The sequence below is a fragment of the Anaerotaenia torta genome (assembly GCF_050433395.1).
Lineage (GTDB): Bacteria > Bacillota > Clostridia > Lachnospirales > Lachnospiraceae > Mobilitalea > Mobilitalea torta.
The window spans coordinates 57,672-288,357 of the sequence record NZ_JBNPXH010000007.1 but is presented as its reverse complement, the minus strand read 5'-3'; the positions used below and the strand labels follow the sequence as shown (position 1 = coordinate 288,357).

At 44.9% G+C, this 230,686-nt stretch carries 177 protein-coding genes, 1 pseudogene and 1 other annotated feature (2 of these 179 only partly in view); of the genes and pseudogenes, 34 read left to right on the top strand and 144 right to left on the bottom strand.

Features of this window, described 5'->3' with window-relative positions; genetic code table 11:
• The 10 genes from HNQ56_RS13535 to HNQ56_RS13490 form a co-directional block, all read left to right on the top strand.
• Positions 1-1,206, top strand: partial view of a phenylacetate--CoA ligase family protein gene (locus tag HNQ56_RS13535; RefSeq protein WP_429147036.1) — the 3' portion only. It extends 177 nt beyond the left edge of the window; the window shows 1,206 of its 1,383 coding nt (coding positions 178-1,383); its start codon lies off the left edge, out of view; the stop codon is at positions 1,204-1,206.
• On the top strand, positions 1,203-2,210 hold the full coding sequence (locus HNQ56_RS13530; RefSeq protein ID WP_429147033.1) for a glycosyltransferase family 2 protein: 1,008 nt from the start codon (positions 1,203-1,205) through the stop codon (positions 2,208-2,210). The genes HNQ56_RS13535 and HNQ56_RS13530 overlap by 4 nt, the downstream gene beginning before the upstream one ends.
• Positions 2,207-3,514 carry a glycosyltransferase family protein gene (locus tag HNQ56_RS13525; RefSeq protein WP_429147031.1) on the top strand — a complete coding sequence of 436 codons (1,308 nt, stop codon included), beginning with the start codon at positions 2,207-2,209 and terminating at the stop codon, positions 3,512-3,514. The genes HNQ56_RS13530 and HNQ56_RS13525 overlap by 4 nt, the downstream gene beginning before the upstream one ends.
• 94 nt (positions 3,515-3,608) lie before the next feature.
• Entirely contained in the window at positions 3,609-4,742 is a 1,134-nt protein-coding gene (locus HNQ56_RS13520; RefSeq protein ID WP_429147029.1) for a polysaccharide biosynthesis C-terminal domain-containing protein, read from the top strand.
• A gap of 59 nt (positions 4,743-4,801) precedes the next feature.
• Complete coding sequence (locus tag HNQ56_RS13515) at positions 4,802-6,076, top strand: glycosyltransferase (RefSeq protein WP_429147026.1); 1,275 nt, start codon at positions 4,802-4,804, stop codon at positions 6,074-6,076.
• A complete protein-coding gene (locus HNQ56_RS13510; RefSeq protein WP_429147023.1) occupies positions 6,057-7,199 on the top strand; it encodes an EpsG family protein in 1,143 nt (380 codons plus the stop codon). The genes HNQ56_RS13515 and HNQ56_RS13510 overlap by 20 nt, the downstream gene beginning before the upstream one ends.
• 41 nt (positions 7,200-7,240) lie before the next feature.
• Entirely contained in the window at positions 7,241-8,245 is a 1,005-nt protein-coding gene (locus HNQ56_RS13505) for a hypothetical protein (RefSeq protein ID WP_429147021.1), read from the top strand.
• A gap of 32 nt (positions 8,246-8,277) precedes the next feature.
• Positions 8,278-9,804 carry an oligosaccharide flippase family protein gene (locus HNQ56_RS13500; protein WP_429147018.1) on the top strand — a complete coding sequence of 509 codons (1,527 nt, stop codon included), beginning with the start codon at positions 8,278-8,280 and terminating at the stop codon, positions 9,802-9,804.
• 11 nt (positions 9,805-9,815) lie between these two features.
• The gene (locus HNQ56_RS13495) at positions 9,816-10,769 is read left to right on the top strand and encodes a glycosyltransferase (RefSeq protein WP_429147016.1); all 954 of its coding nucleotides are present in this window, start codon (positions 9,816-9,818) and stop codon (positions 10,767-10,769) included.
• A gap of 332 nt (positions 10,770-11,101) precedes the next feature.
• Positions 11,102-12,964 carry a polysaccharide biosynthesis protein gene (locus HNQ56_RS13490; RefSeq protein ID WP_429147014.1) on the top strand — a complete coding sequence of 621 codons (1,863 nt, stop codon included), beginning with the start codon at positions 11,102-11,104 and terminating at the stop codon, positions 12,962-12,964.
• 1,014 nt (positions 12,965-13,978) lie between these two features.
• Here HNQ56_RS13490 and HNQ56_RS13485 read toward each other — a convergent pair.
• From HNQ56_RS13485 to HNQ56_RS13475, 3 genes are all read right to left on the bottom strand, one after another.
• Positions 13,979-15,010: a sugar kinase gene (locus HNQ56_RS13485; protein WP_429147011.1), complete on the bottom strand. Its 1,032-nt coding sequence runs from the start codon at positions 15,008-15,010 to the stop codon at positions 13,979-13,981.
• Positions 15,011-15,086: 76 nt separating this feature from the next.
• Positions 15,087-15,767: a TIGR00266 family protein gene (locus HNQ56_RS13480; protein ID WP_429147008.1), complete on the bottom strand. Its 681-nt coding sequence runs from the start codon at positions 15,765-15,767 to the stop codon at positions 15,087-15,089.
• Between the two features lie 159 nt (positions 15,768-15,926).
• Entirely contained in the window at positions 15,927-16,649 is a 723-nt protein-coding gene (locus tag HNQ56_RS13475) for an N-acetylmuramoyl-L-alanine amidase (protein ID WP_429147005.1), read from the bottom strand.
• 53 nt (positions 16,650-16,702) lie between these two features.
• Between HNQ56_RS13475 and HNQ56_RS13470 the strand changes: the two genes are divergently transcribed.
• Positions 16,703-16,951, top strand: coding sequence for a hypothetical protein (locus HNQ56_RS13470; protein WP_429147003.1), 249 nt, complete (start codon positions 16,703-16,705; stop codon positions 16,949-16,951).
• Between the two features lie 197 nt (positions 16,952-17,148).
• Here the strand turns inward: HNQ56_RS13470 and HNQ56_RS13465 are convergent, their stop codons facing one another.
• The 4 genes from HNQ56_RS13465 to HNQ56_RS13450 form a co-directional block, all read right to left on the bottom strand.
• Positions 17,149-18,468: a nucleotide sugar dehydrogenase gene (locus HNQ56_RS13465; RefSeq protein WP_429147000.1), complete on the bottom strand. Its 1,320-nt coding sequence runs from the start codon at positions 18,466-18,468 to the stop codon at positions 17,149-17,151.
• A gap of 75 nt (positions 18,469-18,543) precedes the next feature.
• The gene (locus tag HNQ56_RS13460) at positions 18,544-19,254 is read right to left on the bottom strand and encodes a tyrosine-protein phosphatase (protein WP_429146997.1); all 711 of its coding nucleotides are present in this window, start codon (positions 19,252-19,254) and stop codon (positions 18,544-18,546) included.
• Between the two features lie 25 nt (positions 19,255-19,279).
• Positions 19,280-20,680: a tyrosine-protein kinase domain-containing protein gene (locus HNQ56_RS13455; RefSeq protein ID WP_429146994.1), complete on the bottom strand. Its 1,401-nt coding sequence runs from the start codon at positions 20,678-20,680 to the stop codon at positions 19,280-19,282.
• A gap of 238 nt (positions 20,681-20,918) precedes the next feature.
• Positions 20,919-22,100: a DUF2974 domain-containing protein gene (locus HNQ56_RS13450; RefSeq protein WP_429146991.1), complete on the bottom strand. Its 1,182-nt coding sequence runs from the start codon at positions 22,098-22,100 to the stop codon at positions 20,919-20,921.
• 205 nt (positions 22,101-22,305) lie between these two features.
• Here HNQ56_RS13450 and HNQ56_RS13445 point away from each other — a divergent pair, with 205 nt between their 5' ends.
• Positions 22,306-23,271: an Ig-like domain-containing protein gene (locus HNQ56_RS13445; RefSeq protein WP_429146989.1), complete on the top strand. Its 966-nt coding sequence runs from the start codon at positions 22,306-22,308 to the stop codon at positions 23,269-23,271.
• Between the two features lie 109 nt (positions 23,272-23,380).
• Here the strand turns inward: HNQ56_RS13445 and HNQ56_RS13440 are convergent, their stop codons facing one another.
• Entirely contained in the window at positions 23,381-26,011 is a 2,631-nt protein-coding gene (locus HNQ56_RS13440; protein WP_429146986.1) for an N-acetylmuramoyl-L-alanine amidase, read from the bottom strand.
• 665 nt (positions 26,012-26,676) lie between these two features.
• Between HNQ56_RS13440 and HNQ56_RS13435 the strand changes: the two genes are divergently transcribed.
• Entirely contained in the window at positions 26,677-27,402 is a 726-nt protein-coding gene (locus HNQ56_RS13435; protein WP_429147066.1) for a tRNA 2-thiocytidine biosynthesis TtcA family protein, read from the top strand.
• A 54-nt stretch (positions 27,403-27,456) separates the two neighbouring features.
• A complete protein-coding gene (locus tag HNQ56_RS13430) occupies positions 27,457-28,506 on the top strand; it encodes a tyrosine-type recombinase/integrase (protein WP_429147064.1) in 1,050 nt (349 codons plus the stop codon).
• Between the two features lie 279 nt (positions 28,507-28,785).
• Here the strand turns inward: HNQ56_RS13430 and HNQ56_RS13425 are convergent, their stop codons facing one another.
• The 31 genes from HNQ56_RS13425 to yneA form a co-directional block, all read right to left on the bottom strand.
• Entirely contained in the window at positions 28,786-29,160 is a 375-nt protein-coding gene (locus tag HNQ56_RS13425; protein ID WP_429146983.1) for a hypothetical protein, read from the bottom strand.
• Positions 29,161-29,208: 48 nt separating this feature from the next.
• Positions 29,209-30,681 (bottom strand): hypothetical protein, encoded by a 1,473-nt coding sequence (locus HNQ56_RS13420; RefSeq protein WP_429146980.1) that lies wholly within the window; start codon positions 30,679-30,681, stop codon positions 29,209-29,211.
• A gap of 546 nt (positions 30,682-31,227) precedes the next feature.
• On the bottom strand, positions 31,228-31,992 hold the full coding sequence (locus HNQ56_RS13415) for an ABC transporter permease (RefSeq protein ID WP_429146977.1): 765 nt from the start codon (positions 31,990-31,992) through the stop codon (positions 31,228-31,230).
• Entirely contained in the window at positions 31,993-32,754 is a 762-nt protein-coding gene (locus HNQ56_RS13410; protein ID WP_429146974.1) for an ABC transporter ATP-binding protein, read from the bottom strand.
• Between the two features lie 116 nt (positions 32,755-32,870).
• A complete protein-coding gene (locus HNQ56_RS13405) occupies positions 32,871-33,059 on the bottom strand; it encodes a cysteine-rich KTR domain-containing protein (protein ID WP_429146971.1) in 189 nt (62 codons plus the stop codon).
• Between the two features lie 53 nt (positions 33,060-33,112).
• Positions 33,113-33,463 (bottom strand): DUF1048 domain-containing protein, encoded by a 351-nt coding sequence (locus HNQ56_RS13400; protein ID WP_429146968.1) that lies wholly within the window; start codon positions 33,461-33,463, stop codon positions 33,113-33,115.
• Positions 33,464-33,472: 9 nt separating this feature from the next.
• Complete coding sequence (locus HNQ56_RS13395) at positions 33,473-33,787, bottom strand: DUF1048 domain-containing protein (protein WP_429146964.1); 315 nt, start codon at positions 33,785-33,787, stop codon at positions 33,473-33,475.
• 1 nt (position 33,788) lies between these two features.
• Complete coding sequence (locus HNQ56_RS13390; protein WP_429146962.1) at positions 33,789-34,142, bottom strand: PadR family transcriptional regulator; 354 nt, start codon at positions 34,140-34,142, stop codon at positions 33,789-33,791.
• A gap of 529 nt (positions 34,143-34,671) precedes the next feature.
• A complete protein-coding gene (locus HNQ56_RS13385) occupies positions 34,672-35,430 on the bottom strand; it encodes a hypothetical protein (RefSeq protein WP_429146959.1) in 759 nt (252 codons plus the stop codon).
• 66 nt (positions 35,431-35,496) lie between these two features.
• Entirely contained in the window at positions 35,497-36,282 is a 786-nt protein-coding gene (locus tag HNQ56_RS13380; RefSeq protein WP_429146956.1) for a class I SAM-dependent methyltransferase, read from the bottom strand.
• 277 nt (positions 36,283-36,559) lie between these two features.
• Complete coding sequence (locus tag HNQ56_RS13375; protein ID WP_429146954.1) at positions 36,560-36,823, bottom strand: CD3324 family protein; 264 nt, start codon at positions 36,821-36,823, stop codon at positions 36,560-36,562.
• 364 nt (positions 36,824-37,187) lie between these two features.
• The gene (locus HNQ56_RS13370) at positions 37,188-39,917 is read right to left on the bottom strand and encodes a glycoside hydrolase family 2 TIM barrel-domain containing protein (protein WP_429146951.1); all 2,730 of its coding nucleotides are present in this window, start codon (positions 39,915-39,917) and stop codon (positions 37,188-37,190) included.
• A gap of 22 nt (positions 39,918-39,939) precedes the next feature.
• Positions 39,940-41,085, bottom strand: a complete 1,146-nt coding sequence (locus HNQ56_RS13365; protein WP_429146949.1) for a LacI family DNA-binding transcriptional regulator — start codon at positions 41,083-41,085, stop codon at positions 39,940-39,942.
• Positions 41,039-42,694 carry an ABC transporter substrate-binding protein gene (locus HNQ56_RS13360; RefSeq protein ID WP_429146946.1) on the bottom strand — a complete coding sequence of 552 codons (1,656 nt, stop codon included), beginning with the start codon at positions 42,692-42,694 and terminating at the stop codon, positions 41,039-41,041. Before HNQ56_RS13360 ends, HNQ56_RS13365 begins: the two co-directional genes overlap by 47 nt.
• 80 nt (positions 42,695-42,774) lie before the next feature.
• Positions 42,775-43,683: a carbohydrate ABC transporter permease gene (locus HNQ56_RS13355; RefSeq protein WP_429146943.1), complete on the bottom strand. Its 909-nt coding sequence runs from the start codon at positions 43,681-43,683 to the stop codon at positions 42,775-42,777.
• A 17-nt stretch (positions 43,684-43,700) separates the two neighbouring features.
• Complete coding sequence (locus HNQ56_RS13350) at positions 43,701-44,645, bottom strand: ABC transporter permease (protein ID WP_429146940.1); 945 nt, start codon at positions 44,643-44,645, stop codon at positions 43,701-43,703.
• 401 nt (positions 44,646-45,046) lie between these two features.
• Entirely contained in the window at positions 45,047-45,946 is a 900-nt protein-coding gene (locus HNQ56_RS13345) for a glycoside hydrolase family 43 protein (RefSeq protein WP_429146937.1), read from the bottom strand.
• A 17-nt stretch (positions 45,947-45,963) separates the two neighbouring features.
• Positions 45,964-46,998, bottom strand: coding sequence for a hypothetical protein (locus tag HNQ56_RS13340; RefSeq protein WP_429146934.1), 1,035 nt, complete (start codon positions 46,996-46,998; stop codon positions 45,964-45,966).
• A 98-nt stretch (positions 46,999-47,096) separates the two neighbouring features.
• On the bottom strand, positions 47,097-49,295 hold the full coding sequence (locus tag HNQ56_RS13335) for a beta-galactosidase (RefSeq protein WP_429146932.1): 2,199 nt from the start codon (positions 49,293-49,295) through the stop codon (positions 47,097-47,099).
• A 134-nt stretch (positions 49,296-49,429) separates the two neighbouring features.
• Positions 49,430-50,509: a glycoside hydrolase family 53 protein gene (locus HNQ56_RS13330; protein WP_429146929.1), complete on the bottom strand. Its 1,080-nt coding sequence runs from the start codon at positions 50,507-50,509 to the stop codon at positions 49,430-49,432.
• Between the two features lie 56 nt (positions 50,510-50,565).
• Positions 50,566-52,194, bottom strand: a complete 1,629-nt coding sequence (locus HNQ56_RS13325; protein ID WP_429146926.1) for a DUF3502 domain-containing protein — start codon at positions 52,192-52,194, stop codon at positions 50,566-50,568.
• Between the two features lie 35 nt (positions 52,195-52,229).
• The gene (locus HNQ56_RS13320) at positions 52,230-53,153 is read right to left on the bottom strand and encodes a carbohydrate ABC transporter permease (protein ID WP_429146923.1); all 924 of its coding nucleotides are present in this window, start codon (positions 53,151-53,153) and stop codon (positions 52,230-52,232) included.
• An 18-nt stretch (positions 53,154-53,171) separates the two neighbouring features.
• A complete protein-coding gene (locus HNQ56_RS13315) occupies positions 53,172-54,098 on the bottom strand; it encodes an ABC transporter permease (protein ID WP_429146921.1) in 927 nt (308 codons plus the stop codon).
• A gap of 228 nt (positions 54,099-54,326) precedes the next feature.
• Positions 54,327-55,304, bottom strand: a complete 978-nt coding sequence (locus HNQ56_RS13310) for a LacI family DNA-binding transcriptional regulator (protein ID WP_429146918.1) — start codon at positions 55,302-55,304, stop codon at positions 54,327-54,329.
• 147 nt (positions 55,305-55,451) lie between these two features.
• Positions 55,452-57,203 carry a carbohydrate-binding domain-containing protein gene (locus HNQ56_RS13305; protein WP_429146916.1) on the bottom strand — a complete coding sequence of 584 codons (1,752 nt, stop codon included), beginning with the start codon at positions 57,201-57,203 and terminating at the stop codon, positions 55,452-55,454.
• 130 nt (positions 57,204-57,333) lie between these two features.
• On the bottom strand, positions 57,334-57,999 hold the full coding sequence (locus HNQ56_RS13300; RefSeq protein ID WP_429146914.1) for a DUF4956 domain-containing protein: 666 nt from the start codon (positions 57,997-57,999) through the stop codon (positions 57,334-57,336).
• Positions 57,992-58,726: a polyphosphate polymerase domain-containing protein gene (locus tag HNQ56_RS13295; protein WP_429146912.1), complete on the bottom strand. Its 735-nt coding sequence runs from the start codon at positions 58,724-58,726 to the stop codon at positions 57,992-57,994. Before HNQ56_RS13295 ends, HNQ56_RS13300 begins: the two co-directional genes overlap by 8 nt.
• 247 nt (positions 58,727-58,973) lie before the next feature.
• Complete coding sequence (locus HNQ56_RS13290) at positions 58,974-60,203, bottom strand: sensor histidine kinase (RefSeq protein ID WP_429146909.1); 1,230 nt, start codon at positions 60,201-60,203, stop codon at positions 58,974-58,976.
• Positions 60,200-60,892 (bottom strand): response regulator transcription factor, encoded by a 693-nt coding sequence (locus HNQ56_RS13285; RefSeq protein ID WP_429146907.1) that lies wholly within the window; start codon positions 60,890-60,892, stop codon positions 60,200-60,202. Before HNQ56_RS13285 ends, HNQ56_RS13290 begins: the two co-directional genes overlap by 4 nt.
• A gap of 65 nt (positions 60,893-60,957) precedes the next feature.
• Positions 60,958-63,018, bottom strand: a complete 2,061-nt coding sequence (locus HNQ56_RS13280; RefSeq protein ID WP_429146904.1) for a class I tRNA ligase family protein — start codon at positions 63,016-63,018, stop codon at positions 60,958-60,960.
• A gap of 61 nt (positions 63,019-63,079) precedes the next feature.
• Positions 63,080-63,406: a binding site (T-box leader), on the bottom strand.
• A gap of 85 nt (positions 63,407-63,491) precedes the next feature.
• A complete protein-coding gene (gene yneA, locus HNQ56_RS13275) occupies positions 63,492-63,899 on the bottom strand; it encodes a cell division suppressor protein YneA (protein ID WP_429146902.1) in 408 nt (135 codons plus the stop codon).
• Positions 63,900-64,266: 367 nt separating this feature from the next.
• Here yneA and lexA point away from each other — a divergent pair, with 367 nt between their 5' ends.
• Positions 64,267-64,884: a transcriptional repressor LexA gene (gene lexA / locus HNQ56_RS13270; RefSeq protein WP_429146899.1), complete on the top strand. Its 618-nt coding sequence runs from the start codon at positions 64,267-64,269 to the stop codon at positions 64,882-64,884.
• Between the two features lie 184 nt (positions 64,885-65,068).
• On the opposite strand, the gene rsfS is transcribed toward lexA, so the two are convergent.
• The 18 genes from rsfS to HNQ56_RS13180 all read right to left on the bottom strand — a co-directional run bounded on the left by rsfS (position 65,069) and on the right by HNQ56_RS13180 (position 83,605).
• Positions 65,069-65,425, bottom strand: coding sequence for a ribosome silencing factor (rsfS, locus tag HNQ56_RS13265; RefSeq protein ID WP_429146896.1), 357 nt, complete (start codon positions 65,423-65,425; stop codon positions 65,069-65,071).
• Between the two features lie 53 nt (positions 65,426-65,478).
• Positions 65,479-66,063 carry a bis(5'-nucleosyl)-tetraphosphatase (symmetrical) YqeK gene (gene yqeK / locus HNQ56_RS13260; RefSeq protein ID WP_429146894.1) on the bottom strand — a complete coding sequence of 195 codons (585 nt, stop codon included), beginning with the start codon at positions 66,061-66,063 and terminating at the stop codon, positions 65,479-65,481.
• A 17-nt stretch (positions 66,064-66,080) separates the two neighbouring features.
• Positions 66,081-66,692, bottom strand: coding sequence for a nicotinate-nucleotide adenylyltransferase (gene nadD / locus HNQ56_RS13255; RefSeq protein ID WP_429146891.1), 612 nt, complete (start codon positions 66,690-66,692; stop codon positions 66,081-66,083).
• Positions 66,693-66,702: 10 nt separating this feature from the next.
• Positions 66,703-67,011, bottom strand: coding sequence for a ribosome assembly RNA-binding protein YhbY (yhbY, locus tag HNQ56_RS13250; RefSeq protein WP_429146888.1), 309 nt, complete (start codon positions 67,009-67,011; stop codon positions 66,703-66,705).
• A 33-nt stretch (positions 67,012-67,044) separates the two neighbouring features.
• Positions 67,045-68,328, bottom strand: coding sequence for a GTPase ObgE (obgE, locus tag HNQ56_RS13245; RefSeq protein WP_429146885.1), 1,284 nt, complete (start codon positions 68,326-68,328; stop codon positions 67,045-67,047).
• A 173-nt stretch (positions 68,329-68,501) separates the two neighbouring features.
• A complete protein-coding gene (gene rpmA / locus HNQ56_RS13240; protein WP_429146882.1) occupies positions 68,502-68,789 on the bottom strand; it encodes a 50S ribosomal protein L27 in 288 nt (95 codons plus the stop codon).
• 59 nt (positions 68,790-68,848) lie between these two features.
• Positions 68,849-69,181: a ribosomal-processing cysteine protease Prp gene (locus HNQ56_RS13235; RefSeq protein WP_429146879.1), complete on the bottom strand. Its 333-nt coding sequence runs from the start codon at positions 69,179-69,181 to the stop codon at positions 68,849-68,851.
• Between the two features lie 6 nt (positions 69,182-69,187).
• On the bottom strand, positions 69,188-69,496 hold the full coding sequence (gene rplU / locus HNQ56_RS13230; protein WP_429146876.1) for a 50S ribosomal protein L21: 309 nt from the start codon (positions 69,494-69,496) through the stop codon (positions 69,188-69,190).
• Positions 69,497-69,661: 165 nt separating this feature from the next.
• A complete protein-coding gene (locus HNQ56_RS13225; RefSeq protein ID WP_429146874.1) occupies positions 69,662-70,405 on the bottom strand; it encodes an ABC transporter ATP-binding protein in 744 nt (247 codons plus the stop codon).
• Between the two features lie 3 nt (positions 70,406-70,408).
• Positions 70,409-73,459, bottom strand: coding sequence for an ABC transporter permease (locus HNQ56_RS13220; RefSeq protein WP_429146871.1), 3,051 nt, complete (start codon positions 73,457-73,459; stop codon positions 70,409-70,411).
• A 3-nt stretch (positions 73,460-73,462) separates the two neighbouring features.
• Positions 73,463-74,185 (bottom strand): ABC transporter ATP-binding protein, encoded by a 723-nt coding sequence (locus HNQ56_RS13215; RefSeq protein WP_429146868.1) that lies wholly within the window; start codon positions 74,183-74,185, stop codon positions 73,463-73,465.
• A gap of 3 nt (positions 74,186-74,188) precedes the next feature.
• Positions 74,189-77,248, bottom strand: coding sequence for an ABC transporter permease (locus HNQ56_RS13210; RefSeq protein WP_429146865.1), 3,060 nt, complete (start codon positions 77,246-77,248; stop codon positions 74,189-74,191).
• 9 nt (positions 77,249-77,257) lie between these two features.
• Complete coding sequence (locus tag HNQ56_RS13205) at positions 77,258-77,734, bottom strand: pyridoxamine 5'-phosphate oxidase family protein (RefSeq protein ID WP_429146862.1); 477 nt, start codon at positions 77,732-77,734, stop codon at positions 77,258-77,260.
• Positions 77,735-78,310: 576 nt separating this feature from the next.
• Complete coding sequence (ybaK, locus tag HNQ56_RS13200; protein WP_429146859.1) at positions 78,311-78,781, bottom strand: Cys-tRNA(Pro) deacylase; 471 nt, start codon at positions 78,779-78,781, stop codon at positions 78,311-78,313.
• Positions 78,778-80,022, bottom strand: coding sequence for a ribonuclease E/G (locus HNQ56_RS13195; protein ID WP_429146856.1), 1,245 nt, complete (start codon positions 80,020-80,022; stop codon positions 78,778-78,780). Before HNQ56_RS13195 ends, ybaK begins: the two co-directional genes overlap by 4 nt.
• 3 nt (positions 80,023-80,025) lie before the next feature.
• Positions 80,026-80,952, bottom strand: a complete 927-nt coding sequence (locus tag HNQ56_RS13190) for a TIGR03936 family radical SAM-associated protein (protein WP_429146853.1) — start codon at positions 80,950-80,952, stop codon at positions 80,026-80,028.
• A complete protein-coding gene (locus HNQ56_RS13185) occupies positions 80,936-82,843 on the bottom strand; it encodes a TIGR03960 family B12-binding radical SAM protein (protein ID WP_429146852.1) in 1,908 nt (635 codons plus the stop codon). The genes HNQ56_RS13190 and HNQ56_RS13185 overlap by 17 nt, the downstream gene beginning before the upstream one ends.
• Before the next feature lie 111 nt (positions 82,844-82,954).
• Positions 82,955-83,605, bottom strand: coding sequence for a hypothetical protein (locus tag HNQ56_RS13180; protein WP_429146849.1), 651 nt, complete (start codon positions 83,603-83,605; stop codon positions 82,955-82,957).
• Between the two features lie 171 nt (positions 83,606-83,776).
• Here HNQ56_RS13180 and tyrS point away from each other — a divergent pair, with 171 nt between their 5' ends.
• From tyrS to HNQ56_RS13160, 4 genes are all read left to right on the top strand, one after another.
• Positions 83,777-85,009 (top strand): tyrosine--tRNA ligase, encoded by a 1,233-nt coding sequence (gene tyrS, locus HNQ56_RS13175; protein WP_429146846.1) that lies wholly within the window; start codon positions 83,777-83,779, stop codon positions 85,007-85,009.
• 106 nt (positions 85,010-85,115) lie between these two features.
• Positions 85,116-86,123, top strand: a complete 1,008-nt coding sequence (locus tag HNQ56_RS13170) for a hypothetical protein (RefSeq protein ID WP_429146843.1) — start codon at positions 85,116-85,118, stop codon at positions 86,121-86,123.
• A 260-nt stretch (positions 86,124-86,383) separates the two neighbouring features.
• A complete protein-coding gene (locus tag HNQ56_RS13165; protein WP_429146840.1) occupies positions 86,384-87,361 on the top strand; it encodes a biotin--[acetyl-CoA-carboxylase] ligase in 978 nt (325 codons plus the stop codon).
• An 88-nt stretch (positions 87,362-87,449) separates the two neighbouring features.
• The gene (locus HNQ56_RS13160) at positions 87,450-88,055 is read left to right on the top strand and encodes a biotin transporter BioY (protein ID WP_429146838.1); all 606 of its coding nucleotides are present in this window, start codon (positions 87,450-87,452) and stop codon (positions 88,053-88,055) included.
• Between the two features lie 154 nt (positions 88,056-88,209).
• Here the strand turns inward: HNQ56_RS13160 and HNQ56_RS13155 are convergent, their stop codons facing one another.
• Positions 88,210-91,422 carry an SNF2 helicase associated domain-containing protein gene (locus HNQ56_RS13155; protein ID WP_429146835.1) on the bottom strand — a complete coding sequence of 1,071 codons (3,213 nt, stop codon included), beginning with the start codon at positions 91,420-91,422 and terminating at the stop codon, positions 88,210-88,212.
• Positions 91,423-92,278: 856 nt separating this feature from the next.
• Between HNQ56_RS13155 and pyrB the strand changes: the two genes are divergently transcribed.
• From pyrB to HNQ56_RS13135, 4 genes are all read left to right on the top strand, one after another.
• Positions 92,279-93,199 (top strand): aspartate carbamoyltransferase, encoded by a 921-nt coding sequence (gene pyrB, locus HNQ56_RS13150; protein WP_429146834.1) that lies wholly within the window; start codon positions 92,279-92,281, stop codon positions 93,197-93,199.
• On the top strand, positions 93,193-93,621 hold the full coding sequence (locus HNQ56_RS13145) for an aspartate carbamoyltransferase regulatory subunit (protein WP_429146831.1): 429 nt from the start codon (positions 93,193-93,195) through the stop codon (positions 93,619-93,621). The genes pyrB and HNQ56_RS13145 overlap by 7 nt, the downstream gene beginning before the upstream one ends.
• A 188-nt stretch (positions 93,622-93,809) precedes the next feature.
• Positions 93,810-94,364 (top strand): RNA polymerase sigma factor, encoded by a 555-nt coding sequence (locus HNQ56_RS13140; protein WP_429146830.1) that lies wholly within the window; start codon positions 93,810-93,812, stop codon positions 94,362-94,364.
• Positions 94,365-94,464: 100 nt separating this feature from the next.
• Complete coding sequence (locus HNQ56_RS13135) at positions 94,465-95,799, top strand: hypothetical protein (protein ID WP_429146827.1); 1,335 nt, start codon at positions 94,465-94,467, stop codon at positions 95,797-95,799.
• A 98-nt stretch (positions 95,800-95,897) separates the two neighbouring features.
• On the opposite strand, the gene HNQ56_RS13130 is transcribed toward HNQ56_RS13135, so the two are convergent.
• The 5 genes from HNQ56_RS13130 to HNQ56_RS13110 form a co-directional block, all read right to left on the bottom strand.
• Complete coding sequence (locus HNQ56_RS13130; protein ID WP_429146824.1) at positions 95,898-97,175, bottom strand: transglutaminase domain-containing protein; 1,278 nt, start codon at positions 97,173-97,175, stop codon at positions 95,898-95,900.
• 136 nt (positions 97,176-97,311) lie between these two features.
• Positions 97,312-97,893, bottom strand: a complete 582-nt coding sequence (locus tag HNQ56_RS13125) for a superoxide dismutase (RefSeq protein WP_429146821.1) — start codon at positions 97,891-97,893, stop codon at positions 97,312-97,314.
• A gap of 142 nt (positions 97,894-98,035) precedes the next feature.
• Positions 98,036-99,010: a hypothetical protein gene (locus HNQ56_RS13120; RefSeq protein ID WP_429146818.1), complete on the bottom strand. Its 975-nt coding sequence runs from the start codon at positions 99,008-99,010 to the stop codon at positions 98,036-98,038.
• Positions 99,011-99,188: 178 nt separating this feature from the next.
• Positions 99,189-99,809, bottom strand: coding sequence for a hypothetical protein (locus HNQ56_RS13115; protein ID WP_429146815.1), 621 nt, complete (start codon positions 99,807-99,809; stop codon positions 99,189-99,191).
• Between the two features lie 575 nt (positions 99,810-100,384).
• On the bottom strand, positions 100,385-102,055 hold the full coding sequence (locus HNQ56_RS13110) for a formate--tetrahydrofolate ligase (RefSeq protein WP_429146812.1): 1,671 nt from the start codon (positions 102,053-102,055) through the stop codon (positions 100,385-100,387).
• Positions 102,056-102,395: 340 nt separating this feature from the next.
• Here HNQ56_RS13110 and HNQ56_RS13105 point away from each other — a divergent pair, with 340 nt between their 5' ends.
• Positions 102,396-103,040: an HAD family hydrolase gene (locus tag HNQ56_RS13105; RefSeq protein ID WP_429146810.1), complete on the top strand. Its 645-nt coding sequence runs from the start codon at positions 102,396-102,398 to the stop codon at positions 103,038-103,040.
• 12 nt (positions 103,041-103,052) lie between these two features.
• On the opposite strand, the gene HNQ56_RS13100 is transcribed toward HNQ56_RS13105, so the two are convergent.
• The 18 genes from HNQ56_RS13100 to HNQ56_RS13015 form a co-directional block, all read right to left on the bottom strand.
• Positions 103,053-103,961, bottom strand: a complete 909-nt coding sequence (locus tag HNQ56_RS13100; protein WP_429146807.1) for an ATP-grasp domain-containing protein — start codon at positions 103,959-103,961, stop codon at positions 103,053-103,055.
• A gap of 36 nt (positions 103,962-103,997) precedes the next feature.
• Positions 103,998-104,864, bottom strand: coding sequence for an ATP-grasp domain-containing protein (locus HNQ56_RS13095; protein WP_429146805.1), 867 nt, complete (start codon positions 104,862-104,864; stop codon positions 103,998-104,000).
• Positions 104,865-104,969: 105 nt separating this feature from the next.
• Entirely contained in the window at positions 104,970-107,771 is a 2,802-nt protein-coding gene (locus tag HNQ56_RS13090) for an FtsK/SpoIIIE family DNA translocase (RefSeq protein ID WP_429146802.1), read from the bottom strand.
• Positions 107,772-107,890: 119 nt separating this feature from the next.
• Positions 107,891-108,883, bottom strand: coding sequence for a glycoside hydrolase family 130 protein (locus HNQ56_RS13085; protein ID WP_429146800.1), 993 nt, complete (start codon positions 108,881-108,883; stop codon positions 107,891-107,893).
• A gap of 64 nt (positions 108,884-108,947) precedes the next feature.
• Positions 108,948-109,952 carry a carbohydrate ABC transporter permease gene (locus tag HNQ56_RS13080; RefSeq protein WP_429146797.1) on the bottom strand — a complete coding sequence of 335 codons (1,005 nt, stop codon included), beginning with the start codon at positions 109,950-109,952 and terminating at the stop codon, positions 108,948-108,950.
• 13 nt (positions 109,953-109,965) lie between these two features.
• Positions 109,966-110,895: a carbohydrate ABC transporter permease gene (locus HNQ56_RS13075; protein WP_429146795.1), complete on the bottom strand. Its 930-nt coding sequence runs from the start codon at positions 110,893-110,895 to the stop codon at positions 109,966-109,968.
• A 14-nt stretch (positions 110,896-110,909) separates the two neighbouring features.
• A complete protein-coding gene (locus HNQ56_RS13070; protein ID WP_429146793.1) occupies positions 110,910-113,213 on the bottom strand; it encodes a DUF5696 domain-containing protein in 2,304 nt (767 codons plus the stop codon).
• Positions 113,214-113,425: 212 nt separating this feature from the next.
• The gene (locus tag HNQ56_RS13065; RefSeq protein WP_429146791.1) at positions 113,426-115,513 is read right to left on the bottom strand and encodes a hypothetical protein; all 2,088 of its coding nucleotides are present in this window, start codon (positions 115,511-115,513) and stop codon (positions 113,426-113,428) included.
• An 11-nt stretch (positions 115,514-115,524) separates the two neighbouring features.
• Positions 115,525-116,418 carry a carbohydrate ABC transporter permease gene (locus HNQ56_RS13060; RefSeq protein ID WP_429146788.1) on the bottom strand — a complete coding sequence of 298 codons (894 nt, stop codon included), beginning with the start codon at positions 116,416-116,418 and terminating at the stop codon, positions 115,525-115,527.
• Between the two features lie 48 nt (positions 116,419-116,466).
• Positions 116,467-117,222 carry a carbohydrate ABC transporter permease gene (locus tag HNQ56_RS13055; RefSeq protein WP_429146787.1) on the bottom strand — a complete coding sequence of 252 codons (756 nt, stop codon included), beginning with the start codon at positions 117,220-117,222 and terminating at the stop codon, positions 116,467-116,469.
• A 187-nt stretch (positions 117,223-117,409) separates the two neighbouring features.
• Positions 117,410-120,409: an extracellular solute-binding protein gene (locus HNQ56_RS13050; RefSeq protein ID WP_429146786.1), complete on the bottom strand. Its 3,000-nt coding sequence runs from the start codon at positions 120,407-120,409 to the stop codon at positions 117,410-117,412.
• A gap of 125 nt (positions 120,410-120,534) precedes the next feature.
• On the bottom strand, positions 120,535-122,046 hold the full coding sequence (locus HNQ56_RS13045; protein WP_429146783.1) for a hypothetical protein: 1,512 nt from the start codon (positions 122,044-122,046) through the stop codon (positions 120,535-120,537).
• 80 nt (positions 122,047-122,126) lie between these two features.
• Positions 122,127-122,999, bottom strand: coding sequence for an ABC transporter ATP-binding protein (locus HNQ56_RS13040; protein WP_429146780.1), 873 nt, complete (start codon positions 122,997-122,999; stop codon positions 122,127-122,129).
• Positions 123,000-123,003: 4 nt separating this feature from the next.
• Positions 123,004-123,684 carry an ABC transporter ATP-binding protein gene (locus HNQ56_RS13035; RefSeq protein ID WP_429146777.1) on the bottom strand — a complete coding sequence of 227 codons (681 nt, stop codon included), beginning with the start codon at positions 123,682-123,684 and terminating at the stop codon, positions 123,004-123,006.
• A 12-nt stretch (positions 123,685-123,696) separates the two neighbouring features.
• Entirely contained in the window at positions 123,697-126,324 is a 2,628-nt protein-coding gene (locus HNQ56_RS13030; RefSeq protein WP_429146774.1) for an ABC transporter permease, read from the bottom strand.
• A 215-nt stretch (positions 126,325-126,539) separates the two neighbouring features.
• Positions 126,540-127,634: an efflux RND transporter periplasmic adaptor subunit gene (locus HNQ56_RS13025; RefSeq protein WP_429146772.1), complete on the bottom strand. Its 1,095-nt coding sequence runs from the start codon at positions 127,632-127,634 to the stop codon at positions 126,540-126,542.
• Positions 127,624-128,724 carry an efflux RND transporter periplasmic adaptor subunit gene (locus HNQ56_RS13020; RefSeq protein WP_429146770.1) on the bottom strand — a complete coding sequence of 367 codons (1,101 nt, stop codon included), beginning with the start codon at positions 128,722-128,724 and terminating at the stop codon, positions 127,624-127,626. Before HNQ56_RS13020 ends, HNQ56_RS13025 begins: the two co-directional genes overlap by 11 nt.
• Positions 128,725-128,740: 16 nt before the next feature.
• A complete protein-coding gene (locus HNQ56_RS13015) occupies positions 128,741-129,814 on the bottom strand; it encodes an efflux RND transporter periplasmic adaptor subunit (protein WP_429146768.1) in 1,074 nt (357 codons plus the stop codon).
• A 599-nt stretch (positions 129,815-130,413) separates the two neighbouring features.
• Between HNQ56_RS13015 and HNQ56_RS13010 the strand changes: the two genes are divergently transcribed.
• Positions 130,414-131,481, top strand: coding sequence for a carbohydrate-binding family 9-like protein (locus tag HNQ56_RS13010; RefSeq protein ID WP_429146765.1), 1,068 nt, complete (start codon positions 130,414-130,416; stop codon positions 131,479-131,481).
• A 33-nt stretch (positions 131,482-131,514) separates the two neighbouring features.
• Positions 131,515-132,540 carry a LacI family DNA-binding transcriptional regulator gene (locus HNQ56_RS13005; RefSeq protein WP_429146762.1) on the top strand — a complete coding sequence of 342 codons (1,026 nt, stop codon included), beginning with the start codon at positions 131,515-131,517 and terminating at the stop codon, positions 132,538-132,540.
• Positions 132,541-132,620: 80 nt separating this feature from the next.
• Here the strand turns inward: HNQ56_RS13005 and HNQ56_RS13000 are convergent, their stop codons facing one another.
• The 25 genes from HNQ56_RS13000 to HNQ56_RS12880 form a co-directional block, all read right to left on the bottom strand.
• The gene (locus tag HNQ56_RS13000) at positions 132,621-133,811 is read right to left on the bottom strand and encodes a hypothetical protein (RefSeq protein WP_429146759.1); all 1,191 of its coding nucleotides are present in this window, start codon (positions 133,809-133,811) and stop codon (positions 132,621-132,623) included.
• Positions 133,812-133,850: 39 nt separating this feature from the next.
• Entirely contained in the window at positions 133,851-136,382 is a 2,532-nt protein-coding gene (locus HNQ56_RS12995) for a transglutaminase domain-containing protein (protein WP_429146756.1), read from the bottom strand.
• A 35-nt stretch (positions 136,383-136,417) separates the two neighbouring features.
• A complete protein-coding gene (locus HNQ56_RS12990) occupies positions 136,418-137,818 on the bottom strand; it encodes an alpha-L-fucosidase (protein ID WP_429146754.1) in 1,401 nt (466 codons plus the stop codon).
• Between the two features lie 2 nt (positions 137,819-137,820).
• A complete protein-coding gene (locus tag HNQ56_RS12985; protein ID WP_429146752.1) occupies positions 137,821-138,837 on the bottom strand; it encodes a glycoside hydrolase family 18 protein in 1,017 nt (338 codons plus the stop codon).
• A 300-nt stretch (positions 138,838-139,137) separates the two neighbouring features.
• Positions 139,138-141,474, bottom strand: coding sequence for a glycoside hydrolase family 3 N-terminal domain-containing protein (locus tag HNQ56_RS12980; RefSeq protein WP_429146749.1), 2,337 nt, complete (start codon positions 141,472-141,474; stop codon positions 139,138-139,140).
• Positions 141,475-141,483: 9 nt separating this feature from the next.
• Complete coding sequence (locus HNQ56_RS12975) at positions 141,484-144,582, bottom strand: alpha-mannosidase (protein ID WP_429146746.1); 3,099 nt, start codon at positions 144,580-144,582, stop codon at positions 141,484-141,486.
• A gap of 96 nt (positions 144,583-144,678) precedes the next feature.
• Positions 144,679-145,662 (bottom strand): glycoside hydrolase family 130 protein, encoded by a 984-nt coding sequence (locus HNQ56_RS12970; protein WP_429146743.1) that lies wholly within the window; start codon positions 145,660-145,662, stop codon positions 144,679-144,681.
• A 381-nt stretch (positions 145,663-146,043) separates the two neighbouring features.
• Positions 146,044-147,540, bottom strand: coding sequence for an ABC transporter substrate-binding protein (locus tag HNQ56_RS12965; protein WP_429146741.1), 1,497 nt, complete (start codon positions 147,538-147,540; stop codon positions 146,044-146,046).
• 85 nt (positions 147,541-147,625) lie between these two features.
• Positions 147,626-148,552: a carbohydrate ABC transporter permease gene (locus HNQ56_RS12960; RefSeq protein ID WP_429146739.1), complete on the bottom strand. Its 927-nt coding sequence runs from the start codon at positions 148,550-148,552 to the stop codon at positions 147,626-147,628.
• 26 nt (positions 148,553-148,578) lie between these two features.
• The gene (locus HNQ56_RS12955; protein ID WP_429146737.1) at positions 148,579-149,538 is read right to left on the bottom strand and encodes an ABC transporter permease; all 960 of its coding nucleotides are present in this window, start codon (positions 149,536-149,538) and stop codon (positions 148,579-148,581) included.
• Positions 149,539-149,958: 420 nt separating this feature from the next.
• Complete coding sequence (locus tag HNQ56_RS12950; protein ID WP_429146734.1) at positions 149,959-151,365, bottom strand: alpha-L-fucosidase; 1,407 nt, start codon at positions 151,363-151,365, stop codon at positions 149,959-149,961.
• 89 nt (positions 151,366-151,454) lie between these two features.
• A complete protein-coding gene (locus HNQ56_RS12945; RefSeq protein WP_429146731.1) occupies positions 151,455-154,439 on the bottom strand; it encodes a glycoside hydrolase family 2 TIM barrel-domain containing protein in 2,985 nt (994 codons plus the stop codon).
• 32 nt (positions 154,440-154,471) lie between these two features.
• Positions 154,472-155,494: a LacI family DNA-binding transcriptional regulator gene (locus HNQ56_RS12940; RefSeq protein WP_429146729.1), complete on the bottom strand. Its 1,023-nt coding sequence runs from the start codon at positions 155,492-155,494 to the stop codon at positions 154,472-154,474.
• Positions 155,495-155,680: 186 nt separating this feature from the next.
• Positions 155,681-155,836 carry a hypothetical protein gene (locus HNQ56_RS12935; protein WP_429146727.1) on the bottom strand — a complete coding sequence of 52 codons (156 nt, stop codon included), beginning with the start codon at positions 155,834-155,836 and terminating at the stop codon, positions 155,681-155,683.
• Positions 155,837-156,116: 280 nt separating this feature from the next.
• On the bottom strand, positions 156,117-156,359 hold the full coding sequence (locus tag HNQ56_RS12930) for a YlzJ-like family protein (RefSeq protein WP_429146725.1): 243 nt from the start codon (positions 156,357-156,359) through the stop codon (positions 156,117-156,119).
• A 4-nt stretch (positions 156,360-156,363) separates the two neighbouring features.
• Complete coding sequence (locus HNQ56_RS12925; protein WP_429146722.1) at positions 156,364-157,113, bottom strand: ClpP family protease; 750 nt, start codon at positions 157,111-157,113, stop codon at positions 156,364-156,366.
• A gap of 120 nt (positions 157,114-157,233) precedes the next feature.
• A complete protein-coding gene (locus HNQ56_RS12920) occupies positions 157,234-158,226 on the bottom strand; it encodes an aromatic acid exporter family protein (protein WP_429146720.1) in 993 nt (330 codons plus the stop codon).
• A 38-nt stretch (positions 158,227-158,264) separates the two neighbouring features.
• On the bottom strand, positions 158,265-158,768 hold the full coding sequence (locus HNQ56_RS12915) for a kinase (protein ID WP_429146717.1): 504 nt from the start codon (positions 158,766-158,768) through the stop codon (positions 158,265-158,267).
• A gap of 14 nt (positions 158,769-158,782) precedes the next feature.
• Positions 158,783-159,646: an SPL family radical SAM protein gene (locus HNQ56_RS12910; protein ID WP_429146714.1), complete on the bottom strand. Its 864-nt coding sequence runs from the start codon at positions 159,644-159,646 to the stop codon at positions 158,783-158,785.
• A 97-nt stretch (positions 159,647-159,743) separates the two neighbouring features.
• On the bottom strand, positions 159,744-160,535 hold the full coding sequence (locus HNQ56_RS12905) for an ABC transporter permease (RefSeq protein WP_429146711.1): 792 nt from the start codon (positions 160,533-160,535) through the stop codon (positions 159,744-159,746).
• Positions 160,532-161,329, bottom strand: a complete 798-nt coding sequence (locus tag HNQ56_RS12900) for an ABC transporter permease (protein ID WP_429146708.1) — start codon at positions 161,327-161,329, stop codon at positions 160,532-160,534. The genes HNQ56_RS12905 and HNQ56_RS12900 overlap by 4 nt, the downstream gene beginning before the upstream one ends.
• Positions 161,326-162,312, bottom strand: coding sequence for an ABC transporter ATP-binding protein (locus HNQ56_RS12895; protein WP_429146705.1), 987 nt, complete (start codon positions 162,310-162,312; stop codon positions 161,326-161,328). Before HNQ56_RS12895 ends, HNQ56_RS12900 begins: the two co-directional genes overlap by 4 nt.
• Before the next feature lie 357 nt (positions 162,313-162,669).
• On the bottom strand, positions 162,670-165,009 hold the full coding sequence (locus tag HNQ56_RS12890; RefSeq protein WP_429146702.1) for a bifunctional diguanylate cyclase/phosphodiesterase: 2,340 nt from the start codon (positions 165,007-165,009) through the stop codon (positions 162,670-162,672).
• Between the two features lie 142 nt (positions 165,010-165,151).
• Positions 165,152-166,426, bottom strand: coding sequence for an O-acetylhomoserine aminocarboxypropyltransferase/cysteine synthase family protein (locus HNQ56_RS12885; protein ID WP_429146700.1), 1,275 nt, complete (start codon positions 166,424-166,426; stop codon positions 165,152-165,154).
• A gap of 94 nt (positions 166,427-166,520) precedes the next feature.
• Positions 166,521-167,408 (bottom strand): AraC family transcriptional regulator, encoded by an 888-nt coding sequence (locus tag HNQ56_RS12880; RefSeq protein WP_429146697.1) that lies wholly within the window; start codon positions 167,406-167,408, stop codon positions 166,521-166,523.
• A gap of 126 nt (positions 167,409-167,534) precedes the next feature.
• Here HNQ56_RS12880 and HNQ56_RS12875 point away from each other — a divergent pair, with 126 nt between their 5' ends.
• Positions 167,535-169,328: an L-fucose isomerase gene (locus HNQ56_RS12875; protein ID WP_429146694.1), complete on the top strand. Its 1,794-nt coding sequence runs from the start codon at positions 167,535-167,537 to the stop codon at positions 169,326-169,328.
• Positions 169,329-169,458: 130 nt separating this feature from the next.
• Positions 169,459-169,896 carry an RbsD/FucU family protein gene (locus HNQ56_RS12870; RefSeq protein ID WP_429147062.1) on the top strand — a complete coding sequence of 146 codons (438 nt, stop codon included), beginning with the start codon at positions 169,459-169,461 and terminating at the stop codon, positions 169,894-169,896.
• Here HNQ56_RS12870 and HNQ56_RS12865 read toward each other — a convergent pair.
• The 32 genes from HNQ56_RS12865 to HNQ56_RS12710 all read right to left on the bottom strand — a co-directional run bounded on the left by HNQ56_RS12865 (position 169,868) and on the right by HNQ56_RS12710 (position 211,723).
• Positions 169,868-170,197: a type II toxin-antitoxin system RelE/ParE family toxin gene (locus HNQ56_RS12865; RefSeq protein ID WP_429146692.1), complete on the bottom strand. Its 330-nt coding sequence runs from the start codon at positions 170,195-170,197 to the stop codon at positions 169,868-169,870. The genes HNQ56_RS12870 and HNQ56_RS12865 overlap by 29 nt on opposite strands.
• A gap of 266 nt (positions 170,198-170,463) precedes the next feature.
• A complete protein-coding gene (locus HNQ56_RS12860) occupies positions 170,464-170,919 on the bottom strand; it encodes a pyridoxamine 5'-phosphate oxidase family protein (protein ID WP_429146689.1) in 456 nt (151 codons plus the stop codon).
• A 38-nt stretch (positions 170,920-170,957) separates the two neighbouring features.
• On the bottom strand, positions 170,958-172,916 hold the full coding sequence (gene thrS, locus HNQ56_RS12855) for a threonine--tRNA ligase (protein ID WP_429146687.1): 1,959 nt from the start codon (positions 172,914-172,916) through the stop codon (positions 170,958-170,960).
• 485 nt (positions 172,917-173,401) lie between these two features.
• Positions 173,402-174,658 (bottom strand): M16 family metallopeptidase, encoded by a 1,257-nt coding sequence (locus tag HNQ56_RS12850; protein ID WP_429146684.1) that lies wholly within the window; start codon positions 174,656-174,658, stop codon positions 173,402-173,404.
• A gap of 125 nt (positions 174,659-174,783) precedes the next feature.
• The gene (locus HNQ56_RS12845; RefSeq protein ID WP_429146682.1) at positions 174,784-176,223 is read right to left on the bottom strand and encodes a TraB/GumN family protein; all 1,440 of its coding nucleotides are present in this window, start codon (positions 176,221-176,223) and stop codon (positions 174,784-174,786) included.
• Positions 176,224-176,417: 194 nt separating this feature from the next.
• Positions 176,418-178,505, bottom strand: a complete 2,088-nt coding sequence (locus HNQ56_RS12840; RefSeq protein WP_429146679.1) for a polyribonucleotide nucleotidyltransferase — start codon at positions 178,503-178,505, stop codon at positions 176,418-176,420.
• Between the two features lie 291 nt (positions 178,506-178,796).
• Complete coding sequence (locus HNQ56_RS12835; RefSeq protein ID WP_429146677.1) at positions 178,797-180,209, bottom strand: MATE family efflux transporter; 1,413 nt, start codon at positions 180,207-180,209, stop codon at positions 178,797-178,799.
• A 111-nt stretch (positions 180,210-180,320) separates the two neighbouring features.
• On the bottom strand, positions 180,321-180,587 hold the full coding sequence (rpsO, locus tag HNQ56_RS12830; RefSeq protein WP_429146674.1) for a 30S ribosomal protein S15: 267 nt from the start codon (positions 180,585-180,587) through the stop codon (positions 180,321-180,323).
• 364 nt (positions 180,588-180,951) lie between these two features.
• A complete protein-coding gene (locus HNQ56_RS12825) occupies positions 180,952-182,553 on the bottom strand; it encodes a putative ABC exporter domain-containing protein (protein ID WP_429146672.1) in 1,602 nt (533 codons plus the stop codon).
• Positions 182,550-183,257, bottom strand: a complete 708-nt coding sequence (locus tag HNQ56_RS12820) for an ABC transporter ATP-binding protein (RefSeq protein ID WP_429146670.1) — start codon at positions 183,255-183,257, stop codon at positions 182,550-182,552. The genes HNQ56_RS12825 and HNQ56_RS12820 overlap by 4 nt, the downstream gene beginning before the upstream one ends.
• 6 nt (positions 183,258-183,263) lie before the next feature.
• Positions 183,264-184,184, bottom strand: coding sequence for a bifunctional riboflavin kinase/FAD synthetase (locus HNQ56_RS12815; protein ID WP_429146667.1), 921 nt, complete (start codon positions 184,182-184,184; stop codon positions 183,264-183,266).
• 59 nt (positions 184,185-184,243) lie between these two features.
• Positions 184,244-185,152, bottom strand: coding sequence for a tRNA pseudouridine(55) synthase TruB (truB, locus tag HNQ56_RS12810; RefSeq protein WP_429146665.1), 909 nt, complete (start codon positions 185,150-185,152; stop codon positions 184,244-184,246).
• 51 nt (positions 185,153-185,203) lie between these two features.
• Positions 185,204-186,214, bottom strand: a complete 1,011-nt coding sequence (locus HNQ56_RS12805; RefSeq protein ID WP_429146663.1) for a DHH family phosphoesterase — start codon at positions 186,212-186,214, stop codon at positions 185,204-185,206.
• 23 nt (positions 186,215-186,237) lie between these two features.
• The gene (gene rbfA, locus HNQ56_RS12800; protein WP_429146660.1) at positions 186,238-186,630 is read right to left on the bottom strand and encodes a 30S ribosome-binding factor RbfA; all 393 of its coding nucleotides are present in this window, start codon (positions 186,628-186,630) and stop codon (positions 186,238-186,240) included.
• A gap of 22 nt (positions 186,631-186,652) precedes the next feature.
• Positions 186,653-190,138, bottom strand: coding sequence for a translation initiation factor IF-2 (infB, locus tag HNQ56_RS12795; protein ID WP_429146657.1), 3,486 nt, complete (start codon positions 190,136-190,138; stop codon positions 186,653-186,655).
• On the bottom strand, positions 190,116-190,475 hold the full coding sequence (locus HNQ56_RS12790) for a L7Ae/L30e/S12e/Gadd45 family ribosomal protein (protein WP_429146654.1): 360 nt from the start codon (positions 190,473-190,475) through the stop codon (positions 190,116-190,118). The genes infB and HNQ56_RS12790 overlap by 23 nt, the downstream gene beginning before the upstream one ends.
• Positions 190,447-190,734 (bottom strand): RNase P modulator RnpM, encoded by a 288-nt coding sequence (gene rnpM / locus HNQ56_RS12785; RefSeq protein ID WP_429146652.1) that lies wholly within the window; start codon positions 190,732-190,734, stop codon positions 190,447-190,449. Before rnpM ends, HNQ56_RS12790 begins: the two co-directional genes overlap by 29 nt.
• A 35-nt stretch (positions 190,735-190,769) precedes the next feature.
• Positions 190,770-191,816, bottom strand: coding sequence for a transcription termination factor NusA (nusA, locus tag HNQ56_RS12780; RefSeq protein WP_429146649.1), 1,047 nt, complete (start codon positions 191,814-191,816; stop codon positions 190,770-190,772).
• Between the two features lie 39 nt (positions 191,817-191,855).
• On the bottom strand, positions 191,856-192,323 hold the full coding sequence (locus HNQ56_RS12775) for a ribosome maturation factor RimP (protein ID WP_429146646.1): 468 nt from the start codon (positions 192,321-192,323) through the stop codon (positions 191,856-191,858).
• 137 nt (positions 192,324-192,460) lie between these two features.
• Positions 192,461-193,216 carry an amino acid ABC transporter ATP-binding protein gene (locus tag HNQ56_RS12770; protein ID WP_429146644.1) on the bottom strand — a complete coding sequence of 252 codons (756 nt, stop codon included), beginning with the start codon at positions 193,214-193,216 and terminating at the stop codon, positions 192,461-192,463.
• Positions 193,217-193,230: 14 nt separating this feature from the next.
• Positions 193,231-193,893 (bottom strand): amino acid ABC transporter permease, encoded by a 663-nt coding sequence (locus HNQ56_RS12765; protein WP_429146642.1) that lies wholly within the window; start codon positions 193,891-193,893, stop codon positions 193,231-193,233.
• A 45-nt stretch (positions 193,894-193,938) separates the two neighbouring features.
• Positions 193,939-194,751 (bottom strand): amino acid ABC transporter substrate-binding protein, encoded by an 813-nt coding sequence (locus HNQ56_RS12760; RefSeq protein ID WP_429146640.1) that lies wholly within the window; start codon positions 194,749-194,751, stop codon positions 193,939-193,941.
• 286 nt (positions 194,752-195,037) lie between these two features.
• Positions 195,038-195,937: a diacylglycerol/lipid kinase family protein gene (locus HNQ56_RS12755; RefSeq protein WP_429146637.1), complete on the bottom strand. Its 900-nt coding sequence runs from the start codon at positions 195,935-195,937 to the stop codon at positions 195,038-195,040.
• A gap of 177 nt (positions 195,938-196,114) precedes the next feature.
• The gene (gene rfbC / locus HNQ56_RS12750) at positions 196,115-196,675 is read right to left on the bottom strand and encodes a dTDP-4-dehydrorhamnose 3,5-epimerase (RefSeq protein ID WP_429146635.1); all 561 of its coding nucleotides are present in this window, start codon (positions 196,673-196,675) and stop codon (positions 196,115-196,117) included.
• A 23-nt stretch (positions 196,676-196,698) separates the two neighbouring features.
• Positions 196,699-197,577: a glucose-1-phosphate thymidylyltransferase RfbA gene (gene rfbA / locus HNQ56_RS12745; RefSeq protein ID WP_429146632.1), complete on the bottom strand. Its 879-nt coding sequence runs from the start codon at positions 197,575-197,577 to the stop codon at positions 196,699-196,701.
• Between the two features lie 424 nt (positions 197,578-198,001).
• Complete coding sequence (locus tag HNQ56_RS12740) at positions 198,002-203,842, bottom strand: SpaA isopeptide-forming pilin-related protein (protein WP_429146629.1); 5,841 nt, start codon at positions 203,840-203,842, stop codon at positions 198,002-198,004.
• Positions 203,843-204,243: 401 nt separating this feature from the next.
• The gene (locus tag HNQ56_RS12735) at positions 204,244-205,371 is read right to left on the bottom strand and encodes a response regulator (protein WP_429146627.1); all 1,128 of its coding nucleotides are present in this window, start codon (positions 205,369-205,371) and stop codon (positions 204,244-204,246) included.
• A 69-nt stretch (positions 205,372-205,440) separates the two neighbouring features.
• Complete coding sequence (locus HNQ56_RS12730) at positions 205,441-208,584, bottom strand: ATP-binding protein (protein ID WP_429146624.1); 3,144 nt, start codon at positions 208,582-208,584, stop codon at positions 205,441-205,443.
• A gap of 94 nt (positions 208,585-208,678) precedes the next feature.
• Positions 208,679-209,437: a sulfite exporter TauE/SafE family protein gene (locus HNQ56_RS12725; protein WP_429146621.1), complete on the bottom strand. Its 759-nt coding sequence runs from the start codon at positions 209,435-209,437 to the stop codon at positions 208,679-208,681.
• A gap of 23 nt (positions 209,438-209,460) precedes the next feature.
• Positions 209,461-210,456: an N-acetylglucosamine kinase gene (locus HNQ56_RS12720; protein ID WP_429146618.1), complete on the bottom strand. Its 996-nt coding sequence runs from the start codon at positions 210,454-210,456 to the stop codon at positions 209,461-209,463.
• A 59-nt stretch (positions 210,457-210,515) separates the two neighbouring features.
• On the bottom strand, positions 210,516-210,926 hold the full coding sequence (locus HNQ56_RS12715) for a MarR family winged helix-turn-helix transcriptional regulator (protein WP_429146616.1): 411 nt from the start codon (positions 210,924-210,926) through the stop codon (positions 210,516-210,518).
• Positions 210,927-210,997: 71 nt separating this feature from the next.
• The gene (locus HNQ56_RS12710; protein WP_429146614.1) at positions 210,998-211,723 is read right to left on the bottom strand and encodes an MBL fold metallo-hydrolase; all 726 of its coding nucleotides are present in this window, start codon (positions 211,721-211,723) and stop codon (positions 210,998-211,000) included.
• A gap of 395 nt (positions 211,724-212,118) precedes the next feature.
• Between HNQ56_RS12710 and HNQ56_RS12705 the strand changes: the two genes are divergently transcribed.
• Positions 212,119-212,706 carry a hypothetical protein gene (locus HNQ56_RS12705; RefSeq protein ID WP_429146611.1) on the top strand — a complete coding sequence of 196 codons (588 nt, stop codon included), beginning with the start codon at positions 212,119-212,121 and terminating at the stop codon, positions 212,704-212,706.
• Between the two features lie 80 nt (positions 212,707-212,786).
• On the opposite strand, the gene HNQ56_RS12700 is transcribed toward HNQ56_RS12705, so the two are convergent.
• A complete protein-coding gene (locus tag HNQ56_RS12700; RefSeq protein ID WP_429146608.1) occupies positions 212,787-216,554 on the bottom strand; it encodes an FtsX-like permease family protein in 3,768 nt (1,255 codons plus the stop codon).
• A 4-nt stretch (positions 216,555-216,558) separates the two neighbouring features.
• Positions 216,559-217,260, bottom strand: a complete 702-nt coding sequence (locus HNQ56_RS12695; RefSeq protein ID WP_429146606.1) for an ABC transporter ATP-binding protein — start codon at positions 217,258-217,260, stop codon at positions 216,559-216,561.
• A 394-nt stretch (positions 217,261-217,654) separates the two neighbouring features.
• On the opposite strand from HNQ56_RS12695, the gene HNQ56_RS12690 reads away from it, so the two are divergent.
• Positions 217,655-218,233: a TetR/AcrR family transcriptional regulator gene (locus HNQ56_RS12690; protein ID WP_429146603.1), complete on the top strand. Its 579-nt coding sequence runs from the start codon at positions 217,655-217,657 to the stop codon at positions 218,231-218,233.
• Between the two features lie 35 nt (positions 218,234-218,268).
• Here the strand turns inward: HNQ56_RS12690 and HNQ56_RS12685 are convergent, their stop codons facing one another.
• Positions 218,269-220,437 (bottom strand): leucine-rich repeat domain-containing protein, encoded by a 2,169-nt coding sequence (locus HNQ56_RS12685; RefSeq protein WP_429146600.1) that lies wholly within the window; start codon positions 220,435-220,437, stop codon positions 218,269-218,271.
• 347 nt (positions 220,438-220,784) lie between these two features.
• Between HNQ56_RS12685 and HNQ56_RS12680 the strand changes: the two genes are divergently transcribed.
• The gene (locus tag HNQ56_RS12680; protein WP_429146598.1) at positions 220,785-222,122 is read left to right on the top strand and encodes a uracil-xanthine permease family protein; all 1,338 of its coding nucleotides are present in this window, start codon (positions 220,785-220,787) and stop codon (positions 222,120-222,122) included.
• 121 nt (positions 222,123-222,243) lie between these two features.
• On the opposite strand, the gene HNQ56_RS12675 is transcribed toward HNQ56_RS12680, so the two are convergent.
• The 3 genes from HNQ56_RS12675 to HNQ56_RS12665 are packed head-to-tail and all read right to left on the bottom strand — an operon-like array spanning position 222,244 to position 228,544.
• Positions 222,244-222,951 carry a DNA alkylation repair protein gene (locus HNQ56_RS12675; protein ID WP_429146595.1) on the bottom strand — a complete coding sequence of 236 codons (708 nt, stop codon included), beginning with the start codon at positions 222,949-222,951 and terminating at the stop codon, positions 222,244-222,246.
• 38 nt (positions 222,952-222,989) lie between these two features.
• On the bottom strand, positions 222,990-225,770 hold the full coding sequence (locus HNQ56_RS12670) for an NYN domain-containing protein (RefSeq protein WP_429146592.1): 2,781 nt from the start codon (positions 225,768-225,770) through the stop codon (positions 222,990-222,992).
• On the bottom strand, positions 225,767-228,544 hold the full coding sequence (locus HNQ56_RS12665) for an EAL domain-containing protein (protein ID WP_429146589.1): 2,778 nt from the start codon (positions 228,542-228,544) through the stop codon (positions 225,767-225,769). The genes HNQ56_RS12670 and HNQ56_RS12665 overlap by 4 nt, the downstream gene beginning before the upstream one ends.
• Before the next feature lie 255 nt (positions 228,545-228,799).
• Between HNQ56_RS12665 and HNQ56_RS12660 the strand changes: the two genes are divergently transcribed.
• The 3 genes and pseudogenes from HNQ56_RS12660 to HNQ56_RS12650 all read left to right on the top strand — a co-directional run.
• Positions 228,800-229,165: an ArsR/SmtB family transcription factor gene (locus tag HNQ56_RS12660; RefSeq protein ID WP_429146586.1), complete on the top strand. Its 366-nt coding sequence runs from the start codon at positions 228,800-228,802 to the stop codon at positions 229,163-229,165.
• A gap of 44 nt (positions 229,166-229,209) precedes the next feature.
• A pseudogene (locus tag HNQ56_RS12655) lies at positions 229,210-229,341 on the top strand (heavy-metal-associated domain-containing protein); the annotation flags it as partial.
• 87 nt (positions 229,342-229,428) lie between these two features.
• On the top strand, positions 229,429-230,686 hold the 5' portion of the coding sequence (locus HNQ56_RS12650) for a heavy metal translocating P-type ATPase (protein WP_429147060.1). 866 nt of this gene lie beyond the right edge of the window; the window shows 1,258 of its 2,124 coding nt (coding positions 1-1,258); the start codon lies at positions 229,429-229,431; the stop codon falls past the right edge of the window.

Sequence of the window (230,686 nt, the reverse complement as noted above, 5' to 3'; positions counted from 1 at the left end):
AATAAAAGATTCATAAGGCTGCTTCGATATGCGGCAGCCAACAGCCCTTTTTACCGTGAATTCTATCGTGATATTCCCATTGAGGAGATCAAATCCGTGGAAGATATTACCTGTCTTCCGGTGCTTAGCAAGGATATGCTGAAGGAAAACTTAAACAGCATCTATACTGTTTCCAAAAGAAAGAGCCTTCGTTTTTCTACCGGAGGAACGGGAGGCATTCCTCTTGCGGTAAGAAAAAGGCCTAGGGATGTGCAGCAAAGAATGGCATATCTGGACGCTTATAAATTAACCTTTGGGTTTCGTAATAATAAAATGAAATCCGCCAGATTCTTCGGTAAGAAGATTATGGAGGACTTTCCAAAAAGGCCTGTATTCTGGCGAAACAACTATCCTGCAAGACAGCGGCTTTATTCCACCTACCATCTGACGGAAAAGAACCTGGTCTACTATGTCAGAAATTTAAACCGCTTTCAGCCTGAGGCCATTGACGGATTCGTCTCGGCAATCTATACCATTGCCAAATACATGGAAGAAAACCATATTCCCCCTTCTTTTACACCAAAGGCAGTATTTACCACCTCCGAGACAGTGCTTCCCTATCACCGGGAAGTCATTGAGAGAGTCTTTGGCTGTCCTTTGTCGGATCAGTATGCTTCCAATGAAGGAGCTCCCTTTATCATCCAATGCAGCCACGGCTCCTATCATGAGGCAATTGATACGGGAGTTTTTGAGCATATACCGACAGCAGAAGGGATCAAGCTGCTTGTCACAGGCTTTGACACCTTTGGTACGCCCCTGATTCGATACGATATCGGAGATATGATCCTGCCGGAGGAGGGGATTACCTGCAGTTGTGGAAGCATCCATCCTGTAATTAAGGGAATTGCGGGAAGAGAAGCCGAGTTTCTTGAGACGGGGAAGGGCAGGTTCAGCCAGGTTCAATTGTCTGTGCTGATCAGCCAGTTATCGGATATGGTAAAGCAGATACAGTTCCGGCAAAAGAAAGACGGTGCCCTGGATATCCTGTGTATTCTGTCGGAGCCCTCCAGGGAAGAAGCATACGCAAAATTGATAAGCGATGCAATAAAGAAGTTTCTGGGTGCAGAAACCGTATTTACGCTGAGTTTCCCTGATGTAATAGACCGTGCACCCAGCGGAAAATATCAGCTGATTGTAAAAGATAAGAAGGGGGAAATTGCAGAGTGAGAGAAAACAGCTTTGTTAGTATAATCATACCTGTTTATCAGGCGGAAAAGTATCTGTGGCACTGCGCGGCAAGTGTCATGGAACAGTCATATGAAAATATTGAAATCATTTTGATCGATGATGGCTCTACGGATAAAAGTCCGGATATCTGTGACAATCTTGCCAGGATGGATGAAAGGATTAAGGTAATACATCAGTGTAACGGCGGAATTTCCAGTGCGAGAAATGCAGGCCTTCAAAATGCCAGGGGAGAGTATATTGCATTTTTGGACAGTGATGATTTTCTCCACAGGCATTTTATCAAATATCTTCTCTATCTGTGCAGGAAGCACCGGGCACAGATGGCAGCCTGCGGCCTGTATAGCGGAAGCGGTTCGGATTTCGAGGGAATATCCATGAAGGGCAGCGTATTGGTTTATACGGGAAAGGAAGCCATTTTAAGCCGGAGGATAAAATCAGGAGTGGTTGGTAAGCTGTATAAAAGGGAGCTCTTTGAAGGGCTTTTCTTCCCGGTCAGCGATCATTTCAATTATGAGGATGAAGCGCTGATCTATAAGCTTTTGTACCGCTGCGGCAAAGTGATTGCAACACAGAGGCCCCTTTATTATTATTATCAGAATCCCGTCAGTACCACCAGAAAAGAAAATCATTATAAACCTACGGATTTTTACCAGGTCCTGCAGGACAGAATTCTTTTCTTTGCAGATAAGGAGAAAGAGCTTCTCGAATACTCCTATGAATATCTGTGCCTTAATCTGATGCTGTTTTATTTTAGCTGTAAAAGGGATGCGAAGAACACGAATGATATGCAGGAGCTGATGATGCTGTACGAGAAGGCATATTATAAAATGCTGTACAATAAAGTGACTCCTCTTAGGTTTAAGCTTATGTTCACTGCCTTTTATCAGCATCCTAATCTCTGCGCCATTGCAGCCAATAAAGCAGGCTTTCCGATAAAGAAGCTGTATGAGACTTATATCAGGATGGAAAAGAGGATATTATGAAGCTTTTGGTTCTTTCCGAAGAAGTATGGAATGACAAATTATATCCCAACAATGTGATGACCAACTGGTTCGAGGGATTTGAAGGCGAGCTGGCCAATCTCTATCTGGCCTCCGGTACGCCGGATAATCCCTGCTGCAGCGAATACTTTCAGATCACTGACCGGATGGCCTGGAAGAATCTATTCCGAAAGGGGAGCGGAGGAAGATGGTTTGTTCTCCAAAACACCGATACCCTTAAGACGAAACTATCACCGATAAAATATCCGCGGGTCAGGAAGGGAATCAAGCTGGCGTTGGGAGGAATGCTCCGGCTGCTTCGTGATGCTGTCTGGCTTAGGACCAGATGGGAGGAGAGCCCGCTTATGGATTTTCTGAAGGCTTTTAAACCGGATATCATTTTCAGCCTGCGGTTTTCTTCCAGGAGGATGCTTCATATGGAACGCTTTCTGTATTCCGTTACCGGGGCACCGGTTATTGCATTCACCGGTGATGATGAATACTCCCTAAAGCAGATAAACCCCTCCCCCTTCTATTGGATCAGAAGATTGCTGCTTCGGAGGGATATCAGGAGAACCGCGGGTATCTACGGAAAATATTACACCCTGTCGGAAAGACAGGCAGCGGAGCTTGGAAAAGCGCTTGGTGTAAAGAGCGGAGTTATCTATAAAGGCGGGAATTTCCCAAATGCGTTGGAAGAAAAGAGAATATCAAACCCCATCCGGATGGTTTATGCAGGAAGGCTTTACTGCAACAGGGACAGGACGCTTCTGTCCGTTGCGAAAGCCGTAGCCCGGATCAACCGGAAGGAGGTTAAGATCATCCTGGAAATTTATACGAGGGATAAGCCCGGGCGCAGGGGACGGGATGCCTTTCATGACGGGAAATCGGTATTTTTAAAGGGGTTTGTTTCTGCCGAAAATCTGAGGAACATCTATAGAGAGGCCGATATCGCCCTGCTTGCGGAGAGCTTTGATCTCAGAAACAGGCTGCTGACCAGATATTCTTTCTCTACGAAAATTGTAGACTGTCTGGCCTCCACCTGCGCTGTAATTGCAGTAGGACCTTTTGAGAATGAAGGCATCCGCTATCTGAAAAAGAACAGGGGAGCTGTCTGTATCGGAAAAAAGGAAGAAATCTATTCCGTACTGTCACATATTGTGAGCCATCCCGATAAAATAGAAGTATACCGAAGCAACGCCTGGAGACTGGGGATGAGGGCGCACCGAAAGGAAGACATTCGACAGAGCTTATATAGGGATATTGCGTCCATTGTAAAGAATGTCAGTGAAGCAAGCCAGGTTTAGTGTCATAGAATTTTAGTGGCATGGAATTATCCGCAGGCGGACTCTTTATTTTGATAATTTGTGACGGCGCAATGCGCCGGTAATGGAGGTAGGAATGAAAATACTGGTAACAGGCGCCGGAGGATTTTTGGGTAAGAATCTGATAGCCGGTCTTAAGGCCCAATACGGGGAAGAGCATACCATTGATACCTTTGACCGGTCAAATACATTAGAGGATTTAAAAAAATATACCCGGGACTGTGATTTTATATACCATTTTGCGGCTGTGCACCGGCCGGTTGAGGATACCAGCTTTATGGAGGTTAATTACCAATTGTTCCGGACGATGCTGGAGTTCTTGCGGGAAAACGGCAACCGGTGTCCGGTTTTATATACCTCCACCGTACAGGCGGTACAGGATACGCCTTATGCTACAAGCAAACGGATGGCTGAGGAAGCCTTGCGGGAGCACGAAGGGTTAAATAACAGTAAGGGGATTATATATTGCCTTACCAATACCTTCGGCAAATGGGCAAAACCTTTTGCCTACTCCGTAGTCGCCACCTTCTGCCACAATATTTCAAGGAACCGGGAAATAGTAATCCATAATCCGGATACCGTTATGAAGCTATATTATATCGATGATGTAACAGAGGCTTTTCTAAGACATCTGAAGGAAGAAGTCCCTCCCGGAGAAGACGGCTATTACCGGTTGAAGGAGGAATATTGCTACCAGGTAACCTTGCAGGAGCTTGCGGATACCATCCGAGGTTTTCAAAAGGCCAGGGAGGAATTATATATTCCGGATATAAAGAATTCCTTTGCAAAGAAGCTATACAGCACCTATGTAAGCTATTTACCCTTAGAGGAGCTTAAGACTGCTGTAACCAGCCATAGGGATGCCAGAGGAAGCTTTACGGAAGTCTTTCGGACGAAGGGTTTGGGGCAATTTTCCCTTAATGTCACAAAGCCCGGCATTAAAAAAGGGGAGCATTATCATAACAGTAAATGTGAACGTTTCTTTGTGATATCAGGCAGCGCCATGATACAGCTTAGAAGAATCGGCACCGATGAAATCAGGGAGTACCTGCTTTCTGCCGACAATCCTCAGATTATTGAGATACCGCCGGGATATGCCCATAACCTGATTAATATTGGTGACACGGATCTATATACCCTAATTTGGGCCAATGAGGTCTTTGACAAGCTGCATGGGGATACCTATCCGTGTACGGTCCTTCTTAAATAATAAAAGGGGATATTTAAAACAGGAGAAGAATAGAAGGTATAAAATTCAGGGAGGTAAGGATGAAGGTACTTATTATAAATGAAGTTTACGGAGTATTAAGTACCGGAAGAACGGTGAAGGAGATTCGAAAGCACCTAATACAACAGGGACATACCTGTCTGATTGCCTGTGTTCACGGGAAGCCGGATGATGAAGAAGAGAAGGGGGAATTAAGAGAGAGGGAAGGGTTTTATATCATCGGGTCCCCGGCCGGAAGAAAGCTTCACGCCCTTGGCTCCAGAATCTGCGGCCTTCAGGGGTATTTTTCCCGGAGAGCAACAAGAAAGCTGATGCGATACATCGGCAGGCAAAAGCCGGATATTGTTCATATGGGAAATGTCCATGGTAATTTTCTGCATTTCAATATGCTTATGAATTATCTGGCCGGTCAGGGGATTCCCGTGGCTATCGTACTCCATGACTGCTGGTATTATACCGGAAGATGCACTCATTATACGGTTAACTCCTGCTACCAATGGTGTGACGGCTGCAGAAGATGCCCCAATAACAGAAATACTCCTCCTTCCTGGTTTTTTGACCGGTGCAATAAAATGTGGAAGGATAAAAAGAAATATTTTGGAAGGATTAACCGACTTGCCGTCATTGGGGTGTCGGAATGGATCACCGGTCAGGCAAGATGCTCCTTCTTAAAGAACGCCTTCCTCATACAGCGTATTTATAATGGAATCGAGCTGGATATATTCTTCCCGCAGGAGGCTGGGGATCTGCGTAAGGAGCTGGAACTGGAGGAGAAGTTCGTAATTCTTTCCGTTGCCTCATTATGGGGCAGCGCCAAGGGACTGAACGGATTTCTGAAATTGGCAGGCTGGTTGAAAAAAGAGCAGGAAAGAAATCAAAAAGAGGGGAAAACAGATGAGGAGTGCGTGATCCTTTTGGTTGGGAACATAAACGCCGGGATCGAACTCCCGGATAATGTGAGAAATATACCGGCTACCAGCAGCACCGCAGCTTTGGCAAGGCTTTATAATGCGGCTGATGTATATGTATCTCTTTCCAGGGAGGAATCCTTTGGAAAGACAGTAGCGGAAGCCTTGGCCTGCGGAACGCCTGCCATTGTCTTTTCTTCTACCGCATTGCCGGAATTACTGGGAGAGGGATGCGGCCACATAGTTACGGAGGGTACCTTGAAAGGAGTTTACAGGAAGCTTCAGGAGGTTAGAAGCAAGGGAAAAGAATGCTATTCCCGGCACTGCGCCGGCTATGCCAGAGAACATTTTTCCAGAGAGGGCTGCGTGAGGGAGTACGTCAAGGTTTATGAGAAACTTCTCTCTTGAAATCATAAGACAGACACAAAAAAAGAGCCGCTTAAGCGGCAGATGGGAGATAGGATTGATAGTATATGGTTCCTTATTGTTAATTCTTGCTGCATTAGCACTGTTTCAAATAAAAAAAACGGAGTATACAAAATATTCTGCCCAAAACGGAAATAATGCGGTTCTTCTTTTTTCCTGTTTTTTGGTTTATTTTCTTATGATTTTTAAAGCGCCCTTTTCCGGAGACTATAGCAGATATGCAAATAACTTTCTTGATTCCGTTAATAAGAGCATCTCGTTTTACTGGGAAAGAAATATGGAAGCCGGCTTTTATATCCTGACCAAATTAATTGGGAAGCTTCATTACAGCATCTTTTTTTACTTTGCCGTCACCTCTGCATTCCTCTGCATAAGCCTGTTTTTCTTTCTGAAGCGTTATGCCTGGAGCAAAAAGTATGCCATCTATTTTTATTATACCATAGGTCTGTTTGCATTCTCCATGGCGGGACTGCGGCAGGTGCTGGCCATGTCGGTGTGCCTCTTTGCCTATGAAGCCGCAAGAAGGAGGAAGCTCCTTCCCTTTCTGCTTCTGGTGGGATCTGCCTATTTCCTGCATAAGTCGGCCTTATTTTTCCTTCCGGCTTTTCTCATCGCAAGAGTACCCTGGAAAACGAAGTACCATCTGGTTATTCTAGGCGTTTACGGAGTCATTGGATTGCTTTTTCAGAGGCTGTATACCTGGATCGCGGATTGGATGAATTATGATTATGTGATTGAAAGCACCAAAAACGGAGGCATTTTCCTGGCAATTCTCCTGGTTATCGCATTTCTGGGCATTGTATACCGGGAAAAGCTGATGGCTGCAGATCCGGATAATCTTTTCTTTTTAAATATGCATTTTGCGGTAATCCTGCTGTGGATATTCAGAATGTTCACAAGGACGGCCGAGAGACCGGCATTCTATTACCTGTATGCCAGCATCATATTGCTGGACCGCATCCTTTCCTTGAAATCCAACGGGGAAGAGGAGGAGAGAATCAGAAAATGCCTGGTATTGCTTTCGGTAATATTTTTCGGAATTTTCTTCCTTTACCGTACCTTAAGAGACGGAAACCTTGTTCCTTATATATGGATATTAAGTTGATTTTACCGAAAGTGCCGTTGGCATGGGAATGAGAGGTAGTTATGAAAGAGGCCAAGATTGACATCGCAGTGTTATTAATTTTTTTCGCCAGACCGAATCAGTTTAAAAGGGTATTTGAGGTCATAAAGGAAGTGAGGCCGACAAAGCTTTATTTGTACCAGGACGGTCCCAGAAAGGAAAGGCCGGAGGATATGGACGGCATCATAAAGTGCCGGGCCATCGCTTATGATATCGATTGGAACTGTGAGGTACATACCTATTTTCAGAGGGAAAATGTCGGTTGTGACCCATCGGAATATATTGCACAGAAATGGATGTTCCAGACAGAAGCCGCAGGAATTGTACTGGAGGATGACGATGTCCCCTCCCTCAGCTTCTTTCCCTTCTGTAAAGAGCTTTTGGAAAGATATAAGGAGGATGAAAGAATTAACATGATATGCGGTATGAACAATACCGGCATATGTGAGTATACACCCTATGATTATCTGTTTACTACCTCGGGCTCCATCTGCGGCTGGGCATCCTGGAAGAGAGTAGTGGATACCTGGGACGGTGATTATAAAATACTGAAGGATTCCTTTCATTTGAATCAGTTAAAATGCTATATCGACACTTTTTCTGACGGAGGACAGCACATCAGTAACTTGAAGCGGCATCAGCGTTCGGGGAAGGCCCATTATGAATCGGTTCTTAGCACCAGCATGCACTTAAACCACCGGTTGAACATTGTACCCGCCAAAAACATGATATCCAACATCGGAATTACAGCGAACAGCACGCATTCTGTTTCCGATATCCGATTGCTTCCAAAGGGAATACGGCGAATTTTCCATATGGAGACCTATGAACTTGACTTTCCCTTAAAGCATCCGCCTTATGTCATAGACGACACGGAATTCAGGGACAGAATAGATCGGATTATGGCAAAAGGCCATCCTCTGGTACGATATTTCAGGAAATTCGCCAGCCTGTTCCTCCGAATTAAATACAAGGACTACAAGGGCCTCAGAAAAAGCCTAATTCGCATATTTACGGGAAGCAAATAAAGATTTGACAAAGAAAGCAGTGGGGATGGATGATGAGTGACAGCAAGGAAACGGAAAGCTCCAGACAGATAAAAAGAGGCGCTGTATTAGGCTATATCACCATAGGCATCAATCTTATGGCAGGGCTGGTCTATACACCTTGGATGATTCGAAATCTGGGACAGGATAGCTACGGACTATATACTCTTTCCGTTTCCCTGATTGGAATTCTTGTCATGGATTTTGGTCTGGGAGCGGCGGTTACCCGTTTTCTGTCCCTTTATAATGCTGAGAATGACGAAGAGGCCGTGAATAATCTTCTCGGTGTCATTTACAAGCTGTTTATTGTATTGGACATTGTAATCGCTGTTGCTCTGACGATTGTGTACTTTCATATAGGCAGTATTTACAGGGAGCTTTCTCTGGAGGAAATCAGCAAGCTTAAGGTTATATTTCTCATCGCTTCCGCTTACAGCATCATAACCTTTCCCTTCGGCACCTTAAACGGCATCCTTACCTCCTTCGAGAAATTCGTGCAGCTAAAAGCCTGTGAGCTGTTCTACAAAATCCTGAACATGGGCCTTATTATCCTGGCATTAAGCCTGAGCTACGGTTTGTATACCCTGGTTCTTCTTAATGCGGTGACCGGGGGCATCAATATCCTGATCAAGTTCTTCCTTGTTAAAAAAACAACCCGTATCAAGGTAAACTTCCGTTACAGGGGAGGCAAAGCCAAAGCGGAAATATTCCGGTTCTCCCTATGGTCCACGGTAATTAACGTTGCCCAGCGTTTTATATACAATATCATACCCAGTATCCTGGGAATCTATAGCGGCGCCATAAGCATATCGGTATTTGGTACGGCTGCCACCATCGAAGGTATTATATATACCTTTGCCACTGCAATAAACGGGCTCTTTCTTCCGAGGGTATCCCGAATCCTTGGTAAGGAACGCAGGGAAGAGAACCTTCTGGAGCTGATGATCAAGGTAGGGCGGATACAGCTCTTTCTTATCGGGCTGATTTATGTGGGTTTTCTGGCTGTGGGAAGGGATTTTATCGGCTTCTGGCTGGGAGACGGTTTTCAGAGGGCCTATCTTTGTATCCTGCTTTTAGTACTGCCTAGCATCTTTGAGCTGCCTCAGCACATAGCCGCCCTTACCGTAACGGCGGCAGGGATGGTAAAGCTCCAGTCCGCTGTCTACACTCTCATGGCAGTAATTAATATCGCTTTATCCATCCTATTAACCAGGGAGTTTCAGGAAGTGGGAGCGGCAGTATCGGTATGCACGGCCTATTTGTTCCGGACGGCGGCCATGAATGTGATTTATCACCGCAAGCTGCATATTAATGTATTCCGGTTCTTTCGGGAATGCTTTGTGAAAATGGGCGGCTGCCTGCTTATATCGATGATGGCAGCAGCTCTGATTGCATGTTTACCAAGAGGAAGCATCCTTCTGTTCGTATTAAAAGGTATTGTTATGGTATTAATCTATCTTGTACTGTTCTGGAAATTCAGCTTAAATCAATATGAAAAAGAGTTGTTTTTATCTATGTTTAAGAAGAAATCAATCTTTTAGGGGAAGGGCTTATGCATACCAGATTAGGAATTATCATACTCCATTATAAGAATTATCAAGAAACCATCGACTGTGTTATGAGCGCCTTAAAGCAGCAGGGGAGCGGATATGAAATTGTAGTTGTGGACAATGGTTCGGGTGACGGGTCCTATGAGATTTTAAGGAGGAGGTTCCGGAAGGTCCCCCATATTACCGTGAAGAGACTTAAGAAGAACCTGGGGTTTGCCAGGGGAAATAATTGCGGCATCCGATATGCGCGGACACATTTTGGAGCGGAAGACTGCTTTATCTGCAACAGTGATGTCATATTTAAGGAAACACTTTTTGAAGAACTGCTGGCGGCGAGAGGGGAGGAGATTGGAGTGATTTCTCCCGCGGTCTATGATACGGATCATAACCCCCAGCCTTTTTCTGTGAATACAACAGACCCTTACAAAACGATTGCCTTTACCTGGCTGTATGTTCTTTATATGAGCTTGCCGGACCACTTACGCAGGATTTTACGGTTTCTTCATAAATTACTGTTCAAAGGCTTAGGAAAACTGATCCGGCGGCTCTGCGAGCTTTATATCATTTTCTCAAAGTATATTCTAACAGACAAAAAGGGGGAAAAAGTTGATATAAGCCCGAAGTCTAGGACATCCGGTAATAAAGCAGAGGATTTCTGCCGGATACAGGGCTGTGCTTTTCTGCTGACAAAGGAATACTTTAAATTTTATAATCAACTGTACCCCAAAACCTTTCTATACGGTGAAGAACTCAATCTGTCGGTATATCTAAAAAAAGCGGGGCTCAAAGCGGTTGCGGCCGATACCTCCCCGGTAATCCATAAGGGAAAGCAGTCCTCCTATGGGCTTTGTCATAGAGAAGGAGAGAAGAAGAGGCTTCGCTTTGTCCGGCATAGTCTGTTTTGCTCCCTTCCTCTGATCTTTCTAAGCAGCTCCACCATACGAAAGCTTTTTTAGAAGGAGCACAAAATAATCGATCTACGAATAACAGCCCACCGAACATCTTATCAGAGTTTCCGGCGGGCTGTTATTCGTAGATCAAGGGATCAGGATTCACTTAATCTGTTGTTTTGACATATTATAACATTAGATAAGAAATAAAGAGCTTATGCTGGAAGAAGGTATCGTCACAGCAATCTGTACTCCGCATTTTGACCCGTCCAACGATTGGTCCTTATGATTTTATATGATGAATAATTGAGATAAAAGTTCAGCCTTGTCCGGCATCCCATGGGCCAGGCAAGGCTGAGCTTTTATAGTTGGGCGGGCTTGTTTTGGAGGTAAATAAAATGTTGATTTGTAAATATCGGAAATGGATCGTTTTTATATTAGATTTATTCATTATTATTTTCGTAAGCAGCGGCCTGTTTTATCTATTTCCGGAAGATATCGGAATAGAGAATAAGAGCTTTTCTTCACTGCTGGTGAATTTGCTTTTATTCACTTTATGCTGGGCCGCGGCACAGGTCTTTTTTCATACCTATGATAGTCTTTGGAGATATGCACAGAGTACGGAATATCTGATGCTGCTGTTCGGGGGTATCAATGCTTTTCTGATATTTATCATATTGGACAGAGTGGTTACCGGCAGCCGGCTTCCTGTAATCTTTTCCTTAACAGGATATTCCGTCTCCTTTCTTGGCATTCTCTCTATGAGAATGTGTTATCGGCAGCTTCGGCACTACCGGAGCAAATTTCGCAGAAATAAAATTCCTTTTGCGATTTATGGAGCCGGAGAGGCCGGGGCTAAGCTGTTGGAGGAAATTGAAGCCAATCCCAAATACAATTATAATACGGTATTCTTTATCGATGACAGTGAGGAGAAAATCGGGAAACGGATTCATCATGTTCCGGTGAAAGGACCGGTAACCAACCTGGAACAAATCCTGGAAACAACACCGGTTCGGGAAATTGTAATTACAATCCCTTCCTTATCGGCGGACAAGAAAAAACATATTCTGGATACTTGCGCCAACCATAATTGCCTGGTAAGAACTCTTCCGGATTCCTTTGCCGTACTGGAGCAGGGGGAGGCCGATCTTTGGAATAATATCAGGAAGATGAAGATTGAGGAGCTGCTGGGGAGAGAGCAGATAACGCTGAATAACGAGGAGCTGGAGCAGTTCCTTCTGGATAAAACCATCATGGTGACAGGGGGAGGAGGCTCCATCGGCTCGGAATTATGCAGGCAGATCGCCAAGAGAAATATTAATAAATTAATTATTGTAGATATTTATGAGAACAATGCCTACGAGATACAGCAGGAGCTGCTCCGGTGCTATGGAGACCGGAAGAAGCTGATTATTGAGATTGCTTCTATTCGGGATAAGAAGAAAATGTTCCAGCTGATGGAGAAGCACCGGCCGAATATTATCTTCCATGCGGCGGCGCATAAGCATGTTCCTCTGATGGAGAATTGTCCCGATGAGGCAATCAGGAACAATATCTATGGAACCTATCATCTGGTACAGGCCGCCGACCGTTATGGCGTGGAGAAATTTGTGTTGATATCCACGGATAAAGCAGTAAATCCAACCAGTATCATGGGAGCCAGCAAGCGTATCTGTGAGATGCTTCTGCAAAGTATGAAGGAAAGGAGCAAAACGGAATTTGTTGCTGTACGCTTTGGCAATGTACTCGGATCAAACGGGTCGGTTATCCCCCTGTTTCAAAAGCAGATTGCAGAGGGAGGACCGGTAACCATTACTGACAAGCGGATTGTCCGCTATTTTATGACAATTACGGAAGCAGCTGAACTGGTGCTGGAAGCCGGAGCAATGGCTAACAGCAGTGAGGTGTATGTATTGGATATGGGGAAGCCGGTAAAGATTATCGAACTGGCGGAAAATCTGATTCGATTGTCAGGTCATATCCCATATACGGAGATTCCGATTATTGAGACAGGGCTGCGGCCCGGTGAGAAGCTGTATGAGGAACTTCTGATTAGCAGTGAAGAACTCATAGCAACAAAAAATCATAAAATATTTATTGACCGCCAGGATAATATATCAATTCACGATGTGAAAGAAATGCTAAGAATTCTTTCGCAAGCATTGGAAACCCAGTCTTGTACGGAGATCCGAAAGGCAATTAAGCAGGTTGTTCCAAGCTACAGGGAGCCGGAGGAAGTTAATAAGAGACAGAAGAATTAATGCGTTCCGAAAGGGAGGCACATGCTTTTGGATATCAAGGGAATTCTGGACCGGAGGGAATACGAAGCCCTGGGATATGAGTATTGGAGTTTATAAAGAACAAAATACCAAAAATGAGGCGAACCGGATGGATTCGCCTCATTTTGCGGAAGCAGATAAATTCTTATCTGCGGATCCAGAAGAATAAGCGCCGCAGCAACCCTAATAACAATCCCCATAATATGGATACGAGTATGCTCAGCAGGATATATCTTCTGGTAAAGCTCAGACATTCAAATTCTGCTATCAGAGCTGTAATTGTAAGAATACCCTTAAACAAGAATAACCCCGTAATCATTGTAGTAAAAGTTAACAAGTCTATCATTAATGCAACGTACGGGTCAATGCGAGTTCTGCAACGGGCAATGATACTGAAGGCCACCGCACCAAATAGTCCGGGAACCAACCAAATTAAGAAAAAACGGATAAAGTCCATAAAATCACTCCTTTAATACATTATTCCTTATTCATTTTATGACGTTAGAACTCCTTTTGTTACTGCTTTTGTCGAATAAACACGCGGGTGGGGGATATGGAATAAATATCAGTGGAATAAATATCGTCTTATCCGGTTTTTGGTTATGTATTAATTACTATTCGCAAAACACATGTTTAACGAATAGTATACAATATATAAATATCTTTTTTTATTATGGTACCTAATACTGTGTGATGAACTACTCATTATTTAATCACCCTTTCGTAAATATATTCTCTGGTTTCCTAATCTATCTTTCATCAATAATAAAGGCAAAAAACGGGATGAATGAAGTATGAGAAATAAATATTGTAAATCAACGGAAACAACATATACTTACCGTTGTATGAATGTTATTGAATTTACAAATAAAGGGCCGGTAACAAATTGTGTCACAGCCCTTTATTATTTCATGCCATAATCCATTATGCAGTTTATCAATACCATCTATGAATTACAGTGTTTCTATGTTTTATTGAACCTGCTCTGCAGAATTTCTACCGATTCATTTCACTCTGTTTTCCGGTCATCTTATGGGATTGAATCAATTGATCAATTTCTTTTAAATTACAGGAAGGCAAATCGCCAGGAATTGTGCTCTTCATGGCGCTGGAAGCATTCCCGTACTCCAGAGCCCTTCTGCAGTCAAAATTGTGGTTCAGCAGACCGTACAAAACGCCGGAAACATATGCATCTCCGCTGCCGATACGGTCAATCACCTCGATATTCTGGTAAGGCTCTTCTTCATAGTACTGGTCTTCTGCCTTGCTATAGATGACCGATCCAAAGGTATGTGATTTCGGGCTGTGAACGATGCGCTGGGTTGATGCAACAATGGAGATCGGATATTTATCGGTAAAATCCTTCATGATAGCGTATGCGCTTCCCTCAGCCAGGAAGGTCAGTCTGGCAGTATCCTCCGAGCAGAAAAAGATATCTACATAGGGAAGGATCTGCTCAATACAAATCCTGGCCTCCTCTCCGGTCCAGAGATTTCTGCGGAAATTCACATCAAAGGAAATGATGGTGCCGTTTGCCTTAAAGCGTTTAATCAGCTCAACAGCCGTATTCCTGATGTTTTCATTCAAAGCAAGGGTAATTCCGCTGGTATGGAAGCATCTGGCTGAGCTGAAGATCTCTTCCGGTATTTCATCCACCTTCAGCGTTCTCATCGAAGAATTCAGCCGGTCATATACGATTGCCGGTTTTCTGGGATGGGCGCCGTTTTCGTAAAAATATACTCCCAGGCGGGCATCTTCCCGGTCATCATAAATTAAATAATCGTCACTTACGCCGCAAAAACGGATATAGTTCTTAACAAAAAACCCGATATCATTGGAGGGAATCTTGGATATAATACCTGTATGCAGCCCTAACATTGAGACGCCCGATACTACATTCAATTCAGCACCTCCGGTTTGCTTCTGAAGCAAATCTCCGCGAACAAGCCGCTCACCGTTGGGCGGGGAAAGGCGTAGTAAAATTTCCCCTAAAGCCAGTAAATCGAATACTCTTTTATCCTCAGGCATCTTCATTTCTCTCCTTTTCTTCCGGCACTTCCTTTTTCGCTTGCTGGGATACCCTGTTGTTTGCTGTATTTGTTTATTATTTTGAAGACGGGAAATATGCCCTTAACGACGCGGCGACATTGCTGATGGGCATCGTCTGCATGACGACCTTGCCGGGGCCGGTAACAACGGTGTTAAATACCCCTTCGCCGCCGAACAGCATGTTTTTAACTCCGGGAACGGTCTGCACCTCCATGGTACAGCTCGCCGTCATAGCCGCAAGGTAGCCGGTGTCAATCACCAGCTGCTGCCCAGGCTGAAGAATATATTCCATAGCGTAACCGTCTATTTCGATAAAAGCAATGCCGTGCCCCGACAATCTCTGCATAATGAAGCCCTCGCCGCCGAACAGTCCGGCTCCCAGCTTTTTCTGAAAATGAACGGACAGCTCAACTCCTGCCTCTGATGCCAGAAAAGCCGATTTCTGCACGATCATGGGGCTGTCTGGTGTGATTTCCAACGCCCGGATGGAACCGGGGAAGCTTGATGCAAAGGCGATCATTCCCTCTCCGCCCATTGCAGTATAACGGTTTTGGAAAATCGAATCACCGGAAAACATTCTTCCCAGCGCCTTGCCTATTCCGCCGTTGGTAGTGGTCTCCATCTTCATGTTGGGAGACATCCAGCTCATGGAGCCTCTTTCTGTTATCATTGTTTCTCCGGCATTCAAATGACAGATAACCACCGGCAACGGTTCCCCTTTTACCTCATACCTCATAAAGCACCTCCTGTGCTATTGCATTAATACTGCCCTATGATTAAAGCGTCAAAAGGTGTTTTTGGCGCTTTAATCATCCTATTACCTGATTGCTTCCGCAATCATACGCCCGGTTACTTTTTTGTTTCAAGCTGATTTTACCATATTAACGGAAAAACTTCAATCTACTTCTAAATTGCTGCTGTTGATATATTCCAAAATGCCCAGATGAATCGCCCAGGCTAATTTATCCTGGTAGGCGTCATCGCATAGCAGAGCGGCTTCCTTCCAATTAGATAAAAAGCCGCATTCCACAATCACCAGCGGGCAGCGGGAGTTCTTCAGCAAATAATAGGAGCTGTTTGGCTTTGCCAGCCTGTGGTTGCCGTCATTTAAGAAGGCTTTCATCCTTTCCTGCAGAAGCTCCGCCAGGATTTTTCCTTTCTCGGAGCTATGATAATAAAATACCTGGGCTCCCCAGGAGCTTTCTTCCACAAAGCTGTTCTGATGGATGCTAACTGCAATCAAGGCATCACTGGAATTGATGATGGAGACCCGTTTTCTCATATCTGAGCGCTTCTTGTCCCTATCCGATTTTTCATCCAATCCATAATCCTCTTCCCGGGTCATAACAACATGAATATCCTTTTCCTCCAGCAGATTTCTCAGCTTAAGCGCTATGCTGAGGTTGATATCCTTTTCCTGAGCCCGGTTAACGCCTATTTTCCCGGGATCAAAGCCGCCATGCCCCGGATCAATGACGATGGTATAGGATTTCTGGTTAATAAGGTGGACGATGGAATTCCATCTTATGATTAAGAATACCGTGAATAGAATCAAAAAATACAGACAGGCAATGATGAAGAAATAGGTTTTGTTTTTTAAAGGCTTCCATCCACGCATATTCATAGCCTCCATCCTGTTATATAGTATTATTTTATAGAGAGCCCCCTGCTTTGATGCATAAAACCGGAGCTTCCATGACGGACCGGATGAATTATGCCCCGCTAGCTTACAGTATCATTACCTGCTGCAAAACAGAGATTAATCCGTATGTTGCATTAATCATTGATCTGCTTACTTGGGTTCTTACGCAAATTACTTTGCTGGTTATGCAGATAAAAGGAAGAAGGAAATCACTGGCTTTGCAGATTGGAAGAGCAAGACCGGTGATTTTGTGTTTTGAAATTATGGGGAGGTTATGAGATGAATAGGAGTATATAAATCATCTGGGCTTGCCTTTAACATCCCATGATTGCCAAGGGCAGGCAATCACAGGAAGCCCGGTCTGCGCCCAGATGATTTATATACTCCTATTCACCGCACTAGTCTTATGATGGATTTTAAAGTATATTTGGTGTATTAATGGATTACAGATTGTTTATTGTATATTGGGACTGTTTTACAGGCTCCAATATTGATAACCCAGGGCCTCGTATTTCTTACGGTCCAGAATGCCCTTGATATCCAGAAGCACCCTGGTATGGGAAGTGACTGGATCGAAGAGGCTGTTGATATCCTCTTCCTTTAATTCCGCGAATTCCCTGTGGGCCACGGCAATCACCACGGCATCCATTCCATGTACCTCCTCCAGAGGAAGAAGATTAAGACCGTGTTCCTGACGCACCTGATCGGCATCCGCCTGGGGGTCTGCGATAACCGGGGTGATGCCGTATTCCTGCAGCTCTTTTACCATATCCATCACACGGGTGTTGCGGGTATCCGGGCAGTTTTCCTTGAAGGTTAGGCCCAGAAGGGCCACCCGGGCCTCGGCCGGGGATATCCCTGCCAACGCCATTTTCTTCACCAGCTGCTCTACGATATAGCTGCCCATGGTATCGTTAATCCTTCTTCCCGATAAAATGACCTGGGGATGGTAGCCGATCTGCTCCGCCCGGTAGGTGAGATAATAGGGGTCGACTCCGATGCAGTGCCCTCCCACCAGTCCGGGGGTAAAGGGAAGAAAGTTCCACTTTGTCCCTGCGGCCTTCAGTACCTCTCCGGTATTCAGCCCCAGCTTATGAAAGATGATGGACAGTTCGTTCATAAAGGCTATATTGATGTCCCGCTGTGAATTCTCGATGACCTTGGCGGCCTCTGCCGTCCTGATATCCGGTGCCCGGTGGATTCCGGCTTCAATTACCAGCCCGTATACCTTGGCAATGATGTCCAGGGATTCTTCGTCCATTCCCGCTACCACTTTTACGATATTCTCCAGCCGGTGCTGCCGGTCACTGGGATTGATCCGCTCGGGGGAATAACCCACCTTGAAATCCTTGCCGCAGGTCAGCCCGGAGGCCTGCTCCAGAATCGGAACGCAGATATCCTGGGTAACGCCCGGATATACGGTGGATTCATAGACCACGATGGAGCCGGGTGTCAGATTCCTTCCCAGGATACGGCTGGCCTCTTCCACGGGTCTAAGATTGGGGGTGTGGTCGGTGTTCACCGGCGTCGGCACCGCCACAATATGAAAGCGCGCCTCTCGGAGCCGTTCCTCCTCACTAGTGAATTGGATGGTACTCTCCTTTAATGCCGCCTCTCCCACTTCCCTGGTGGGGTCCAATCCTTTCTGATAGTCTCTGATCTTTTCCTTATTTATGTCAAAGCCGATTACCTCTGCTTTCCTGGCGAAGGCGACCGCAATGGGCAGGCCGACGTAACCCAGGCCAATGAGGGAGATTTTGGCTTTCCTTTCTACTATTTTATTATATAAATCCATATCCTTCTCCTACCTCTATTTTAATTGCAGAGCACACGGGTTCCTGTGCGGGGGTGTTATGAAAGATCCGACGGCTCATTTTCCTTTTCGAAGTTCAACTCCATTAACAAGGGCTTGGCTATTGTTATAAAAGATTGCACAGACTTCCTCCCCCAGCTTCGCTCTGATGCGTTCATACGCCTCACTAAGACAGGGAGGACGCAGCAGCAGATTATGACAGTCGCTGCCGATTACATCAATATAGCCCTTTTTTAGATAGTGCATTGCTCTCCTCCTTCTGCCGGGAGAAAGAATACTGGAGGCATTCAGCTGTATACAGCAGTCCAGAGCTCTTAACCTTGCGGCTGTTCCGGAGCTCACCCTCGGATAGCGCTCAATATGGGCTATGACGGGTATGATATTATAATAATTTCTTAACCGTTCCATAAAACGGAAGGTCTCCTCCTCCCATCCCATGTAGAAGGGCAATTCCAGCAGCAGATATCTGGTGTTCTTTATACATAATGCCTCCAAATCGGAGTAATGGAATAAATACTTGTGAAGCAGTGTTTCACTGGCGGGAATTAGTTCAATGGGGGCCTCCTTCATTTCTGCCAGGGCCGAGGTTCTCCTCTGAAGGAATTCCTCCAGGGAGGAAGTCCCGGGATCAAAATGGGGCGTGCAGACCGCAGTCCGCACCCCATCCCTTTGCAAAGCCACGGCCATGCTCAATGCTTCCTGCAGCTGATCCGGTCCGTCATCCACTCCAGGAAGAACATGGGTATGGATATCGACCATACCCTCCATGGGATTGCTAAGGTTTTCTGTAATATTACTCATGCTCTTTATAATACGAGTAATAGTGGGATTTTGACCGGTTGCCCATGATGGGTGCTGCGGTGCCGTTCAGGACAAAGCCCAATATATTCGATCCAAGCAATTCGTATTTCGCCATAGCCTTAGTGATATTGGGATGGGAGGTGGCATTTTCCCTTACCACCACAATCATCCCGTCCGCCAGCTTAATGAGACTCAGCACATCGGATACGACATTGACCGGCGGGGAATCGATCAGGATATAGTCATAATAATTTTCCTGGCTTCGGATCAGCTCCTCCATGCTGTACCCCATCAGCAGCTCTGTGGGATTGGGCGGAATGGTTCCCATAGTGATGACATCCAGATTCTCATGGACCGTAGACTGAATCAGCTCACCGGCCCCTGCGATTCCCGATAAGATTTCACTGATTCCCGGGTTGCTTTTTTTACTGAACAGCTGATGCAGCCTGCCTCTTCTCAGATCACAGTCCAGGAGCAGCACTCTGGCCCCCGTCTGGGCGATGACAATTCCCAGATTGGCACATACGGTGGTCTTGCCGTCCATGGGGACGGGACTGTTGATGAGAATTATCTTGCAGCCGTCCTTGTTCAGGGTATAGCGCAGATTGGTCCGCAGCGCCCGGTAAGCCTCAATCACCGCGAATTTCTGCGTGGCTTCTGAGGTGAAGCCCTGTTCGGGCAATGTGCTTTTGCGGAGAATCAGACGGCTGATCACCGGCCTTTTTCGCTTCTGCTTTTCGTAGCCGGGTATTTCCCCTAACAGGGGTCTGTGGTACCGTTGTTTCAAATCCTCTGCATTTTTTACATTGATATCAATAATCTCCCATAGAAAAATGGCTGCCAGGGAAAGAATAAGCCCTGCAAAGCCCCCGATAACCGTGTTGAGGATAACCTTCGGACCGGAGGGAGCCATGGGCATGGTAACCGGGTCAACCACGCTGATCTGCGCCGAAGCCCTGATATTTTGAATTACCTCCGGGGCAAGCCTCTGCATGGCGGCCGCCAGCTCATAGGCGTCCTCTGCCAGGCCGGCTGTGACACTGATCCGAAAGATCTCCGTGTTATTTACCGTGCTGATCCGGGTCATTTGGGATAGCTGATCCAAAGTATAATTCAACCCGCTTTCCTCCAGCACCCGCTGAAAAAACACCTTTGTCTGTAAAAGATTAATATAGGTATTGACTACCTTCTGTGCATAATTCAAATCGTTCAAATCAATCGAAGCGGCTGTATCGCCGGAATTGACATACATCTGTACGGATGCGGTATAGGTTGGCTTCATCATAAATTTTGATACAGCAAACAATAAAGCAAAACCGGCAAGGGTACAGATAACCAGAAATACAAAATGCTTATAGACGATTGAGATGATTTCCTTGATAGAAAAATCCATCCCGGGTCCTCCTTACTGATCGGCAGTACTAATTCCGGCGTCTTTGACGCCGATATTATCTAATGTTATAATATGGCGAAACCTTGGATTTCGTGAATTATAGAATGGGAATGGAATAGAAAACAAAAAAGTATAAAAAAACCGTGATCTTTTATAAACTCAGATCGCGGTTTTTAATAGGGAACATGAGGTTAAAAGTAGTTAAAACAGCAAGATAATAAAAAGTAAGGAAATAACCTCAGGAATTCAGCTTAATATAGCCCTTTGTCCTCCTTTTCGTACCTGTCTTCTCCATGGGAAGGACTCCGGGAAGCAGCTCCTCTTCAATGGACTGCATTATAACCTTCTGCCCTTCCGCAATAAACTTATGAATTATCTTTTTCATAAAAGCCTTGGTCTCCGGGCTCATATTGTGATACGCCTTAATCATGCCGTTGACCGCAATCCGCCTCTCCGAGGTGATGCCGCTGACCGTATTCAAACCGGATGCCTGCAGGATTTCAAACAGCCTTTCCACAAAATCCGCCCGCTCTTCCAAGGTAACATTGTTCAGCCATTGACGAATCGCCTGATTGAGGAAGATGCTGGACTTCTTCACGCCGGATTGATAGACAAACTGCCGGCCAAGTACCTCCCAGGAAAATGCATTGTGCTGCATAATTCCCCTTTCGTTGCTGTTTACCACCACATACTCCTCCAGATGTTCCATCAGCATTCCCACAACGGAAGACTTGGGAAGAAAGCTATGAATTCTGGGAAGAATATTGCGATATCCCTGGCTTGCCAGAAACTTCTCCTGAAAACCGGGCCCGTCATTACTGTAAACCGCCAGAATCCGATGCTGCAGCTCCTCGATGGAAGCGGCCACATATACCGCCAGATTCCCGCCCTTAGAATGTCCTCCAAGATAAACCTTCCCTTCCAAGTCCCCCAGAAGATATCTTACATACTCTACCGCATCCCTCTGTGATTGGGTCTCATCCAAGAAGCTCATCTGAAAGTCTTCCTTCCACCCGATAAGATTGTCATCGGTTCCCCGGAATGCAATATAATGAAGGCCCTCATGCAAAGTGAAGACAATTGCCGAAAATTGTTCCGATGTATCATAATTCAGACGGTTAATATAGCAGGATAACCGAAGTCCTCCAAAGCGCCTGGTGGCGGCAGCCTTCAGCAACAGATCGGGAATATGTTCAAAAAACGGATTCCTGGTGCGCGGATCCTCAAAATCAATGACATCATAGGCCGCCTGTGCAATCTCCGACAATACGGCACTCCCCTCCTGCCTCTCAAAGGGAACTATTCCATCAAATTCAATGTAGGATAAGGTGGACAAAATCAGATTATCCACCTCGTTCAGAGAATCCTGGGCAAAGCTTAAATCACCGCGCCAATCCAGGTAATTCATTATATTATTCATATCCTTCCCTCCTGTGACAATCAACCGGGCCATTCTGCCTCTTCTGCCTGTTAATCCAAATATAGTAATATAATAACATTTAAATACCAATAATTCTATAATGACCTCTCCCAATAATTCCTTTATAATAGGGATGTCGATGGACAGAGATTATTTCGTCACTCGTACATACCTGTTTTACAAAACACATAAGGAGGCATTGCAATTGAAAAAGACACATAAGACTATTGCTTTTCTGCTGATTTTTAGCATACTTAGTCTTTCACTCATCCCCATTACAAAAGATACTGTGACAGCCAAAGCGGCTGGAAAAATATACTTAAGCAATACGAGCCTGACATTGGAGCTGGATCATTACAAAACGCTCCGGGTCCGCGGAACTTCAGGCAAGGTTACCTGGTCCAGCAGCGACAGAAAGGTGGCCAGCGTATCCAGCAGCGGCAAGGTCTTTGCCAATGCGCCGGGTTATGCAACCATAACCGCTTCGGTCGGAGGTAAGAAATTAAAGTGTAAGGTAAATATCGTCTACATGGTGAAGAATGCTACCGTGACGAAGGATCAGAGCTCTTCCTTAACCATCTTCGGAGCCAGGGGCAATGCGGTTTATACCTCCAGCGATCCTTCCGTTGTAACGGTTTCAGCCAAGGGAAAGCTGACAGGAAAGAAAGTGGGAAAAGCAACCATTACCGCTTCCGTTGACGGTAAGGAATTGACCAGCACGGTATCTGTTATCGGCATGAATCATTCTTCTATCCTGCTGGAGCTGGGCGCTGAGACCGGCTTTGTCAAGACACTGAAGGTTGAGAATGCATCGTCCAAGATTAAATGGTCTACCAGTGATAAAAACATTGCCACAGTAACCTCGGAGGGTGTGGTTTATGCCCAGGGAGTTGGCAGCGCTGTAATTACCGCAGAGGTAAATGGCAGGAAGGTAACCAGCACGGTTAAGGTAATCCAGGCAAATGCGAAGAATTTCACACTTCGTGCCGGAAAGACCAAGGATCTCCAGGTACATGGAACAGACAACACGGTAATCTGGTCCTCCAACAATACCTCGGTTGCCACCATATCCGCAGACGGCAAGGTGACTGCCGTGGCTCCGGGAAGTGCCATCATATTCGGTTATGTGGATGACAGGGACGTATTCTTTCACATAACGGTTACTGAATAAGAGAACAATTTGAATATAATAATATTATGTAAACCTATAAAGACTTTCTGACTTTATAAAACAGTACTCCGCTAAATAATTTCGATTTAGCGGAGTACTGTGATTCTGTCTATCTTCCCGTAGGGTATTGCTCAAATATCTGAAGAATGGTGTTATAAATGGTTTGTATGGCATTTTCCTGGAAAACAGGATCCGTTAATTTGGCATGATCCTTCTTATTGGATAAAAAGCCAAGTTCAATCAGCACTGCGGGAACGGTATTATTATGTACAACGGTGTAGCGTTTTGCCTGTGCGCCCCGGTCAGTCATGTTCAGATTGCGAACCAGGTTGCCGCAGAATAATTCCGCCATACGTTTGCTGGTGAGCCCCGCACTGTTGGGTGAATTATTGGATGCGGAATAATATACTTCGGTTCCGTAGGGAGTTGCCGTAGTAAAAGCATTCATATGCAGGCTGACGAAAATATCAGCACCATATTTGCCGGCAAAGGCTGCGCGGTCCTTCAGCTCCACAAACACATCAGTGGTTCTTGTATAATATACTTTGAGCCTGGAAGGATCCTGATTGAAATATTTTTCTCCTATGGTATAAAGCATCTTATAGTTGAGATCTTTTTCCTTGGTACTAAAATGCACTGCTCCGCTGTCATGGCCGCCGTGTCCGGGATCCAGAATAACGATATTGGGATAGATATCCCTGGGATTGCCCACCTTGACATAGATATAATCCTCGTCCACCGTGTAGGTATATCCCTGAAGCTTCGTGGTCTTGAAAATGATCTCCGTCTCATACATGCTGTTCAGTGACACCAGGATATCCTTAACCGTATCCGTCCCGTTGATAATGTCGAGGCTGCTGATATCGGCCATATAGTTCCCGCCTAAACGAAGAACAAAGTTGTTGCTATAATAATTATCCTGGTCGGTTATCATCCCCCTGGTCAAGCCCTCCGGCTTAGGGATTCTGATATTATACTCGTCCGTATCCCAGTCAGGCAGCTCCGGCTCCGAAGCCGTCGGCTCCTCTTCTGCTCCGGGAACGTGAAGAAGCAGGGAATAACGGTTTTCCGTCTCCGACAGATACAGTTCAAAGCCTTCATTTACTCCGAGAATCAGCTGTATCATATCACCGACTGCAACCGTGCTGATGGTATTAATGTATTTGGAACCGGTAATGCCGGTGTTGATCTCGCCCAATGTGTTGGCCGTGCAGGGAAGATCCACATAGATCAGACCGAATTCCTGTCTTGCCGATACCTTGAGGGGATCCATTCCGGTCAGGGTAAGGTAATCCCCTGCATCATTGGTTCCTGCAACAGCGGAGACAAGTGCATTATAAGATATGGTGACATACAGCTGCTGCTTATCTTCCGACAGGCTCAGCTCATAGCTGTAATCCGGGGAAACCAGATCCAGCTCAATGACAGAGGACAGGCCCGTTTCATCGGGGTGAATTCCGATGGTTTGAACCAATTTGCTGTAGGTTCCAAGCATGGGATAGGTCATCTCAGAACAGGTCATTTGCTCTGCCTGAAGCACAAGCCGGTTACCGTCGCTGGCGGAGGTGATTCTGCCGAAGCTTCCGGAGGAAAGAAATTGGAAGGTCTCCGAATTCAGCTTGATATTATTGTAATCTCTGGCTGCGGAATAAATCGTACCGTAATTCGTACCTGTATTCTCAGGATTTAACTCATGGACATTGCTGCTTTTTCCATATAGGAGACCGTCTCCGGTCCATTGATTTAAAATGGTTCCTGTCTCAATGATAACACTTTCGTCCCCTAATTCGGGAGCATCAGAATCGTCCGTACCGGAAGGATCTCCAGCCTTTGGTGTTGTGATGATTGAGGTTCCGGTTGAACTGTTCCATTCATAGTGATAGCCGAGGCTGGTAGCGGTAAATCTCCCCGGAACCATGACATAGGAGGTATTGACATCATGATTTTTAACAATCATCGGTGCCGTATCCATCCGGACTGCGGTACCGTTCAGATACGCTGTCTTGCTCCCTATGGTCATTACCAGAACAACATCCCCTTTGGTCAGTGTGACGGTCTTGTCCGAACTGTTGTAAGAGTAGGCTGCACCGATAGCCGCGTTGGTAAATATGGACTTGGCCCGAAGCATTGCCGTGTTATTGGTGATGATGCTGGGCATGTTTCCAAGATTAATCTTCTTGCCGTCCACCGTAACCATTCCCAGGCTTCCGGTATATTCAAACATCTTGCCGCTGTCATAAGACAGGGATAGGGTATTCTTAACCATAACGACTGTACTGATACTGCTGTTCCAGGTGTAATTCAATCCCAGAGTCTCGGATACAAATCTGGAGGGAACCAGCACTTTAGTCAAAGCAGCATCGGAATACTTCACCTTTACCGGAGCAACGGGCAGAGTGGCGGCCACGCCGTTCACCTTGGCTTTCGTACTGCCAATGGTCATGAGGATGGTCTTACCGTACTTTGAGATCGTTATAGTACCTTTATTCTTGTCGTATACGCACTCGGCGGCAATATTGGACCGCTTGAAGATATCGTCATAGGGCACCAGCGCAACACCCTTCACCAGAATTCCCGGTGCCTTCTTGTTTCCGATGGCTTGTCCGTTCAAGGTAACTGCGATCTGCTTGTCTGTGTAGATGGTTTCTTTTTTGGTAGAATAGTTGTATATTTTCAATCCGCCGGCCGCCGATACCCGGCTGTGTACTGCTCCCAGCGCAACCAGCACGGTTATCAGCATAAATCCAAGCTTTAAGCATAAGAGGCGACCACGGCTTCCGTTATCTTTTGTCCTTGTAATTATCGTTTGTAATTCCTTCTTCATTTGCTCTTTTTATTACCTCCTCTGTCACAGTCTGGCCGGCGATCAGGAATGTGTCCCCTCTCATCCTGTATTCCGGCTTATCTTGTCGGTTTCAACGTTATTGTGTTTTCATGCTTCTAAAACACTTAAGTCAACGCTGTATAGATTACAGATATTACGATAATATTAAAAGTTGTTAAAACTGTGTCAGTATTCTATTTTTTTTCATAAAAATTGTTATTTATCTCTATATATACATAAACAGGCAGTATATTCTGGTGAAACTATATAATAAAAATCACTGTTTTACAGCATTCTACAGTGCTAGATAATAAAACAAACAAGGATGTACAGGTTTACTGTGTGGTTCTACAGCATTAGACTAATATTCTTCAAAAAGAAACTAATTGTTACATACATCTGTTTTTGTTTACTATTTCAATAGAATACAAAAGAGGAGTTTTCTTTCTAATTATAATATGGTACAATGAAACATAATGAAAAATGCCAGATACAGGCATACTTGCGGTTTCCGGGCGGAGCAGCAAAATAATATCCGCAGATAGCAAATTATATTGAGGAAGAAGAAGGTAAGAGTATTTATGAAGCTTCAACAGCTACTAAGCTATACCAGAAAAGCGGTGGATGATTACCGGATGATAGAGGATGGAGACCGGATTGCCATCGGTGTCTCCGGAGGAAAGGACAGCCTTACCATGCTGTATGCCCTCTCCGGTTTGCGCCGTTTTTACCCCAGGAAATTTGAACTAGAGGCTATAACAGTAAATATGGGTTTTAAAGAATTGGATTTTACTGCTGTCGCCAATCTCTGTGAGAAGCTGGAGATAAATTATACAATTGTAGAATCAGAAATCGCTGAGATTGTATTTGAACATCGCAAGGAAAGCAATCCCTGTTCCCTATGTGCTAAGATGCGCAAAGGGGCTTTCAACACCAAAGCAAAGGAATTAGGCTGTAACAAAGAGGCTTATGCCCATCACCACGATGATGTGATTGAAACCTTATTGATGTCCCTGGTTTATGAAGGCAGAATCCACTGCTTCTCTCCTGTCACTTATCTGGACCGCTCGGAGATTACATTGATTCGCCCTCTTATCTACGTGGAGGAAGCGGATATCAAGAGCTTTCGCAATGCATATCAGCTGCCCGTGGTGAAGAACCCCTGTCCAGTGGACGGTTATACCAAACGGGAATATATCAAGCAGCTGATCAAGACTCTGGGTGCAGAGAGTCCGGGGCTTAGGGAGCGTTTATTCCACGCCGTACAGAACAGCGGAATCCGGGGCTGGAACAAGGCTGTATTATAAACCCTGCAGTGACTCTATAATTTACATAGATTGAAGAAAGGTGTGATTACGATTATGACAGAGAGGAATTATCATGACCAGGTAAATATCGATAATACCCTGCGGCTGCGCGTTCTTGAGGAAAAGCTGCCTCGCTTCTGCAAGTATTTCTTCCGCGGGATTGAACCCACCACCTCCTCCCGTACCAGAATTGCCTATGCTTATGACCTGGGAGTCTTTTTTGAGTGGCTGAAGAATTCCAATCCCTCCTTGAAGAATACACCAATTACCGAATTCCGGCTTGAGCTGCTGGATCAGGTCAAGCCCATTGATCTGGAGGAATACCTGGATTATCTTACCTATTATAAATCATCGGATGAGAAAGAGCATCTGAATGCGGAGAAGGGCAAGAAGCGAAAGCTGGTCTCCCTTCGCAGTTTCTATAAGTATTATTTCCAGAAGGAAATGATCTCCACCAACCCGGCGTCGCTGATCCGTGTGCCGAAGCTGCACGATAAAGAAATTGTCCGCCTGGAGATCGACGAGGTGGCAAAGCTGTTGGATGAGGTAGAAACAGCGGAAAACATGACTAAGACACAGCGGAAATATCACGATAAGACGAAGCTCCGGGATCTGGCGCTCATGACCCTGCTCCTGGGAACCGGTATTCGTGTCTCCGAGTGTGTAGGGCTGGATTTAGATGATGTTGATTTTGATAATAATGGAATCAAAATCCGGAGAAAGGGCGGTTATGAGGTAGTTGTCTATTTCGGTGAAGAGGTTCGCAGCGCCTTGCTGGATTATATCAAGGAACGCAAGCAGATTGTTCCCTGTGAGGGACATTCCAATGCACTGTTCCTCTCCCTCCAGCATAAACGGATCAATGTACGTTCCGTGGAGAACCTGGTGAAGAAGTACGCTTCCACTGTTACGAAACTAAAGAAAATTACTCCTCATAAGCTCCGCAGCACCTATGGCACCAGCCTGTACCGGGAAACCGGTGATATCTATCTGGTAGCCGATGTTCTCGGCCATAAGGATGTTAATACAACAAAGAAGCATTATGCCGCCCTGGAGGACAACCGCCGGCGCAGTGCTGCCAACGCGGTCAGATTAAGAGAATAATGATCCGAATTTACTGAACTTTATTTCTAAGTAAATGCACCCACAAAAAAGTGAGTGCATTTTTATTAAAAGAAGTATTTCTTTTTTCTACGTAGACCCTTGCAATATGGACACAACTTCATATGCCTATATTGATAATATATCTTTTTCTTAGGACTCATAATATAGTTATTTGCTTAAAACAATGTAGTACCCTAATGAAAATTCATTTTTCAACAGCCCGATTTTTTTCATTGCATATTATGTATAGTATACTACCTATAGAAGTATAGATGATTTTTAATACCAATATGCTACTGTTCTTTTACCAAAGTTTTCACATTCTATAGCACCTTTTAAATAAAAATCGAGCCAATAATATGACAAACCTTTGCCAAAACCATTACCTGTATCTTCAACTGTGAAAATGGATAGATTACCATCAAGGGTAGGTACATAAGTCAAACTATTTCCGTCCTTGTCTGTAACTTTATCAATAATAATGACAGTGCCAAAAGGCAATACAGGATTTAACGCTGAATCGAGATAATTAACGGCTACATATCCGATTTTTACTGACTTTCCTGATGCTGTAGTTGTTCCCTTGTAATAACTTGTACAATCTTGGTTGGTTACATGGGTAGCTGCTTTTGTAAATGATGGGGGCTGCTCCATAAATGTTATGCAGACGATTATTAATAAAGCTTAAATTTTTTTCATGTTTCATTCTCCTTTTTTCAATTTTTCCCACTCTGGTTTTGATACTGCACTATAATACCATTTATTTTTATCTATTTGTAAAACATCACTAATTAATCCGTTACTAGCCTTAATATTACAATCAGCGACTATCCAATCATTTTTATCACCCTCTTCCTTTTTTATTTTAAATAATTTTCCCTCATCAGTTATTGCATAAACAAATGCTTGGTCATATCTAATCAACTTTTTTATAGTAAAAATTTTATCAATAAATCTAAAATCTTTTGATTCCAAACTATAAATAATTATCGATTTATTAGTAGTATAAATGATTGAATTATTGATGTATTTAAAATCATTTATGATATCATCATTATCTACTACCTCTATCCACTCCCTATTAAAGCCATAAATCTTGTTATCAATGCTTATATATAAAACATGATCACTTTTGTTAAAATCCAAAGAAATATTTGTGATATCATTAGCCTTCGGCAATAAAATTATATTCCAGGATTCACCTTTATCAGATGATATATGTAGCTGGGATTTTGTTAAAATATACAGCTTGTCCATAAAATATATCGAAGCTAATATATTCTCGCTCAATTCTATTTCATTTACAATGTTCTTTGAATCGTAATTGTAAATATTTTTATCGCAAATAGCAAAAAAATTATTTTCATTAATTGGGATGATATTTCTTATATCATTATTAGCCTTCAGTTCATTCCAATTATCTTCATTCTCTTTTTTGTATAGTATCATTGGTTCATATTGGATGATATTAATCATCTTTTTACCCCAAGCAAATAATTTATTGTCTTTATTCGTAATACCATCTACATCATAATTATCAATTATTGCTTTATTATCATTTCCATTAAAGATACCACCCCCATTAAATACTTTATGAATAGCCTCCGAAATTTGTTTTTCTCTAACATCAATTGATATTTTTGTAAATCTATCTTTGTGATCTCTACATATAACATCTAACAAAATCTTTCCATTTTCTTTACTAATTGAAAAATGATATCCTATAGCCCATACTGCACCTGGTTCTAATATGTATTCGCTTTTTGCTATATCCAGTGCTTCATTTGAATCCATTTTTAATTCGTCTTTATCTATTAAAACAGTTTTATCATAGGGAATTCCAGTTACTTTCACTACATCCTCTACTCGATTTTCTCTTATTGAAACGAACCAATGCTCAGAAGAATTCGGGACAGCAAATTCAAAGTTCCAATATTTTCTTATGCCATCATTTCCCGCATTATTATTTTCTTTTTCTAAGGAATCATCAGTACTTATAATAGAAGCTAATAATATATTTGGACTTTTTTCACATGCCGCTTTAATTGCAATTTTATAAGCTTCTATCATTGAAATATTTTTTTTATTAACAATGGTTTTATTACTAACAATAATACAAATACTAAAAAGCAGTAAAATTAAAATAAGCAATTTGATATTAATATTTTTTTTCATGATTTATTTTTCCCTCTATTCTATTAATACATGCTTACCTTTTATCAATTAATTTATTATTCAAGTGAATCTAAATCTTTCTATTATCATTGTATATCACTTGTCCATAATTTATACAATGAAATTTGAAAATATTTACATTTTTATTTTTATTGTCCGTAAACTGTAACTTGCTAACGTAACTCGTATTTTACCTGGTTGCTGAAGCGACTTCCCCATACTCTTCCATTGAATTGGAAATAAATTTACTACGTCTTTATAAATGAACTTTATTATTGCTAAAAATAAAGTTCAAAACAAAATAAAGGGGCTGTCGGGAAATAGATAGTCCTTAAAAAGAAAAAATCCTATTCTTTTTCCGACGTAGACCCTTGCAATAACAAGAGTACATTGTTTTTTAGTTATCGAATTTGAAAGAGGTGCACTGAAAATCTAAATAATTTTATCGGATTTATGAACTTTGTTCATTTCTCTTAACGAGGAACACGGACACGGTGCTAACGATAATGCACCATGTCCGTGTCTTTTTATTCGTATAAGGTCAGGCTATAACTTTTTATAAATTCTCATTGCAAAGAAATAAGCAATAACGATGATTGCTATACACCAAGCAAGGGCAATCCAGATATCATTTCCTACCGATTGGTTTGCTAATATATTACGAATAGCTTCTACGATAGGTGTTACAGGCTGATTATCTGCAAAAACACGTACAGCTGAAGGCATAGTTTCTGTTGGTACAAAGGCTGAACTAATAAACGGTAAAAAGATGATTGGATATGAGAATGCGCCTGCACCGTCTGGTGTTTTCGCAGCAAGTCCCGCAATTACAGCAATCCAAGTCAAAGCAAGTGTAAAAATCCCAAGAATTCCAAATACCATCAACCATTCTATAATTCCCGCTGAAGAACGAAATCCCATTAATAATGCAACAAATATAATCACTATAACTGAAATTCCATTTGAAATAATTGATGTTAATACATGTCCCCACAATACGGTAGAACGAGCAATAGGCATAGAATGAAAACGTTCAAAGATACCACGCTGTTTATCTATAAACAAACGGTACGCTACATATGCAATTCCACTACCAATAGCCATTAACATGATACCTGGCAATAGGTAGTTAACATAATTTTCTGTACCTGTTTGAATTGCGCCGCCAAATACATAAACGAATAACAGCATCATTGCGATTGGTATGATACAAACTGTAATAATTGTATCCAAACTTCTTAAAATATGCCGCATAGAACGTCCGAACATAACACTCATATCTTTAAAAAAATATCTATTTGCAGATTCCATTTATTTCTCCTCTCCTTTACCAATGATTGTTAGAAATATTTCTTCTAATGTAGGTTGTTTTTCAATATATTCAAGTTTTGCAGGTGGAAATAATTTTTTTAACCCCTCTAGTGTATCCAGAGCAATAATTTTACCTTCATGAAGAATAGCAATTTTATCAGCAAGCTGCTCCGCCTCTTCTAAATATTGAGTTGTCAGGAATACAGTAGTTCCTGAAGCGGATAGCTCTTTTACGCTCTTCCATACTTCTAAACGTGCTTCTGGATCAAGACCTGTTGTTGGCTCATCCAGGAAAATAATCTTCGGATTTCCCACAAGACTCATTGCTATATCAATTCTTCTTTTCATACCTCCAGAGTAAGTACCCGCTCTACGATCTGCAGCCTCAGACAATCCAAAACGCTTAATTAATTCATCTGCTACCGTTTTTGGGTTTTTAAGATGTCTAAGTTTTGCTATCATTAGGAGATTTTCATATCCAGTCAAAATCTCATCAATAGCGGCAAACTGGCCTGTAAGACTGATAGAACCTCTAATATTCTCTGGATTTTGTTCAATATCAAAACCATTGATCACAACACTTCCAACATCAGCTTTAAGTAAGGTAGCCATGATTCTAATCAATGTTGTTTTTCCTGCTCCGTTTGAACCTAATAATGCAAAGATATCTCCCTGCTCGACCTCCAGATTTACTCCTTTCAGTACTTCTACATCTTTGTAAGCTTTCTTTACTCCTTTAATTTGTATGATGTTTTTATTCATCTTCTTCCCTTCCTTTACTATGTTGATAAACTTACTTAAATCTGCTTCAAATTCAACAATATGACTTGAACAGCGTTCATAAAGAAAGAGCCGACAACAGTGATTTTACTCACATATTATCGGCTCTGCGTCTTTGCGTCTGGCTCTTTGATTACTGATATATTCCGTCTTTTAACATTGATTATCGTTTCCTGTCTGCACTTGGGGCAAAACAATGGGAAGTTTTCAAGCACCGTATCATCACGTATCTTAACCCTCGTTTTATTGCCGCAGACCGGACATAATATCCACTCATCAGTACACACATTACCACCCCCTACCACCCAGAATAATAAGTCATTACACCCATGTTGCTCCCTTACTTTGTTTTATTGGTGACCTTTTTCATTGCCTTATCAACCTCACGGTTAGCCGCTTCTTGATAAATGTCAGTGTAAGTTTTTAAATCCTTAATAAGGTCATCACAGAAAGCTGCTACATCACTGCCCGTCACATCAAGGACTCCTTTCCCCATAGCCGCACCTTCTTCAAAAAGATCGACAATTCCCGAGAGTAAACCTGTTCCTTCTGTCAGCTCAACCGGACCGACCTTAAAGAGATATTTTTGAATCTCTTCATAAACAATTTGATAATCTTGTGGGAGTGCTTTAACACGCGCCACATGTATTCTCCATTCTCTCTTACCTTCGATGATATCTTGTATTCTCATTTTATCCTCCTATTTGCCTAATTTTCTAGCAATATTATTGTTAAGTTGCTCACGCCACTTGTCACGATAAGATTTTGCTCCTTCTTCACCGACCAGAGCTGAACAGAAGCCATTAATATCATCACCCAAAACCTCTTGCACACTCTGTCCGTCCGCCGCAGTTTCTTCGAGCAGGCCAAGCACACCGTCAAGAATTGGCATTAAGTTGCGACCGGTGAAATCTGAATGCGGCCAAAGATTGGTCTTAATTTTTTCCCATGTTGCTTGATAATCATCCGGCAGCTTTTTGGCTCGCGCTTCAAACACTTTTAACTCTTTCGTCATGTCACTTCCTGTAACCCTTTCCCAAAAATTCATTTTTTTTCTCCTTTAACTCATTAATTCTTGATGATACGAATTCCCATCTTTGCCAGAACCTATGCAATTCCTCACGCCCTGTATCATTTAGTGTAAAAAACTTTCGTGGCGGTCCCATATCGGATGGTTTTTTTTCGATGTTCACAAGTTTATTCTTCTCAAGCCGCACCAAAATAGTATAAACCGTCCCATCTACAACATCAGAAAATCCGAGGGAATTCAGCCTTTTTGTGATTTCGTAACCATAGATTTCCTCGTGGCTGATGATTTCAAGGACGCAGCCCTCCAGTACACCCTTTAACATTTCTGTGATATTTTCCAATTTAATCACCTCTCCGCTATCTAGTAATACTTGTATTCTGTATTACTCACTACTGATATATAGTATCACGTAGTAGTGATGCTGTCAATATATTATTTACATTTAATTTTTCAACCTAACATTAGCCTTTATGACATCTATTCTGTCAACACAACGCTACTCATTTTTTAACGTGGATATGTTTTTCCCACTTAAATAAGGGCTTCCAGGCATCGAAACCTTCCTCGCAGCAAGAACATTCCAATCTCTGAAAGCCATTTAACTCTTCTTACTTCTTCAGCTAGCATTTGATATTTATGATTGCGGTCTTTGCATCTCCACCACACCTTATCAGAATAGTTATCTAAAATGTTATCTGCATTGCACAGAAGATTAATCATTCAAACCCAAATAAATAATTTATTTCCATTTTACAGGAACAATGCTTTCCTGTTCATTCTTATAGATATATAATTATGTACATCTGACAAAGGTTTTTCTATTTATGAACCTTATTAAAGGGAACTTCTATAGAGAGGTTCCCTTTTGTTTAATCAAAAATTTCTTCATGCAATTTCTGATACCATGCTTCTGCATCCCTCATTGCAATTTCCATCTCGTCAAAACTGGCTATCTGGATCAGTTTCTCCAGCCTGCCAACAACCTCCTTCGGCATATGATATGAGATGTGCAACAAATAGTGATACGGATATAAGGGGGTATATTTCAGTCTCAGAAGCATAACCAGCGGTTCAACCACATACCGGTTATAATAGGCATAGCTTTCAGGAAAGGTGCCTCTTTTGATGTATTTGCTCACACGCATATGCTGGCTGTACCGATAATCGCATTCCTGCTTGCATTTTGATTTATTTGCAGCAATCTCCTGCTCATCCGCTTCGGTAAAACTCACCACATTATCTTTATCAAAGATAACCAGTGCCCCTTCTACGATATCATTTTTGATATAGAGGTATTCCTTTCGGTCCCTGGAATGCAGCTGCCAGTTAAAATCCAGCACCAGATAGGGATTGGAGCCCTCTATGTGATATACGATCTGCCCCAGCTTCGGATGGTCGTTTCCAGTTTCGTGACGCTGGTCCAATTCCCCCAACCGGGTAAGGGCTGCCTCAACATGCTCCAACGCCTCTCCCACACAATTATCATCAATATCTATCCAATAATCGATATCGGAGTATTTATCCGCATATCCCATGGCAAAGGAACCCTCCAGCCAAAAGGCATAGACATAGGGCAGATGCTCTAATTCATTTTTTAATACTTCCGTTATTTCCTTCTCTGTAATCATAATATTCCTGGCCTCTTTCTGACTAAAATTAATTTTATACTATAACTTCACCCTTTAGTAATACTTTTAATAATACGAAATCCTTTCATTAAGCTTTACCGCTCTGGTCGCCATATACTGGGGTGTATATTCCCTGATTGTAGCGCCGCCCTCTCTGTCCCTGTCCTCGTACAAATCCGTCAGAATAAAGCCGGCCTTAAGCTGTCCGCCAAGCTGCTCTTCCATGCTGTGGCTGAATTGTATGCCTTCAAAATTATTCACCATTCTGTCGTAGTCCTCTTTCCTCATCTTCAAAGGATTGAACGGCAATTTATTTACCACGGTTAAAGGAGAACTGTCTTCAAACAGAAAATCGATTCCGTTTGAAAATCCGGCTAATAAAATACCTCCCTTTTTTAATACTCTGTGGCATTCCCTCCATACAGGAAGGATATCTTCCACATAACAATTCGATACCGGATGAAAGATGATATCAAAGGTCTCATTTTCAAAGGGCAGGACCTTCGTCATATCTCCCTTGATTATTTCAATCGGATAGCCTTCCCTCTCGGACACCATTTTCTCGGATGCCAGCTGGCGGTCAGAATAGTCAAAAATGGTACAATTCGCTCCCAATGCGGAAAAGACAGGCATCTGCTGACCTCCGCCGCTTGCCAGTCCCAGCAGCCGTTTCCCTTTTAAATCCCCGAACCACTGGTGAGGTACGGTTACACATGGGGTAAGATACACGCCCCACTCTCCCATTTTTGCTTTTTGATACTCCTCCGGTGAAATGGGCCGTGACCATTCACATCCGTTTTCCGCCCATTGATCCCAGGTTTTTGAATTGATCTCCGTGTATGTTCTACTCATTTTAAGTCCCCCTCTTTTTTGATAACGGCATAAATGACAATTATAAAATAACATAAATCAGGCAGGACTTCCATGTTGTAAATTTATTAAAATGAATACTACACAAATATAACATAACTGTAATCTCCCATGACCATGTGATGCCTTGCACAGAATACACAAATATTCCTCCCACGGATATTCCTCCTCTTTGATCATGTGAATATGCCCGCAGACAAGACATACCCTGCTGCCAAGGTATATAAAAAGCTGTTACCATTAGTAACAGCTCTTCATTTTAATGTTTATAAATGATTCTTTTTATCGTATCATAGGAAAGATGATATTCCTCCATAAGCTCCTGTACGGATAATCCCAGCTCTTTCTTATGACGTATTTCCTGATTCCTTTTATGTAGTTCTCTTTTGGTGGCTGTCCTGCTTCCCCATTGACACCTTTTATTTTCCGGCAATGGGATATAGATCAAGCCTCCGCCATAATATTTTTGAATCTCGGCTAATATATGATTCGGTAATACTTCTTTTCCATTTACATATGACATGTATACCACTCCTTCTAAACAATGACCTTGATCATAACCGTCAAATTAAGTTCAGAGTGCAACACATTTCATATTTCCATTGCGATTCTTCGGATCGCTCTATGCACTGAATCGCCAGACAAACATGTCCTGTGTTGCATAGAGCGTATAGGGTGACTGATTAGACATTTTTATATATCGTATAAATTCCAGCATCGGATATTCCTCCTTATTTTTAGTCCCTTCAGAACAGACGAGCTACAAAGATGGGCCATGTTTGAACACGTTGTCATTATTATACATGATCCGGATAATAAGCGCCAGATTTTTTTAATAATCTTTTCTTCAAAAAAGCCATCTTCCTGTCTGATCCCTGGGGCTGTTATCAGGATAATACCTTGATAGAAATACTGTCTCCTGCCAGTCCTTTTGCCTGAACCTTCACGATACACTGTTTTGCACCGGGCTGCGCGGAGCCCTCCTGTGCTGTATCGGAGATTACCTTACTATCACCCGGTTCTCCCGTCGACTGTATGATTGCCAAAGCCCGTCCATGGAACGCATGGATATGGTTGGCCTTCATGCTTCCCATTTCCTTCGGATTTCCATTGTCCACGGCAATTACGCAGGCCGGACCATCCACTGTGAAGGTGAGCTCCGTATCTGCCTGCACGCACAGATTCCCCCGGGCATCCAGAAGCTCTGCCTCGATCTGGGCAATGTCCAGGCCATCCCCCTTCATGGTCTGCCGGTAACAGGACAGCCGAACGGCGACAGGGGCTCCGGCTGTTCTCACCACATGACGGGCGGCTTCCTTATTGTCCACATAGCCCACCAGCTCAATGCATCCGGGTTCATAAGGCACATCCCAGCTTAAGAACAGATCATCCGTATTCACCGGCACCGGATCTTTGTCAAAATGTCCGTACCGCTGCGTCATGCCGTAAGCAGGATAGGAATACGCCTTCCTGCCATAGGATTTTCCGTTCAGGAACAACTCCGCGCTGTCACAGCTGGTGTAGCCCAGCACCGGAAGAATGGTGCCTTCCTTTACATCAAGATTCCAATGGGGAAGCAGATGCGCCATGGGAACAGACCTTTTCCAGATGCTCTGGTAGAAATAGAAGCTATCCTTCTCAAATCCGCAGGTATCCAGCACCCCTGCATAGGAGGAACGCGCAGGCCAGTGGGCTTCTCCCAGATAATCGATTCCCGTCCACATGAAATCTCCCGCCACATAATCATGGGTCATGGTAAAATGCAGCACCTTACCGATTGCTACCGGAGCGCTGTAATAGGGCTGCTTTCTCCAGCCCGCATGATCCTCTATGGTGAGCCGGTATTCCCCCCGTACTCCGCCGAGGCCGCCGTTCTCCGTTCCAAGGATACACCAGTCCGGGTGGGCACGCTTGTCATCATCATATAGGGTCTCCATCCTGGTCCGCCATCTGTCCACATAATTATAGCCCACCACATCCAGTTCATTTAAGAACTCTTCCGTAGCTGCACGGGGCTCCGCGCAGATCTGGTCGTTGGCCTGGGTGACAACCCGTTCCGGGTCCAATTCTTTGCAGATGCTTTTTAAATGCCTTGCGGTCAGATATCCCTCCGGGACGGTCTGGTCCGGAACCTCATTGCCGATGCTCCAGATAATGATGCTTGGATGATTCCGATCCCGTAGGAGCATGGCTCGGATATCCTCCTCATGGCAGCTGTCAAACCACTCGGAATACCCCCTGCTTTCATGGGTATTGCTCCCCAACTCCTTCCCCTTCAGGATACGCCATTCATCAAAGGCCTCATCCATCACCATCAGCCCCATCCGGTCACACAGATCCAGCAGCTCAGGGTCCGGCGGGTTATGGGACATACGCACGGCATTCACGCCCATTTCCTTCAGCTTTTCCAGCCTTCTCTCCCATATCTGCGGATGTACCGCTGCACCCACACAGCCGCCGTCATGGTGAATACATACCCCGTTCAGTTTGACTCTTACCCCATTCAGTAAAAAGCCCTGTTGGCTGTCGAACCGTGCGCTGCGGAATCCGGTTACGGTGTGCACCTCATCCTGCAATGCTCCGTCAGCATAGATTCTGGTAACAACCTCATACAATGCCGGGTTCTCCACATCCCATAACACAGGGGAAGGAAGTACGAATTCCTGATGAAATACATACTGAAAATCTCTGCTTTCTTCTCCTGCCTGACATTCTGACTGACTTTCTGCCCGACCTCCCTCTTGGCTATCAATCTGACTTCTCTCTTGAGTTTCCGTCTGACCTCCCTCTTGGCCTCCAGTCTGATTTCTTACCTGACTTTCTGCTCGACAACATCCTTCTTCCCTCTTTCCTGCTGTCTCTCCCTCTATCCTGCTTTCCGTTATCCGTTCCTGTATGCAGAGAGTTCCATCCGGCCCATAGAGACTGGTTTCCACCAAAAGGGTTGTCCGGGCTTCCTGTTCAGCACATTCTTCCCCACAGCCTGAATGATTGATGCCAGTACCAGAAGCTTTCGCACCAACCTTCGGCATACATACCCGTGTTTCTACGCAAATATGCGCCCTTTCCTTATCCACCTCAGGGCTGCGCACGAATACCCCATAGGGAGCTGCATGGATATCCTTCATCCCGCATATCCATGCGCTTCGGGTGATTCCGGAACCGGAATACCACCGGGAACCGGGCTGGGCGGAATTATCCACTTTAACATCCACCACATTCTCACCGCCATCGCGGCTTAGCAAGTCTGTAATATCCCACTCAAAGGGGGTATATCCGTACACATGGCGTCCCAGATACTGCCCGTTGATCCATACCTGGGCCAGCATATAGGCTCCGTCAAAATGCAGCACCACTCTGCCCCCGGTCATCGCATTAGGATCTACCCGAAAGAATTTCCTATACCAGCCGATGCCTGTCCTCACATAACCGCCCGAACCGCAGGAAACGGCGTGCTCATCAAAGGGATACTCCAGACTCCAGTCATGGGGCAGCTTTACCGGCCTGTATTCAGCTGTGTCCTGTTCTCCGGGTATCCTGTCTTCTTCACCATGATAAAAGAACCAATTCAGATTGAAATTTTCTCTCTGTCTTACATCCTTACCTGTTAAATACATCTTCCTTACCTCTCTTATCTTTCTATAAATAATACATTTTTCCGGTTGATTTGCGCAGCAGAATCTCATACCCCAGATTGGTCCTGGCATTGTAAGCATCTCCCCTCAGCCGGTTAATCAGCTGCTTGCCGATCATATTGCCAACCTGTCTCTCAGAGACATTGAGCGCCGTCACCGTTGGAGAGAAGCATTCCAAATTCGTGCTGTTATACAGGGATGCAATGGAGATATCCTTAGGGATTCGATATCCCTCCGCCTGAAGTCTCGACATGATTCTTGTGCAGATCACATCATCTCCGCATATAATGCATTCCACCTTTCCGGCGAACATATCACTGATAATACTATCAACCAGCTCCAATTTCACAAAGTTCGTATAGACCATCTGATACTCCCGGGGCAGTCCATGCTTATCAAAAGCGTCATAACACCCCTGGCACCGGCACCGGTTTACATGATAGGCCGCATCTCCCACCACGATGGCGAACCGGCGGTAGCCTTGCCCGATCAACAGAGAAACCAGGCTTTCCGAAGCTTCCCTGTTATCGATATCCACCTGTATCACCTCTTCATAATCACAGGTGCCCGTCAGCCCGGTGAGAAAATGCTTCTCCGCAAGATACTTAAGAAGCCTGTCCTCCTCCATATTGCGCAGCAGGATGACACCGTCCACCGCGCCCTTCTCCACCAGCGCTTGAATACCGGAGATATCATTTGGTGTGCCAATTGTAATCAGTACATTATATCTGAATATGGTTGCCACTTCGCTGATTCCAAGTAAACATTCCTGGAAAAAGGGGACACTCGTGGTATAAGCATCCGTGGGGATCACCACCGCGATATTCTGTGTTCTGGAAGGCTCCGCCGTCTGCTTCTCCTTTTGCCATACTCCATGCTCCTGGGCGTAATCCCGGATTCTTTGCCGGGTATCCTCCCCCATTCTTCCTTTACCGGATAAGGCGCGGGAAACGGTGCTTTTGGATACCCCCAGTTCTTTTGCAATTTCATCGAATGTTATGTCCCTTCCTCCTCTCGTAACCAAAAAAACAGCCAGCCGGTCAGCGTCTCCTTCTGCATTCTGAAAGAGGGGCAGGCGGTCCTGCCCCTCTTTTCTCCGGCTGTTAGCGGGTTGCCCGCCAAGCCTCATACTGGGTATAGAATTCGTCATATATATTCTGCAGACCGGATGCATAGCATTTTTCCAGCATCTGGTCCAATGTGGCGTCAACATCCTCTACCAGTCCAAGCTGCAGCATCGGAACATAATCGGTAAGAACCGCGGTTACAGCTGACATATAGGATTTCACATTGGTATCATCAAATACAAAGGTGACGGTGGGATTCATAACCACACGCTTCATCCAAGCATCGGTGATGAGCTTTTCACGCTCGGGCACGCCTGCCTCACCCACATCCCCATTCTTGATTGCCCAGGAGGCGGAGATGGAATAAGCTGCAAAATCAGCCGCTTTTTCAAGCTCTGTATACTGCCCCTGATCATCAATGGTGTAATGCTCGCCTTCAATACCAAGGATCAGCAGTCTGTTGAGATAGGTATCAAATTTAATCATATCCAGAACCATAGCGGTGCGCTCAGGATTTTTAGAGCCTGCGGTAATCGCCATATCGTTATTGGAATATGCTTCTGCGCTTACCAGATGATCCGTGGTGAGGTCATAAGCCATACCCTTCACGCCTTCCGTCTTCTCTGCCTGCTCCATGTAGGTGAATACGGAAGCGTTCCATGCGATGGATGCGCCCTGGAGATTGCCGAAAGCATCGTCATCGGTTACGGTATTGGTCAGAGCACTGCGGCTCCAGCATCCCGCATCGGCCATTTCCTTCATATCCTTAGCGTAACTGCGGAAGGCATCAAACTCATAGGCCAGCTTGATATCGTCCTTCGCCGGAATATCGCCGCCATATTCATACATCATATCCAGATAGCTGCTGTCCAGAGCCAGGAAGGTGTCGGTCTGCTGACGGTATACATCCCACAGCTCATTGTTATCGGTGGCAGCGGCCATGGCATAAATACCGCTTTCCGGAGTTTCCTTTTCTGCAACAGCCAGGGCAAACTTCTTATAATCATCCCAGTTCTTTAACTCATTGATCCCCAGCTTCTCCGCAATATCCTGCCGTATAGCCACGATCTTGCCCATGGGGGAAGCGACATTGGAGGGAACAGCGATGGTTTTGCCGGCAATAGTGGTCTCATCCCAGCTCTCAGGCGCCTGATATTTTCTGGTCAGAGGCATGTGGCTGGTGATAAAATCCTCTGTCAACTCATAGAAGGAGCCCTTTGCAGCCTCATTATACATGTAGCACCAGGGAGCGGTAAAGATCAGATCCACACTTTCGCCTCCTGCCAGTACCAGGGAATACATGGTCTGGTAATCGCTCCAGCTCATGAAGGTTACAGCCAGCTGTGTGTTGTAAGGCTCCAGATATTTATTGACCTTCTCCAGCACCTTGTCCCAGTCGTTGGGGGTGTCGCCGATCAGATACATGTTCACGGTATAGCTTTTGCTCAAATCGGTGGCTGCATAAAAATCCGGTGATGCAGCGATAGCGCCTTTGCCTACGGCTTCCGGCAGGCTGTCCAGGGAAACAGACGGCGTTTTATCCCCTGCCTTACCCCCTTCGGCAGGCTTCGTGGCTTGCGGTGTGCCGGAGCTGCTGTCACCCGAAGGCTTGGACGAGTTGTTGCAGCCTGCTAACATGGTAACGAACAGACACAGGATTAAAACGATTGATACTAATTTGTTTTTTTTCATGATCCTCTCTCCTTTTTTATATGTTCTGAAGCAGGAATTGCTTCGGATACACGATCTCTGATCTGATACCGGGCCTGTAGTCATCCTTTGACTGCTCCAATGGTAAGACCCTTGACGAAATAGCGCTGCACAAAGGGATACAAAAGCACAATAGGTCCGGTGGCGATGACCGTCATGGCCATCTTCATGCTCTCCAGAGGCACGGACGGAAGTGCGATACCCGATTTCTCCGCCACAAGCCGCATGGCTTCCGCGCTTCCCAGCATCCTCTGCAGATAGTACTGCAGGGTAAACATATTGGTATCTGTAATATACAGCATGCAATTATACCAGTCGTTCCAGTAGGCCAGCGCCGCGAACAGGCTTAAGGTTGCCAGCAGGGGCTTACTCAGGGGCAGGATCAGGCGGAGGAAAATTATGAAATCATTTGCTCCGTCCATCTTGGCTGATTCGCTGATGGCGCTGGGAATGCCGTTCATAAAGGATTTTGCAATAATCATATTCCATACGGAGAACATCAGCGGCAGCAGAACCCCCAGGTAGGAATTCTTAAAATGCAGGTAACGCACGCACAGCATATACCAAGGCACCAGTCCCCCATTAAATAATGTGGTGAAGAAAAAGAAGAAAGAAAGCTTGTTGCGCCAGGGGAAATCCTTGCGCGACAGCACATATCCCGTCATAGACGCCACAAATACGGATATTGCCGTGCCGGCAGCGGTGACACCAATGGTAGTTCCGTAAGCCTTCAGTATGGAAATGGGATTCTTCAGACACAGAAGGTAACTCTGCACACTGAAGTCCGTGGGGATCAGAGGATATCCGTTGCGGATCAGCGAGCCCTCCGACGTAAAGGACGCCACAATAATGAGGTAAAAGGGAATTACGCAAATCAGTGCGAATAAACCGATCAGCACATAGCCCAGCACATTGACCGTAAGAGTATCCCTGCTCATGCGCCTGCCATGAGGTATCATTCTATTTGACATAGCCTTGCTCTCCTTCCTTAATACAGGGCATAATCCGGGTTCATTTTCTTGACCAGCCTGTTACAGACCATAATTGTCACAAAGCAAAGCACCGATTGATATAATCCGGCAGCGGCTGATACGCCGATATCGCTGTTGGTAACCAATAGCCGGAACACATAGGTATCGATAACATCCGTCACCGGCTGCAGCAGCGCGCTGCTCTTCACCGTCTGATAGAACAGGCCGAAATCGCCTCTGAAAATATTGCCGATCCCCAGGAGCACCAGTATCATCATGGTGGGGATCAGGGAAGGGATGGTAATGTATCGGATTTTCTGCCATGCACTGGCTCCGTCTATGGCGGAGGCTTCAAACATCTCCTGGTCCAGCCCGGTAATCGCCGCCAGATATACGACGGACCCATATCCTGTCTGTTTCCATATCTTTAAGAAAATCAGAACAACAATCCAGGCTCCCGGCGTGTTATACAGATCGAAGGAATTCATCCCCAGCATATTCAAAAGGTGGTTGAATACGCCCCGCTCATAATTGAAGATGTTGTACATGATGGCACCGGCCACAACCCAGCTGATGAAATAAGGTAAAAACATAAAGGACTGGGCAATCTTCTTGAACCATTTGCCGAAGAGCTCGTTCAGCAATATCGCACCGCCCATCTCAAAAAGCACGCCCAATATAAGAAAGGCAATATTGTACAGCAAGGTGTTGCGTGTTACCTGCCCCAGCTTTCCCGCAATCATCAGTGCCCTGAAGTTGTCCAGCCCGATCCAGGGGGACCCATAGATACCTCCCTTATACTGGTAATTCTTAAATGCCAATACGATACCTGTCATGGGTATATACGAGAAAATAATCACATACAGAAGTGCCGGAACCAGCATGGCCAGCAGCATCCAATGCTTTCTTACGGTCTTAAGGAATGGTACCTTATACCGTTTTTCACTCAATCCATTTCTCATCTTATCTCCCTTTCCTAGTGGTTTCTTTACGATTTCCTTATGCAGCCTCCTGTGTTTTTCTCCTTCCACTCCCTTTTACAGCCGTAGTGGTTCTTCGAAATGAAAATGTGCAATTTTTAAAGTTGCGCTTATTAATTCAACAATATTTAGTGCAATTTATCTTATTCATCCCTCTACTTAATGATACTATTATACTGTTTTTTAGTCAATTCGCATAAAATCCAAATATATTTTGTTCACATAGTACAATTCCCCCAAAATATGGTCTGTTTTTTGGACAACAGAGAGCAACCTTGTCAATCTCCTGTTTCTCAAAAATATAGGTTTCTCAAAAGATATCAAAGAAGATATCAAAGAAGGCTTCCTATGATAAACATTACAAATCATAGGAAGCCTCTTTATTAATACCATTCCTTCAGCCTGTTATATTCCTCGTCGGTTATTTTTATAACACCGCCATGCCGTTTCTTTAATTTACCCAGATCATAAGCTTCACCGCTTGTTATGGTGAAATCACCGGCAGCAAGGTTTTCTTTGATCAGAGGCAGATACCCCTTCCCCAGACCGAACTGATCCACAATCAGACACCAGCTTCCATCGGGCAGCGGATATGCCTCCGGTCCCTCTACGGCAAAGAGGTTATCCAGCACCTCCGATGCGATCTCTTCTGCTTCTGCATTCTGTAGGGCCCTCACCCGGTCGATTCGAATCTTTTTTGTCGTCTCATCCTTTACAAAGCGGTAGTACCAGCCGTTATCCTGGACAATATTCATATCAATCATATGGTTCTTTGCTTCCGCATAAAGAAAGGCGTCTGAAAAACTGATAAAATCCTTCGTATAAGAGCCGTATATCCGCTGCTTCGGCTCTGCATCCCCTTCTAATTTCACCATGGAAGCCCAGAAGACGAAAAACTCATCTCTTTCCGCATCATAAATACTTTCCGGTGCCCATGCGCAGCCGGCATTTTGCGGCGCAACCGTGCAAGCTCTGGCTTCGCTCCAATGTACCAGATCCTTTGATTCCCATATAATTAAATCCCTGCTCCCCCGGTACTGGGCGGTATCCCATCCCTTTCCGGTGCCTATCCTCAGGTCGGTTGCTATGAGATAGAAGATATCTTTCTTCTCATCTTTTATAATAAAAGGGTCTCGTACTCCCTCCTCGCCTATCTTAGATAACAATACAGGCTGCTCCTTGTTTAAGTCTTCCCAATGCAGTCCATCCTTGCTGATGGAAAAATAGATTTGCTCTCCGCTTTCCTGTTCGCCTGTAAAAAATACAAATAAATAGCCGGCCATTCCAGTTCCTCTTTCCATCATTGATAATATTCCTTGATTGCCGTTTTTACTGCTTCATAAGCCTTTTTAGGTTTGCCGTTTACATCGGTGATTCCCCAATAGCATTCGGAAGGGCAATCCTCTTCTCCGCAGTGATAGCAATGTTTAGCATCCTTAAAGCAAAACAGAAAGCTTCCCAGTACGTGAGGATGCTCCGCAAAAATCTGAAGACCACGTCTTAAATATTCCGCCTGCACCTCCTGGGTATGTCCCCCCTCCGCTTCATGAAACCAGCTCTTCTCATAGCATACATCCGGGATACCTTCCGGTAACAGGGATGCGTCCGGTCTCACCTGCTTCACCGCTCCGCCGGAGGAATACCCCCATTCATTGGCAACCACCGGCAGGTGATATCTCTCGTATAATGCATCAATCACCTCATTCCAGCTTTCCACCGTTTTGCCCTGCCAGGAACCAAAGTACTGATCATCTCCGATATAACCGAATTTATGACCCGGTGCGTATACCATATCCGCTATCTTTAATCCCTCCTCATGGTACCTGGACAGATTAATCCCGCATTTGGCGGCCGGATTAGCCCTTACAATGCCTTCCGCGGAAGCGCGGGCCGTTCCCGTTGTAATCTCCATACTGTAATTACCTGAGAAGGTGGGAATATCAATTTCATTCATACACTGCCACAGATCGCCTGCGATCTCTCCGAGATCCCGGCAAATGAATTCACATGCCGCGGCCACATTCTCATAATACCCTTTGCTCCCTTTTTCTCCGACAAAATCAGGCCAGTCATCCTGATAATAGGTCTTCTGAAGCTTTGAATCATAACGGTATCCGCCCATACCGGGAGTGGAGGGCATAATCTGAATTCCGGCCTTATGAGCTATTTCCATATCTTCTCGACAACGGTAATATTCTTCACTTAAGGTACCGAACATCTTATCCTTCCAAGGGAAGCAGATGCCCATCCTGACCCAGGAGAATCCGATATCCAGAAGCTCCTGGTAGGCGTCCTTAACATCATAAGCATAAACGATTCCTAAAATTTTGTCCATATCCCATTCCCTCCATGAAAATTTAATTTGTCACGATGGTTAGTCATGATAATTAGTCACGATAATTAGTCATGATAATTGATCATGATAATTTGCAATCAGAGTGCGATCTTATATTCCGGTAATGCCTTTACTTCATGAAGTGCACAGCCTTCCTTTACAGCCAGATCATAGTAAACCTGATTATTGTAAGGATTGGGAATGGGCTTATCACTGGGATAGATACGCAGCACCAGCTCCCCTGGATAACCGAAGCGCTTTAAAGCCATATGCCATTTCTCGCCGGTTGTAAACCAGTCATCTGCCAGCTTATCTTCGATATACACCTCTGCACGGTCTCCTGCATAATCAATGTCCAGATAGACTTGATTCAGCTTATCTGCCGGGATATGGCCTATCTGTATCAGGTATTCAATATAGTCTACCGTGCCATCTTCCGCTTTCGCTTCCTTAATCAGGCTCCATTCCACCGGTACTTTTACAGCTTCCGCGTTAACCTGTACGCTCTCCGCCTCGCCCCTCTCCCCATATACGAGAAGCGTTTCCCGCTCAGATTTGGTGAGCAGATAAGCTTTGCCCTCCTGTTCAATCAGGCAGCTATCCGGTTCTTCCATGATGTATAAGCGATCCCCTGTTAAAAATGCCTGGTCTGCCTGCCGTCTGGTAAGCACTGACGCATTGGCCGGATTTCCCGTCCATTGGAAGTACGGCGTTTCCAGATCAGAGTAGAAGAAAACACGGCTTCCTAATCTGCACATCAGGGATGCATTGGTCTTCTCCGGAATCATGGATATCATATTTGCCGCTATTTCATTGCCGCCCTCCTTCAACCCGGGAAGCCGGAAGGGAATTACTGCGCATTCTCCGCCTTTTACCGTGATGTGGGACAGGACAAGTTCCTTATCTTCAAAAATCAGACGGACACTGCAGTCCTTATGATCTTCCATCTTCCGCTTTCTCTGATGGTTATTAATAAAAAGAAATCCTACCCCGGCCTCATGATTCACTCTTGCGGTTGTCCTGAGAGTCTGACAATCCTCGGCAGACTCAGGCTGTATTTCTGCAAAATAAGTCTCCGCTCCTGCCATCAGCTCCCCAAAATCAGAAAGCAAAAGATGCAGCTTCTTCAGCCTGCCAAAGCTGGCGTTTATTTCTCCCGATTCCTTGATACAGGTCTGAAAATCGTAGCTTTTTACCGGAAGGTCGTTGTTATAACCGGTAGCCCTGGTTTCCTGCAAAGTCGTATATTTCCCATCCGGATTGATCCCGCCATGGTACATATAATACCCAAGCAGATTGGCGCCGCTTCCCAGCATACACAGGGACTGGGCCTCTATATCCTCCGGCCAGGGGTAGGTTCTTCTGTGGCTGGTCACCTGAAGACCGCCTCCTAATTCCGCAGTCAGATAAGGGCTTATATGAATATCAAAGGTGAAATTATGGCTCGTTTCCCTTTTTAAATCAGATCCAATGTTGTCATCCTGTTTATAAGAAGAAAAGATAAAGTTTTCATTGGCAGGCATATCCTGAACATGCTCCGCCCAGGGGGCATCCACATAACCGCCAAGAACCGGAAGGGTTTCCCCATCCACCACATAGGCACCCCCCCATCCGGTAGCCGTATAATAGGGTACGGCAAACCCGGCTTCCAGGGCCAGCTTTTTCAGCATCCGCAGGTGATCCATCCCTTCGTTTACATCCGAAGGTCCGCCGCAATGACCGTATTCATTTTCCAGCTGAATGCCGATAACAGGGCCTCCGTCCTTGCACATCATCCCTTCTGCCTGCTCGCCAAGCTTGTTATAGAATTTCTTTACTCTCTCCAGGTAGACAGGATGATTTGTGCGTACCGGAGCGCCATCTGAAACCAGCCAATCCGGGAAGCCTCCGTTTCGGCATTCCCCATGAGCCCAGGGTCCGATACGGAGCCATACGGGCATTCCTACCTTTTTACAGGTCTGCAGAAAGCCTTTTAAGTTCCGGCAGCCGGTAAAATCCCATTCCCCTTCCTTCTCCTCATGATGAATCCAGAATACATAGGTAGCGGCAATGCCCACGCCTCCGGCCCGGATCTTTTGCAGCTCTTCCTCCCAGTCCTCCGGCTCATACCGGGAAAAATGAAATTCTCCCATCACCGGATAGAAACGTTTGCCATTCTTCAGAAAGCTGATGTTATCGACCTCATACAGATTCCCGCTGGCATCCTTTCCCCTCATGGGATGCGGGACGGGAGTCCTCTTATGTCCTGTAATTATAATCGTATTGTCCATTCTCTGTCTGTCCTCTCTTTTTCTCAAATTTCCTCAAACTCAGTAATATAAATCCCGTTATCACTACTATAACACAAAAGCCCCCTTCTAAGAAAACAAGTTTCTCTTATTTCCCTTGTATACTTAGAAGGAAGCATGAATGATCTGGATCAATGGTAATTCTATTTTGATACAGTGAACCGGAAGCTCTCAATGGAAGGCAATGCCACACCCTTTTCATCAAAAATGCCCATATTGGCCGCATATCCGGAATCAGCAGCAATAATGGCCGGTTCCCAGTAGTATACCCCCCGGCCCAATCCCTTCGGAATATTCGCTGCGATATCAAACACCCTATCCAGCATGTCTTTTTGTCCTTCCGGCGTAGCAGGATAACCGTTTTTCTCCAGCTCTTCCTTCGGCACAAAGCCCTCTTCCAGGAAGCGCCAGGGATGTGCCGTCTCCACTATATAAATTGGCTTTTCATAGCGCAGCGCAAGCTTATTCACCGTTTCCTCCAGATTTTCAATTTTACCATGAAAATGCGGGTAATACGACAAACCTATGACGTCAAAATCCTCCATCTGATTCGCATTCATTTGATCAAACCATTCTGATAATAAGGAATAATTAGCGCCTTCGTCAAGGTGGATCATGATCTTAACACGGTCCTTGCAGGCATCTTTGACAGCAAGCATTCCGGCATTTACCAGCTTTGCCAGATTGCTGTAATTCGTGGGCTTTCCGTGAACGCTGCTCACCTTGCCGTGGGATTCGTCTCCCAGCCGGATCATATCGGCAATCATGCCGTCTTCCCAAAGCATACCGTTGCGTATTTCATTTCCGATTTGCACCATGTCCGGCATTGCATTCTCCGCTGTGAACCTCAGCAGGGTCTCTTTCGTAAAATCATACACCGCCTGAACCAGCTGGTCAAAAGTGAGGTTTTCCCATGCCTTCGGTTTATTTTGCTGCTGCGGGTCCGCCCAAAAATCCGAATAATGAAAATCAAGCAGGATGTTCATGCCGTTTTCCTTTGCGATTTTGGCGGCGGCAAGGGTCTTTTCAACAGAACAATGCCCTCCGGACTGTAAAACATGTTGGGGCTCATTCCATATACGGAAACGGACACCGTTTACCCCGTATTTTTTAAGCAATGTATAGATTGGAGCCGGTGTTTTGTCACAATCTTTAAATACTGCGCCTTGCTTCAGCTGTTCCTCCAGAAATGAAATATCCACGCCTTTAATAAATTCACTCATAAGCTGCCTTCTCCTGACTATATCCCCCGCCTTTTCAGACGGGGGATACTTATTTTTTATTTATTCGCTACATAATCCTTAATCTGACGCTCCGCTTCCGCGATAACGTCCTGAATTCCTGCCTTCTCCAGCTGTGTACGCAGATTTTCAATTGCTGTATCCACATCTCCTGCCATACCGCTGATCAAAGGAGTGAAATACTGGTCTTTCAATGTGGTGATCATCGCGATCTGTGTGGTAATGTTGGTCGTATCCAGTGTAAACTGGTTGATGGGGTGTGCGGGCACCTGATGCTGCTCCCAAACCTTACGGACTTCCCGCTCCTTCAACTCGTATACGGTAGGATTTTCAATATACTGCTCCAAAGCAAAATTGGGGTTTTTCAGTGCCCAGGAGGGACAGTTTCCGCCGATGGGATAATTGCCGTTCTGCTCTGTCATGGAATAATGGGTATCATCAACCAGGTTATAATGCACGCCTTCGACACCATAGCGGATCAGGCGGTTTGCTTCCTTATTGCAATACAATTCGTTCAGGGCCATCATCGCTCTCTCCTTTTTGGAGCTGAATGCGTTAATTGCCATATCATTGTTATTATAGGACTCAACCCATTTATATCCGTTCAGTTCCGGATCAACGAAGGTCACCTTCCAGTCCGGATGTTCTGCGTCGGCCTGACGGAGGAAATTGATGACTGAGCCAATGTTCCAGCTAAAGGTAGCTGCTTCGCCCCGCAGGAAGTTCTCCTGGAAGGTGCTTCCCGAAGCAAGGCTGTCCTGTGACCACCATCCGGCTTCGAAGTACTTCTTCATATCCTCGCAATAGCTCTTAAACCAATCCTGATCCAGCAGATATTCCACTTCCGTGTTAGTAGGATCAAGATAGTTGTAATACAGTATTTCATAGGGCATACCGGACAGGAGTGTCAAGTCATTATGTCCGAAATAGCTGTAAAGGAAACCACCGGTAGCTGCGCCTAAGGGTGATACGCCTGTTTCGCTCTGATGGGTTGCCACCCAGTCAAAGAATTTAAGCAATTCGTCAAAGGTGGTGATGTCTTCTATCCCGGCCTTTTCCATAAGGTCGCCGCGCACTGCATTTACATCGGAACGCAGAACCGCTTCGGAGGAAGGAACACAGTAGGAGGTGCCGTCAACCTTGGTCTGATTCCATGCCTCTTCCGGTACCACCTCCCAGAGCTCGGGAGCATATTTCTGCACGAACTCCGGAGTCAGAGGCTCAAAGCCGCCCATTCCTACTGTCTCCTCATAATGGGCCCATAAGGGAGCCGTGAAGATGAGGTCAAAATCCTCCTGGCTTGTAAAGAGCAGAGGATACTTTGTGCCGTGCTCCGACCAGGAAAGGTATTTCCACTCGATGGTTGCGTTAATGGTCTCCTTTAATATTTCATTCACTTTGTCATAAACCATTTGCCCGTCCGTCGGCAGATCCCCCAAAACATATGCCGTCAGCGTGAGCGGCTCGGAAATATCATGCCCCTTGTAGGTAAGGGTTGATTCCGCAGTGCCAGGTTTATCGTCTTCCTTTGGGTTATCCTTGGCAGCTTCTTTTGTCGGTGTGCCGCCTTCTTTGCTGTCCTTACCGGACTCCTTGCCTGAGCAGGCGGTAAAGCCGGTCATAGCGAGAGCCATAACCAATAATAATGCCAGCATTTTTTTAAACATTTGATCTCCTCCTTGTTTCTTTGATATTTATTTGGTTAACCTTTAACCGCGCCTATTGTGATACCTTGAACATAGTATTTCTGGACGATGGGGTAAAGCAATATGATGGGGCCTGTGACCACTACTGTCAGTGCCATCTTCAGAGTCTGGGTCGGCAGACTGAGGGCGCTCACAGCATCCGAGCTCTTGCTGAGCCCCGAGGCAATCAGCCGCTTATAAGCTTCAATATTATTGATTTTTTCATAAAGCATATACTGCAGCGGTTTCATCTTATCATTGGTAATAAAGAGCATTGCGCTGTACCAATCATTCCAGTAGGCCAATGCTATAAACAGCCCTACGGTAGCCAGCGCAGGCTTTATTACAGGCAGCACGACGGAAAGATAAGTCCGGAACACGCTGCAGCCGTCAATTTTGGATGCATCGATGAGATCATTGGGTATTCCCAGGATATAGCTCTTAAGAACAAGCAGGTTATATACACTGAAGGCAAGGGGTAAAAACAGCGCAAGGTAATTGTTCTTCATGTGCAGATACTGTGTCATCAATATAAAATACGATACCAGTCCGCCGTTAAATAAGGTTGTTATATAAAAGAACAGGGAAAAACCGTTCCGCCATTTGAAATCCCGCCTGGAAAGCACATACGCCGTCATGGACTGGAACAGCAGCCCTATGGCTGTTCCCAACAGCGTAAGGAGTATGGTGATGAGGTACGCCCTTCCTATGACCATGGGCTCGGCGAATACCTGCTTATATGCCTCCAGGGTAAATTTCTGCGGCAAAAGGGAAAAACCGTTCAGCTGTACCGCCATTTCATCCGAAAAGGAAGCGGAAATAATCATAATAAAGGGCAGCAGGCATAAAATTGCGATGGAACCATTAAAGATATAAGATATCGTGTGCAGGATCATTGTGTCGGTTCCCCGCTTTATGGTATTGGATTTCTTGATACTCATGCTCTTCTCCTTTCCCGCTTAAAATAAGCTGTAATCTTTTTCGTACATCTTAACCAGCTTATTAACAATCAAGATTGTAATGAAACAGCTGACCGACTGGTAGAGCCCGGAAGCAGCCGACATACCAAAATCAGAATTTGTCATCAATGCGCGGAAGGTGAAGGTATCAATTACATCCGTTGCGTTATATAAAACGCCGTTTGATCCGATGAGGTTGTAGAACATATCAAAGTTGCCTCTGAAAATACCGCCGACGGCAAGAAGCAAAAGAATGATTACAGTCGGCATAATCTGGGGAATTGTTATCTTAAAGATCCGCTGAAAGACATTTGCTCCATCAATTTGCGCCGCCTCATAAATCTGCACATCGATGCCCATAATTGCCGCAAGATAGAGGATGGAGCCGTAGCCTACGCCCTTCCAGGCTCCGAAGAGGGTCAAAATCGCCGGCCAGATCCCTGCCTTGGAGTAGAAGGATATCTTCTCACCGCCGAGCTTGGTTATGATGGAATTAATGACCCCGACATCATAGCTTAAAATGTTAAATGCGATTACGGATACGACGACCCAGGATATGAAGTACGGCAGGAACATCATGGACTGGGTTATCTTCCTGAAATGCTTGCCCTTCACCTCCGTGAGAAGAATTGCGACGGATATCTGCAGGAAGGTATTGAATGCGATAAACAGCAGGTTGTACAAAACGGTATTCCGTGTCACAAGAGCTGCTTTGCCGGATTTGAAAAAGAATTCGAAATTCTTAAGTCCATTCCATGGGCTTCCAAAAATCCCTCCTGCATAGGTGTACTTTTTGAAGGCCAGAATAATTCCGGACATGGGCAGATACGCGAAAATTATTATGTATACAATCGCAGGCAGCAGCATAAATAAAAATGCCTTATTTTTGTTCAGATCTGATAAAAAATTATTTGTTTTCCCTTTCAATTGCTAATTCCTCCCTTGATCCAAAGACTGCGCAACCGCTTGCACACATTAAGTATATCGCCTGGACACTCTGCTGTCAATGTACAATAACTATATAGTTCCTGCCTCGTGTTCGTAAAATTTGCACAATAAAAAGAGCATCCATGAGATGGAAATTCTCCTGCGAATGCTCTTTTTTTATTGTTTGATTTACCGGTTGTTCAAATCAACTCTGCGAAACAAAGTTGCTCAAATTTTAAGATTATAATCCAATAATGTTTCTGCGGGAACATCGTTTCCCTCGATCTTATGGATCAGTATCTTACAGCCAAGACTGCCCAATCGTTCCGGTGCCAGTTCAACCAGCGGTATTTCAGGATGAAACGTTGTCAGATGATGGCTTCCGTGAAAGGAGGCCACATTAATTCCGTCATGCCCTGATTTTCCGGGGCTGTAACTCGCGTCAAAGCTATCGTAAGCCTTGATTATGCTCAGCAACGTCACACAAACCGCGTCATCGCCACATATTATATTTCGTATTCCCCTTTGGTACAGTTTGTTAAACGCCTCCAGAATCTCTTCCTCGGTATCGGCATTTCCCATAATCATTGTTTGCTTGTCCTTGATGATATGTGCGTCTGTAAACCCGTCGGCACGTGTTATATTGGCCGGATAGTCCGTCTGGGTAAGGATTAAGCCAAAATCACCGCTCCAACGGCCCATCAATCGTAAGGTCAGATCCCGGAAAGCCGCCCGCGCATCATAGCTTATCTGAATAACTCCGGGAACCTTTGTCGAGCCCGTCAGCACAATGGGAATCCCGGTGGAAGCCAGCTTTTCCATGTTGGCTTCTCCGATCTTATTGCGCGATAAAATGATACCATCCGCTTTTCGGCTGCTGGCGATCTGGCTGACCGCCTCAAAGTCATCGCCGACCACAAAAACATTGTATAAGGTTGCCGAAGCTGTTTTACATACTCCAAACAGGCACTCCAAAAAGTACGAGGATCTCGTTGAATCCCTGTTGAGAGGCATTGCATAGGCGATATTATGGGTCTTCGTAGTCGCAAGATTCTTTGCGGCAGCATTGGGAGTAAAACCGATCTCCTTAATGTAATTAAGAACTCTTTGGCGTGTTGCTTCCGAAAGACGTCCGGTCCCGTTTATCGCACGTGAAACGGTTGTTTTAGAAACGCCAAGCTGTTGGGCTATATCATCAATAATCATAATTCACCTGTCTACTCTGTAGTGATATTGGTTCGCTTTCGATGAACCTATTCTAGCATGTATGAAATGCAATTGCAATGTTCATTCTCCGTCTGTTGTTATTTTATTCTAATTGGGGATGTTGCAGCCATTCACACATGCATAAGGCTAACGGCGCCCTCCCCTCTGCCCCATTCCCCAGCCCCTCCCCTGCCCGTTGCTGGTGACAATGGAAGACAGGGTAATTTCTGCTGTCTGGGTACCACAGGTCAGGGTGTAGGTCTCTCCCTGCACCATTTCCGGGGAACTGAGCACTACCGACTGGTATTGCTTCTCTGGTATAAACTTAAGGATACTCTTACCGGAAGAATCCGTCAGAATAATCTGGGTGCCGGCCGCATTGGCAGAGGACAGATCATAGAGCAGAGAACACTGGGACGAGGATTCCGTGAAGCCCTGGGACATACCTGCGCTTCCGGCCGCAATCAAGATTCCTCCTGTGATCTCTCCTACACCGCCGTAATCAAGACTCCCGTTCATACTCTGGGTGGGGCCGTTCACATAGATGGTGCCTCCTGAGATATATAAATTACCGTTGGAGTCTATTCCATCCCCTTCCGCGTTAATGGTCAGCGTACCTCCTGAGATGGAGATATAGCAATTGTCATCTGATTCAAAGGGATTCTCTCCTCCAAATCCTCCCCGGCCCATATTCTCGGGAGGAGTCCAGTCAGAGGGTACAGAATCGCCGCTTTGTCCCATGCCACTGGGCCATTGATTCATATCCCCCTCCCCAGTAGCAGGAATTTCACCGGAGGGCTCGGTGCCGTTCCAGGGGATTTTTGAACCATCGGGAGGGTTTCCACTGGGATTGTTAAAAGCATTGCCAGAATCAGTTCCAGGAACATTTCCCGAAGTGCTGTCAGAGGCGTCACCAGATTTCGTTCCGGGAAGATTACCAGAGATTTTGTCTGAAGTACTTTCTGCAGTGCTAGCCGGAAATTGCTCTCGAGTATCGGCAGACAGGGAGGTTGTGGTATCACCCTCTGTGGTATCTGCACTCGCGCTGGCCGCATTCAAACCGTCATCTGCCGCGTTGATTACAATTGCTCCATCTTCTATGATAATTACAGTTCCTTCAATTCCTTCCTGACTCTTGGTAATATCTATGGTTCCGCCGCAGATATACACATATCCCCTGGTGGGGTCATCACTGTTCTTGGACTGGAGTCCGTTCCCTGTATCGGCGCTTAAGGTGAAGCTTCCGTCCTTGATTTTAATACAGTCCTTTCCATTGATGGTATCCTTTACCGCCGTAATATTATAGCTGCCTCCGGTAAATACCAGATCATCCTTAGAGACAATCCCCTGCTTATAATTCGCCTGAATTGTCAGGGAACCGGAGCCGTTCAGGGTCAGATCCGCCTTGCTGAAGATTACGCCGTCCACATTATTGTCATCGGTCTGCACATATTCCGTGCCGTCGCTTAAGCTGTTGTCCGTTCCCTCCTGCAGGGTAATGAAGACCTTATCTGCATTTTTAATATAAATCGGTGCATTGGAAGCACTATGGATGGCAGCTCCGTTCAGAATCAGCTGAATTTTATCCAAATCTCCCGCATCTACAATAATCTGCCCATTATCTAAGCTGCCTGTAATTACATAACTGCCATCCCGGCTGATGGTCACGGTCTGATCCTTCACGGAAGCTCCCGTACCCGTTACTGTTATGCTGCTTCCATTTAGTTCAATCTGTGCGGCGCTGCTTTCCTCATAACCCACCTCCAGATCCCTTGCCGTAAATTCTTTATTTACCTCTACTGCGGTGACAGAATCGGCAGCAGTAACCGGTGCTTCCGTTGTTCCCTTCTGATCCTGCGTTCCACCGGTTTGTGTATTCTGCTGAGTATTCTGATTCATGGACGAACATCCGGTTAATATCAGGGCTATCATTAGAATTCCACTTATTATACTTATTCTTTTATGCTTCATATAATATCCTCGCTTTCCATATTGCATCAACTTTTGTTTTACCATTGATTTCTCACGTCTATAATTCATCGCTTCCGAATGCAATTCTTCCGCAGCTGATTTCCAGATTACCATTTCTGCAGCGCAGTTCGTCAATAAATTGCTTCTCTTCCTCCGGCTTCCTGAGCTTAATCCGGTATTCCAGCTTATAAAGGCTTCCCATGTTGGAGGTCTTTGCCTTGATCAGCTCACACTTTGTTGTATACTGCTGAAACACATCATTGAAGATTCCGGTATAATCCAAGCCTTCGGGAATCGTTATTTTAAGTTCCTTCTCCTTTGACTTCACTTCACCGAAGCCTGTCAGATTATATATGATGCTGGCTCCGCCGATAATCAGCACAAAGAGACAGGCCGCGGTTATATATCCTGTTCCGGTTGCCAGCCCTACTGCCATTGCCAGAAAGATGCTGTTAATTTCCCTTGCATTACCAGGAACCGAGCGGAATCGCACAAGGCTAAAGGCTCCCATGACTGCCACCCCGGTACCGAGATTGCCGTTTACCAGCATAATAACCATTTGAACGATGGAGGGAAGCAACGCGATGGTAATCACAAAACCCTTGCTGCTGCTGTTAAAATAACCGTGCACTCCGGCAATTGCCGCGCCAAGAACCAGGGAGGCCAGGGTACAGATAAGAAAATTTTCCATGGTGAGACTGTCTGTAAGTATTGAATTAAGCATATAATATTTCTCCTTTTTCTATCTTATGATTTAGCATTTCAAGCGACCGCCGGTATCCATTTCCATACTTTGAAAAGGAAACCGGATAAAGCTCCAATTGGTCCAGGATGCGGGAGAGCCACAGCGGCATGGCATACGGGAGTTTGATCTCCATCAGCCGTTCCCCCTGCTGCAGCAGCGGATTTCCCCATATCCCGTATTCCAGCCAGAGCTCCTGCTCCCGCCACAGGATATCCCGGTCAAAGGTGATTCTAAGCCGGGAATCCTCCATGCCGTACATGGCAGTTCGCTGATAAGAGATGTACATGGAGGGTTCTATCTCCTTATAAAACCGCATAAACCAATCAATTTCCTTCATGATTTGAGAGGGTTGTTCCATGGGCTTTTGATAATACAGATACTGCTCCGCCTGGCTCAATTCCAGCTTCACCCGCCTCTTATATACGATGCCCTTGTATTTCTTCTTCAGCTCTACGAAGACCTTGTCACCCTCTCCGGGAATACCGTAGCTGCGAAGCCGGAGCTTTTCTTTATAAGCCGGTTTCTCCAGGGAGTTCCTGATTAATAAATGAGTTGGCGTATCAAAGTAAATATTGCATATGGCGGTCTCCCCATATTCATCCACTGCCATCCTATCCTTAAGGCACTGCCGGAGCAGCCGGTATTTTATCTCGCTGACCAGATATTTTTCTTCATAACGTTGGAAGGTTCCTTGATATTGCCCCATCCTGTCCTCCTTTCACGCATGTTCTGCGCCTGTTCCTGTGTCGTTGGTTTCTATATGCATATTGTAAAGGGGCAACCTTAAAGGAACTTTAAAGCGAACCATAAAATAACTTTAAATTTATAAGGGGATGAAAGTATGAGCGGGAAAACAAGATATCTCCAGGAAATCACATAAAAGGTGTACTTCAGCCGGATATCCGGCTGAAGTACACCTTTTTAAATTTATTTTCTAGCATTAATCCTTTGTATTATAAAATCACTGTAAACACTACTGACCTGCCGTCATTGCTGTGGATACTGATCCTTCCGTGGTGAGCTTCGACAATGGATTTCACCATGGATAAGCCAATCCCATAACCTCCTGTTTCCCTGGACCGGGATTCATCTGCCCGGTAAAAACGGTCAAAGAACCGGTCTAAATCCTTGGTTTCTACATGCTCCGCCGTATTATATACCTCCAGCTTACTCCCCCTCTTATATGGAGAAAGACTGATTCGGATCACTCCCCGGTCATTGGAATATTTCATGGCATTGTCTAGCAGAGCGGACACCAGCTGCTCTATACAGCCTTCATCTCCGTGAAGAAGGATATGGGGAACAACATCAATATCCAGTTTTTTATGCTGGCTCTCAGCCACAGCAAGAAAGGATGCGGCAATGCTTTGAACACATTGGCTCATGTCAAAATCCTGATAGGTAATCTCAATATTCTCCTCCTCCATTCTGGAGAGGAGCAGCAGGTTTTTCACCAGCTTGTCCAGGCGGGCGGTCTGATTGCGGATGCTGATGATCCATTCGTTCTCACCGGAAGTCAGTTCCAGGACATCGGCATTAGCTGAAATAATTGCAATAGGGGTCTTGATCTCATGTCCGGCATCCGTGATAAAACGCTTCTGCTTCTCCATATTCTGGACGATGGGATGAATTGCCCTTTTGGAAAACACGGACACCAGAATAAACACCAGCAGCAAGGTTCCCAATGCCACCCCGCAGGAGGTGAGAAAGAAATACATCACCATCTGCATCTGGTTTCTGACGTCAAGGAAAATAATCATGGAACCATCCGGAGTATCAATGATCCGGTATTTATAATTTCCCTTATACCCGGAGGTCTTCTTCAAATCCAATACCTCCTCGGCATAGTCCAGGGCATCTCCTGATCCTACCGCGGAGATATGGCTGGTATTGATCTCCTCCACTTCTTTTCCTTCATCCAGCTTGACATAAAAATATCTGGTCTGAAATTTGGCCTCCTCATTCATCTCAAAGCCCGGCCGTTTGTCCCTGGGAGGCTCCATACCCCGGTCAAATTCAGGGAATTTTCCCTTGTTCTCAGATAACATCTGAAGGATTCTGTCGGCATCCAGATCCGTCCGGTAGAAATTGATGATATTAATTGCTCCTACCAGCAGTACCATGACCAGACACAAGGAAGCCATGGTAATCATAATGAACTTTCGCTGTAATTGATTAATCATTCATTTTCCTCCAAAGCATCCTCTGCCTGCAAGGTATAGCCAATTCCCCGGACTGCCTTCAGCTTCCTATTGGCGCCCAGGGACTCCAGCTTCTTTCTGAGGTAGGATACATATACCCATACCACATTAATCTCTGCTTCTGTGTCATAGCCCCAGATCTTTTCCATGAACTGCTCCGTAGAAATCAGGCGCTTGGGGTTGTTCATCAGCATTTCCAGCATCTGAAATTCCTTGCTGCTCAGACGAAGGCTGGTATCGCCGTTGGATAATTCATAGTTCTCCCTGTTGAGACTGAGATTCCCCATCCGAATTAAATTCGGGGTAAATTCAGCCTTGCGCCTTGTCATGGCCCGGACCCGCGCCAGCAGCTCTCCCATGGCAAAGGGCTTGCTGAGATAATCATCGGCTCCGGTATCCAGCCCCTTAATCCGGTCCTCAATCTGGGATTTTGCGGTCAGCATTAATATCGGTGTATGAATCCCCTTTGCCCGAAGCTCCTCCAGCACCTCTAATCCGTTCTTCTTCGGCATCATGATATCCAATATAATACCGTCGTAATTCTGGGATAAGCCGTAATCCAGGGCATCCGCTCCGTCATAAACCGCATCAACGGAATAATTATTATGCTTCAGAATCGCCACTAATGCATTGGACATCTCCCGTTCATCCTCCGCTAACAGAATTCTCACACTTCCACCTCCTGACCAGTTTCTTTCATCATATCACAAAAACTTTAAATATACTTTAAAGAAAATCAAAGAAACTGTCTTTCATGCTTTTGGAAAAAGTCCACCCGGGCTTCCAGATATTTAAGCTCATGGGAAGCAGGATCGGGAATTAACTCCTCCAGAGTGTGAAAGATATATTCCCAGCTCCACAGCTCCTCCCCGATGCCCAGATATTCCTGTATCATCTCACATCCGGCAGGCGCCATGGGATGCAGCAAAGCGGTAATCGTGCGAACCGCATGGAAGGTATCGATCAGCACCTGTTTTCTGAGCTCATCCTCCCCTTCCGTTTCGGCGATCCGAATTTTGTTCACCCAATATTTATTCATGCTGCGGATATATTGATCCAGAAGATCCGTAACCCGGTGAAACTCATGGTTGTACATATGCCTCTCATAGGCCAGAACAGCTTCCTTTGCTTCCTCCTGTCTCTCCCGGCTCACTTCGCCCCGGGGGATTTTGGAGAAATAATATTTCTGGGAGGTATAGAAGCAGGACCGCACCAAACGGTTAAATACATTAGTCAGCAGGTTGCCCTCCTTTAATACCGTATCCTGTCCGGCCTCCTCTGTCTCCATATACATCCTGGGCCGGAAGCTGGCGCTGTCCGAAGCCAGGCTAAGGCTGAGGAAATGCATCCGAAGCTGCTCCGGAGTATAATGATCCAGTAATTCTAAAGCCATAGGAGGCTTGACTGCCGAACTGCTGCCGGCCCTTTTATCCATGAACAGAACATGGTTGTTGGCGATCAGATGAGGAAGGGTAATATCCCCTTCCCGGGGCAGGATGCCCGGCTCCCCGGACTGCAGCGCCATGAACATAGCCATTTCCGCTATTCCATAGAAATAGATATTATCCTCTCCGATAAATTGATATACCTCTGCTTCCTCGGAGCACCACCATTTCTTCCATTCCTCCTCATCCCTGTCTCTGCTTTCCAGATAAGCTTTGGTAAATGAGACAGGGGCCCAGAGGGATTCCGGCCATACCCAGAAGGTAAGCTGATCCAGCCCTTCCTTTTCCGGAACCGGGACACCCCACTCAATATTCCCGGTGAGGCGGAAGGGAACCAGGGTCTTGCCGGTTCTATAGTTGATTCCCATTTCACTGAGCTGCTTTCGGGCAAGCTCCCGGTCCTCCAGCCGGTCAAATACCAGGGTGGCGGAGCTCTTATTCCCTTCCTCCAGACACTCATGCTTCGGAAAATCAGTTACCCCCTCCTTTTCCATTGTTCCCTCCTTTTTAGAGGGATCCATTTTAGAGGCATCTATTTTAGTGGTATTCATCAGACCACAGGCTCTGCCCCATTGATTTTTCTTCACATAGATTACCGGCTTCTTCAGAAATTCTTCCATGGCGCTCAGCTGATATCCTCTTTCGTTGGAATGCGCCCTGAGATATGCCAGCCTTTCCGACAGCAGCCCCTGGAAGTCCTCCAGACGGAAATACCAGTTGGACACCTGTCTGACCTCCGGGATTTCGCCGGATAGGGTGCTCCGGGGATTTATTAATTCAACCGGCATGTATTGGTGCCCCAGGGAGCATTCATCCGCATAGCCCTTTTCCGAAGCACAGCCCTGGATCGGGCATTGGCCTACCACCTGCCGCCCATTGAGCAGCATCTTATAAACCGGGTCAAAAAATTGAGGAGTTGACAGCCGGACCAGATAGCCTTTTTCATATAAAGCCTCGAACACCTCACAGGATACCTGCGCATGAAGCTCCCCGCTCCTGCCCAGCGCTGATGTCCCGTAGAGATTCAAGCTGATCTGATAGCGTTCCAGAGCCTCCTTCTGTTTCTTATGATTCTCCAGCACATATTCCTCAATTGTCAGTTCCGTATTCGTCTCTTCCTTCCGCTTGCGGTAGCTCTCTAAGATCGGCGATCCATAGCAGTCCGTTCCCGATACGAAGATCACATTCTCCTTCCCAATTCTGTCTCTTAGAAATCTGGCGAACACATCTGCGTGAATGAACACTCCGCCAATATGGCCAAAGTGAAGCTCCTTGTTGCCATAGGGCATTCCTGCCGTTATCACCGCTCTTTTGGGAAAGGATGGCCTTTCTCCCTTTTTTATTTTCCTCATAATCTTCCCTCCTGGTTATTTGCTTAATTTTTTTGTACAAAAAAAGTCCCTACAGTATTCCTGTAGGGACGATAGATTCATCGTGGTGCCACCCTGTTTCATTAATATGTCGCCATATTAACCTCATCGGGTACCTTAGATACCCTGGTCCTGTAACGTGAACCCACGTCATAGCATCATCCGATCCTATGGTAAAATCAATCCTGCCATAATAGAACCAATTCTGTAAAACGCAGAACGCATATCAAATGCAGAACAGATACCACAAAGATCCGAATCCGTATGAAGCTCCAAGGCTTGTTTCATTACCCTTCCTGTCATTCCGTCTCAGCACCCGGAATTCTCTGTAGACCGCCCCGGTAATTACTCTCCTCTTCTCAGCCATTCCTGCTATTAAATTAACTGACAATTCTATAGTATCCCTTATTATATTCATATCATCCGCTTCTGTCAAGGAGGAATTTTCAGATCTGTTAATCCCGTTGATCCCGCGGGGCGGCAGCCATTGCCGCCCCCGGTTCCAAAGCCTGGCTGACGGCTTCTGTATAATAGGGAACAACAATATAGTTCCCCGGATGAATTACATCTGAAACCATTCGGTTGCTCTCCTTGATCTCCCGGATGTATTCGTTCATGTCGGAATATTCATCGGTATAATACCGGGAAGCAATGCTCCATAGCGTATCGCCCTTCTGTATCTCAACGCAGGTTACCAGCTTCCTTCGGTCGCTGTTTCTCTGGGCCGTTACCGTCTTCGTAATAAATAATATGGAGAAGGCCAGCACGATCAGCAATATCGCTGCACCTGCCATCCATATTCTCTTCTTGTTCATCTGATAATAGGCGCTGCTTTCCGTAAAATAATTTCCCCTTCTCGCCATTGCTCTATCCTCCCAATCATTATATATTCCAATGACCCTTCCGCTCATAGCTTCCCTTTGCCAGGGAAGGGATACAATTCATCTGTTCTTCCCCAAAAACAGAACATATGATACGAACACTTGTTTCATATTCTTATTATAATTATCAAACATATGTTTGTCAATAGGTTTCGAACATATATTTTGTTTTACAAACATTTTTTCGTTTTTCAGAACATAAGTTTTGCGTTTTTATAATTGGTATGCTATAATGGGAATAACGTAAGGAAATTCAAGCCAGCTTGCAATTTCCGGATATAGCAGAGCAGATTTTGGTTCATGCGTTAATAATAGAAACAGTTAATCGGGAAATGGAGGCTGATATTTTATGGGTTATGGCAGAATAAGCAATAAGCAAAAAGAAATACTGGAATATTTAAAATCTCAGATTATTAATAAGGGATACCCGCCGGCGGTGCGTGAGATCTGTGAGGCCGTCAGGCTGAAGTCCACTTCTTCCGTCCACTCTCACCTGGAGACTCTGGAGAAGAACGGTTACATACGCCGTGATCCTTCCAAGCCGCGTGCGATTGAGATCATAGACGACGAGTTTAACCTGACAAGGCGTGATCTGGTGAATGTGCCCATTATAGGCACCATCACTGCGGGCCAGCCGATCCTGGCGGTTGAGAATATTGAGGGTTACTTCCCGATTCCCGCCGAGGTTATGCCCAATGAAGAGACCTTCATGCTGAAGGTCAAGGGTGAAAGCATGATTAATGCGGGAATCTTTAACGGGGATAAGGTATTGGTGCAGAAGCAGTCCCATGCCAAGAACGGGGATTATGTAGTGGCATTGATTGAGGATGAGGTTACGGTTAAGACTTTTTACAAGGAGAATGGCTATTACCGCCTGCAGCCGGAGAATGATACCATGGAACCCATCATTGTGCCGGATCTGAACATCCAAGGCAAGGTAATCGGCCTCTTCCGCATGTTTGGCTGAAATAAACGAGACGCTTTTTAACGGCTGTGTCCCAGGGAAAGATTTTTAATTCAATAGAATTCAAAAAAACCACGGTATGAAAACATCATCAATTGATTTCATACCGTGGTTTTCGTATCCAGTTTACTTCTTCACTTAATTCACCGCATCTTTTTGACTTTGATCTTATGACTTTGAACTTTTATTAAACCTCAAGCTGTTCCCTGGTGACAGTTTTTCCGTCTCTCCAGATACGCTCCAGATTGTAGAACAGACGGTCTTCCTTGGAAAATACGTGCACAATGACATCACCGTAATCCATCAGAATCCAGCTGGCGCTTCTTACCCCTTCGATTCTCTTGGGTTCAAAGCCCTCCTTGCCCAAAGTCTCCTTTACTGAATCCACAAGGGCATCCACCTGGGAGGAGTTCGAGCCGTTTGCAATGATAAAATAATCTGCAATGATGGAGATATCCTTGATCTCAATCACGGTGATATCTTCACCCTTTTTCTCTTCCAGTGCATGGTAAGCCAGCTTAACCATTTTCTTTGAATTGTCCATAACATTTTCCTTTCTTTATTTCATCCGTCCATAGGTTTTTTCGATATAAATTATTAAAAATCTCTGTTCAGCCTTGATTTATAATATGCATAGGTATCCGCCGTAGTCTGGTCAATTAACTGATTTGCTTTCGTTTCCTCCAAATAGTTTAAGGTGCTTTCCAGTATCATAAGAACCGCCTGGTCCAAATCCGAATAGGCCAGTCTTCTGACCTCATCCATTCCAGGCAGGGGCTTTCGGAAGGGCTCAATGTAATCGGCGGTGAATATTATCTTCTCCAGAAGGCCCATAGCCGGTCTGCCTGTGGTATGATAGGTAATGGCATCCAGAATCTCCTGGTCTTCCACCTCGTAATTTTCCCTGGCCAATACCGCTCCCACCTTGCCATGGAGCAGATAAGGGCTTAAGGCTTCGGCCCGGGATACCGGCAAATGATAGAGTTCGCAATAATACAGCAGCTTCCCGTCGGACAAATTCTTAGCACAGTCATGCAAAATCCCGGCAATTCCGGCCTTCTCCATATCATAGCCGTAGATTACCGCCAGATCACAGGCCACTTCCTCAACACCCAGACTGTGAAGATAACGTGTCTGCTTTAAGGTATTTTTCATGCAGTCCCTCAGATCATCCAATTTCATTCCCGTTCATCCTCCGGTCAGCGCTGTGTCTGGTATAACTGATTTTCTTCAATGTAAGCGATCACCCGGTCCGGCAGATAATAGCGCAGGGACTGCCCCCTGGCCGCCCGTCCGCGTATGCTCTCGGAGGAGAGCTGCATCATGGGCATCTCCACCAGAAGAATCTCTCCGTGAAACTTCTCCTTCAGATACTGTGCCTGATCCGCCAGGGCTTTCAGGTCAAGCCCGTCCCGGCAGGCCGCTGCCACCTTGCACCGGTCAAAGATCTTCTGGGGCTCCTTCCACTGATCCATCATGAACAGGGAATCCGCCCCGACAATAAAATAATACTCTTCCTCCGGATGCTCCTTCGTCAACAGCTCCAGGGTATCCGCCGTATAGGTCAGTCCGTCCCGCTTCAACTCCAGGGTGGAAAGGACAAAATGAGGATTGTCCTCAATGGCGAGGGCAATCATATCCACTCTCTGCTGATCCGTAATTCCCTCCAGCTTTGCCTTGTGGGGAGGATTTTTAGAAGGCATGAATACAACCTGCTCCAGGCCGACCTGCTCATAGGCGTTTTCCGCAAGAAACAAATGTCCGTTATGAATTGGGTTAAAGGTTCCTCCCATAATTCCAATCATCTTCATATGAGTCTTCCTAATTCTTCGCTTTCTTCTCAACGGGAAGAAGGATTTTCTTCTTGTCCTTGGATTCCCTGTACAGGACAATCTTCTTCCCAATCACCTGAACAACATGGGAATGGGTGCGTTCCGACAGAATCTGCGCCATTTCCTTCGGATCGTCGGCACAGTTCTTCAGAACGCTGATCTTGATCAGCTCCCTTGCTTCCAGCGCTTCTCCTATCCCCTGGGTAAGCTCAGGAGTCAGGGAGGCTTTCCCGATCTGGTAGATCGGTTCCAGGGACATGGCCAGTCCCTTTAAATAAGCTCTCTGCTTTGTGGTCATCTTTTACTCCTCTCCATCCAAACATCATTGGGATTATTTATAATAGTCAAAGCTCAGACCGTACATTCGTACCGTATCACCCTCTGCAATGCCAAGGGCCTCCAGCTCCTCCAGAATCCCGTTGTCCTTTAAGAACCTCTGGAAGAATTCAAAGCCCTTCTCGGAATCCAGATTCGTATAGCCCAGCATCCGTTCAATGCGGGGGCCTTCCACCACATACAGATTCTCCTCTTCCTTCCAGACCTCGAAAGGCAGGTTCGAGCCGGCCAGATCCTCCAGAAAGAATTCCTTCTCAAATACAACCGGTGTATTATCAAGCTGTGCCAGCATTCCTTTCACATGGTACAGCAATTCCTTCATTCCCTTGCCGCTCACCGCGGAGATGGGAAACACCTCAATTCCCTGGGGTTCGTACTTATCCCGGATTCTTTGGAGTACCTCCTGGGCTTCTTCCTCGTATAATGCATCGATTTTATTGGCGGCAATCACCTGGGGACGTTTGGCCAGATCTTCATTATAAGCAGCCAGCTCCCCGTTGATGGTGTCAATATCCTCAATAGGGTCCCTTCCCTCGGTTGATGCGGCATCCACCAAATGAATGATCACCTTGGTTCTCTCGATATGTCTTAAGAACTCATGTCCCAGCCCCAGCCCCTGGGATGCGCCTTCGATCAGGCCCGGAATATCCGCAATCACAAAACCGCCGCCCTCCAGATCCACAACCCCCAGATTGGGACTCAGGGTGGTGAAATGATAATTGCCGATCTTCGGCCTTGCATTGGTGACATGGGACAGCAGCGTGGACTTGCCCACATTGGGGAATCCCACCAGACCCACATCCGCAATTACCTTAAGCTCCAGAATAACATCCATCTCCTGGGCCTTCTGACCAGGCTGCGCGTATTTGGGAACCTGCATGGTGGCGGTGGCATAATGCTGGTTTCCCTTGCCTCCCCTGCCGCCCCGCAGAATCACTTCCCTGCGGTTGCCGTGGGACATATCGGCAACTACCTTGCCGGTTTCCTTCTCCCGGATCACTGTGCCCTCCGGCACCTTGATCACCAGATCCTTGCCATCCTTACCATGGCAGCGCTTCTTTCCGCCGGGTTCCCCGTCCTGTGCGCTGTATTTCCGAACGAATCGGAAATCCGTCAGGGTATTGAGCCCTTCATCTACTTCAAATATCAGGTCACCGCCTCTGCCTCCGTCCCCCCCGTCGGGACCGCCGGCAGGAACAAAGATTTCCTTGCGGAAGCTGACGTGACCGTCTCCGCCCTTTCCGGACCGGATATGAATCTCCGCTCTGTCTGCAAACATTTTATCACCCGATCAAGATATTCTTCCTGCTTCCGGGATTTCTTTCAAATCCGTCCGGTGAAGCAAGGCTCCTATCTTGTCCTCTCTATATTAAAACCATAGCCTTCTTGTTTCTGTATTAAAGAACCCCAAATCCTTATGTGAGAATTTGGGGTTAATCAACGAATGTCTTATTACTTTGTCTCTACCGGATGCACGCTGGCCTGTTTCCTGTCCCTGCCCTTACGTTCAAACCGAACAACGCCGTCAACTAAAGCAAATAATGTATCATCGCCGCCGCGTCCAACATTTAAACCGGGATGGATCTTCGTTCCGCGCTGTCTGTAAAGAATATTGCCTGCCAGAACAAACTGACCGTCCGCTCTTTTAGCACCCAATCTCTTGGATTCGGAATCTCTACCGTTCTTGGTAGAACCAACACCCTTTTTATGAGCAAAAAATTGAAGGTTCATTCTTAACATGTTCTACACCTCCTATAATTCTTAATTACATATCAACATACAAGTTATATTAGTCAAAGTTACTGTGATTCCACCTGGGTAATGCTGATATACTTTGAAGTATATTCCGCTTCTATCCCGTACAGCCCCAGGGCCAGGGAATTCAGGAGCAGGCTTGCATAATTGCTGGGTTCGGAAATCACATGAAATTCTAAATAACCTTTTTTCTCGTCCTCATCCACGGTAAACCGGTCTGAGGTGAACTGCTCAATAGAATTAACGGTATTCGCCGCCAGCACGGATGCTGCCGCGCACACGACATCTCTGCCGGATCTGGCATACTTCGCATGGCCGGAAAGCTTAAAACCAGTAATCATATTGTCTGAATTTTTATAAATAGATACGTCAATCATATCTGCTTATGCGTTGATCTTTTCAATCTTAACCTTGGTGAACGGCTGTCTGTGACCATTCTTCTTATGGTATCCGCTCTTTCTCTTGTATCTGTAAACAATAACTTTCTTGTTCTTGCCTTCTTCAACAACAGTTGCAGAAACCTTGGCATTGGCTACTGTAGGCTCACCTACTACTAACTTACCGTCATTCACGGCAAGTACCTGATCAAAAGTAACAGCTGCTCCAGCCTCAAGACCAAGCTTCTCTACCTTAATGATATCGCCTTCCGCTACCTTGTACTGTTTTCCACCAGTTGCAATAATTGCGTACATATTGGCACCTCCTATTATCATTACTCGCCAATTGCGGTGTCTGCTGACGGCAAGCATTCCTGTTACGGACTGCCTGACCAACGAGCAAAGCTTATACCTCATTGTGCGGCACACTAAAATATGATAGCATAAGGGGAAATGTTTGTCAATAAAAGAATTTAGAACTTACTGCATTTCGGCAGATGGAATAGCTTGTGCCACGGCATCTCCCACAAGGCGTCCATCCTCCATCTCAAGAATCCGGTCCGCATACCCCGCTATTTCATGATCATGGGTTACCATGATGACGCAATAACCCCTTTCCTGCGCCAGCTGCCGTAATAAGGTTACTATCTTCTTACTGTTCTCCCGGTCCAGGCTTCCGGTAGGTTCATCTGCCAGAATAACTTTTGCGGGGGTTCCTAGTGCTCTGGCGATGGCAACCCTCTGCTGCTGTCCTCCTGACAGGGTGGAAGGAAAGCGCATCGCTTCCTCCTCTGTCAGTCCCACCAGAGCCAGATACTCCTTGGCCCGTCTTCTGGCCTCCCTGGCTTTTATCTTATTCAGTTCCATGGGATACATGACATTCTCTGTTACCGTAAGCTTCTCCAGTAAGTTAAAACCCTGATAAATAACAGCCACATGCTCCCTGCGGTGCTTATCCAGATTCAGCTGAAGCACCGACTTTCCTGTATATAAGAGATCGCCGCCCGTGGGGAGAGCCAGACCTGCCATCAAGGACAGAAGGGTCGTCTTGCCGCTTCCCGATGCTCCCTTTATGGCATAGAATTTAGAGGCTTCAAAACGGTAGTTCACTTTTTTAACTGCATCTACCGTAATATAGGGGGTTTCATAACAATAGGATGCCTCCTTCAATTCTAAAATAACACCATTTTCATTTTCTTGTACCGGTTTTTTTAAATCTTCCATACCTTATTCCTCCCTCCAGGCTAACATTCGCAGAATTTCTTTATGAAAGGTCCGTATAATGGCAATGGATGCGCCCACATAATAGCAGCCAGCCAGCAGCAGAGCGTTCTGTACCATTTCTCTGCTCCAGCCCTTGAATAAAACTGCCGTTAACAACAGACCCATACCACCGCCCAAAACTGACAAAACAAAGGAATCCCAGAAAAATGAGAGAAAAATTCCGGTTCTGCTCTGGCCCATGGTGCGCAGGGCGATCATTTCCCCTGCCCTGTTTTTTAACAGCAGATTTGAAACAAGAAATCCGATTCCGGAGATTAACACAAACAGTACCGGATAAAGCAATTCCATATATTGAATGTATCGATTCAGACTTTCCAAAGTATCGTATAAAGCCTTGTCATCAATTACGACCCATTTACGGTATTTTCCTGTTACACCGGCCTGATCGTAATGCGTTTCCAACCAGCCCTTAAAATCACTCAGCTTCTCCGTATGCTGCAGCTGGAAGCCTGCGGCCTGCCATTTGTCCTCCTCAACTTTATACAGAAGGGTAACTCCGTCATACAGGACTGATATTATTGAATTATAGAAAGCCGCCTGTGTTGCAAACATGGCACTGCCAATGCCATTGTCCATATAGCTCCCGATTACTGTAAACAAATTTTGAGCATATAGGGCATCTCCTGTATATGGAACTGTAAAGGAAATAATATCTCCCAAAGACAGTTGATTCTTTTCCATAAAGCTGACAGGAAGAATACAGCCCCACTTTCCGTTTTGCGGATCAATGCCATTGGAATAAATATCCCAATCCATTCCTTCCATCCAGTTGATTTCCACTCCGTCCGTATTATAGAACTGGGGTGAGTGCCGAATATCTTCTGTCACTACAAAGGGAATGGAACTAGAACGCCACAGATACTTCATTGTTTCCAGCTTATATGGATTTTCCGGTATTTCAAACATGGTAAAACTTTCTTCCGGCAAACTGCCATCCGCTTTCTCAGAGATCCCCATATATTTTGCATAATAACGGCGAGAGGACCAGCCAGAGCTGGTAAAACCGGTCTGTCCGATCTCCGCCAGGCTATCGATACCGATGGATAGACGATCTGTCCTCCGTCCTGACGAATCCGTAAATTGCATCGTAACCGGTATATCCTCATGCACTGAATCCATCCTGTCCTGAATATTCATTCGTATTTTTGAGAAAATGCAAAGAAACAGGAGCATTGCCGCAAACAACAGAGGAACAATCAAACTCTGCCTTCCATTCCTTATAATACTCTTCATGGCATAGCGCAGGGAAATGAAAGGAATTAAGTCCATTTTCATCTTCTCTCCGATGGAACCGGAGATTGCCTTCCTTGCGCTCTCCTTCCTGGTCTTCCCTTTCTTTTGTCTTCTCTCCGGCCTCTGCCGCATAATGGAAATCAGAGTAAATATACCGCAAAGCATCAATGCTATCAGCAATATACCAATTCCCAGAAGACAAAAAACGGAAGGGTCAAGAATTGGCTTCGTACTAAATTCCGCACTCTTGATTCCATAGCCATTAATACTGAATCGATAATCCCGATCCAGGTTTTCACTGATACTGGAATATACAGCAGATATCAGCCTTTGTGACATCAGATAGCCGCATAAGCTCCCAATGGTAACAGCAATCAATGCAATGGCACCGCCGCCAATTATAAAATGTCTTACCACTCTCTTGCTCCCCGTTCCAAGAGTGAGCAGAATCCGGATACTTCTTTTATTGGTATGGATATGTAAATACGAGAACAGACATAAAACAATAATCGAGGCAATCAGGCAAGTCAAAGTGATGATATATGCCGTTCTCCTCATATTTTGGATCGGTGCACTGGAGGCTTTATAACCCTGGTCATATACATATAATCGAATGCCCTTCGGTAAAATCTTTGTCACCTCATCCACATATTTCTCTGCCTTTCGATTATCCAATATTACCCTGGCCAGTACCGGATCATTGGCGCTATGTCCAAGCCAGTCCTGTCCCGCATATGGAATATAGACCGTTTCACTGTTATCCTCCGAGGAATAGATTCCGGTAATTGTAAACTTTCCTTGATACGCAAATCGATCCCCGCTTTGATAGCTGTCATATTTCCCCCGCCCCTTTGTGGGTTGATGAAAGGACAGAGAGATTGTATCTCCAATGGTCTTATCCATATTTTCTGCCATCTTCTGCGGAATAATACAGCTATTGCCGCTCCTGTAGTCCTCCTCATCAAAAAAGCTTCCCTTTATCAAAACAGAGGCTCCTCTGTGAAAAGCGGAAACAGACTCAACCCTGCTTGATGCAGTGACATCAATGGATTGATTGTTTACCCTCAAGGTGTCCGCCACCTTTTTGAAATATCTGCCTGTCCGGCTCTGCCAGAAACTTTCTTTATCCGTAAACCCTGCAACCGAACACTCGGATACATCCATTCCTTCTTCCGGCGCCACAATATTTTCCGCCGAAAGGATCGTAAAGCCCGGATACATTTTTTCAGGGATCCTTCGGAGGGCACCAAAAACAACATATCTTCCTTCCGTTAACGGATGTTCTTCGTCGACTACAATAAAAATCAAATCGGATACCGCTTCCTGCCTTGAATAATTTACTTCTGATACCACCGCACGCCAAGCGTTAAAAGGCTCATAGAAATAAAGCAATGACACGGTTAAGACAGTATAGTCCGCATAGGGAGAACTATCCTCAGACTTGTATTCGTCCATATAAGCTCTCTGGGTTATGTCTTCCTCCAGCAAAAGGACTTCCTTCCGCTCATAATCCTTAAGGGAAAAAGAGGAAGACAAATTCTCGAGATCCTCATTATATCCTATACCATCCCAAAAGTCCATATTCTCATAGGTAAACTCCCCGGCTGTTGAAAACACCCGATCCGCATCCTTGAGCATCCCCTCCGATGCAGCCAGCATTCCGATTCCAATTGAGAGCAGCACAGTAGATACCATGATCAAAGCCGCCATCAGGATGCTTTTTACAGGAGTACGCAGAATGGATTTCAGTGCATACAGCATATCCTACTCTCCCCTTTCCTGTCTCACAAGGCACCCATCCTCCATTTCAAGAATCCGGTCTGCATACCCCGCCACTTCATGATCATGGGTTACCATGATGACGCAATAACCCCTTTCCTGCGCCAGCTGCCGTAATAAGGTTACTATCTTCTTACTGTTCTCCCGGTCCAGGCTTCCGGTAGGTTCATCTGCCAGAATAACTTTTGCGGGGGTTCCTAGTGCTCTGGCGATGGCAACCCTCTGCTGCTGTCCTCCTGACAGGGTGGAAGGAAAGCGCATCGCTTCCTCCTCTGTCAGTCCCACCAGAGCCAGATACTCCTTGGCCCGTCTTCTGGCCTCCCTGGCTTTTATCTTATTCAGTTCCATGGGATACATGACATTCTCTGTTACCGTAAGCTTCTCCAGTAAGTTAAAACCCTGATAAATAACAGCCACATGCTCCCTGCGGTGCTTATCCAGATTCAGCTGAAGCACCGACTTTCCTGTATATAAGAGATCGCCGCCCGTGGGGAGAGCCAGACCTGCCATCAAGGACAGAAGGGTCGTCTTGCCGCTTCCCGATGCTCCCTTTATGGCATAGAATTTAGAAGCTTCAAAACGGTAGCTTACTTTTTTGACTGCCTCTACCGTAATATAAGGAGTTTCATAGCAATAGGATGCCTCCTTCAATTCTAAAACAGCATCATTTTCTTGTAACGGTACTTCCGTAGTTTTTAAATTTTCCATGCTCTATTCCTCCCTCCAGGCTAACATTCGCAGAATTTCTTTATGAAAGGTCCGTATAATGGCAATGGATGTACCTGTATAATAGCAGCCAGCCAGCAGCAAAGCATTCTGTACCAGTTCCCGGCGGCTCCAGTCCTGAAAGAAAAGTACCGATAACAGCAGGCCTATACATCCGCCCAAAACAGACAGAAGGAACGAATCCCAGAAGAAAGAGAGAAATATCCCGATTCTGCCCTGCCCCATGGTGCGCAGGGCAATCATTTCCCCTGCCCTGTTTTTTAACAGCAGATTTGAAACAAGAAATCCAATTCCTGCAATTAATACGAACAAGATCGGATAAATCAAGTCCATATATTGAATATAACGATTCAAGTTTTCCAAAGTATCATACAAGGCTCTGTCATCGATTACAACCCATTTGCGGTGCTTTCCCGACACACCAGTCTGATCGTAACGTGTTTCCAGCCAGCCCTTAAAATCACTCAGTCTCTCCGTATGCTGCAGCTGGAAGCCCGCGGCGTTCCATCGATCCCCCACAATGTTTCTGTTTCCGTCATACCGTATTGCTACAAGCGCATTCATGCAGGCTTTCTCGGAGACAAATACTGCGTTGCTGATTCCGTCGTCCATATAGTTTCCTATGATAGTAAGCACGTTTTGAACATAGAAAAAATCCGTCGTATATGGTACAGCAAAGGAAATCACATCACCCATAGCCAAATGGTTTTCTTTCATAAAGCTTACGGGAAGAATACAGCCCCACAGACCATTCTCGGCGTCAATACCATTGGAATAGGTATCCCAATCCATTCCCTCAAGCCAATTAATCTCCACTCCATCCGTATTATAGAACTGGGGTGAATGCCGGACATCTTCCGTTACTACATAAGGAATGGAATTAGAACGCCATAGATATTGAAGTGCCTCCAGAGCATACTCATTCTCAGGCAGGGAAAATGGAGAAAAGCCTTTCTCCGGTACGGAACCGTCCGCTGTCTCATAAGTTCCCGTATATCTTGCGTAATACCGGACAGAGGCCCAGCCGTTCCCGGTAAATTCGGTCTTGCCCAGTTCCTCCAAACTGCCGGGATTGATAGCCAGATAATCTGTTTTCCTCCCTACTGCGTCCGTAAACTGAAGGGTGACCGGTATCTCCTCATACACCGAGCCCAGCCTCTCCTGGAAATTTCTTCGAACCTGGGCAAAAATACAGAGAAACAGAAGCATTGCCGCAAATAGCATGGGAACAAGGATGCTTTGTCTTCCGCTTCTGGTAATGTTTTTCATGGCATAGCGCAGAGAAATAAAAGGAAGCACATCCAGCTGCTTTGTTCCGCCGCCAGAACTGGTCCCGTCTTTTGGAACCCGTTTCTCCATTCTTTCTTTTCCCGCTTTTCCGCTCCGCTGCCTTCTTTCCGGCCTTTGCCGCCGAATGGCAGACAGTGTAAATATACCGCAAAGAACAAGCGCTAATATAAGAATTGTAATACCCAATAATCCGAAAACATGCGGAGAAATCTGGGGGGCCGTAGTAAATTCCGTACTTCTGATCCCATAGCCGTTAATACTGAAGCGGTAATCCCGACTCAGGTTTCCCCTCATATTGGAATATACAGTGGATACCACTCTTTTGGAAATCAGATAGCCGAAAAAACTCCCTAATGTGACGGCAGCAAATGCGATTATTCCGCCGCCGACCACAAAATGTCTGACCACCCGCCTGCTTCCTGTTCCCAGAGTTAGCAGAATTCGGACACTTCTTCTATTTGTATGGATATGTAAGTACGAAAACAGGCATAATACGATGATCGAAGCAATGAGACAGGTTAAAGTTATGATGTATGCCGTTCTCTCCATGTTCTTAATGGGTGCGCTGGAGGCCTGATAGCCCTGGTCATATACATATAATCTGACACCATCGGGCAAAAGCTGAGTGACCTGTTCCACATACTTTTCTGCCTTCCGGTTGTCCAGCACCACCCTTGCCAGTACCGGATCATTGCTGCTGTGTCCGAGCCAGGGCTGCCCTGCATATGGAATATAAACCGGATTGTTATTATATTCCGAGGAATAGATTCCCTTGATTGCAAGCTGCTCCTGATGGGCAAAACCGTCACCGCTTCGATAACTGTCATATTTTTTTCGTCCCTTCGTGGGATAATGAAAGGAGAGAGAGATGGAATCTCCAACGGTCTTCTCCAAGCTTTCTGCCATTTGCCTGGAAATAATACAGGCTTTTCCGCTTTTATAATCTTCTTCATCAAAGAAGCTTCCTTCTGTCAGAACCGAGGTACCTCTGTGGAATTCTGAAACAGCCTCTATCCGGCCGGATGCCGTGACATCGACGGACTGGTTGGCGATTCGTAAGGTATCCGCCACCTTGTTATAGTAGCTTCCTACCTGCCCCTGCCAAAAGCTCTCTTCCCCCGTAAACTCTGCAATGGAGCAGTCTGCTATATCCATGGTTTCCTCGGGTGGAATGATATCTGCTGCTGACAAAATTGTGAAGGCAGGATAAATCTTTCCCGGAATTCTTCGAAGGGAGCCGAAAATAACATATTTCCCTTCCTGTAACGGATGTTCTTCATCGGCTATAATAAAAATCATCTGCTCTACAGAATCCTTCTCCGTATAATTGGTATCCAGTACCAGAGCACGCCATGCTTGGAAGGGTTCATGGTAATAAAGCACAGATACCGTTAAGACCGAATAAGTCGCATAGGGGGAGTTCGTGCTGGATGACCGGTATCCCTCCAGATACGCTCTCTGGGTTATGTTTTCTTCCAACAGAAGCGCTTCTTCCCGTTCATACCTCTCCGGGGAAAAAGAGGAGGCTATATTCTCCAGCTCTTCATTGTATTCTATACCATCCCAGAAATCTATATTCTCATATACAAACTCACCGGCTGTTAAAAATACACGATCCGCATCCTTAAGCATCCCCTCCGATGCCGCCAGCATCCCAACTCCGATGGAGAGCAAAACAGTGGACACCATAATCAAAGCAGCCAGCAAAAGGCTTTTTACAGGGGTGCGCAGGATGGATTTCAACGCATACAGCATATCCTATTCTCACCTTTCCTTTCTGAGCCTCTTTCCCGTAATCTCATCGACCGTAAGCTCCAATACAGCTATTCTATTGATCATTTTTTCAGAGAAATGGAATTCCTTCTCCCTTTGATACTGCTCCATCGGGGCAGTCAGTCCGAGAACCTTTTCCTCTTCTTCTACAGCACGCAATTCACCGTTCCCGCAGACGCTTTCATATTCCATCGTATAAGAACAGGCATCCTCACCCGTAATCAGATTATGACTGCAGTCCATCTCAAAGGCAACCTTTGGATTTCGACCCAGCAGTTCCAGCTTTGTGCTCTCCAAAGTCGCATGAAAATACAGCTTAAATCCTTCCTCATTAAAGATGACACCAAAATTCATTGGAACGATATACGGGTATTTGTCATTATGGAATGCCAGCCTGCATACGTCACATTTCCTGATAATACCATAAATTTCATCCAGGTCTGTAATCTCTCTGTCCTTTCTTCTCATAGGTTTCCTCCAATTGTATCTATTTTTGCCGGTATGGATATTGCATCCCTGCGATTTCCATTATGAACTTCATCTTATCACCTGAGGTAGATTTTGTCAATCAACTGCAAAAGCTATCAGAGATGAAAGGTAATATTATATAATGCGGAATCAATATAATAATTGCTGTTTAACCATAGGTCACATTGCCAACCATTCAAAAAAAATAGATGCCGCAGAATTGCTGGGGATTACAGTGGAACCGGTTAGTCCGAGTGAATTTCCCACGAAGGAATTGCAGACGAATTACATAAAGAAAGGCTGTTCTATTTATCGCTATAAAACTGCTTCAGAAGAAGTCTACATCTTTATAGACTGTGACAGGACAACTTATTGTTTCTATAATACTCCATGGGAATAGATGCAGAAAGATAAGCTTCCCTTGGATATAATCGCTCTATTAAGGTAAAGTCGTATGAAATTAAGGGAAGAGAGTCCTAGCGGTATATAGAAACCCAGACTTTCTTCCCTAAGTTGATCAAAAGGCAATCCGCTTTATGCGCCTGCCGTTGCTTCTGATGCACGCCCTTGTCTTTCTCATTCAGCAATTTCACAAAGTATGGCATCAATATAGGTTACCAGGGCTTCTCTTGAAATACAAAGCTGGCAGCCCCTTACTCCGGCATTGACAGTAATCTCATCAAACAGAATTGCCGTCTCATCCATATAAGTCGGGAATTTCTTCTTCATTCCCACAGGCGAGCAGCCGCCGCGGATATAGCCGGTGACAGGAAGAAGCTCCTTTACATGAAGCATTTCAATCTTCTTGTCTCCTATGACAGAGGCCGCCTTCTTAAGATTCAATTCCAGATTCGAAGGAATGCAGAAAACAACAATCCCCTTCTTCTCTCCCTTTGCTACTAAGGTCTTGAATACCTGTTCCGGGGGCATACCGATCAGCTCAGCCACATGCTCTCCGCCAAGGTGATTCTCATCCACCTCATATTCCATGGCCCGATATCCAATTCCTTCCTGATCTAACAGGCGCATTACATTTGTCTTAATCATCGGTGCTTTTTCACCTCTTCCACCTGCTCATGCAAGGGCTTGCGAACCTTTTTGCGCGTCACCTCTACAAGGCCCAGGGCTGTCATATCCACCAGGGTGGTTTTTACCGGATCCTTCTTGAGATAATCCTGCAGTTCATCCATCAGCAGGTCCTTGTCCTTCTTCAGTTCCATATCAATAAAATCAATAATGATGATTCCTGACAGATTGCGCAGCCTGATCTGGTGGGCGATCTCTCTTGCCGCCTCCCGGTTCACCTTCAGGAAGGTCTCCTGCACCGGCTTCTTGCCGGCCACCGCTTTGCCGGTATTCACATCAATCACTGTCAGAGCCTCCGTTGGCTGAATCACAAGGCTTCCCCCGCATTTCAGCCAGACCATGGGCCGCACTGCGTCCTCCAGCTTCTCCTCCAGACCATACAATCTGGCAAGGCTGATGGAGGGGTCCTGATAAAACCTCAGCTTTCCCAGATCCTCCGGTTGATAGGTTCTGAGAAATTCCTCCATATTCCTGTATAGTTCCTCATCATCCGTAAGAAATTCCGATAAATTCTCGGTATAGCTGTCCCGAAGATCGCAGATATATTTGGGAGGGGTCCGGTAAAGCAGGGAAAAGCAGCTCTGATGTACTCCATATCTGCGGATATTCTCATAAGCTTCTACTAATTTCTCCATCTCACCGATTATAATGTCCTCCGGTATATAGGCCGCATTGGTGCGGATAATAAAACCATAATCCTTCCTCTGCATCCGTTTTCCGATTTCCTTCAGCCGTTTTCTTTCCTTTTCATTCTGGATCTTGGAGGATACACCCACGGCGGGCTTTCCATAGGTCAGGGCGGCAAATTTGCCGGTAAAATTAAGATTAGCGCTGACTACCGGAGCTTTTGTCTTAACATCCTCTTTTGCTACCTGAACGATCAGCTCATCCCCTACTTTTACCTTTCTATCGGCGGGCGACAGGCCTTTGTCCGGATTCTCCTGTCCTCCGGGAGAACTTTCCTTCACCATGATGGGACAACGGTTTTCGCCCATGGAATAGTAACACATTCTACCGCCAGCAATCTCAACAAAGGCAGCGTTAATATTTTTTATAATATTCTTCACCTTTCCCAGATAAATATTTCCCAGGATGGCATCCTCCTCTGCGGCATTCAGAGATATCTGGAGCAGATCCCTGCCCTCAAAGATGGCGGAGATAATTGTATTTTCTTGCTTTGTGATGATTAGTTTATTCTCCATGCTTTATCGCTCCAATTGATCCAGCGCAGCCAGTTTGCCGGTTACAGCATCTCTGGTATAGACCTCCAGGCGGTGAACCTGCCAGGCGAAGGGCCGGTAGGGAACGCCCAGGTAATTTGAAAAAGCTTCCATCACCAGCTCCGGCTTCAGATTGGCGGCACTTCCGGTATCCATCTGAAGATATACCTTGATGCCGTTCTCATATACCTCGGCCACACTTTCCGGCCTGCCGAATTTGTTCTCTCTCTCATCGTACTCGCTGGCTTTCAGCTTACCATATTCGCTACTGCCTGCTTCAGTATACCCATTAGCTTCCGAATTACCACAGTCGCTGCTGTCCGCCTCGCTCTTCGCGTTCCCGCATAAAGTGGCAGCCCGTTTGGTCTCGTAGTCCTCATCGGAAAAGGCGGACATCGTAATCATTGGCTTGATATCCACTTCCTTTTCGCTTTTCTTCGTCTTCTTATCCATTATAATTTGCGGCAGCTCCAGGAATTCCTGAAATGCTTTTTGAAAGCTTTCCTGGGAGGTGATATCCTCCCGGATGGAATATCCATCCTTTAAAGACACCTGATAATCAGCCGATGCCACCAGGGACATAGCCGTTACTGTCTTTGTATTTGCTTCCGCCTCCAGCAGCGGATGATATCCGATAATCCGGAAGCCCACGGTAATCGCTTCGTTCATCCGCTCTATCATCACTTCCGGCTCCTGGGCCGACAATAGCTGTATATCCAAATACTCCGCATCACTGGTCAGTCCCACTCCCAGCGGAGCCGCAAAGGACATAATCTGATGCGGGCTGAAGCCCTTGCTGTATTCACTGTCAATATCCGCCCGGCGGAACAGCTTCTGAAAATATCTCATCACATCCAGGTGCCCGACAAACTTCATTGCACCATATTTTTGAAATTTAATTCTTACCTTCATCGGAAACCTCCTCCACTGCTTCATAGGTCAGTCCCTCTGCAAAGCATACTCCGCCGCCAAACTCCTTGGCACCGCAATTTGCACAGGCCTGTTTGCAATTCGGGGTCACCTTTCCTGCTTTTGCCCTTTTATATTCTCTAAGCAGAAAAGCCTTCGTAACCCCCACATCAATAAAATCCCAGGGGAAAAGTTCGTCCTCTTCTCGTTCTCTACCATTGTAGAACTCCATATCAATGCCATTCTTTTCAAAGGCATTCATCCATTTTTCATAATTAAAATGCTCCGACCAGGAGTCATAAAGACACCCGTCCTGGTAAGCATCATAAATCGCCTTGCTCACTCTGCGGTCTCCACGGGCAAATACTCCCTCCAGCTCGGTCAGCCCCGCCTCATGCCAGTTATAGGTCAGACTCTTGCGGTTCAGCTGCTCATTGAATTTTCCTTTCAGGAAGCGCTGCCGTTCTGTGTATTCCTTGCCGTTAATCATCCTCGCCCATTGAAATGGCGTGAAGGGCTTCGGAACAAAGAAGGAGGTGCTGGCGGTAACGCTCACCTTGCCGTTTCTCTGATCCTTCGGTATGGTATAATACTCCCTGGCAATGCGGTCAGATAATATCGCTATCCCCTCCACATCCTCCAGCGTCTCCGTCGGAAGCCCCAGCATAAAATACAGCTTAACCCTATTCCATCCACTTTGGAAGGCTTTCATGGCACCGCCCAGAATTGAATCCTCCGCCAGTCCTTTATTGACCACATCCCGCAGCCTCTGGGAACCTGCCTCCGGCGCAAAGGTAAGGCTGCTCTTGCGGATATCCTGAACCTTGCTCATAACATCCAGGGCAAAAGCATCAATACGCAGGGAGGGCAGTGAGATGTTCACCCCCTTGGAACCGAATTCCTCGATCAGAAAGTATACCAGTTCCTGGAGGCCGGAATAGTCACTGGAGCTTAAGGAGCTTAGGGATATCTCCTCATGCCCTGTGGAGGACAGCATCTCATAAGCGCATTTCTTCAAGTATTCTACGCTGCGCTCCCTGGTGGGACGGTAAATCATCCCCGCCTGGCAGAAGCGGCAGCCCCTGATACAGCCTCTTTGAATCTCCAGCACCACCCTGTCCTGGGTCGCCTTAATAAACGGCACTAGGGGAGCCGTAGGATAGAAGGTTTCGCTCAAATTCATTTCCACCTGCTTCTTTACCGAACGGGGAGCGTGTACATTATTCGGCTCCATCCGCCCCAGGGTACCGTCCGGTTTATAGCTTACATCATAAAAAGCAGGCACATACATTCCTTCAATCTGTGCCACTCTCTCCAAATATTCTTTTCTAGACCTGCCAGCCTTCTTGTATTCCTTATAGGAATCCAAAATCTCATGATACGCTGTCTCACCCTCTCCGATATAGAAGAAATCAAAAAAATCTGCAATGGGCTCCGGATTATAGCTGCAGGGCCCTCCTCCTATGACGATGGGATGTTCCTCGGTACGGTCTTTGGAATAGATAGGAATCTGGGATAGTTCAAGGATCTGCAGGATATTGGTATAACACATCTCATATTGCAAGGTTATCCCAAGAAAATCAAAATCCTTCACCGGCTCCTGACTCTCCAGGGCAAAGAGAGGAATCCCCTGCTCTCTCATGATTTTATCCAAATCTACCCATGGGGAATAAACCCGTTCACAATAGGTATCCTCACGGCGGTTGAACATATCATATAGGATCTGAATGCCCAGATGTGACATGCCGATATCGTAGACATCGGGGAAGCACATGCAAAAACGCACATCCACCTTGTCCGTGTCTTTTATCTTCATGTTGACCTCCCCGCCGATGTATCTGGCAGGCTTTTCAACGGTTAATAATATTTCATCGGAAAGTGCTAATTTTCTCATTTTTTAATCCTTTCATCCATACAATCGCAATCGGTTAACGCAGACTTTTATCCAGCATTTTACGATATTATAACTGATATGAGATGAAATTACAACGAACAAAAACCAGATTCAATCCTTCAGCAAAGTAACAACGATGTTCTCAAGCTCCTTTAAAGTATCCTTTCCTGTGACATATTCCTGGATCACGGAGGGCGTGAGGCTCCCGATATTAATATTCAGCTTGTCGATCAGAAATATGGAAAGAAACAGCACCAGGGCACAGACTGTGCGGATTACCAGGAACCGAAAAGCTGCCGCCTCCCTCAGGCTGTCTTCTTCCTCGGCAGTATAATTTTCCTCATGAAACAGTCTGAGGGGCTTTCCCTTTCGTCCATGCTCCAGCTCGGCATTCTCCAGCGCGCTGTCCAGATAGTAACTGTCATAGGCTCTTGCCGTGCTCTGCATCACACTCAGCTGACGAAGGCAGGATTCCCTGGCCTGTCTGATGTATTCCGCCCTGGATACCGGTATGGCGGGATTATAATAATCCAAAGAAACCAGAGGACTCTCTGCCTCCGCATCCGAAGAAGCAGACAATATGTTTTCCCTTCCTCCATCCCCTCTTTTGTCCTTTGTCCTGTCATTTCTCCCGGCATCCCCCCGTCCCGTCATAAACAGATTCTCATTCATATTACTATGTAAGTTTTTCTCAATCTGTCGGACCATCCGGTCTTCCACCCTTTTATCCTCTGTTATCCTATCTCCAACCATCCTATCCACCAGGCACCTCCTCGAGAAGCTAAGATACAAAAAATGCTTGTATTACCTGATTCATTATATTGTAGCCGGAAGGCGGATATGACAAAGTTATATAAATCATGTTTTTCGTTGAAATATAAATAGTAATCATTTATAATGTCCTTAGTTAAGGACAAACAAGGAGGAAAACCAATGTCAACCAATGTTTATGACATATTACTGGAACGCGGGTTCATTGAACAATGCACCCATGAAGAAGAGGTTCGGGATTTATTAGGAAAGGAATCGGTAACCTTTTATATAGGCTTTGATGCCACTGCCGACAGTCTGACTGCTGGTCATTTTCTTACGGTCATGGCTATGATGCATATGCAGCGTGCGGGACATAAGCCCATTGCCCTGCTGGGCGGCGGCACCACCATGATCGGCGACCCTACGGGGAAATCCGATATGCGCACCCTGATGACCGTTGAAACCATCCAGCACAACGCCGACTGCTTCCAGAAGCAGCTCTCCCGTTTTATTGATTTCAACGACGGTAAGGCCATTATCGCTAATAATGCCGACTGGCTGCTGGATCTGAACTATGTGGAGTTTTTAAGAGAAATCGGAATTCATTTCTCTGTCAATAAGATGCTGACTGCTGACTGCTATAAGCAGCGCATGGAGAAGGGCCTGACCTTTTTTGAATTCAATTATATGCTGATGCAATCCTATGACTTCTGGAAGCTGAATAAATTATACGGCTGTTCCCTTCAGCTGGGCGGCAATGACCAATGGTCCAATATCCTCGGCGGCGTTGATCTGATCCGGCGCAAGGAACAGAAGCCCGCCTTTGGATTAACCTTCAAGCTTCTCACTACCAGCGAGGGAATCAAGATGGGCAAGACCATGAAGGGTGCCGTGTGGCTGGATCCCAATAAGACAACCCCCTATGAATTCTACCAGTACTGGAGAAATATCGAGGATGTCAAGGTTGAGGAATGCCTGGGACTGCTGACCTTCCTGCCCATGGATGAAGTAAAGCGCCTGGGAGCCTTAAAGGATGCCGAGATCAATCACGCCAAGGAGGTTCTGGCCTTTGAAATCACCAAGATCGTCCATGGTGAGGAGGAAGCTGCCAAGGCTCAGGAGGCCGCAAGGGCTCTGTTCGGCGGCGGTATGAAATCAGAGGATATCCCCACCACTACCTACCCTGCCGCAAGATTTGAGGAAGGAATCGACTTGATCACCATGATGTGCGACGCAAAGCTTGCCACCTCCCGTTCCGATGCGAGACGTACCATTGAACAGGGCGGAGTAACGGTTAACGATGTCAAGGTAACGGAGTTCTCCAAGGTAATGACGGCCGAAGATTTTGACCAGGACGGCGCGTTGCTGGTTCGTAAAGGGAAGAAGGCCTTCCACCGCTTTATGGCGGAATAAAATATATTTTGCGGCGTCCTCTTTCATTAAATTTATGATCAAAGTGTCGAAGGTGCTTTTGACGCTTTAATCATTTATATTACTATATAAGAATGGAGTTGAAATTATGCCCTGGTGTCCAAATTGCAATACCGAATATCAAGAAGGATTTACGGAATGCGCCGATTGCGGAGCCGCTTTGGTTGAGAGCCTGGAAGAGGCTGCGGAGCTCCTCCCCTTCTTTCAATCGGAAAGCAAAAAGCTGGCAGAAAAGCTGGTCAGTTATTTCCAGTACTCTTCTCTGCCCTCCCAGCTTTCTTATGATAGCTCCAGAGAGGTCTATGTGGTAAGTCTCCCTCCCCGGCAGGAAAAGCAGGCGAAAAAGCTGTATCAGGCTTTCTATTTTGTAGAACGTGAGAATATTGAAAAAGGGCTCTACAGGGATGAGGCTTCCAAAGATGTAGAAAGCCCCCTGGAAGAAGACCCCTCTGAAGAGGAAGGAAAGCCGGAAACCGACGGCAATGTCTTACCCGATGAACAGAACCCGGAAATTGAACTGCTGGAGGAAGAGGATGCTGAGTTTTTCGCAGAGGATGATGTGCAAAAGGGCACCCGGTCAGAGGATGAGGGCATGGACGTAATCCCTGAGAACGAAGATGACTCGGAGGCTTCTGAGGATCGGGGCGCATATGTCTTCAAAGCAGACCGGTATAAGGATCTTGCAGGCACTGTGTGGATCTTCTTACTCTTTGGAATTGCCGGGCTGATTTTTGTTATCCTCAACATGGCGGGCATTTTAACCGTTCTGAACGGATGGATTCCCAATACGGTCATGGGAGCATTATTTGCCTATTTTGTGTATGTTGGAGTATCTACCAATGCAAAGGCTAAATCGATAAAGACAGAGATAGCCCAGGAAAATAAGCTGACAGAGGATATCAACAGCTGGCTGGCTGAGCATATGACAGAGGATTATCTGGCTTCCATCTATAACGACGATATATCGGAGGAATTGAACTATATCAAGATGACGGATGCCGTAAGAGAACTTTTGCTGGATCAGTTCGGAGCTCAAAACCTCTCCTATCTTGACCGCTTAATTGAAGAATACTATAATGCTAATTTTGAACAATAGAAACACATTATACGGTGTATGACAACATAATATTATTATGTCAACTTACAGCTCTATGACTTCAGAAAGAAGTCATAGAGCTGTAAGTTGTTCCTTATGCTCATCCATCCTTGCTTCAGCTATAATAATTATCCTCCTGCTTTACAGGATCAGCAAAGATTGTCGACTCTTTTGCTGTGCTGGGTTGACAATGGACCATAACCTGTTATAATGAAAACCGGACACACAAAACATGTATATACAGAATAAGGATGTTTTCCATGGAACTAAAATATCAGGTGTTAAAAATATTAGAAGAAAACCGCGGCCAGTCCATCAATGGCGCTAAACTAGCCAATGATTTATATGTCACACGGAGCGCTGTCTGGAAAGCTGTCAAAGCCCTGCAAAAGGAGGGCTACCACATTACTGCGGTGACCAACAGAGGCTATTGTCTGCAGGCGGAAAATGATATTGTGTCAGCCGCAAGCATTGTTCCTTATCTTCGGGGGGATGCCGCCTTCTTTGATCTGGAGGTGCGTCAGACAGTGACCTCCACCAATACCCTTGCCAAGGAAATGGCCGCAAAGGGGGCCAGGGAGGGAACTGTACTAGTTGCCAGGGAACAGACCGAAGGAAGGGGAAGAATGGGGCGTTCCTTCTACTCTCCCCAAGCCTCCGGGATCTATTTTTCTGTGATATTGAGGCCGAAGCTGACCCTTGAGGATTCCCTGCTGATCACTACTGCCGCCGCGGTAGCGGTGGCTCAGGCCATGGAAGCTGTTGCCGGGGTTAAGGCTGAGATCAAGTGGGTGAACGATATCTATATCGCAGATAAGAAGGTATGCGGTATTTTAACGGAGGCCTCTCTGAATTTTGAAAACGGCGGACTGGAATATGCGGTTGTGGGAATCGGAATTAACATAGAAGCCAACCAGTTTCCCGAAGAGATTAAAAATATTGCCGGCTCTCTTTTTGCAGAAAAGCCTTCCGATGCACCGGTCACTTCCATTCTGGTGGCAGAGGTGCTGAATCATCTGGCAATCTATAAGAAGGAGCTTTCAGAAAAGCGTTACATGGAGGAATACCGTAAGCGTTCCTTCCTGCTTGGCAAGAATATTCTTGTGTTAAAAGGCAAGGATACTTATCCTGCAAAGGCCCTGGACATCGATGAGAAGGCACGCCTTGTGGTAGCATATGAGGACGGAACAACGGAAGCCCTGAACTCCGGCGAGGTTAGTGTACGGGCCGCCAGATAGCAGCTAACAGCGATCAATCTATATCAAAGAAAGGAAAGGAATCAGGTAGAATATCTGCCTTAGGCATATGCCCTGATGTCCGGAATGAATGACAAATATGAATACTACTGCTAAAAAGACACAAAGAATTAACACCAGGGATCTGGTTATAACGGGAATGTTTACTGCTGTGATCTGCGTTCTCTCTCAGATATCCATTCCCACCCAGCCTATCCCTTTTACTTTAGGGCTCTTATCTATTTTTCTTACCGGAGCGTTATTAGCTCCCAGATATGCTCTTCTGTCCGTCCTATCCTATCTTCTGCTGGGAGCCTTTGGCCTTCCGGTTTTTGCAGGCTTTAAAAGCGGAGTAGGAGGCCTCTTAGGAATGACCGGCGGATATCTGATGGCATATCCTTTGGTTGCGCTCGTCACAGCGCTCTCCTACAAATTAGCTAAGAAGTATAAGCCTCAGGGCACGAAGCGGTTTCTTCTTATTGAAAGGTTGGTTTTTCCGTTGGTTCTATTTCTCGGCATGACCTTCTCCTTAGTGCTCTGCTATCTGATAGGCACAGTATGGTTTACCTTTATTACCGGAAAGACCTTCTATGTTGCACTGACCATATGTGTATTTCCTTATGTACTGTTTGACTTGCTTAAAATTATATTTGCCATCTCCTTCAGTGTCCTGATCAGAAAGGCCGTTATAAAATAACAGCTTATCATTGCAATATTACTTAAAAAATCGGGAGTAGATGCGTTATTTTCCTTAACTGCATCCACTCCCGATTAAAGTATATCCAAGTGTATTCAATCTATTGCCAAACCTCATCCGGGCGTCTTTCCATCCATTTTCTTTCGCCCATCTTCTACATCGGTGCAAAGAGCTCCTCCAATTCCGCCTTCGATAAAGAATTAATAAATACTTCCTTCGAGCTGATGATGGAATCGGATAATTCCTTCTTTTTCCGCTGAAGCTTGAAAATCTTCTCTTCTATGGTTCCCTTTGTTATCAGCTTCATTACATGAACCTTATTCTGCTGTCCGATCCGGTAGGCCCTGTCCGTCGCCTGATCTTCCACCGCCGGATTCCACCAGGGATCATAATGAATCACTGTGTCGGCTCCCGTCAGATTTAGCCCGGTTCCTCCTGCTTTCAATGAGATCAGGAACACCTTGCCCTCACCGGAATTGAAGCGTTTTACATAATCATTTCGATCCTTGGTTGCAGTGGCACCCTCCAGATAGAAATAGGGAATATCCAGCTCCTTCAGCTCCTCTTCAATAATGCGCAGCATGGAGGTAAACTGGGAAAATACCAGAATGCGATGGTCATTGGCAATTGCCTCCGGTATCAGCTCCATCAAAAGCTCCAGCTTCCCGCTGCCGCCCTGGTAATTCTCCAGAAAGGTGGAGGGATGGCAGCAAATCTGACGTAAGCGGGTAAGAGCGGCCAGTATTTTCATCCTGCTCTTCTCCACACCGTTTTCCTCAATTTCAGAGTGCAGTTCACTCCGGATATTCTCAAGGAAGGAAAGGTATACCAGCTTCTGCCCGTCGGACATATCCGTCAGCATCTTGGTCTCGTATTTATCCGGAAGCTCTGTGAGAACATCCTTCTTCATCCTGCGCAGGATAAACGGCTCAATGTGCTGGTGCAGATCGCTGAGGGCCTGGCTGTCCTCCTTCATAATAGGCTTCTCATACAGCTCCACAAACCGGGAATGGGAATAAAGGTACTCCGGCATGATGAAATCAAAGATGGACCAAAGCTCGGAGAGACTGTTCTCAATAGGCGTACCGGTCAACGCGTAGCGGTGCTTCGCCTTGAGCCGCTTTACCGACTTGGCATTCAGGGAGGAATCATTCTTGATATATTGGGCTTCATCAATGAACACCGTATGAAAATCCAGCTTCTCATACATCACAATGTCCCTGCGGATCAGAGGATAAGAAGTGATCAAAACATCATACTCCCCATATCTCTCAATCGCCTCCTGCCGCTCCGCGGGATTGCCGGTGATAACCAACGCCTTCAGAAACGGGGCAAAATTCTCAATCTCATCCTGCCAGTTGTAAATCAGGGAGGTGGGGCATACAATCAGATGATGCGCTCCCGCCCCCTCCTTCATGCAGGATGCGATATACACAATGGACTGCAGCGTCTTACCCAAACCCATATCATCGGCAAGAATTCCGCCCAGCTCATTCTCGGCCAGAGTTTTGAGCCATTTGTAGCCGGTCAGCTGATAAGGGCGAAGCTCCGCCAGAATTCCCTGAGGAAGCACATGCTCTGTCTTAGCCGGGTTGAGTATCCTCTCCGTCAGGGCCATAAAATCCCTGTCCCGCTCGAAGACAAATTTCTGGTTGGAGAAAGCCTTATCCAGGTAAAGAGCGTGCTGCTTCTCCAGAAGCATGGCATCCTCTTTTAAATTCTTGTCCTTAATATTCAAGGAGGACAATATATGGGATACCTCATTGATGGTTTTATCCTCTAGATTGATAAAGCTGCCGTTCTTGAGCCGGTAGTACTTCTTCTTCACCTGATAGGAATGGAGTAATTCCTTCAGTTCCTCCTTCGGTACTTCGGCAAAGGACAGATCCAGCTCCAGCATATTGAATTCAGAATTCATCCGAACCCCCGCTTTAAAGCTGCCCGGAGCCCGAATCCCAAGCCGCCGGAAATCCTCTGAATAATAGAGGTGCCCGCATTCCTCCAGCTCCATCACCCTCCCGGACAGGAAATCATAGATTCCATCCTCATCCTTCAGCAGATAGAAATTTTTATAGGGGACAAATCCCATCTTCAGAAGCTTAGATATGATGGCATCCTCTTTCTCTCTCTGGCGGACCACAATGTAGGAACCTGCTGCCGCATTTCCGAAGGAATTAAATTCATAATCACCGTATTTATATTTTAATTCCGCCTTAATCCCTGTTTTATATTTGTCGAAATAGAGCTTTGCCTCCATATCACAGGTGATATACCGGCTGCGAAGCTCTTCCGGGACATCCAGTATCATGGTTTCACTGATTCTGGGCAGAACATGCTCTAAGAAGCTGGTCTTATTATCCCCCCGGAAGGTCAGCGGCTCCTTATCCTTACCCAGGCTGTTATAAAAGGGCTTATAATTGCGGATAAACTTCTTATCCGGCATATAAACCACTCCGTCATAAAACAGGAGTTCCCCGGTCTCCGTCAGCGGCAGAACCGATTCCTTGCCCTGATAATCAATGCTGATGGAATCCTCATCCAGAGACAGCTGATATGCGATTTTGGGATTTCCCTTAACAAACACCACATCCGAATACACCTTCCCATACAGCTCCAGGATAAAAGGCGTCCCGCACAGAAGCTCCAGGATCTTGACCAGCATATTTTTCGTGATAATCATCTGGGATTTGGAGAATATCTTTGAAAAATGCGTGCTGTCCACCACCTCCTGCAGCTCATAAATTCCCAGGAGATAATCCAGCAGTCCAAGGGAAACCGCATTAAAGGTGCTCTCTCCGCTGACATATTTGAACTCCTTGCCGATGGCAAAGCTTTCTTTATGATAAATATCCGCCAGAAATTTCTTGATAGTCTGGATTTTATATTTGCGGCTGCTTCCTCCCCGCAGGGAAACCATGGCCCTGCCGTTCTCACCCTTGAGAATGGAAGGAATGCTGACAACTGCCTCCAGGGCAAAGGTCTCCCCCACCAAGGCCGCATCCTCCTGTGACATAAAGTAATCCAGAAGCTGCACTACCTTCCGTTCACTGGGATTAACCGACTCCGTCAGCAGGGCGCGCTCCTGGTATTTCAGCACAAAGAGCAAGGCTGCCACAACATGCTTACAGGCACCCTGATCCTTCAGACGGGACGGACAATTGCAGGCATAATCAAAAGAACCGTCCTCCTGTTCATCTATGGTAACAGAATAATTATAGTTTCCCCGGACGGTAAGACGATATTGCTTGATTGTATTGGAATAGGTCGCATTTACAATGCGGTTGTCCTTATAATATTGCAATCCACGTGCATAGGTCGTATCGTTGGACGCCAGGTTCCGTATCCCTGTACGCGAAATCTGAATCATATATGCACACCTTTCATGACTTGACTTTAAATACCTCCAAATATTATACCATAGGAAAAATGAAATGTGTAAATAATTTCGTGTTTTCTTCGAATTTATAATAAAAAGAGAGAGAGTATCTGCTTTACGATAAGATACTCTCCCTCTAAACTATTAAATTATTCATACCTACCTGGTACTTGCCATCTCATCTTCAGAATTGCTTTGTAATATTGCTCAAAGCCTTTGGTGGTCTTTGTACCTACCTAAAATCTGTTTGAGGTGTTCCAACTGACGTGTTTGGTGGTCTGTACCGTCCTTTCTTTCATACTCTTGTTTCCTTAACACTCTTTCTTGAACTACTTGCTTGCTTGAAATGTTTACTTTCCTGAACTACCTCTTTCCTATTTGCTTTGGGGTGTTACAATAATGTTTTCGGTGGTCTGTACCTTCCTTTCTGAAATATTCTTATAACATCATCTATAGTAATCCCTCCAAGCTTCGAGGGTTATTACCATTATATGAGTTATTTATCTCTTCAATGGAATCAGTCCCTTCTGTATGAATTTGCTTTCTCAGCAACTTCTTTTATCCTCTCTGTTTATGAGTTTATTTTACTATATGCTTTTTGATTTGTCAATACTATTATTCGACTTTTTATAAATTATTATATAACTAATTATTATGAATGTATTATTCAGATAATAATCTGGTTATATACTCACTTCGCACGTAATTTCGTTGGCTATTTCTTAAAAGTTCCCTAATTAAATTTGAATTTGCATATTGATTTTTTAACATCATTATATTAATATAAATAGTTAAGGGATAAAATGCAATCTCGTCCTATTTCATTTATTAACCTATGGAGGTGTCTATGAAACATATTATCAGTCCGACTGACCTTACTGTTTCTGAGCTCGGTGATCTTCTGGATTTGTCCGAAAAGATAATTGAAAATCCCAAGAAATTCGCCGATGTATGCCGTGGCAGGAAACTGGCCACACTATTCTATGAACCAAGTACCCGGACCCGACTTAGCTTTGAAGCTGCAATGCTTAATCTTGGAGGTAATATCCTGGGTTTCTCATCCGCTGATTCCAGTTCGGCAGCAAAAGGCGAAAGTGTTGCTGATACTATTCGAGTTATTTCATCCTATGCAGATATCTGTGCTATCCGCCATCCCAAAGAAGGCGCCCCATTCGTTGCTTCTACTCATTCTTCTATTCCTGTTATCAATGCCGGTGACGGCGGTCATAATCATCCCACTCAGACCTTTACCGATTTATTAACCATTAAGAATCTCAAAGGACGGTTAGATAATTTAACGGTTGGTTTTTGCGGTGATTTAAAGTTCGGACGTACCGTCCACTCTCTGATCCATGCCCTGGCAAGATATGATAACATTAAATTTGTGCTGGTTTCACCGGAGGAGCTTCGCATTCCCGCCTATATCCGTGAGGGGGTACTGAAGGCAAACAATATTCAGTTTGAGGAAATCCGCAGTCTTGAGGATGCCATGCCCTCTCTTGATATCCTCTATATGACCAGAGTTCAGAGAGAACGCTTCTTTAATGAAGAGGATTACATCCGGTTAAAGGATGTCTATATTCTGGACTCCAAGAAAATGGCTCTCGGTAAGCCGGACATGCTTGTACTCCATCCGCTGCCCAGAGTCAATGAAATTGCAATCGAGGTGGACGAGGATCCCCGTGCCGTATACTTTAAGCAGGCCGAATTCGGCGTCTATGTCCGTATGGCTTTAATTATGAAATTATTGGAGGTGGAAGAATGCTGAATATCGGCGGGCTGAATCAGGGAATCGTTATTGATCATATTAAGGCGGGCGGCGCAATGAAGATTTACTCCTATCTCGATCTGGAGAATAAGGACGTATCCGTCGCCATTATTAAGAACGCCAAGAGCAATAAGATGGGCAAGAAGGATATCATTAAGATTGAGGGAACCATGGAGAATCTGGATCTGGATATCCTTGGCGCTCTGGATCATCAGATTACCATCAATATCATTGAAGACGGAAAGATTATTGAAAAGAAAACCACCGCGATACCGGAGCGCGTATCCAATATCTTAAAATGCAAGAACCCAAGATGCATTACCTCCATAGAACCTGGTCTTGTCCATACCTTCAAGCTGACAGACCGTGCAACCGGGCAGTACCGTTGTATTTACTGCGAACAGGCCTTTGACCGCAGATAATTTTCCGGGACAGGCTCCATGTTGTACTTAATACCATATAAATCCGGTTATTCTAACCGCTGTCAGAACAATGCAGTGACTGCTGTTCTGGCAGCGGTTTTTACATAAAGATTATAGAAATGAACCGATTCCATTTTCATTACAATAAACAGTAAGAGGCAGTTATGTTAACAGGGAGGACGGCAAATATGACAAAAGAAGAATTAAATCAGCTGATCGTTGATTACGGAAAGCAGCTTTACAGCTTTTGCTGCAACCTCACCGGAAACAGGCTGGAGGCAGATGATCTATATCAGGACACCCTCTTAAAAGCGGTCGAGCTATGCCACAGACTCGACCGCAGTGGCAACCCCAAGAGCTTCTTGATGGGGATATCAGTTAAGGTATGGCAAAATCACAGGAAAAAGCATGCCGTCAGGCAAAAGATTGTCAAATGGGAAGTGCTTGATGAGAATCTCACGCAGGATAAGGTTGAAAGAAATGTGTTTTCAGCCTTCTATGGAGTTACCATGCAGCCGGAAGAAGAAATTCTTCGCAACGAAATGATCCAAACCGTCCGAAGAGAGGTAAAACGGCTGCCCGAAAAGCTGCAGCTGGTAATCTATCTGTATTATACGGCTGAAATGTCGGTGGACGACATTTCAAAGGCGCTGCGTATCCCCAATGGAACTGTAAAAAGCAGACTTCACAAAGGCAGGAAATTAGTAAAAGAATTATTGGAGGTGTATGATTATGGAATATAAAGAGATGGATGAACTCTTAAAATCTGCCCTTTCTCCGACAGAAACACCCTCAGAGGCACTAAATCATAGAATCATAACCGAAATGAAGGAGGATCAACCAATGAAATGGAGAAATAAACGCTACCTTGCAGCAGCATGTATTATAGCAGCTACTCTTCTTCTGCCCGTCTCAATCTATGCTGCTCAAAGATTGTTATCACCCAAGGAAATCAGTGATAAAATGGATGATAATAAGCTAGGCGAGGCGTTCCGGAAGGATGGCGAGGAAGTATATCAGAGTGTAACGGACGGTGCATATAAGGCCACTTATCTGGGACATGTAACCGGGGAGTCCATGAGTGAAAGGACCAGCAGTATCGCCGGGGATGCTGCCAGCGAAAAAGCCGCTGCCTCATGGGATCTTACTCCGGAAAGAACCTATGTTGCTGTTGCCATAGAAAGAAGTGATGGGACTGAAATAACATATGAGGATCGATTGTTTGTATCCCCGTTAATTCAAGGGTTGAAGCCATGGAAATATAATATTGCCTCAATGAACGGAAGCTATATTTCACAAATTATTGATGGAATTCTTTACCGTATCATAGAATGTGACAGTATTGAAGCCTTCGCGGATAGAGAATTGTATCTGATTGTATTAGATACTTCCTTTTACAGTACGGACGCCTATCATTGTGATGAAACAACCGGACTAATTACGGTAAATGATGATTACCCTGGGACTAATATTTTGTTTCCCATGAAATTAGATCCTTCTAAGGCTGACAGCGAAAAGGCAAATGCATATATAGAGCTGTTTGAGAAGGAATGGAATTCCGGTGCAGAAGAAAATCCACAGGAGTTGGAACCGGCAGACGAAGCTGCAGAGGACGGGGAGGCAGCTCATCAGGGAGATCTTTACACAGATGATGAAAATGGAATCACAATGCATATCGAGGCATCTGGACCCACCAGTTCGTCCAATAATTATAGTTCAAAAGGAGCATTTCATTGTTATTTTAACGTAGAAGGAGAAGGCATCGAATCTCTTACCTATACCCTGAACAAAGGAGAGTTCTGTTATTGGCCGCGTGTCATAGACCCAGACCATCCCCATAAAAACGAGAAGGAGTTTTACGGAAATCAGTATACGATAGCTTATGATGAGCAGGATGCTACCGCTTATCCGTATACCGTTTCCATTTATCAGGAAGCCGTTCTCAGTAACTACGGGTATAACGAAGAATATATGGAAAATCTCAAGGATACAGAAAATTATATCGAGACAAGAAGTAAAATATACCGAGATTCATTAAATAAGGAGCTTGAATCGGCCATTATTACTTTAGAAATCAAAATGAAAGATGGCCGCGTTATTGAGAAGGAATTATCCTTTCAGGTCCATCCTCCGAAGGAAGAAGGATTTTATCAGAATATTGAAGTTAATGTAAAGTAAGCCGCATTAAGGTCCTTAGTAGAGTAAGGTGCCTGACGCCCCAGGTTTTGGGATATCAGGCACCTCTTATTTCATCTAATAGTAGGCACCCTCGATCTCTAATAATTGTTAAATATAATCGTTATTGTTTTTCCGTCTTTGCTTCTTGTACGTGAAAAAGAATACCAACCGCCATAATGATATAAAAACGCTATCCCGCTGTCTACTGAATAAGGTTTAGATGCAGTAATTTTAAAAATATATTTTTTCTCTTCCCCGTCTGCTTTGTAGGCGGCATAAGCTGCTGCCTTACGAAACTCCTCTGTGGTCTTTATATTATTTCGATCTATTTTACTCCATGATTTGCTAAACTCAGGGTAATCGGAACCTTCTCCCTGCCAATAATGTGAGCTCTTCAGCGCCTTGGCGTCAATCAGGAAATACTTCTGTCTTATATCATTTACTTTCTTATATTTATTACCGATCGGATCGTCCCAGGTAACATCTACATAAGACCATTTTCCATCCACATAGACCTGATTCCATTCGTGGCTGTCACCGCCTGCCTGCCCAGTTACCAAATTACATGGGATCATCAGCCTGTCACATGCTTCTTTATATAATTCGGCATACATAAAGCAAATACCTTTTTTCCCTTTTAATACATTTAAAGCCGATGATTGATTTTTTAACATTCTTAAACTGGTATTCACGGTGGAATAATCATAATTATAGCTCATAAAAAGAATTTGATAATTATGTACATTCTGCAGTATATCCCTTTCTGTTTTGGCTTTCCCCTTTGCCTTTACCAGAAACTCATATATGGTATCCCTTTTTAGTTCACCCGTGGGTAATTTCCCAATATAAAAAGCTTCTGCCTCTTCATCATAGTTAAGTGGATGATTCTCAAAATCAAAATCCCTAATTTTAATATAAGGTATTTGCTTAATATTATATACCTCCATGTTGACTTCTGTTTTTTCCCAGTAGTCTTCATATATGGTAATTTCTTTATTCCTTTTAATTTCCCCAATCCTATCTCCCGGCTTGTAAACTGACTTCCAGTCTAAATTATACCATTTCTCCTGCTTTGCATCCTGCATGGACAAATAAAAAACATTTTCTTTATCATAAAAATCATCCATATGCCCTAAATCTAACAAGTACTCTAATTTTACATAATAGTCCTCTCCATTCTCAAGCAAATAGGGAATTCTACAACCATAAATATAGAATTGCTTTTTCGATAGCCTTGCATAATTATCTTCTGCTGCACTACTGTTTATATTGGGGATAAATATAGATAACATTAGAATTATAGATATGAACAAAATTTTAATACTGCTCCATTTGGATTCACTCATTATATATTTCGGTGATTTAAATTTCTGCACTCCTCAGTTCCTCCTGCTCTTCTGTACATTTTTAAATAGCCTTTCGATATTATACTATACCGCAGCCTATGATAGCAAGTGGTAAGGTGCCTGACACCCCAAAACGGTGTCAGGGCACCTTACTCCCTTTTCTGTCCTAAAAATTAGACCGCCCCGCTACTACGGGCCAATTAATATTTTTCATAAAGGCATTAATATATGCGTCCTTATTGTCCGCATATTGCAGGAAATAGGCATGTTCGTACATGTCCAGAACAAGAATCGGCGCCGAATATGCAATGTTACCCAGATCGTGGGCATCCAGGCTGATGTTGCGCAATCTCATACTTCTCTGGTCGAAGCAAAGGACTGCCCAGCCCCTGCTGGCTTTTGCCGTGGCAATAAAATCATCCTGCCAGGCTTTAAAGCTGCCGAAATCCTGTACCAGCATATCCTCTGTGACCTCATCCGGCGACGGAGTGTTTCCTCCAATATTCTCAAAATACAGTTCATGAAGGATGACACCGTCCAGAGCGTAGGTCTCTCCCCTCTTCAATTCCCGGTACCAGCTGAAGGTGGTATTGGACTGATCTCGCTGAGCATCGCCGTGCATTAATATCTCATCGATTTTATTAATGTTTGTGACGTAGCCGTCGTACAGACGCATATGTGCTTCAAATTGTTCCGGATTTACCACCGTAATATCATTCGTATAAGGGAATTCTATCTTCTCTATCATAGTTATACCCTCTCCTCCCGTAATATGCCGCAGCATTTCTTCTATAATCATACGACAGCTTATCCGGATTTATTCTTACTATTATATAATACTGTATAAATAGATTGGAAGGAGGATATATGCTCCAGAAAATAACGAAAAATCATACTATCATTGGCACATATGGTCCGATTTTTTGATAGTCTCCAATGATATTTAAATTTATTACTGGTTGAAGATACATGGGGGAATGAAATGATTTTTTATAAAAAACAACATTTATTGTAAATACTTTTAAATCTTTTTTTTGCTGTAATGTCATGTCATATTTGAGAATTTCATTTACATCCTCCTTCATTTTATTATCTTCATAATATTCAACTGATTTTATTTCTAAGTAATCTTCTAATCCTTTTGGTAGTTCAATGTTAATATCATAGCTGTCATTAAAACGGGGATTGGCTGTTAAAAAGGTATAGGCAACTGCAAACGATGAATTTTCCTGTATTGGTTGCATAAATGATATGGGACAGTCAATTATCTTTACATTGTTTTCCAATTCATTATATTGAGTAATATAATAGAAAGCTGTATTTAACACGAAAGAAGAATTTTCTGATTGTTCAAACTTAACCGAATTAATCCGGATATTCTCTTCATCACATAATAGCTTCTCAACATCAAGAACTAATTCGAAGGTACATAAACCATTAATATCCAATGTCTTTACATGATAATCTGTTGCCTCACATATTATTCTCTCATCTGAAAATAAGCTTATTTTTAAAAATCTAGATGTTAATGCATCCTTTATTTTATCAGACTTATCTGAGGTCAGTACTTTACCAAAGATACTCAATGTACGATTAATTTTAGAGTTCCCATTCGTGTTATACAAAATTGAAACAATTGTATCATCAAGCTTTAAATATTGAGGAATTTCATCCTCTTTAAGATTATAGATACTGTCTTCGTTGAAAATCTCCCCCTTCTTTTCCTCATCGAACGGAGTGTTATCATCTGAATCGATTTTAGCGATATGATCAATATCCTGGTGATTAACCTCTTTCTTCTCACAGGCTGAAAAAACACAAAATATCAAAAAAAATAAACATAACAATGCTAATCTTTTTTTCATAACTACCTCCATACTGCTTATCAAACTAGCAATGTATCTATTCATAATCCACTATAAAAATAATAGTTGGTTACGAAGCCCATATTGCATACAAATAGAAAACTTATTAATCGATTAACCTTCAAGAATATACCAATAGCTTTAAATTAAAGCTATTGGTATATTCGAATAACTCATCTTATAAAGAAATTAATTGTAATGTATAGTAAGGATCATAGGGCGCCCCCCAAACATAGCCTGGCGTAGTCGAAACCATCATATTTAGGTACATGGTTACTTGATTAAATGATACATACTGTTGATAATATCTCATCACAATTCTACCTTTATACCCCGTTGGTATATTAGCGGAATATCCTTCAGTCGCAGAGACTGTATATGATGCGCTGGCATTAAATCCAACAGTAGCCGTTACTATCTCACTAAATCCTACGGCAACACTTAGACCACCAGATACTGTAAAATTTGATCCACCGGTAAATGTAATAGTAGCAGGCCCTGCCCCATAGTTTGTTAATGGATAAAAATCATTATATGTAATTCTATTAATGTTGGTGAGTGCGTAACTGTAACCATCGGCTGTCGGAGTTATTTCCATCGGTGTTGCCTTTACACATAATGTTTTCTCATCGGGTATTATAATTACCTTGGCCGGAGACAAATAAATTTCATCTATAATTTGAACATCCCCTGCTGCCTCTGAGTCGATTGGAGTATTATTCGCAAGTGCTATAAAAGTTGAGGTGTTGCATGTCGTCACTGCAAGTAAAATAAAAAAAACACAAAGCTTCTTTTTCATACACATACCTCCAACTATTTTTTAGAATAACAAAATGGACTTTAATGTTGATTGAATTTGTTCAATGGACTCATTCCCTTCTTCATATATTTGCTTTCTAAGCCGTTTTCCTTTTCTATGTTCGCATTATCAGTATACCATACTGTTTTATTTTGTTAAATATTCCTTTTTGTCTGATTAAACCATCCATAAATAATATGTTTTTTGTCATAAATTTATTTTAATTCGGTTTATACACCTGTATTTTATTAATAAAATCAAAATATTATATACAACTCGTGGTAATTTATCAAAAATCACAACTTTAATCAATAGCAGTCTAATGTCTTTATTTGCATTCAGCTATAACTTAATGATATTACTGGTCAGAAATCTTAATTTGGCACATATATGCTATTAGATCTTTCTCTTATAAAGCTATTATTACAAAAAAAGAGAGTAGCACATTGAAATATATGTGCTACTCTGGTATCAATTAGAACCACTGCTTAACCTATTAACATTGGTTATAAAATCAAATCGTAAATTTTGTTTTTGCAACATGCTCTTCTTATCGAATAAAAAATGTAATCTGGTTAAAACAATCCGGTAATCATGCCCTTCTCATCCACATCGATTCCCTCCGCCGCAGGAACCTTCGGCAATCCCGGCATTGTCATCACCGTACCGGTAATGGCTACCACGAAGCCCGCTCCGGCAGATACATAGACCTCCCTGATATTAATATGGAAGCCTTCCGGTCTCCCAAGCCTGGTAGCATCATCGGATAAGGAATACTGGTTCTTCGCCATGCAGACCGGCAATTCCTTATAGCCCAGGGACTCAATCATTTTGATCGCACTCTCCGCGGCAGGATCATAGGTAACTCCATTCGCGCCATAGATTTCTTTTGCAATAGTATCAATCTTCTCTTTAATGGGTAAGCTCACATCATACAGGGGTTTGTAATTACTGGGTTTTGCTTCCATGGTGGCAAGAACCCTCTTCGCCAGATCCACTCCGCCTTCTCCGCCCTTCTCCCATACCTCGCATAAGGAGAATTCACAATTCCTTTGTTCACAGAATTCCCGTATATATTGAAGCTCAGCCTCTGTATCCGATACAAAACGGTTCAGGCTCACCACCACCGGAACACCGAATTTCTGCAGGTTCTCAATATGCTTCTCCAGGTTCACGCTTCCATTTCTCAGGGCCTCCAAATTCTCCGTTCCCAGCTCGGCCTTCGGCACACCGCCGTTATATTTCAAGGCTCTGACCGTCGCCACCAGCACAACCGCATCCGGTTTCAATCCTGCCATCCGGCATTTGATATCCAGGAATTTCTCCGCTCCCAGATCCGCGCCGAAGCCGGCTTCCGTTACCACCACATCGGCCAGCTTCAATGCCGTCTTGGTCGCCCTCACACTGTTGCAGCCGTGAGCGATATTGGCAAAGGGCCCGCCGTGAATGATTGCCGGCGTATTCTCCAATGTCTGAATTAAATTAGGCTTCAGGGCGTCCTTAAGCAGCGCGGCCATAGCTCCGACGGCATTCAGCTGCTTTGCTGTTACAGGCTGCCCATCATAATTGTAAGCGACAACGATTCTTCCCAATCTCTCCTTCAAATCCTGCATATTCTCCGCAAGACACAGCACTGCCATGATTTCCGAAGCAACGGTGATAATGAAATGATCCTCCCGGACAACGCCGTCCGTCTTTCTGCCAAGGCCCACCACAATATTGCGGAGAACCCGGTCATTCATATCAACACAGCGCTTCCACACAATCTGGTTAGTATCAATTCTCAGAAGATTCCCCTGCTGAATGTGATTATCCAGCATTGCCGCCAGAAGATTATTGGCAGAAGTAATGGCATGAAAATCACCGGTAAAATGCAAATTCAAATCCTCCATCGGAACCACCTGGGCATTGCCGCCGCCTGCGGCTCCGCCTTTAATACCAAAGCAGGGTCCAAGGGAAGGCTCCCTCAGCGCGATACAGGATCGTACCTTCAGAAGTCCCAGGGCCTGTCCCAGCCCTACTGTCGTTGTCGTCTTTCCTTCCCCTGCCGGAGTGGGATTAATCGCTGTCACCAGCACCAGCTTTCCGTCAGGATTATCCTTCACTCTATCCCATAGATCATCCGATAGCTTTGCTTTATACTTTCCGTAATACTCCAGGTCATCCTCGGAGATATTCAGCTTCTTCGCCACCTCCCGGATATGCTTTAACTGTGCCTCCTGTGCTATTTGAATGTCTGATTTCATTAATCCTTCTCCTGCCTTTCTCCTTTTATAGTGCCTTAAAGAATGAAGTATCTCTTTGCCATATCATGATTGTAGCTATTTATTCCGGATTATTCAAGATACCTTTGGTATTTTCATTTATTAATTATGGTAATGATTCGATGTCTTAATATTAATAAACTCGTAACGGTTGAGACTGCGGCAGGGAGAACCATGCCCTCCTCCCTGCCGCAGTCTCAACTGTTGCCCCGATTCCGGTTACATATGAAAAAATGCTTGCGTTTCCAATAGAGGAACGCTATACTATTAATAATTTAACCTGAAATATTCTGCTTTCGATGAAATAGAAAGGATGTACCCAATGAAATTTAACACCGTGATTTTTGATTTGGATGGAACCTTACTGAATACCCTGGATGACCTGCGGGATAGTCTTAACGAGGTCCTGGCTTCTAATGGCTATGCTTTAAAAAGCATGGAGGAAGTCAGACGGTTTGTGGGCAATGGTGTCAGGAATCTAGTCCGACTGTCTGTCCCGGCAAAATGCACTGAAGAGGAAATAACTCTTATTATGGAAGCATTCAAGCAAAACTATAAGCATAATATGCAGAATAAAACAAGGCCCTATAACGGTATTATGGAGCTGCTGCTGGATCTGAACCGCTTTAATTATAAAATAGCCATCGTTTCCAATAAATATGACGCTGCTGTAAAGGAGCTCTCCCGAACCTATTTCGGCAATCTGATTCCCGTGGCCATCGGCGAAACCTCCGAGATCAAGAGAAAACCCGCTCCTGACAGCATCTATAAGGCGGTGAAGGAATTAGGCTCCGACCTGCGCTCCACCGTTATGGTGGGTGACTCTGAGACCGACGTACAGACCGCAAAGAATGCGGGAATTCGCTGTATCGGTGTCACTTGGGGCTTCCGCTGCCGGGAGGTGCTTCGAAGCGAAGGCGCCGATTATCTCATTGATACACCAAGAGAGCTTCTTACCTTGATATAAAGGCTTCCGCCCTCATACCAGGCAGGCACTCCGTATAAAATTCAGATATCTTTCCACGATATTGAGATCGGAGCATTGATAAAGCATTCTGGAACCGACCACATCCTCGATTTCATTAAATATCAATTCTCCCTCATCCCCGATGATAAAATCAATACCTACCAGCCCAAAGTCAAACTCTGAAGTAATCCGATCCACAATGGCAATTTCCTCCTGCCCCAGTGAATACAGGCTTACTTCTCCTCCCAGCGAGAAATTTGATTTAAAGCCTTCTTTTGCAGTGCGCAGTACCGCTGCTACAATCTCTCTTCCAAGGATATATACCCTGAGATCCTGGTGCCTGCTTCCGGTCAGCGGCTGTACCACCAGATCGCTTGACCCGATCCCTGTTCGAATCAAGGATGCCGGGGAGGTCCCTTCCCAAAACTCCTTTTTCTCACAGACGGAACCGGAGGAAGCTTGTTCCCCCTGGTACAGAAACACCTGCGTGCCTCCGTGACCATCCACAGCCTTAATGACAACCGGCTCCTTCGCGGTATTCATCACCGCATCAAGCTGATTATTCCGGCAGAAACAGGTATCTACCATCTTAATTCCTGTTTTGGCAAGATACTGATATGTCCTGGCCTTATCATTACAAATCTCTGAGACCATGGAATTATTAAACACCCGGATTCCCATTGCCTCCAAATGCCTGTTCAGCAAGGGATAGATGGCACGGCAGATGGCAAAGTCCGGCTGCTCCGGCTTCTGCCCTTTATAGGTCAGAAAGTATCCGCCCTCCCGTATTCCAAATTCTATTTCCTCCACCAAAAGAAGCCGTATCTCTATTCCCAGTCTTCTTCCCTCTTCCAGATAAAACTGAATATAATTTTTATTATATACCGCGCTGTCCCGGTAATAAATAATCCATCCTACCATCGATACTATCTCCCGCCAGAATATTCTGTTCCTTAATCATAAACTTTCTTTTATATGCTTCAGAATAGCTTCTGCAGCATCCACTCCCGTACAATCATAAATATTCTTAAAATGGGCATTGGAATTCACCTCGCAGACCAGCGGCTCCTCCTCTTCGCCAAAGAGAATATCCACCCCTGCAAAATCCAGTCCAATCGTATCACAGCACCGGACAGCAAGCTCCTGCTGTTTTTGCGTGGGTTCATAAGCCCGCATCTTCCCTCCTATGGTCAGATTGGCGCGAAAATCACCGTTCTCCGAATAGCGATACATGCCTGCAATTACTTTACCGCCCACTACCTGCAGGCGAATATCCCTGCCGAAGCTGGTCTGAAGAAACTTCTGAAACAAAATCGGCTTCCCGGCAATGGATTTCATCCGCTCTATGCATTCCTCCCGGTTATGAACCAGGTACACCTGCTGACCGAAGGAACCAAAGCATTCCTTCATCACCATGGGAAAGCCGAGACGCTCCTCGACCTCCTCCAGAAAATCATAATTGGTGTATCCTATATTCTCAAAGGTCATGGGAGCAATCACGGTGTCAGGCACCGGAATCCCTTCCCTCATCAGCACAAGATGGGTCAGAGCCTTATTATCACAGGTTTCAATGGCTTTTGCCGAGTTAAATACCGGATATCCCAACTGCTCCAGATATGCCGCCAGTTTAACATCCTTGTCCCAAAAGAGAATAAAATCCGCCTCATTTTGAGGAAACTTTCTGGCTGTATCCATTAATATCTGTGCGTTTGTCCTTAACTCCATAACAATCCCATGCTTTAGCGCCGCCGACAAGAGGCGGTCATGAATATCCTGAAACTTATCGGATTGTAAAAATTCATTGACAATCAAAATTCCCCGCATCATTTTCTCCCGTTTTCCCGCATTTATATTGCAGGAAATAAAACTGTATCCATTTCCTCCTCGGTGTCAGGCACCAGAATGGTGCCTGACACCGACACTTTCTGTTTAATATTCCTCCAGGTACTGTTCAAATTCCTCCTGGGTCATCAATATCTTTCTTGGCTTCGTTCCCTCCTCAGCCCCTACCACACCGGCCTCATAGAGCTGGTCCATAATGCGGGCCGCCCGGTTAAAGCCGATCTTATACACCCGCTGCAGCATACCGATGGAGGCCTTGTCCTTCTCAATGATGAATTTGCCTGCTTCTGCGAAATACTCGTCCCGCTCGTCTCCGCCGGCCGCCGCCATCTCACCGGGCTTGGCATTGTTGATCTTATCGTGAACATCATCACTATAGCTGGCTTCATTATTATTCTTCTTTAAAAATTCCACCACGGAGCTTACTTCCTTATCGGAAACAAAGGCTCCCTGGATACGCACCGGCTTGGGATAGCCGGAGGGGAAGAACAGCATATCCCCCTTGCCCAGCAGCTTCTCCGCACCGCTGCCATCCAGAATCGTCCTGGAATCGATGGCGGAGGATACGGCAAAGGCAATTCTGGAAGGAATATTGGCTTTAATCAATCCGGTAATAACATTAACAGAAGGCCTCTGGGTAGCAATGATCAGATGCAGACCCGCCGCTCTTGCCATCTGAGCCAATCGGCAGATGGCATCCTCTACCTCTCCCGGCGCGACCATCATAAGATCGGCCAGCTCGTCGATTATGATGACAATCTGAGGCAGCTTCTGACAGCTCTCATCATTCAGATGGGCAACCTCGGCGGCTTTCTCATTATAGCCCTTCAGATCCCGGACACCCGCATCGGCAAACTTTTTATACCTCTCCGTCATCTCCATTACGGCCCAGTTCAGCGCCGCGGATGCTTTCTTCGGGTCAGTCACCACCGGTATCAGCAGATGGGGGATTCCATTATAAACACTTAGCTCCACCACCTTGGGATCCACCATGATCAGCCGTACATCCGAGGGCTTTGCTTTATACAGAATACTCATAATTAAAGTATTAATACATACGGACTTACCGGATCCCGTAGCTCCCGCAATGAGCAGATGGGGCATCTTGGCGATATCCGTAATGACAGTCTGTCCTCCGATATCCTTACCGACTCCGAAGGCAATATCAGAAGAATGTCCGGTGAATTCCTTGCATTCAATCAGCTCCCGAAAGGCCACCATGGAATTCTCCTTGTTGGGAACCTCGATACCCACCGCCGCCTTTCCCGGAATCGGCGCCTCAATACGAATATCCGCTGCCGCCAGATTCAGCTTGATATCATCCGCCAGGGCTGTGATACGGCTGACCTTGACCCCCTGCTCCGGTTGAAGCTCATAACGGGTGACCGCAGGGCCGCAGCTTACATTGGTAATGGCTACATGAACTCCAAAGCTGTCCAGAGTACTTTGAAGCTTCATCGCGGTCTCTCTTAATCCGGCTTCATTCCCGCCTGATTTTCCCGATTTGGCTTTAGGCGCGGCGAGCAGGCTTATCGGAGGGAAAATATATTCTTTGGGCTGGGGAAGCTGGTCAATCCCTAAGTCATCTACAGCAGTAGAAGCTTTGTCCGTCCCTGTATTGCTTCTTCCCATGGTACTCGTTTCTTTCTGATGCAGATCTCCCTGCTCCGGTCCATTATGACCCGATGCCTGTGATTTGCCATTCCGGGAAGCTTCGTCATCAAAATTCCTGCTATCTTCCTTGAGCATATCTTTCTCTGAATAAGCGTTACTAATTCCCGTATCTTGCGCCTTATCGTCCTGCTCATTATGATGTTCTTCCCTATAGGCATCTATATCTACTACAGGTGTAGTATCCGCCGTACCAGCAAATTGTTTCGTGATTTCTGCGTCTTCCGGGACGGGCCGGCCGAATTTATTTCTCAATTCCTCCTCATAGGTTGGCAGGGCATCCTCCCCTGCTGCGGCACCCGCGGAATCCGGCTCCGCTGCCTCTTCAAACAGGCCATGGAAATTAATGACCGGCAGCTTCTCCAGCTCTTTCTCCATTCCTTTTTTCAGTTTACGGTCTTTCAGCTGTATTACGGTGTCCTTCTCCTCCGATTTTTGCTCTTCCCCTTTACCGCTGGCACCTTTCTTGCCCTTTCCATTCAAATTCTCGGTATCAAGAAGGAAGGTCTTCGGAGGTCTCCTTTCCTGGCCGTTGGCTCTTGCAACCGCATCCAGTTCCTCCCGCTGTTCCTTGCGAATCCGCTGGTATTCCTTCCTCTCCGCCAGGGAATTCTTACTGTTCTTAGCGATATATGTAAAAATCGCTTTCCCGGAAATGACGATAACCGAGATCAGCATTACTGCAATCAGAATGACATAGGTTGCCATCTTTTCAAATAAACTGCAGAATATCATAACCAGAATGCCGCCCACCATTCCGCCGCCATTCCGTCCGGTCATGGAATTCATATAATATTCCACAAATTTCGTCTCCGAACTATACTCATGGGCCGTCAGCTCAATCACTCCTGCCAGCGCAACGAAAAAGACACTGGCGCTGAGAAGCTTTCTTCCCGCCCTGCGGTTGCCCAGATTGGATATATGAAAAGCTGTCATAAAAAACAGAATAAAAGGCAGCAGGTATGCTTCCCATCCGATCATGCCAAAGATAAATCCGCTTACTGCTTTACCCGCCTTGCCGCTTAAATCAAAATTGCTTAAAAATAAGAGTATCGATACTACCAGTGCAAGGATCAGAATGATTTCATCCTGTACCGCACCGCTTTCCTTAATATCCTTCCCATTGTTCCTGTTATTTCTTGTGCTGTTATTCTTACCCCCAGTGCTTTTACGCCTCTGTGCTCCTGATGCCTTTTTCGATTTCTGTTTCGAAGCCATTGCTATAAATCTCCCCTCTATGGTAAACCGATATTCACGGATGAAATTGATTTTCGTAAATATTATACCTGTTGTGGAAATGTTATGCAAGTCTAACTATTCTTCTTGAGTTTCCGTAACTATGTAAGGGGATATTTTTTTGCCCAATTTATAAGTTCATCCGCAGTGGTAAAAGCTAAACCTGTTACTGTATCCGCACAGCCATAATATACTGCAATACGGCCTGTTGCAGCATCTGTTAATGCTGCACAGGGGAACATTACATTCGGTACATCTCCCGTTAATTCATATGGTTCCATTGGAGCTAAAATATAATTTTTAGAACGATACTTCACCTTCCATGGTTCATCCAGATCTAATACCGCGCATCCCATACGATATACAAATCCATTGCAGGTATGCAATACACCATGATAGATCAAAAGCCATCCTTCCTCTGTCTCAATTGGGCAAGGACCCGGGCCTATTTTGGTGGACTGCCAGGCAGAATAATCACCTTTGTAAGTGCCCATTACAAATCGATGATGTCCCCAATATTCCAGATCAGCGCTCTGGCTGTAGAATATATCACCAAAGGGTGTATGACCTGTATCACTTGGACGGCTTAGCATCGCATATTTACCATTAATTTTTCTTGTAAATAACACACCATTTCTATTATAAGGCAAAAAGGCATTTTCCAATTGTATAAATGTCTTAAAATCAAAGGTATATGATACCCCTATGGTTGGGCCATGGTATCCATTGCACCAAGTAATGTAATACCTGTCTTCTATAAAACATACACGAGGATCATAGCGATATTCTCTCTTTAAAATTTCCTTATCCTCCCCTACAAATGTAATAGGTTCAGGATTGATATCCCAATGAATACCGTCCTTACTAAACCCGGCAAAAATATCCATGCTGATACTTAAACTGTCGCAACGAAATACACCTGCAAATCCATCCTCAAAAGGTACAACCGCACTATTAAATACGCTGTTTGATACAGGGATCGCATCCCTTCCAATAATCGGATTTGCACTATATCTCCAAATTGGAAGACGATATCCTTCCGGTTTGTCTTGCCAGGGCATGTTGGGCAAATCTGCTCCAATAATCTTACTCATATTAACCTCCATCGTATCCCAATTAATATATCTGGAATCTATTTGTGTTTTGTATTTTGTATTATTAATCTCCGCCAAGTCCGCTTCGTTCCACACCTTGTATAAATCTCTTCTGTACAAAAACATACAAAATAAGCAATGGCAAAATTACCAGGATTGCACATGCACAAGCAACTGCCTTTTGTACGATGGGTGATTCATACTCAACGATATATTTACTTGGAATGAGCTTCTCTATATCAGAGATTGCCCATCTCATATTATTTTGAATTTTCACCAATCGCAAGGGTAAATGCCAATTGTTCGGACTTAGTAATGATATATAATAAACATCAGCATAGTTCCAAACAAAGCTTAGTACACTTACCGTTGTTAATGAAGCTGAAACTCCCGGGATAACTATCTTAAAAAATGTTTTTAAAAACCCGGCTCCATCCACATAAGCTGCTTCTTCAATTGAAATCGGCAGCTGACGATAGCTCTGCCTTAATATATAGATGTACAAACCACCTTTAACACCCATGCCGGTTACAGCTAATAGATAGATGGCCGATGTGGAACCAATCAGGTTCATTGAGCTTCCTTTGATTACTTCGGCTATTCCTAAAATATCAAAATTACGGAAGGTAATATATTGTGCCAGCATAATGGATTGGGAGGGTACGATAATTGTAAATATAACCAGACCAAATAATAAATTGCTTCCCCTAAACCTTAATCTTGCAAAGGTATATGCTGCCAACGCAGCGCATAAGGTCTGTAAGAAAGCTAAAACCGCTGTGTTCAATAAGCTTAAAACCACCGCTTTATCATAATCCAGAATGATCCACCCTGTTATAAAGGACTGTAACGAGGTTGCCGGCGGTATCCAGGCGGTGTTTTTCATTCCTAAGGCAGACTGAGCAGTTATGCCGCTTTTGAATGTGGTATAAATTGGTGTCAATATAATAAATCCCAAACAAATCAATAGTATATAGCGAAATCCAATTGCCAATATGCTAAGGCATTTTCTTTTTATCACCAGAGGGATATATCTGCCGGTAAATTGTACTTTATCAGTTGTCTTCATTAATAACTCTCCTCTAGTTGTCATAATAAAACACCACCTTTGATACTAAATAGGATAATAGTAGAACTACTGTTACGCTGACAAGGAAATAAGCTGCACTCATAGAAGCACCCAGACCATATTTAGCATTGGTAAAGGTTGTTGTATTAATGATCTCTGAAATATCGGCGGCGGCAAAGGTATCCGCCAAACTATAAATCATACATACCATAATCATGGGAGATATCATAGGTAATGTAATCTTACAAAAGCTTTCAAATTTCGTACACCCTTCTATCTGAGCCACTTCATACAGAGACGGGGATATCCCTTGAAGGCCTGCTAAGAATATAAGCATTTGAACACCTGCTTTTGTAATAACTTCAAAGATTGAGTTAACAAATTCCAAAATCATATTTACCATATAAGCCGGAAATCCACTATTAGTAATAATTTTGATAATAAAATCAGCACTCACAAAACTTTGGGATTTATCCATCATTACATTGATATCTGTTAATTCAATATCGGTAATTCCCGTAGCCAAAATAATGGGTACAAAGAATACTACGCGGAAAAACCCTCTTCCCTTATACTTTCCATTAAGAAGAATGGCAACAAACAAAGATACAAATATTTGAAAGGGCACATTCTTAACAACCGTTGCTAAAGCTTCAATTAACATTTTGTTATAATTGGGATCTACTGTAAATATGTATTTAAAATTATTTAATCCGGCAAACTGATAGGAAAATCCATCATTCCCTAAGGTCATATTAAAAAAGGAATAATAAAATGTTTTTACCAATGGTCCCAGAAAGAAAAATAATACCCCAATTGCCCACGGAAGCAGAAATATAATTCCCCATATTGTTTTTTTCTTTTTATAAGGCAGGCTCGAATAAAAGTCCCTTTTTAAATAATTTGATTTGGATTCTGCAGTAGTACGCTCTTTTTTCTTCAACTTATTCACCTCCGTTACTGTACCACAAAGCGATTGGCAGGTACTAAATGTCCATCAATATCAATATCTTCCATACTGTAATTGAGATACACCTTTATCCCGTTGGAATAAGTCACAACACGAATTTTATTGTCACGATTTATAATCTCGTGATGTATCATGGATGCATCTTTCACTTGTTGGTAAAAAGCATTATAGATCTGGTAATACTCTCCAACCGTATCCTTCCATTTTTCGTATTTAGCGGTATAGATATGATCTGCTTCTGTATCTTTTAAGATAGAAATATCCTCATACATAAAACGAAACTTTAATGCACTTTTCGTTTCAATTGCTTTCATCACTGTGTTCCATACATCATAAGTGTTGTCATTGATAACCTCTGAGGAATAAATAATATAGTCCTCCAACACCAATTGTACGAATGGAATAGAAGCATCAAACACCTTCATTTTGCTACTTTCCATCGGCAAATCGGTTATTAAATCTACCGCTCCATATGCAGATACCATTGGATCTGACAGCATAAGATTGTACCTTGAGCTAAGCTTCTCCAATGCTTCCATATAATAGGGTGCTGCATTGGTCATTGAGATTTCTTCATCCTTTTTGTAAGTTCCTGAGATAAAGGTTAAGAAATCATCCGATCCTATATTGGTCAGTCCTAGTTTTTGATAGGATTTTTGAAAACCATCAATATACTTTGGTAAATATTTGGGATTTAATATATACCTGGGATAGTCGCTTTCTTTGATGGCACTATATTGTATTGGCTCAAAATCATAAAGCTCCGCTACCTGCCCGCTAATAAAGAAGGCTCTCTTATTTTTCGGTAATCCCTTTGATGTAGATGCCGTTTGCAGCCGGACGTCCGGATATATTTGGGCACCTATCCTATTAGCTGTTTCAATTAATGATTGTAATCCTTTTTTTCCACCCAGACGGTCTGATATTTCTACTTTCCTGACAGATCTTTGATTCAAGCCGCCATTTACAATTCCCTTATAATCCACAATCATATTTTTAATTCCCATACCGGATAAATGAGTGAGAATCTCTTCTGCCTGATCAAAGGTTGTTAAAGTTGCTTTCCCCTCGTACGGAATTCCCAGAAAATATTCTGTTTTATCTACTTCGCCTAGAATTTCTGCAAAAAAATTTGCGTCGCTTACGAAATCATACTTGGTTAATCCCCTGTTTTTTTGTAAATAATTAGAATAAGCTTTGGCCATGGAAGAATAGTCCGCCTTCTCACCCGATAAAAACAGATAACGAATTTGAATATCCCCACTATAATAATCCGGACTTGCTTTCTTCAATGTATAGTTTGTTATAGCTCCTGAAAAGCTGGATAATGTTTGATCTTCGCGAATGGCAAAATTTAAGCTGATTCTGCTGTACGGAATTCCATTAAATGCACCATTGGCATAAGCACTTAAGGTTGCTGTTTCCGCACCCTTTTCTATGATACCTAAAATTGCTTTATTTCCCACCTTCATACCATAGATTGGCAGATTCATAGATCCATTGCTTGTAGTATAGGAATCCGCATTAATTAATACATCACCGCCAAAATATCTGGAGGTATATTGATATTCATTTATTTTTTTATTATCAAGATAGATTAATGCGCCGCTTCCATCCGGTATGAATAAATAGCCATCTGACTTTTCTTTTGTCGACAGAAAATATGGTAAAATATCTAGGGATTTTAAAGGAAAATCTTCACTGTATGCAATTTCCTTCGTTGGAACCCGAACAACCAAATCCTCTCCATCCAGAAAGTAATCCATTGTCATCTTAATAATCTGTCTTTGCGGTGTTTCATCCGCTTTATTATATTCTATATTATCTTTTTCCAGTTCGTCATAGGTGTACTTACCTGTCTCATAAAACAAACGGTATAACTGGGGGGCTGCCATACCGGCCAAAGGGCTTTCTTCATTGGCTTTTCTCGCATAAACACCGCTTTTCGTTAAACGATATTGTTTTAATACGGTCTTTTGCTGTGCAGCATCAAGATATCCCAGTACCAGCTCATTCATTCTTGCTTCTGAAATATAAGCAGGAAAATCCTTATAGGTTACTTTATCAGAACCGATATCATATACCACACGAATTCCGTTATCAATCCATTCATAGGATATGGTATCCATTTCAATACCATAAGTATAAGAATCCATGGAACTATAAGAGGTATAGGGCTGTGATACAGATCCGGTGTAATAATAGGCAACTAGATCAGACTTTAAGGTGGGATTGGCTTGTTCCGGGTCAAATATTTTATTATCTATATATTCCTCTGAGTCTTTATCCATCCACCGTATGGTACCATTGGAGGGATTTAGCATCAGGAGCATCTCCTCTCCTTCCCCAATGGTCACAAAATCATTGCCGCTTAAGGAAGCCTCCTCTCCTGGTGTTCTCTCAACGTATTTGTTAATAGCGGCTTTCTCAGAACAAGCCGTAGTAAAAAGCAATATTGCTGCTATTATTGTAAATAACCTTAACTTTTTCATTTGCCGCCTCCTTATGCATATAATAATAACTCATCTATTATTGTACCAACATCATTAATGAAGCCGCTGATTAAGGTTAATAATAGAACAGCAATAAATATAATAATAACCATAGCGACTAAGCTAAGCACAATACTTACCAGAGCCTTTGAAAAACTAAATTGATGTACCATAATCAGCCCAATGAAGGTATAGAACAAATAGAATACAAAGGGCAGCACATAAAAGAAACGAATGATCCCAATTTCTTCATAAATGGAAACTCTGGATACTAATATGGCAAATAGGGTGATGTAAATCCCGGGATATAGTGCATACATATTAACCTTAAATATGTTTATTAAAGTTCCCTTTCCATCAATTAATACCCCAACTGCCCAATTCGCTGCGATAAATACAAGATAAGGAAATACAGAGCTGATTAATATCAATGGTATATTAATATTATTGATATCTGCCATATTTAATAAAAATCCGGTATATCTGGTATTAATAAATTGCACGAAAGCAAATAAAACCAGAATAACCCAAGCAAAAGTCAAACTGCCCGCATTCTCATATTTCACATCATCAAAGGCTTTAAAGGGATGGGATAACATATAACCAGGCCATCGAAAGCAAGTACTGCGAAGACTCCGAAGAGCATCGATATATTTCTTATTCTCAAGGACTCCTTTTTTCTTGAGTCTCCTGAGAATAGCCTTTATGACTCCAATGATAAGGAAGAAAATAACAGCTCCCAGCAGAATAGACCACATATGATCTTCTAAATACTCTGCCCGGATCATTTCATAAGCAGCCGAGTAATTCTTTCTTTCGCCGGTTTCTTTAAAGCTTACCAGGGCACCTTCATAATCTCCTGCGCGAAGCTGATATTTTCCCAGCCCCATATTGACTACCAGGGAATATGGATTTAGCTCATAGGCTTGATACCAATATTCTGCTGCTTTTTCATAATCGAATACACTTTGCTGTCTTAACCCTTCATTGATTAGCGCACCATACTCTGTAGGCACGAAAACTTCAATCGAGCAAGTAACCAAATCGGCAATCATGATTCTATCGCCCATAAATACCACATCAACAGGACTGGAAAGATTTCCTTCTCTCTTTCCGCTGCCACCCAGAATATAAGCTAACAGTCCATCCTCACTATAAACAAATACTCTCGACATGGAAGCATCTAATACTGCAAACCTGCCATCCTCTGCGGCAGCGATATTGGTAAGGGTGGATATTGTTCTGTTTCCGGTATAGTCTCCCATGGGGGGATTAATAAACTCATAGGTTTCCAGTATATCCTCCCCCTTGGAATTAAGCTTGCGTACCGGATTTGTACTGGTATTATCCTTTACCGTAGCTAAAAGGAAACCATCCTTATCCAAAGCAATATCACTATAGTCCGTTGGTAACCATAATGCCATTCTTGAAATCTGTTCCTCTGTGGCAATTATGCGATAGAAGATATCTAGGAAGGAGGGATGCACTTTATTTGCTCCGACAAACCGGTTGAAGGTACCATTTGGATTTAATTCTATAATGCCTTCATAGATACTTTTCGCTTTCACATAAATTCTTCCGTTGGTATCTACCACCACCTTCGTCGGCGCATATTTTACGTTTTCTAGGCCTGCAATTTTAGGGTCTGATAAAGCCCGAATAAAATCTCCTTCCGAATTAAGGTGGATGATTTCTCCCATATCTTGTTCGGTGAAATAAATATCACCCTCCTTGGTAACAAACACACATTTTGGCGCTTGCACCTTCACATCCTTACCGCTTCGTTCATAGGAATCCAAAATCCTTACGGTATTAAATTCCTCATCGGTAATTACTATGGAACCTGTCATAGCAATATAAATTCTGCCATCCGTATAAAATACATCCGATATATTGGAAATTGCCGGGATTCCCAGATCCGCGGCCCGAATACTTCTCTCCCATTGATACGCATCCGGAACAGGAATATCTTTATCCCAAATCGAGTATTGATAGCTGTCGGCAGCCGCCTTTTCACTATTTATACTTCCAGCCATGAGAAACAGAATAAGCAGCCCCAGGATTTTATGTATTGGTTTCCTTGATTTTCGTAATTTCACTCCCGCACCCCCTAATCCTTCATTCCTGAGGTAGCCATTGTTGACAGTACCTTAGTCTGCATGATTAAAAATACACTTACCGGTATAATAAACATAATTACGGATGCGGCTGCTAAAACACCGCTTCTGGCTACACTCAGGTTGCTTACACTGGATAACTGTGTAAGCATATACCCAACGCTCTTCAAGGTTTCTTTGTAGATATACTTGTCTCCTGTATTCACCCATAAGGTTTGGAAGATTAAGATAAAAGCAGTGATCCATGCCGGCTTAATCAATGGCAGAATAATCATTCTATGTATCCTGAATTGTCCGGCGCCGTCAATCCTCGCCGCCTCAATTAAACTGTCCGGTATTTGTTCCATAAAGTTTTTCATCAGATATAATCCCAGGGTAGAAGCAAAGGTCGGAAAAATAATTGCTCCATAGGTATCGATTAACCCTATTTTGGAGATGGTGATAAAGTTTGGCACCATGGTTACTGTGGTGTTAAACATCAGGGAGTACACAATTAAATTTGAGATTAATTTTGATCCCGGAAAACGATATTTCGCTAATGGATAAGCGCACAGGGAAGCCACAATGATATGCCCTAAGGATCCAATCACCACCGTGAATAAGGAATTAAATAAATATCGCTCAAAAGGTACCAGGGTATTTGCTAAAATCCGTATTAAATCCGAAAAATTATTTACCGTTGGATTTTGAACAAATAATTTGGGAGGAAACATATACATCTCATTTAATGGCTTCAGAGCCTGATTTAGCATATACAAAACCGGAAAGAAAAATAAGAAGCCTATGATAAAAAGAAAACAAATCAAAAACAGGTCTCCTCCAAAGCTCCTGGAACTTTTTCTTGCCGCACCTTTTATATCTGGATTTCGTTTAAAACGAATTTTCATACTGCATCTCCTCGTCTGATAAATTAATTCCTATTTGTTTGGCTTTCCTCATGTACCAACCTTATGCAGCAGCTTTTGAATTAAAAGATTACATAAAATCATCAGAAAAAAGAGTATTACCGCTATGGCACTGGCACGGCCCATTTCTAATCTGATCAGACCATAGTCATTCAAATGATTAACAATCGTATGAGACGCATAATTGGGACTAGGGAAACCTACCAGGCTGTCGGCTGTACCTCCGACAGATAATGCACCCGTAATGGACATAACCGCACCAAACAGCAGCTGGGGCTTCATATTGGGCAGGGTAATAAACCATAACTCCTGCCACCTGTTTCTGATGCCATCGATGGCAGCCGCTTCATATTGAGCTTCATCAACACCTTTAATACCGGCTACAAAGGAGAGAAACCCCACTCCTAAACTCATCCACAGGGAAACAATAATAACAATTGGCAGTATAGTAGCTGATTCTGACAGCCAAAGGACTGCCTCATCAATAATTCCCAATTTCAGCAAAATACCATTTAAATAACCGTTGGCATCATTGGAAAAGATCAATCCAAAGATGATAACCACATTACCTGCCATGGAAGGTGCATAGAAAACAACTGTCAAAATAGTGCCCAGCCAATGAGGCAATTCATTGATCATCCACGCCAATAAAAAGGAAAGGATATATCCTAAGGGGCCGACAAACACAGCAATAATAAATGTATTTTGAATTGCTTTAATAAAAATCGTGTCTTTTAAAAACAGCTTGCTGTAATTGGCTAAACCTATAAAATCAGCTTTTTCCAATACATTATAATTAGTAAAGCTGTAGAAGATCGCCTGCAGCACCGGGTAAACTGAAAAAATTAGAAAAAATATAAGGAAAGGAGTCATCATGACATATAATACCCGGTATCTTTTCATTTCATTTAAGGTGAGCTCCAGATACTTCCTTCTTTTTAAATTTGCTTTCATCTTGCCGCTTCTCTCCTTTCTATGGTTCCAGATCAAATTCTTCACGTTTATTTTTAATTTCTTCATTGATATACCGAATCTGTGCATATAGGGTATCTACTGCATTTAACTTCTTATCAATAACCGCTAAGAAGGCATTTTCCACACTTCTTCCTGTAATATATCCGCCGGGTATCTGAGGTGTCCCGCGAAGCCAGGATAAGGTTTCTTCGATTGTTTCTTCAAAGCCCAGCTCTTGATTCAGCTCTTTCAATGCTTCTACATTCGCAATCGGATAATTTGCCGCATCACCCAGTAATGCTTTCAATTCTGTCGCATATTGTAATTGTACTTCTTTGGAGGTCCACCATTTCAAGAATTCCCATGATTCATCCGCAGAATCATTCTCCTCGATTTTTGCTTTCAGCATCATTGCGGAGCCAACCATACAGGCGGTAGAGCGATTTATGGTTCCATCCTCCGCCATGGTGCCCGGTAAGGGAGCGATGGACCATGCGCCGTCAATTTCAGGAGCCGCCGCATTGATTGAGTTAATATAAGAATAATCTTCAATAATGACAGGAACTTCACCGGTACGGAATCTGGTAACCACACTCATGGTCAGATCAAACCCTTCTTTCGTATAATATTCTGTCCATTTCTTAAAGGTCAGAAGGGAATCCAGACTGTCCAAATTGGTGGATTTCCCATCTGCACTATATAATGCCTGCCCATTTTGGTACAGCATGGATAAAAAGATACTATTTACAGGCTTAGTAACCGTTGAGCTATACCCGCCTAAAACAGTATGTCCTGTGGTTACAAAATAGATATCCATATTTTCAGCCTGCAGAAATGGGATCAGCGCTGATAATTCTTCCCATGTATCAGGAATGCTAAGCCCCATTTTATCTAATATGTCCTTACGATAATAAAGAACGGGAAAGGACATCAGATCCGGGAGCCCATAATATCCCCCCTGATATTCAAGATATTCCATGGCTCCGGCTGAAAATCGATCTTTCACCTCTTCAAAATCCGGGAAGCCGGACAAATCATAAGCCGCATTTCGATAAGCAAAGTTGGAAGGCATGGTATAATTTAATTGAATTGCAACATCCGGACCATTCCCTGTTAAGGATGCCGGCATAACGGTTTCCGCACTGACCATTTTTAACTCAACACCAAAGTCTTTACCGGCAAAGGCATTGTTCACCAGCCTTTGTGCAATATCATACTGGTCTCTCGTAGCTGCCATCCACACCTCGATTACCTTTTCCTTTTGACCTGAATCCGCCAGCTCAATGGTATAATCATTGGTAAAGGAACCAATAAACGCTTTTGCTTTATGTACTAGCTGCTGAAAGATATTGCCCTCTGCCTTTGGAAGATCATAACCTTCGCCGCAGATTAATAAATAATCGATGGTCAATGGCTGCCGTCCCAGTGCTAACATCCATTCACTGATGGCTGTAATATTGTCATTATAATTTTTCAATTCCCGGGATATCCGGTCAGGCTTCCTAATTATTTTTTCCAATAAGAGAAGCATTTTAGATATTTCTCTGGTTTTGGTGCTGCTTTCTATGGTATCTCCCAAGGACTCCATCACTTTGGTTAAGCGATGGTACTCTACCAATAAGATATCCTCCATGTCAGGTACTAACGATACGATATCGTAGTCTCGATAATCATCCGGATCGCTTCCCATAACAGCTACCAGTCTTCGATATAAGGCGTTAAAATTTTTTACTGCTTCTACGGTTTCTGTCACCACATAGGATAGATCTCCCAGGGAAACCGTCATGGTAAGCAGATTATCCCCTTCCTCAAGATAAAAATAATAAGCTCCCTGCTGATCACCAAAATATTCTATTTGAAACCTTGAGTCATAGTAAAACTTTAATTCCGCCGCTTCCGAAAATGGAATCGCTCCATTTACTTTTAATTCGCGTAAGGAGTAGAAATCCCGATTCTCTGTTTGCATAAAACGGGCTGCAATACGGTATAATCCACTTTGTTCCACTTTTACTTTCCAGCTGATACTAAGCCCCACCTCAGACCAGGCACTTCCGCCTATTGTATTTAAGACAATATTACTGGAATGATACGGAACGGTTAAAGCGGAAGATCGGTCATTTTCCGGCAACAATATCCCATTGGATTTGTAATAGGTATCTTCTCCTTGTATACAAATAGCTCCGCCGGTTATATCAGTATCACTAATTCTTTTCGCTCCATTCTTCTCCCAATGATTGAGATAAGTGGTATAATCAGGAACCTCACTCACCGGAATTAGCTTAATATATGAAATTTCTAACGTTGATTTCACGGATTCCAGCGTTAAAATATTATTTCCTTTTTTAAGATAATATTGAAAAGGACCACTGACTGATTTATCTGCACTTTCTAACTTCATTGAGGTCCATTCCGGATTTTGAATTTGGCCGGGTGTCGCTTGATTCTTTTTCACATTCATTAAGAAATCCTTATTGCTGTCTACCCACATTCGTTGAAAAGTAAGTCCTTCTGACTCTTGAAAAGGCAGTTCTCCATTAATATACAAATTACGTATAATTGCAGTATTACTGTCAGCCGTAGGATAATATCCTACTTCGATATGGTACATCCCACTTTCCTTCACGTCAATCTGATAACTTATGCTTCCGGTGCTTCCTGTCGTTACACTGCCATCCTCTTGATCTGACAGTTCTTTTAATGAACTTTCGTAATAATCCTTGCCCATTACCAAGATTTCATCTCCAAGGGTTGGATCTTGCGGTCCAATTTCTTTCATACGGGATAAATATTCCCCATAGGACGGGATATCACCTTCCTCCTCAGCCAGATGATACTCCCTAGACAAAATAGAGGCCCGTACAGATTGATTATATTTCTTATTATGATGGGATAAGGCAATCACACTGCTTAACAGCAGAATAATTACGATAAAAAATATAATTATTTTTCTTTTTTTATTTTTCTGTAACTTCTCTTTATTCGTCATCGGCTTTGAATTCTGAATTAGCTTGTTTTTCATAATTTAATCTCCATCTTCTACTGAAACGAATAGGTATCTATTGCTTATCCAATCACGTAATCTGTCACACTTTGTTTGATATTGTAGGGGAGCTAAGGATGCTCCCCTACAATATCAAATAATTATTATTTTACTAATCCAACTTCCTGCAATGATGCTTGAGCTTCATTATAATAAGATGCTAAGGTAGAACGGGCATCCGTATTCTCCATATAGATATCCTGGAATGGTCTCCATACCTTCATAAGACCTGCACTGTCTAAGGACCAGCCTAAATCAGCCTTATATCTTCCATGTGCCCAGTCATATAATTCGATATCCTGTTCTGTATAGAAGCTTCTTGGCTCGCCAAACTCTGCACCAATGTTAGCTTGCACTCCGCCTTGTTCATCCAGATATGCCTGATGCATCCATTCCTTACCGTCATCAGAAATTGCATATTGATAATCCTGAGCAATTAAAGCCAATACCTCACCTGGAATTCCGGTCTTATCTACAGCAGCCTTTACAACCGCATCCATGCCCCAATAAGCACCTGCTACCCTATAGTTATCGCTTAAGGTTGTGTAATCCCCTGTACAAGTTACATTAGAACCCCATGGCCAGAAAACGATACCATATTCAAATCCCAAACCGCCTAATTGCCATGGTTCTGCTCTTTTCAGTACAATTCTCTCATCATCCACTGCATATGCAATATCATTCTCAGTGACTTTTCCTTCGGCATCTCTGATCAGATAAGAAGGGAACGCAATTCCTGAATCCATTAATTCACGATAGAATTCAGTAGCTTCAATCAACGCTTCGTCCATATATCCAATCTTGCCGTCGGAATTAAAAATATAACTGCCATTTGCAGCCGCAGCCATTACGCCCCAATGGAACGGATATTGACCTATTGCGTATTTTCCGTCCGGCAATTTAGATTGCAATTCCGCTAAGTAAGCCTTCGCATTTTCATAATCCCATTTGCCTTCCATAAACATATCCGTAGGGGTCTTTTCCATACCAAGTTCTTTCAAATAGTTTCTATCATATACTAAAGTCCAGGCATCACCGATATTTTCATAGGCCACACCGTATACTCTGCCTTTCCAGGATGCTACATCAGTATAAATAGAACCTACTTGCAATAAATCCAGGTAGTCGGTTAAATCAAACAGAATATCATTTAAGTAACTGGTTACCATACTCTCCGGGTTTAAATTGATAATATGAGCTGCCGGATCACCTGCCGCGATGGATGCGATTAAGATATCATCATCATTATAGCCGTCATAACCTTCCATCTGAGCTAACTCTAATTTGATATTGTATTTTTCTTCTACAAATGTCTTCGCCTCTACACGAACGATATCGTCGGTGCTGTCAACATTATTCCATGCAGATCCAAATACTTTAACTGTTACTCCGCCAAAATCATAGGTTACTTCCTCGGGTTCAGGTGCTTCAGGTGTTACTTCTTCCGCGGTATCTTCCCCCTCTTCCTTCTCCGGGGCAGTTGTTGGTGTAGGATCAGTTTGCCCTGCGGTATCCTTAACATTATCCTTGCCGGCATCCTTACCGCATCCTGCCAATGACAGTACTAACGCAAGTGCTAGTACCATAGCTAAAATTTGTTTCATTTTTCTTTTCATAACTTACCTCCTTTTATTTTACCTTTATGAATAAACAGCGAACTGTTTATTTTCCATTTCATCGGCTTATCTCCTGCCTGCTATTTCTCTGCTGCAGCTTCCGGCAGTATGATAATTTCACCTTCACGGTAGTCAATTCTCACCCGGTTTCCGGTGATTTTAGCAGCCTTAAGCATCTCCTTTGGCAATTGGACCCTTCCTGCCTTATCCAGAATGGAATACTCTTCCTTCTCGGCAATCCCTTTCATTTGTTCCATCTCCGACTGATGTATTACCCTATTCAATAGTTCACTGCTGATTTTTCCGTCTCTTATGGCTGCAACACGGTTCACCTTGCTTGCAAGCTTCATATCATGGGTTACAATAATGATTGTTGTTCCAAATGCCTGATTAATCTCTTTTAAAACGGAAAAAATATAATCTGATGTCTTTAAATCTACTGCACCTGTGGGCTCATCCGCCAATAATAATTTAGGGTTATTTGCCAACGCAACAGCAATTGCAACCCTCTGCTGTTCCCCTCCTGATAGCATAAGGGGGTATTCATTTTTCTTGTGTTCTAATCCCATTAATTTAAGAAGCTCAAGGGCTCTTCTTTGTTTTACTTGATTCTTTTCAAACATCATAGGCAGCTGGACATTCTGAAGTGCCGTCAGATAAGATATCAGGTTTCTTCCATTGCTCTGCCAGACAAAGCCTACGGTACGCCTTTTATAATCAATAATTTCTTTTTTATTCAAGCGGAATAAATCCTTGCCGTCTACATAAAGCTTTCCTGCGGTGGGCCGGTCTAAGGCTCCAATCATGTTTAAGAAGGTTGATTTTCCGCTTCCGCTGTTTCCGATAATCGCCATTACTTCTTTTTCCTGGATGGCAATATCCAGGCCCTGGAGAGCCATTACCTCTGTCTCAGAGGTTTTATAAATTTTAACCAGATTATCACATAGTACCATTGGATTACCAGCTTCCAACTATCTCACCATCTTCCAATTCATAGCCCTTATCCCCCAGTTCCATGATACCGGGATCATGGGTCGTCATCACGATTGTTAAATTTTCACTTCTTACGATATTCTTCAGCATTTTGATTACCTGCAGGCCCGTATTGGTATCAAGAGCTCCGGTGGGTTCATCCGCAAACACAATACTTGGCCTGTGCACAATGGACCTGGCTATTCCAACCCGCTGCTGTTCACCGCCTGACATCTGTTCAGGCATATGGTATATTCTCTTCTCAAGCCCAACCATCTTAAGGCATTCGATTACACGTTCCCTGCGATCCCCCTTATAAGCAGATAAACGAAGTGCGAACTCCACATTCTCATAAGCAGTCATCATGGGAATTAAAGCTATGGATTGAAAAACAAATCCCATTTTATTTCTTCTTAACAGGGCTCTTTTGCCGTCATCCCAATTTCCGATATTTTCTCCCTGGAATAAAATCTCTCCCTCGGTGGGCATATCCAGTGCACCGATTAAATTTAACAAAGTGGTTTTTCCTGATCCTGAGCGGCCCTTTAAGATTGTTAATTGCCTTTGCTGAATTGTTATATCTATCTTTTTTAGCGCTGAAAACATGGTGCCGTCAGACAACTGAAAATCTCTTCCCACCTCTTTTGTTACTATAATAGGTTCCATCAAATTCTTCTCCTAATCCTCACCAAGCTTTAGAGCTTGTGTAATCTTTGTTTTGGAAATAAGAACTCCTAAGATTCCAATACTTACGATAATCATAACGGAAACCACTAAAATAATTTGTATCGTATCCTGTGTCCGGTTGATCACCGTCAAAGGAAGGATATTCTCTTTACCGGCATAGGCAATCTGAATTAACGGAACATATAATTTGGATGTAATGATTCCCACCAATACCCCGGCTATTACGGACGTCCCTGTGATGAAAAGCTGTTCATTAATGAGAAGCTCCATAATTTCCCTCATCCTCATTCCCATAGCACGAAATATACCAAATTGCAGGGTTCTGGATTTAATGGATAAAATCCAGAAAATAAAAAACCCTATGATGCATAATAATAATACGGTTATAAATCCAACGGTCAGCATTCCATTGGTCCCCTGCAGCACCGCGTCATTTTTATGATCAATGATAGCCTGAGCAGCATCACTATAATAGCCGATTGGTACCCCTGTTTCTAATAAATAATCGTATACTTCCGAGGATTTTCCATTCGCCTTTATATATATGTGATAGGGTACTATCCCCATCAGGGACTGTAAATGGGAACGGTGGGCAATGATCAGATAATTCTCAGCATTCAGGGTTGTTCCTCTATATTCTATGACAGAGGCTGGATTAAATCGCGGCCAGTAGTCCACAAATCCAAAAATAATTCCTCTTGTCTGATATCCATTCACTGTATAATACAAGGTATCACCTAATTGATAACCCATTTCCTTACGAAAGCTCTCAGATACTAAAACCCCATAGGAACTCTGGTTCATTGCATTCAGATAATGGAACCAATGGGTATCTAATAGTTCGCCGGTGAACCAAGCGGTTTCTCCAAACTCCCTGGTGTCAATTCCCATTAATTCAATTTGCCTATTGCCATCTACAGCCGCATTCCCCAGATAAACCTTTGCTGCACTTTGCACTCCCTTAATCTTTAAATATTTATTAAAATCCGGTTCCTGGTAGGATAACCGGGTTGTTCCGGTACTGTCTGCTGCCACTATCTGCTGATTATCTCCCCATATTTCCTGCAAAACAATCTCAGCACCATTTCTGTAAAGGATATTATTTTCATCATTGGCATTAATTGTTCTTGCAATTTGTACATTAAATATTCCCAGTGCAATGGTTAAAATCAAGAACATTACAATAAAGTTTTGCTGATGGCGGAACCTTATTACCCGGATAAAGGATGCATATAACGGGGGATTCCAAAGTTTTTTACCAATAATAAAAATAAGCTTAACCAAAGCCGGTATTAGTCTAATTACAAGAAATCCTGCTCCCAGAATAAATAACGAGGAAGAAAAATACAGTAATGGATCAAGGCTCTTACCTTCCAAAATCTGCTCTGTCAATTCCGCTTCTTTTCCGTGAAAACGAAGGTAACCATATCCACCGATCAAAATCGGTATAAAATCTAACCCCAGCCTTCTCCCAATTGGCAAACTGCCACCGGAACCCTTCTTTTGCTTGTGTTCTACAATAGTTCTATCCCCATACCGTAATACCGGTATGATTGTAACAATCATAAAAACCAATAAGGAAATGAAACAACATAGCAGGATATTTTTATTCCATATAGTAAAATATAACTTTTCTCTAATTACAAATTCCATAAATCCATTGGAAGATCCAAGCACCTGACAAAGTAAAATACCTATGGGAATACCCAGGATACAAGAAGCAATTCCAAGAATAAGACTCTGTTCCATATATAGTAAAACGATACGGCGCTTTCCAATCCCCCTGCTTTTCATTACTGCTAATTCCGTATGCTCTAATGCAAGTAACTGTTTACTGACCATCATGATGAACGCTGCCAGAAGAACTAAAATTGGCATCTGTAGAATCCATAAGGTCTCCCCCGTTGTATTCTCTTCCTGCTGAAACTGCTGCAATGCCTCTATGTAATTATCCGCAAAAGTGACCGCCGTTTGCTGCTGATCATAGGAATGATATTCCTCCGTCACATTGATTAGGTTTATCATTTGTTCTGTCGTTAAGTTATGATAGTCAAACAAAATCTCCCAGGTTCCCCTGAGTGAATAGCGAGGAGCATCAAAATCCACAAATAATTCTTCAAATAACTCTTGGGACATAAATAACGTGGTTTCATAACTGCCGGGATCTTTCACCCAATAAGCATCCCTAACATCACTGTATCGGAAGACACCGGCAATTTGTACCTGAACCTGGTTTCCGTCTTTATCTGATAGATTGGATATATCTATGATTTCACCCAATAATAATTTTTGTGCTGCAAGCATTTTTTCACTGACTATTACCGATATAATTCCATGATTATCTCTGTTTCTTTGATATACTTCTCCGCTTACCAGTTCTATATGTTCTTCTAATTCGCTTAAATATCCCAATTGTAATTGAAGTATCTCTTTTTGATTGTTTCTGGTGATCTGCGGAATGGATTTTGCAGATATACTATAATGAGTAATGAATTCCTTATATGGTATTCCGGCTTTTTTCCCCATACTTGCGGCCATGTTCTGTACTTCTTCAAACACTTTGCCGCTATGCCTGTTCTTGGATACCACGGTGAGGCTGGAATTTAGTGTCATTTTCATTGGATACTCATTATGTTCTTCCATATAATAATCCATTTTCCTCGATAGCATTCTCTTCCATATACCATCGGAATAGTAACTGATACAGCATATAATAGAAACAAACAGTACATTTCCTATTAAGATACATAACATTAACCACTTTTTACTGAGTATTTTCTGTAATAAGAACCCCAACATGCTACTGACTCCTATGTAACCGACTTATCATCATACTACTGTAATACTATCTCCCAGCCTTCTGCCGCACCATCTAAGATACAGACATACTCACTATTGCTCAGGCCGGCTGTGATATATCTTTTTTTAACCACTCCATCCTCCAAAAGCAATACATAATTCTTACCTTTTTCATTATAAACTCCTGAGCGGTTAACCATCAGTGTCTGTTCCACCTTATGAATACCGGCTTTCACCAGAATATTCTCTAAAGTCTCCAGCTTCACCGAATTATCCTTTAAAACCACCAGCGCTGTGTTCTGCTTTAAAGGCTCGCTCAGCACCTGGTCGGACTGAATCACTACCCCCGGGTATTCCTGCTTTTGCCCGGCTTTGCCTGCTTCCACTGTGACTGTCATGTTGTAATATAATTGCTCTTTCTCGTCCGTCACTTGGATATAACGTTCCTCCTCCGAATGCATCATTACAATCCAGCGTCCCCCTTCTATTTCATCGCCTTCTTTCATATAAGCCAGCTTATCGATAGATCCATTCATCGGGGCATAAATGGTATTGGTATTCTTTGCATTATTCCATAGTTCAATTTTGTTTTCTAACTGCTCTATCTGTTCTGTTATATTGGTATGGGATTGCTGATATTGACTCCCTGCCTCTTCCTTCAAAAGCCGGTATAATTCTTTTTCTTCTTCCGTAGCTTGTGCTATGAGCTGATCCAGCTTCTTTCTGTCAGCTTCATATTGTTTGGTCAAGGAGTCCAATTCCTTTTGATACATTTCGGCTTCAAGAAGCCATTCTTCTTTTTCCATATCAGAAACGGAAATCTTACACTCCGCCAGGGGATCTCCCTCCTTCACAAAATCTCCCTGTTCAACCATATATTGATAAAAAACAGCATTTTCCTCCGGGAAGGATAAAGCCACACTGCTGGTATAGATAACAGTACCTTTAAAGGACACCACATTCTCATAGGTTCCTTTTAAAACCGGTGCGGTACGCAGAGCGATTTCATTCTGTACCAGATTATCTCCAATGACATAAGTCTCTCCTGTTTCCTCTGCTGCTTTATTGCAGCCTGTTAATAATATAAGGAAGCATAGAAGGCCCATCCCGATTAACATCTTATTTGGCAACGAGAACAACCTCCCCTTCTTGTATATTAGAGGTTATTTCTACATAAGAAGCTGTCATCAGCCCGATTTCTACTCTGGTTATCTTCCACTCACCCCCGGATAACACATAGATATAATAACCTTCTGTATCTGAATATAATGCATCCACCGGAACATAGTTAACCTTCTCCCTCTTTTGAACAACCATATAGATTGGGATATAGTCTCCTGCTTCTAAGACAATATCATTATCGCTTAGCCGGAAATCGGTTTTTCCTTCGGAGCTGCTGATATAACTTAGGATATTATCATTTTCCTCTGTTTCATCCTGTACCAATGTCACTTTATTTCCATGTATCATTCCATAGACTTCCTTCGCATTAGTTAGTGCATGATTTTTTAAGTAAGAGCACTCAAGAATTTTCTTCTCCGTAGCAAGGATACATACGACGGTCGCAGCGCTTATTTTTTCACCCTTACTGCTTCCCTCCCGATAAACAACGGTTCCGTCTTCCGGTGCTGTCACTACAAAGAAATCCTCATTCTCTATTCCATCATATTGTGTCAATCCTTCCCGGTTCGCCGGTGATAATGAGTCCGGCTCATAATCCAACCCTGTGAGGGCATTTAGATATTCCTTCTCTAATTCTAATTCCCTCATATCCAATAGTATTATTTCAAATTCAGCGGAGGATGTATCCTTTCCCGCCTTTTTCAAAACCTTTAATTTAGTCTCTAATATAGTAAGCTTCAGCTCTATCTCTTGCAGCCGGTATCGGACATCCTCCTTATCCCTGTTCCAGTCACTTGATACGAAATCATTCGTTTTATAAAGTACTGCAATAGCATCCCCCTCCTTCACATAATCTCCCAACGATACACTCCATTCTTTCATTATCCCTGTTCTTGGGGCTGCTATTTCTATTGTTTCAGGCTTAATAACGCCATCATAATACTCCATCAAAGCCAAATCTCCCGTTGTAACAACGGCCGTATCTTCTTGTGTTTTTATTGACTCGCTTAATACTGGAAGGATAGCCCCGGCTCCGGAACACGAGGTTAAAAAAACAAGTAAGAAAGCAATGGCAATTCCCGCAATTCTTTGTTTCATAATACAATCTCCTGAATTAACCGACAATTACACGATCACCCTCATTTACTCCATTCATAATTTCTATATATCCATCGGCTGAAAATCCGGTATTCACTTCTTTATAATCGCGAATTCCATCCTCGTTTAAATAGAATATGACTGGCTGCTGATCCAGTACGGTAATTGCTTCTTCTGCTACAAAAAGAACATTTTCCCGTTTGTCAATGGTTATTATGGTAGTTCCTTTTTCCCCGGCGCTTATTTCTCCGCCGGAATCCACTAATTCAAAATATACTTCGTGATCCTGTTCTTCTATCTCAAGCTTTGATGCTTCTACTACCCGAACCAGATATTCTTTTTTATCTACCTGTATTGTCATTTCACTGCCTTTGACAAAATGCTCAGCATATCCGGTCTTTGCATAAAAATATCCATCCTTATCATCGGATATGGTGATGAATTTGCTGCCTCCATAGGAAGTATGACCCGGTGATATTGGTTTCAAATAAGAAACAATGCCATCAACTGAGGTATATATTCTGCGTTTCTCCACCTCTTGCTTCCATTGATGAATTCTATTATTCAACACTGTTATTTTATATTCCTCTTCCTGAATACGGCAATCATAATCCCATCTGATCTCCTCTGCCGAAGGAATAAATTGTTGTTCCAATTGACTTAGCTCCTGTAATTTAAGTAATTGTTTCTGTACTGCTGTATCCGCTTTTTTCTTAAGATAGGTAACATATAATATTAACTTATCTCGTTCAGCCTTGGCTCCTTGAATACTGGCAAGATAATCATCTACATATAATTCAGCCAATAAATCTCCCTTCTTCACCCGATCCCCTTGCTTCACATAAACTTTACCATAAGGTTCACCTGCTATGACGAAACCATAATCCTCCTGAGTAAATGCCATATAGGAACAGACAATCTTTTCCTTATGTGCCAATGTTCCCTTTTGGACTAGTACATATTCATAATCAACTTCATAAGAGGATAATAAAAGAGAAGTATCATGCTCAAGCTCCCTGGGTAATAGATTACAGGAACACAATAGCATGGCAACTGCTATTATACCGCTAAACCTGTTCCACCGTTTCACAGCATCTCACCTCATCAAAATATCAATAGGATGTTTTTGTAAATCATTTTGTAAACTAAGATTTAACGTTTTTTAATATACCCATGTCGAAAAATCCATCATTTTAACTTATATGTTTACATTGCTTATTTACAACAACATTATATTACATCAAAAACACCCCTGCTGTCAATATATATTTACTGATTTTCAAATTTAATTTAAAACTTATTTGTATAATATGCACAATGCATTTGAAATAATCTATTTTTAACATTTTGAACAACATTAAAGCAATTAATTTAACATTATTTTATTCCAGGTATAACCATATGTTTTTATTAATATTTATTACATTTATTATTACAGTATGTGATTTTGTAAAAGCTTCCTTTACCATTTCGCATTCCATCAATCTCTGCCGATGTTTTTAGAGTAAATGTTAATTATAATTTGCAATTCATTTTTCTTAGCCCGATCTTGGATTATTCGATTTTTTATATACATTGCACTGTTATATTAACAACTATAATGTTAATTATTTTGTTGCAATTGTTAATGCTCAATGTTATAATCTAATGAAAGAAATTTAATAATTTTCCAAATAGAAAGGAATACATATGAACGTTTCGTATCGCATACCTATTCCGGCCGTAGATTTTACACCGCCGGTATATACTTGCAAAAGAGCAACGAAGCCTTTTGTTTTGGATGGTAATATTGAGAAAGAATTCTGGGCGGACGCAGCATACACAGATTATTTTCTGGACATCGAAGGTTCTCACATGCCTGCACCCAGATATACTACCAGGGCCAAAATGCTATGGGATAACCAAAATTTGTATTTTGCAGCTCGGTTAGACGGCCCTGAAATTTGGGCTACATTGACAGAACGGGATTGTGTTATTTTTTACGATAATGATTTTGAAATTTTTATTGATCCCGATTCAGACACACAACAATATTATGAATTTGAGATGAATGCCCATAATACTGTTTGGGATTTACTCCTTACTAAGGCATACAGAGATAAAGGTAAACCGGTAAATGGTTTTGATCTGCACGGTATGCAAAGTGCGGTCTATATTAACGGTAAGCTTAACGACCCTTCTGCGGATAATTTATATTGGTCCGTAGAGGTTGTTATTCCATTTGCTGCTCTTTATGAATGTGCTCAATATAATCGGATACCAAAAAACGGTGAATATTACCGTATTAATTTTTCCAGAGTACAGTGGAAGGTTGATCATATAGATAATAGCTATATCAAGCAAATCAACCCTGAAACCGGAAAACATTATCCCGAGGATAACTGGGTATGGGCACCTACCGGGGTGATTAATATTCATTATCCTGAATTATGGTCCTTCGTCTTCTTCTCTGATGAAAGCAAAAACGAGGAAGGCTGCATTATTCCAGAGGATGAACGTATCAAATGGGAGTTAAGAAAACTCTATTATGCGGAACAAAGTTATTGGGATGAAACAGGACATTTTACCAATTCCTTGGACAGCCTTACAGAAGTATTAAGGAGACTCAGCCCAGTTGAATGTAACAAAACTGTTAAACCACTGTCTTATGTCATAGAGACAACCTCTCATTCCTTCGAGATCCAATGTCCTAATTATGACAATACAGGTATCATAGCGATATTTTCCGATGGAAAAATCGAGTGTATTTCACATTAACAATATTGAGAAGGGAATAGATTGGAGGTCCATATGAAAAAAATCACTATGCAAGATATCGCTGATGAACTTGGTATATCCCGTATAACTGTATGGAAAGTGTTAAAAAGTAAAGAAGGTGTATCCGATAGTCTCTGTACCAAAATCATCACAAAAGCCAAGGAGATGGGGTATCATGTACCGAACGATTTAAAAATTATAAAAGAAAAAACCCTAAGACCAGAACTGACCACTATTTCCGTTGCAGTATCCAGACCAGAAACAAGTTTATTTTGGATTACGATTATTCATGAAATCGCCAAAGAAATTGCAAGATATAATATTAATTTAACCTATACCTATCTGCCCACCGCAGTACCGCCGGATTACGTACTTCCTCCTATGCTGACAGACGGCACAAAAAACGGTATCATTATACTAAATGTATACGACGAAAACCTGCTGCTCGCCTTAAGTAAATTACCTATTCCAAAGGTGTTTATGGATACTGTCAGCTCCATCCCCTTCAGCGAATTAAATGGTGATTTAATTCTTATTGACGGCAAATCCTGTGTATCCGAAATTGTAGACTACATCATCGAAAGAGGAAGAACGAAAATAGGCTTTATTGGAGATATTAAATATGCACAAACAAATTATGAGCGTTACCGAGGTTTTGTTCATTCTATGGAAAGCCATAATTTATCCATACAATCAAAATTCTGTATGACAGGCCCTATCGGTATTGATACTTATAAAGAAGAAATAGATGAGTTTCTAAAACGTATCACGGATATGCCAGAAGCCTTCATTTGCGCAAATGACTATGTAGCCAGCTTATTATATCAATTATTAACACAGCAGGGCTATCGTATCCCTGAGGATATTGCAATCACAGGATTCGATGGCAACAGCGAATTCCAAGGAAGCGCCGAACTGACTACCGTGCAGGTACACAATAAAGATATTGGCATTCGTTTGGCGCGCCAAATCCTGTATCGCATAGAGCACCCTGATGCTTGTTATGAAATAACCTACCTTCGATCTGATGTAACCTATCGTAATTCAACTAATTTTTAATTAAGTTAAGGGGCTGTCGCAAAATAGACTTGCTGAAAAATATTGCACAAAAATGCGGCAGCCCTTCCTTGTTTTATACATTATTCCATATTAGAATAATTAATTTCCGTCAAAAACTGATAGTTATAGTCTCCTCGTTCATTGGTTGTATCATAAATCAGTTCTTTCGACAATTTAGGCATAACTTCAAAGGTACCCTTTGGTGTGACCAACCGAATCGGAGAAAACACATTTAACATTTCTTCATTGACAAGAATTGAGAATTTCCCATCCACCGTATCTTTTTCAATGGTAATCGTATTATTTTCTTTATTGTAATTAGCCACTATTTCTCCCTCTGTGACGGAACGAGATGCCTTCAACCAATAAAAACAAGTATGATTGCGTAGGTCAGCGCGATTACCAAGATCCCATACCACACGGGCAGGCAAGGGATTTCTGGTGTATCTCTCCAGGAAGTGTATTGCGTTGGTATCCATTGTAATTGTTTCCGCCACTTCCTGCTTATACCAGGCAAGATTGTCAGCATATACTATTTGCAGATTTAATTTATTGTCGTCAAAATTATGCCCTTTTTGGTAATGAATAAAAACATTATGGTGATAGCCTCCTCCATAGGTCTTACTCAGTTCATCTAATTTAAAATCATATTCTGCCGTAACCTTATGACGGTTATACGCATAATCCAATTCACCCACTTGAAGTTGTATCGGTGTATTATATAGATTAGTCACACTAGTTCCATTATGATGACCTGCCGACATATGTGCAGCTGCAAACCGGTCCGCCATACGGGGTGCCACAAGATAGGCGCCGTCACCCCCTGCGGAAAACCCCATAAGGTACACTCTGTTAGGATCTACATTATAAAAGATAATCATATTCTCAATTAATCTATCGTACAAAGGGAAAGATTCCGGATTTCCATGAGTATCCCATGTATCCCTTACACCTCTTGGATTTACATAAACACCACTGGTAATCCCCATTTTATAATAACCAGCCATATGCTCCCATTGCTGATTATTAATATCCGGTGTATCCCCATAACCGCCGCCATGCAAAGCAATAAATAAAGGATATCCATTTTCACCGGGTTCCCCTATGATCTGAAGACCATATTTCATCTCTACATCCTGATATTTCATAACACGGCTCTCTACTTCATTTTTTCTAACCTCGTCTTCAAATTGTTTTTGAAGGTACTCCCTCCATATCTCTTTCCGCACTTTATAAGCAGCTTCCCTATCTGATAGATTTAATTCTGTCATAGTCATTTCCCTCCCATATTTTTTGTCCTTCTCCTCGTGTTAACCGATCACCCTTGCAAACATATCAACACTGCCTACTTGATATCCGCAGCATGCATAGAGACCCTTTTGATGTCCTTCCATAACGATACAAACCGGTAATTTCTTTTTATCCACCCCAGTTATTTCTTCTAATAAGGATAATGCCTCATCATTTTCATCCTTCCAGAAAGAAAGATTATTGTATACATTACATACTTTTATAAAGGTATCATCCTTAAATTCCTGATCATCCTTAACAACAATATGTATATTACTGTTTTGCAAACCTGACATCTTAGCCATTTCCAACATTTCATTGAACAAATGCTCCGTAGGTTCCTTTCCGGCCTCAATAAATAACAACAGATTTTTTCCTTCCCCACAGAGATATCTTGATGAAACAACTTCCCCTTCTAAGGTCTGAAGAGAAAAATCACCCAGTTCATAATCCATGCGTAATTCCTTAGGGTCTACTAAATCGCTGTATAAATTTACTTCCTTTTGTTCCCCTTCCTGTAAAGCAAAATAGTATTCAGCACCAATAATACTTCCGCTGGCCATTCGTTCATTGGTCAAAATTCTATATACTCCGGGCAGCAAGGTAAAACAAAGTTTATTCTCGGTAAATTCTTTGTTCCACAATTCAAGAGTCTCATAGCTTCCATCTTCTTTTCTATAACCCAGCGTAAATTGCTGATAGCAGAGCGGTATCTTGCCCTCCGTAACACTTAATTGCAGGTGAGCCGCTTTACGTTGTTTTTCGTCAACAAAAACAAATTTCTCTCCATCAAAATATTGCGGCTCCAGGTAAAGCTCATCCAACCTTGCAGCTAATCCATAAGTACGGCAAATGGCTACAAACAATACTTTCTTACTCATAGGCGTTCCAGCCTTCACATTCATGGTGCTTTCCGGTGTTCCAATGATGGTTCCATATTCCCTTTCCGGATAATAGGTGATTTCACTTTGAATGTATTCCCATAATTTCTCCGGATGCTTCGACAGCTCTTCTCCCCTATGTCCAAATTCATTTCTTATATAGGCTCGGAAAGCAGAGATTTTCTCCATATATACATTGGGGGATAATACATAGCGCGAGAAGATTTCATCCTCATAGTTACCCTGATATTGAAACCCCTCCAGATGACTGATTAAAACCTCTGCCTTTGTATCTCTGAAATCCTTTCTTGCCAGTACGGATAAAAGAAGATCCTTTTGTTCCAAACTATGCCCTGATACTTTTTCTTCCAGAAACAATCGTATTTCATCAAAATTACCTTTTGCTTCGGATAACGCTCTGGCAATACCGGCATAGCTCTCAAACTGCTTTCCATAAGCTTCATCGTAATAAGAATTAATCCGATTCTGTCTTAAGACATCAGCAAGTTTGTTTCTTTCATCCTGTTCCCTTTCTTGTTCCGGTGTCATATCAACGGCACTTACCTCTGCACAATCCGGTGCGCCAATTCGAAACTTATTCCATTGATCAAAATTAAGCTCTTCCTCTCCATCTAATAGAAAGGATATCTCATCATGATCTTTTACGCTGACAATTTTCATCTTTCCCCTGCCATTATGTAATACATGAAGATGGATATCCCCCTTCCCAAGTCTTATGGACACCGTACCTTTCTCATTTGTCTTCAATGTGGTAATCGGGAAAAATTCAGCCGAATTGATTATTTCAAATCTTATCAGGGCGCCTTTTACCGGCTCTCCTTTTTCATTCTTTACTATCACGGTAAAGGGTTTCACCATGGCATACCTGCTGCTATTATTAATTAAAGTAACGGTTCCGTCCTGTTCAGCAATTTCTTCCCCTTCACATCCAAAACCGGAAAACACCCTGGAGTGAACTACCATAGCCCTGGATGCAGCATAGGTAAACCATCCGTTATTAAAAATAGGTTTCGGCTCACAGGCGCCCGTAAAATACCATTGCTCTCCATCCCAGATCTCTACCCATGCGTGGTTAGAGTCACTATGGCTCCAACGAGGTACATAAATTTGTCTCGCCGCTATCCCTACACTTCGTAATATGGTTACTAAAAATGTGGATTCCTCGCCGCATCGCCCAAAACCACCTTTGTAAACAGTGACAGGAGATGCGGTTCGGATTGAAGTGGATCGATAGGTAGCCTGCTCATAACACCAATTATTTATTTCAAGAACTGCCTCCTTCAATGGAAGATCCCGTATTCGATCTTTCACCAAATCAAAGAAAAATCTTCTGCAATCGGTAATATCCTCTGAATTAATACGATGTGACAGCACATAGTTAAATATATAATCCTCCGGGATATCCTTCATATAAAGAGAAGACTCCAGTAAATACGCCGTATGCTTTGCATAGCCATAAAACACATCAAAATCATAAGCACCAACATCACTCAACGGCATATATGCGTACAGATATTTCATAAATAAAGCTTCTTCCGGGGACAGCTTATTGATTCGTTCCTGAATACCCTTGGCCCGATAGCCAAAAAAAGGAATTGCTTGGTTATAATCCTGTTCTATCTTATCAATGGTTTTCCTTTGAAATCTCATGTCATCATCCTCCCATTTAATCCTGCAGCTTCTTGCTATTTTCTTCGAATTCGCAATACCTGGCCAATCGGCACTTCTCCGTGATGCTTCGGAAGCTCTACCTGGTATCCGTCAGAGACCTTTTTGTAGTGTATTGCTTCCTGTGACCCGATCAATTCCATCCTCTCCACCTCGTCAAGGAATGGAAGGAACAATTCCTGTTCTACTTCTCCTTCTTTATCCGGATACATTTTGAAGGCATAAACATATTTTTCTGCCTGCTTCTGCGTAAATGCAATACCGTCCTTTTTATATGGCGCACATACTCTTGTACCGTAAATTCCCTCACCATGAATTGACAGCCACTCTCCCAGCCCTTTCATAGCCTTTAAAGCACCTTCCGGAATACGTCCATCCGGCTGTGGTCCGACATTCAACGCTAAATTTCCGCCCTTGGCTACGATATCTACTAATAAGCATGCCAGTTCTCTGACAGTTTTATAAGTATCCTCATATTTAAAAGAAAAACTAGTCCCCATGGTAATACAGCTTTCCCAGGGAATCATAAGCGGTTCGTCAGGCACACATTGCTCAGGGGTTACATAATTTTCATAGGGACCTCCCACCGTTCGGTCTGCACTTAATACCCAAGGCTGGACTTCCCTTATTTGATCCATTAACTCTCCCAGTCGTATGTCCTGCCCGTTTTCCTTGCATACCCAGCCGGCATCAAACCATAAGATATCTAATTTACCATACTCCGTGGCCAATTCCTTTATCTGGTTATGGGTAAAGTTCACAAACGCTTCCCAAATTTCCGGATTCTCGGCCGGTAGATAGGATGGGCCTCTGGACATAAAGGTACCCGGTTCCCTGCCATTAACCCAGTAAGAAGGAACGGTCCAATCAGCCTTTGAAAAATAAGCCCCTATGCCTAATCCCTTCCAGCGCATGGCATCAAATAAATGCTTGCAGATATTACTGTATTTATGGGTATGAAAAGGGCAATCCGGCGCAGTTACTTTATAATCCGAATACTTAGAATCAAACATACAAAATCCGTCATGATGCTTTGTAGTGAATATAAAGTACTTAAAACCGCCCTCCGCAGCAGCGGATGCCCATTTATCCGGCTGAAACCGAATCGGATTAAAGGTTTTATTTAAGTCAAAATATTGTTTCTTAAAGGTATCGGCATCCACATCCCAGTCCACATCATTTCTTGACCAGTCCCCGTCCCCATCACTCAGCGCCCAGGATTCTACCAGCCCTATCTGTGAATATGCTCCCCAGTGCATCATGAGTGCCAGCTTTTGATCTTGAAACCATTCTAATTGCCTTAGCAGTTCCGGCTCCGTTGGTGCCACATAGGATGCTATACCGCTATAATTATGTACTCCTTCCTTTACAGCCTCCGGCTCCGGTGTTTCTTGAACAAGTCCCTGTTTTTCATCCATTACTACGCCTCCTTTAGCTCCTGATATAACGCATTAAGCAACACTCTTGTCTTATCACATTTATGTTCCCAATAAAACACTCCTCCATAACCATGCTGGATGGTATATCTTGCCTTCAGCCTTAAAGATTCCTCATCATCATAGGAAAGAAATGAGGAGCCGTCAAATAAATAAGGCGCTTTTGCTTCATTATCCCAATAGCGAATATACCCATTCTTATTAATGTATTCTTTTGCCAGGACATCATAATCCGGTCCATAGCTTCCTCTGGTGTCACTGATCTGCAGCAGCCCATGATTACGGCCATTTAAATTAACCCACTTTCTGGAATAAAATGCCGTTCCCATTAACAGCTTTTCCTTAGGAACACCGGACTCATGAAATAACCGAAGGGCCTGATCACAGCTATTCATGAGTACATCTCCCACATTGGAATACAAAGGTGTATGATGACCCGATAGTGAATGAAAACCGCATTTCAGATCATAGGTCATCAAACAGATATAATCAAGATATTTCATGAGCTCCGGGAGTTCAACACAGTGGACATAATATACATCTGCTCCTGCCGCGATAGAAAGAATTCGTTTCTCACCATCAACCGCATTTAGATGCTGACGAATGGCTTTGCAAAGTAAGGTGAAATTCTGTTTATCATCGGCCGATACCTTACTCCCATTACAAGGGGAGCAAGGATATTCCCAATCCAGATCAACGCCATCCAGATCACATTCTTTCACAATAGCGGCTAAGTTGGATGCAGCTTTTTCTCTTAACGCTTCACTTTTACAGCAGATTGAAAATCCGCTGCCGCCTACTTCGACAATTGATAAGATTATTTTTATATCAGGATTCCATTTTCTCATCTCCGGTATCAGCTTTACGATTCTATGGTCTTTTGCAGAAATCGTACCGTCACTATGTATATGGCCGAATGCAATATTAATATGTGTTAATTTTTGTACATCCTCTTTCGTAATATCTCCACTGCCGACGTAGGCTAATAGTTTCTTTTTCATGTATAATTACTTCCCCCTCACTACGCAAATATTATTTTAGTATGTGAGCATAATACGTTTCGTAAAAGTATAAATATTTCTATATCTCTTAACATTGTTATATAACATTATGAAACAAATAACAAGCTATTTTTAATATTTTTTATGTATAAAGTTAATTTTACTGATTATTTGATTCTATTATTATAATAATTATTTAAAATGTTAAATATATATATTAACATTTTACAATTTACTTAGCACCAAAAATGGGCTGTTTCTCCACGAATTTATAATCAGTGTAGAAACAACCCATTCTATTTAAAGTAATACAACCTTCCCCTGCCAGAAAGTATGGCAGCCGTCGGATAACATCAACTGCAGCTCTCCGGCTTCCGGTCTGAACTCCATTTTATTATCCCAGATTGAGACCCTTTCTTCATCAAGATATAAGACCGCTTTTTTCGTCTCTCCTTTATTAACCCACACCTTGATAAAATCTTTCAGTTCCATAACACGCTGTATGACACTGGACTGCATATCCCTTATGTAAAGAAGCAGCAGCCCATAACCGTCATAGTTGCCGCAGTTGCTTATACTAACCTCCAATCGAATCCTGCCCTTCTTTATATGGCTCAACGCCAGTTCGATTCTGTCTGAACATTGGTTTTGCCGCTCTTCTTTTCTGCAATCTTCATGATACAGGAACTTAAGCCCTATCTCATTGTATTGAAAATTCGTGTAGGACAAACCGTATCCAAAGGAATACAGGGGACTTTCCGTCATATTATAATAACCCATGGCCTTATAAGAGTCCTTGTAATTATAATAAACCGGCAGCTGGCCAACATGCCTTGGCAGGGAAACCGGAAGATGACCCGAAGGACAGATTTTCCCAAATAGTATTTCAGCAACAGCCTGCCCTCCCTGCATTCCAGGATAAAAGGCACATAGCAGGGCTTTGGAATACCGATCTATTTCTTCTATCGCATAGGGGCGGCCCTGTATCAGGACGGTAATCACCGGCTTTCCCGTTTGGTATATTGCTTCTGCCAGCCGGGTCTGCAAGCCGGGCAGGCTTAAATCCACTGAATCTATCCCTTCCCCGCAGTCCATATCCAGGCTTTCCTTTGATTTTGCCGCACCGTTTGCATCAAATTCAGCCCTTGAAAACCGGCTGGAGGAACCGCCCAGGACAAGAATCACAGCATCACAGCCTTTTGCTAACCGGACAGCCTCATCTATATAGTCTTCCTCTTTCTTAATTAACCCGCAGCCTTTTGAGAATTTTACTGTTACATCTTCCTTATTACTCTTAAGGAATTCTTTTATCCCTTTTAATACGGTAATCCCGGCCTCCCCGCGAACAGGCGGCGTATAATCTCCCAACTGATGATAGATTTCATCTGCATTTGGTCCGATTACCGCAAGAGAGCGTATTTTGTTTCCGTGCAAAGGAAGGATATTATCCTCATTCTTTAACAGGCACACGGATTCTCTGGCTAGCTGAAGTGCTTCCGGATGGTTTTGATAAGAATAGTACGCCGATATATCCTTCTCTTCAATATAAGGCTTCTCAAAAAGGCCCATTTCAAACTTCAGCTTCAATACCCTGAATACGGCCCCGTCAAGGTCCTCCGGCTCCAGGAAGCCGCTCTCATATGCCTCCTCCAGTCTGGTAAAGCCTTCATCCCACAGGCTGATGTCAATACCGGCCTTTAATGCTATGGTTGCCGACAGCGCATGATTCCCCGTCATACCATTCAACCGGTCAATTGCCAGGCCGTCTGCCATCACAACACCATCAAAGCCCATCTCTCCCCTGAGAACATCCGTCAGCAGCTTCTTATTGCTGTGGCAGGGTATGCCATCTATCTCATTGTAAGCTGCCATGATCCCTTTCACTTCCGCCTGACAGCAGGCTCTTGCAGCGGGCAGATGGATTTCCCTCAATTCCCTTTCTCCGATACGGGCGGCACTGGCATTGATTCCACCTGTGCCTTCTCCCTGGGCACAGAAATGCTTTGCTACGGCAGCTATACCGTTGCTCTGGATTCCCATAACAGCAGCCTTTGCCAGCACACCGGCAAGATAGGGATCTTCGCTGTAGCATTCCTCACTTCTTCCCCACCTGGGATCTCTTAAGATATCCAGCACGGAAATAAGCGCCATATGGACTCCCAATTCTTTTAACTGGCTGCCGCAGACCGCATAGGCCCTTCTTAACAGCTCCGGATGAAAGGCTGCACCGGCATTGAGATTCACCGGCAGAAGATATCCGTCAAGGGCCTGATGTCCATGGGGGCATTCAGAGCTTAACAGCATGGGAATTCCTAATCTGGAATGCTCCAGGACATATTTTTGTATTATATTATAGGCTTGGGGACCAAGGATGCCAGTCAGTCCGTTTTCATAATTTTTCCCCGACCAGGGGTCCGCCCGATGCAGTCCATAGAGCACCCCCAAGCCTCCATAATACTTTACCTCTTCTTTCAATTCCCTGCTTATTATAACATCGCTTCCCTTTCGTTCATAAGCCTGAAATCCGTATAGATGCTGGTTAAGCTGTCCTGCCTTTTCCCTCACTGTCATATGGGATAACAAATCCTTTGCCCGTTCAATTGGAGAAAGTCTGCTGTTCTGATACAAATAATTCATCCCGACCTCTTATTTGAATTTAATTTTATAGGTTTTTATCTCATAAGGCTTTATCTCGAAAGCAAAGCCCTTTTCCGTTCTGGGAACGGCCTCAATTACCTCTTCCAGCAGATTGCACTCCTCGACGGACAAAATATCTGCAGAAATTCCAAGGCTGACATTCGCTTTGGTTAAGGCATTCTCAAATTCATAGATACGAAGTACTATGCCGTCTCCATCTTCCGCCTGTTTTACAGTCTCTATCATGACATTGGATTTGTCGATGGACACATAAGAAGCAGCCTCACCGGGGACACCTCCCTTAACTGCATAAGCCGGCTGGTTTAAGCTGGCAGCTTCCCTGACGGTATCGGCTGCTCTCCAGGTTTCGGCATGAGGATAGATGGCATAGGTAAAGCAATGCTCTTCCTGATCCGTTGCAGGATTGGGTTCAATACCGGATTTAATCAGGGTAATCGCCATATTGCCGTCCTTTATGGAATGACCGTACTTACAATCATTTAACAGACTAACACCATAATGGCCTTCCGATAAATCGATCCACTTGTGTCCGCAGCTCTCGAATCTGGCAACATCCCAACTGGTATTGCTATGTACCTTCCTTGTAAGGTTACCGAATTGAATGTCAAAGGCAGCTTCATCGGAGTGGATATTGACAGGGAAGTGCACTTTCAAAAGATGCTGGTGCTCTTTCCAGTCAACATAGGTATCAAATTCAATTCTTCTGCTGCCGGCGTAGAAATATATCTTCTGCCGGATAACCGATTGGCTGACCTTTCTGTCTATTTCCAGGGTTGCACGAACCTCACCTATTTCCGTCCATTCCATACGGGAAACATCGGTGACATCCCAGGATTTTTCCGTATAGAAGATATCAATATCCCAGTTATCAAAATAAATGGGCTTATCTTCATAGATCCGGAACAGATTCCCCTGCTGCCTTGCCTGTAATACTTCTCTGTCGTTCTCTTTATCATAGAGGGAGGTAAACAGTCCCCGTTCATCAAGCTCTATGATATAAAAAGGTGTTTCGAGGCAGTTGCCGCTTAAAAGGAAAGGTACCTCCCCTTTCCTGAAGCTTACTGCTTCAAAGGTCTTACTTCCCTTAGACGGCAGCCCTTTCAGGAAAGCAACCCCGCCGTCCGCCGTTTTCTGAACCGGATAGATATTACCGTCATCATCCTTAAGGGCTTGCACGTCCAGGCCGCCCAGATGAACAATATCATCCCGGAGGAAGCCCAGGGTGTTAAACACAGTAATTCCTTCCCCGCTGCCGGTTAATGCCCCCAGACGGTCTGTTATCATCGCTTCGGCCTTTTCTTTCAGTTCTGCATATTCCTGCTTCGTAACCTCATATACCTCTTTGATGGAGGAACCCGGCAGTATATCGTGGAACTGGTTCAACAGCACCTTCTTCCACATTGCATCAAGCTCTTCTGCCGGATAAGGGATATCCTGCTTTAATGCCATCACGGAAAGGAGCTCCAGGTCCATCAGCATCAGCTCGCTCTTACGGTTGGAACGCTTGTTTCTTGCCATGGAAGTATAGGTTCCTCTATGGTATTCAAAATAGAATTCCCCTTCCCAGACTGCAAGCCTTTTATTGTCCTTCACTCTGTCATACAATTCGTCAAAATACGTTCCGGAAAATTCCTGGCGTACTTTTGGTATTCCTTTTATCCCCTTTTCCATGCGGATGGAAGTCTCTAGCATCTCTCTGGTGGGACCGCCACCGCCGTCTCCGTATCCATAGGAAATCAGGATATCATTGTTTATGTCTTTATTCTGATAACGCATCCAGCCGCCCATAATGGAATCGGGATGAAGCATTCCGTTGTACGTGGTAAAGTATTCATTGGCACTCTGGCCCACTCCAAGGGTGGAAATAAAATGGGTAAAGATTTCCGTTCCGTCAATGCCCTTCCAAAGCAGGGTATCGTTTGGTATCTTGTTAAATTGATTCCATGCCAGCTTGGTAGTCATAAAATAATCAATTCCGGATTTCTTCATAATCTGGGGAAGCGCCCCGGAATAGCCGAATACGTCAGGAAGCCAGAGAATCCGGTTATCAACGCCAAATTCCTCTTTAAAGAATTTCTTGCCGTGAATAAACTGACGGACCAGAGACTCTCCTGAGGTAAGGTTACAATCAGCCTCTACCCACATACCGCCTTCCGGCTCCCATCTGCCTTCCTTCACTTTTTCCTTTAACCGGGCATAAAGCTCAGGATACCTTTCCTTAAGGAAAGAATATAATTGGGGCTGGCTTGACATGAATTTATAATTCGGATATTCCTCCATAAACTTTAAAACAGTGGCAAAGCTTCTCGCAACCTTTTCTCTGGTCTGCTCTACGGTCCACCACCAGGCAACATCAATGTGGGTATGGCCGATGCAGGTGGCAATCACATCTTCAAATCCCGCCATATCCTCATATAAGGCTTTATCAAGATATTGATCCGCTGCTTCCAGGGATTCATAAAATTCTTTTGAGTAAGGGATCCGAAGATCCAGTAAATTAATGCAGTTATTTAATACCGTCTCAATATCCTTTCTTACCTTATCCTCCTTATCCATTCGGGAAAAGGCGCTCAAAGGAACCTGGATATCATAATAGAGCTTTTCAATCCTCGGATCAATCTCCATCATTTCCACGATCAGATTGAATTCACTATGTATCGTTCCCGTATAGGACTGCAGATCCAAATGGTAGGTCTGCCCGGAGACCGCTTCCTTTGTCAAAAGGACTCTCCTATGATTCATATCAATTCCCTGGGTTGCCGTACGGTCAACAAATAATAGGAATTGCGGATTTTTACCGTCATCCCATTCATCAATCTGTGTTCTTACGTTCATCCATACCGCTTTTCCTTCCATAGCCTGGGGTACCGTGAATTCACTGCGGAACCAGTAATGCTGATCCGGGCCGTACCAGTGCATGGTTTTACAGTCAAATCCTTCCCATTCTTCTCCTGCCTTATCTACATCCTCCGGATGGACATAATTCCCCCTTTTGAATTTCCAGTCATCAACAGGAAGCTTTTGTACCACGGAAAGCTTCTTTAATTGGTCGCAGATTACACGAATCCGCTTATCTAAAAACACCATAGACACCTCTTTCTACCTTAAAGATTTTATATTCTTTTTTCATTGCTTCCTATACTGTATTTTATCAACTTATCCTATGTGTTGTCCACCTGATCTCTAAAATTCCTCCATAGCTGCCATTAATTCATCAACCGTTGTAAAGGCCAATCCCACTACGGTATCCGCACAACCATAATAAATGGCAATTCTTCCGGTATCGGCATCCGTTAAGGCCGCACATGGAAATATCACATTAGGTACATCTCCTGTTATTTCATACAACTCACTTGGCGCCAGAATATAATTCCTGGTTCTTTTCTTCACCTTCCAGGGTTTATCCATATCCAGCAGGGCACATCCCATGCGGTATACGAACCCGTTGCAGGTTGCCAGAACACCGTGGTATATCAGCAGCCATCCCTTATCTGTTTCTATGGGAGTAGCTCCGGCTCCAATTTTTGTGGACTGCCATCCTGAAACTTCAAAATCACAGGTTCCCATTACATATCGGTGATGCCCCCAATACTCCAGATCATTGCTCTGACTATAATAGATATCTCCGAAAGGGGTATGGCCGTTATCACTGGGTCGGCTTAGCATTGCATATTTACCATTAATTTTTTTGGGAAAAAGGACTCCATTTCGGTTAAAGGGGAGGAAGGCATTTTCCAATTGAACAAAGGTTTTAAAATCAAAGGTATATCCCACTCCGATAGTCGGACCATGATATCCGTTGCACCAGGTAATATAATAACGGTCTTCCATATAACAAACCCTCGGATCATAACGATAGACCTTTTTCGTAATCTCCTCGTCCTCCCCGATGAATTCTATAGGCCCCGGCTGAATGTCCCATTGAACACCATCCTTACTAAATCCCACATAGATGTCCATAGTTATGGCCTTACTGTCACACCGGAACACCCCTGCATAACCGTCTTGAAAAGGCACTACCGCACTGTTGAAGACGCTGTTTGATGTCGGTGTTGCCCCTCTTTGGATAATCGGGTTAGCATCATATCGCCAGACCGGATCCCGGAGCCCTTCCGGTTTATCCTGCCATGGAAGCTTCGGATAGGACCTTCCAATAATTTTACTCATCTGTTATCCTCCATAATATTATGATTAAAGCATCAAAAGCACCTTTTGAAACTTTAATTATATGATTAGTCAAGCACTGCTGTCTGACATTTGCCGCATGATTTATCTGATAATTAGAATTAAAAAATAATCCAACTTATTTTCAAAATATGACTGATTCGAGTGTCTAAAGGTTTCCTTTGACACTCGAATCAAGATTTAAACGGGCTATTGCAACCCCCCGCAACGAACTCTCTGCCTGTATTTGTAACAGCCCGTTTAATATTTACAATACCACAATTTTTATTTTATTTGTGTCCAAGCAAAAATCTTATGCATGGAAATATAGTATCTTTATCCTGGAGCAGTATATATAAACTCAGTACAATTTAATATCTTTTCCTATTTATAATAAGCATTAATCTGATTCTGTACTTCTGTGAGAATGGTATCAAGTCCGGCAGCTTTTAATTCTTTGGTGATCTTAGCCGCTGTCTCTTCAGGAGCAGCCGCACCCGTTAATAATTCACTCTTATACTTGTTGTATACTTCTCTGCAGTTGGCAAGTTCATTCTGAATGTTGGAGTAATCTGCGTTAAATCCTAACAGAACAGAAGGTTTTGCACCTTCATTTAACGCTTTTACTTCATCCCACTGATTAAACTCATCTGTTGTCAGCTGGGAAACCGTAAAAAAGGTACCCTGGGTATATCCTGCCATCTTCCAGTCTGTATTAAGCCTTTCGATTTTACCGTCATCTGTGTATTTGAAGTTTTCTCCTTCAACACCGAAGTAGAAGGCATCCCTGACTTTCGAATCCAGGTTTACAAGCTGTAAGAATTCCAGACACTTTTCAGGATATTTTGCACCGGAATAAATTGCATTTACTGAACCGCGGACCGTTTCATTGGAAACTATCGTATCGTTAATCTGAATCGCTTCGGCTTCTACCCCCATATTAGGTCCCCAGGTGGTTTTTGCAGCAGAAGGCCAGCCCTGAGCGATACTTACCGCTTTATATGTTGGTGTTTCTGAGGTAGAAGGGGCATCGGGATTAATGATACCGGCTTTATACCACTCATTAATGATTTTCAGCTGGGACATAATATCTTCCTGCTCCAGGGCATTTACCACCGTACGGCTTCCATCATCATACCTTACGCCAACGCAAGGAATTCCAAGCCCGACGGAATCATATAAGCTGAAAATCATGCTAAGTCCGTTCTGATCCATGGGGAAAGCCGCAATTCCTTCTCCTTCTGTAATTTTCTTCAAAGGCTCGGTAAGGGCTTCCAGGGTATGGATATTCTTATAATCAATGCTGTATTTATCCGCCATTGCCTTATCCCATACGATAAAATTGGACATGGAGGAATCTTTGTAGGTAGGAATACCATATACACTTCCGTTAATGGATACCGCACTCCAATAGTCCTCCGGAATATAGCTGTACAGATCAGGAGCGCTGGTTTTTATAATATCCTTGATATCATAATAAGCACCTAAAGCAGCATCGCTGGTAAAGTTACTGCCGTCAGTAAACAGAATATCAAAATATTCACCGGAGTTGACAAGGATATTTCTTCTGTTTCCCCAATCTCCCCATGATACAACTTCCATATCGATGTTAACCCCGATTTTTTCTTCCAGATATGGATTGATCTGCGCTAACCAGGCATCATAATTGTCGGGCATGCCGCTGCCGACAGCAATCCACTTTAAGGTTACTGTCTCTTTGCCGGATGTGTTATTATTCCCTGCCGGTGTTGCAGTTGCTTCATTGGCTGTCCCCGGGCTGTCCGTGTTTTTCTTGTTCTCATTGGAACCTTTGGAGCATCCTGCAAAGATTGTGCTGAGGACAAGCATGAGAGTTAATAACAAAGCCATCTTTCTTTTCATAAAATACCTCCTGTTAATTTGATTTTTTATTTATTAAAGTAACTATACTTTTAATAAATCTTTACTAGTTCGCCGGGTATTCTCATCATCCCTTTACGGAACCGATGGTTAAGCCCGAAACAAAATACCTTTGAAAAAACGGATAGGCACAGGCAATGGGTACTACGATCATTACGGCAATTGCCATTCTGGCCGACTCTGTGGGCATCATATTCTTATATTCCTGGACGGATAACCCTGCTGACGGATTATTAGCCAAAAATTCCACATTCATTTGTATTTTGTTTAAGATCGCCTGCAATGACATTAATTTATTATTATTAATATAAAGAGAGGACTGGAACCAGTCATTCCAATAACCAAAGCTTAAAAACAGTCCGATGGTAGCCAGCAGAGGCTTTGAAATAGGTAATATGATCCTTGTATAAATACTAAGCTGATTGGCACCGTCGATTTTGGCTGCCTCCACAATAGAATCCGGTATACTGGTTTTAAAGAAGGTCTTACATATGACCACATTATAAGAGGATACTGCCAGAGGAAGTATCAAGGCCCATATGGAATCCTTTAAATGCAGTATATTAATATTTACCACATAGGAAGCCACCATACCGCCGCCAAAAATCATAGGAATAAATACCACCCAGGTCAAAAATCCTTTCAGCTTATACTCAGCTCTGGATAAAACATAGCCCATGGAGGAAGTAAGCAGCAGGCCGATTATGGTTCCCAGTATGGTAACCAGCAGGGAAATTCCAAAAGCGCCCAGTATCGTCTCCTTTTCATTCCATAAGAATAGATAGGCATCCAGGGAAAATTCCTTGGGAATGAATTGGTATCCCCATTTCGCAATGGATTGCTTCGACGATACCGATATCATAATTACAAATATAAAAGGTACAATCGCTGTCAGCGCACATATCACAAAAATAATATTAAATATAAAGTTAACCGGTTTTGAAACTCTATTTAATTTATAGTTAGAAGCGGCCTCTTTATTTTTTCTCGACATCACTTTTCTCCTTCCTCCAGCTTAATTTATATGATTGCATATTCGTCATCTACTTTTTTCACGATCCAGTTCGCCAATAAAATCGTGATGCAGCACGCAGCAGATTGCAGAAGTGATGTTGCAGACGTCATTCCAATCGGTGAATTCGATCTTATTGCGTTATAAATATAAGTATCGATAGTTGATGAAACATTATAAAGGGAAGCCGGTATCCCCCTTGTCACCTGATAAAAGAGTCCGAAATCAGAACTAAAGATGCCGCCGATACTTAAGATGAACATCATAATTATGATAGGCTTTAAACATGGTAAGGTTATATATTTTACCTGCTTCCACTTTGTAGCTCCGTCAATCACCGCCGCTTCATAATAGGTAGAATCAACCCCTGTGATACATGCCAGATAAACAACTGTTCCATATCCGACCCCCTTCCACATCTTCATAAAAACGAGAATGAAAGGCCAGTATTTCGCTTCCATATACCATTGAACCGTTTCTTTCCCCATAGCATCCAAAATCTGATTAAAGATACCCTTATCCGAACTTAGAAAGGAAAAAACAAAGTAACTTACAACTACCCAGGATAAGAAATGCGGAAAGAACATGCAAGTCTGATAGATCTTCGATTTGACCTTGCCATGTATCAGGCTGAGCATAATTGCCAGTGTAACAGGAATCAGAATACCCAATATAACAAATACAACATTATATAAAATAGTGTTACGCAGCAATAATGCAAAACTGTTTGATTTAAACATGTACACAAAATTTCCAAAACCGGACCATTCACTATGTATCAGATTATAGAGAAACCCTTTACGCGGAAAAATCCTATAATTCTTAAAGGCGATTATCACTCCAAACATGGGTAAATAACTGAACAGCACATACCATACAAAGGTAGGCAAAGCCAGCAGCGATAATTGAGTATCATCTTTCGTCCAGTGCCCTCTTTTTCTTTTTTTCTTATCCGAAGCCTTTTTCATATCAACCTCCATCTGCCGCTTCAGCGGCATACAAAGCCATAAGTGAGTTTACTCGCTATGCGAAAATCAACCAATGAAACTTAACCCATATCATAGGTTGTTAATCTGACAATGCAAAACAAATCATAATTTATATTGTTTTCAAAACATCTTTGGTTAACATTTATGTTAACATCATTTCTGAAATACTAACATAATTTTAACATGTGTTTTTTCTTGTGTCAATATGTTTTTAAATGTTTTAAACAAATTTTCTCCTTGCAAACAAAGTTTTATATGTTTTTTTACTAATTTAAATTTTTCAAAAAAGTAAAATCATTATTTTTTCTAAAATATACTCTATTAATAGTATTTCCAATACATTATTAATCGTTTACATATGTTAACACTTTCACAAGGTTATTATTAATCTTTGTTTCATTAATAAAGTCCTACAAACCGGATCACGGGAGCCACCCGGAATTTTTTAAAAACAATCTTCAGTGCTGTAATTCTTGTTGGAGCAACCTCACATATCTTCTTATACCCAACTGTAGTCCCGCTATAAATCATAAGATTTCCCTGGTCTTCGATTTCTGCCCATATTTCAAAAGCTTCCACCCGCTGGCTCAGTCTGATCTGCTCCTGGAGAATGATATAATGAATCAATTCCGCTTTCTGCAGTTTAATTATGATTTCGCAGGAATCACAATAATCAACGGCTTTCCAACAGCTTTCATCGTCTTTTACAATATTGGCAGCCTGATATCCCTCCTCTGTCAGCGCTGCCTTTACGATTGCCTGTTGCGCATAATTGTGTTGAAAAGCTCCTCTGATGAAATCTCCCAACTCTGTTAACCGTTCCTCATCAAATCTTGTAATATATCCATCTTTATGAGGGGGTATATTAAGCAGCAGTACACTGTTACCTCCGACAGAATTAAGATAGATACGCTTTAAATCATCGAATGCCTTTACCTGATGATCTTCTGCTTCGTGATAGAACCAGCCCGGCCGGATGGACACATCCACTTCCGACGGATACCAGATCAGGTTCTTCGCCTTTCTTACAACATCACGGCTGCCAAGGTCTTTTGTCTGTTGGTCCAGCCCCTGCTTACGAAATTCTGCATCATCCGCTTTCTGGGAATTCTCCATTATATTCGACTGGGAGAAAACCTCTGCCGGTACAACACTCCATTCCGATTCCCTGCAATCTCCCGCCTCATTTCCGCACCAGCGTACATCCGGCCCGCATACGGCAATCACTGCTTCCGGCTGCAGCATCCGTATCAATTCATAATAGCGTTTCCAGTCATATTCCTGTTTCCTGCCATTGGGACCTTCTCCGCAGGCTCCATCAAACCATACACTGTACAGTTTGCCGTACTTCGTTAATAATTCCGTTAACTGTCCGCAAAAGAAATTATTATATTCCTCTCCGCTGCCATAGACGGGTTCATGCATATCCCAGGGGGACAGATATACCCCCAGTTTTATTCCGTATTTTTCACAGGAAGCGGCAAGCTCTGCAACAATGTCCCTTTGCAACGGAGTATGCATCACGGAATGCTTCGTATATGCCGTATCCCAAAGACAGAATCCGTCATGGTGCTTTGCAGTTATGATACAAGCCTTTATTTCAGCTTTTTTCAAAATTTCACACCACTGATCCGTATTTAAGTTTTGAGGAGAAAATAAGGATATATCCTCTTTCCCCGTTCCCCATTCGCGATCCGTAAAACTATTCATCCCGTAGTGAAAGAAAGCCGTATACTCAAGCTTCTGCCAATTAATCTGATTTTCCCTTGGTACCACTGATATTAATTTTTCCATAAATGTTTTCATTGATCCATTCTCCTTGTTCTCATATACTTTTTGTTAAAAAAACCCGGCTTTTACACCAGGTTTTCTTTATTTTTGAATGCTTTTATTTATCACTCCATATCCTTCCAAGGGCGGATCCCGAAGGAAAAATGAAATGCCTTCTCCTTAAGCCTGTATTTTTCTATTAATTCCGGGCCGCAGCTATGGGAACCAATACCGCTTACTTTATAATCCACCCGGACTACTGTTTGATTGCCGGGTTCCAGCTCATGGTTATGCAAAGCATTTGACAGCTGTTCCGAATCATAGTGGGATACATTGCACTCAAAGCCTTGTTTTGAGTAAAATTCCACACAGGTTCCATTTTCCTCATACACCTTCAGATATTTCACACCGGTATGGTTGCCATGCTCCTGAGGCATTATATAGGGAACATATTGGCTGGTTACCGTAGAATGATACCGCCCGGTTTTCACATGATGGCACAGATCAATATAATTTTCATAAGGTCCTTTTCCGAAATATTCGATTTGCTCCATCTCCTTCGGTAATACAAACTCAAAACCGAATCTCGGCAGCCAGATACAGTCTTCGTGAATGTTTACCTCCAGATCAATGACCAGATATCCCTGAGGATCTATCCGGTAGCAGGCTTCATATCTTGCAAAAGGCTCTCTTGCAACCCCTGCCAGGCTTCCCTTTACGAAAACAACAATGCAGTCCTCATCGTCTTTTTTCCATTCCATATGGTAGCACTTATGGAACAAACGGTTTATATTCCATCCGCGGTAAATATCCGTCAAAAGCCCCCATTGATGTTTTATGTACCTGTCGTTGTCTGTCGGCGCCCTCCAGGCCGTAATCTTTGCCGCTTCTTTCAGCAGGTTCTCTCCCTTCACACCAAAACCAGAAAGGACCCCTCTATTCCTGTCAAAACAATATTCCATATCACCGCAGGTGACCGTTAATATATCCTTTGTTTCTTCTGCCTTAAGGACCCCCTCGGATACTTTTCTTTCCCAGCTTTCAAGGGGTACCTGGGGCAATTCAAACTGTATCATTGCCGTTTCATAACCTGCTTCGGCCCACTGGCAGCCATACCGCCTGACTAAGGACAGATTCAGGCAGCAGCCCAGCCTGCAGCTGAGCGGAAGCCTATATGCCAAAGTTATTTTCTTTGACTGATGGGGTTCCAGCTCCACTGCCAGTTCTCCCTGTTCTACTGTTTCTCCGTCTGCTGTTATTTCCCACTTTAGCAGAAATTCATTCAAATCAGTAAAATCATAAAGATTTGTTATGCTTATCTCGCCGCGGGTACCATCAAGCAATTCTGCTTTTATGTACTGATAGGCGGCCTTTGCCTCTAAGGAGCCGGCCTTAAGGCTTCGGTCTGCAAAAACCAAGCCATCCACACAAAAGTTTCCATCATTTGTGGCTTCCCCGAAATCTCCGCCATAGTAATACTTCCCGTCCTTTAACACAGCATGGTCGGCCCACTCCCAGATGCATCCGCCAATCAGTCTGGGATAACGGTAAAACATATCTGTATAATCTTTTACATCTCCCGGCCCATTTCCCATGGCATGGGAATATTCGCACAAAAAATAGGGCCTTTCATCTTTATTCTTCCCCTCTCGTTCAAGGGTTTCCATGCTCATATACATATAGCTGACCACATCAAAACAAGAGGGATTATCCACCATATTGGCTCTTTCATAGTGTATTAACCGAACCTGATCCCTGGTTCTGATCCATTCACACATTTTATCATAATGGGTTCCGTATCCGGATTCATTTCCCAAAGACCACATAATAATACAGGGATGATTTTTATCCCGCTCTACCATCCTTCTTATTCTTTCCAACAAGGCTTCTTCCCACAGCGGATGATCCGTAAGCCAGTCTTTTGCATAGGCCTTGTATTCACATCCCGTTGACTTGGCAGAGAAGCCATGCATTTCCAGGTCTGCCTCATCCACCACATAAAAGCCATATTGGCTGCACAGTTTTAAGAATTCCGATGTTGGCGGATAGTGGGAGGTGCGTATTGTATTGATGTTTAACCGCTTCATGGCAATGAGATCTTTACGGATATCGTCCATTGACATTACATGCCCTTTGACAGGATGAGTATCATGATGATTCACACCTTTTAGCTTCACGGAAGTTCCGTTGATTAGCAGCTCTCCCCTATTGGTGGTCCCGATGGTCCGAAACCCCACTTGTATCGGTATGAATTCTCCCGGCGTTTGGAATACCAGGGAATACAGATTCGGGGTCTCTGCCGTCCATAAGTTTGGAGTCTTCACTGTATAGGCAACCTTACCGTTAATCACCTGTTTTCGCTCTATAAGATCCTCTCCGTCGTAAAGACTGCTCCATACAGGCAGCTCCGATAGATTATCTTCCCGATTCAGGATATTGACCTGAGCCATAACTTCGGACAAATTACTCTCTATTCTGATATCCTGTATATGTACTTTCTCTCTTGCTAACAGGTATACATCTCTAAAAACACCGGATAATCTGAAAAAATCCTGATCTTCCAGGTAACTTCCATCGCACCACTTCAGTACTTTAACCATTAATTCATTATTTCCCTGCTTAAGGTATGATGTTATGCGAAATTCCGCGGGTATATGGCTGCCCTGGCTATAACCGGCCTCCTGCCCATTCACATACAGATAGAAACAGGAATTAACTCCTTCAAATACAAGATAAATCTCTTTCTCTCCCCAGGCTTCTTCAAGCTGAAATATCCTTTTATAAACACCGCATGGATTTTCATCAGGCACATAGGGAGGGTCCACGGGATGGGGATAATTAATGTTGGTATAATAGGGTTTATCATACCCGAACATCTGCCAATTGGACGGAACCGGAATACTGTCCCAATTTTCAATTATCTCCGGCATATCGTAATATCTTTCATAATACTTAAAATCCCAGATGCCATTCAATAACTTATAAAAGAGGGATTGCTCCTTCACATCCTGTAATGCCGAATCCAGATTATCATAGGGAATGAAGTAAGCTCTTTCTTTTTCTCTGCCTTTTTGCAAAAAAGTCGGATCTTGCCAGTCTGTTTTCTTCATAACAACCTCTTTCTATAGTCCTATGAAACTTTTTATTCACCTGTTGAGTTCCTGTAAATAACTTTTGTGCGCACATAAGTAACCTCATAGGGGTTATCAATATTATCTATCCGGTATAACAGCTGTTTTGCCAGACGTTTTCCAATCTGTGAATTGTTTACCTGAACTGTTGTTAAATTTTTTGTGTAATTGAATTCATTATTATCATCATAACCGGATACCGCCACATCTTCAGGAACCCTGTGTCCATGGCTTTCAAGATATTGAACCAGTATATTGGCAACATGATCATTCACGCACACAAAGGCATCCGGCAGCCGGGTAATGCCATCCATAAATTCCTCGATGGTTTTAACATAGGTTTTTAAAGTCATACTACCGGTATAGCAGATATTCGGATCAACGGATAATCCAAACTGATACATTGCCGATACATATCCCTCATAACGTTCCATATTGGTTTTCGCATATTGTATATCACCAATAAAGCCTATTCGCTGATGACCTTTCTTAATCAAAGAGGTGACTATTTCCTTAATACTGTCCCTGCCTTCCAGAAGCAGCAGATCGCCGTTTAAGGTATCCATGGTCATAGCTGCAACAATATCAAGAAACACCTTCGGTATTGCCAGCTTATTTAACAGCTGGAGCAAGGGTTCATCATATACATTCATAATAATAATTCCCTGAATGCTCCCATCTGTTAAAGCTTGCGGGAGTACATAACCCTCCGATATATGCTCCGGAAGGTAAGTGTACATCAACCCGATTCCGCTATTTGAAAACTCTTCTGCAAGCTGGTGGATAATTTTTACCCAGAATGCCGAGGTCTCCGGCCGGGATACCACCACAGATACTAATGTTTGTTTCTTCAACGGTAAAGACAGTCCCGCTTCCTGGAGTATGGACGGCTGGTAGTTTATCTCAGCGGCACATTCCAGCACCTTGCGTTTCATATCCTCGGAGATACCCTCTTTGTTATTAAACGCCTTCCACACTGTCACCCTGGATATCCCCAGCAAATCAGCTATATCTTGTATTTTTGCTCGTTTCATCTAATATAACCCTTTCGTTATTTTACATATGAGATTATATCATGAACAAAGGACGCGTTCATGATCTTGTTGCTCCAATCGGAAATCGCAAGCAAGCTTGCGTTTCCTCATTCCGCTTTCATTATATCATAACTCGGTACCAAGCAACAACATGTTTTTATTAATGTTCATATTTATTAACATTTGTTAACGAGCCTTCTTTTTCACAATGGATTGAAAGATCTCATGCAGTCTGGACAAAGTGATATCCGTCGGCAGCCCTTCCGCATCGGTCTCCTCCCGGTAATCCGCGATCTCCTGCGGAATCGTCGGAGGTTTGAAGAGCACCCTGGAGGCATCCATTTCCCGGCCCTTATGCTTTATATTCCAACAGGCGCTCTACTCCTGCCTGGGGTCCATGTCAGGAGCGTGTTTATATGTATAACCGATATTATCATCCAAGGTCTTAAAGCTGCGGTTTGCACGGGATACCTGAAAACAGCAGAACCCAACCGGGCGATGACGGCGGCAGTGACGCCAGAATCAGAAGTCCAAAGAAAATATCAGGAAATCTCTGCGCCTCCTGCCACTCACTCCAGTTCTCATTCTCCCTTAACAAGGGATGCCTGACCTGCGAGGCATTTTACTCTGTCATATTCCTTCCCGGAGAATAGGCCTCATTCAAATAATCCTTCATATCCGTAGAATTCACCCGTTCAATGACATAGCCTTCCCCCTCCTGCCTGGTCACGATCCTGCCATGGGGCAGGGTAACCTCCCGGTACCGTAGAGTGGTGCTGTTATCCGCCGCCCTTTCCTGCCGGATATCCGTATAGCTTGCCGGACGGGCATATATCCGCTCCAAAGGCATTACCGTATACAACATCTTCTTACCTCTCCCCTTCCTTCAAATCGATCATTTCATTAATTTTGGCCAAGGCTTCCTTGATTCCGCCAACCTCATTAATAATCCCCTTCTTCACCGTCTCATCCCCAACAAGAATCGACCCCACATCCTTAGCCAGCTGATTGGTAGCCAGCATCAAATCACGAAAGCTGTTATAATCAATATCAGAATGGGTAACAACAAATTTGATGATACGGTCCTGTATCTTCTCAAAATATTCAAAGGTCTGGGTGACGCCAATTACCGTACCATTCATACGCACCGGATGAATAATCATGGTTGCGGTAGGAACGATGTAGCTATAGTTTGCGGATACCGCCAGCGGAACTCCGATGGAATGGGAACCGCCAAGAACCAGGGAGACGGTGGGCTTGCTTAAGGAAGCAATCATTTCGGCAATGGCCAGCCCCGCCTCCACATCACCCCCAACCGTATTGATTAAAATCAGCAGCCCGTCAATCTCAGTGCTGTCTTCAATCGCAGCCAATTGGGGCAAAACGTGTTCATACTTTGTTGTTTTATTATGCTGGGGCAGGCACTCATGCCCTTCGATCTCACCGATGATCGACAGAAGGTGTATCTTATGGTCTCTTTTCCCGTTATCCAGTACCGTTTGCCCATATTCATTTATTTTCTGATCCTTCAGGTCTTCATTTTCTTTTTCCAGCTTTTCTTTCTCCTGCTCCTCCTGGTTCTCTTCCGGCTGCTTTGCTTCAGTTCTGTCCGTTTGCATGAGTTCGTTCCTTTCCCTGTCTCAAATAAATTCCCTACCTTGCAAGGTATACGTTGCTTGCAACGTATATATAGCTTATTATGTGATAAGATAAGAATTTTATTCGGTCGTTGGAAAGCTTCAAATCCAATAATCTCTCCTGTCTCCATTTTCCAGTTCCAGAACAAAATTTCTTTTCAGCATCAAAAAATATTCCAGCTCTTTCATCACCTGATAGAGATGCGCCCGCGCCTCGAATTCTTCACGGGTCTGGGGCAGCCGGTCATTCCGGAAATACTCCTTTAGCTGTTCCAATATGGCCAGCAAGCCGGTTACATTATTCTTTTCATGAAAGGACAGGGCCGTATCTTCCAGAAAGCCGGCAACCTTCTCCGCTTGAACAGGAAGTGTGCCCATCTGCGCTATGGTTGATGCAATATCCTTCAGTACGCCGATCTGAAGCCGACGCATCTCCAGATAGGATACAAAATATCTGGTATCACTAAGGAGATGGTTGCCCGCTTCTTCATATGCGGTCTCCAGAAGCCGCTGGGCCAACCGCTCCAGCTCTGTAAAATCCGGGCTTTTTTCCTGCCCCTTAAGAAATCCTCCGATTCCTCTTAGAGCCTTCTTCATCTCCTCCTCCAGCCCCATCTGCTCCCTGCGGATTCTATGGATGTTCCTGGGCATCATCAAATTAAGAAGGATTCCGATTCCCATGCCAATAACGAGGATTCCAATTTCATTCACAATCAGTCCCAGGCCCATATGACCTTCCACAAGAAAATGCGTCATCAGCACTGCGTTCATGGATATTCCGTCCTTCAGTCCCAACAGAAAGCAGAAGGCGGCAAAAAGAGCCACAAAGAGACCGAAAGCATAGGGTGTATAGCCCATGCTTTGAAAGATCAGATAGGACAACAGCACCGCAAGCACAAAGGCCTCCATTCTCTTTACGGCAATGGACAGGGTTTCCCGCTTCGTATTCTGTATCGTAAGCAGGGTTATAATTCCGGCAGACGGACTGTAGAGCAAGCCGAAGGCATTGGCGATCAGAATGGCAATTGCCGAGCCTGCGCCTGTTTTTAATAAAAACAAGATATTTACCGATCTTAACCTCTCTGATAATCTCATCGCTCCACCTCATTTGAATTCAAACAATAAAAAAGTGTTTATCCATTCGTTTGCCGCATTATCATATTAACGATTGCATCTGCCGCTATGTCCTTGCCTATTATAAACTCAGATATATCTGCCAGATAATCTTTTTCTCTCCACCAACGTTTCATTTCTTCCTCTCCAAACTCTCCGGCATTCGGTTTTGTTCCGTGGCGAAAGAGAGTTTCTTCAAAAGGAATATCAAAATAGTAAGCATAGATATGACTTCCAAACGCTTCCTTCACTGCTTCAAATAGTCTTTGATACCAATCTGCATATAAGATACCCTCTAATATTACAGTTGCACAATTTTCTTTTCCATACTTCACAAGCTCAATCAGTAAATCAATGGCTTTTGTTTCCGGTCCATCCTTCACATATAGTATTTCCCGTCTTACTACGTCTTGTGAAACAAGTAGAGTTCCGTGTCCAAAACGCCTTTGCAGTTCTTTAGCAATAGTCGTTTTACCGGACCCGGAATTTCCTCTCAGTACAATAATTTTCGGCTCTCTATTCATTCCATCCCCCCACTTTAAAACAGCGACAGCTGCTGATATTTTGTTTCAAACTCCTGTAAGTAAGCGAAAACCTCCTCCGTTTTCCAAAGAATATTGTGCTGACGGCATGTTTCTTCGAAAATACGCATCAAGCGGTTATGCTTCGGACTGTCACACATATACGCATTTCCAAAGGCCTGGATATACCTCTGTTTCATTCCGGGAAAAAGCCGGTCAAGCTGGGCATAGAAATATTCTCTGTCGCCCTCCCTTAAAGTAACTCCAAAACCAAAGCATACGATCCCCCGGACCTTGGCCTGTATGCAGTAATCCAACAATCCCCGCAGGTTTTCCTCCGTATCGTTAATAAAAGGCAGAATAGGGCTAAGCCATACAACCGTCGGTATCCCGTTCTCCCGCATGACCTCCAGCACATGGAAGCGCTCTGATGTGGAGGATACATTGGGCTCCAGCTTCCGGCATAACTCCTCGTCATAGGTAGTTAATGTCATTTGAACAACACATTTCGTCTTTTCATTGATCGCCTTTAATAAATCCAGATCCCGGAGGATCCGGGAGGATTTGGTCAAAATTGCAAGGCCAAATCCAAACCGCTCAATCAGCTCAAGGCATCTGCGGGTCAACTGCAGCTCTTCTTCCAAAGGGATATACGGATCACACATTGCCCCTGTGCCAATCATGGACGGCTTCCTCTTCCGGCGCAGCTGCTCTTCCAGAATCTGCGGAGCGCTGCGCTTCACCTCGATGTCTTCAAAATCATGATTAATTTGATAACAAGTGCTTCGGCTGTCACAATAGATACAGCCATGGGAGCAGCCGCGATACAGATTCATATTATTATGGGGGGAAAGTATGGTTTTATAATCGGCATAGTGCATATACGGCTGACCTCCTTTTCGATGCGGAACAATTAATTTTTAACGGTATTATAGCATACGGGAATAACAATGTATACCATAGTCATCCATTCTTTGCCTAACTGCTTGCACTCTTGTAATGCTTCAGTCCTAACCTCCAGAACCATATTGCAAATGCCGTGAATACGCCAGCCACACTTAATGCCTGTATCAGTCCGGGAACAGATAGTGTTCCCGAGATCAGCTGTGTAGGTACCGTAGCCATCACACCATAGGGAAGCACAAAATAAAATATAATCTTAAACATTCCCTTGAAAAGCACTCCGGGTATTTTGAAATTGAGCGTCAGCATTTCATCTTCCAGCCGGTCAATCGCGCTGGCTGAAATAACGAAAAAAGGGATCGTGCGCAATATCAGCTCCATATCATAATACAAAAGGGTCATGAGCAAAAGAAGGATAATGTAAACGCAGATAAGCGGTACGGTTACCACAATCTCCAGAACAGAAATTCCATAGGCAATGATCCCGCCGCTAAGGAGCAAAAGCGGTGCGGAACCGGGGTTGACATTCTCAAAGGTCAGCCGCAAAAGCGTGTTTCCCGGCTTGGTAATGTATAAGTCAAGCGCTCCTTCCCGTATCTTTTGCGGAATGGTCAGCACTCCAAAAAAATAGATCAGCATGTTCAGCCCGTTAATCATGGAAAATGTCCCGATGAAAACCAGCATCTGTCCGCGGCTCCAGTCGCCTATGGTATCAACCTGGCTGTAAATAATATTGAAGGTTAAAAGCTGTACCACAAATAAAACTCCATCCGCCAGGAAAGCTCCAAAAAAACTTAACCGGAACACCATCATATGGGAAAGCTTTAACCTAAGCAGCAATCGTATAAAACGTAAATTTTTCATCATATTCCCACCCCGTCATACTTAATTCTAAGGCGGCGGTATGTGATATGCACAAGCAAAACCATGACCGCAACCCAGATCATTATCGCCGTCAGCCCGGCCACCCCTTCCTGTAATCCCATTTTTCCCGTTAACAGCATGGTCGGAGTATAGCTGACATAGGTAAAGGGAAGAAAACGCAGCGCCCAAAACACCGGATCAGGCAAAAGAGAAAGGGGTACTATGGTGCCGGTGGCAAAGGAAAGCAGCGCCCCTTGAATATGCAGGAAAAAGCCGGTATCCTGAAACTTGAAGGCAAGAATTCCGATAAAAAACTGGTATACTACCATGAAAATTAAGCCAAGGGGTATCATTGCCATGGCACACAGGATCACGGGCCACTCGGAAGTAATGCCCGGTGTTATGCGAAACACAGCCAAGCTCAGCATCGCGGCAATACCGGAAAAGATGGCATAATATCCAACTGCCCCAAAATTCTGTGCCATAAAATAATACAGGGGGTTGGATGGTATCACCATGTATTTTGAAAATGTACCGCCCCGGATTCTCCCGGAGACCTCCCCGCTCACTCCGGCCGACATTTCCAGGGAAGCAAGAAAGGAACTGATCAGATAGTAAGAAAGCATCTCCTGATAGGTAAAACCACCTACTGTCTCACGCTCCGCAAATATGGTGCTCCATAGAATAAAGGCAAACAGGATCCTTCCAATGGTCGCAAGTGCAGTCATAGCCACATCAAACCGGTATACCAGCTGGGACCGAAACACTATCTTTGCTGTATCTATATATTTTTTCATCCGCGTACTCCTCCTCCGGCATAAATCCGCTCCACTACGCTGCCGATGTCTTCTTCCTCAACAGAGATATCCTTCGGAGGATTATCATGCATCATGCCTGACAGCAGACTGCCGTTTAATTCTCTCGGAACCAAAAGCACTATTTTATGCGGGTCCTGCTCCACTACTTCCACACCGGCGGTAGGATAAAAGACAGTTTCGTTTTCAAAAATTACAGTGACTTTTTTATGCGTCTGATATGCTTCAAAAAGCTTTGCGGTATCTCCGTCATACAGCTTCTGCCCGTCATTCACCACAATACTGCGGCTGCACAGGCTGCGCACATCCTCCATATAATGAGAAGTCAGCAAAATTGTAGTCCCTTTTTCTTTATTGACCTCCCGCAGGAAGAAACGCATTTGCCGCTGTGCCACGGCGTCTAAGCCTATGGTCGGCTCATCCAGAAATAACACACGGGGATTATGCAAAAGAGCAACAATCAGCTCCATCTTCATCCGTTCTCCCAAAGAAAGGGTACGAACCTGCACATTTAAAAATTTTGATACATCAAACAGGTTTACAAAATAATCCACGCTGCGTCTGTATTCCTCTTCCGGAATCTCATACAGCTCTTTAAACAGCCCAAAGGTATCCGCCGGAGTCAGCTCAAAGAAGAGCTGGCTTTTCTGCCCCATGACAACGGCATATTGTTTCTTGAACGCATTTTCCAGTTTGTTGGGGTAATAACCCAGTACCGATATCTCACCGGAGCTTGGCGCTATGATACCCGTCAGCATTTTTACAAGGGTGGTCTTTCCTGCCCCGTTGGGCCCGATTAATCCGATAAATTCACCCGGTTCAACAGTAAGGTCAAAATTCGATACGGCGTATTTACTGACAAATTTACGGTTGAAAAGGCTTTTCACACTGCCTTTCAAGCCTGCTTCCTTTTCAAATCTCTTATATTCTTTCGTTAATTGCTTTGTTCTGATAATATGATCCAACTTGGAATCTCCTCTCATAATAAAAAATAGCATAAAAATAGCCCGCAAAAGACACACCACACTTAAAAAAGTGCAGAATGCTCCTGCGGGCAAAAACCTCAATATATGAAAAACAGCGCGACAAACACTCCTTTGTCACGCCTCATTCATCGAAAAAGGATCGGGCAATCTGTTAGGTAGTGTCTTTCAAAAGGACAGCAAAACCAAGGGGATATCCCCTTATCGATGCCGCCTTCTGCAACTATATTTAGTTGACTCTCACCATAACAGATAATACCGACATAAAACACCTCTCCTTAAATTAACATAAGGTGATTATAACATATTTTATTAAAATGTCAATCACTTACGAAAGACCTAACCCTTGGCCCCATGCCCCGGCTTCAGATACTTTTTCTCAAGCACCTCAATCTCGACAGGCTTGGAGAAATAGTATCCCTGGCCAATATCACACTGGCTGGTTTTCAGATATTCCAGCTCGGAATGCTCTTCGATTCCCTCTGCAATGACATTCAGCCCCAGATCCTTGCACAGACCGATAATGGTAGAAACAATGGTCTTCGCCTCCTTGCTGCAGCCAATATTCTGGACAAAGGACCGGTCAATCTTAATACAGTCAATGGGCAGACGCACAATATAGCTGAGGGAAGAATACCCTATTCCAAAATCATCAATGGCAATCCGCAAGCCCATCTCCCGCAGCTTCGCCAGCCGTCTGATACTCTCCTCCATATTCTTAATCAAGAGCCGCTCCGTCAGCTCAATCTGCAGCCAGGAAGGATCCACATCGTATTTCTGTACCATATCGGACAGATCCTCCAGAAACCGCTTCATCTCAAAGGTTCTGGTGGAAACATTAATGGAAAGCAGAACCGGTACGGAATAGCTTTCCCGCCAGTTCTGAAGATGCCTGCAGGCATTCTCAATTACCCAGTAATCGATATCCGTAATGCTGCCGGTCTGCTCCGCGACCTCAATAAACCGGTCAGGATACAGCAGTCCCTGTTCCGGATGCCGCCAGCGGATCAGAGCTTCCACCTCCGCCAGCCTCCCATTCTCCAGATAGAACAGAGGCTGGAATACCAGATAGAACTGGTTATCCCTTAAGCCCTGGACAATCTCCGCCTGGAGCAGAGTTGTGCCCATAAGCTTCTTGTAGATCTCCATATCATATTTTTGTATCAGATTGCTTCCCTGCATTCTGGCATAATTCTTGGCGTGGGTGAGCGCCTTCAGCGGTTCCTCCGCCCTGGAGTCCTCATTCCAGAGATAAAGTCCGATACTGAAGCGTATATTGATGGCCCTGGTATCAATGAGATAGCTTTCACTGAGGGCCGCAAGAATACTCCGGGCCAGCTCCTCCAGTTCCTCTTCCCCAACCTCTCCATAAGCCAGTACAACAAATTCATCCCCCTTATAGCGGTAGATTCTATAATTCTCATTTAAGCAACATAAAATACGCCGGGCAACCTCACAGAGCACAATATCGCCCACCGCATAGCCATAGGTCTCATTCACATTGCTGAATTTATCAATAGCCACCATAACCAGGGAGAAGCCGGGCCCGTCCTTCTTCTGTTTCAGGAATGCCACATCCTGCTCTAATACATACTGGTTTAACAGAGTGGTCAGCGGGTCGTACTGGGTCAGGGACTTAATCTTATCCATCATCCGGTTGAAGCTGATTCCCAGCCGCCCGATCTCATCCTTGGATGCCCTGGTAAATCGTATGGTAAGATCTCCCTTGGCTCCTTTGGCGAAGAGGCGTTCCATCTCCACAATCGGCCTTGAAAAGCGGCTGACGAATATGTAAGCCGTCAGAGAACTTATCACCAGGGTAATGCCCATCACTACGAGAAACATCCTGCGCAGGCTGACCAGATAGCCTAAGGCTTCCTCTTTATTGGTACCGATGTAAATCTTCCAGCCGGTCTGATCGATACTGGCATAGCCCGTTAAGATATCCCGGCCCTCAAAGCGGTACTCTCCATATCCGCTCTCTGTTGTGGAAGCCTGCACAAAGGCTGCCAGGGATTCATATTCCGGATCCATTGCAGCAAGCTGAAAGAGATTGTATTCTCCTTCTTTCCTTTCCGTCGCGGAACGAGAAAGGAAGGAGCCTGCTTCACTGATGATATACGCCCTGCCATTCTCATCATAGCTTCTGCTGGAAGCAAAATCCGATAAGAAATCCGCATCCATTCTTGCGATCAATGCTCCCTGTATGACATCCCCCCGGTAAATGGGCGTGGCGACCATAACCACTGATTCCTTGATTTTACGGCTGATGATAACCTCTGAGAAGGTAAGCTTCCCGGCCAAAGCACTCCGGATGTAATCCCTGTCACTGAGATCCAGCACGGTCTCATCCAGGTAATGGGCGATCCCATTCCGGTCTACCACGGCAATATTCAGATAGTTTCCTGTAATCTGGCTGCTTAATATCTCCTTCTGGGCAGCCCAATCCATTGAGGCCACCTTCTCATCCTTTGATATGGTGACCAGCGGTGTGACAAACTGATTCAAGTAATAGGATAGATGTGAGGCTGATTCTATCGCAACCCGTTCCATTGACGTATTCACTTCTGTGACCAGTATTTCCTTAATACGCAGGTATCCGCTGATTCCCATTGCAGAAACTGAAATCAGAATCACAATCAATGAAAATACAATTCCCTTTGTCTTAACGCTTCTCATTCGTTCTCCCTATATTTCTTCCTTAAAGCTAAAATAGAAAAGACACATGACCAATTTCTTAGATCAGGGGTGCATATAAATGCTGGTACCGGTCAGAGAAAAGCTTCATGTGTCTTCTTAATTATAGTGTAAGGTACATCTCTTATAGCTGTGCTAAAGCCTGTTCGATATCTGCAATGATATCCTCAATATTCTCAATTCCTATGGACATCCGGATTAAATCCGGTGTGATTCCCGCATCCTCCAGCTGCTGATCCGTGAGCTGGCGGTGGGTGGTGCTGGCAGGATGCAGAACACTGGTCCTGTTATCCGCCACATGAACCACAATGGCGGCCAGCTTAAGGCTGTCCATAAACTTTATTGCCGCCTCTCTCCCCCCCTTAATTCCGTAGGAAATTACGCCGCAGGAACCCTTGGGAAGGTATTTGCCGGCAAGCTCATAATACCGGTTCCCCTGGAGTCCGGGATAGTTCACCCAGGCAATCCTGTCGTGTTCCTCCAGGTATTTGGCAACCGCCAGGGCGTTGCTGCAATGGCGTTCCATTCTAAGATGCAGGGTTTCAAGGCCCAGGTTTAACAAAAATGCATTGTTCGGTGCCGGTGCCGAACCCAAATCCCGCATCAGCTGTACTCTTGCCTTGGTAATAAAGGCCGCTCTGCCGCAGTCCCTGGTATAGACCATGCCGTGATAGGATGCGTCCGGGGTGGACAATCCGGGGAACTTGCCGTTATCCCAATTAAAATTACCGCTGTCCACAATTACGCCTCCCAGCGCAACCGCATGTCCGTCCATGTATTTTGATGTGGAATGCAGCACGATATCTGCTCCGAATTCGATAGGCCTGCAATTAATGGGTGTGGCAAAGGTATTGTCGATCAACAGCGGAACACCGCTGCTGTGGGCAAAGTCCGCCAGCTTCCCGATATCGGCGACCACCAGGGCCGGATTGGCAATGGTCTCGGCAAATACCAGCTTGGTATTCTCCCTCACTTCCTTCTGCAGCTCTTCCACAGGTGCGTCCGGATCGATAAAGGTAACCTCGATGCCCATTCTCTTAAGGGTAACTGCAAACAGATTGGTAGTTCCTCCGTAAATTGTGCTGGCGGAAATCATATGGTCGCCGCTGCTGCAGATATTAAGCACCGCAATCAGACTGGCGGCCTGTCCGGAGGAGGTGCACATAGCTCCGATTCCGCCCTCCAGATCCGCAATCTTGCGCTCCACGCAGTCCACCGTGGGGTTAGCCAGCCTGGTGTAGAAGAAGCCTTCTTCCGTCAAATCAAACAGCTTGCCTACATGTTCACTGGAATCATATTTATAAGTAGTGCTCTGGTAAATCGGCAATACCCTGGGCTCTCCGTTCTTCGGCTGATATCCTGCCTGGATGCATTTCGTTTCAATATGGTAATTGCTCATAAGCTTATCCCTTTCTATTCCAAATATGTATTTTTATTCAAAGAACGTTACATGTAATCATATCCCGTCCGAAAGCATTTTGTCAAGAGCTACCTTAGCCCCCCGCCAATACTGCCGCGGCATCCGCGGACAGATTGTAATCCCTGTATTGCCTGGGAGTCATGCCCCTGGCATCATGAAACACCTTAATAAAATAGCTGGAATCATTGAAGCCGCAGTCATACGCAATCTCCGTGACAGAGGCATCCCCGTCCAGAAGCCGGCGGCAGGCACATTCAATCCGGTAATAATTCAAATATTCGATAGGAGTCCGGTCCGTAAGCTTTTTAAAAAAACGGCAAAAATACCTGGGATTCAGATCCGCGATCTCCGCCAGAGTTTCCAGTGTAATCACCTCTGTATAATGCTTCTCCATGTAGGTTATGACATCCTTCAGCCGTTCTATGTATTTTTGCGAGGCAGGATTCTTCCTGTCATACCCGCTATATTGCTCCAGACTGTACAACAGGCCCATCACTTGATACAGCACCCCCTGCGCCATGAATTCGTAGCCCCTGCTCCGGCTGTGAAGAAGGGAGAACAGCTCCTTTGCCATCCGGTCAATCCTCTCATCAATTCCGGATAAAAGTACGGGAAGACGGACTTCATTCCCGATTAACCGCCGAAGCCATTTGTTGCAGATATGGTTCCCGCCCAGCAGCAGCTTGGGATCAAATACGACACATTCATAGATGCAATGGTCAGGGATTCCCCCATGCAGCACCCCTGCATGGACAAAGAAAATATCCCCCTCTCCCGCCAGGTACAACTCACCATCCAATGTTAACCGAAAGCTTCCTTTAATTATCCGAATTATTTCATACTCCGGATGCCAGTGACAGGTCATCTGATAGCGGCGGCTGTCGGGGTCCATACGATAAAATGCCAGAGGAAACTCATAGGTTCCCTGCTGTCGTCTCTCCTTGAAATCCAAATACTTCATCCCACACCCCAAAAGTGAATATTTTTATATTATAAGTAATTATAACACAAGAAAACCCAGGAACACAATGCTATAATTGATTTTACTTATAAATATGTAACAGTTCAAAAAAAGGAGGTCATTGCTATGGCAAAAAACAGATTAATCGGTGATTATCCCGTAATCGGGATCCGCCCCACCATCGACGGGCGAAGAGGGGTTCTGAAGGTCCGGGAATCCCTGGAGCAGCAAACCATGGACATGGCCCGTGCCGCCGCAGATTTATTCCGCGAGAATATCTGCTATTCCAACGGAGAGCCGGTTCGTGTTGTTATTGCGGATACAACCATCGGACGGGTAGCGGAAAGCGCCGCCTGCGCCGCAAAATTTAAGAAGGAAGGGGTGGATATCACCCTCACCGTCACTCCCTGCTGGTGCTACGGAGCAGAGACCATGGATATGGACCCTATGACAATCAAGGGCGTATGGGGCTTTAACGGCACAGAGCGTCCCGGAGCCGTATATCTTGCCTCGGTTCTTGCCACTTATACACAAAAGGGCCTTCCTGCCTTCGGCATCTATGGAAAGGATGTTCAGGATGCAACCGATACCTCCATTCCTGAGGATGTCCGGGAAAAGCTTCTGCGCTTCGGCCGTGCCGCTGTTGCTGCCGCAACCATGCGCGGAAAATCCTATCTCCAGATCGGCTCCATCTGTATGGGAATCGGCGGCTCCATCATTGATCCCGCCTTTATCGAGGAGTATCTGGGAATGCGTGTGGAATCCATCGATGAAGTAGAGATTATCCGGAGAATGACCGAGGGAATCTACAATGAAGAGGAATATCAGAAAGCCCTTGCCTGGACAAAGGCAAAATGTAAGGAAGGCTTTGATAAGAACCCGGATGTTCTGCAGAAATCCAGGGAGCAAAAGGATAGCGACTGGGAATTTGTCGTCAAGATGATGATAATTATCAAAGACCTGATGAACGGAAACCCAAATCTTCCCGCCGGCAGAGAGGAAGAAGCAGCCGGACACAATGCCATTGCCGCCGGCTTCCAGGGGCAGCGTCAGTGGACGGATTTCTATCCCAACTGCGATTTTGCCGAAGCCCTGCTGAACACCTCCTTTGACTGGGAGGGGGCCAGAGAACCCTATACCCTGGCAACGGAGAACGATGTATTAAACGGCATCGGTATGTTGTTCATGAAGCTGCTGACCAACCGTGCCCAGATCTTTGCCGATGTCCGCACCTATTGGAGCCCCGATGCGGTAAAATCCGCCACAGGCTACGATATCGAAGGAAAAGCGAAGGCTTCCAGCGGATTTATCCATTTAATCAATTCCGGGGCCGCCTGTCTGGATGCCTGCGGTGAGGTCAAGGATGAGAACGGTCAAGGCGTTATAAAAAAATGGTGGGAGGTTACCCCTGAAGACCAGGATACAATTCTCAATGCAGTCACCTGGAACGCGGCAGACAATGGGTATTTCCGCGGCGGCGGCTTTTCCTCCCGCTTCGTGACCAGAGCAGAGATGCCGGTAACCATGATCCGTCTGAATCTGGTGAAGGGACTCGGCCCTTGCCTCCAAATCGCGGAAGGCTGGACTGTCGCTCTTCCGGATGAGGTTACAGATATCCTCTGGAAGCGCACGGACTACACCTGGCCCTGCACCTGGTTTGCTCCCAGAACCACCGGAGAAGGCGCTTTTAAAACCGCTTATGAGGTAATGAACAACTGGGGTGCCAACCACGGAGCCATCTCCTACGGCCATATCGGCGCAGACCTGATCACCCTCTGTTCCATGCTGCGAATTCCCGTAAGCATGCATAATGTTCCCGAGGAAAAGATCTTCCGCCCCTCCGCCTGGAACGCATTCGGAATGGACAAAGAGGGACAGGATTACAGAGCCTGCCAGACATACGGTCCCCTGTTCCGGTAATCACAAACCGTTTCCTTTGAGAGGAAGGGCAAAAGCCCTTGGCCTCCTTTATGGATCATACCTGCAGGGAAATCAGGACGGCAATGACAAAGGGAACATCAATAGATTATCAAGAAAAGAGGTGTTTCAAATTTTAAATCATATTCCTAAAATTTTATCCCCTGAATTGCTGAAGGTTCTGTGTGAAATGGGTCATGGGGACACCATAGTCCTTGCTGACGGGAACTTCCCTTCGGAAAGCATTGGTAAGGATTCCATCGTGATACGTGCGGACGGTCATAATATTCCCGAGCTTCTGGAGGCCATCCTCTATCTCCTGCCTCTGGACCCCTATGTAAAGGAGCCCGTATCTTTGATGGAGGTAGTTCCCGGGGATAAGGTGGAGACCCCCATCTGGGAGCAATACACACAGCTGGTTCAAAAATATGACACTCAGAAGAAGCATGGCATCCGGCATGTGGAGCGCTTTGCTTTCTATGAAGAAGCGAAAAAAGCATATGCTGTCATCGCTACTGGAGAAGCTGCCCTTTATGCCAATATCATATTACAAAAAGGTGTTGTTCTCTAAAATAAATCATGCACCCTGCCGGACGCCTGCCCGGCAGGGCGCATGAATGCATTACATCACCACTACTCATTCCAGTAATCTTCTGTCTCTTGACAGGTTGTTTTATTCCAAACAACTTCCACATAAAGTCTTCTTTTTCATTGTAAATATCTATAATCCAAATTGTATCATCTCCTACACGATAAAACGCATAATTGTGCTGCACATAAAGAAACCTGTAATCACACGGAATTCCAGTTATACCTTCTACCGATGGTCCTCTGTTTTCAAACTGCTGCAAATTACGGAATGATTTTGTCATTTTCTTAATCACTGCTTTTGCTTTTCCAGCACCATGCTTAATGGTAATATCTTACTTTATCTCATGTAACTTTTCGATGGCATCTGAAGAGTACTTTAATTTCTTCAATCAAATACCCCCAGTTCTTTCTCCGCATCATCCGCAGAAATCCATCCTTCTTTATCAGTACGTTCTTCCGCTTTCTTTAGTTTCGATTAAGCCCCTGTCACGGGCAAGAAAAAAGCTCCAGAAACAGCTTGTTTTCAGCATTTCTGAAGCTCGGTCTACTATTCAAGCTCAATTCGATAGGCTTGTTTGCTCGCTGTTTCCAGCACATCCTCACAGGGCTTGCCCAGATACTTAAAAAGTGAGATTTTTGTTGGTCTTGCAATGATCAGGATATCCTCCGGTTTCTCCGGATATATTTCTCCCAGATGAGGAAACTTTTTCGGATATTCGTTGATGAAGTAGGAATGTCCCTTCGGATGGCCGAAGAGCTCCGCGATGGCCTCGATTTTCAAATTCCCGGATGCCAGTGCCACATTGGGATTCCGCCTCATCTGCTCCACTTTTTCACTGTTTCTGCTTGTCGCAAAGAGAATCGTCAGGCCATCATTAATATGGGCCATTGCCCTTGCTGTCACCTTATTATTAGCAGAAGTAGCAAGAATGATATTATCTTCTGATTGAAGCTTTTCTGTGATTTCATTGCATAAATCATTATAATTCAATTCCATCCTCATTTTAATTACCTCCGAAAATATAAGTGCCTCAGCATGGATTAATTATTTTCAGTAACCTCGATCTTACGGATTTCCTTCGTCCTGATTTCCCTGCAGATATCATCTACAAAGGCGGCTAAGGGCTTCTGCCCCTCATCTCCGAGGAAACGGCTTCTTACGGATACAACTCCCTCTTCTTCTTCCTTTTGCCCGACTACCAGCATGTAAGGAATACGATCCAGGCGGGCCTCTCTGATCTTATAACCGATCTTCTCCGCCCTCTCATCCACCGTTGCCAGCACGCTGTTTTTCTGCAGCTCTTCCTGTACCTTTCTCGCATACTCATGGTATTTCTCAGAGATAGGCAGCACTCTTACCTGCTCCGGGCATAACCAGGTGGGGAACAGACCTGCATATTTCTCAATCAGCCAGGCAAGAGTTCTTTCATAGCAGCCCATGCTGGTTCTATGAATAATATAGGGACGAACCTTCTCTCCGTTCTGATCCACATAATACATATCAAACTGCTCCGCGATCATGGCATCCCACTGGATGGTGATCATGGTGTCTTCCTTACCGTATACATTCTTAGCCTGGATATCCACCTTCGGGCCGTAGAAAGCGGCTTCCCCGTCTGCTTCCGTGAAGGGAATCTCAAGCTCGGTCAGCACCTTGCGGATTCTGCCCTGGGTCTCCTCCCATACCTCTTCCGTTCCGATATACTTCTCCTTATTGTTAGGGTCCCATTTGGAAAGCCGGTAGGTTACATCCTTCTCCACACCCAGAGTAGTCAGACAGTACCTGGCCAGATCCAGACAGCCCTTGAACTCCGCATCCATCTGATCCGGACGGACAATCAGATGTCCCTCGGAAATAGTGAACTGCCGAACCCGGGTCAGACCGTGCATCTCTCCGGAATCCTCATTACGGAACAAGGTAGAGGTCTCGCCGTAGCGCAGAGGAAGATCCCGGTAGGATTTCTGACTCGCCTTATATACATAGTACTGGAAGGGGCAGGTCATGGGACGAAGGGCGAAGACTTCCTTATCCACCTTCTCATCTCCGAGAACAAACATACCTTCTTTGTAATGATCCCAGTGTCCTGAAATCTTATACAAATCACTCTTTGCCATGAGAGGAGTTTTGGTTCTCACATAACCCCTGCGTTCCTCTTCATCCTCAATCCAACGCTGCAAGGTCTGGATGATCTTGGTTCCCTTGGGCATCAGCAGAGGCAGTCCCTGGCCGATGACATCCACCGTAGTGAACAGCTCCATTTCACGGCCCAGCTTGTTATGATCCCTCTTCTTAATGTCCTCCAAATGAACCAGATATTCCTCCAGCTCCGCATTCTTCGTATACGCCGTACCATATACCCTGGTCAGCATCTTATTCTTCTCTGAGCCTCTCCAATACGCACCGGAGGAAGAGATCAGCTTAAATGCCTTAATTCCCTTCGTGCTCATGAGATGAGGCCCTGCGCACAAATCCACAAAGTCTCCCTGCTGATAGAAGGAAATCTCGGCGTCCTCCGGCAGATCTTGAATCAACTCCACCTTATAGGGCTCCTGGCGTTCCTCCATCAATGCAATGGCCTCAGCCCGGGGAAGGGTAAAGCGAACCAGATCCGCTCCCTCCCTGATAATCTTCTTCATCTCTGCCTCTAACGCATCCAAAGCCGCACGGTCAAAGGGAGCAATATCAAAATCATAGTAAAAACCGGTATCAATAGAAGGCCCAATAGCCAGCTTCGCTTCCGGATACAATCTCTTAACAGCCTGAGCCAGAACATGGGATGCCGTATGGCGGTAAGCCGCCTTTCCCGCATCATCATGAAAGGTCAGGATATTCAGGGTACAGTCCCGGTCCACCAGGGTCCGAAGATCTGCCGCCTTACCGTCCACCTCACCGGCACATGCCATTCTTGCCAGTCCCTCGCTGATATCTGCCGCAATATCATACACTGTCATTGCTTTGTCATACTCTTTATAAGAGCCATCCTTTAATGTTATCTTCATTTCAAATTCTCCTTTCTATTATTAGCACCAGCCTATGCAATAAAAAAACTCCTCTCTTTCGATTTGCAGCTCTGCTTATCGAAAGGGACGAGCGTATGGTCTACGTCGCGGTTCCACCCTTATTGGTGTATCACACCCACTTCATTAAGATGATAACGGAATCACCGGACCGGATTGGGGTCACTCGGAGGCAGTCTTCCCATACTTCCTAATAAGGTACTCACACCAAAAATACCTCTCTCTGAATTATTCCGCACAGTACTCTTCTCGTCAACGTTTTAAATTCTCTGGATTCTATTCCACGAACAAAATATGTTCTTGTAACCTATATTACAGGAACAAGAGCGTGTTCCTGTAATCATGGTATACAATACCGATACAGTTGTTCTTATAACCTATATTATAACACCCTCTGGCGGAATGTCAAGGCACCATTCATCACTGATCGCAAATATATGAAACCGCTGCCGTCCATTCAACAGATATTATAATAGCTCCGACAGCTTTGATCCATCCTGCAGATTGCCCACCAGGGAGACGGAGGTTTGCTCCATATCCAGATAACGGCTGGCAAATTCCTTCACGCCTTCCAGGCTCACCTGGTTCACCCCTACTATCAGCTCCTCAATGGGGATCAGCCGTCCATGGTTAAGCATGGATTTGCCATTGGCATTCATTCTGCTCTTGGCACTTTCATTTCCCAGTATCAGCTCTGTTTTAAGCTGCTCCTTCGTCATGGACAATTCCTGGGAGGTTACTCCCTTTTTTCTGATATCGGCGATAATCTGCTGAATCTTCTTCGCAACGGCAGGGGCCTGGGAGGGATTCATGGCTGCATAGATATGAAATAATCCTGTCTTCCGGTAAGAGCTTCCATAGGAGTAAATGGAATAGGTAAGCCCACTGTTTTCCCGGATTCTTTGGAACAGTCTGGAGCTCACACTTCCGCCCAGGATGGAATTCAGCACGGAAAGCTCATACCGCTCCTCTGAAAGGTAGGAAATACACGGAAAGGCAATATTGTAATGAAGCTGCTCGATATCCTTATGCCGCTTGCAGCGTACACGGTGGTATTCCGGCACTTCCTCTTCCTTCTTCTCCGCGCCGCTCGCCGCCTGGATTCCTCCAAATTTATCCTTCAGCAGCTCCAGCACAGAAGCCTCTTCAAAAGAACCGGCTACGGATATGATGATATTCTCACCCACATAGTATTGCTCCATAAAATCCAGTATCTGTTCTCTTGTCACTCTCCTGACAACCTTCTTCGTGCCGGAGATCATATATCCCAGAGGGTGATCCTTCCAGATTCTCTGCTGCAGCAGCTCATGCACCAGATCCTCGGGAGAATCGTCATACATATCAATTTCTTCGATAATAACACCCTTTTCCTTCTTCAGAGCCTTCTCATCAATCAGAGAATTTGTGAGCATATCCGCAAGAATATCAATTGCAATGGGAAGGTGCTCACTTAAGGTAGCCGCGTAATAACAGGTACATTCCTTGCTGGTGAATGCATTCATATTTCCGCCGATTCTGGCCATCTCATCGGCGATCTGCTTCGCATTGCGGCTCCGGGTTCCCTTAAACAGCATATGTTCTATCATATGGGCTATCCCATTATTGCTTTCCTCTTCATTGGCTGAACCCGCTTTAATCCAGACGCCGAAGGCCGCACTCTTCAGATAGGGCAGAACTTCCGTTACTACAGTAATTCTGTTGGATAATTGATGAATATTGGTCATATCGGGTTCCATCCTTCTCTAATTCTATTTTTTAAAACAGAGGATGTCACGGACCTTCCCATCAAAACTTCTTTTGTGGTATGATCCGCGGCATCCTCCCATATCATGGCCAGAAGAATCTGTTACTATTTAATCTGTGTAATAGTATACCCCTTGCTGTCCAGGATATCAAGAATGCTGTCATCACTTAAGTAATGTCCGCTTCCTACAATAACAAAATAGGTCTTGTTTCCGTCCGCCTTCAACAGTTCCTCGATATACTCTGCCATCGTCTTATTACGCTCTGTAAACAGCTTATCATAGTATTCCTGGATAAGCTTCCGCTCTGTATCGGTCATTTTGTCATCCACAACATCCTGTGTCTCATATTCAAAGGTGGTAAACTGCTTAAAGCTCTCGGCATCACCCTTGCGCCACAAATCCAGCATGAGATTCAGCCCCTGTGCGGCGGAGGTCTTATTGGTGCCCTCCATTACCTCGAGAACCGAATCAATGGTATCGTTAAGAAGATATTCCTCTAATTCGTCGGAAAAGCTGTCCAGCATACCGGCCTGACCCTTATAGCCTTCCAGTTCCATAATGGGCTTACCGGTGAGAAGAGCATTGGTCATAAAGGTCATATCAATTCCCAGAGAAGCTCCCTGGGATGCTTCCTCCACTGATCCGGTGCCTGTAACTGCCAGAGAAGAAAAGGATATGTAAATATACCAGGGCTTCATCAAGGAGATCTGCTCTTCGCCAACACCAAAGATCTGTGCAAATTCGACCACCTTGTCATAGGTCTCCTTTGAAACATGATCCTTCAAAGTGGTTCCATCGGTATAGACCGCCATATTGATCAGATCCATGGCGCCCGTCGTATCAAAGGCATTAAGCTCTACGCCCAGGACATCCGCACTCTGGTAAGCGTCCCATATCTTGCCGCTGAAGGGATAGATCTTCGTGTCAGCCATATGAATGGAACCCAGCATGTATACCGTATTGCCATTGGCCTTTGTCTCCCAGAGAAAACCCTTGCTGCTGGCATCCAGCTTGTCATAGATATCCGCCACCAGTCTTGCCGCCAAGACACAGGCCTGCTCATAGGAACAGATATCCTTCAGCCCAAGCTCACCGTTTTTGCCGGTGTAAATTCCATTTTCCTTCGCATAAGATACAGCATTGGTATCCCCCCAGGGCAGCTCCGTGGCAAAGGTAAAGTCTCTGGCGGTATCATACAAATAGCCAATAACCTCTTCCACTGTCTTTTTTTCAGGCATTTTAAAGGAAACATATCCTGCTTTCTGTATGCCGTCCATTTCCAGCAGCTTACAGCGGAATCCGGCCAACAGCCATTTCATATCAGCAGTTGTGATTGCCCGGGTCATATCCCCCTCATACCAGCTCAAAGGATACAAACCGTAGGTATCTCCAGTCACCAGATCCATAAATGCCCAGTCGCTGAAGTTCTGTCCTGCATTAAAGCTTTGCAGCTCGTTACCGGTTGCCGCTGATGCCTGACCGACAGGCAGCATGCTGATGCACAGCATAAGAACCAGCAGTAAAGATAATAATCGTTTTTTCATAATTCCTTTCTTTCCTTTCTGCATATAATTGTTTGTGAATCATCTCAACAGTTACCATTCCTGTAATAAATTCACAAGACCAATGATAACTGCTATCCCACCGAATGTCAAGTTAAGGTATGATTAAAAACTCCGGGAAGAAAGCGCGGAGGATCCTGTCCGCTCTCTTCCCGGAGATATCTTATTGTGAAACCTTATTTCGCGTCCTTGATGCTGAAGCTGATTCGGCCCATCTTGTCCTGGCCAAGACATACCACCTTAACAATATCACCCAGTGTCAGTACATCCTCCACATGCTCCACTCTATGCTTTGCAATCTTGGAGATATGAACCATTCCTTCCTTGCCAGGGGCAAATTCGATGAAAGCACCGAAGTCCTTAATGCTGATTACCTTACCGGTATACTGCTGACCCTCTTCAAACTCGGTAACAATCATCTTAACAATATCCACCGCCTTCTGGATGCTTTCCTTATCCAGGCCGCAAATCGATACGGCACCGTCATCGGTAATATCAATCTTCACTCCGGTCTGGTCGATAATGGCATTAATGGTCTTGCCTCTCTGACCGACAACCTCACCGATCTTGGAAGGATCAATCTTAATCTGAACAATCTTCGGAGAGTAAGGGCCAACCTCGGATCTCGGCTCCGCAATTACAGGAGTCATAACTTCATCCAGGATATAGGTTCTTGCTTCCTTGGTTCTGTAGATTGCTTTTTCAATAATCTCTCTGGTCAGGCCATGAATCTTAATATCCATCTGGATTGCGGTAATTCCCTTATGGGTTCCCGCAACCTTGAAGTCCATATCCCCGAAGAAATCTTCAAGACCCTGGATATCTGTTAAAATAATATAATCATCATCTGTGTCTCCGGTTACAAGACCGACTGAGATACCTGCTACGGGAGCTTTAATCGGAACGCCCGCGGCCATCAGTGACAGGGTGGAAGCGCAGATACTTCCCTGGGAAGTAGAGCCGTTTGACTCCAGCACCTCTGAAACCGTACGGATTGCATAAGGGAACTCCTCTTCGCCGGGAAGAACCGGAATTAAAGCACGTTCTGCCAGTGCGCCATGGCCGATCTCTCTTCTGCCCGGACCTCTGGAGGGCCTTGTCTCGCCTACGGAGTAGGACGGGAAATTATAATGGTGCATATAACGCTTGCCGGTCTCATTCTCGTCAATCCCGTCCAGTCTCTGGGTCTCTGCCAGCGCGCCCAGGGTGGTAATGGTAAGCACCTGAGTCTGACCGCGGGTAAACATACCGGAACCGTGGGTTCTGGGCAATACATCAATCTCGGCGGCCAATTTTCTGATCTCGGTCACCTTTCTGCCGTCAGGACGTTTCTGATCCTTTAAGATCATCTTGCGCACCGTCTTTTTCTCGAATTTATAAATGGCTTCTCCCAGCAGCGGAAGCCATTCCGGATGGGTCTCTTCATATCTGGCAGCAAGACGGTCTGTAATCTCCCGGATGTTTGCTTCCCTTACCTGCTTCTCATCGGTAAATACGGCAACCTCCATGGCCTCCGGTGTAATAAAGCTTACCATATCCTCATACAGATCCTCGGGAGTATCGCACACGATATAATCATGCTTTGCCTTACCTGTCTCGGCAACAATCTGTTCAATAAATTCGATGATCTTCTGATTCAGCTCATGAGCCGCGAAGATCGCTTCGATCATCTTATCCTCCGGAAGCTCATCCGCCCCCGCTTCAATCATAATTACCTTTTCCTTGGTAGAAGCTACCGTAAGAGACAGGGTCGACTGCTCTCTCTGGACAGAGGTAGGATTGAATACCAGCTGTCCGTCCACCATTCCAACCATGGTTGAGGCGGTGGGTCCGTCAAAGGGAATGTCAGAGATGCAGGTGGCAATTGCAGACCCCAGCATAGCTGTTACCTCCGGGGAACAGTCCTGATCAACACAAAGCACCAGGTTGTTCAGGGTTACATCATTCCGGTAATCCTTGGGGAACAGCGGTCTCATGGGACGGTCAATGACCCGGGAGGTGAGAATTGAATTCTCGGAGGGCTTACCTTCTCTTTTGATGAAGCCTCCGGGAATCTTGCCTACCGCATATAATTTTTCTTCATATTCCACACTCAGGGGAAAGAAATCGATTCCCTCTCTGGGCTTGCTGGATGCGGTAGCAGTGGATAATACCACCGTATCGCCGTAATGCATTAAAGCTGCACCATTTGCCTGTGCCGCTACTCTTCCGATCTCTACGGTAAGAGTTCTGCCGGCCAGATCCATTGAATAACTTTTGTACATATTTTGATCTCCTTTTCTCAGAAACAGCTCTGTTTTGAACTGCTCCTTATTCATAATACTCAGAGCCGGAGGTGCCGAAACAACTGAAAATTCCACCGATGCGGCGGCTCGATGACCTTTTCAGAAGTCTCGGGATGTCCTCCTGCCACTCTAATTTCATAATTATACCACTATTATATCCAATATGCCACATTTATTTTCATAATCAACATGAAAATGAAATGCGGCATTCTTACTCATCCCTTATTACAGTGCGTGTGAGAACGGCTGTAACAAGGGCACGGGGACTTACTATGCTTCGCCTGTGTCAGCAACAATGTTTCTCAGCCATTTTTTCTTACGGTAACGCAGGAGGCCAAGGATGAATTTATAAAACTCCTCTGCCATAATCATGGCATATACCATATGGATGGGCAGCTGCAGCACCAGTCCCCCTAATACCGCCATGGGAATTCCGATGAGCCATACGCTTGTGACATCCAGGAACAGGGCTGCTTTGGTGTCTCCGCCGCTTCTAAGAATTGCCACAATAAGCAGACAGTTCATCATCCGAAGAGGCATATACAGGGCAAAAACCGTAAGACATAGCCGGATATAATGATTTACTGTATCGGACATCTCGAATATCATAATAACAGGTTCCTTCACCAGCATGGTTATGAACGCCCCCACCAGGGTCAAGCCAAAGAGCAGTAGGATATAATATTTTGCATGCTCCTCCGCTTCCTTCAGCCGGTCCGCACCCATTTCGTTTCCAAGGATTACAGCTGCCGCACTGCAGATACCGAAAAACAATACCAGCGCAACCTGCTCTACCGAACCGGTAATGGTAATTGCCGCCGCTGCCGAATCGCCCATTCTGCCATAGACCAGGGAATACATCGTAACCCCAAGCCCCCACATAAATTCGTTTGCAATAACCGGTAATGCGGTACCTAAATACTTCATTACAAAAGTACGGTGCAGGAATGCACTTCCCTTCTCCCGTGATCTGACATACCTGGTATGTATAAATTCTCCTACTCCGCCGTCTCCGGCCTTATGCAGGTATACCGCAAGAAGCAGCGCACTGACTTCCACTATTCTGGCCAGCAGGGTGGCAATCGCCGCGCCGGCAACACCCAGCCGCGGCATACCCAATTTACCGAAGATTAGTCCATAATTAAATACAATATTGACTAATATTGCAATCGAAGTAATTGCTACCGGAAGCTTCACATAATTCATACTGCGCAGAACCGCCACATAGCAGTTGGTAACCGCTGTAAGAGGATAGCTCAAAGCAACAAAAATCAAATATGCGGCTCCTATAGCCATGGTTTCTTCCGATGGGGTAAAGATACGCATAACCAGCTTGGGACACAGAATCCCCGGAATAACAAAGAGAAAAGAGGCACTTACCCCAATAATCAGAGATATCCTCAGCACTCTCCTGATGTTGAGCACTTCGCGCTTGCCGTAATATTGGGCGGCAAGAATACTGGAACCGCTGCAGATACCAAACATCAGTAAGGAAAACACAAAGAAAACCTTATTTGCCAGTCCGACTGCCGCTACCGTTGTTTCTCCCAGCCGTCCGATCATCAGAGTGTCCACCAGATTCAGCACATTATTCAAGAGATTTTGTACTGCTATCGGAATGGTGATGGCAATGGTTTTTGATAAAAAAGCCTTATCCTTCAGCATATTTTTAATTAAATTCATATTCTTCTCCCATCAGCGCCTTTCTTCCTTTAATATAAACATAAAGGCCATCCCAATATTAGCACAAACGGCTACATAATGGGACAGCCTTACAATCAAATCAACCTCTGATTACTTTCTTAAGCCTAAACGCTCAATAAGATTACGGTATTCTTCGATATTGGTTTTCTTCAGGTATTCAAGTAAGCCTCTTCTCTGTCCAACCATCTTAAGAAGGCCTCTTCTGGAATGATGATCCTTCTTATTGATCTTAAGATGCTCTGTCAGCTCGTTAATTCTCTCTGACAGAAGAGCGATCTGAACCTCCGGTGAACCGGTATCCTCAGGTGTTCTGCCAAAGTTCTTGATAATTTCCTGCTTTTTCTCTTTGCTAATCATTGTAAATTCTCCTTTCATTTAAAACGCCGGATACCAGGAAAGAGGTCGGAGTGTCCGGTTTCTGGGCATCGGCTGATTATCACTAAAGTATCTATCGATACCTTAGGTAGTGTACCACATTGCCTTCTTATTGTAAACATCTTTTTCATGAAATATTTCACTGTTGCAGTTCGGTCTGTGGATGCGGCGGGACATGGTGCTCCCATAATGCACTGTATGGAAGAGATGTGATTGGATTTGTATGGCACAGACGAACAAGCTTGTACGGGTGTGACATACAAATCCAGTCATATGTCTTCCATCCTGTGTGTGAGGGAGCACCATGTCCCGCCGCATCCACAGACCGAACTGCAACCTACCTACCTTAATGTCCCGTGTATTCCGATTTATCAATGAGATTGCCGCAGGTTACCAGCACCAGCGCCGCTACCAGCAGGCAGAACAGAGTGAAAGGCAGGGTGCATAGAAAATCCAGGGCAGGCGGCAGTAAAGCCGCTGCTATCACTGATATTATAATAGCCGGTCCCATTACTGCGGCCAGCAGACCAATACTCAGAAAAACCTGTACCAGCTTATTGGGCTGTCCGCCCAGAACCCTCTGGTAGAGTATGGTAAGAGCCACAAACACCGCACCGGACGCCGAATAGGCCGCCGCGGAAAAGAGACAGGTCAGAAAATCAATTCCGCTCAGGCTTCCCAGCACCACAAACATCAAAAGACCGTCTATCACATGTTTCATAAGAGAGGTCAAAGAAGCAGCAAATACTTTTTTAATAGACTTCTCCGGAATCAGATAGATGTAAGGCTTGGCAAGCTCCGCCTTCAGCGCCCCCATCATGGAAAAAATAAATTGCAGATAAACCGCCACGCCCAATACACCATAAGCAGCAATGGAAGGGGCCTGCAGTTTTTTGAAATAATAGCCTGCAATTCCTGCACCGGCTACGAGAAATGCCGTGTATAAATCGATAAAAACAAACCTGCTTCTTCTTCTCAGCTCAAGAATATGCTTGTACAGAAAGGTATTGGCACCCGTTCCGCGATGAATCCCAATCTCATTTTCCTTTAGCTTGCGGGCTTTTCTATTCATCTTCTGCATGCTTCTGCCTTCCTTCACGGCACTGAGGTTATGGAAGGTCATCTCCGTAGACACCAGAACATCCTCGTAATAATCTGCTTTTCCCCTGGTCAGCAGGGCCATCACAATACCGCCCGCTCCCAGATAAAGAGCCAATGCAATAAGCATGGTTCCCAAGGAACCCTTCACAACACCGTCAAACAGCATAACAGACCATCCGGCCACAGGAATAAACCCAAACCACTTCTGATCCATCAAGCCTAAAAATGCACGAAAGGTTCCAATCTGTTCCGTTCGCTGAATTGAAAAAGCCCCCAGTAAAACTAAGACAAATAAAAAGTAGACTATGATCATCACCAGCTTCTTCCGAAGAGGATTCCCGTTGGAAAATATATAGATACCGATGGCCAGCAGCTGGCAGAACAGAACCATTAATGCATAGATCAGAAACAATGCGGCAATTTCACGAAAACCGTATCCAAACTGCGTTTTCAGATTGCTCACCTGGTATAGTATGAACAGAGAGCCGAGAAGTGAGTTTCCCATGGTACTGATCAGGCCATAGAGCAGAATCTTCTTAGAAGAGATGGGGGCCACAAAGAGCAGTCCCACATCCGGCATCGTAAACAGACTGGAGCCGGTGGATAAGCCTGAGTTCATAAATATCCACAGATAGAACAGGCCCAGACCGGCTAATATAAGATATAAAATCCTCTCATCCGCCAAGCTGCGCTGCGCCGTCTCATTGTCCATGACCGCCAGCATTATAACAGAAAACACACAGAAAACGGCAATCACCAGATACAACACCAGCATCGCCGGCTTTTTCTTAAGGGAGAGAATGCGGTTTTTAAAACGGGTTAACATCAGATAGGTTATTGCCTTCATGCCTGCTTCTCCCCTTCCGTTATCTTGAAGAACAAAGCCTCCAGGTCTTCACCGGAGCCTTCGATCTCCTCCCTCGTCCTTCTGGCGGCAATCCTGCCGTCTATCATAATATTGGCACTGTCCCAATACCCCTCCACACTATCCAGCATATGGGTGCTGATAAGAATGCCCGCTCCCTGGTCACGCAGCTCCACGAACAGCTTCTTTAATTCCTTAATTGCATGGGGATCCAGCCCCACCATGGGTTCGTCGAAGAGAAGCAGCTTGGGCTGGGGCAGCAGGCCGCAGCAGATACTCAGCTTCTGCTGCATTCCTTTGGATAATTCATTGCCCAGCTTCTTGCTTTTATCCTCCAGCTCAAAACGGCGAAGCAGCTCCTCTGCTCTCTCTTGCCAATTCTGCAGGGAATATGCCCTGGCGATGAACTCCATATGCTCCCATACCGTCAGCATATCATACAGGGCAGGTATCTCCGGGATATATCCCAGATCCCGCTTTGCCTGCAGGGATTTATTCTCGTTTCCGTTGATCAGAATACTTCCTTCAAATTTTAGCAATCCGGCGATGCTTTTTATGATGGTGGATTTACCGGCGCCATTGGGTCCCAGAAGAACCGATATTTCCTTCGGGTTAATATCAAAGCTCACCTGATAATTGGCAATCAGCTTGCCATATCTCTTTGTTACCTCTCTCACCGACAGCATAAACTTCTACCCCCTGTTAAAATAATTCCTGCCAAGGAGGATGTCTTCCTTCATCCTTGCAGTCATTTCCTCAATTGTTCCAAATTTCAGCTCGGGCCGGATATGATAAAACAATTCAACCTCAATCATCCTGCCGTACAGATCTTCATTAAAATCAAAAAGATAGGTTTCCACGCCGATATTCTCTTCCGCTCCCACGGTGGGCTTGTATCCAATGTTGGTGACACCCTCATAGAGTCCGCCGTTCACACGGGTCCTGGAAACATAGACACCGCAGGGAGGCAGCAGTTTTGAGGAGGGGGGAATCAGATTTGTCGTGGGTATCCCTATGGTGCGCCCCAATCTCCGTCCGTGCAAAACCTCGCCCCGTATGGTATAGGGGCGGCCCAGCAAAAGGTTGGCGGTCTCAAGGTCCCCTTCCTTCAGCGCCTTGCGGATGGTGGAGCTGCTGATCACCTCGTTCCTCCAGGTAAGCTTGTCGCAGTCAATCACCTTATAGCCGTAGGTATCCTCACAGGCCTTTAGAAGCTCTACATCTCCCCTCCTGCGGCGGCCAAAGCGAAAGTCTTTCCCAACTGCTATTATTTTAACATCCAGCTTGTCCACCAGTATCTCACGGATAAAGGCCTCCGGCTCCATTTCCCTGGTTGCCTCGGTAAAGGGATAGGAAATCAGCACATCCAACCCCGAGGATTTCAGCTTTGCCACCTTTTCCTCCTCCGTGTAGATCAATTCAAACTCCCGGTCGGAGAACAAATTGCCCGGATGCATTAAAAAGCTGAACATAACGGCTGTCAGACCCTGCTGTTTATAAGAGATAACAATATCCATGAGCTGCTGATGCCCCTTATGCAGTCCGTCAAACTTTCCCAGGGTTACCGCTGTATCTTTATATTTGAATTCCGTTTTTCCAGCTATATATTCCATAAATAATCTCCATCCTGCCGGCACCAATGAAAAAGATACCGGATGCTGTCTGTAGTGAATTACTCTTGCGTTAAGAACATTTTCACCGGTCTGAACAGCTTCTCTTCCTCTTCATACCGGTATAATCCGATGAACTGCTCCTCACTGTCATAGACCCGGACCAGCTCACTCATTCTCCCGGCGCCAGGGGTTCTGACATGCTCCGGTTTAAACAGGTTCCCATTATAAATCAGCTTATTGTATTCGCTGAAGACTGTCACTCTGGAATAATGGCAGAAGACCTGATCAATGGTCACAATATACGGCTCCAGTCCTTTTTCCTCCGCCAGCCGTTCCAGCTGGGAAAGGGTGATCGCATTCTCCAGGCGGAAGCTTCCCACCGCTGTTCGTACCAGACTTGTCATCGTCGCTCCGCAGCCCAGGCTGTCACCAATATCCTGCAGCAGGGTCCGGACATAAGTACCCTTTGTACATTCTACCGATACGGTGAATTCCTGCTCTGTTTCATTGTATTCCAACAGACGGATCTCCTTCACGGTCACCGGTCTTCTGTCCCGCTCAATTTCCTTTCCTTCCCGGGCCAATTCATACAGCTTCCTGCCATTTACCTTAATTGCCGAGTACATGGGAGGAAGCTGCATATATTCTCCGGTAAAGCTCTGCAAGGCTCTCTCCAGCATCCCCCTGTCCGCCTTTACCTCCGAGGTGCTTAGCACTTTGCCGGAGATATCCTGGGTGTCTGTGGTGATTCCAAGCTTCGCCTGTGCCAGATAGGTCTTGTCCTTATCCGTAATAAGATCCACTAATTTTGTTGCCTTCCCGACACATACCGGAAGAACGCCCTGAGCATCAGGATCCAGGGTTCCGGTGTGGCCGATTTTTTTCATTCGCAGGATTCCTCTCATTTTGGCAACAACATCATGGGAGGTATAACCTTTTTCCTTGCAAATGTTAATGATTCCATCCATTGGCTGTCTGCACTCCTTATCAAAGCGTTTTGCCTGCAGCAATTTGCTTCGCTATTCCTTCAAGCAAAACGAGGCGCCCGCTAGTTCCTTCAACTGTGCTTCGATATGTACAGTGAGGTTGTTGATCACATCATGCATAGAGCCGTGCAAGGTACAGCCTGCGGCCTTGACATGGCCGCCTCCGCCAAAATAAACGGCAATTTTGCTGACATTGACCTCTCCGTTGGACCGCATACTGACTTTATATTCATGGGGTTCCAGCTCATAGATAAAGATTGCCACTTCCGTTCCTCTGGTCACTCTCAGCTGATCGATAATTCCATCCAGATCCGCCGTAGTAGCTTCATAGAAACTCAGCATCTTACGGCTGAGAGCTGCAAATACCACCTTACCCTCCAGAACCAGAATACTTTCCATGAGACAGCGTCCCAGAAGCTGGTTCTGTATATAGGTCTTTGCATAAAAGGATTCATCAATCAGCATGGAATGATTAATTCCCTTGCTGATCAGCTTGCCGGCAATATTCATTGTCTTCTCTGAGGTATTGCTGTGCTTGAATACACCGGTATCATGGATGATGCCCACATATAAGGCCGCCGCTATTTCCTTCGAGATATCCTCCTCATCCATGAGGGTATACAGCACCTCACAGGTTGAGGAGGCATCGGCCACCACATGATTCACCCTGCCAAAGAGCGGATTACTGATGTGGTGGTCAATGTTGATGGTCTTGTCAGCAGCATTATAAAAGGTTAATGCATTGCCCAGGCGGTCCAGACTGCTGCAGTCAAGGGAAATGAAGGTGTCGTAGTGTTCCTCGGAATCACAGGTATACGCTGCCGGCAGCGTATGCTTTATCTCCTCCGTACCCTTGAGGATACCGAATTCGCTGCCGAAGGGCTCCAAATATACATCCACCTTCTCAATCCCCAGCTTCTCTTTATTCTGTGTCAGATACAGGTAAAGCGCGGTACAGGAGCCCACACAGTCCCCGTCCGGCCTGATATGACCGGCGATGGCTACTTTCTTTGATCCAATTATTTCTGCATTAATTTTATTCATAGGCTATGATCCTCATTAAGCATTCAATTGATATCCTTGTCTTCCTCCTCTTCCTCATGACGGGAGGTCCTGCTCACTTCATCAATCAGCCTTGACATATTCACTCCGTATTCAATGGAATTATCAAGGAAAAACGTGAGCTCCGGTGTGTTTCTTAAATTAAGGGTTTTAGCCAGTTGTCCCCGTATATAGGATGCCGCGCTTTTTAACCCTTTCAGGGTGTCCTGCCTGGATTCTTCCTCTCCCAATACACTGATGAATACCTTTGCCGTCTTCAGATCCGGTGCAACCTCTACGGCTGTCACCGATGTCATGGGATTGATCCGGGGATCCTTGATCTCCCTGCTGATTAGTGTGCTGAGCACCTTTTGTACTTCGCCGTTAATTCTGGTGTTTTTAATACTGTTCTTTCTCATATTAATAACCTTGCTTTCTCTATTATCTGGGGACCTCGGCCATAATATAAAGCTCTACCTTGTCGCCTTCCCTAACGTCATTAAACTTCTCGAATACAAGGCCGCATTCATAACCGGTAGCCACTTCCTTCACATCATCCTGGAATCTCTTCAAAGAGGAGAGAATTCCTTCATAGACTAATTCATTGCCCCGGTAAATTCTGGCCTTGCTTCCGCGGATTACCTTTCCGTCCAGAACGTAGGAGCCGGCAATTGTTCCAATCCCCGATGCCTTGAAGGTCATACGAACCTCTGCGTGACCGACAATACGCTCTTCAAATACAGGATCCAGCATTCCCTTCATTGCTGCCTCAACATCGTTGATGGCGCTGTAGATAACCCGGTAAAGCTTAACCTCTACCTTCTCCCTGTCCGCTGTTTCCTTAGCCGCATTATCCGGCTTTACGTTAAAGCCGATGATAACCGCGTTGGAGGTGCTGGCAAGAATAACATCAGATTCATTGATTGCACCAACGCCGCTATGGAGTACCCTTACGGCAACCTCGCTGTTGCTGAGTTTTAACAGGCTCTGCTTCATGGCTTCTACCGAGCCCTGTACATCCGCCTTGATAATTAGATTCAGATCCTTGATATTACCGGCTTGAATCTGTGAGAACAGACCATCCAGGGATAATTTTGCCTTAGTATCCGCCAGCAGCTTCTCCTTGCTCTGGGTCACATAAGCGCTGGCGATGGTTCTGGCCTCTTTTTCGCTGGTGGTAGCCAACAGAGTCTCGCCGGCATCCGGCACCTCGCTCAGACCTAATACTTCTACAGGTGTAGAAGGTGTTGCTTCCTTCACTCTCCGCCCCTTGTCATCATTCATGGCGCGAACCTTACCGAAGGCAGAGCCTACGGCAACATTATCGCCTACACGGAGGGTACCCTTCTGCACAAGAATAGTTGCAACAGGACCTCTGCCCTTATCCAGCTCCGCTTCGATGACAATTCCTCTGGCATTCCGGTTGGGATTCGCTTTTAACTCACTCACTTCGGCTGTCAGCAGAATCATCTCCAGCAGCTGGTTGATGCCCTCCTTCGTATGGGCGGATACCGGTACGAAGATAGTATCTCCGCCCCAGTCCTCGGCAACCAGCTCATATTCCGTCAGCTCCTGCTTTACACGCTCGATATTGGCACTGGGCTTATCGATCTTATTAATCGCTACAATAATCTGAACTCCGGCTGCCTTGGCATGGTTAATGGCTTCTACCGTCTGAGGCATTACGCCGTCATCCGCCGCAACCACCAGGATTGCGATATCCGTAGACTTAGCTCCCCGCTTACGCATGGCAGTGAAGGCTTCATGTCCCGGTGTATCCAGGAAGGTAATCTTCTCATTCTTAATTTCAACTACATAGGCACCGATATGCTGTGTGATGCCGCCGGCCTCTCTGGAGGTAACATTGGTCGCACGGATGGCATCCAGAAGCGAGGTCTTTCCGTGATCGACGTGACCCATAACACATACCACCGGAGGTCTTTTCTCCATGGTATCGGGATCTTCCTCTTCTTCCTTCAGAAGCTCTTCCACCTCATTAACCTTGACTTCCTGTTCTGCTATAATCTCATACTCGAGGGCGATTTCCTCCGCCTCTTCAAAGGTAATTTCCTGATTGAGGGTTACAACCCTGCCTGCCAGGAAAAGCTTTTTGATTAAAGCGGCCGAAGGCTTCTTCATCTTATCGGCTAATTCCTTGATGGTCAGAACCTCCGGAAGGATGATTACCTTGATCTCTTCCTCCACTACCTGTATGGGCTTAGGCTGAATAAACTGTCCCTTTTTGGGAACCAGCTTTGTCTTGATCTCATCTTCCGTTTCATTATTGCGTCCTGTATTGATTCGGTCTTTATAGCTCTTTTCCTTATTAATCCGATCTCTGTTTCTTTTATTGCTATTATCGTTCTTCTCGGCAACCTTCTGATCCAGTATCTGCTGGTCAAAGCTCTTGCGCTCTCCAACACCCTTACCGGCGGCTTTCCTGGGCTGGGAACGATTGCCGTAATTCGGCTTATCATCCTCGTCCTTGCCTCCGTCTTCAAAGCTGCGCATACCAAATCCGCCGCCCGGACGCTGGTTGCTCGGACGGGAATAACCGCCCTGGCTTCCATAACCGCTTCTGCCCTGCTGACCGCCCTGGGGTCTGCCCTGGTAGCCGCCTTGCTGGCCGTAACCTGATTGTTGATTGTCTCCCTGGTATCTGGGACGATTTCCTTGGTAGCCGCCTTGTTGGCCATCTCCTTGGGGCCTGGGGCGATTCCCCTGGTAACCTCCCTGTTGGCCATCTCCTTGGGGTCTGGGACGGTTACCCTGATAGCCGCCTTGCTGACCTTCTCCTTGCGGTCTGGGACGATTTCCTTGGTAACCCTGCTGGCCATAACCGCCTTGCTGGCCCTCTCCCTGCGGTCTGGGACGGTTACCCTGATAGCCGCCTTCTCCCTGGTATCTGGGACGATTTCCTTGGTAGCCGCCTTGCTGGCCTTCTCCTTGGGGCCTGGGACGGTTACCCTGGTAGCCGCCTTGCTGGCCCTCTCCCTGCGGTCTGGGACGATTCCCCTGATAGCCGCCCTGCTGGCCTTCTCCCTGCGGTCTGGGACGGTTACCCTGGTAGCCGCCCTGCTGGCCTTCTCCCTGCGGTCTGGGACGATTCCCTTGATAGCCGCCCTGCTGGCCTTCTCCCTGCGGTCTGGGACGATTCCCCTGGTAGCCGCCTTGCTGGCCTTCTCCCTGCGGTCTGGGACGATTCCCCTGGTAGCCGCCTTGCTGGCCCTCTCCTTGCGGTCTGGGGCGATTCCCTTGATAGCCTTGGCTCTCCCCTTGAGGCCTCTGATTATTTCCTGCCGGTCTTCCCTGCTGGTTATTTGTTCCCTGGGACGTTCTCTGTCCCTGCGTATATTCACTGTTTCTGCCCGTATTACCTGAGCTTTGATACCCCTGGCTCTGATTGCCAGATTGGCCAGCGCTTCCTTGCTGTCCTTGCTTCATTCCACTTTGTCCTCCTGCCGGCCTTAATCCTTGCTGTGCATTTTGTGCCTGTGCCGTGTTCAATGCCTGTGCTGCCACCGGCTGCGTATTTGTTTCGGTATGTCCTTGGTCTCCCGGGGCTTTGGTGACGCTTCCCGTTTGGGCGGTCCGCACCTGATCGTCCGGCCGGGCCGCATCCCTGGGTTCCTGCACCGCCGGACGCGGCTTCGCCGCCGCGGGCTTGGTCTGGGGCTGTGCCGGCGTGCCCGAAGGAGCCGCTTTTGCCGTCCGTCCCCCGGCTTCCTCCGCCGCCTGTCTCGCCGCTGCCGCCCGGACGAAATGATTCTTTACAAAATTGACCTCATTCTCCTCCAGATTGCTGCTGTGCGTCTTCTTCACCCCAAAGTTCTGGTCCAGATAATCAAGGATATCCTTGTTCTCTATGGGATATTTTACATGTTTATTTATTTCATTTTTTAGCTCAAATATCTTCATTTTTGCCATACTTACTACCTCCGTTCCTATCCTGTATTATTTCCAGTTGCTTTTCCATTGCGTCCGCTAAGCCTTTATCAAGCACTGCCAAAGAGGCACGAAACTCTTTACCTACTGCATGACCCAAGTCGTCCTTTATACCAAAATAATAAATTGGCACATTATAGTAAGTACACATATTGGTAAACATTTTCTTCGTATTATCAGACGCGTCCTCCGCCACAACGACCAAAGCCGCCTTCCGTTCTTTCACCGCTTTCTCTGTAGAGAATTCACCGCTTACAAGCTTGCCTGATTTTGTTGCAATTCCAAACAGGTTATATACCTTCTTTTCTTCCGGATTCAAGCAAAATCATCTCCTTCTCTAGAGTTTCTATTATTTCTCCCGGAATGCTGACCTTGAGAGACCGTTCCAGGCCCTTTGTCTTCACCGCTTTCTGAAGACAGGCCAGAGAGCAGCATACATAAGCTCCGCGTCCGTTCTTCTTACCGGTGGCATCAATCACGATCTCCTCCTCCGGTGTCTTCAGAACACGGATTAATTCCCTCTTGGACTTCATCTCACCGCATCCGGTACACATTCTTAACGGTAATTTCTTCGCCATCTATACCTCCATGGATATTGATATCCCCTCACCGCTTACCACTGCATGCTCTGGGACTCACTTTTGATATCGATCTTGTATCCTGTCAGCTTTGCCGCAAGCCTTGCGTTCTGGCCTTCCTTACCGATGGCAAGGGAGAGCTGGTAATCAGGAACAATCACTCTGGCGCTCTTCTCAAATTCATCTACGGTAACCGAGACTACCTTGGCGGGACTTAAGGCATTCTCAATCAGCTGTTCCGGATCATTGCTCCAGTTGATGATATCGATCTTCTCATTGCGAAGCTCATGTACGATGGCATTCACCCTGGCGCCGTTTAAGCCGACGCAGGCGCCTACCGCGTCCACATCCGGATTGTTGCTCCATACTGCCATCTTGGTCCGGGAACCGGCTTCTCTGGAAATGCTCTTGATCTCTACCGTTCCGTCCTGGATCTCCGTAACCTCAGCCTCAAATAATCTCTTTACCAGCTCGGGATGGGTGCGGGATACGGTAATTCTGGGACCCTTGGTGGTATCCTTTACCTCAAGCACATACAGCTTGATGCGGTCCGTAGGCCGGAACACCTCGCCTCTCACCTGCTCGTTTTCCGTTAAAATCGCATCCACCTTACCTAAGTTGATGCTCACATTATTCCCCACATAACGCTGCACGATGCCGGTTACAATATCCTTCTCCTTCCCGCTGTACTGGGCAAAGAGAACCTTTCTCTCTTCCTCGCGTATCTTCTGAACCACGACCTGCTTCGCCTTCTGGGCAGCAATACGGCCAAAGTTCTTCGGTGTTACCTCAATGGCTATGACATCCCCCAATTCCTTTCTTGAATCCTTCATTTTTGCCTGGGCCAGACTGATCTGCATAACCGGATCGGTTACTTCCTCCACCACTTCCTTCATGGCATATACATTAACTTCCCCTGTATTGCGGTCAATGTCGACCTTTATATTATCCGCTCTGCCATAGTTATTCTTGCACGCTGCAACCAATGAGTTCTCCAATGCCTCCAGTAAAATGTCTTTGCTGATGTCCTTTTCCTTCTCAATCTGGTTCAAAGCCTCAATCAGTTCCCTGTTTGCATCCATTTTCTCTCAAATCCTCCTTTAATATGATTAGACCAATCTCTAGAAATCAAAAGTGAGCCGCACCACGGCGATATCCGTCCGCAAAAAGTCCATATCCGTTCCATCCTCTAATTCAAGGGTGATGGTTCCGGCATCGAAAGCCTTTAAGATACCCACAAACTCTTTCTTTTTATTCAATGCTTTATAAAGCTTGACCTCTACCTCTTCACCGATGCTCTTTTCAAAATGTTTCTCTTTCCTCAGCTGCCTTCCAAGTCCGGGCGAGCTTACCTCCAATACGTAGGAATCCGGGATGAAATCTTCCTTGTCAAGGAGATCGCTCAGTTTTCTGCTGACCATGACGCAGTCATCCACCGTAATGCCGTTTTCCTTGTCAATATAAGCCCTCAGATACCAGCTGCCGCCCTCCTTCACATACTCCACATCATATAATTCAAAATGGTTCTCCGACAGGATGGGTTCCAGCAGCCGCTCCGTCCTGCGCTCATAGTCTTCGTGCTTCGTCATTCAAATCCCTGCTTTCCTAACATATTTGGGCTTTACACAAATAAGAAGAGTGGACTTTCGTCCACTCCTTTAATCGTCTTATCATTTTGCACCATACTTATTATAGCAAAACAAACCCAATACCGCAAGCACTTTATTTAATTTTGATTAAATCTTTGCAAAAAGTCCTTTGTCCTCTGATTTAACGTATTTCCAAAGACCTCCTCCGGTGTTCCCTGCTCCACGATTACCCCCTCGTCCATAAAGATCACCCGGTCAGCCACATCCTTTGCAAAGGCCATCTCATGGGTCACGATGACCATGGTCATATGTTCCTTGGCAAGGGTACGGATTACTTTAAGAATCTCGCCCGTCAGCTCCGGGTCCAGAGCCGAGGTGGGTTCGTCAAAGAACAGGATGCGGGGATTTAAGGCCAATGCCCGGGCAATGGCAATCCGCTGCTGCTGTCCGCCGGACAGCTCACAGGGATAGGAAGCCGCCTTATCCCGGAGATTCATCCGGTCCAGCAGCTCCAGCGCCTTCCCGGCAGCCGCCTTCTTATCCGTTCCCAGGACTCTCACCTGGGCATCCACAATATTATGCAGCACGCTGAAATGAGGGAAAAGATTAAAGTTCTGGAATACAAGCCCCACCTCCAGAATAATCTCATGAAGGGTCTTCGCGTCCGAATATCCCGCTCCCGACTTCGTATCCACCATTGTCTTGCCGCAGACCTCAATCCGCCCTCCGTCGATCCGCTCCAGCTGGGTCAGGCATCGCAGCAGCGTGGATTTCCCGGAACCGGAGGGACCGATAATGGCCACAACCTCCCCTTGTGCCACCTGGAGGGAGATATCCTTTAATACCTCTGTATTATTAAACCCTTTTTCAATATTATCCGCAACTAATAACATGGCAGCCTCCGTTCCTAGTTCTTGTAATAATCCAGCCTCTTCTCCAGCTTTTTAAAGGATACCTCCACCACCGTATTCATAATCAGATAGAATACGGCGGCAATAATGATAGGGACCGTAGAGAAATATTTGGACTGGGTCGTGGTGGCAACGCGGAACAGCTCCACCACTGCAATCACTTGAGCCAGAGAGGTATCCTTAACCAGTGTCATCAGCTCATTGCCCGTCGCCGGCACCACATACTTCACCACCTGCGGCAGCACGATACGCATAAAGGTCTGAAGCTTTGTATAGCCCAGCACCTTGGCCGCCTCATACTGTCCCTTGGGAATGGCCGCAATTCCCCCCCGGAAGATCTCCCCGAAATAAGCGGCATAGTTAATGGAAAATGCCAGAATACAGGCTACCATCCTGTCTTTGTAATTATAGCCGAAGAGGTAAAAGGGCGCGTACATGAAGAAGATCAGCTGCAGCATCAAAGGCGTTCCTCTGAAAATCAATTGATAAATCCTTATGGGAACGCTTACAATCCAGATCCGGCATCTCCTCCCCAGGGCAACGAAAAAGCCCAGGGGGATGGAAAAGAGGATGGTCAGAAAGAAAATGCTGAGGGTTGTTCCCGTGGCCTTAAGCATATTGGGTATCAGATATTCCATGGGCACATTGTCAATAATCATAATTCTCCTCCAGGATAGGTAAAGCTCTTGATTTTCTGCACTCTCTTACTCAATGGTTGTGATATCGGCACCAAACCACTTCTTTGAAATCTCCGCTACGGTTCCGTCTGCCTTCAGCTCGCTCATGGCCTTTTCTACCGCCTCACAAAGCTTTATGTCTCCCTTGCGGAAGGCAACGGCAAATTCATCCGGCAGCAGGGTTTCATCCAGTATCTTAAAATCTTTTCCGATAGTTGTGATCATATATTCCGCCATAACCGTATCCATAAGCACCGCATCCGAATTACCGGTCTCCACATCCATCAGAGCCGTATCATATTTATCAAAGGGATTCACCTGGGCCAGGGATGCAAGAAAATCCTTGTTCGCATCCTCATTCAGCACCTCCTCTGCGGAGGAACCGCCCTGGACAGCAAGCTTTTTACCGGCCATATCCGCCATGCTGGTGATGGTGCTGTTACCTGTAACCACCAGGGAAATATTATTGACCATATAGGGCTTGGACATCGTCATACTCGCCTTTCGTTTCGCGGTAAGGGACAGGCCGTTCCAGATACAGTCAATGTTCTTTGTTGCCAGCTCCTGCTCCTTCGCTTTCCATTCCACCGGCTGCAGCACCAGCTCCACGCCCAGCTTCTCACATACGGCGGTAGCGAGATCAATATCAAAGCCGATGATATCTCCGTTGTCATCCCGAAAGCCCATGGGGACAAAGGTATCATCCAGTCCAAGAACCAGCTTCTTATTATCCTTTATGTATTGCAGGGAATTATCCTCTCCCGACTTCTTCTGACATCCTGCCAGACTTAATCCCACCAGGGATATCAGTAATATACTGATTATTATTCTCTTTTTCATACTTTCCTCTCCTCTGTCTTTTCTCAGTATTTTATTATGCCAATACGATCCTTCTGATTTATTCGCTTTTCTGTATTAGCACTTTACCATATTATCATAGCAATGTAAATATTTCAATTATTATTTAAAAAATAGGATTAAAAACATATTGTTTTTAATCCCGCGGTTTTATTCCTAATATAATTCCTATATAATTTCTAAACAAATCTTATCGAAACCTTTGATAGGCATCCAGCATAAATGCCCTGTATCAATCGCATTCCTTCCATGATTTTGCAATGTTGCATCACGCATTATCATGGAGGGACTTGTTTATAATTTTAATTGCCCTGCTGCAGTTACTGATCTCAACTCTCTCATGGCTTCCGCCAAATTCTCCGTCCAGGGTCCACTCCATTTTCTCCGAGGTTATGGTAAGGCTCGGAGCCTGTATATAATACATCAGACTTTCATTAATCCTATAATTAATCAGCGAACTGACAATCATCTCCAGCTCAAAAATATTCTTCGGCATCTTGATCAAAAGCACTTCCATTAACCCATCATTCAGACTCGTTTTATCATAGCTTGGATTCTTAAATCCTCCAATATAAAGGGAGTTGGTTACCAGCCCGATCAAAAACTCCTCCTCTATCACCTGATCGCCGTACTCCACCCGGATCAGTCTGGGCTTTAGCTCGGAGAGCTTCCTGATTCCCTCCAGGTAATAAGCCAGATTACCGATGATGTTCTTATTCTTCTGGGGAGTAGTATAGGAAATGTCGGTAAATGCACCGAAAGCCGCCACATAAATGAAATACTTCCCGTTAAAGCATCCGATATCCATGGAATACGGTCTTCCCGTCATCACATCATTCACCGCATTCATAATATTTCTGCTGATCTTAAAGCTATGGCCCACATCATTCATGGAGCCTGCCGGAATCAATCCGATGGGAACCGATTTATCCGCAAGCATCATCCCGGTGATTACCTCGTTCAAAGTACCGTCTCCTCCGGCACAGACCAGCACATCATAAGGATCCGGTTCATTTAATATGATGGAAGTGGCATCCCCCTTCTGCTGGGTGGGATAGACCTGAACCCGGTAGCCATTTTTTATAAAGCTGTCTACAATATCAAACAGCTTACTTTTCAGCCGGCCCCTGCCAGCGGCTGGATTGAAAACAAATAATATTTTTTTCATACAGAAGCCTCCAAAATGATATGGTAATTAAAGCGTCAAAAGCACCGAAGGTGCTTTCCGGGTATAAGATATTGCTATGCAAGCTTGCTTGTGATAGCAATATCTTATATCCGGAAGTGTGCGTAGCACCTTTTGACGCTTTAATCATGATTCCTTGTATCCGGTCGGCGGTGGCAGCTACTTTGCCTGATATATGAAATCCAGGTCGCTGTCCTTGAACAAGGGGGCCCGGGCATCCTTTTCCGAAAGGATGGGTTCCTTAATCCCCCAATCAACTCCAAGCTCCGGATCATTCCAGTACACGGAACGATCCGCTTCTTTGTTATAGAAATTATCCGTTTTATAGAGGAATTCCACTTCATCGGTTAATGCCAGATAGCCGTGCAAAAAGCCCCTCGGAACTAACAGCTGCCTGAAATTTGCAGCGGACAGCTCTACCGATATCCATTTTTTATAAGAGGGTGAGCCCAGCCGGACATCTACCGCTACATCCAGGATACTTCCCTTCGTGCATCTGACCAGCTTGGCCTGGGATGCTTCCCCTTTCTGACAATGCAGGGCACGCAGGGTTCCCTTTACTGTAGAATAGGAATGGTTATCCTGTACAAAGTGATAAAACAGCCCATGCTCCTCCATCGTCCGCTGCGACCAGCTTTCCATGAACCAGCCCCGGTGATCTCCGTGAACCTCGGGCTCCAGTATATACAAATCTTTTAACTCTGTGGGAATAATATTCATGTGTATGTTATGTTCCTTCCTGTTTAGTAAAGAATCTTCCCTTCGGAGACCTTCCATAAATGCTGTCCATAAATGGACTTGCCATAATGCTCTGCTGCTTCCACCAGCTTTTCTTTTGTGATCCAGCCATTGATGTATGCAATTTCTTCGATTGCCGCAATCTGAATTCCCTGGCGCTTCTCAACCACCTTGACGAATTCCGAGGCTTCGCTCAGCGCCTCCACCGTTCCTGTGTCCAACCAGGCATATCCGCGGCCCAGAGTGACCACATTCAGGCTGCCATCCTCAAGATACATACGGTTCAGATCGGTAATTTCCAGTTCTCCCCGTTTAGAAGGCTTTACCTGTTTGGCGAATTCACATACCCGGCTATCGTAAAAATACAGTCCTGTAACACAATAATTGGATTTCGGCTTCTCCGGCTTTTCTTCAATGGAAATTACCCTTCCCTTATCATCAAATTCCACGATGCCAAAGCGCTGCGGATCATCGACATAGTAGCCGAATACTGTGGCGCCGCAGTCCCTGGCTGCCGCCTGTTTTAAATGCTTCGTCAGACCGCTTCCGTAGAAAATATTATCACCAAGAACCATGGCGCAGGCCTGTCCCCCAATAAATTCTTCCCCAATCAGAAAAGCCTGTGCCAGTCCGTCCGGGGAAGGCTGTTCCGCATAGGATAATTGGAGTCCAAAGCTGGAACCATCTCCAAGGAGCTTCTTAAAGTTAGGCAGATCATGGGGAGTTGAGATGATAAGAATGTCCCGGATTCCCGCCAGCATCAGGGTCGACATGGGATAATAGATCATGGGCTTATCATATACCGGTAACAACTGTTTTGAAGTTACCATAGTTAATGGATATAATCGTGTGCCGGAGCCTCCGGCAAGGATAATGCCTTTCATTATGCTCCTCCGATCCGGCGATAGATACACGGATCTCTTCTTCCATGCCTCTGCTGCGCGTTGATATTCTGCCGGATTCTATTCCTTTTTATTCATATCGTGATAAATTATAACAAAGTCGGGGAAAGAGCGCAATAGATGTCTGTGATTCTATTCCTCTCCGAAAACTGTCAGAATACTGTTATCAAGCCATGCTTGTTACAAGCCATTCTTTAATCATAATTATAACAAAGGAAAAGGATCGATGCAATAGCGGCAGCCGGCATTATTTGTTTACATACATGGCTCCCCGGAAAGGTACTCCTGCTGCAAAATGATAAGCCGCAGCGCAAAAATATCGGAGGAAGGTTTCCCATAGATATTCCATGCCGCTGCGGCTTTCATCAGCTTACTATTTTATTCCGGTTATATCACTTAACAGAAATCAGTCCCTTATCAGCTTATTCTTCTTCTTTTTATGGAAGACAGTCACCAGAATTCCTGTCAGGCAGGCCAGCATTCCCAGCAAGAGATAAGTCCATTGCATGGTCTCTCCGGTCTTCGGCAGTTTGCCGGTGCCCTTATCCTGATCTATCTTTCCCAAAGGAACCTTCTCTACATCAACGGTAATAAATATCTCTTCTTCCGTCCCATCCGGTTTGGTTACAATGATTGAAAATTCATCCTTACCGGTATAGCCGGGATCCGGTGTGTAAACCCAGTTACCCTCTTTGTCAATTGTCACCTTCCCATGCTCCGGCTCCTTGCCCTTGGCAGGTTTTTCGCCTTTCTCCACAGGAACCTTTCCATCCTTAGGAGTATTCTCCGGTGTAATCACCTTTTCCGGCTCCAGTGTGGGGGTCGGTGTGGGTTCCGGCTTCTCTGTAGGCTCCGGCTTCTCCGTGGGAACGGGAGTAGGAGTAGGCGTCACTGTCGGTTCAGGCTCCGGTTCGGGAGTTACCGAAGGGGTAGGCGTAGGCGTTGTATCCGGGTCCGGATACCAGGGTATTGACGGAGTTTCCTTTGTATTCTTAACCTCTACGGTAAATTCAATTGCTGAATCATCCAGTATTCTTTCTTCCAGCCTGGTATTTAAGTGATACCCATTCGGTGCTTTTGTCTCTTTGATTACATATTTACCAAAGGTCAGGCCATCCAGTCTTCCTATTCCGTTGGCTCCCGTTATAACCTTATATTCGGTTCCATCGGGACCGGTCACTGTAAATTCGGCATCGGCTAATGTCTTAGAAGGATCCCTGCTATCCACCTTCTTAATGATCAAAGAGCGTTCCAAATCATTCTTAACTTCCCGGGTTATAACCACGTCAGTTCCCTCTTTGATTTCGATCTGGACGCTGTCCGCGGAAAGCTGATATCCCTCCGGTGCTTTCGTCTCTTTGATTTCATATTTACCAAATACCAAGCCGTCCAGTTTTCCTGTTCCGTTCGCTCCCGTTATAACCTTATACTCGGTTCCGTCGGGACCGGTCACTGTAAATTCGGCATCGGCTAATCCCTTAGAAGGATCACTGCTGTCCACCTTCTTAATGATTAAGGAACGTTTCATATAATTCTTAACGCCTTTGGTTATAACCAATTCGGCTCCCGCCTTGATTTCGATCTGGATACCATCCTTGAGAGGCTGATATCCAACCGGTGCCTCTGTCTCAACCAATGTGTAATCACCCAAAGGAAGATCCTTAATCTCGACTGTTCCATCCGCCTGTGTGGTTATACCTGTCCGATAGGGTGTTCCGTCCTTCAGAAGCTCGAATTCTGCTCCGGACAGCGCCTTCCCATCCTCGTCGGACTTCACAATCTTAATAGTACGAAGTACATCATTGCCGATACCCGGTAAGAGATAACCATATTTCAGATCGTCATAGGTAATCTCGAATTCCGTAACCGGGTTATCCGATATCTTATATCCGGCAGGAGCAGCTGTTTCCACTAATTTATATTTCCCTACCTTTAAGCCGTCTATTACGAAGGTACCGTCCGGTCCGGTTACATAATGAGCAATGAACTCATTTGTTACTGCGTCTCTGAGATCAAATTCCGCTCCCGGCAAGCCGTTCGCCGCCAGTGTTCCGTTCTTATCCTTTGCCAGCTTCTCAGCATCCACCTTCTTGACCTTGACCGACTGCAGCAAAGTATTCTGAATAATTTGTGTGACGATCCCATCCTTCGCCAGGTCAGTTTCCTTATCCTTGGCCTGATTGACAATGATTTCGGTATCCGTAACCCGTGGCAATTGATATCGGTCCGGTGCGGCGGTCTCAACGGCCTTGTATGTCCCGTCGGCCAGCTTATCGACCAGTATCTCGCCGGACGCATTCGTTTTAAGTTTATTTGTATTTATCTTGATCCACGAAGAACCATCCCATTGATACAAATCAAACTCAGCATCCGCAAGTGTAATTTTTTCGTCTTTTGAATCCACCTTTATGATTTTGATGGTTTTTAACGGCTCGTTCTTAACCGTAAAATCATAGATATACTGCTTATCCAAACCAGCCGTTGTCATGTTGATCTCAATGTTCCACTCCCGTACCGCGGGCAGCTGATGATCGGACGGTGCCGCTGTTTCAACCAGCTTGTAGGTTCCGTTAAGCAAATGATCAACGGTGATGGTGCCATCACTATTCGTAATGGTATATTCATCCCCAATCTTTTCATTAACGGCGTTCCCCTTCTCATCTATAATCCGGTGTAAGGTAAACTTTGCTCCGGTAAGAGGTGCCTCCGTATAAGAAGCAACCTTTGTAATTCTCAGCTTCTTCTTATTCTCATTCGGCATCTCGAAGGTTACATTTTTCTCCCCTGACGCGGAGCTGATCCTGATATCCTTCGGCTCGCCGTCCATAATATAACCGTCCGGTGCCCCTACCTCTTTCAACTGGTAGGTACGATAGGATAATCCTTGATACTCTACTATTCCACTGGACGTCGTCTTGGGTCCGTCTCCAATGACATACCGCGTTCCATTCATTTCATATGACAGCTCAAATTGTGCAGGTGTATTGATTGTCTTACCGGCATCGTCCACCTTTTTCACTGTGAGGGTACCCCTGCTGCTTCCGCCGCCGCCTGTTCCATCCCAAAGCTGGGTAACATTATATGATTTTCCGCTGGTTTTTCCGTCTTCTATTTTACCACCCGAAATCATGGCATTATTTGTAATGGTTCCACCGTTTGCCAGTACCACGGTCTTATATTCCACTTCATATCTCGAATTAATATTGCCAAGCTGGTACGTCAGAACGGTTTTTCCGCTGGCCGCATCCTTCACTGCTGAAAAATTAGCTGCTGTAACCGGCAATGCAGTATCTCTGGAGCCATCGGCCTTCAAGGGATATACCCGGAAGCTGTCTTGCAGATATTCATGGCCGCTGCTGATGGTATCCTTAAATATAGCCGACTCAATTTCAGAACGGCTTGTATTCAATGTTACCTTCCAGGTGAGCTCATCGTTCGTATATACCTTCGTACCATTGGCGCCCGTCACCTCTTTGTTAATATAGCTATTGGGGCTCGGGTGGGCAATCGTTTTGGGATAATCCACACCGTCAATTCTGGCGGTATTAGTATAGGATGCCAATGCAAGCCCCTTAAGCTCCGTGCTGTATTCAATGACGTAAGGAACATTCTCCGCACCCGGTATTGTCAGCTCAAAAACATTTACCTCATCCGGTTTATTTGCAGAAGGTGCAATCCATTCCCAGGTATAAGCAACCGGCCCGCCAACCGGAGTGATGTCTCCGCCTGGAGCTACGGTTCCCTTCCGTACCACAAAGCCGGAAGCCGGAGGAGCTGCAAGCAGGCTCTGTCCCTTGGACATGGTATCCCTCACTACAATGACACCGCCGCTGACTGTCGCGGATAAATAATTAGCATAAACAGTCCAGTGGATTTGTCTTTGATTTATGTTCAATTCACCCGTTTTCGATCCATTTACCTTTGCAGTATCATTAACTATGTACTTATCCTCGCGAGTCACACTGCCGGTTGTCGATGTTGTATAATCAAACCTTGCCGAATTCTTGTACTCGCCATTTGCATCGCTCTTAAGCGGAAGGATGCCAGGGGTCTTCGGATCAAAGCTTGTTTTATACTCAATGGTATAGTCACTCCCTGTCAAGGGAAGAGCTCCGCCGGCACCGTCCTTAAATGTCAGCACAAACCCCTTCTGATACCCCCCGGAAGGAGGCTCAACCGTATAGGCTGTTCCCTTTGTTAACTCTGTGGTGCCTTCCTTGACCTTAATAGAGTCATACAGGAAATACAGTCCGTCATTAGGAAAGGTATCCGTTATGGTAAGCGCATTTATGTCTTCCTTCATTGGCTTAATTACGATTTTCCATGACATTGTCTGCTTCTCATAATCAATTCCAACATTATCGGCAAGCTTAGCCTTCGTATAGGAGTTCAGAATATTTGGAGCACTTGGTGCCTTAGTAACATCACCTGAGGTTCCGGGACCGGTTCCGACCCTGCCGCCGCCCAGCCATGCTTCATTATTAAAGGACTGCCCATAATGTGAGCTTAATACCTTTGTCTTATACCTGATCACTCTCTGCGTTGTTGTATTATGGAGCTCCATTTCAAAGATACGGGTTCCAGCGTTCATCACCGGCTCATCTGCCGCAGGCACTTCTGTACCATCAAGGGTGAAGCTGTCCGGCACAATCTCTAATCCAGCCGGTATCCTATCGTAAAGCTTAATATCTCCCAGATTATAGCCTGCAGAATTGACCGTTAAAGTCCAAGTGATTATCTTGTTGTTTTCGCCATAGCCCACGCTATTGCTTTCCGTCTTGGTAAGAAGAGGACTTCTATTTACCGTTACCGTGTCATTCGCTGCAAGATCCGACATTCCGGTTCTTTTCAGAGTCGCTGTATTGGGCATGGTAAAGCTTGGTGAAAAGTCGCCGGTTTCCAATAGGTCGGCAATATATACAATTCGATAAGCCTGCGGTCCAATATCCCCCAGATTAATATTGGATATCTTGGTTGCGGAATCATAGAGGCTGCCCAGGTTGCTTGTGACTTCCTCGCCTGTGATCCAATTGTCTCCGCTTTGGTTTAATTTGTATACCTTGATATCCGGTGTTCCCATCGGTAAGGATGAAAAATCATCCTCAACCGTTACCCCCTGCATGTTTTCCTTCGTAAGATTAATATCTACGGTCCATTCTACCTTTTTGGGGTTATTAGGATTATTGGAATCGGAGGAGGTTACATCTACATCGCCGGCGCTTAAAAGCTTTCCTTTTTTCGTAATCCTTTCACCTCTGGCCACATCGGCAGTGGCTGTAGCTATGCTTCCTGTAAACTCAGCTGAATTGGTAAAGGATGTCTCATCGTACTTATCGGGGTCTATTGTAGTCGTATATGTAATTCGATAGGCTCCCGTTATATCACCCAACGAAACATTAAGCTCCCTGCTGCCAGGATCATACGTATGGCTATATTCGCCTGTTGAAAGAATGGCTCCTTCCGTAATCCCTCCGCTAATACCAACCATTAGCTTCTTAACCCCAATGGTTTCCTCCTTCAGCGTCAGGCCCGCCGGTATGAGATCCTTGATTACTGCTCCTGATACAGCCGCCATATTGGCATTCACATCAACTGTCCAGGTGATCTCACTGGGATTCAATGGAGCAATGGAGGCTTTCTTATCAATTACCTTCCCCGGTTTGGCGGGATCCACCCCGACAATGGAAATCTTCAGTGAATCACTGAATTCCACTTCCTGCCGGACACTCTCCTCAAACTTCTCCATATTAAACTGTAAGGCTATTATAACATTACCTTTTCTTCCTTCGCTGAACTCACCCTTGTCATGCAGGACATCGTTAAAATTAAGGGTAAGTACTCTTGTAGCCTTATTCAGATCAAAGGTACCTACATCGGGATGACCCGAGAACTTAAGGGGCGCACCCGTAATGTCCATCTCCGGCTTAAATATATCCGGCAATGTTATACTGGCGTAGTCACCGTCATTCATCACAACGGCATCATCAATCTCCCAATTCAGCTCCAAGGATACCATCATATCATCCTCTATCTCAATTGGCTGGTCCAACGGAAGGGGTGTTTTGCTATCCCCGGTGCCTTTATACAGTTTTACCGGAGCTTTGAAAATGGAGCCAAGATCCGTTCCCGGCCCGGCTGCCATAGCTGTGCGCTGCGGTGTAAGTACACGCAGAGGCGTATCCAGCACCATGCTGAGAATCAGCACTACCAACAACGCCGCTCTTACTATCTTTTTTACATTTCTCATATGCTTTCCTCCTATTTATAATAGTTAATCTATCTTCAACATTGCATTAATATTATAACAGCAATGGTGTATCCGTCTCTTTCGATTCCGAGTATTTATAAAATATCTCAACTGTATATTACTGTACACTTCTGAACAAATTCTGAACATTTCAATCTTTTAAACAATAATTCGATGGCGTCATTCATGATATAGGGAATGGCCGTAAAGCCACGTGTCTATCGGGCTTACGGCCATTTCTGCATTATCCTTTACTGCTGGATTTATAAAGGTATCCTTTTGCTTCCTAAAATTCTTCTATTAAACAAAAATATCCATATCAATCCCATATTCTACAGGCACAGCATGTTTATCTACTGGTGTAGAATACGCCATGCTTACTCTTACATTATTACCGTCCTCTATTTATTTTTTATAAACTCTCTGTAGAACGCCATGATTTTGAGAGAAGGTCTGAGTCCAAGCTCCTCTTTCAGATTACGGCAATGCTCCTCATATACCTTGATTGCCCCTTTGGCATTGCCTTCTCCGGCATAGTAATTCATCAGCAGGTAATTATACTCCTCATCATAGGGATCCAGCTGTATCATTTTCATAAGGCAGCTCTCCAGCAGGGTGCCGCCGGATCTGCAATCCATATTTTTAATCACATACCATTTCAGGTATTTCAAATAGGTATTTTTAATTGTCTGCTGGAGATAGATGCTCCAGGAATATTCCTCCTGATCCAGATAATCTCCTGTATAAAGCTCCAGAAGCTCCTTGATCTCCTTGGCGGAAGGTTCCCCGTTATCCAGCAGGCTCCTCAACTCGTCCAAATCACTTTTTAACGGTATTTCCAATTGGTACTGGTCATTGCGGAATTGTATTCCGTTCTCATAGCCCAGCTCCCTGAGAACCTTTCTCAGTTGATACACGGTGGTATGCAGCAGAGCGCCTCCCCTGTCTGCGTCAATTTCAGGCCACAATTCCTCCATAATCCGATACTTGTTGATGGGATATTCCCTGTTCTGCCATAGGTAGCAGAACAGTTCCTTCACCTTTTTGGTTCTCCATCGGATGGGTATGGATCCTGAGGTTCCTTCAAAGTATACCTGCAGACTTCCGAAGGTATGAAGCATCAGGAATCCCTTCCGGAGCTCTCCGCCGCTGTCATTGTTCCTGCTTCGCCGCAGCCTTTCCTTCAATCGGTTCACCGTCATTTGAAGCCTGTCCGCCGACACCGGCTTAAGAAGATAATCAATGGCCTCCACTTCAAAGGCATCTATGGCATATTGGGAATATGCCGTAACAAAGACAATTTCCGATGGGATATTCCTGCTCAGCAATTCCTCGGCGAATTTAAGCCCATGGATCCTTCCCATTTCCATATCCAGAAAGATCACGTCAATATCCCTGTCCTCTAACCGCATCAATGCCAGGCCCGCATCCGTATATTTACCGCAAATCTCAATGCCGTCGATTTTCATTAACAGCCGTTCCAATACTTCCAGGGCCAGCACTTCATCATCTACTAATATTACCTTCATTCCAGCTCCCACCTTTTTTCCGTTGATTGCCATCCATTTCTCACCGTTTCTTCTTTCCTGCGTTTCCTTCTATACACCATACCGGTATTCCCTGGAGATGTAGATCGTGATACAGGTTCCGCTTTCACTGCTGTCCAGCCACAGACCGGATCCTTCCAGCAGCCTTACCTTCCTGAGCACATTGGAGAAGCCGATTCTATGATAATCCCCAGCCAGCAGCTCCTGCCGTTTCTCCTCCGGTATTCCGGGACCGTTGTCTGAGATTTGGATGACATATCCCTTGTCTGAATCTTTCTGTATACTAATCCGGATTGTCACCTTGGTATCATGATCCGTAATTCCATGCTGAACGGCATTCTCCACCAGAGGCTGCAGCGTCAAAGCCGGAAGCATGAAATAGATAGATTCATCAATATCATAGATAACCTCCAAACGCTCATTATAGCGCATCCGCTCAATTGCCAGATATGCTTTCATCAGCTCCAGCTCCCTGTCCAGAGGAATCAGGGAATGGGTCCCTGAGAAATCCAGCTTCGCCCTGAAATAAGTGGACAAATGCTGCAGCGCCTCGCAGGCCTGTTCCGTATCCTTATGGCTGAGACCAATAATGGTATTCAGGGTGTTGTAAAGGAAATGGGGCATAATCTGGGCGTGGAGATTCCGAAGCTCTCTCATTACCGTTCCCTGTGCGGATTTCTTAGCGGAAAGCCTGGCCTCAATTCTTGCTTTCAACTCCTCCCAGGAAACCGGCTTTGACATAAAATCATTGGCCCCCGACTGAAAGGATCTTTGCATATTCTTGGCCTGTCCCGCATCATCCAGAATAATCACGGGAAGCTCGGAGATGCTGTGTTTTTCCCGAAGCTTCCGGCACAGCTCATAGCCTGACATATCGCTGAGGATCAAGTCCGTGAGCACCAGATCAACCTGGTTATGCTCCACAAACTCCAGGGCTTCCATGCCGCTTCCCACGGCGGCAACCGGATAACCCAGCATTTCCTTCAACTGCCGCGTCTCTTCTCCGTCCCGGAAGATTCCTCCTATCACAAGAATTACATTTTTATCCGGTACATTGATTCCATGCTTTGCCTGAGATAGATACCTCACCGGCGAGACCTGTCTTCTTCTCCAACCCGTTCCCGGCCCGCTCTCCGGCTCCCCCGCTGCAGCCGCTTCTCCTTCTGTCTCCGCCTCAGGATAGCTGCTTCCGACTGCCTCAGAACCGTCGGTCCCGTCCGCCGCAGTATGTGACTGCCCAGCCAACGGAAGACTGAAGGTAAAGGAAGCTCCTCTGCCCGGCTCCGATACAGCCCATATCTCACCGCCCTGCAGCTCAACCAGCTTCTTTGCTATGGTTAATCCCAGACCAAGCCCTTCGGTTTCCTGCTCCGTCCCTTTTTCCTGATAAAAAGCGGTGAATATGGCACCCATTTGTGCCCTGTCTATTCCAATTCCCGTATCCTTTACGGTGATGTGCGCCATATCCCCCACTGCTTCCACACGGATGGTTATCTCTCCCCAGTCTGTGAATTTAACGGCATTATGCAGCAAGTGGTACAGAATCTCCTTCAGCCTGCTCCGGTCAGTAAAAATAGTGGGAAATCGTTCCGGTATTTGCTTTTTTATTTTAATCAGGGCATTTCTGGGGAGCAGATGATCCAGTTCTTCCACGATCTCCAGGAAGGAAGTCTCACCTGTAGGCTCCGGAAACAGCTCCTGTTTCCCTTGGCTGTTTCCTAATATCTCTGTCAGCTCTTCCAGAATCCGATTGATGTACCATGCCTCTGTATTGATTCTCAGCATCTCTTCCCTTAAAATCTGAGTTTCCGGCTTCTCTGCCCGGGCAAGACATTCCTCTGAAACAGCAAAGATCTCACCCACCGGCTTAGCCAGCTCCCCGCAGGTCCTTGCCAAAAATTGATTCTTATTCTGGTCATTCAGCAGTAATTGCCGGGACAGACTGTCAATCTGCCGGTAGGTAAGTTGAATCCGGTAGTTTAAGTACAAGGTAATGCAGATCACCATGATCAAGAAAAGAAGCGCCGACATTTTACCAATATTCAGGTTAAACAGAAAACCCAGAATGACGGTCACATAAAAATACAGGAGATTTATTATGGCAACCAGAATATATTCCGCACCTTCTACCCCCTTGATCAGGGAACGAATCATAACCGAAAGGATATAAACGTTGTTCATCATCACAATCACCGATATAATCACTTTATGGCTCTGGATCGTAAGGATATCCCCCCTCCAGAGAATAGCCGGACCGATGACCAGTAAAAGGCAGCTTAGACAAATAACAATTTTCTTCGATATATAGGGGCGAAAAAGATGAAATATGCAAATCAAAAAGCAGAAGCTTGATAGGTATGCAAGGTGGACCTGGAACTCATAAAACACGCTCAGCTTCTTCACCGGCGGCAGGATCAGAAGAAGCAGCCGTTCTCCTTCCCCGGAGGAATGGAGTGCCTGGAGCAGCAGAAACAGACCGAGAAAAAGGGAGTGCCTGGCCCGGTTCTCAAGAAAATAATTTCCAAGAAAGAATATCCCCAGAACAAAGTATCCCGATATCATAAACACATCCAGGATAATATACAGATAGCGATGTTCTGTCATCCGGTCTGCTTTCCCAAAGTCGGGAACCGGCAATCTCCCCGCCTCCTCCAACCGGAGCTCTGAAAACAGGATCACTATTTCAAATTGTCCGTTCTCGGAGGGTGCAAACCTGTCCTGCAGATGAAATGGGCCCCATTCCTCCCCGCTCTCCTGTCCTACGATTCCACTATTAAAGCTTATCTTTCCATTCAAATAGAATGCGGTATTATGTTGCAGACCCTTGATGCCAATTCCATAGACAGCATCCTCCCTTAGATGGATCACCAGCCGGAGGGTTCCTTTTTTGGTGGAAGAATCGGATACCGTTTTCCAGCTGCTTTTGAAGGAAAAATCTTTCAGTTGCTTTTGACTGGCATACTCCTGAAAAACATCCCTGCCTTGTTCCGGGCAAATCAGGAGGTCGGGATAAAATTCCCACTCTCCGCCTAATTTGATAATGCCCTTCTGCTTCTCATCCCATTGTTCCAGGGATAAAACGCCGCCCTCCGCTTTCATTATCTTTTCCTCTGATGACGTGTTCAGCAGATAGAGACCGATGGAATTAAATATTCCTATGAAGATACATATTGCAACCGCTATTTTTATTCTCATCTTCTCCCCGGCTCCTTTCCCTTTTTCTGTCCGTTTTTTCCCATTCCTCTGTGTCCAGCTCTGCCCCGTCTTACTTCCTTAGCCTCTTCCTCCCTTATAACAGCAGCCGCAATGCACTGACCGCTGTCATGGCAATCACCAGATAGCGGAAATATTTCTCGTTGATTTTCTTTAGAACAAAGAATCCCAGTACGGCACCTATGGTTATCACAGGAATCATGACCAGCGTAATCTTCAAGGCTTCCATGCCTATATTATTCCATACAAAGATTTGAACCGGAAGCTTTAGGAAGTTAATCACAAAGAAAAACCATGCATTGGTTCCCATGAAATTATTTTTCTTAAAGCCCAGAGCCAGTAAATAGATGCTGAAGATCGGTCCGGCAGCATTCCCGATCATGGAGGCAAAGCCGCTGAGAATTCCTACCAGGATATAAAACCATACCGCATTCGGCACTTTAAAATCTTTTCCCTTTCTCTCGGTATATATCAAGATGCCCATGCACAATAAGACAATGCTTCCGATCAAAGCTACAAAGGCTCTGTCATCAAGGTAATTGCCTATCACTGCTCCCAGCACCAATCCCACGAGAGCCCAGGGTAAGGGCGTGATTACATTTTTCCATTCCACGCTGCGCCGGTAATACCAGATGGCAAATAAATCTCCGATTAGCAGCATGGGAAGTATCATTCCGGTAGAATCCTTCCCGCCAAAGACACCTGCCAGTAACGGAATCGTAAGCATAACCGTCCCGCCGATTCCGGTCTTTGAAAAGCCTACCAACAGCGCCGCGACAATCACTGCCATCCATTGCACGGGGCTTAAAGCCTGTATCTGTAAAAAAGAATTCATGATAATTCCTCCTTCGACTTTGCCTACAGCTCCGGCATATTTTCAAAAATCACAGCACGCTGCCGGGGTGTTAAAGGATGATTACATGCCGTTTCCATTGCCCAGATAATAGCTCCCGCCGCAGGAATGAACTGTAGTATCCGCGGTTCGATCCGCTGCCCGGTATATTGGAAGATGCCTTCCTTGAAATGGGATAACAATAAGGGACAATGCACCTTTGTCCATATGGAGCCTGCCAGCACTACTTCCGGTACGGCACCAAAATGCAGGCGCCGGATACATCCGGATACGGATTTGGCCAATTGCCCGGCGATATTCCTTACGATCCCCTGAGCGACAGAATCTCCCGCATTGGCAGCATCAAACAGAATTGTTACAATTTCTTTGTCATACTTCCGGCTGGTACAGAAATGTTCATTAATGACATTTAACAGTTCTTCCGGATCGGTGATCCGGAAAAGCTTCATCACAGGATCCGTTATGGCTGTCGCATCCCCGCACCGGAAATAATAATCATATACCGCCCGGATGGTGACAGAAGCTATTATGGAGCCGCCGGCAGAGTCCCCCGTGGCAGAACCGAGTCCCCCTACCTGGAGCACCGCTCCGCTTTCATCAATTCCTGAAGCCACCGTTCCTGTTCCGTTAATGGAGCAAATGCCTACTCCCGACGGACATCCCGCCTTTATCCCCAGAATGGAATCATTGGCAACAACATAAGCCGGCAGAGATGCTTTATCCAGTATTTCCTTGATCATCCGCAGCTGCGCCGGGGTATCTATTCCCGCCAATCCGAAAGCAGCCGCTGCAATGCGGTCTTTTTCTATTCCATTCTTCTTCAGCAAATGTTCCAGATCAGCCAGCAGTGTCCTTTCCACCTCCGCGAAACCGCCTGCTAATACCTCATGGCTTCTGGTCCCCAGATGCAGGGCATCTACAAATTCACCTTCCGTTGTAAAGAGAAGATAATCCGTCTTGGTTGCTCCTCCATCTACCCCGATAATATAATTTGCTTTCATAGGATATCCCCCTTATGTATCATATGGTTAAGCGTCAAAAGGTGCTTTTGACGCTTAAATCATATATTGAAACAATTAAAATTACTGTCGATCTTGGTTATAATCCGGAGCAGCTCCTCCTTCTCTTCTTCCGTAACGCTTTGATAGAAGATCTTTTGCACCCTCTCAGATATTTGGTCGAATACCGGCTGTAATTCTCTTCCTGTCGGTGTAAGACTGGCATATACTATTCTTGCATCCATGTAATCCCGTTGCTTTTTTACGTATCCCTGAGAGATCAGCTTATTGACCAGTGCGGTGACCGTTGATTTATCCTTGGCAATCTGATCCGCAACCTCCGCCATCGTCATCCGTTCCTTTTGAAAAAGGGCCAGGAGAACATCTCCATGGGATGCCACGATACCTTTTATTCCGTTTTGGGAAAGCTCAGCAAGCATGACTCCGTTGGCCTTCTGCTTTATTCTCGCCATTAACGATATTGCGTCTTGTGTATTCATACTGTATCATAATCTGGCTGTAAACCCATGTCAGACTATTATTTTCACCCGCCTTCCTCTAAGTCCCACTTCTGTCCGCCTTCTTGCACCATCATGATCTCTGCTCCATTCAAATACATGGCCCTCTCATGCAGGAACTGCTGAATAATCTCCGGCTTGTCCCAAAAATGCATTGGAAATGCATATCTTACCCTGGCGGTATCCAGCAGCTTCTGAAGCCCCAGATAATACCACTCCTCCTGGCGCGGATCCAGCGGAGCAAAGGCAACATCAATAGAAATGTCCTGTAATTCCTTCATCTCCCTCTCAAACATTGCCGTCATATTATTATTGCTCTGTTTGGTCTCGCCCTTCCAGATCCAATGATTCAGATCGCCCGCATGATAAACGCTCTTCCCCTGGTACGATAACAGAAAAGCCACTCCGCTGTCTGTCGATTTCAGAGCTTTTAATAAAATCTGCTGCCCCTGCCCATCCTCGAACTGATATTGAGTATGTGGTTTCACCATCAATATCCTGTCCTGCTCCCGATATTCCTTGGGAAGTCTGATATCGTTAGATAATATGTATTCCACATTAGGGTATCGCTCCGCCAATAAAAGAATCTCCGGGTTAAAATGATCCGCATGCTTATGGCTGGAGAAAACAAAAATTCTTTTTTCCGGCTTCAGTACCGGAATAGTGCCTGTGTAGTAGTCAAAAATCCAATAGCAGTTCTTCCATTCCATCAAAAAACCGCTATGGCCAATATATTCAATCTTCATCTTCATATAACACCCCACCTTCCTCTTACAAACCGTATTACTTCTGATGAAATATTATTATACTAAATTTCCTCCTTTTTGTATAGGGTTGCGCAAAAACGGATTGACATGACTCAATAATTATTGTATTATAATTCCAGATGCCAGACATTCTCTTTTCCTCTTATATCCTTTCATTTTTGATCATTTTCCGGGTCTTTGGTACTTTTTATTTCGTCCTATAATATTCATAAATCACTTCTAATCCCTCATTTTTCAATCCCTGAATGCAATGATTTTTTTGACTTAAGATAAAAATGGACTGTATCGAAATACGCTATGATGTATTATAATATTTTTAATAGATGTCTGCATCAGAAAAAGCAGCAACACAAAATCACGAGTGAAAGGAGGAGATATGGATGACAGATGAAGCAATGATTATACTTGCTCATATCGACAAATTGGATAATAAGATTGATACTCTGCAGGGACAGTTTCATTCACTGGATGAGAAATTCGTTATTCTCGATGAGAAGGTCGACACTTTGCAGGGACAGTTTCATTTGCTGGATGAGAAATTCATTATTCTCGATGAAAAGGTTGACACCTTGCAGGGACAATTTCATTCGTTGGATGAGAAATTCATTATTCTCGATGAAAAGGTTGACACCTTGCAGGGACAGTTTGATTCGCTGGATGAGAAATTCGTTATTCTCGATGAAAAGGTCGACACTTTGCAAGGGGATTTCAACTCTATGGGTGACAAATTTGATACCCTGCAAGAGCAGTTCATTTCCCTGGATAACAAGGTTGTCTCTTTGCAGCTGACTTTAGAAAATGAGACGAATCCGAACATTAAAGTCATAGCAGAAGGGCACCTTGACTTAATCAGAAAACTGGATGAAACATTACAGGTAAATAATGAAAAAGAAACTTTTCTAATTCGTATGAACAGTTTAGAGAATGAAGTCAGAAAACTGAATGAATGCATTGGACGCATTGCATGATCATAAAAAAATCAAGGGCTGTTACCCGAATCATGTAATATGATTATCCCGGTAACAGCCCTTCCTATAGTATCCAATTATTATTCTACACTCTTCAATGCCTCTACCATATTAATTCTGTCCAATATCCGATTAGTGATAAGATTTACTATAATGGCAAAGCAAAACGATACTACTGCGGCAAATAAATAGCTTCCCGGCTGTATCATCAGTTCAAACTGAAAGGACGGCATCTTCAGGGCAGTCAGAAGCAGACCGCTGAGCAAATGCCCCAAAGGTAACCCCGCCAGAATTCCAATTAAAGTAAGCAGCAGGGTCTCCTTATTCGCATAGGAATGAACCTCTCGGTCAAAAAACCCCAGAACCTTTATTGTAGCCAGCTCCCGCACCCTCTCGGATATATTCGTGCTGGACAAGGTAAATAATACAACAAAGGCAAGGCCCGCGGCTAATACAATCAATATAAGAATAACCGCGTTGAGTATAACAAAATTGCTGGAAAACTCCTCTCTCAGCTTCTGAACGCTGATGGAAGACAGAACGTATTCTTCTCCCCGCAAATGATCGGAATAAGCCACCTGATTCTCCACCTCTTCTGTAAAATGCGCATATACAGCATTCGGCTCATATTCACCGAACAAGGTATCATAAAGTGCCTGGGATATAAAAACACTGTTGCCCAGATAGTTATCCACCACATCCCCTATTACAGCTACGCCCCGGTCTAATTGCAGATTTTGCAGAGTAACAGCATCTCCGCGTTTTAATTTCAAGTGCTCTGCAGCATTTTTGGTGATGAGTACACCGTTGTCATTTAACTCCGCAAGGCTTCCTTCCCCCGTTGGCATGAAGATATACGCTTCCAGAGAAGCTCCGGCAGGAACTACCACCATCTGCATGCTTCCGGAATCTCCTGCCGAATTAAAGACCTTGACACTTCCCAGCTGCACGGACAGAAAATCTGCAATCTTCTCATCCCTGCTGAAATGCTCTTCCAGCTTATCATAATCCTCTGCTTCGGACACTGCCAGGAGATCATAACGGTAGATATTTTCATATTGTTTCGGCATCATATCAGTCACAGAATCACGAATGGCAAACCCGGTCAATACCAGGGCGGTGCAACCCGCAATTCCGGTCACTGTCATGAACAATCTCTTTTTATAGCGGAAAAGATTGCGCGCAGTAACCTTGTTCAGGAACTTGAGCCGATTCCAGATTCCCGGAACATACTCCAGCAAAATACGGGAGCCTATGCCAGGAGCCTTCGGCCGCATCAGCAAAGCCGGCGTCTGTCTCAGTTCATATCGGCAGGTAAGGGCTGTTGCCAGGATAATACCGGCCATGAACAGAAGGGTTCCTGCCGCACTGTAGAAAACGTCAAGTTCCAGAGTCGTGCCGGGAATAATATAAATCGATCTCAGGATGGCAATCAACGCTTTGGGCAGAGCCAGAAAGCCCAGAAGATTCCCGAGAATACTGCCGGCAGCCGAGGCCAGAAATGAGTACAGGATATACTTTTGTCCAATGGCTCTATTCCCATATCCCAGCGCCTTATATGTGCCGATCAGTCCCCGTTCCTCCTCTACCATCCGGGTCATTGTGGTAAGGCAAATAAGAACCGCCACCACAAGGAACAGCACAGGAAATGCTCTTCCAATTGCCTCCACAGAAGACAGATCGCTATCCAGGCTGGAATAGCTGTCTATTGATGTACGGTCCTGAACGTACCACTGTGCCATATCAATCTCTTTTAATTCATTATAGGCATCTGCCAGCTTCCCTTCCGCTTCCGCTTTTTTATCCTGATATTTTAATTCATTTTCTATCAGCTCTGCTTCACCGTCCGACAACTCCTTCTTGCCATCGGACAACTCCTGCCATCCGTCCCTCAGCTGCTGCAGAGCCTTTGTTTCTTCACTGCCCAGCTTTTTCTCATTCTTAGCGATCTCAGCCCAGCCCTCAGTTATCTTCTCCCGGTTTTCCTTAATCTCCTGCTGCGCTTTCTCAAGCTGTTCTTCATTAATAGTCAGTTCCTTCTCCGCATCCGTAAGCTGCTGCAATGCTGCGGATTTTTCCTCTTCATAGGAAGCCCTCTGTGCTTCCAGCGCTTGCCGGCCTCCTTCTATCATGCCAAGTCCCAGTCCCGATTGAATAATATCCTGAACCAGCTGGGAGGCATCTATATCCGGCGGCAGCTTTTCCAGTGCCGGCAGAACCGCTGTCAATGCAGCTGCAAGGGTATTTTGCTCCTCCGTCACAGCCTGGGCAATCCGGGCAGGGTCGAGAGTCTTCCCGGCATCGGCATCTCCTTCTGCACCGCTTGAACCGGTAGTATCCTCCTCATCCGAATTGCCGGTCATACTCTGCCTTAAGGTCTCTTCAGCTGAAGCTGATACCAGGTCATTCCACTCCATCTCCGGCCACTGTTGGCCAAAGGGAAGCTTTAACTGTTCTATTGTCGGTAAGAGCTGATTGCGGGAAGCTTCCAGTTCTGAATTCTTCCTGTCAAACTGCCCTTCTGCCTGGAGAAATTCCTTCTCTGCCTTCCTGCGTTCCTCGCCAATCTGAGTCTTCCCTTCCTCCAGCCTTTGCCGATTTTCCTTCAGATCGGATTCTCCTTCTGTCAGCTTCGTTTCCGACGCACGAAGCTTCCTCTTGCCGTCCTCCAGCTTGGATCGGGCATCAGCCAGCTTTTTCAAAGCATCTTTTTCTTCCTGGCTCAGCCGGGTCTCTCCGTCTGCAAGCTCCTGCTTCGCATCTTCCATCTTCGTCCAGGCGTCCGCAAATTGCTGTTCGGCCTCTGCGAAATTATCCTTCATTACCCTTTCTGCATCCGTTATTTTATCCAGGGCCTCATCCATTACGGCATCATAGCGGGCCTTTTGACGCTGATCCATGATTTCCGACTCTATCGTATGAATGGCAGATTGAACCGCAACGGTGTATTCCTTGGAGTAACAGTCCAATCCGGCCATGCCGTTAAGCGTAAGGTATACTGCTGTATAGATACTGCTGTCCGCGGCTTCGGGAGTAACATAGAAGGAATAATCCGTTGCCCCGGCGGAGCGGAAAGCCATACTGCCCTTATTATTGGCAATATCCATGGGGCCGACCACAACTCCTGTTATAATATATTGTGTGTTTTTAAAGGTAGGAGCTTCTGCATTCCAGTCCACCGTATTAAAATCCGTATCTTCCTCTGTATCGTCACCTTCTCCTGTTATATCATCCGTTTTTGTACCACCATTTCCTTCTATACCGCTATCTCCTTCTATACTGCTATCTCCCGCTATTTCGCCGTCTTTTACTGCCTCAATGCTTTTTCCTGTCTCATCCTCTTCTTTCCCTGCTGTATCCTTTTTGCCCTCGTCCGGCATATCTTCTTTCATTGTCAGGCTGTCCCCTATGCTCTTTCCTGTCTCATCCAGATACTTCTGAGTGACGGCTATTTCATCCGCATTCTGCGGAAGACTCCCTTGAATCAGATAGGGCATATTCATCCCTTTGAAACTGAGGGTTACCATCTCGGCGCTCTTACGGGTAACGCCGTCCTCTAGCATGGTATATACCGTCTCACTGTAGGCCCCGTCGGCGGTCTCCACGCCGGATATCCTTTGCAGCGCTTCCACATCCTCCTCGGTGAGTCCCAGGGTGGACAAAACCCGGATATCAAAAAGCCCCTGCCGGTCATAGAACCGGTCAGCGGCCAGATACATATCCCTGCAGGCAGCGTTAATACCCAGAAAGGCGGTCAAACCCAATGCAGTAATTGACATCAGGGCAATAAAGCGCTTGCCGTTTTTTCTTACCGTTCGTAATACATCCTTAATATAAGCATTCATCATATCATCACCATTCAATTTCTGAGATAGGCATTGGATTGGTGTTCTGGGTGATATCCCTTACCTTTCCGCTTTTAAAACGTATCACCCTGTCTGCCATAGGAGCCAGGGCAGAATTATGAGTGATAATCAACACCGTGATTTTATCACGGCGGCAGGTATCCTGCAAAAGCTGCAGGATTTGCTTCCCTGTATTATAATCCAACGCTCCGGTAGGTTCGTCACACAGCAGCAGCTTGGGATTCTTGGCAATGGCCCGCGCAATGGAGACCCTTTGCTGCTCTCCGCCGGAAAGCTGTGCGGGGAAATTCCCCATGCGTTCTCCCAATCCGACCTTCTCAAGGGTCTCGGCTGCATTGAGGGAGTTGCTCCGAATCTGGGCAGCCAGCTCCACATTCTCAAGAGCCGTCAGATTAGGCACCAGATTATAGAACTGGAAGACAAAACCTATATCCTCCCGGCGGTAGCCGACAAGCTGTTTTGCATTAAATCCGCTTATGTCCCTTCCGTCCACGATAATCTCTCCGGAGGTAGCTGTGTCCATTCCTCCCAGAATATTGAGGGCGGTTGTCTTCCCCGCGCCGGAGGAGCCCAGGATGATGGCAATCTCCCCCTTTTCCACATTAAAACTGGCATCATCCAGCGCCCTGATGGCTGCCCCTCCGGTATGATACTCTTTAATAACATGATTGAATTCAATATATGACATTCCAAACGTTCCTATCTTTCTCAAATTTATTATATTCAATATTACAGGAACAAAATGCGTGTTCCTGTAATCGGGATAGACGGCGCAAAAGCAACGCCTTTTATCAACACTGTGTTGATTATAAATCTATCACTTGTGTATTCTACAATGTAGTATTATAATTGCAATAACCGAATAAAGCAACCCACAGCATTAGAAATATTGCCCGATACTCAACACAGTATGAATTATTGTCGGATGTTAATAAAAATTTTATGATTACAGCGTCGCAAGTGTTGTACACATTTCCAGATGCAATATATTGCTATCGCAAGCACGCTTGTATATCATTATATTGCATCCGGAAAGCACCCAAGGTGCTTGTGACGCTTTCATTTTATCAAGGGAGAAAATTATGGATCGAAAGAAGGAAGACCGAAGAATTCGCATTACAAAGATGGCCATACGAGAGAGCCTGATCGAGCTGATGCAGGATCAGCCCATCTCAAAAATTTCGGTGAAAATGTTATGTGAAGCGGCAGATATCAACCGAAGTACTTTTTATGCACATTACAGGGACCAATATGATTTATTGAAAGCGATCCAGCAGGAAATCATCTCCGATGTCAAAGCGCAGGTCTTTTCCGCCCAGTTCGCGGAAGCCTCGGACAGCTCCATTTCCGTCCTGGTGCAGGTTCTTGAATATGGAAAAGCCAATGCCGCTCTTTTAAAGGTGCTGCTCAGCGAAAATGGGGATACTTCTTTTCAATACGAGCTGATGCAGCTGGCGCAGGAAAAGCTTGTCGAGGAATTTCAGGGCGAACGCTCCCTTCCTCCCCGCACAATACAGTATCTGAAACGGTTTGCGCTGGATGGCCTCTTAAGTATTATGCGGCACTGGCTGGATGAGAATTGTGCTGATGATCCGCAAATGCTTGCCAGCTTAATGGTAAGGCTGATTGTATACGGAACCAATGGACTTCATTCCAAATAAATATCATTACTGAAATACAGTCCCTCCTGTTCCTGCTAAAAATCACTGTTGAAATCCGAAGATTTTTGCAGGCCCCTTACCGGACTGTAATTCGTGATGGAATTGCCGCTCAGATAAAGCTCCTTCAAATTCTTCAGATTCTTCAGTTCCGTTACGCTGGTAATCTTATTGTCCTTCAAATATAGCTTCTCCAACCCTTTCAGCTTACCCAGAGGTTTCAGGCTGCTGATTTTATTGCCGTTCAGAGACAGCAGCTTCAGATTGCTCAGGGCAGAGAGCGGTGTAATATCACTAATGGTGTTTCTCTGTAAATACAGGCTGTTCAACCCCGTCAAACCAGCCAGGGATTTAATATCCGTGATCTTATTATTATCCAGGGCCAGCAAGCGCAGACTTTTCAGCTTCTTAACCGCATTCGTCTTTTTGATGGAATTCCCCCCTAATTCTAACACCTCCAGCTTGGCGAGCTTACCCACCGGGGTTATATCCGTGATCTTATTCTCTCTCAGATACAATTCCTTCAACCCGGTCAAAGAAGCCAGCGGGGATATATCGGCAAGGCCATTGCCGTTCAGGGACAACACCTCCAGTTTTTTCAGTTTCTTCAACGGACTGATATCCGATATGCTGTTGCGCTGGAGATAGAGAACCCGAAGCTTCGTCAGGCTCTCCAGCCCGGCAATGCTCTTGATCCCCAGCTGCTGCGCATCCAGATATTCCAGGTTGGGCAGATTTTTCAAATCCTTCAGATTTTTTACCCCCTGGGGAAGCTTCAGCCGGAAGATGGACTGCAGCTCGGCTGCCGTTAATTTGCCGGTCGCCTTACCCAGCTTATTTCTGACCGCCTGCTCCACTCCCGCGTCTGCGATGGTGATATATTTCTTCTTGGACTGCCCGGCATAATCAGACATTTGCTCCTGAATCGCCGTCCATACATCCAGATGGTATTTCTTCCCGGAGGCATCCGTATAATCCGGCACATTGCCAAGGCTCCAGAGTGAGATTCCTCCCAGTCCGTAAGTCTTTGCCAGCTCTATCTTGGCACGGATGCTGTTGCTGTCTTCATAAAGAATAATATTCCAAAACCGGTCAGAGCTGTTATAGTATTGCAGATACGGTGTCTGTAATTCATTATTGTAGCCATAGGTAATATTCTTACCCTTACCGTCCGTATTATCAACACGGGCCTTAATAGACTGATACAGGGGCGTCAATCTTCCCCCATGGCTCAAAGCGGCATTGTCCAGCGTACGAAAGCCTTGCTCTCCTGTTACCTCAAACTGCCATTGAGCACTGTCAAATACAAGCTGCAGCCATACCCTGGATAAATCAGAGGAGGAGGCTGCCGCACTCTGCAGCTCATTCAGCGCCTGCCTTACCGCACCTATGGGTGCCATGCTGCTGATAGGCTCCAGGGCATTGTAACCGGTATACTGAAGAACCTGGCCCTTCTCCAGCTTCCCCGTCGGCTCATAATCGTGAGCCATGAGAATCACCCTGTCTGCAATCCCTAAAATGGATGTATAATCATAGCCATCATAATAAAGCCCGGGATTCACCGCCACATACAGACTTTTCCCCGCATTCTCCAGCTGCTGCTTCAGCTCGGTCAAAAATCGGATAAAGTAATAACTGATCTGCTTTCCTTCATACTCCAATACTTTCTTATCGCTGGAGGTATCGCGCAAGCCTTCAAAATCTATGACAACCCCATCATAATAGATTGCCTTTCCCGGAAGGATCTCCGCTTGCAGGTGTTTCACAATCGCCTGAACCATGATGCTGCGCTGCTCTGCATAAGGAAGCACCTTCGTACAATCGCTTCCATCCATATAAATATTTAATTGTATCCTCTTCCCTTTGCCTGCCGCATATTCCACCGGCTTATGGAAATCCGCAGGATAGTAAAAACCCCAATTGTCATTGAGGCCCTTCTGGGTATTGACCAGCTCCGGAGCCTCGGCATCCATCCGGCTCCAGGCAAAGCTCAAGGTATCCACATCGTCAATATATTTCTTCATCTGCTCGGAGAATACCGCATTCGCCGGATAAAAGGCATGCAGCACGCCCTGATCTCCTTCCGCGGCCAAAACAGACACCGGTTTCCCGTGGCAGAGAAAGACCGCAGCAAAGCAGACCGCCAATATCATAAAACTAAAATGCCCTAATCGACTTGATTCTTTCAATATTTTTCTTGTTTTCATTCTTTCTTCCCTCCTTAACCGGATTTTAAATGTATTTTTTGGCAATTCTGTGTCTAAAAAAACTTATATTTAAAATTTTATTATAAATATTAAAATGTGCTATTCCATTTTGTATAGAAATAATGTATAATGGCAACATATTATATCAAGAAAGTGTGGTGATTTTCCACAAAGCAAATAGGCGGGCGTATGATCATACTATTCATCATGCCCATTATTATTTTTATTTTGAATTAGATTGATTAATCAAACTATTGCAGAATTCTTCTGCATTGGATTAACCGATCTTCTCGCATGCATGCAATTATAATATTGCATAGAACAGAATGGAAAGGAATTTTTAATCTATGAGTGCTAAGAGCGTAGAAAGAGCAAACACATCACCCCTATTTCAACTGAATGGGAAACCCGGCTGGGGGGTATCCGTCCCCCAGGCATTACAGCATGTACTTGCCATGCTGGTGGGTAATATCACTCCTCCTATTCTGATTGCCCAACAACTGAATCTCACCAATGAGGAAAGGGTTCTCTTAATGCAGGCCGCGATGATTATCGGCGGTATTACCACCTTGGTACAGCTATTCCCGATTTTCGGCTTCGGCATGGGTCTGCCCAATGTTATGGGCGTTGCTTTTGCCTATATGCCCATTTTAACTGCAATCGGTGCCAGTTACGGCATCCGTGCCATCTTCGGCGCCCAGCTGGTCGGCGCTTTTGCCTCCATCTTTATTGGCTTGGGGATCGGTAAGATCCGGAAATTCTTCCCTCCCATCGTAAGCGGCACCGTAGTATTAAGTATCGGTCTCTCCCTGTATAGTACTGCTGTGACTTACATGGCCGGCGGAAGTGCCGGCGCCGAGGACTTCGGAAACTATAAGTACTGGGTCATTGCCCTGGTTGTTCTTGCCGTAACACTTGCCTGCAATTTCTTTGGCAAGGGCTATATCAAGGTGTCCGGCATGTTGATCGGTATTATTGTAGGATATGTGATCGCCTATTTCTGGGGCGGCATGATTAACTTTAATAATATTGCTGATGCTGACTGGGTTGCTCTTCCCAATATCCTGTACTGGAAGCCGGAGTTTCATCTTTCCGCAATCCTCGCTATGATTATCATGTATATCGTACAAGCAGTTCAGACCATCGGCGACGTATCCTCCACTGCAATCGGTGCCTTCAACCGGGAAGCTACCGATAAGGAGATCGGCGGCGCTATCATGGGCCAGGGCATCTGCGGTATGCTGGGTGCCTGCATTGCCGGCCTCCCCACCGATCCCTACAGCCAGAATGTTGGTTTGATCGTGACTACCAAGGTTGTTGCCAAGAGAGTATTTGTAATTGTCAGCGGCATCATGATTGTAGCCGGTCTTTGTCCCAAGTTTGGCGCTGTGATGACTACCATCCCTTATGCGGTTCTGGGCGGCGCGACAGTTACTGTATTTGCTGCTATTACCATGTCCGGTATCCAGTTAATCAGCCAGCAGCCCCTGAACTACCGCAATAAGATGATTGTTGGTATTGCACTGGCCCTCGGCGTAGGTATCAGTATGGTATCCAAGTCTCTCCAGTTTGCATCGGAAGATATTCAGAATATCATTGGCAAGTCCCCTATCGTTGTATCCTTCCTGGTATCCTTTGTTTTGAACATTATTGTTCCCAAGGATGATTCTGCGGAAGTAGATTAATAATATTACTTATCTGAATTCAAAAACCAGCAGAATTGTGGTACAGGCTCTTAAGGCCGGCCCGCAATTCTGCTGGTTTTCTATAAGCAAAATGTAAAAAACAATGAATTGAAGTAGCTTCTCAGCATCGGACATTCCTGCGCTTAAACCCCAGCTTTCCTTTCTCCGCTTCCCTCTGAATAGCGGCTTCGGCCAGATTAACCGCAAGCTTTGTCTTCCCCCGGTATATCGTTACCTCCCCTATCTCTTTGGCAATCTTTTTTGCTTCCTCATGCAGGGGTAAATAGGATACCCCAACCGCAATCACAAAATTATTCATAGCATACTTTGTCCTGTCCGGCTGGCTGTGAATAGTCTGTCCTGCCCGGATCAGCAGCTCCAGAAGATGCTCACGGTCAAATTCGTTGTCCTTTCGGGTACCCAGAAGCCATTCATAACAGCTCCACCCCGCCGACATAGCCAGCTCCTTCCCGCTGTCGATCCACCGGTCCGATACGGAAAAAGCAATCCTTGTCTCAGCGAGGGTCACGGCTACGATATAATCTGAAATCATATAAAAATATGCTCCGGCAATCCACCGTTCAAAATCTTCCTCTGTCATTTTATCCGGTTCGGCAATCATGCCGGCCAGATACATCGCATCATAATTTCCCGTGGCATAGAGCTGTTCCGCCATGGACTGGTTAAATCTCAACTGCTTAAACAGGGGTTTCATAGCGCTTATGCTTACTCCAAAGACAGGCTCTTTTGCACCGTTCCCCATGTATAGCTTCTTCGTCCGCTCTGACCCAAGGGCTTGAAGCTGATTCATGACTTCCTGTAACTCCATTCTGCTACCTCCTTACTGATTTTCCCCAGCGGCTTCTTCTACTCTGATTGATCCAGCTCATTTCTGATTTCTTCGGTGAACCGGTCGCTGAGATAAGCCCGTCCCGTACGGGGCCTGTCCAGGTATTCTCTTCTGATCTGATCCCCGATCCGTTTGATCTCTTCCTTCAGCTCCGCGGCAGACATCCTCAATGCTCCCTTCCCCAATATGATCATCTGCTCCAGGGCATCCGAGGTTGCAACCGTCACATGGTGCTTATCCGCAATTTCATGGGTCACCCTTTCTATATACTGGTCCGCTGTCTCGGCTTCCTTTGTATATACCACATGAATATTGTGATATGCCAGAACCTCACCAATTCCGCCCTTTACCTTATAGGCGTCGAAGACCAGAATCAGGATGCAATTTTTAAAGCCCTGATAATTACAGAGAATATCCATCAGTTTATTTCTCGCGGCGTCCATATTATCTTTTGCCAGCTCACTCAGTTCCTCCCAGGAGAAGATAATATTATAACCGTCTACCAGCAGATATTCTTTCGCCGACATTTTATCAGACAGGGCGGCCTGCTGTATTCCGCCGTTCCCCTTCGCCGGAGCACCTGCTGAGCCGGAACTGTCCTTTTGCTTCTGCGGGGAAGTACTCTGATTTCTTCTCTCCGCTCCAAGACGTCCCCTGGAGGGGTCCAGCCGCTGCTTAATCGGGCCGAACGTCCGGACAAAGATCTCTTCCAGCTCTTTATCCTGCTGCAGGGATATCTCATAATGAGCACGCTTCCTGATAGCAGCTGTTTCAGCCTGTCCGGCTACTGCCTCCTGCTTTTCCGAAACAGACCTTAAGCCGGCCCCTTCCAGATGCATGAAATCCTCCACCCTGTCCCACGCAACCGTAAAGCCTGCACCGTGGGCGCAGAACACAGATCCGGTGGGATTATCCAGATCCCGTTCACTGTCATAGCCGATGGTGCGGATTACTTCCTCCTGGTTATGACAGGGCTCATACCCTTTCAAGGTGCAAAAAAGCCTTCCCCGTCCCCTGGTATAGGCTGTCACCTGAATATGATAGCTCCTCATGGCTGCAACCGGAGCACTCCCGGTCAGCACCGACATCTCACCGTCCGCGTCGGGAGGGAGGAAGGTTCCGTTCATCCGCTGGATATCCGACATGGCTCTTCCCACTGTTTCCGAGGGTATCTCCAGCCGGAAGCGGTAATAGGGCTCCAGCAGGATGCTCTTTGCCTTCTTTAACCCCTGGCGCACCGCCCTGTAGGTTGCCTGCCTGAAATCTCCGCCTTCCGTATGCTTCTGATGAGCCCGTCCGGCAATCAGGGTGATCTTCATATCTGTGACCGGAGAACCGGTCAGTACACCGATGTGCTCCTTCTCCTCCAGATGGGTCAGAATCAGCCGCTGCCAGCTGCGGTCCAGTTCATCCTCACTGCAGCGGCTGGCCAGGGTCAGGCCCGATCCCGGCTCCCCCGGTTCAAGAAGCAGGTGTACCTCCGCATAATGACGCAGCGGTTCAAAATGCCCCACGCCCTCCACCGGCTCCGCAATGGTCTCCTTATAGACAACCCTTCCTTCTCCGAATTCCACCGTAATGCCAAAACGCTCTGATATGAGGTTTTTCAGAATTTCAACCTGTACCTCGCCCATCAGCTGTACATGGATCTCCTTTAACTGCTCGGACCACACCACGTGCAGCTGGGGATCCTCTTCCTCCAGCTGACGCAATTTCAACAGCAATGTATGGGCATCACAATCCGGCGGAGGCAGTATATGATAGCCCAGCACCGGCTCCAGCACCGGAAGATCGGAGCCGGCTTCCATTCCCAGTCCCTGACCCGGATAGGTTTTACTCAGTCCGGTAACCGCACATAGTGTTCCGGCTTCCGCCTGATCCACCGCCTCATACCTGGCACCGGAATAAATCCGTATCTGATCCGGCTTTTCCTCCCATACCTCATCTTCCTTTCCGCCGAACGTAGCATGGGCCGCGTCCTCCCTGCGGTTGGTCAGCAGCATCTTTACCCTGAGGCTTCCTCCGGTGATCTTCATAAGGGTTAAACGGTTTCCCTGCTCATCCCTCATAATTTTATATACCTTGGCACCAAATTCATCCCTTTGCGGAGGCTTCTGCGTATACCGTGCCAGGCCGTCCAAGAAATCCTGTATCCCCTCCTGCCGGAGAGCCGAACCAAAATAACAGGGAAATATCCCCCGCCTCCGGATCACCTTCGCCACAGCTGCGGGTTCCATCTTCCCTGTTTCCATATATTCTTCCAGCAGCCCTTCATCGGAGACCGCAAGGTTCTCCTGAAACTGCGTTTCATCCTGTCCTTCGCTGAAATCAACGCATCCGTCACTGAGACGCTTCTTCAGCTCCGCCATCAGAGCGGCTCTGTCCGTCCCTTCCAGATCCATCTTATTGATGAACAGAAAGACCGGCACCTGATACCTGGCCAGAAGCTTCCATAAGGTTTCCGTATGCCCCTGTACCCCATCGCTCCCGCTGATGACCAGAATTGCATAATCCAGCACCTGCAGAGTTCTCTCCATCTCCGCAGAAAAATCCACATGACCGGGCGTATCCAGCAGGGTTGCTTCCAAGTCGGCCTGCTTAAATACCGCCTGCTTCGAAAAAATGGTGATTCCCCGGGCCCGTTCCAGATTATGGGTGTCTAAAAAGGTATTGCCATGATCAACCCTGCCCAATCTGCGAATACTTCCCGTCCGATAAAGTATGGCTTCCGCCAGGGTTGTCTTCCCTGCATCTACATGGGCTAAAATACCGACTACCAGCTTCTTCCGACCCTTCATGGCTGTTCCGCTTCCTTGATCCCAAGCTCTTTGGCAAAATCCCGTTCAAATAAGGCGGGGACATTCCAGGCCGGCACAGGCTTGCTCATAAGATACCCCTGGATACTGTCACAGCCGCACTGATGCAGGTACTCCAGCTGCTTGCCAGTCTCCACTCCCTCTGCAATCACCTCAATATCCAGCTCATGTACCAGGGAAATAATCGCACCGGTAATTGCATTCTTAAACTGTTCGCTGTCCAGATCGTGGATGAAGCTCCTGTCTATCTTAAGGACATCAATGGGAAGCTTTTTCAAATAACTCAGAGAGGAGTAGCCTGTCCCAAAGTCATCCAGAGATATCTTGATCCCCAGCCCCCGAAGCTCCTCCAGCATGATAATACTGGAATCAAAGGAGCTGATCATCATGGTCTCGGTCACTTCCAGCTCCAAATGCCGCGCGGGAAGCCCGGTCGCATTGAGAATCTTCTTTACCTTATGGACAAAATCCGTCTGCTTTAACTGAATTGCCGAAATATTAACCGAGATCAGAAAATCAACGCCATAGCAGCAGAACTCCTTAGCCTGGCGGCAGGCTTCATACAGAATCCATTCCCCCATGGGTACAATCAGACCGCTTCCCTCTGCAATAGGAATGAATTCAGCCGGGGAAAGCACTCCCAATTCCTCATCCGTCCACCGGACCAAAGCCTCAAAGCCCCTGATTTTTCCGCTTTTCAGACAGATCTGGGGCTGGTAATTCAAGGTAAAACGCTCCTGGTGCAGAGCCTCCCTCAGATGGCTCTCTATGGTCATTCGTTTTAAAATATCCGTACGTATGCTGTTTCGGTAAAACTGAATATTATTCTTTCCCATATTCTTGGCACGGTACATTGCCACATCGGCGTTCTTCAGCAGATCCTCACTGCTGCCCGTGATGTCGGGATACATGACAACTCCCATGCTCGGGCTGATATTCAAGCGATAGCCATTGAACTCAAAAGGCTTTAACACACTTTCTTTCATTCTGAGGCAGTAATGATAGACTTCCTGCTCACTGTTAATATCAACAAGAAGGATGGCAAATTCATCCCCTCCCAGCCTGGTCACTATCTCCTGTCCTGAAACAAGTTCCCGAAGCCGGTCCGCCATAATCTGAAGAAGCCGGTCACCGGTGCTGTGTCCCAGCATATCATTGACATCTTTAAAATTATCCAGATCCATATAAATAACGGCCAGCTTTTGCTTTTCCCTGTCCGCCCTTAACTGGGCCTGCTCCATTTCCTTCAAAAATAGAGTCCGGTTGGGCAGATCCGTCAGCATATCATGGTAAGCCAGATGCTCCAATTTGCTTTGCTGCTCCTTTATCCTGGTAATATCAATAAAGGAACCGGCCATCAAATAAGGCTTTCCCTTCGTGTCTCTTAATACCTTACCGGAGGACTTAACCCACCGGTGGGAGCCATCCTTGCAGACAAACCGGAATTCCACCTCATATTTAGGCGCTTTACCGGACAGATAAGCGGAAAGAACCTGACTGGAATATTCCCTGTCCTCGGGATGAATGATACGATCCAGGTAATAGATACTGGGGAAATCCTCCGCCCGGTATCCAAGCCCCTCGGCAAACTGGCTGGAAATGGTATATCTGTCCTCCGCTATGTCATATTGCCATACGCCCTCCGAGGTTGCCTCAATGATGAGCTTGTTGGTCTCCTCCATCTTATTCAAACGGGCCATGCTGTCATTTAACTGGCTATAATTGCTTCGGAGCTCTTCCTCCTGGGATAACAGCTCCTCATAAAGGGCCGTGATTTCTTCCTTCTTCTGGAGCAGCTCGTCATTTTGCTGCCTCAGCTCCTCCTCGGAGGCAAGAAGCTCCTCATAAAGCGAGCTCAATTCATCGTTCTTATTCTTCAGCTCCAGCTCATCCGCCACATCCTTGGTAATGTCCCTTACCACACCAAGAATGCGGGTGTGCTTTCCCTGGGCATCCTTCTCCGTCTCCAGCAGGGAATGAATATGTTTAACCGTACCTTTGACCGTACGGATCTCTACCTTCATATCAGAGCCGACACCTTCCTCCAGGAAGCTTCTCACATATTCCCTGAGTTCATCCGGATTCTGTCCCGCATAGTTTTCAATCACTTCCTTAAAATCAATATCCCGCCGGGGTCCGTCAATCTCATAGATACGCCGTGTCTCGTCGGAGGCCCAGAACCGGCCCGTCGCCAAATCCACCTCCCAGTTGCCCACATGTGCGATCTGCTGGGCCTTACTCAGGCGGCGTTCATTTCTCTCTATTTCCTTCTGGGCGGCAAGCAGCTGTTCATTTTTCTCCTGCAGCTCCCGATAGAGCTGCGATTGCCCTTTATATACCTTCCTCAGCTCCTGATGCTTCATCTGCAGCTTATGTGCCTGCTCCTTCAGCTCCGTAATATCGACAAACACCGCAATAAAATATCCTATCTGAGGACAAAAGGCACTGACAGAATACCACCTGTCAAAGGCCTGGGAGTATTGCTCGGTAACATTAGGGTTCCCGCTTAAGGCAACCTCTCCAAAAAATTTAACCCAGCTGAGGGAATCGTGATCGATGGAGGGCATAAACTCACGGAGCGTCCTGCCAAGGATATCTTCCCGCCTCAAACCTGTAAATTCCTCAAATGCCCGATTTACTTGAATGTATCGATAATCAATGGGGTTGCCGTCGTTATCCGTTATAATGCTGTGATAGGCAAACCCATTCATCATATTATCAATCACTGAGTTATAGAATTCTTCTGTTATCTCCATCTGCAGCTCTCCTGTTCATCAATATTGTTTTATCCTGTGTGGTTAATGAATTAAAGGGGGGAGACATAGCTTAAAATCCGCAATTAACTATATTTAATGATAACACATTACCGATCATAAGTAAATATTTCATAAATCAGTTTAAATCGTTCTTGACAATATTGAAGTTATATTTTAGAATACAGTTGAACAACAATTCAATCATTCAACTGTGTATTTTATTTATGAAATATTCTTATAATGGAGGGACTTACAATGTGTGCTTATACTGCCGATTTTGATCGATGCGACTGCAATATGATTCATGAGGATGTTGTCAATGATGTCCGGGAGCATATGCCTGACGATGACATTCTGCTGGATCTGTCCGACATATTCAAGGTATTCAGCGATTCTACCCGTGTGAAGATTCTCTGCGCCCTGTTCCGGGCGGAGATGTGCGTCTGCGATATCGCAGTCCTTCTGGGTATGACCAAGTCTTCTATTTCACATCAGCTCCGGATTCTGAAACAGGCCAAGTTGGTGAAGTACCGCAGGGATGGGAAGGTCGTATATTATTCTATGGCCGATGACCATGTCAAGTCCATATTCGATCAGGGCTTGCTTCATGTTTGTGAATAATATCGCATCTGGTTTCATCTTATTCAATAAAGGAGAGCATAATTATGGCTTCAATCAAAAAACAATATATCCTGGAAGGGCTCTGCTGCGGTAACTGCGCCGCCAAAATCGAACGGGATATTAACAAGCTGGACGGCGTCTCCTCTGCCGCTGTTGATTTCGTATCGAAAACCCTTACCATGGAGCTTGCCGACCATACCTTGGAAAACAGTCTTGCGGCCCAGGCAGATGCCATTATCAAACGGCATGATTCCCAGATCAATATGACCGAGAAAGAGACCGTACAGTCCGGCACAAAAGTCCTGTATCTTCTTGGCCTGCACTGCGCGGACTGCGCGCGGAAAATCGATTCCCAGGTCAGCCGCATCCAGGGTGTCCGCACGGTATCCCTGGATTTTGTTTCACAAAAGCTGATCATCGAAGCAGCCGACCGCAAGGATCTGCCCGCAATTCTGCGCCAGGCTTCCCAGATTGCAGCGGAAATCGAGCCTTCCATACAAATCTCCTACGCAAATCAGTCCCCTTCCAAGAACACCCGGACCGCGCTGGAATTATGGGGCGGCCGTCTCAGCCTGATTGCCGGAGCGGCGCTCTTTGTTATTGGTTCCATATTTGATTTTGCTTCGCCGTATGATCTGATCCTCTTTCTTGCCGCCTATCTTCTGGCGGGAGGCGAAGTTGTGCTCCGGGCGTTGAAAAATATATCCAGGGGTCAGATATTTGACGAGAACTTTCTTATGAGTATCGCAACCATAGGCGCTTTTGCAATTGGCGAGTATCCGGAAGGTGTTGCGGTAATGCTCTTCTATCAGATTGGTGAAGAGATCCAGAAGCTGGCGGTCAACCGCTCTCGTAAGTCTATCTCTTCCCTCATGGATATCCGTCCCGATTTTGCCAATCGGAAGGCGGGTAATGATATCCGCCGTGTTTCTCCCGAGGAAGTCAGCATCGGTGATCTGATTCTGGTCAAGCCCGGCGAGAAAATCCCGCTGGACGGCCGCGTCATAGAAGGCAGCTCCGCTCTGGATACCTCCGCCCTCACCGGAGAGGCCCTTCCCCGTGATGTTGGTCCCGGCAGCGAGGTGCTGTCCGGTTCCATTAATACAAACGGTGTGCTGACAATTGAGGTCTCCAGGGAGTTCGGGGAATCCACCATTACCAAAATACTTGACCTGGTTCAAAACGCCAGCAGCAAAAAAGCCCCTACCGAAAATTTTATTACTAAGTTTGCCAGATACTACACTCCTGTCGTAACCTTTGCCGCCCTGTCTCTTGCCGTCCTTCCGCCGCTTCTGATCCCCGGCGCCCTTTTCAGTGACTGGATCTACCGGGCCCTGGCTTTTCTTGTGGTTTCCTGCCCCTGTGCACTGGTAATCTCCATTCCCCTGGGTTTTTTCGGAGGAATCGGCGGTGCGTCCAGAAACGGAATTCTGGTAAAAGGAAGCAATTATCTGGAGGCGTTGAATCATATCGATACCATTGTATTTGACAAGACAGGAACGCTGACGAAGGGAAGCTTCC

Coding starts and splice junctions, on each gene's coding strand:
- HNQ56_RS13525 (WP_429147031.1), top strand. CDS start 2,207: ATGAAGCTTTTGGTTCTTTCCGAAGAAGTATGGAATGACAAATTATAT.
- HNQ56_RS13520 (WP_429147029.1), top strand. CDS start 3,609: ATGAAAATACTGGTAACAGGCGCCGGAGGATTTTTGGGTAAGAATCTG.
- HNQ56_RS13515 (WP_429147026.1), top strand. CDS start 4,802: ATGAAGGTACTTATTATAAATGAAGTTTACGGAGTATTAAGTACCGGA.
- HNQ56_RS13510 (WP_429147023.1), top strand. CDS start 6,057: ATGAGAAACTTCTCTCTTGAAATCATAAGACAGACACAAAAAAAGAGC.
- HNQ56_RS13505 (WP_429147021.1), top strand. CDS start 7,241: ATGAAAGAGGCCAAGATTGACATCGCAGTGTTATTAATTTTTTTCGCC.
- HNQ56_RS13500 (WP_429147018.1), top strand. CDS start 8,278: ATGAGTGACAGCAAGGAAACGGAAAGCTCCAGACAGATAAAAAGAGGC.
- HNQ56_RS13495 (WP_429147016.1), top strand. CDS start 9,816: ATGCATACCAGATTAGGAATTATCATACTCCATTATAAGAATTATCAA.
- HNQ56_RS13490 (WP_429147014.1), top strand. CDS start 11,102: ATGTTGATTTGTAAATATCGGAAATGGATCGTTTTTATATTAGATTTA.
- HNQ56_RS13485 (WP_429147011.1), bottom strand. CDS start 15,010: ATGCCTGAGGATAAAAGAGTATTCGATTTACTGGCTTTAGGGGAAATT.
- HNQ56_RS13480 (WP_429147008.1), bottom strand. CDS start 15,767: ATGAGGTATGAGGTAAAAGGGGAACCGTTGCCGGTGGTTATCTGTCAT.
- HNQ56_RS13475 (WP_429147005.1), bottom strand. CDS start 16,649: ATGCGTGGATGGAAGCCTTTAAAAAACAAAACCTATTTCTTCATCATT.
- HNQ56_RS13465 (WP_429147000.1), bottom strand. CDS start 18,468: ATGGATTTATATAATAAAATAGTAGAAAGGAAAGCCAAAATCTCCCTC.
- HNQ56_RS13460 (WP_429146997.1), bottom strand. CDS start 19,254: ATGGAGGGTATGGTCGATATCCATACCCATGTTCTTCCTGGAGTGGAT.
- HNQ56_RS13455 (WP_429146994.1), bottom strand. CDS start 20,680: ATGGATTTTTCTATCAAGGAAATCATCTCAATCGTCTATAAGCATTTT.
- HNQ56_RS13450 (WP_429146991.1), bottom strand. CDS start 22,100: ATGAATAATATAATGAATTACCTGGATTGGCGCGGTGATTTAAGCTTT.
- HNQ56_RS13440 (WP_429146986.1), bottom strand. CDS start 26,011: ATGCTGATAACCGTGCTGGTTGCGCTGGGAGCAGTACACAGCCGGGTA.
- HNQ56_RS13435 (WP_429147066.1), top strand. CDS start 26,677: ATGAAGCTTCAACAGCTACTAAGCTATACCAGAAAAGCGGTGGATGAT.
- HNQ56_RS13430 (WP_429147064.1), top strand. CDS start 27,457: ATGACAGAGAGGAATTATCATGACCAGGTAAATATCGATAATACCCTG.
- HNQ56_RS13425 (WP_429146983.1), bottom strand. CDS start 29,160: ATGGAGCAGCCCCCATCATTTACAAAAGCAGCTACCCATGTAACCAAC.
- HNQ56_RS13420 (WP_429146980.1), bottom strand. CDS start 30,681: ATGAAAAAAAATATTAATATCAAATTGCTTATTTTAATTTTACTGCTT.
- HNQ56_RS13415 (WP_429146977.1), bottom strand. CDS start 31,992: ATGGAATCTGCAAATAGATATTTTTTTAAAGATATGAGTGTTATGTTC.
- HNQ56_RS13410 (WP_429146974.1), bottom strand. CDS start 32,754: ATGAATAAAAACATCATACAAATTAAAGGAGTAAAGAAAGCTTACAAA.
- HNQ56_RS13400 (WP_429146968.1), bottom strand. CDS start 33,463: ATGAGAATACAAGATATCATCGAAGGTAAGAGAGAATGGAGAATACAT.
- HNQ56_RS13395 (WP_429146964.1), bottom strand. CDS start 33,787: ATGACGAAAGAGTTAAAAGTGTTTGAAGCGCGAGCCAAAAAGCTGCCG.
- HNQ56_RS13385 (WP_429146959.1), bottom strand. CDS start 35,430: ATGATTACAGAGAAGGAAATAACGGAAGTATTAAAAAATGAATTAGAG.
- HNQ56_RS13380 (WP_429146956.1), bottom strand. CDS start 36,282: ATGAGTAGAACATACACGGAGATCAATTCAAAAACCTGGGATCAATGG.
- HNQ56_RS13375 (WP_429146954.1), bottom strand. CDS start 36,823: ATGTCATATGTAAATGGAAAAGAAGTATTACCGAATCATATATTAGCC.
- HNQ56_RS13370 (WP_429146951.1), bottom strand. CDS start 39,917: ATGTATTTAACAGGTAAGGATGTAAGACAGAGAGAAAATTTCAATCTG.
- HNQ56_RS13365 (WP_429146949.1), bottom strand. CDS start 41,085: ATGACGAATTCTATACCCAGTATGAGGCTTGGCGGGCAACCCGCTAAC.
- HNQ56_RS13360 (WP_429146946.1), bottom strand. CDS start 42,694: ATGAAAAAAAACAAATTAGTATCAATCGTTTTAATCCTGTGTCTGTTC.
- HNQ56_RS13355 (WP_429146943.1), bottom strand. CDS start 43,683: ATGTCAAATAGAATGATACCTCATGGCAGGCGCATGAGCAGGGATACT.
- HNQ56_RS13350 (WP_429146940.1), bottom strand. CDS start 44,645: ATGAGAAATGGATTGAGTGAAAAACGGTATAAGGTACCATTCCTTAAG.
- HNQ56_RS13345 (WP_429146937.1), bottom strand. CDS start 45,946: ATGGCCGGCTATTTATTTGTATTTTTTACAGGCGAACAGGAAAGCGGA.
- HNQ56_RS13340 (WP_429146934.1), bottom strand. CDS start 46,998: ATGGACAAAATTTTAGGAATCGTTTATGCTTATGATGTTAAGGACGCC.
- HNQ56_RS13330 (WP_429146929.1), bottom strand. CDS start 50,509: ATGAGTGAATTTATTAAAGGCGTGGATATTTCATTTCTGGAGGAACAG.
- HNQ56_RS13325 (WP_429146926.1), bottom strand. CDS start 52,194: ATGTTTAAAAAAATGCTGGCATTATTATTGGTTATGGCTCTCGCTATG.
- HNQ56_RS13320 (WP_429146923.1), bottom strand. CDS start 53,153: ATGAGTATCAAGAAATCCAATACCATAAAGCGGGGAACCGACACAATG.
- HNQ56_RS13310 (WP_429146918.1), bottom strand. CDS start 55,304: ATGATTATTGATGATATAGCCCAACAGCTTGGCGTTTCTAAAACAACC.
- HNQ56_RS13305 (WP_429146916.1), bottom strand. CDS start 57,203: ATGAATCAGAATACTCAGCAGAATACACAAACCGGTGGAACGCAGGAT.
- HNQ56_RS13300 (WP_429146914.1), bottom strand. CDS start 57,999: ATGCTTAATTCAATACTTACAGACAGTCTCACCATGGAAAATTTTCTT.
- HNQ56_RS13295 (WP_429146912.1), bottom strand. CDS start 58,726: ATGGGGCAATATCAAGGAACCTTCCAACGTTATGAAGAAAAATATCTG.
- HNQ56_RS13290 (WP_429146909.1), bottom strand. CDS start 60,203: ATGATTAATCAATTACAGCGAAAGTTCATTATGATTACCATGGCTTCC.
- HNQ56_RS13280 (WP_429146904.1), bottom strand. CDS start 63,018: ATGAGGAAAATAAAAAAGGGAGAAAGGCCATCCTTTCCCAAAAGAGCG.
- yneA (WP_429146902.1), bottom strand. CDS start 63,899: ATGGCGAGAAGGGGAAATTATTTTACGGAAAGCAGCGCCTATTATCAG.
- lexA (WP_429146899.1), top strand. CDS start 64,267: ATGGGTTATGGCAGAATAAGCAATAAGCAAAAAGAAATACTGGAATAT.
- rsfS (WP_429146896.1), bottom strand. CDS start 65,425: ATGGACAATTCAAAGAAAATGGTTAAGCTGGCTTACCATGCACTGGAA.
- yqeK (WP_429146894.1), bottom strand. CDS start 66,063: ATGAAATTGGATGATCTGAGGGACTGCATGAAAAATACCTTAAAGCAG.
- nadD (WP_429146891.1), bottom strand. CDS start 66,692: ATGAAGATGATTGGAATTATGGGAGGAACCTTTAACCCAATTCATAAC.
- yhbY (WP_429146888.1), bottom strand. CDS start 67,011: ATGACCACAAAGCAGAGAGCTTATTTAAAGGGACTGGCCATGTCCCTG.
- obgE (WP_429146885.1), bottom strand. CDS start 68,328: ATGTTTGCAGACAGAGCGGAGATTCATATCCGGTCCGGAAAGGGCGGA.
- rpmA (WP_429146882.1), bottom strand. CDS start 68,789: ATGTTAAGAATGAACCTTCAATTTTTTGCTCATAAAAAGGGTGTTGGT.
- HNQ56_RS13235 (WP_429146879.1), bottom strand. CDS start 69,181: ATGATTGACGTATCTATTTATAAAAATTCAGACAATATGATTACTGGT.
- rplU (WP_429146876.1), bottom strand. CDS start 69,496: ATGTACGCAATTATTGCAACTGGTGGAAAACAGTACAAGGTAGCGGAA.
- HNQ56_RS13225 (WP_429146874.1), bottom strand. CDS start 70,405: ATGGAAGATTTAAAAAAACCGGTACAAGAAAATGAAAATGGTGTTATT.
- HNQ56_RS13220 (WP_429146871.1), bottom strand. CDS start 73,459: ATGCTGTATGCACTGAAATCCATTCTGCGTACTCCTGTAAAAAGCATC.
- HNQ56_RS13215 (WP_429146868.1), bottom strand. CDS start 74,185: ATGGAAAATTTAAAAACTACGGAAGTACCGTTACAAGAAAATGATGCT.
- HNQ56_RS13210 (WP_429146865.1), bottom strand. CDS start 77,248: ATGCTGTATGCGTTGAAATCCATCCTGCGCACCCCTGTAAAAAGCCTT.
- HNQ56_RS13205 (WP_429146862.1), bottom strand. CDS start 77,734: ATGAGAAGAAAGGACAGAGAGATTACAGACCTGGATGAAATTTATGGT.
- ybaK (WP_429146859.1), bottom strand. CDS start 78,781: ATGATTAAGACAAATGTAATGCGCCTGTTAGATCAGGAAGGAATTGGA.
- HNQ56_RS13195 (WP_429146856.1), bottom strand. CDS start 80,022: ATGGAGAATAAACTAATCATCACAAAGCAAGAAAATACAATTATCTCC.
- HNQ56_RS13190 (WP_429146853.1), bottom strand. CDS start 80,952: ATGAAGGTAAGAATTAAATTTCAAAAATATGGTGCAATGAAGTTTGTC.
- HNQ56_RS13185 (WP_429146852.1), bottom strand. CDS start 82,843: ATGAGAAAATTAGCACTTTCCGATGAAATATTATTAACCGTTGAAAAG.
- tyrS (WP_429146846.1), top strand. CDS start 83,777: ATGTCAACCAATGTTTATGACATATTACTGGAACGCGGGTTCATTGAA.
- HNQ56_RS13170 (WP_429146843.1), top strand. CDS start 85,116: ATGCCCTGGTGTCCAAATTGCAATACCGAATATCAAGAAGGATTTACG.
- HNQ56_RS13165 (WP_429146840.1), top strand. CDS start 86,384: ATGGAACTAAAATATCAGGTGTTAAAAATATTAGAAGAAAACCGCGGC.
- HNQ56_RS13160 (WP_429146838.1), top strand. CDS start 87,450: ATGACAAATATGAATACTACTGCTAAAAAGACACAAAGAATTAACACC.
- HNQ56_RS13155 (WP_429146835.1), bottom strand. CDS start 91,422: ATGATTCAGATTTCGCGTACAGGGATACGGAACCTGGCGTCCAACGAT.
- pyrB (WP_429146834.1), top strand. CDS start 92,279: ATGAAACATATTATCAGTCCGACTGACCTTACTGTTTCTGAGCTCGGT.
- HNQ56_RS13145 (WP_429146831.1), top strand. CDS start 93,193: ATGCTGAATATCGGCGGGCTGAATCAGGGAATCGTTATTGATCATATT.
- HNQ56_RS13140 (WP_429146830.1), top strand. CDS start 93,810: ATGACAAAAGAAGAATTAAATCAGCTGATCGTTGATTACGGAAAGCAG.
- HNQ56_RS13135 (WP_429146827.1), top strand. CDS start 94,465: ATGAAATGGAGAAATAAACGCTACCTTGCAGCAGCATGTATTATAGCA.
- HNQ56_RS13125 (WP_429146821.1), bottom strand. CDS start 97,893: ATGATAGAGAAGATAGAATTCCCTTATACGAATGATATTACGGTGGTA.
- HNQ56_RS13120 (WP_429146818.1), bottom strand. CDS start 99,010: ATGAAAAAAAGATTAGCATTGTTATGTTTATTTTTTTTGATATTTTGT.
- HNQ56_RS13115 (WP_429146815.1), bottom strand. CDS start 99,809: ATGAAAAAGAAGCTTTGTGTTTTTTTTATTTTACTTGCAGTGACGACA.
- HNQ56_RS13110 (WP_429146812.1), bottom strand. CDS start 102,055: ATGAAATCAGACATTCAAATAGCACAGGAGGCACAGTTAAAGCATATC.
- HNQ56_RS13105 (WP_429146810.1), top strand. CDS start 102,396: ATGAAATTTAACACCGTGATTTTTGATTTGGATGGAACCTTACTGAAT.
- HNQ56_RS13100 (WP_429146807.1), bottom strand. CDS start 103,961: ATGGTAGGATGGATTATTTATTACCGGGACAGCGCGGTATATAATAAA.
- HNQ56_RS13095 (WP_429146805.1), bottom strand. CDS start 104,864: ATGCGGGGAATTTTGATTGTCAATGAATTTTTACAATCCGATAAGTTT.
- HNQ56_RS13090 (WP_429146802.1), bottom strand. CDS start 107,771: ATGGCTTCGAAACAGAAATCGAAAAAGGCATCAGGAGCACAGAGGCGT.
- HNQ56_RS13085 (WP_429146800.1), bottom strand. CDS start 108,883: ATGAGTAAGATTATTGGAGCAGATTTGCCCAACATGCCCTGGCAAGAC.
- HNQ56_RS13080 (WP_429146797.1), bottom strand. CDS start 109,952: ATGAAGACAACTGATAAAGTACAATTTACCGGCAGATATATCCCTCTG.
- HNQ56_RS13070 (WP_429146793.1), bottom strand. CDS start 113,213: ATGGATAAAGACTCAGAGGAATATATAGATAATAAAATATTTGACCCG.
- HNQ56_RS13060 (WP_429146788.1), bottom strand. CDS start 116,418: ATGAAAATTCGTTTTAAACGAAATCCAGATATAAAAGGTGCGGCAAGA.
- HNQ56_RS13050 (WP_429146786.1), bottom strand. CDS start 120,409: ATGAAAAACAAGCTAATTCAGAATTCAAAGCCGATGACGAATAAAGAG.
- HNQ56_RS13045 (WP_429146783.1), bottom strand. CDS start 122,046: ATGAAAAGAAAAATGAAACAAATTTTAGCTATGGTACTAGCACTTGCG.
- HNQ56_RS13040 (WP_429146780.1), bottom strand. CDS start 122,999: ATGGTACTATGTGATAATCTGGTTAAAATTTATAAAACCTCTGAGACA.
- HNQ56_RS13035 (WP_429146777.1), bottom strand. CDS start 123,684: ATGGAACCTATTATAGTAACAAAAGAGGTGGGAAGAGATTTTCAGTTG.
- HNQ56_RS13030 (WP_429146774.1), bottom strand. CDS start 126,324: ATGAAAATGACACTAAATTCCAGCCTCACCGTGGTATCCAAGAACAGG.
- HNQ56_RS13020 (WP_429146770.1), bottom strand. CDS start 128,724: ATGAAACAAAGAATTGCGGGAATTGCCATTGCTTTCTTACTTGTTTTT.
- HNQ56_RS13010 (WP_429146765.1), top strand. CDS start 130,414: ATGAACGTTTCGTATCGCATACCTATTCCGGCCGTAGATTTTACACCG.
- HNQ56_RS13005 (WP_429146762.1), top strand. CDS start 131,515: ATGAAAAAAATCACTATGCAAGATATCGCTGATGAACTTGGTATATCC.
- HNQ56_RS13000 (WP_429146759.1), bottom strand. CDS start 133,811: ATGACAGAATTAAATCTATCAGATAGGGAAGCTGCTTATAAAGTGCGG.
- HNQ56_RS12995 (WP_429146756.1), bottom strand. CDS start 136,382: ATGAGATTTCAAAGGAAAACCATTGATAAGATAGAACAGGATTATAAC.
- HNQ56_RS12990 (WP_429146754.1), bottom strand. CDS start 137,818: ATGGATGAAAAACAGGGACTTGTTCAAGAAACACCGGAGCCGGAGGCT.
- HNQ56_RS12985 (WP_429146752.1), bottom strand. CDS start 138,837: ATGAAAAAGAAACTATTAGCCTACGTCGGCAGTGGAGATATTACGAAA.
- HNQ56_RS12980 (WP_429146749.1), bottom strand. CDS start 141,474: ATGAATTATTTGTATCAGAACAGCAGACTTTCTCCAATTGAACGGGCA.
- HNQ56_RS12975 (WP_429146746.1), bottom strand. CDS start 144,582: ATGGTGTTTTTAGATAAGCGGATTCGTGTAATCTGCGACCAATTAAAG.
- HNQ56_RS12970 (WP_429146743.1), bottom strand. CDS start 145,662: ATGAGTAAAATTATTGGAAGGTCCTATCCGAAGCTTCCATGGCAGGAT.
- HNQ56_RS12965 (WP_429146741.1), bottom strand. CDS start 147,540: ATGAAAAGAAAGATGGCTTTGTTATTAACTCTCATGCTTGTCCTCAGC.
- HNQ56_RS12960 (WP_429146739.1), bottom strand. CDS start 148,552: ATGTCGAGAAAAAATAAAGAGGCCGCTTCTAACTATAAATTAAATAGA.
- HNQ56_RS12955 (WP_429146737.1), bottom strand. CDS start 149,538: ATGAAAAAGGCTTCGGATAAGAAAAAAAGAAAAAGAGGGCACTGGACG.
- HNQ56_RS12950 (WP_429146734.1), bottom strand. CDS start 151,365: ATGAAAACATTTATGGAAAAATTAATATCAGTGGTACCAAGGGAAAAT.
- HNQ56_RS12945 (WP_429146731.1), bottom strand. CDS start 154,439: ATGAAGAAAACAGACTGGCAAGATCCGACTTTTTTGCAAAAAGGCAGA.
- HNQ56_RS12940 (WP_429146729.1), bottom strand. CDS start 155,494: ATGAAACGAGCAAAAATACAAGATATAGCTGATTTGCTGGGGATATCC.
- HNQ56_RS12935 (WP_429146727.1), bottom strand. CDS start 155,836: ATGGATGCCTCCAGGGTGCTCTTCAAACCTCCGACGATTCCGCAGGAG.
- HNQ56_RS12930 (WP_429146725.1), bottom strand. CDS start 156,359: ATGTTGTATACGGTAATGCCTTTGGAGCGGATATATGCCCGTCCGGCA.
- HNQ56_RS12925 (WP_429146722.1), bottom strand. CDS start 157,113: ATGCAAACGGACAGAACTGAAGCAAAGCAGCCGGAAGAGAACCAGGAG.
- HNQ56_RS12920 (WP_429146720.1), bottom strand. CDS start 158,226: ATGAGATTATCAGAGAGGTTAAGATCGGTAAATATCTTGTTTTTATTA.
- HNQ56_RS12915 (WP_429146717.1), bottom strand. CDS start 158,768: ATGAATAGAGAGCCGAAAATTATTGTACTGAGAGGAAATTCCGGGTCC.
- HNQ56_RS12910 (WP_429146714.1), bottom strand. CDS start 159,646: ATGCACTATGCCGATTATAAAACCATACTTTCCCCCCATAATAATATG.
- HNQ56_RS12905 (WP_429146711.1), bottom strand. CDS start 160,535: ATGATGAAAAATTTACGTTTTATACGATTGCTGCTTAGGTTAAAGCTT.
- HNQ56_RS12900 (WP_429146708.1), bottom strand. CDS start 161,329: ATGAAAAAATATATAGATACAGCAAAGATAGTGTTTCGGTCCCAGCTG.
- HNQ56_RS12890 (WP_429146702.1), bottom strand. CDS start 165,009: ATGAGAAGCGTTAAGACAAAGGGAATTGTATTTTCATTGATTGTGATT.
- HNQ56_RS12885 (WP_429146700.1), bottom strand. CDS start 166,426: ATGAGCAATTACCATATTGAAACGAAATGCATCCAGGCAGGATATCAG.
- HNQ56_RS12880 (WP_429146697.1), bottom strand. CDS start 167,408: ATGAAGTATTTGGATTTCAAGGAGAGACGACAGCAGGGAACCTATGAG.
- HNQ56_RS12875 (WP_429146694.1), top strand. CDS start 167,535: ATGGCAAAAAACAGATTAATCGGTGATTATCCCGTAATCGGGATCCGC.
- HNQ56_RS12865 (WP_429146692.1), bottom strand. CDS start 170,197: ATGACAAAATCATTCCGTAATTTGCAGCAGTTTGAAAACAGAGGACCA.
- HNQ56_RS12860 (WP_429146689.1), bottom strand. CDS start 170,919: ATGAGGATGGAATTGAATTATAATGATTTATGCAATGAAATCACAGAA.
- thrS (WP_429146687.1), bottom strand. CDS start 172,916: ATGAAGATAACATTAAAGGATGGCTCTTATAAAGAGTATGACAAAGCA.
- HNQ56_RS12850 (WP_429146684.1), bottom strand. CDS start 174,658: ATGACCAATATTCATCAATTATCCAACAGAATTACTGTAGTAACGGAA.
- HNQ56_RS12845 (WP_429146682.1), bottom strand. CDS start 176,223: ATGAAAAAACGATTATTATCTTTACTGCTGGTTCTTATGCTGTGCATC.
- HNQ56_RS12840 (WP_429146679.1), bottom strand. CDS start 178,505: ATGTACAAAAGTTATTCAATGGATCTGGCCGGCAGAACTCTTACCGTA.
- HNQ56_RS12835 (WP_429146677.1), bottom strand. CDS start 180,209: ATGAATTTAATTAAAAATATGCTGAAGGATAAGGCTTTTTTATCAAAA.
- rpsO (WP_429146674.1), bottom strand. CDS start 180,587: ATGATTAGCAAAGAGAAAAAGCAGGAAATTATCAAGAACTTTGGCAGA.
- HNQ56_RS12825 (WP_429146672.1), bottom strand. CDS start 182,553: ATGAAGGCAATAACCTATCTGATGTTAACCCGTTTTAAAAACCGCATT.
- HNQ56_RS12820 (WP_429146670.1), bottom strand. CDS start 183,257: ATGCTGTCGGTGAGAGAGGTAACAAAGAGATATGGCAAGCTGATTGCC.
- HNQ56_RS12815 (WP_429146667.1), bottom strand. CDS start 184,184: ATGGAATATATAGCTGGAAAAACGGAATTCAAATATAAAGATACAGCG.
- truB (WP_429146665.1), bottom strand. CDS start 185,152: ATGGATGGAATCATTAACATTTGCAAGGAAAAAGGTTATACCTCCCAT.
- HNQ56_RS12805 (WP_429146663.1), bottom strand. CDS start 186,214: ATGAATAAAATTAATGCAGAAATAATTGGATCAAAGAAAGTAGCCATC.
- rbfA (WP_429146660.1), bottom strand. CDS start 186,630: ATGAGAAAGAACAGTATTAAAAACACCAGAATTAACGGCGAAGTACAA.
- infB (WP_429146657.1), bottom strand. CDS start 190,138: ATGGCAAAAATGAAGATATTTGAGCTAAAAAATGAAATAAATAAACAT.
- rnpM (WP_429146652.1), bottom strand. CDS start 190,734: ATGGCGAAGAAATTACCGTTAAGAATGTGTACCGGATGCGGTGAGATG.
- nusA (WP_429146649.1), bottom strand. CDS start 191,816: ATGGATGCAAACAGGGAACTGATTGAGGCTTTGAACCAGATTGAGAAG.
- HNQ56_RS12775 (WP_429146646.1), bottom strand. CDS start 192,323: ATGACGAAGCACGAAGACTATGAGCGCAGGACGGAGCGGCTGCTGGAA.
- HNQ56_RS12770 (WP_429146644.1), bottom strand. CDS start 193,216: ATGTTATTAGTTGCGGATAATATTGAAAAAGGGTTTAATAATACAGAG.
- HNQ56_RS12765 (WP_429146642.1), bottom strand. CDS start 193,893: ATGATTATTGACAATGTGCCCATGGAATATCTGATACCCAATATGCTT.
- HNQ56_RS12760 (WP_429146640.1), bottom strand. CDS start 194,751: ATGAAAAAGAGAATAATAATCAGTATATTACTGATATCCCTGGTGGGA.
- HNQ56_RS12755 (WP_429146637.1), bottom strand. CDS start 195,937: ATGAAAAAAATATTATTTGTTTTCAATCCAGCCGCTGGCAGGGGCCGG.
- rfbC (WP_429146635.1), bottom strand. CDS start 196,675: ATGAATATTATTCCCACAGAGTTAAAAGATTTGTATATACTGGAGCCC.
- rfbA (WP_429146632.1), bottom strand. CDS start 197,577: ATGAAAGGCATTATCCTTGCCGGAGGCTCCGGCACACGATTATATCCA.
- HNQ56_RS12740 (WP_429146629.1), bottom strand. CDS start 203,842: ATGAGAAATGTAAAAAAGATAGTAAGAGCGGCGTTGTTGGTAGTGCTG.
- HNQ56_RS12735 (WP_429146627.1), bottom strand. CDS start 205,371: ATGAAGGTAATATTAGTAGATGATGAAGTGCTGGCCCTGGAAGTATTG.
- HNQ56_RS12730 (WP_429146624.1), bottom strand. CDS start 208,584: ATGAGAATAAAAATAGCGGTTGCAATATGTATCTTCATAGGAATATTT.
- HNQ56_RS12725 (WP_429146621.1), bottom strand. CDS start 209,437: ATGAATTCTTTTTTACAGATACAGGCTTTAAGCCCCGTGCAATGGATG.
- HNQ56_RS12720 (WP_429146618.1), bottom strand. CDS start 210,456: ATGAAAGCAAATTATATTATCGGGGTAGATGGAGGAGCAACCAAGACG.
- HNQ56_RS12715 (WP_429146616.1), bottom strand. CDS start 210,926: ATGGCGAGAATAAAGCAGAAGGCCAACGGAGTCATGCTTGCTGAGCTT.
- HNQ56_RS12710 (WP_429146614.1), bottom strand. CDS start 211,723: ATGAAGATGAAGATTGAATATATTGGCCATAGCGGTTTTTTGATGGAA.
- HNQ56_RS12705 (WP_429146611.1), top strand. CDS start 212,119: ATGACAGATGAAGCAATGATTATACTTGCTCATATCGACAAATTGGAT.
- HNQ56_RS12700 (WP_429146608.1), bottom strand. CDS start 216,554: ATGATGAATGCTTATATTAAGGATGTATTACGAACGGTAAGAAAAAAC.
- HNQ56_RS12695 (WP_429146606.1), bottom strand. CDS start 217,260: ATGTCATATATTGAATTCAATCATGTTATTAAAGAGTATCATACCGGA.
- HNQ56_RS12690 (WP_429146603.1), top strand. CDS start 217,655: ATGGATCGAAAGAAGGAAGACCGAAGAATTCGCATTACAAAGATGGCC.
- HNQ56_RS12685 (WP_429146600.1), bottom strand. CDS start 220,437: ATGAAAACAAGAAAAATATTGAAAGAATCAAGTCGATTAGGGCATTTT.
- HNQ56_RS12680 (WP_429146598.1), top strand. CDS start 220,785: ATGAGTGCTAAGAGCGTAGAAAGAGCAAACACATCACCCCTATTTCAA.
- HNQ56_RS12675 (WP_429146595.1), bottom strand. CDS start 222,951: ATGGAGTTACAGGAAGTCATGAATCAGCTTCAAGCCCTTGGGTCAGAG.
- HNQ56_RS12670 (WP_429146592.1), bottom strand. CDS start 225,770: ATGAAGGGTCGGAAGAAGCTGGTAGTCGGTATTTTAGCCCATGTAGAT.
- HNQ56_RS12665 (WP_429146589.1), bottom strand. CDS start 228,544: ATGGAGATAACAGAAGAATTCTATAACTCAGTGATTGATAATATGATG.
- HNQ56_RS12660 (WP_429146586.1), top strand. CDS start 228,800: ATGTGTGCTTATACTGCCGATTTTGATCGATGCGACTGCAATATGATT.